Raw genomic sequence first — 227,567 nt, 5'->3', positions numbered from 1 at the left:
TCGGCTGGGCCGACCTCACCGACCCCGGGCTCGCCGACGTCCTCGCGGCGCTGCCTCGCGGCCTGGTCGGCATCCGCCACCAGGTGCAGGACGAACCGGACCCCGACTGGCTCACCCGTCCCGAGGTCCTGCGCGGCCTCGGCGTACTCGCCGACGCGGGCCTCGTCTACGACCTCCTGGTCACCCCGCGCGAGCTCCCCGCCGCACAGGCCGCCGTGCACGCCGTACCCGGCCTGTCCTTCGTCCTCGACCACGCCGCCAAACCCGAGGTCGCCCGGGGCGCCTGGCAGCCCTGGGCCGACCGGGTCACCGCCCTCGCCTGCCATCCGAACGTCAGCTGCAAACTCTCCGGACTGGTCACCGAGGCCGACTGGTCCGCCTGGCGTCCCGGCCGGATCCTCCCCTACGCCCGCCATATCCTCGACGTCTTCGGCCCCGGCCGCGTCCTCTTCGGCTCCGACTGGCCGGTCTGCACCCTGGCCGCGGCGTACGACGACGTCCTCGCGCTGGCGGAGTCGGCCACCGGCGGGCTCACCGAGGCCGAGCGGGCGGCCGTGTTCGGGGGGACCGCGGGCCGGGTCTACGGGATCGGGGCACCGCACGGCCGGTGGGCGAGGCCCCGCCCACCGCGGTGACGTTCCGTCCGGATTCCGCCAGCTTCGGCCCTCGCGGCGCCGGACCATGGAGTCGTGCCGCCACCGCACACGGGAGCGGTGCAGGGGACGGCCCCGATGCGTACGAGGTGAGGACGATGGCGACAGCGACGGCGGCGACCGCAGCGACGGCGGCGGTCGGCGGTACGGGGCCGCTCGGCGGCAGAACGGCACTGGTCACCGGGGGCAGCCGGGGAATCGGGGAGGCGGTGGCGGTGCGGCTCGCGGCCGAGGGGGCCACGGTGGCGCTCACCTACCGGAGCCGGAAGGACCTGGCGGACGACGTCGTCGCGCGGATCACCCGGGACGGCGGGCGGGCCTGGGCGTTACGAGCCGACAGCGCGGACCCACAGGAGGTGCGGGCCGCGGTCGCGGGGGTCGCGGACCGGTCGGGCGGGCTCGACATCCTCGTGAACAACGCCGGCATCAACGTCGTCGGGCCTTTCGAGGGGATCTCCGTGGAGGACGTCGACCGGGTGCTGCGGACCAACGTCCGCGGCCCCTTCCTGGTGACGCAGGCCGCGGCCCCGCACCTGAGCGGGGGCGGGCGGATCATCTCGATCGGCAGCTGTCTGGCCGAGCGGGTCGTGCTCCCCGGCAGCACCCTCTACGCCACCAGCAAGGCCGCGCTCGTCGGTCTCACCCGGACCCTCGCCCGGGAGCTGGGGCCGCGCGGCATCACCGCCAATCTGGTGCAGCCCGGCCCGATCGACACGGACATGAACCCGGCCGACGGCGACGGCGCCGCCCTCCAGGCCCGACTGACCTCGCTCGGTTCCTACGGGAAGGCGTCCGACGTCGCGGCGACCGTGGCCCACCTGGCGGGGGAGGGCGGGCGGTACATCACCGGCGCCACCATCATGGTGGACGGCGGATTCGCGGCCTGAACGCTCCCGGGCCGCCGGAGCCCTCAGCTCCGCCGGGGCCGCCGGGGCCGGGCGGGCGTCACAGTGAGGCCCGCAGCCACTGCTCCACACTGGCGATGTGCACCGTCGCCCAGGCCCGCGCCGCCTCCGCGTCCCGGTCGCGCAGGGCGCCGATGATCGCGCGGTGCTCGGTCAGGGTGCGGGCCACCGCGTCCTTCTGGGTCAGACCCCGCCAGATCCGCGCCCGGGTGGTCGGGCCGGACAGCCCCTCCAGCAAGGAGCAGAGCACGGAGTTGCCGGACCCGGAGACGATGGTGCGATGGAACTCCAGGTCGCCGGCGACCAGGTCCTCGACGGACGGCTCCGGGCCCAGCGCGTCCAACTGGGCTTCCAGGGAATCGAGTTCGTGTCCGGCGATCCGGCCGGCCGCCATCGCCGTCGCGGCCGGCTCCAGGATCCGGCGTACCGCGAGGAACTCCAGCACCGTGTCGTCGCGGTGGAAGTCCACCACGAAACTCATCGCCTCCAGCAGGAGTTGGGGATCGAGGCTGGTGACGTACGTGCCGTCGCCCTGGCGGACGTCGAGGATCCGGATGAGGGAGAGCGCGCGCACCGCCTCGCGCAGCGAATTGCGGGACAGGCCGAGCTCGGCCGCCAGCTCGCTCTCCTTGGGCAGCCGGTCGCCCGGCCGCAGCGCACCGGAGACGATCATGCCCTTGATCTTCTCGATGGCCTCGTCGGTGACCGCCATGGCCGCCCTCCCCGCTGGCTGGGACCTGTCCGGATATCGTCGCCTGGCTCGGCTGTCCGCAGGCCGCGGCGCGGCGCAGACATCCGATGTCTGGGGTCATTATGACCCGTCGCGGTCTCCCCAGCCGTGCCCGTACGCCGACCAGTCCTCCTCCCTGGCCGCAAAGTCCACATACAGCGCCATTCCGAAGCGCCGTCGGACCCGGTCCTCGCGGGTCAGCCCGAGGCGTATGCCCCGCACCGCGGCCCGCACCGTCTCCGCCGAGGCGCGGTGGCCGATGTCGTCGGTGTGGAAGAACGGCAGCCCCATCAGCAGATCCGTGCGCTTCGGCGTCACCTCCAGCGCCAGCCGGGTCTGCTGCGCCACGTAGCCGCCGTACAGGCTCTCGGTCGGCAGCGCGGTGTCGTACGACATCAGCGCTATCTGGTCGACCCGGCGCGCCACCTCGCCGAAGAACCGCTGGGATATCCACTTGCGGTGACCGGTCAGGGCGTTGCTCATCGTGTGCAGGTGGGGGAGGGGATCGATCTGGTGGACGGCGACCGAGAGGACGCCGCCCCGCGCGCGGACCGCGGGACCCAGGCGGTCCAGCAGCCGCAGATAGTCGGGGTTGTCGGAGTGCAGGGGTTCCACGTCCAGATGGACCCCGGCGAACCCGTCCGCCAGCACCTGCCGGGCGCTCGCCACGATCGCGTCGCGGGCCGCGCCGTCCGACAGCCGCAGCCCGCCCCGCTCACCCGCTTCGTACACCAGCCGGTCGCCCAGCCAGGCGTGCACCCTGACCTTCGGCAGCTCGCGGTGGACCGCGGCGATCAGCCAGCGCGCCCGCGGATAGGCCCGGCGGGCCGGCGGCAGGGTGCCGTCGTGCTCCAACGGGCCGGCGTGGACGTACAGATCGCGGATGCCGGTGCCCGCCAGGCGCCGCCGCAGCGCCGCCACGTCGGCGGCGTCCCGCCGCCCGTCCACCCAGGCGTGACCGAGCCAGAACGCATCCCGGCCACGGGTCGTGGCATCGGGGGCGGCCGCCCCCGCGTACCCGGCGCGCAGCGCGGTCGCCGCCACCGTCACCGGCAGCACGATCAGCACGGCCAGCAGCCAGGCCGTCCACTGTCCCGCGCGCCGCCACCGCTTCCCCGCCATCGGATCCCCCCGTGTGCCCCGTGCCCCCGCGGATCGCAGCGATCCGATCCGTTGGACATCATCGCAGCCGCCACTGACAGTCACCGTCCGGCCCGACCGCCCCGCGCGAACCGCCCACGCACGCCGCGGGCGGGGACGGGGCGTGCGGGGACGGGGCGGTCGGACTCGCGGGCGGACACGACGAATGGGGCGGCCCCGTGGCCCGCCCCATCGTCGTTCACCCTACGGCCGCATGACGCCCCGTCAGCGGCGCATCGGCCGGATCTGCCGCATCCGTCGGATCAGTCGGATCAGTCGGCGAGCATGCCCTTGACCTTGGCGCGGACGTCCTCGGTGTCCAGCCCGCGGATCATCAGCGTCGTGCGGCGGCGCAGCACGTCGTCGACCGTCTCGGCCCACTCGTGGTCACGGGCGTAGGCGACCTGTGCCCAGATCTCCGGCGCGTCCGGGTGGATGCGCTCGGCCAGCGCCGGGTCCTCGTTGGCCAGCCGGGCGATGTCGAAGGACAGCGAGCCGTAGTGGGTGGCGAGGTGGCGGGCGGTCTCGGGGGCCATCCGCGGGCCGGGCGTGCCGCCGTCGACCAGCAGCCGGTGGGCGACCGCGTTCGGGTTGGCGATGCCGGGGAGCGGGAGCTTCTTCGGCAGGTGGGAGATGGGCTCCATGTCCTCGCCCAGCGGGTGGCCGGGCAGTGCGGCGAGCTTGTTCATGACGGTCCGGCCGATGTGCCGGAAGGTCGTCCACTTGCCGCCGGCCACCGACAGCATGCCGCCGCTGCCCTCGGTGACGACCGTCTCGCGCTTGGCCTTGGAGGTGTCGCCGGGGCCGCCGGGCAGCACCCGCAGACCCGCGAAGGAGTACGTGATCAGGTCGCGGGACAGCTGCTGGTCGCGGATGGAGAAGGCGGCCTCGTCCAGGATCTGGGCGGTGTCCTTCTCGTTGACCGCGACATCCGCCGGGTCGCCCTCGAACTCCTCGTCCGTGGTGCCCAGCAGCAGCATGTCCTCCCAGGGGAGGGCGAAGGTGATGCGGTACTTGTCGATCGGGGTCGCCAGCGCGGCCTTCCAGGGGGCGGTCCGCTTGAGGACCAGGTGCGCGCCCTTCGACAGCCGGATGGAGGGGGCCGCGGCCTTGTCCTCCATCTTGCGCAGGTGGTCGACCCAGGGGCCGGTGGCGTTGAGCACCAGGCGGGCGCTGACGCCGAACTCCTGGCCGTCCATCCGGTCCTTGAGCTCGGCGCCGGTGACCCGGCCCTGGGTGAAGCGCAGTCCGGTGACCTCGGCGTGATTGAGGACCGTGGCGCCGGCCGCGACCGCCGCACGGACGGTCATCAGGGCCATCCGGGAGTCGTTCATCTGGTCGTCGCCGTAGACGGCGACGGCCTTGAGGCCCTCGGTCCGCAGCTCCGGAACATCACGCTGGGCCTTGTTCGCGGATATGACATGGCCGACGCCGTCGCCGAAGGCGGACAGCGCGGAGTAGGCGAAGACGCCCGCGCCGAGCTTGGCCGCGCCGTGCGGGCCGCCCTTGTACACCGGCAGGTAGAAGGTCAGGGGGTTGGCGAGGTGCGGTGCCACCTGGCGGGACACCGCACGACGCTCGAAGTGGTTCTCCGCCACCAGCTTGACCGCGCCGGTCTGCAGGTAGCGCAGACCGCCGTGCAGCAGCTTGGAGGAGGCGGAGGAGGTGGCGCCGGCGAAGTCACCGGCGTCCACCAGGGCCACCCGCAGTCCGGCCTGCGCGGCGTGCCAGGCGGTGGAGATGCCCAGGATGCCGCCGCCGATCACCAGGAGGTCGTACGTCGCCTTGGAAAGCTGCTCCCGGGTCTCGGCGCGGCTCGCGGTGGAACCGCTGGCCGGGTGCGTCCCAAGTGCCGGGACGCTCTGCAGGGTGCTCATGATGTGCTCCTCGTCAGCTCTCGTCGTCGATCCAGCCCATGGTCCGCTCGACGGCCTTGAGCCAGCTCTTGTATTCGCGGTCACGGGTGGCCGCTTCCATGCGGGGGGTCCACTCGGCGGCCCGGCGCCAGTTGGCGCGCAGTTCGTCGGTGCTGGACCAGAAGCCGACGGCCAGTCCGGCCGCATAGGCAGCGCCGAGGCAGGTCGTCTCGGCGACCATCGGGCGCACCACGGGTGCGTCCAGGAAGTCCGAGATGGTCTGCATCAGCAGGTTGTTGGAGGTCATTCCGCCGTCGACCTTGAGCGCGGTCAGCTCGACGCCGGAGTCCTTGGTCATGGCGTCGGTGATCTCGCGGGTCTGCCAGGCGGTGGCCTCGAGCACGGCGCGCGCGATGTGCGCCTTGGTGACGTAGCGGGTCAGGCCCGCGATGACGCCGCGCGCGTCCGAGCGCCAGTAGGGGGCGAACAGGCCGGAGAAGGCCGGCACGAAGTAGGCGCCGCCGTTGTCCTCGACCGTGCTGGCCAGCGTCTCGATCTCGGCCGCGCTGTTGATCAGGCCCATCTGGTCGCGCATCCACTGGACGAGCGAGCCGGTGACGGCGATGGAGCCTTCCAGGGCGTAGACCGGCTTGTCCTTGCCGATGCGGTAGCCGACGGTGGTCAGCAGCCCGTTGTAGGAGTTGACCGGCTCCTGGCCCGTGTTCATCAGCATGAAGGTGCCGGTGCCGTACGTGGACTTGGCCTCGCCCTGCTCGAAACAGGTCTGGCCGAAGAGCGCGGCCTGCTGGTCACCGAGCGCGGAGGCGACCGGGACGCCGGCGAGGACACCCTCGGCGGTGTTGCCGTAGACCTCGGCGGACGACCTGATCTCCGGCAGCACCGACGCCGGGATCTCCATCGACGTGAGGATCTTCGGGTCCCACTCCAGCCGGTAGAGGTTCATCAGCATGGTGCGAGAGGCGTTGGTGACGTCGGTGACGTGCACACCGCCGTTGACGCCGCCGGTGAGGTTCCAGATGACCCAGGAGTCCATGGTGCCGAAGAGGATGTCGCCGCGCTCGGCGCGCTCGCGCAGGCCCTCGACGTTGTCGAGCAGCCAGCGGATCTTCGGGCCCGCGAAGTACGAGGCCAGCGGCAGGCCGGTCTCGCGGCGGAAGCGGTCCTGGCCGACGTTGCGGCCCAGCTCCTTGCAGAGCGCGTCGGTGCGGGTGTCCTGCCAGACGATGGCGTTGTGGACGGGCTCACCGGTGTGCTTGTCCCAGAGCAGCGTGGTCTCGCGCTGGTTGGTGATGCCGATGGCCTTGACGTCGGCGGAGGTGATCCCCGCCTTCTCGACGGCGCTGGTGACGACCTGCTGGACGTTTCTCCAGATCTCGGTCGCGTCGTGCTCCACCCAGCCCGGCTTCGGGAAGATCTGCTCGTGCTCCTTCTGGTCGACCGAGACGATCCGGCCGTCCTTGTCGAAGACGATGCAGCGGCTGGAGGTCGTGCCCTGGTCGATCGCGGCGATGAACGGACCGTGGCCGTGGGAGGAGGTGGTGGGGGTGTCGCTCATGGTGTGCTCCAAGAAGTCTGTGCGGGCGGAGTCGGGGCGGCCTTGGCGGCTCAGGCGAACGCCACCTGGTAGATGCCACCGGCGATGGCTCCGCCGATGAGCGGGCCGACGACCGGAATCCAGGCGTAGCCCCAGTCTGAACCGCCCTTGTTGGGCAGCGGCAGCAGCGCGTGCACGATGCGCGGGCCGAGGTCACGGACCGGGTTGATGGCGTATCCGGTCGGGCCGCCCAGCGAGAGGCCGATGCCGACGACGACCAGCGCCACCAGGAGCGTGCCGCCCCAGCTGACACCCTTGCCGTTGTCGCTCAGTCCCAGGTTGAGGATCGCCAGCACGAGCACGATGGTGGCGATGATCTCGGTGGCCAGGTTCTGTACGGCGTGACGGATCTCCGGGCCGGTGGAGAAGACACCGAGCACCGGACCGGCCGTGGGAGCGGCCTTCGGGTCGACCAGGCCCTCCTCGCCGGTGTGATCGGCCAGCACCTCCGGGTCGGTCAGATGCGCCCGGAACTGTCCGTAGTACACGATCCAGACCAGCACCGCGCCGATCATGGCGCCGAGCAGCTCACCGGCGAAGTACACCGGCACCTGACTCCACTCGATGCCGCCCTTGATGGCGATGCCGATGGTGACTGCAGGATTGAGATGTGCGCCGGACTTCGCGGCGATGTATGCGCCCGTGAGGACGGCGAAGCCCCACCCGAAGGCGATGGCGACCCATCCGGCGTTGTACGCCTTGGAGCGCTTGAACGTGACGGCGGCGCACACGCCACCGCCCAGCAGAATCAGAACAGCGGTACCGATGGTCTCGCTGATGAAGATGTCGGAGCTGGACACCCGCGACTCCTTTGTCCTTCGTCCAGGGGAAGGCGAACCCCGGGTCCCTCCGGTGGTCCGCGCCCTCCGAGAGGGCGGTGGTCGGCCCGCGGCAGTCCCCACCATAGCGAATATTGTCGTTAGGTGTTCGACAATGCCGACCGACGAACGGCAGTTTTGTTCACCGTAAGGACCCCGTCAAGGGTTCCGTGGCGAAAAACTTAGGTGAACATAGAGGTGGAATACGGTCAGAACCGCCCAGCTCCAAGATCCCTCGACACGGCGCGTGCGCAATCCCTTACAGCAGCGACGATTTCCGGCCGCAGTTCACCCTCCTGGCAGACCCGTTCCACCGCCCCCGTGACCCCCACCGCGCCCACCGGCATCCGCCGCCGGTCGTGGATCGGTGCGGCCACCGAGGCGACGCCCTCCCAGGTCTCCTCCACGTCCGCGGCCCAGCCGCGCGCCCGGATCAGGTCCAGCAGCTTCTCGAAGTCGTCCAGGTCGGTGACGGTGCGCGGGGTGATCGCCTCCCGATCCGACTCGGTCACCTCGCTGTGCGCCACCGGGTCGTAGGCCGAGAGCACCTTGCCCAGCGCCGTGCTGTGCAGCGGCTGCATCGCGCCGACCTCCAGCACCTGGCGGCTGTCGTCCGGCCGGAAGACGTGGTGCACGATCAGTACGCCCTGCTGGTGGAGCACGCCCAGATAGACGCTCTCCCCGCTGGAGCGGGCCAGGTCGTCCGTCCACACCAGGGCGCGGGCGCGCAGCTCGTGCACGTCCAGATAGCTGTTGCCCAGGCGCAGCAGCTCCGCGCCGAGCTGATAGCGGCCGGATGCCAGGTCCTGTTCGACGAAGCCCTCCTGCTGCAGCGTGCGCAGGATCCCGTGGGCGGTGCCCTTGGCCAGTCCCAGTGAGGAGGAGATGTCGGAAAGTCCCAGCCGCCGTTCCCCACCTGCGAGCAGCCGCAGCATCGCGGCTGCTCGCTCCAGCGACTGGATGGTGCGTGCCATCGGGCAACCTCCGAAGTATGCGGTTCGACAATGCTGAACGATATCGGTCCATGCCGACTGGTGAACAGCGAATGGAGTCTGCCAATGATCATGGATGGCCTCCGTACCCCCCACCCGGCCCCGCTGTCCACGCCGTGGAACGGGGAACCCCTGTACGGGACCGGCAGCTAGGCTGGCCGGGTGCGCCCTCTACCGGAGGACGCAAAGCCGACAGCCGTCGCAACCAGGGAGCATCTCCATGGCCTCGAACACGCCATCGTTCACCAGCACGTCCCGAGTCGAATCCTTCCGTGAGGCACTCGCCTCCCGGGTGGTGGTGGCCGACGGGGCGATGGGCACGATGCTGCAGGCGCAGGATCCGTCGTTGGAGGACTTCCAGCAGCTGGAGGGCTGCAACGAGATCCTGAACCTCACCCGCCCGGACATCGTCCGCTCGGTGCACGAGGAGTACTTCGCGGTCGGTGTCGACTGCGTCGAGACCAACACCTTCGGCGCGAACTTCGCGGCGCTGGCCGAGTACGACATCCCCGAGCAGGTCTTCGAGCTGTCCGAGTCCGGCGCGCGCATCGCCCGCGAGGTGGCGGACGAGTTCACCGCCTCCACCGGCCAGCAGCGCTACGTCCTCGGCTCGATGGGCCCCGGCACCAAGCTGCCGACCCTGGGCCACGCCCCGTACGTCACGCTGCGCGACGCCTACCAGCAGAACGCCGAGGGCATGATCGCCGGCGGCGCCGACGCGCTGCTGGTGGAGACCACCCAGGACCTGCTGCAGACCAAGGCCGCCGTCCTCGGTGCCCGGCGTGCGCTGGAGGTCACCGGCACCCACCTGCCGATCATCTGTTCCGTGACGGTCGAGACGACCGGCACCATGCTGCTGGGTTCCGAGATCGGTGCCGCGCTCACGGCCCTGGAGCCGCTCGGCATCGACATGATCGGTCTGAACTGCGCCACCGGCCCCGCCGAGATGAGCGAGCACCTGCGTTACCTCGCCCGGCACTCCCGCGTGCCGCTCTCCTGCATGCCGAACGCCGGCCTGCCGGTCCTGGGCAAGAACGGCGCGCACTACCCGCTCACCGCCGCGGAGCTGGCCGACGCCCAGGAGACCTTCGTCGCCGAGTACGGCCTCTCGCTGGTGGGCGGCTGCTGCGGCACGACCCCCGAGCATCTGCGGCAGGTCGTCGAGCGGGTCCGCGGCGTGGCCCCCACCGCACGTGAGCCGCGGCCCGAGCCCGGTGCGGCCTCCCTCTACCAGACCGTGCCCTTCCGCCAGGACACCGCCTACCTGGCCATCGGGGAGCGCACCAACGCCAACGGTTCGAAGAAGTTCCGCGAGGCGATGCTGGAGGCCCGCTGGGACGACTGCGTGGAGATGGCCCGCGACCAGATCCGCGAGGGCGCGCACCTGCTCGACCTGTGTGTCGACTACGTGGGCCGCGACGGCGTCGCCGACATGAAGGAGCTGGCGGGCCGGTTCGCCACCGCCTCGACCCTGCCCATCGTGCTGGACTCCACCGAGCTGAACGTCATCGAGGCCGGGCTGGAGAAGCTGGGTGGGCGCGCGGTCATCAACTCCGTGAACTACGAGGACGGGGACGGCCCCGAGTCCCGTTTCACGAAGGTCACCGCCCTGGCCAAGGAGCACGGCGCGGCGCTGATCGCGCTGACCATCGACGAGGAGGGCCAGGCCCGCACCGTCGAGCACAAGGTCGCCATCGCCGAGCGCCTCATCGAGGATCTGACGGGCAACTGGGGCATCCACGAGTCCGACATCCTCATCGACACCCTGACCTTCACGATCTGCACCGGTCAGGAGGAGTCGCGGGGCGACGGCATCGCCACCATCGGGGCGATCCGCGAGCTGAAGCGGCGCCACCCGGACGTGCAGACCACCCTGGGCCTGTCCAACATCTCCTTCGGCCTCAACCCGGCCGCCCGCGTCGTGCTGAACTCCGTGTTCCTGGACGAGTGCGTGAAGGCCGGCCTGGACTCGGCGATCGTGCACGCCTCGAAGATCCTGCCGATCGCGCGCCTCGACGAGGAGCAGGTCACCGCCGCACTCGACCTGATCTACGACCGGCGCAGCGAGGGCTACGACCCCCTTCAGAAGCTCATGGAGCTCTTCGAGGGCGTCAACATGAAGTCGATGAAGGCCGGCAAGGCCGAGGAACTGCTCGCGCTGCCGCTGGAGGAGCGTCTGCAGCGCCGCATCATCGACGGTGAGAAGAACGGCCTGGAGGCGGATCTGGACGCGGCGCTGGCCGAGCGTCCGGCCCTGGAGATCGTCAACGAGACCCTTCTGGAAGGCATGAAGGTGGTCGGCGAGCTCTTCGGCTCCGGTCAGATGCAGCTGCCGTTCGTCCTCCAGTCCGCCGAGGTCATGAAGTCCGCGGTGGCCCACCTGGAGCCGCACATGGAGAAGTCGGACTCGGAGGGCAAGGGCACCATCGTGCTCGCCACCGTCCGTGGCGACGTCCACGACATCGGCAAGAACCTCGTCGACATCATCCTGTCCAACAACGGCTACAACGTCGTCAACCTCGGCATCAAGCAGCCGGTCGCTGCGATCCTGGAAGCCGCCGAGGAACACCGCGCCGACGTCATCGGCATGTCCGGCCTTCTGGTCAAGTCGACCGTGATCATGAAGGAGAACCTCGAGGAGCTCAACCAGCGCAAGATGGCCGCCGACTTCCCCGTCATCCTCGGCGGCGCGGCCCTCACCCGCGCCTACGTCGAGCAGGACCTGCACGAGATCTACGAGGGCGAAGTCCGCTACGCCCGCGACGCGTTCGAGGGACTGCGCCTGATGGACGCCCTCATCGCCGTCAAGCGGGGCGTGCCCGGCGCCACCCTCCCCGAGCTCAAGCAGCGCCGGGTGCCGAAGAAGGACACGGCCGTCCTCGAGGTCGAGGAGCCCGAGGGCTCGGTGCGCTCCGACGTCGCCTTCGACAACCCCGTCCCCGCCCCGCCGTTCTGGGGCACCCGCGTCGTCAAGGGCATCCAGCTCGCCGACTACGCGTCCTGGCTCGACGAGGGCGCGCTCTTCAAGGGCCAGTGGGGCCTCAAGCAGGCCCGTACCGGCGACGGCCCCTCCTACGAGGAGCTGGTGGAGAGCGAGGGCCGTCCGCGGCTGCGTGGCTGGCTGGACAAGCTCCAGACCGAGAACCTCCTCGAAGCCGCCGTCGTCCACGGCTACTTCCCCTGCCACTCCAAGGGCGACGACCTCATCCTCCTCAACGAGGACGGCACCGAGCGCACCCGCTTCACCTTCCCGCGCCAGCGCCGCGGCCGCCGGCTGTGCCTGGCGGACTTCTTCCGCCCGGAGGAGTCCGGCGAGCGCGACGTCGTCGGGCTGCAGGTCGTCACCGTCGGCTCCAAGATCGGCACGGAGACGGCCAAGCTCTTCGAGGCCAACTCCTACCGCGACTACCTCGAGCTGCACGGACTGTCCGTCCAGCTGGCCGAGGCCCTGGCCGAGTACTGGCACGCCCGAGTACGCGCCGAGCTCGGCTTCGCCGGCGAGGACCCGGCCGACGTCGAGGACATGTTCGCGCTGAAGTACCGCGGCGCGCGCTTCTCGCTCGGCTACGGCGCCTGCCCCGACCTGGAGGACCGCGCCAAGATCGCGGACCTGCTCCAGCCGGAGCGCATCGGCGTCGAGCTCTCCGAGGAGTTCCAGCTCCACCCCGAGCAGTCCACGGACGCCATCGTCATCCACCACCCGGAGGCGAAGTACTTCAACGCCAGGTAGGAGCGCCGGGCCGCGGACGGTTTCCGTCCGCACCGGAGCGCGCATCGGACCGTAGCGTCGTACAATGGTCGGTCCGGTAGTGGCCGGTCGCATCCCCCGCCGGGGGCGGCGACCGGCCCTTTCGTCCCTTGGGGGACGTCTCAACGGAGGTGGATGGATGACCAGCAGCATCCCCGCAGTCGGCACCCGCACGGCCGAGCCCGCCACCCTCCAGGCCGTCTTCCTCGATCTCGACGGGACGCTCGTCGACACCGAGGGCTTCTGGTGGGAGGCCGAGGCCGAGGTCTTCGCGGAACTGGGGCACATCCTGGACGACGGCCACCGCGAGGTCGTCGTCGGCGGACCGATGACCCGCAGCGCCGGCTACCTCATCCAGGCCACCGGCGCCCAGATCGGCCTCGCCGAGCTCAGCGGTCTGCTCAACGCCCGGTTCGCCGCCCGGATCGGCCGTGGGGTGCCGTTGATGCCCGGTGCGCGGCGGCTGCTGGCCGAGCTGCGTGCCCACCGGGTGCCGACCGCCCTGGTCTCCGCCTCGCACCGCGCCATCATCGACCGGATGCTGCACTGGCTGGGCGCCGAGAACTTCGACCTGACGCTGGCCGGCGACGAGCTGCCGCGCACCAAGCCCCACCCGGACCCGTATCTGACGGCCGCCGCCCGGCTGGGTGTGGACCCGGAGCGCTGTGCCGTCGTCGAGGACACCCTGACCGGTGTGACGGCGGGGGAGGCCGCCGGCTGCCGGGTCGTCGCCGTGCCGTCGGTGACACCGATCCCGCCGACCGCCGGCCGGACGGTCGTCGGCTCCCTGGAAGAAGTCGACCTGGCATTTCTCCGCACGCTCATCACGGAAAGCCGTGGAAACGTGCACTGAGCGTGTCCCGGCGGAAAGCGCCGGGAACTCAGGGGAGCGGCCCGCTCATTTTCTGTGACGAATGAGCCGTCTGAATTCCGATGGTGCCCGAGAGCGCGGAGTGCGTGACGTTTCTCACGTGCCGGGCCGTCGACAGCGGGCCCGGCGAATGCTCCAGGGGGTGCGGTTGGGGGTTTCTACGGGGGTAAGTGTCCGGGTTGGTGGGGCAACGCGCGAATCGTTCCACCGTCCGGATATCGGTCATGGCCCCGCCGTTATCCCATAGCGATATTGATTCAACTTCGTTGTGTCCCGGACCGGCTGGCCGTTCCTACTAATGTCGACGCGAGCAACACCTCTGCGCTGATAAGGAACCTGCCGACGATGAACCGCAAGACCTTGGTGCTGCCGGTCCTGGCCGGTCTGCTCGCCCCCGCACTGACCGCCTGTGGCGGCACGGACGGCGCGGGCGAAGGCGGCGACCCGATCGTCGTCGGGGTCGCCACACAGATCGAGGCCACCAAGGCAGCGCCCGCCCCGCTCGACCCCGCACAGGCCTACGACGTCGACGCCTGGAACGTCCTGCGGGGCACCCTCCAGACGCTGATGCGGCTGCCCCGCACGGGCAACGCCCCGGTGCCGGAGGCGGCCGAGTCGTGCGGGTTCCGCGACACGCAGAACGAGCAGTACCGGTGCACCCTGCGCAAGGGCCTGAAGTTCTCCAACGGCCATGCCCTGACGGCGCAGGACGTCAAGTTCTCCATCGACCGGATGCTGCAGCTCAACAACACCAACGGCCCGGTGTCGCTGCTCGACGGCATCGACAAGGTCGAGACGCCCAGCGACAGCGAGGTGGTCTTCCACCTCAAGAAGCCGGACGCCACCTTCCCGCAGAAGCTCGCGACGCCGGCCGCCGCCATCGTCGACCCCGAGGTGTACCCGAAGAACCGCCTGTACAAGGGCTTCGCCCTGATGGGCTCCGGCCCGTACACGCTCAAGGCGGAGCACACCGCGGACCACATCACCAAGGCCGTCTTCGCCAAGAACCCCGAGTACAAGGGCGGGATCGCCGCGAAGAACGACGCGGTCGAGATGCGCTTCTTCACGGACTCCGCGCAGATGGAGAAGGCGCTGCGCAAGGGCGATATCGATGTGATGAACCGCGGTCTGTCACCGGATCAGATCAAGGGCCTGGAGAACGCCCGCGACCAGCACATCGCGCTCCAGGAGATGCCGGGCCAGGAGATCCGCTACATCGCCTTCGACACCAAGGACCCCAAGGTCGCCGACAAGGCCGTACGGCAGGCGATGGCGCAGATCGTCAACCGCTCGGAGCTGGTGCGCGACGTCTACTCCTACACCGGTGACCCGCTCTACTCGCTGGTCCCCACCGGTCTGACCGGGCACACCAACTCGTTCTTCAACAAGTACGGCAACCCCAGCGTCACCGCCGCCCGCAAGACCCTGCAGCAGGCGAACATCTCCACCCCGGTGAAGTTCACCCTCGCGTACACCAAGCACCACTACGGCTCCAGCACCGCCAAGGAGTTCCGTACGCTCCAGCAGCAGCTCAACGACAGCAAGCTGTTCGACGTGGACATCAAGGGCGTCGACAGCTGGCAGCAGTTCCGCACCGACTCCCAGGCGGGCAAGTACACCGCCTACGGCATGGGCTGGTTCGCCGACCTCCCGGACGCGGACAACTACATCGCGCCGTTCATCGGCAAGGGAAACTTCCTCAACTCCCAGTACCACAACGCCAGGATCGAATCGCAGCTGATCCCGGCCACCCGCCAGCAGACCGACCGCAACGCCGCCGCGACCGGCTTCAAGCAGGCACAGGACATCCTCGCCAACGACGTCCCGATGCTCCCGCTGTGGCAGGGCAAGCAGTACGTCGCCGCCCGGGACGACATCACCGGCCTGGGATGGGCCCTCAACTCCTCCTCTGCCCTGCAGATCTGGGAGCTGGGCCGCGGCGTCGCCGACTGACCCGCGGCAGCCGTCCGTACGACACCCACCGGCCGCGGCGGCAGGACCGCCGCGGCCGTTCCCTGCACCGCAGCGACACCGCGACACCGAGCGTGAGGACCCCGTAGTGAGGAAGCGTGACCAGTGGCTGGCGGCCCCCGTCGGGGCGGGGCTGGCGACAGCTCTGCTCGCGATGGCGGGGTGCAGCAGCGACGACACCGGCGCGGGCGGCCACGGCGAACCGATTGTCATGGGAATGACAGACAAGGTCGTCTCCACCGACCCCGCCGCCGGCTACGAGCCCGGCTCCTGGCTGCTGTTCAACAACGTCTTCCAGTCGCTGCTGAGCTTCCCCAAGGGCGGCACCCAGCCCGAGCCGGAGGCGGCCAAGCGCTGCGTCTTCACCGACACCCGCAGCCAGGTCTACCGCTGCACTCTCAAGGACGGCCTCACCTTCAGCAACGGCAACGCGCTGACCTCGAAGGACGTCAAGTTCTCCTTCGACCGCACCCGCCGCATCAAGGACAAGAACGGCCCCGCCGTGATGTTCTCCGCCCTCGACCGGGTCGAGACACCTGACGCCAGGACCGTCGTCTTCCGCCTGAAGACACCCGACGCCACCTTCCCCATGAAGATCGCCTCGGGCGCCGGCTCCATCGTCGACCACACCGCCTACCCGGCCGACCGGCTGCGCAACGACGGCAAGGCGGTCGGCTCCGGCGTCTACACCCTCGACAAGTACAGCTCCCGGCAGGCCGTCTTCGGCGTCAACTCCTCCTACAAGGGTCCCGCCAAGGTCAAGAACTCCGGGATGACCGTGAAGTTCTTCGACCGCAGCGACGCACTCAAGAAGGCCGTCCGCGGCGGATCCGTCGACGTCGCCTACCGCGGACTGGCCATGCAGGACATCGCCGCCCTCGCCAACGCCTCGCTCCACGAACAGGACGGCACCCAGGTCGTCGAGGGCAGCAGCGCCGAGGTCATGCACCTGGTCTTCAACCTCAAGGACCCGGTCGCCGGCAAGATAGGCGTCCGCAAGGCGATCGCCTACCTCCTGGACCGCTCCACGCTCGTACGGGACGTCTACCGGCACACCGCGGAACCGCTCTACTCGGTCGTCCCCGCGGGCATCACCGGCCACAACACCGCCTTCTTCAACACCTACGGCGACCGGCCGCACCCCGACAAGGCCACCAGCGCCCTGCGCGGCGCCGGCCTGACCCGCAAGGTGCCGCTCACCCTGTGGGCCACCCCGTCCCGCTTCGGCCCGGGAACCGTCCCCGCCGTCGAGGAAATCGCCCAACAGCTCAACGGCAGTGGCCTGTTCGCCGCCAAGGTGCGCAGCGTGCCCACCGAGGAGTACGAGAAGGGCGTGGCGTCCGGCCGCTTCGGCGTCTACGTCAAGGGCTGGATCCCCGACTACCCGGACCCGGACAACTTCACCCAGCCGTTCTTCGGCAAGGACAGCGTGCTGGCCAACCACTACGACTCGCCGCAGATCACCGGCCGGCTGCTGCCCCGGACGGCCGACCAGCCCGACCGCGGCGCCACCAAGGACACCTTCCGCGAGGTGCAGGACATCGTCGCCCGGGACCTGCCGGTCATCCCGCTGTGGCAGGGCAAGCAGTACGCCGTCGCCGGCGACGGGGTCTCCGGCCTGGAGTGGACCCTGGACTCCTCGACCGTCTTCCGCTTCTGGGAGATCAGCAAGTCGGCCGACGCCTGATCCGCCCGGAGCACAAGGGCAGCGGGGCCGGTCCGGGGAGATCCCGGGCCGGCCCCGCCGCCTTCGTCGTCACGCGCCGCCGGCTACTGGGCCCCGGGGCGCACCAGCCCGCTCTCGTACGCGTACACCGCCGCCTGCACCCGGTCCCGCAGACCCAGCTTCGTCAGCACATGGCCCACATGCGTCTTCACGGTCGTCTCGCTGACGAAGAGATCCGCGGCGATCTCGGCGTTCGACAGCCCGCGCGCCACCAACTTGAGCACCTCCACCTCGCGCTCGGTGAGCGTGTGCAGGGTGTCCGGCACCGGTTCCTCGCCCGACGGCAGATGGCCCGCGTACTTGTCCAGCAGCCGGCGCGTGATGCTGGGAGCGAGCATCGCCTCGCCACCGGCCACCACCCGGATCGCCTGTACCAGCTCGTTGGCCGGCGCGTCCTTGAGAAGGAATCCGCTGGCCCCGGCCCGCAGCGCCTCGACGACGTACTCGTCCAGATCGAAGGTGGTCAGCACCAGCACCTTGGCCGGACCGTCCTTGGCCGGGCCGGTGATCTGCCGGGTCGCCTCCACGCCGTCCATCCGGGGCATCCGGATGTCCATCAGCACCACATCGGGCTGCAGGACCCGTACCTGTTCCAGCGCCTGCAGACCGTCACCGGCCTCACCGACGACCGCCAGATCCTGCTCGGCCTCCAGGATCATCCGAAATCCCGTGCGCAGCAGGGGCTGGTCGTCGACCAGCAGGACGCGGATAGCCACGTGCTCTCCTTCGTTAGACCGCGTCCATTCTGCCCTGCTCCCCGCCGCCGCCCGCCGCCGGGCGGACCGCCAGGGGATAGACCGGGGGAGTGCCGCCGAATTCCGGACAGCGCGCCTGATGGTCGCACCAGCCGCACAGCTTGGTCGGCCGCGGCCGCCAGTCGCCGGTGTCCGTCGCCAGCTGGATCGCGTCCCACAGGGCCAGCAACTTGCGCTCCACTCCCCGCAGATCGGCCTCGCTCGGGTCGTAGGTGATCACATCGCCGCTGCCCAGATACACCAGCTGCAACCGCCGCGGCACCGCACCGCTGCGCCGCCACATCACCAGCGCGTAGAACTTCATCTGGAACAGCGCGCCCTCGGCGAACTGCGGACGCGGCGCCTTGCCGGTCTTGTAGTCGACGATCCGGACCTCGCCCGTCGGCGCGATGTCGACCCGGTCGATGAAGCCGCGCAGCCGCAGCCCGGACTCCAGCACCGTCTCCACGTACAGCTCGCGCTCCGCCGGCTCCAGCCGCGTCGGGTCCTCCAGCGAGAACCACCGCTCCACCAGCGCCTCGGCCTCCGCCAGCCACGCCGCCAGCCGCTCGCCCTCCGCGTCGTCCGCGAACAGCTCCGCCAGCTCCGGCCGCTTGGCCAGCAACTTCTCCCACTCGCCCGGCACCATCGCCCGCGCGCCCGGGGCGGTGCGCTGCGCCGCCGGCGCGTCGAAGAGTCGCTCCAGCACGGAGTGCACCACCGTGCCGCGGGTCGCCGCCGCGCTCGGCTTCTCCGGCAGTTTGTCGATCACCCGGAAGCGGTACAGCAGCGGGCACTGCAGGAAATCGCTCGCCCGCGACGGTGACAGCGCCACCGGCCGGACCGCCCCCGCGGCCTCCGACCCCACCCGCTGAGCCCCCACCCCGCCCGCGGTCTGCTGCGCGTCCTGCCCGCCCTGCGTGGCCGCCTCGGCCCCTTCGGTGCTCGTTCCCATGCCACAAGACCCTACGGCCCGCCACTGACAACCGCGTACGGCCGACGGCGGGCCCCCGCAGCGGAGCCGGCCGGGCCACTCCGCATACCATCGACGCCAGAACCCTTCGCCCTGCATGATCGGAAGATCACGCCACGCAGGCGCGAAGGCCGCATTCGACGAGGGGACGCCGTGGACGACAGCGGGAAGCCGCAGGACGACCCCGGGGAGTCCGTGCAGCACCGGCCGCCCGAGCCGCCCAGGGACAGCAAGGACCCCAAGGACCCCAAAGCACCGGGCAAGAGGACCGGCGGCGGCATCCTGATGGGGCGCCCCTTCGGCGTGCCGGTCTACGTCGCCCCCAGCTGGTTCGTGGTCGCCGCCCTGATCACCTGGGTCTTCGGCGGTCAGCTCGATCGGGTCCTGCCCGAACTCGGCGGCACCCGCTATCTCGTGTCGCTGTTCTTCGCCGTCGCCTTCTACGCCTCGGTGCTCGTCCACGAGCTCGCACACACCGTTGCCGCGCTCCGCTTCAAGCTGCCCGTCCGCCGCATCCAGCTGCAGTTCTTCGGCGGCGTCTCGGAGATCGAGAAGGAGAGCGAAACGCCCGGCCGGGAGTTCGTCCTCGCCTTCGTCGGCCCGCTGCTCTCCCTCGTCCTGGCCGGCGTCTTCTACGCCGGCATGCAGCTGGTCGAACCCGCCACCGTGCCCGGCGTCCTGCTCGCCGGCCTGATGATCTCCAACCTGATCGTCGCCGTCTTCAACCTGCTGCCCGGCCTCCCCCTGGACGGCGGCCGGATGCTGCGCGCCGTCGTCTGGAAGATCACCGGCAGGCCCATGACCGGCACCGTCGCCGCCGCCTGGGTCGGCCGCGCGCTCGCCGTCACCGTGCTCATCGGCCTCCCGCTGCTCACCCACACCGGCGCGCTGGGCCCCGCCCCCGCCGAGATCGGCGGCGCCGACTCGCTCACCGACGCCCTGCTCGCCGCGATCCTGGCCGCCATCATCTGGACCGGCGCCGGCAACAGCCTGCGCATGGCCCGGCTGCGCGAACGCCTACCGGACCTCACCGCCCGCACGCTGACCCGCCGCGCCGTCCCGGTGGAGACCGACACCCCGCTCTCCGAGGCCCTGCGCCGCGCCAACGACGCCGGCGCCCGCGCCCTGGTCGTCGTCGACCGCCAGGGCAGCCCCACCGCCCTGGTGCGCGAGGCCGCCATCGTCGGCGTGCCCGACCACCGCCGCCCCTGGGTTCCGGTGGGCACCCTCGCCCAGGACCTCAAGGAGGGCATGCGGGTTCCCGCCGAGCTCGCCGGCGAGGACCTCCTGGAATTCCTGCGGGCCACTCCGGCGACCGAGTACCTCGTCGTCGAGGAGAGGGGCGAGATCTACGGCGTGCTGTCGACGGCCGACGTGGAACGGGCCTTTGTGTCCGCCATGGGCCGACGCGCCTGACGAGCACGGACCCCGACCCAGGTCCTGCGGTGGACCCGGGGCACTGCTCCCGACGCCGGGCCTTCCCCCGCCGGGCCCGGCAGACGCCGGGCCCTTCCTACGCCCGCCCGCTTCCGCCCCCGTCGTGCGTGGGCCCGCTTCCGCCCCCCGCCGCGCGTGGCCCGCTCGTCCCGCCGCGTGCGCGACGGCCGCGGCCCGGCGGGGCTTCGCGCCCGGCACCCCTGGGTAGCCCCCTGGCCGGGGGGCCGACCGCGTTCGAACCGCCAGTTGGCGGACGCCCCCGCCCGCCGTCCTCGCCCACCCCGCCCGTCCCCCGCACCCGCCCCGCCGGCCGTCCCCGCCGCCCACTGGTCCGGCCCGCCCCGATCGGCCGGTAGGCTGGTCACATGTCCGAACCGACCGGTGCCGCCCGCCGTCGCGGGCCCTTCAAGGTCGGGGACCAGGTCCAGCTCACCGATCCCAAGGGACGCCACTACACCTTCACGCTCGAAGAGGGAAAAAGCTTCCACACCCACAAGGGAGCTTTCCCCCACGACGAGCTGATCGGTGCTCCCGAGGGCAGTGTTGTCCGTACCACCGGGAACGTCGCCTACCTCGCGCTGCGCCCGCTGCTCCCCGACTACGTCCTGTCCATGCCCCGCGGTGCCGCCGTGGTCTACCCCAAGGACGCGGGGCAGATCCTGGCGATGGCCGACATCTTCCCCGGCGCCCGGGTCGTCGAGGCCGGTGTGGGCTCCGGCTCGCTCAGCAGCTTCCTGCTGCGCGCCATCGGCGACGACGGCATGCTGCACTCCTACGAGCGCCGCGCCGACTTCGCCGAGATCGCCACGCAGAACGTCGAGCGCTACTTCGGCGGTCCGCACCCCGCGTGGACGCTCACCGTCGGCGACCTCCAGGACAACCTCTCCGACACCGACGTCGACCGCGTCATCCTCGACATGCTCGCCCCCTGGGAGTGCCTGGAGGCTGTCTCCAAGGCCCTGGTCCCCGGTGGCATCCTCTGCGCGTACGTCGCCACGACCACGCAGATGGCCCGCACCGTCGAGGCGATCCGCGAGCACGGCACCTTCAACGAGCCGTCGGCCTGGGAGACCATGGTCCGCACCTGGCACGTCGAGGGCCTCGCCGTCCGCCCGGACCACCGGATGATCGGCCACACCGGCTTCCTGCTCACCGCCCGTCGCCTCGCCGACGGGGTCGAGCCGCCGCTGCGCCGCCGCCGGCCCGCCAAGGGCGCCTACGGCGAGGACTACACCGGCCCGGGCAAGAACGCCCAGGGCTCGGCATCCGGCGGCACCGACGCCGCCACGGAGCGCGGCTGACGGTCCCGACCCGGCCACCGAATCACCAGGCGCCGCCGACGAGTTCCCGCAACGGGGGCCGTCGGCGGCGCCGCTTCGTTCACCTGGTCGTTCACCACGTGATGGGAGCGTAAAACTCCGGTCCCGCTGGTTCCGTGCCGCCGACTCCTGTGGAACGATGCTGGCCACTCCCACCGCCACAGCTCTTCACAGGAGTTACCCCGCGTGCAGCCCTTGGCAGGCCAGGACCTTTTGCATACCCAGCCCCGCCCCATGCACTGGCTCGCCACGGCCACCGCAGTCTCGGCGGTCGTCGCGGCCGCGTCGTTCGTCCAGCCGCCCGACGCCACGGCCACCACCGCGCACGCCGCCACCAAACCCGGCCGGCACAGCACGGCCGCCCCCGATCCGGGCAAGGTCACCTTTCCCGTGAACTGCGGACCGAACCGTGTCGACGTCGTGCAGAAGACCTCCGGCGACCTCGACGGCGACGGCACCACCGAGACCGTCGCGGTGGTCCGCTGCCACAGCGATACCGGCACGCCGCCCAGCAGCGTCTTCGTACTGGCCCAGCCGACCGACCCCAAGGCCGCGCCGCGCATCGTGGCGACCCTTGTGGCGCCTTCCCAGAGGCTCAACGTCCAGGACTTTGCCCTGCAGGACGGCAAGATCTCGGCGACGCTCCTGGGCTACTCCACGCTCGATGTCCCGCGCTGCTGTCCCGACATTCACAAGAGCGCCAAATGGCAATGGCGGGACGGGAAGTTCATCCAGAGTGAAATTCCCGCCACCGCCGATACCGAAGGTGCCTGACCGGTCACATGAAGTGCGCGTATGCGGGGCCTCCCCTACGCTCCGCCTACGCCGTGTCCGCCCGATGTCTACCCCGCGTCGCGACTACTCCGCGTCCGGCCCGTAGACCTCCACCCGGTCCTCGACCCGGCGTACGTGAATGCAGTCACCGGGGCACTCCTTGGCCGAGTCCCGGATGTCGTTGAGCAGCGGCAGCGGGACGGGCGTTGTGGCCCCCTTGTCCTGCAGCAGCTCGTCGTCCGCGCTCTTGACATAGGCCAGGCCGTCGATGTCGAGCTCGAAAACCTCGGGCGCGTACTGGACGCAGATCCCGTCGCCTGTGCACAGGTCCTGGTCGATCCAGACTTCAAGCTCTGGACGGGCTTCATCCTGCGCGGTCATCTCGCCTGCCGTTCCTGCGTACGTGAACCGTTTTTGTCTAAGTGGCGCCAGCCCTGACGGGTGTTGACCGTCTCGACGATACAACCGCTCGCTTTCCGATGTTGTTGGGTGGGTATTCCCTTGGCGTGAGGACGTGCGCAAGGGTGAAGATCGGACACACCCCGACAGTCTTTTCGATCTAGGGGTTTCAACCTGCACCGGCCCAGGTAGGGTCAGGAAGCGTCCAGCTCCTTGGAGGAGGTGAGGACCGTGGCAGCCCACGACGACGACATCAACCGCGGCATCCGGCCGGGGCGAGGGTCTGAAGATCCAGCCGGCCAGGTTGCCTATCTTGAGCAGGAGATCGCCGTCCTGCGACGCAAGCTCGCCGACTCTCCGCGACACACGAGGATTCTCGAAGAGCGGATCGTCGAGCTGCAGACCAACCTGGCCGGCGTTTCCGCACAGAACGAGCGACTCGCCAATACTCTCCGCGAGGCACGCGACCAGATCGTCGCGCTCAAGGAGGAGGTCGACCGGCTCGCACAGCCGCCGGCCGGCTTCGGTGTCTTCCTGCAGGCGAATGAGGACGGCACGGCCGACATTTTCACCGGAGGCAGAAAACTCCGGGTCAATGTCAGCCCCAGCGTCGAGACCGAGGACCTCCGGCGCGGCCAGGAGGTCATGCTCAACGAAGCGCTCAATGTGGTCGAGGCCATGGAGTTCGAGAGCGCCGGGGACATCGTCACCCTCAAGGAGATCCTTGAGGACGGCGAGCGTGCCCTGGTCATCGGGCACACCGACGAGGAACGGGTGGTGCGGCTCGCCGAGCCGCTGCTGGACATCACCATCCGCGCCGGCGACGCCCTGCTGCTCGAACCCCGCTCCGGCTACGTCTACGAAGTCATTCCGAAGAGCGAGGTCGAGGAACTCGTCCTCGAAGAGGTTCCGGACATCGACTACACCAAGATCGGCGGTCTGGGCGGCCAGATCGAACTGATCCGGGACGCGGTCGAGCTCCCCTACCTCTACCCCGACCTCTTCAAGGAGCACGAACTCCGTCCGCCCAAGGGCGTCTTGCTCTACGGCCCCCCGGGCTGCGGCAAGACGCTCATCGCCAAGGCGGTCGCCAACTCGCTTGCCAAGAAGGTCGCCGAGGTGACCGGGCAGCCCGCGGGGAAGAGCTTCTTCCTCAACATCAAGGGCCCCGAGCTGCTCAACAAGTACGTCGGTGAGACGGAGCGGCACATCCGGCTGGTCTTCCAGCGGGCCAGGGAGAAGGCCAGCGAGGGTACCCCCGTCATCGTCTTCTTCGACGAGATGGACTCCCTCTTCCGCACCCGCGGTTCCGGTGTCAGCTCGGACGTGGAGAACACCATCGTCCCGCAGCTGCTCTCCGAGATCGACGGTGTGGAGGGCCTCGAGAACGTCATCGTGATCGGTGCCTCGAACCGCGAGGACATGATCGACCCGGCCATTCTGCGCCCCGGCCGCCTCGACGTGAAGATCAAGATCGAGCGCCCGGACGCGGAGGCCGCCAAGGACATCTTCTCGAAGTACCTCACGCCGAATCTTCCGCTGCACGCCGACGATCTCTCCGAACACGGGGATTCCCGCAAGGCGGCGGTCAGCGCGATGATCCAGTCGGTCGTCGAGCAGATGTATGCGGAATCCGAGGAAAATCGCTTCCTCGAGGTCACCTATGCAAATGGTGACAAGGAAGTCCTCTACTTCAAGGACTTCAACTCCGGAGCGATGATCGAGAACATCGTCGGACGTGCGAAGAAGATGGCCATCAAGGCATTCCTCGAGCACAATCAAAAGGGTCTGCGGGTCTCCCATCTCCTCCAGGCGTGCGTGGATGAGTTCAAGGAGAACGAAGACCTGCCCAACACCACCAACCCGGACGACTGGGCCCGGATCTCCGGCAAGAAGGGCGAGCGGATCGTATACATCCGTACGCTGGTCACCGGAAAGCAGGGCGCGGACACCGGCCGCTCCATCGACACGGTGGCGAATACCGGCCAATACCTGTAACACCGCACTCCGGCTGCGGATGTCCTGCACGGGGCGTCCGCAGCCGGACGCTTTTCCGGGGCCGCACGGGCCGGCCCCCGCCAAGAGCGCGATGGATCAGGGAAAACCGGACTGGAGCAATGACTGTAATGATCTCCCCAGCGCCGCAAAGGCGTTCTAGGCTCTTCGGTACCGCCGCGTCACGCTGTGCAGGAGCGGGGAACGCACACGTACCGGAGGCGCCGCGGTACTTGAGCGCCGACCCCATCCGGGGGCGCCGCCGGGCAAGGAGGGCCGCATGACCGTACGGCGAGTAATGGGGATCGAGACGGAGTACGGGATCTCCGTCCCCGGCCACCCGAATGCCAATGCCATGCTCACCTCGTCCCAGGTCGTCAACGCCTATGCGGCCGCGATGCACCAGGAGCGACGGGCTCGCTGGGACTTCGAGGAGGAGAATCCGCTGCGGGACGCCCGCGGCTTCGACCTCGCCCGCGAGGCCGCCGACTCCAGCCAGCTCACCGACGAGGACATCGGCCTGGCCAATGTGATCCTCACGAACGGGGCCCGGCTCTACGTCGACCACGCCCACCCCGAATACAGCGCCCCCGAGGTCACCAATCCGCGCGACGCCGTCCTCTGGGACAAGGCGGGCGAGCGGATCATGGCCGAGGCCGCCGAGCGGGCGGCCCAGGTCCCTGGGGCCCAGCCCATCCACCTCTACAAGAACAACACCGACAACAAGGGCGCGTCCTACGGCACGCACGAGAACTATCTGATGAAGCGGGAGACCCCGTTCTCGGACATCGTGCGCCACCTGACGCCGTTCTTCGTCTCCCGCCAGGTGGTGACCGGCGCCGGCCGGGTCGGCATCGGCCAGGACGGCCGCGAGCACGGCTTCCAGCTCAGCCAGCGCGCCGACTACTTCGAGGTGGAGGTCGGGCTGGAGACGACCCTCAAGCGCCCGATCATCAACACCCGCGACGAGCCGCACGCGGATGCCGAGAAGTACCGCCGGCTGCACGTGATCATCGGTGACGCCAACCTCTCCGAGATCTCGACCTACCTCAAGCTCGGCACCACCTCACTGGTCCTGTCCATGATCGAGGACGGCTTCATCGCCGTGGATCTGGCCGTCGACCAGCCGGTACGCACCCTTCACCACGTCTCGCACGACCCCTCCCTGCAACACCTGATCACCCTCCGCAGCGGCCGCACGCTCACCGCCGTCCAGCTCCAGATGGAGTACTTCGAGCTGGCCCGCAAGTACGTCGAGGACCGCTACGGAGCGGATGCGGACGAGCAGACCAAGGACGTCCTGACCAGGTGGGAGGACGTGCTCGGGCGGCTGGAGAACGACCCGATGAGCCTGTCGGGCGAGCTGGACTGGGTGGCCAAGCGCGAGCTGATGGAGGGCTACCGCCGGCGCGACGGGCTGGAGTGGGACGCGGCGCGGCTGCACCTCATCGATCTCCAGTACGCCGATGTACGCGCCGAAAAGGGCCTGTACAACCGTCTGGCGGCCCGCGGCAAGATGAAGCGCCTGTTGGACGAGGCCGACGTCGACCGGGCCCAGCGCAAGCCCCCGGAGGACACCAGGGCCTACTTCCGCGGCCGCTGCCTGGAGCAGTACGCCGATGACGTGGCGGCGGCCTCCTGGGACTCGGTCATCTTCGATCTCCCGGGCCGTGACTCCCTGCAGCGGGTTCCCACGCTGGAACCCCTGCGCGGAACCCGCAAGCACGTCAAGGAGCTGCTGGACCGCTGCCGCACCGCCGAGGAGCTGGTGCGGACGCTTTCCGGTCGCTGACGTGCGGCGGATTCGGGACGGTTTCACGACGATCGACAGCTGATCCGCGGCTGAAATGGCCGCGGCGCGGGAATCATCCAGGTGACTCCCGGACGTTGCACCAAGTGCAGGGCCGATGTCGGATCCTGCTTGTAGGGTCGGATCTTGAAGGTCACATCGAGCGGGGCGAACCGAGCGGGGTGAGGGATATGGCGACCAAGGACAGCGGCGGCGGGCAGCAGAAGGCCACGCGTTCCACCGAAGAGGTCGAGGAGCAGACGCAGGACGCGCAGGCTTCGGAAGACCTCAAGGAACGCCAGGAGAAATTGTCGGACGACGTGGATTCGGTGCTCGACGAAATCGACGATGTCCTCGAAGAGAATGCCGAGGATTTCGTGCGGAGCTTCGTCCAGAAAGGCGGCGAGTGAGGCAGTTGTCCGAATTGCCCGAGGGGAATTCCTCTCGGCGCGAGCGGGCGCTGCCGTCGGATTCCTTCGCGCCGATCGAGTCCGTCGTCCACGGACTCCCCGGCCGGCCTCGGTCGCTCTTGCGACCGGGGCCGAGCACACCCCGCGTGATCCCTGTCCCGACATGTGGATCACGGCCGTCGGACGGGTAAGGTCCGAGACGTACTGTGCTTCAGCTGCAACGCAGCCTTGGGCCAATTCAAGGATCGGCCGGACGTTTTGAGGCGGGCGGCCGAGTATCTGGAAGGAAACGTGTGGAAGCCAACACTCGTAGCACCGGGCGTCTGCCAGCTGCCTTCCTGACGCCTGGCTCCTCGTCGTTCATGGATTTCATCGGTACGCACTCGCCCGATCTGCTGCCGGGCAACCGCCCGTTGCCGCCCGTGCAGGGCGCCATCGAGGCGCCGCACGGGACGACCATCGTGGCGGCGTCGTTCCCCGGCGGTGTGGTGCTCGCCGGTGACCGCAGGGCGACGATGGGCAATGTCATCGCGCAGCGCGACATCGAGAAGGTCTTCCCGGCCGACGAGTACTCCGCGGTCGGCATCGCCGGCACGGCCGGTCTCGCGGTCGAGATGGTCAAGCTGTTCCAGCTGGAGCTGGAGCACTTCGAGAAGGTGGAAGGCGTTCAACTCTCCCTGGAGGGCAAGGCGAACCGCCTCTCCACGATGATCCGGGGCAATCTCGGGATGGCCATGCAGGGCCTGGCCATCGTGCCGCTGTTCGCCGGCTGGGACGTGGACCGCCAGAAGGGCCGGATCTTCTCGTACGACGTCACCGGCGGGCGCTCCGAGGAACACGGCTTCGCGTCGACGGGCTCGGGTTCCGTCTTCGCGCGCGGTGCCCTCAAGAAGCTCTACCGCGAGAACTTCACCGAGGAGCAGGCCGCCACGGCCGTCGTCCAGGCGCTGTACGACGCGGCGGACGACGACTCGGCCACGGGCGGGCCCGATCTGGTCCGGCGGATCTATCCGATCGTGACGGTGATCACCGACGCGGGCTTCAAGAAGCTGACCGAGGCAGAGGTGTCGGAGATCGCCCGCGCCATTCATGAGCACCGCCTCGAACAGCCCGACGGCCCGCGCGCCGCGCTGCTCTGACGGGACGGATGTTCCGGAATGCATTCGCCAGTGAGAGAGCCATTGACAGAAAGGGACGGATAGCCGGTGTCGACGCCGTTCTATGTCTCACCCCAGCAGGCCATGGCCGACCGTGCCGAGTACGCCCGCAAGGGCATTGCGCGCGGCCGCAGCGTGGTGGTGCTGCAATACACCGACGGCGTGGTCTTCGTCGCCGAGAATCCCTCCCGCGCCCTGCACAAGGTCAGCGAGATCTATGACCGCATCGCCTTCGCGGCGGTCGGCAAATACAACGAGTTCGAGAATCTGCGGATCGGTGGTGTGCGCTACGCCGATCTGCGGGGCTACACCTACGACCGCGCCGATGTGACCGCGCGCGGCCTGGCGAACGTCTACGCCCAGACGCTCGGCACGATCTTCTCCAGCGCCGCGGAGAAGCCGTACGAGGTCGAGCTGATCGTCGCCGAGGTCGGCAACGCCGCCGAGGACGACCAGATCTACCGGCTGCCGCACGACGGGTCGATCGTGGACGAGCACGGCTCGGTCGCGGTGGGCGGCAACGCCGACCAGATCAGCAGCTATCTCGACCAGCATCACCGCGAGGGCATGACGCTGGGCGAGGCCCTCAAGCTGGCCGTCGATTCGCTGTCTCGGGACACCAACGGCGGTGAGCGCACGCTGACCGCCGAACAGCTCGAAGTGGCGACGCTGGACCGTACGCGCCCGCAGCAGCGGAAGTTCAAGCGGATCCTGGGCAGTCAGCTGTCCCGGCTGATGGATGAGCCCGTCGGCGCCGACGGCGACGCGGCCGCGGACGGCGAGGCCGGCGGCAGCGATGCCGCGTCGGGTAAGTCGGAGGCCGGTTCGGATTCCGGTTCCGATTCCGCCGAGGGGTCGTCGGACGACTCGTAGCGGACCGGGCAAGCTCCTCGCGCGCCCCGGTGGGTCATCACCCGCCGGGGCGCGCGGCGTTGTGGACACCGGGCGGCGGCGGGGCGGTGGAGCCCCGGGGGACCAGTGCCACCGGAAGGGACGGGGCCGCGGTGCGGCCGCCGTCGAGTACGGCCATGAGGGCCCGCATGCCGGCCTCGCCGAATTCCTCGGCGGGCAGCCGGACGGTCGTCAGTTCCGGTTCGACCGCCACCGCGAGGGCCAGGTCGTCGAAGCCGGTGACGGAGATGTCCTCCGGGATCCGCAGGCCCAGGCGGCGCACGGCCTTGCAGGCGCCGGCGGCGATGATGTCGTCGTCGCACAGCAGGGCCGTGGGGCGGGGGCCGGGGGCGGTGAGCGCGGCATGGGCGGCGTGCAGACCGGCGTCGACGGTGAGGGCGGACGGCTGACGGCGCAGGAGCGTGCCGGGAACGCCGGCCAGCGCTTCGGTGACGGCGCGGGCCCGCAGGGCGAACGTCCAGGACTCCACGTCGGCCGTGAGGTGGGTGATGCGGCGGTGGCCGAGCGCCGTCAGATGGGCCGTCAACTGCCGCATGCCGTCGGCGATGTCGAGGTTCACGGTCGCGGAGGCGCGGCTGTCGCCGGGGTCGCTGTCGAGCATCACCAGCGGCAGTCCCGCATCGCGCAGCGCGGTGAGCGCGTCGGCGGCCATGGAGGAGGCGATCACGCCGTCCAGGGTGGCCGCGGCGGAGTCGAAGGGGTCGCGGGCCGGGCCGATGCCCTCGGGGGAGGGGTAGAGCACCACGCCGAAGCCGTGGTCGGCGGCGGCGCGGGCCGCTCCGGTGTAGACACGGGCGAAGAATTCGGTGGTCAGGGCGGGGACGACGAGCAGCGCGGTGCGGGTGCGGCCCATACGCAGGCTGCGGGCCGCGAGGTTGGGGCGGTAGCCGAGCTCGCGGGCGGTGGTGCGGACCGCTTCGGCCTTGGCGGGGGAGACCCGGCCGCGCCATTTGTCCCCGAGGACCAGGGAGACGGTGGCCTGTGAGACCCCGGCGGCCCGTGCGACGTCGCGGCTGGTGGCGCGCGTCGCGGTGGCCGGACCGCCAGAGCGCTCGGGGGAGGATCCGAGAGCGTGGGGAACGGCGCTTGCACCGGGGGGTGGCGTGGCCTCGTGGCTGGTCACCGGGGTGTCACTCCTTGCCTTCGGCCGCTGCGGGGTGGACCGCGGGTTGTCGCCATGGTACGTATAACGAGGGAAGTTATACGTAACACTTCTGGATCGGTCGCATGGAAAGGGGCAGGGATGGCCGCGGGATATGGGGAGCTGCTGAGAACCCGGCACGCGGCCCGGCTGCTGGCGGGGACGCTGGTCGGCAGGCTGCCGAACGCCACCGCGGCGCTGGCCGTGGTCCTGTTCGTCCGAGCCGAGGGCGGCAGCTACGCCCTCGCCGGAGCACTCTCCGCCGTCTACGGCGTCTGCAACGCGATCGGCCAGCCGCTGCTGGGCCGCGCCGTCGACCTCTACGGGCAGCCGCGGGTGATGCTGCCCGCCTCGGTCCTCTCCGCGCTCGGGATGGCGCTGCTCGCCGCCGTCGGCCTGGAGCCGCGCTGGCTCGCCTGGACCGCCATGGTGATCGCCGGGTTCTTCACCCCGCCCCTGGAGGGCGGGCTGCGGGCCCTGTGGCCGGGGGTCCTCAAGCGGGCGGACCGGGTGCATGCCGCGTACGCGCTGGACGCGGTGGCGCAGGAAGTCATGTTCGCGGTCGGGCCGTTGCTGGTGACGCTGTGCGTGGCGGCCTGGTCGGCCGGGGTGGCGCTGCTGGTGATCAATCTGATCGGGGTGCTCGGCGCGCTCTCCGTCGTGGTCTCCGAGCCCTCCCGGCAGTGGCGCAGCGGGCCGCGCGAGGCGCACTGGCTGGGCGCGCTGCGCTCGGGCGGCCTGCTCGTACTGATCGGCGCGTTCTTCTTCGTCGGGCTGGCGCTGGGGTCGATAGCCGTCGCGGCGGTGGCGTACGCCGATGAGCACGGCGGGGGCATGGTCTCCAGCTACCTGCTCTCCGCGCTCGGCTTCGGGGCGCTGGTCGGCGGCATCGCCTACGGCGCCCGGGAGTGGCCGGGGCGGCCGGAGAGCCGGCTGCGGCTCCTCATCGCCCTTCTGGCGCTGGGGTATCTGCCGCTGGCGCTCGCCCCCGGCGTCGCCGGGATGACGGCGCTCACCGGGGTCGCCGGGGTGTTCCTGGCCCCCGCGCTGGCCTGCGCGTTCGTGGTGGTGGACCGGCATGCGCCCAAGGGCACGGTGACGGAGGCCTTTTCGTGGCTGGTGACGACCTTCGGCGTCGGATCGGCGGTGGGTGCCTCGGTGGTGGGGCCCGCGGTCGAGGGCGGTGGTTCGGTGGCCGGATTCGCGGTGGCCGGGGCCGGTGGCGTCGCGGCGCTGCTCGTCCTTTTGTCGACGAAGCGATTTCTCGGAGATCCGGTGCAGGATACGGCGGGTGCCGCCCCGACGGAAAATGATCGAAACGGGGCTGTCGAACCCGGTTTCAGAGCAGGCCGTCAGGCGTAATGTTCAGTCATGGACCGCCGCATTTTCGGGCTGGAGAACGAGTACGGCGTCACGTGCACGTTCAGGGGACAGCGCCGACTGTCACCTGACGAAGTGGCGCGGTACCTCTTCCGCCGTGTTGTGTCATGGGGCCGCAGCAGCAATGTCTTCCTGCGGAACGGCGCCCGCCTGTACTTGGACGTGGGATCGCATCCGGAATACGCAACTCCCGAGTGCGACAACGTGACCGAGCTGGTCACCCACGACAAGGCCGGCGAGCGCATTCTCGAGGGCCTGCTCGTCGACGCCGAACGCCGCCTGCACGAGGAGGGAATCGCGGGCGACGTCTATCTCTTCAAGAACAACACCGATTCGGCGGGAAACTCCTACGGCTGTCACGAGAACTATCTCGTGGCACGCCACGGCGAGTTCTCCCGGCTCGCGGACATCCTCATCCCGTTCCTCGTCACCCGTCAGCTGCTGTGCGGCGCGGGCAAGGTGCTGCAGACCCCACGCGGCGCCGTCTACTGCGTCAGCCAGCGCGCGGAGCACATCTGGGAGGGCGTCTCTTCGGCGACGACCCGCTCCCGGCCAATCATCAACACCCGCGACGAGCCGCATGCGGACGCCGAGCGCTACCGCCGGCTGCATGTCATCGTCGGTGACTCCAACATGTCCGAGACGACCATGCTGCTCAAGGTCGGAGCCACCGACCTGGTCCTGCGCATGATCGAGGCGGGCACGGTCATGCGCGATCTGACGCTGGAGAACCCGATCCGGGCGATCCGGGAGGTCAGTCACGACATCACCGGCCAACGCAAGGTGCGGCTGGCCAGCGGGCGCGAGGCGTCGGCGCTCGAGGTGCAGCAGGAGTACTACGAAAAGGCCGTCGACTTCTGCGAGCGGCGTGGGATCCGTACGGGCACCGTCGAGCAGGTTCTGGAGCTGTGGGGCCGCACTCTCGAGGCGATCCGGGACCAGGAGCTCGACCGGATCTCGACCGAGATCGACTGGGTGATGAAACATCAGCTCATCGAGCGGTATCGCACAAAGAACAACATCACCATGTCCCACCCACGGGTGGCGCAGATAGACCTCGCGTATCACGACATCCACCGCCGCCGGGGGCTCTACTACCTCCTGGAACGGAAGGGCCAGGCGGCCCGGATCTGCAACGACCTGAAGATCTTCGAGGGCAAGTCGGTGCCACCGCAGACCACCCGCGCCAGGCTGCGCGGCGATTTCATCCGGCGGGCCCAGGAGCAGCGCCGGGACTTCACCGTCGACTGGGTGCACCTCAAACTCAATGACCAGGCGCAGCGCACGGTGCTGTGCAAGGACCCGTTCCGTTCGGTGGACGATCGGGTGGAGAAGCTGATCGCCGGAATGTGATCGGTGGCTCGTCGTGGCAGGGTGCCGGGAGCGAATTCGCTCCCGGCACCCTGCCGTGTCGTGCGCGGTCGGATCGCTGTGTTGCGAGGGAAAACGTCCACAGAGACAGGTCGTAGAGTGGCGGCCGTTCCCCATCCACCCCCCGAGCCCCGAGTTGGACTGATGAACCTCACGAAGAACACCCGTCGCGCCGCCGTCGCCGCGCTGACCGTGCCCATCATGCTGTTCGCCGCCGCCTGCGGATCGGAAAAGGACAGCGGCTCGTCCGACGGCGCCGTGGTCAAGGTGGACGGCAAGGCGGGCGCCCAGCCCAAGATCAGCGTGCCGAAGAACGCCAAAGCCTCCGACAAGGCCGTCACCAAGGAGCTGATCAAGGGCAAGGGCCCCGTCGTCAAGAAGGGTGATCTGGTCCGGCTGGACTTCACGGCGCAGTCGATGAAGGGTCAGAACCTCGGCAGCAGCTGGGCGCAGCAGCCGGGCGCCAAGCCGGGCGCCCCGCGGACCCAGGTCGTCACCGAGGTCTCCGACCAGATGACCCAGCAGACCCTGCCGCAGAAGGTCATGTCCGCGGTGGCCGGGAAGAAGGTCGGCAGCCGCTTCGAGGTCGAGGGCACCGCCAAGGCGCTGATCGGCGAGGGCCTGAACCCGCAGCTCGGCATCAAGCCCGAGGACGGCCTGGTGTGGGTCGTCGACGTGACCGCCGCGAAGAAGGTGGACAAGAAGGCGAAGGCCGAGGGCACCCAGGCCGCACCGGAGAGCGGACTGCCCGAGGTGAAGGCCGACGGCGACAAGGCCGCGACGATCACCGTGCCCAAGGGCGAGAAGGCCCCCAAGGACCTCGAGCAGCAGGTTCTGATCAAGGGCAAGGGCCCCGAGGTGAAGGCCGGTGACGGCCTGGTCGCGCAGTACACCGGCGTGAAGTGGGAGGACGGCAAGAAGTTCGACTCGTCCTGGGACCACGGTGGTGCGGCGGCGTTCCAGATCGGCACCGGTCAGGTCGTCAAGGGCTGGGACAAGGCGCTGGTCGGCAAGCACGTCGGTGACCGGGTGGAGATCGTGATTCCGCCGAAGCTGGGTTACGGCGCGAGCCCGCAGCACGAGCTGGCCAAGAACACACTCGTCTTCTCGGTCGACATCGTCGGCACGGTCTGAGCGGGCCGGTAGGGGTCCCGGCGGTCCGACCCGTCGCGGCGCGGCGGCAGTGACCGGCGGGGACGCCAAGATCTGCAAGACTGACGCGGTAATCGTAAAGATCCGTAAGTAGGAGCACATTCGTGAGCATCGACAAGCCCGAGATCGACTTCCCCGAGGGCCCGGCTCCCACCGAGCTCGAGATTGTGGACCTGACGGAGGGCGACGGCCCGGTCGCCAAGGCCGGGGACTTCGTCAAGGTCCACTACGTCGGCGTGGCGTTCAGCACGGGCGAGGAGTTCGACGCGAGCTGGAACCGCGGCAAGCCGCTGGAGTTCCAGCTGGGCGCCGGACAGGTCATCGCCGGCTGGGACACGGGCGTGCAGGGCATGAAGGTCGGCGGTCGTCGCCGGCTGACCATCCCGGCGCACCTCGCCTACGGCGACCGCGGCGCCGGCGGCGGCGTGATCGCCCCGGGCGAGACGCTGATCTTCGTCTGCGACCTGGTCTCCGTCTGAGACCCGGCTCGACGCACCCGAGGGCCCGTGCCATCCGTGGCACGGGCCCTCGGCTTTGCCCCGGGCATCCCGAGCGGTACGGTCAGCGCTCGGGAGTTCCACGAGAAAGGGCGTCGATGGCCATTGCGAAGGCCGAGCGGCTGATGAACCTGGCGCTGTGCCTGCTGGGGACGCGACGCCCGCTGACCAAGCGTGAGCTCAGGTCGTCCATCGAGGCCTATATCGAGGCGAGCAGCGACGACTCGTTCAACCGCATGTTCGAGCGGGACAAGGACGATCTGCGCGAGCTGGGCCTGGTCATCGCCACCGTGGACGCCATCGACGGCGAGGTCGGCTATCTCGCCCGCCGCGACAGCAACCGCCTCCCCCCGATCACCCTGGACGCCGAGGAGGCCGCCGCCCTCGGGCTGGCCGCCAAGATCTGGCAGCAGGCCCGGCTCGCCGGAGCAGCCAGCGGCGCGCTGCAGAAGCTGCGGGCGGCCGGCATGCCGCTGGCCGACGACGGCGAGGGCTACGACGACCGGCAGCCGCACAGCGCCCTCGAACCGCGCATCCCGGCGCACGAAGCCGCCTTCGAACCGCTGATGCTGGCCTGCCGCGACCGCCGCCCGGTGGTCTTCGACTACCGCAAGGCCAACGCCGCCCGTCCCGAGCAGCGGCAGGTCGAGCCCTGGATCCTCGAATGCTGGCGCGGTCACTGGTACGTCGCGGGCTGGGACCGGAGCCGTAAGGCGGAGCGGGTCTTCCGGCTCTCCCGGATCACCGGCAACGTCCGCTCCCGGCAAGGGGCGTTCACCGCGCCGGTGCCGGATCACGTCACCGTCCGCGAGACGGTCGAGAGCTGGGCCGGGGAGACCGCCACCGGAACCGCCCGGATCAAACTCCGCGCCGACCACGGCTATCCGCTGCGGGCCCGCGCGCTCACCGTGCGGGACCTGGGTGACGGCTGGGACGAGTTGGAGATCCCCAGCGGGCACGGACTCGACGCCTGGCTGGTGGAGTTCGGACCCGATGTGGTGGTGTTGGAGCCGGCCGAACTGCGGGCCGATGTCGTCGACCGGCTGCGCGCCGTGGCCAAGGGCTGAGAGGAAGAGGTACCCCCATGGCGACGAACGCGATCGACCAGACCCGCCGGATGCTGTCCCTGGTGACCTACCTGCGCGAGCGCCCCGGCGCCCGCGTCGGCGACGTGGCCCGCGCCTTCGGCATCTCCGAGGACGAGCTGATCGCCGATCTGGACGTCCTGCCGATGTGCGGGACGAGCTTCCGTGGCGGCGACCTCCTGGACATCGACACCGACGGCGACCGCATCTGGTGGCACAACCCGGACGATGTGGCCGAGCCGCTGCGCCTGGCCGCCGACGAGGCGACCGCGCTGCTGGTCGCGGCCCGTGCCGTGGCCACCCTGCCCGGTCTGCGCGAGGGCGACCGGCAGGCGCTGCTGCGCGCCACCGCCAAGCTGGAGGCGGCGGCGGGCGAAGCGGCCGGGGCCAGCTCCCGGCTGTCGGTGACCTTCGAGTCCGAGGGCGGGGTCTTCGCCGATGTGGACCGCGCCATCGCGGAACGGCGCCGGCTGTGGCTGCGCTACTACTCCCCGGCCCGGGACGAACTGACCGAGCGCGAGGTGGACCCCATCCGGCTGTTCGCCGTCGGCCACACCTACGTCGAGGCGTGGTGCCGGCTCTCCGAGGCGCGGCGGACCTTCCGGCTCGACCGGGTCGCCGAGATCCGGCTGCTGGACGCCCCCGCCGACCCGCCGCCCATCGAGCTGCGCGATCTGTCGGAGGGACTGGTCCAGCCCGCGGCGGAGGACCCCGAGGTCTCCATCGAGGTCGGCCCCGGCGGTCGCTGGGTCGCCGAGTACTACCCGCACGACAGTGCCGAGGAGCTCCCCGACGGCGGGCTGCGCATCACCCTGCGGACCCCCGACCCGGCGTCGCTGCGCCGCCTCGCGCTGCGGCTGGGTGCCGACGGGCGGATCGTGGCGCCGCAGGCGCTCGCCGACAGCGCGCGCCGGGCGGCGACCGAGGCGCTCGCGGCGTACGGCGAGTGAGCCCTGCGCACCGGCCCCGCAGGGGACCGGGGACATCCGACGGAGGAGGCAGCGAGGGATGACGACGACGATGGCGGGCGCCGCCATGACCACTCCGGTGCTCTTCAAGGCGGCCTGTCCGGACTGCCGGGGCCGCTTCGAACTGGCCTCGGACGCCTTCCGGCTGGCGATCGGCGCCAGCCGCCGCACCACCTTCTACTCCTTCACCTGCCCCGACTGCGGCCGCGCGGTGCGCCGCCCGGCCGGCGAGCGGATCGTCGAGCTGCTCACCGGCGGCGGGGTCCGCACCCTGCGGCTGCACATCGGCTGACCGATAGGCTCGCCCCATGCTCTGGCCCATGATCGCTGTCGTCCTCGGCTTCCTGGGGATCGCCGTGCTCGGCGTCCTCGCCGTCCGCGTCTTCGTCGAGGTACGGCGGCTCGCCCGGCAGGTCGGTGCGGCGTCGGCGCGGATCCAGCGGGCGGCCGAGGACCTGGAGCGGGCGGCGACGCCGCTGGCGGCCTCCCTGGATCCGGCGAAGGACCTGACGAGGAAGTGACGGTCGGCGTACGGGCCCGACCTGCCGTTCCCCACGGGCGGTAGGCTGTTTGCCAGGGCCGATTCCGAGGCGCGGCCCTGCAACCGGGAGTGCGCACAGGGGTTGCCCCGTATTCACCCGTGGGCGCTACGATCGCTGCAGTACGGCGGGCGGACGGAGGTCCGGCCAAGTTCAGCTAGTTCCATCCCCAGCCGCCTCGGTGAGAAGGTAAATACTTATGTTCGGTGGCAAGATCGGCACAATGGAGCTCGTCCTCATCGTTGTCGTCCTTCTTCTCCTGTTCGGTGCGAAGAAGCTTCCCGACATGGCCCGCTCGCTCGGCAAGTCCGCTCGCATCCTCAAGAGCGAGGCGAAGGCGATGAAGTCCGAGGCCTCGCAGAAGCAGGAAGCGCCCGCCGACCCGCCGCAGGACGAGCCGCAGGCCGAGCGCAAGACCATCAAGGCCGCGCCGGGGGATGAGAACAGCGCGCGACCGGTCGCTGATCCCGAGCACACCGCGCAGCGCTGACCGAGGGCTTGACCGTGGCGGCGGCCGGGCCGCTGCCTGTGGCATGAGATGAGGACGAGGGTTGCGGAAGTCTGCCCCTGAAAAGCGAGCGAAGGAGAAGGACCCCGAGGGGCGTATGCCGCTCGTGGAGCATCTGCGTGAGCTGCGCAACCGGCTGGCCAAGGCTGTCCTGGCCATTGTGATCGCGACGGTCCTGGCGGCGTTCTTCTACGAAGCGATCATCAACTTCTTGACCAAGCCGGTGCTGGAGTCGGTCGGCTGCCATTCGCTCTTCACCGATGTCGCCAAACAGGGCAAGAGTGCCCGGTGCGCCAGCATCGTGATGATGGACCTGCTCGGGCCGTTCACCCTGGCCCTGAAGGTGTCCCTGATGGCGGGTGTCGTGCTGTCCTCGCCGGTCTGGCTCTACCAGCTGTGGGCCTTCCTCGCGCCCGGTCTGCACCGGCACGAGAAGAAGTACACGATGAGCTTCGTCGCCGCCGGCTTCCCGCTGTTCGCGGCCGGCGCCTACTTCGCGTACTACACGCTGCCGACCACGGCGAAGGTGCTGATCAGCTTTACGCCGCAGGGCATCGGCAACATCGTCCCGCTGGACGTACTGCTCGATCTGATCACCCGTATGGTGCTGGTCTTCGGGCTGTCCTTCGAGCTGCCGCTGCTGCTGGTCATGCTCAACTTCGCAGGCGTGATCACCGGCAAGCGCATGCTGGGCTGGTGGCGCGGGATGGTCATGGGCATCACCGTCTTCGCCGCCATCGCCACGCCCAGCACGGATCCGCTCACCATGCTCATGCTGGCCGTGCCCATCGCCCTGCTCTACCTCGTGGCCGTCGGTATCGCCCTCACCAACGACGGCCGCCGCAGGCGCCGCCAGGACGCGGGGCCGGCCGACGACGAGGCGTCCGCACTGGATCTGGCGCCGGACGACATCGGCGAGCTGGAGCCGGTGGCGGGACCCGCCGCGCTGGGTGACGGCGGCGCCGCCGACGGCGGCCGCGGCGGCTACGACGACGTCACCTGAGGACGCCGCACGCAGGAACGCCGCACGCAGGAACGACGACGGAGGTGGGGAGCCCGAGAGCTCCCCGCCTCCTTGTCTGTTGCCCGGGCCGTCGTGGGCCGGTGTGCCGGTACTTCTCAGGCCCCGCAAGGGCGCCGGTGCCCGGGCGGGGCCGGGGGCCGCGCGGTACGGGTCGGTAAAGGGGCCCGTAAAGATCCGGTCGTTGTCAGAGGTGGCCGGTACGCTCGTAAGCACGATGACCGAGGACATGTCCCCTGCTGAGCGCTATGCCGCCGCCAAGCTCCGGGCGGCCGAGCAGGCCACCGCACTCGCCCCTTTCCGAGAGATGTACGACTTCGGTCTGGACGCCTTCCAGATCGAGGCGTGCCAGGCACTGGAGGCCGGCAAGGGAGTGCTGGTCGCGGCCCCCACCGGATCCGGCAAGACGATCGTCGGCGAATTCGCCGTTCACCTGGCCCTGGAGCAGGGCCGCAAATGCTTCTACACGACCCCGATCAAGGCGCTGTCCAACCAGAAGTACCAGGATCTGGTCAAGCGGTACGGGGCCGACAAGGTCGGCCTGCTGACCGGCGACAACAGTGTCAACTCCGAGGCGCCGGTGGTCGTGATGACCACCGAGGTGCTGCGGAACATGCTCTATTCCGGATCGCGGTCCCTGATAGGCCTCGGCTATGTGGTCATGGACGAGGTGCACTACCTCTCCGACCGCTTCCGGGGCGCCGTCTGGGAGGAGGTGATCATCCATCTGCCCGCGTCCGTGACGCTGGTGTCACTGTCTGCCACGGTCTCCAACGCCGAGGAGTTCGGGGACTGGCTGGACACGGTCCGCGGTGACACCGAGGTGATCGTCTCCGAGCACCGGCCGGTGCCGCTGTGGCAGCACGTCCTGGCGGGCCGGCGGATGTACGACCTGTTCGAGGAGCGGGACGGCCAGGGCGGCGGACGCCGCGAGGTCAACCCCGACCTGGAGCGGTTGGCGCGGATGGAGAACAGCCGGCCGACGTTCGGGCGGGACAAACGGCGCGGCCGCACGATGCGCGAGGCGGACCGCGAGCGTGAGCGGCGCCAGCGCAGCCGGATCTGGACGCCCAGTCGGCCCGAGGTGATCGACCGCCTCGACAACGAAGGTCTGCTGCCCGCGATCACGTTCATCTTCAGCCGCGCCGGCTGCGAGGCGGCTGTCCAGCAGTGCCTGTACTCGGGTCTGCGGCTCAACGACCAGGAGGGCCGCGAGCGGGTCCGGCGCATCGTGGAGGCGCGCACGTCCGGCATCCCGGACGACGACCTCCATGTGCTGGGCTACTTCGAGTGGCTCGAGGGCCTGGAGCGGGGCATCGCGGCGCACCACGCCGGCATGCTGCCGACGTTCAAGGAGGTCGTCGAGGAGCTGTTCGTCCAGGGGCTGGTCAAGGCCGTCTTCGCGACCGAGACGCTCGCCCTGGGCATCAACATGCCTGCCCGCTCGGTGGTCCTGGAGAAGCTCGTCAAGTGGAACGGCGAGCAGCACGCCGACATCACACCCGGCGAGTACACCCAGCTCACCGGCCGCGCCGGGCGCCGCGGGATCGACGTCGAGGGCCATGCCGTGGTGCTCTGGCAGCGCGGAATGAACCCGGGTGCGCTGGCGGGCCTCGCGGGGACGCGGACGTACCCTCTGCGGTCCTCCTTCAAGCCGTCGTACAACATGGCGGTCAACCTCGTCTCGCAGTTCGGCAGGCACCGTTCGCGGGAGCTGCTGGAGATGTCCTTCGCGCAGTTCCAGGCCGACAAGTCGGTGGTCGGGATCTCCCGGCAGGTGCAGAAGAACGAAGAGGGGCTGGAGGGTTATCAGGAGTCGATGACCTGCCATCTCGGGGACTTCGAGGAGTACTCCGGACTGCGGCGGGAGTTGAAGGACCGGGAGACCGAGCTCGCCAAGCAGGGCGCCGCGCAGCGGCGTTCGGCCGCCGCCGCCGCGCTGGAGAAGCTGAAGCCGGGCGATGTGATCCATGTGCCGACGGGCAAGTACGCGGGCCTCGCGCTGGTACTGGACCCCGGCATGCCCTCGGGCCGTACGGACCGCCACCGCGGCCTCGAGGCGCAGGACGGTCCGCGGCCGCTGGTGCTGACCGCCGAGCGGCAGGTCAAGCGGCTGGCGTCGATCGACTTCCCGGTGCCGGTCACGGCGCTGGACCGGATGCGGATCCCCAAGTCGTTCAACGCCCGCAGCCCGCAGTCGCGTCGCGACCTGGCGTCCGCGCTGCGCACCAAGGCCGGTCATCTCGTCCCGTCCCGGCACCGCAAGCCGCGCGCGGAGGCGGCCGACGACCGTGAGATCGCCCGGCTGCGCACGGAGATCCGGGCGCATCCCTGCCACGGCTGCGCCGAGCGCGAGGACCACGCCCGCTGGGCCGAGCGCTACCACCGGCTGAAGCGGGACACCCGCCAGCTGGAGCGCCGTATCGAGGGCCGGACGAACACCATCGCCCGCACCTTCGACCGGATCTGCGCGCTGCTGACCGAGTTGGACTACCTCGAGGGCGACACCGTCACCGAGGAGGGCCGCCGGCTCGCCCGGCTCTACGGCGAGCTGGATCTGCTGGCCAGCGAATGCCTGCGGGAGGGCGTCTGGGAGGGGCTCGGCCCGGCGGAGCTGGCCGCCTGCGCCTCGGCGCTGGTCTACGAGGCGCGGCAGGCGGACGACGCGGTGGCACCCAAGCTGCCGTCCGGGAAAGCCAAGGACGCGCTGGGCGAGATGGTGCGCATCTGGGGGCGGCTGGACGCCCTGGAGGAGGCACACAAGATCAACCAGGCGGAAGGCGTCGGCCAGCGCGAGCCGGACCTGGGCTTCGCCTGGGCCGCGTACCGCTGGGCCTCCGGCTTCGGCCTCGACGAGGTGCTCCGGGAGGCGGAGATGCCGGCCGGCGACTTCGTCCGCTGGTGCAAGCAGCTGGTCGACGTCCTCGGCCAGATCGCGGCGGCGGCCCCGGCCGGCGGCACGGTGGCCCGCACGGCCCGCAAGGCGGTCGACGGCGTGCTGCGCGGCGTCGTGGCCTACTCCTCGGTGGGCTGACCCCACGGGATGCGACGACGGCGCCCGTCCCCTGTTTTGAGGGGGCGGGCGCCGTCGTGTCCGGGTGTCGGAGCGATCGAACGGCCTAGCCCAACAGTTGCGCTGCCGCGCGCTGTTCCGAGCGCTCCGCGTCCCGCTTGGCGACCTCCTCGCGGACAAGCGGGATGACATACCTGCCGAAGTCGATCGCGTCGTCGAGCAGGTCGTAGCCGCGGGCGGAGATGATGTCCACGCCCAGGTCGTAGTAGTCCAGCAGGGCCTGTGCGACGGTCTCCGGCGTGCCGACCAGAGCGGTGGAGTTACCGGCGCCGCCGGTTTCCGCGGCGGTCGGCGTCCAGAGCGCCCGGTCGTGCCGTTCGCCCTCGGCGGCCGCCGCGAGCAGCCGCTGGGAGCCGGCGTTCTGCGGGTTCGTCAGACCCTGACGACGGTTGGGCGGCGCGGTCGCCTTGCGGGCGCGGATCCGTTCCAGGGTGCGGTGCGCCTTCTCCCAGGCGAGTTCCTCGGTGGGTGCCAGGATCGGCCGGAAAGCGACCTGGATGCGCGGCGCCCGACGGCGGCCCGCCGCCTGAGCCGCCGCCCTGACCGAGCCGATCTGCTCGGCGGTCTGCGCCAGCGGTTCGCCCCACAGGCAGTAGATGTCCGCCTCGGCGCCGCCGGCCGCGTACGCCGCGGGCGACGACCCGCCGAACGACACCTGCGGATGCGGCTGTTGCACCGGGAAGGTGTCGGAGACGAAGTCGTGGAAGCGGTAGTGGTCCCCTTCGTGGTCGAACGGCTCGTGGCTGGTCCAGATCTTCTTCACGATGCTGATGTACTCGCGGGTGCGGGCGTAGCGTTCGTCCTTGCCGAGTGTGTCGCCCTCCCGGCCCTGTTCATGGTCGTTGCCGCCGGTGATGAAATGGACGGCGAGCCGTCCGTCGCTGATCCGGTCCAGCGTGGCGAAGGTCTTCGCGGCGAACGTCGGATAGGAGACGTTGGGGCGGTGTGCCACCAGGAGCTGGAGGGACTCGGTGCGGGCGGCGATGTAGGCGGCGGCCGGGGACGGGTCGGGTGAGCCGGAGGAGTACGCGAACAGCACCCGGTCCCAGCCGTACTCCTCGTGGGCGCGGGCCAGCTTCAGCGTGTAGTCCTTGTCGAAGGACGCGCCGGAGCGGGGGGTGACTTCGGAACCGTCGTGGGTGGCGGCGATGCCGAGGAACTCGACAGGCATGGGGTGGCCTCGTCTTCTCGTAGGTGGTGCGAGGGCATGCGGCAGGGCATGCGGGCGTACGGGGCCCGGAGCGGGCTCGCGGTACGGAGGGACTGCGCTACGGAGAAGTCAGCGGCAACAGGACGCCGACCACACCCGACCGAAGTCGATGTGGTCGCGGGTGACCAGCGGCTGCAATGGACGCATGGGCCCAGTGGAACAAAGAGATGTCTGCGCCGTCAACCAATTCCGTTGCCCGGGGCGGCTGGTGGAGGATGCCGTCATGAGTGCGACACACGACGAGGGGAGCGCCCCGGTGCGCCGCTTCGGCAAGTGCATCAGGCTGCGTCCGGAGCACCGCGAGGAGTATCTGCGGCTGCATGCCGAGGCGTGGCCCGGAGTGCTGGCGACGCTCACCGCATGCCACCTCCGCAACTACTCGATCTTCCTCGAGGGCGATGTGCTGTTCGCGTACTTCGAGTACGTGGGGGACGACTTCGCCGCCGACATGGGGAAAATGGCCGCCGATCCGACCACCCGCGAGTGGTGGCGACACACCGACCGTTGCCAGGAGCAGACCGAGGGCGCGGTGCCGGGGGAGTGGTGGACGCCGATGCGGGAGGTCTTCCACCACGGCTGACGGCCGACGGCGGCGTGCCCGCCCGACGCGACGCGCCCGGTCGGCGGTCAGCCGACCGGCGGCCCAACTTTCCGGCGGGCGCGCGGAGTTACCGCGCGAAGGGCGTCGTGGCGCCCGACTCGGGCAGCGGTACGTGCAGCGGATCCGTCCACTCCGGTGGCGCGCTCGGTGCGGTTCGCGCGCAGGGGCCTCCCAGGCGTCGGCTGGATAGCCGGACTATCTATCATGGCTACGGTAAACCGGCCGGAAAGGGGCGGCGCATGCGCATCGGGGAATTGAGCCGGCAGACGGGGGTGCCGGTCCCGACGATCAAGTACTACGTCCGCGAGGGGCTGCTCCCCGCGGGCCGGCTGACCAGCCCCAACCAGGCCAGTTACGACGACGGCCATGTCCGCAGGCTGCGGCTGATCCGCGGACTGATGGATGTCGGCGGCCTGTCGGTCTCGGTCGTGCGGGAGGTCCTGGCCGCCGTCGACTCGCCCGAGGAGTCGGTGCACAAGGTGCTGGGTGCGGCCCAGGAGGCGATCACCGCACCGGCCGCCGGGGAGCCCCCGGAGCTGCCGGAGGCCCGGCAGGCGGTCGCCGGGCTCGTCCGCCGGCGGGGCTGGCGGGTCGAGCCGGATCATGTGTCCGCCGAGGCGCTGGCGGTCGCGCTGGCCACCTTCCGGGGCATCGGGCACGGCGCCTTCGAAGAGGTGCTGGAGGACTACGCCGAGGCGTGCGAACGGATCGCCGCCGCCGATCTGGCCTTCGTGGGGCGCAACGCGGAGGTCGACACCATGGTGGAAAGTGTGGTGGTGGGGACCGTACTGGGCGATGCCGTCCTCAGCGCCATGCGGCGGCTGGCGCATGTGGAGGCATCGGCCCGGCGGTACGACGAGGACGAGGGCGCGGTGGCCGGGGAGGCGTGATCGCCGGCGGGGTGCCGCCCGCCGCGTCACCCCGTCCCGGTGCGGCCCTGGTGGGTCCGGGCGGGAGGGCCGGCCCCCGAACGGCCGGGTCGGCCCGCCCGCCGCGTCGATTCAGGAAGCGGCGGCCGGGGCGGTTTCCTGTTCCGCCTCCACCTGCTGGTTCCAGTCCCGCTTGGACGCCTGCCAGCCGTCCTCGTCGTGGCCGGTGCGCCAGTAACCGGAGAGGGACAGGTCCTCGCGGGGGATGTCGCGCTCGGTGCGCAGCAGGCGGCGCAGCTCCTTCACGAAGCCTGCCTCGCCGTGCACGAACGCCTGGACCTGGCCGGACGGAAACTCCAACTGCCGTACGGCCGCGACCAGTTCGCGGCCGACCGGGGAGGCGCCGCGGTGCAGCCAGGTGACCTCGGCGCCCGGGGGGACGGTCAGTTCCTGCTGCTCCTCGGGGCCCGCCACCTCGATGAAGGCGCGCACGGGGATGCCAGCGGGCATCCGGGCGAGCGAGGCCGCGATGGCCGGCAGCGCGCTCTCGTCGCCGGCGAGCAGGTGCCAGTCCGCGTCGGCGGCCGGGGCGTAGGCGCCGCCGGGGCCGAGGAAGCGGATCTCGTCGCCCGGCTCCGCCGCGGCCGCCCACGGCCCGGCCAGACCCTCGTCGCCGTGCACCACGAAGTCGAGGGCCAGCTCGCGGGTCTCGGCGTCCCAGGAGCGCACGGTGTACGTACGGGTCCGGGGCCACTGGTCGCGGGGGAGGTCGGCGCGGATCTGGGCCATGTCGAACGGCTCGGGGTAGCTGACCTCGGGCAGCGGAAAGACCAACTTGACGTAGTGGTCGGTGTATTCGCCCGCCGCGAAGGCCGCCAGGCCGTCGCCGCCCAGCACCACGCGCACCATGTGCGGGGTCAGCTGCTCGGTGCGCACCACGCGGCCGCGGTGCAGTGTGGGCTGTTTACGGGCCGGACGCTCTGCTGCCACGACATTCCCCTGACGTGATCGCCGAATTGGTGAACCTGCTCGGACCTGCCAGGCATCACCTGTGGTCTATTAGGTATGCCTAACCTAATGGACCCAACGTAACAGCTCAGTGGTGCAGGGTGGTGACCAGTCGCTGCAAAGATCCCCCCAGGCCCCACCGGTCGGCGAGCGCCGTCAGGCGCTCGGGGTCGGCCGGTTCGGCGGGCAGGGTGTGATCGATGTCGGGGACCGGCGCGTCGGTGGCCACCCGGACGACCGTGGGGGCCACTTCGACGTACGGGCGCGCCTCGGTCAGGCGCTTGCGCTGGGTGGGGGTCAGCTTCGACGCCGGGTCGTCGGCGGCGGCCATGATGCCCGCGAGGTCGCCGTAGGCGGCCAGCAGCTTGGCGGCGGTCTTCTCGCCGACCCCCGGCACGCCGGGCAGGCCGTCGCTGGGGTCGCCGCGCAGCAGCGCCAGATCGGCGTAGCCGGGGCCGTCCACGCCGTACTTCTCGCGCAGCAGGGCCTCGTCGGTGACCTGCAGGGTGCCGACGCCCTTGAGCGGGTACAGGATGCGGATGCCGCGGTCGTCGTCGACCAGCTGGAAGAGGTCGCGGTCGCCGGTGACGATGTCGACCGGGCCCTCGGCGGTGGCGGTCAGGGTGCCGATGATGTCGTCCGCCTCGTAGCCCGCCGAGCCGATCCGGGCGATGCCGAGCGCGTCCAGGACGTCCTCGATCACCGGGACCTGCGGGGAGAGGGTGTCGGGGATCTCTTCCTCGTCCGGCTCCGCGGACCCGGCCGGGGCCTCCTCGGCGACCCGGTGTGCCTTGTAGGAGGGGATCAGGTCGACCCGCCACTGGGGGCGCCAGTCGAAGTCCATGCAGGCGACCAGGTCGTCGGGGTGGTGGTCCTGGACGAGCCGGGCGATGAAGTCCAGCAGTCCGCGTACCGCGTTGACCGGCATGCCGTCCGGGGATTTGACCGATTCCGGTACCCCGAAATAGGCGCGGAAGTAGAGCGAGGCGGTGTCGAGGAGCATCAGGCGTCGAGTCACACCCCGCATGATGCCGTATGCCCCTTACGTCACGCGGATGTGATCTGGAACACCGTCTTGTTTGAGCCCCATAAAGAAGGGCAGGCGCGCAGGCGGAGCGGACCCGGTCGCGGATTCAACTATTCCGGCCGGTCCGGCGGGCCGAATCCGCGCCGCTTCGCGACCTGTCTACGGGGGTGGCAGGTCGTTTCTCGTGCGACAAGAGAGGTATATGTGTCCAGGCTGCAAGCCGAACACCTGTACAAAGTGTTCGGCAGACGACCCGAGGACGCGGTCCAACGGCTCGAGGGCGGCGCCAGCCGCGAGGACCTGCGGTCCGAAGGCACCACCGCCGCAGTGATCGACGCGTCGATCGAGGTGGACGAGGGCCAGATATTCGTCGTCATGGGTCTGTCCGGATCCGGTAAGTCGACACTCCTGCGCACGCTCAACGGGCTGCTGGAGCCGACCGCCGGGACCGTCCGGTTCGACGGCCAGGACCTGACTTCGCTCAGCGACAAGGAGCTGCGCAAGGTCCGCTCCGAGAAGATCTCCATGGTCTTCCAGCACTTCGCGCTCTTCCCGCACCGCAGTGTGCTGGAGAACGCCGCCTACGGGCTGGAGGTGCAGGGCGTGCCGCGCGCCGAGCGTGACAAGCGGGCCACCGAAGCCCTTGAACTCACCGGGCTCAAGGGCTGGGAGAAGTCCTGGCCGGACGAGCTCTCCGGCGGTATGCAGCAGCGCGTGGGCCTGGCCCGTGCGCTGGCCACCAACGCCGACCTGCTGCTGATGGACGAGTCCTTCAGCGCGCTCGACCCGCTGATCCGCCGCGATATGCAGGACCAGCTGCTGGAGCTGCAGAAGACGCTGAAGAAGACGATCGTCTTCATCACCCACGACCTCAACGAGGCGATGCGGCTCGGCGACAAGATCGCGGTGATGCGCGACGGCCGGATCGTGCAGGTCGGCAGCGCCGAGGACATCCTCGTCCGCCCGGCCAACGACTACGTCGCGTCCTTCATCCAGGACGTCGACCGCACCCGGGTCCTGACCGCCGGTGCGGTCATGGACGAGGTCGGTACGGTCCTGGGCGCCACGACGTCGGAGGGCGGGAAGCTGGCCACGGCCGCGGACTTCCAGGCCGCCGCGCCCGCCACCGTCGGCGTCGACACCCCGCTCGCCGAGCTGTTCACCCCCTGCTCGACCAGCACCGTCCCGGTCGCCGTCACCGACGAGCACGGGAAGCTGGTCGGCGCCGTCCCGGTCGCCAAGCTGCTCGCCGTGCTCGGTGAGCCCGTACGGCAGGACACCGCCGTGCCCGCGCCGGCCACCGGCGCCACGACTCCCCTGGAGAAGACGGCCGAGGGCAAGGTGATCGCCGGTGCCTAGGATCCCGATAGGCAGCTGGGTCAGCGACTGCGTCGACTGGCTGCGCGACAACCTCAACTGGCTGTTCGACCTCATCACCCATGTGCTGAACGCGCTCTACGACGCGATCCACACCGTGCTCGCCGCACCCGAGCCGCTCATCCTGGCCGGCATCCTCGCGGTGATCGCCTGGTGGCTGCGCGGTCTGCCGGCCGCCCTGCTCACCTTCCTCGGCTTCGCGCTGATCAACTCCATCGAGCAGTGGGACGAGACCGTATCGTCGCTGTCGTTGGTGCTGGTGGCGTGCCTGATCACGATCGTGGTCGCCATTCCGCTGGGCATCCTGGCCGCCCGCAGCCGCGCCGTCGGCGGCGCGCTGCGCCCGGTGCTGGACCTGATGCAGACGATGCCCGCCATGGTCTACCTGATCCCCGGCATCCTCTTCTTCGGCCTCGGTGTCGTTCCCGGCATCGTGTCGACCATCGTCTTCTCCATGCCGCCCGCGGTCCGCATGACCGAGCTGGGTATCCGGCAGGTCGACGAGGAACTGGTCGAGGCGGCCGAGGCGTTCGGCACCCACCCGCGGCGGACGCTCTTCCGCGTCCAGCTGCCGCTGGCGCTGCCCACGATCATGGCCGGTATCAACCAGGTCATCATGCTGGCGCTGTCCATGGTCGTCATCGCCGGCATGGTCGGCGGCGGCGGTCTGGGCGGGTCCGTCTACAACTCCATCAGCTCCGTCGACGTGGCGCTGGGTTCCGAGGCCGGTCTCGCGGTCGTCATCCTCGCCATGTATCTGGACCGGATGACCGGTGCGCTCAACCAGCGGGTCTCCCCGCTCGGCCGGCGCGCCCTGGCCAAGGCGCAGGCCGCGCTGGGCGGTCTGAAGTTCCTCCAGTGGAAGCCCGCCACCTCTCTCGCGATGGCCGGCGTGGTCGTCCTCGCGCTGCTCGCCGGCGGCCTGAGCTTCATGGGCAAGGACAGCGGCGGCGCCGGCGGTACCACCGACGGCAACGGCCGCCCGGTCAGCCTCGGCTACGTCAACTGGGACGAGGGCAAGTCCACCACGTACCTGTGGAAGGAAATCCTCGAACAGCGCGGTTACAAGCCCAAGGTCCAGGCCCTGGAGGCCGGTCCGCTGTTCGCCGGGCAGGCCCGCGGTGACATCGACGTCCAGACCAACGCCTGGCTGCCGACCACGCACGCCGAGTACTGGAAGAAGTACAAGAACAAGCTCGAGGACCTGGGCGCCTGGTACGACAAGACGTCGCTCGAGGTCGCGGTCCCGAAGTACATGAAGGACATCAAGTCCCTCGACGACCTCAAGGGCAAGGGCGGCCGGTTCGGCGGCAAGATCACCGGTATCGAGCCCGGCGCCGGCGAGATGAAGATCCTCAAGGACAAGGTCCTCAAGGACTACGGCCTGGGCGGCGAGTACAAGGTGCAGGAGTCCAGCACCTCCTCGATGCTCAGCGAGCTGGACCGCTCGATCCACGCCAAGAAGCCGATCGCGGTCACGCTGTGGTCCCCGCACTGGGCGTACAACAAGTACGACCTGACCAAGCTGAAGGACCCCAAGGGCTCGTTCGGCTCCGGCGACAGCCTGCACATGCTGGGCCGCAAGGGCTTCTCCAAGGACGAGCCGCAGGTCGCCAAGTGGATGAAGAACTTCCACCTGGGCGAGAAGCAGCTCACCAGCCTGGAGGACGAGGTCAAGAGCGCCGGTGTGGGCCATGAGCAGGACGGCGTGCGCACCTGGTTGAAGAAGAACCCCGGCCTGGTCAACAAGCTGGCCCCGTCCGCCCACGCCGCGTACGCCAAGGGCAAGGACGCGGGCAAGGCGCCGAACATCGGCTACCCCGCGTGGGACGAGGGCATCGCCACCACCTACCTGTGGAAGAGCATCCTCGAGAAGCGCGGCTACAAGCCGAACATCCGCAACCTCGACGTCGGCCCGATGTGGACCGGCCTGTCGACGGGCCAGATCGACGTCGAGACCGACGGCTGGCTGCCGGTCGCGCAGAAGCAGTACTGGGACAAGTACAAGAAGGATCTCGTCGACGTCGGCGCCTGGTACGACAAGACGTCGCTGGAGATCGCGGTGCCGTCCTACGTCAAGGGCGTCAAAACCCTCGACGATCTGCGCAAGCACAAGGACGAGTTCAAGGGCAAGATCATCGGCATCGAGCCGGGCACCGGCGAGATGAAGCGCCTGCACAGCGTCGTTCAGCCCGCCTACGGGCTGAAGGACTTCCAGGTCACCGAGGCCGGCACCAGTGCGATGCTCGCCGAGCTGGACCGGGCCTACGCCCAGAAGGAGCCGATCGCGGTCGTCCTGTGGTCCCCGCACTGGGCGTACAGCAAGTACCACCTGACCAAGCTCAAGGACCCCAAGGGCACCTGGGGCGCCAACAACCAGATCAAGACGCTCGGCAACAAGAGCTTCCCCAAGAAGTTCCCGGAGTTCGCCGGTTGGCTGAAGAACTGGAAGATGACGCCCGACCAGCTCGGCAGCCTGGAGCAGGACCTCCAGGACGCCGGCAAGGGCCACGAGAGCAAGGGCGTGGACAAGTGGATCGCTGACCACCCGGGCATCGTCGACAAGATGGCGCCGGTGAAGTAGCCGCGCCGCCGCCCTGTCGAGAACCCCGCCCCCGGCGTCAGCCGGGCGGCGGGGTTCGCCGTTGCCGGGGCCGTCCGCGCGCTCCCGTCGCCGCCGTACGCGGCGGGAGCCCCACGGGGCGCCGGCCGGCACGGTGGCCCCGCGGCAGGCCCTCTGATGGAGTATCGGCTCCCCTACCGGCCGCGCCCGCGTCGCGGTGCGGTGCGCGCGGTGATTCGCTCCGTGTGTGCCGGTCATTCCACGTGGCCGCCGGAGCCGCGGCCGGCGCAGGAGGCGACCGTGAACCCTGCACGCACCGCCGTCGTCGCCCTGGCCGGCGCCGCTGCCCTCGGATGTGCCGCGCCCGCCGCATCGGCACGGGTCGAGCCGGACCCGATGGCGGCCGGCCAGCGCGTCAGTGTCAGCGACGGCAGACGCTGCCCCGCGGACCGGAGCGCCACGGCCGCCTCGGCCCTCTTCGGATCGGTGGTCCTCGAACCGGCCGCGCGGGGAATGGCGGCCGAGACGACGGTCGACCGTACCGTCACGCCCGGCGACTACCGCGTCACCATCGATTGCGGGTCCGGCGGCGACCGCTTCACCGAGACGGTGACCGTACGCGACGGGCGGTCCGAAGGGGTGAACGCGAGTCAGGCGGCCGGCGGCCTGGCGCTGCTGGTGCTGGCGGCCGGTGCGGCGTCCCTGCTCCGCAGAAACGCCAACGCCCGTTCCTGATCGGCGAGTTCGCCGGCGGGTGAGCCGGTCCGCGTACGGTGGGGCGATGACCTCAAGACCTGCCGGCGGCGGCGTCCGAAGCGTGGTGTCCCTGGTGCCCTCCCTCACCGAGGCGGTGGCGGCCTGCGCGCCCGAGCTGCTGGTCGGTGCCACCGACTGGTGCACTCACCCGGCCGGGCTCGACGTCACCCGTATCGGCGGCACCAAGAACCCCGACACCGCCCGGATCGCCGCCCTCGCCCCCGACCTCGTGATCGCCAACGAGGAGGAGAACCGCCCCCAGGACCTCGCGGCGCTGCGGTCCGCCGGGCTGCACGTCCACGTCACCGAGATCCGCACGCTCGACCAGGCGCTCGACGAGCTGGAGCGGCTGCTGGTGCACGGCTGCGGACTGCGCAGGCCCGGCTGGCTGGACGCAGCCGAGGCCGCCTGGCGGGACCTGTCCGCCGCGACGGCGGAGCGCTCCGCGGTGGTGCCGGTCTGGCGGCGGCCGTGGATGGTGCTGGGCCGGGACACCTTCGCCGGTGACCTGCTCGCCCGGCTCGGCGTGCGCAACCTCTACGCCGGGCATGCCGACCGCTACCCCCGCGTTCCCCTCGACGAGCTCACGGCCGCAGGCGCCGATCTGGTCGTGCTGCCGGACGAGCCCTACCGCTTCACCGCCGAGGACGGGCCGGAGGCGTTCCGCGAGATCCCCGCCGCGCTGGTCAGCGGGCGCCATCTCACCTGGTACGGGCCGTCGTTGGCACAGGCTCCGCAGGTGCTGGCGGCGGCCCTGGCCGCGGCGCGCTAGCGGCTCACCCGGTGGCGGGCCGGGGCTGCGGGGGCGCGAGCAGCCGTCCTCGCGCCAGGCCGAGCGCAGTGCGCGTACCGGCCACCGCCACCGCCGTCACCAATGCCGCGTAGAGCACCAGGGCGAGCCCGTCGAACGCGGCCAGCCCGGTGTGCCGTGCGAGTCCCGCGGCGCCGGTGACGCAGGTCCCGAGGGGGAAGGTGAAGGCCCACCAGGTCATCGCGAAGCCCATGCCGCGGCGGAACGCCCGCACCACCATCGCCGTGGCGATCGCCAGCCAGAGCAGCGCGAAGCCCGTCACGGGCACGCCGTACAGCACCGCGAAGGCGCTCATCGCGTGCGCGTAGGGGGCGCCGACGGCCCCCGGGGCGGCATCGGCGAGGTTGTTCACGGCGGTGGTGGACTGGCCCAGCGGGCCGAGGACGAGGAACAGCGTCGGGGTCAGTACGAGCGGCAGCGGGCCGTGGTGGAACAGCCGGGACAGCACCAGCGGCAGTACCAGCAGCGTCGCCAGCAGCGACATCCCGAACAACGCGTAGCAGGCGAACAGCAGCGCCGCCCGCCACTGGCCGGCCGGCAGCTCCGCCACCAGTGCCGGGCCGGTCGCCGCCGAGACCATGGGCGCGACCAGCGGCAGCAGCCAGGCCGGTGCGGCGCCGCCCGCCTCGATGCGGTGCCGGGTGACCATCAGATACGGGATCCCGGCGGCGGCCGCCAGCCCGACGAGGGTGCCCAGGATCCAGAGCGTGCCGGCGGCGGCGAGGGCGCCCGGCCGGCCGATCACGTCCCCGCCGACCGCGAGGGTGCCGGCGCCGACCGCGAGCAGCGCCATCGCCAGGCACCCGTAGAACGGCGCGACGGCGGGATCCAGCAGCTGCCGCCGGGCCTGGTCGCCGTGCCGGGTCCAGTGCACGGTCCGGGCGGCCAGCAGTGTCACCAGCATCAGCGCCGAGAGGGCCCAGACCAGTGCGTACACTCCGCGCAGCCACGGTGCGTGCAGCGGCAGAGCGGCGCCGGCGTTGGCGACGATCGCGGTGCCCATCACGGCGGCGTACCAGTTCGGGCCGAGGTGGCGGACGGAGGGCGCCGTGCCCGCGGTGCGTTCGGGGGCGTCCGTGGCCTGGGAGCAGGCGTGCGCGAGGACTGTCATGACACGAGCCTCGCCGCGGGCACGCGTGCCCGCCAGAACCCTTGTGGCTATGAGGGCATAAGCTGGGTTTATGTGCAGCGCAGACGACGGGACCGCCGCCGTACCCCTCGCGCACCGGGTTCCCGACCTCGGTGCGCTGGAGCTGCTGCTCGCCGTCGCCCGGCTCGGCAGCCTGGGCCGGGCCGCCCGCGCGATGGGCGTCACCCAGCCCGCCGCCAGCAGCCGGATCCGGTCGATGGAGCGTCAGCTCGGCGTGGGGCTGGTGGAGCGCTCGCCGCGCGGATCCCGGCTGACCGAGGCGGGTGTGCTGGTCACGGACTGGGCGCGGCGGGTGGTGGAGGCGGCCGAGGCGTTCGACGCCGGTGCGCAGGCGCTGCGCGGCCGCCGCGACTCGCGACTGCGGGTCGCCGCCAGCATGACCATCGCCGAGTATCTGCTGCCCGGCTGGCTGATCGCGCTGCGCGCGCAACTCCCCGGCACCGCCGTATCGCTGCTCGCGGGCAACTCCAGCGCGGTCGCCGAACGGCTGCGGTCGGGCGAGGCGGACCTCGGCTTCGTCGAGGGCCTGGAGGTGCCGGCGGGGCTGGACGGCACGGTCATCGGCCACGACCGGCTCATCGTGGTCGTCGCCCCGGCCCACCGCTGGGCCAGGCGCCGCACGGAACTGACCGCCGCCGAGCTGGCCGCGACCCCGCTGGTGCTGCGCGAACGCGGCTCCGGCACCCGCCAGGTGCTGGACGCGGCGCTCGCCCGACACGGCGGGCTGGCCGAACCGCTGCTCGAACTCTCCTCCACCACCGCCGTGAAGGCCGCCGTGCTGAGCGAGGCCGCCCCCTCGGTCGTCAGCGAGCTCGCCGTCGGGGAGGAGCTGACCGCCCGCCGGCTGGTGGCGATCCCGGTGCGCGGCCTGCGGCTGGGGCGCGATCTGCGGGCCGTCTGGCCGGCCGGTCAGCGGCCCGCCGGTCCGGCCCGGCAGTTGCTGGGGCTGACGCGGGGCGCCTGAGCGTCAACCGGCCCCGGACTCCAGCGGGTCGGGGCCGGACTCCACCGGGGCGCGGTCGGTCCGACCGGTCCGGGTCGACGGTCGCGTACGCCACGCCGGCCGCCGGAAGAGGGCGGAGAGCGCGATCGCCGTCAGGGCGGCGGCCGGTACCCCGCTGCCGAACAGGGTGTGGGCCCAGTCGGGCAGCGGTGCGTACAACTCCGGGGCCAGGATGGGGAGCAGGCCCGCCAGCAGCGTCAGCGCGACGACGGTGGTGGCGGCACGGTCGGCGAGATCGGTGCGGCGGAGCATGTCGATGCCCATGGCCGCGATCACCGCGTAGATCACCAGGGCCGCGCCGCCCACCACCGGCGTGGGCAGCGCGGCGAGCAGCCGGGTGACCGGCGCGAGCAGACCGCTCAGCACGAGCAGCAGTCCGGCGGCGGCGGTCACGAACCGGCTGCGGACGCCGGTGAGCTGGACGATGCCGATGTTCTCCGCGCTGGTCACCATCATCGGGCCGCCGAACAGCCCGGCGCCCAGTGAGACGACCGCGTCCGCGCGGGCGGTACGCGGGACATCGCGCGCCGGGTCGGGGATACGGCCCACCGCCCGGCTGGTGAGGACCGTCTGACCGGTGGCCTCGGCGAGCGAGGCCAGCGCGAAGACCATCAGGGGAAGCGCCGCGAGAAGGTCGAACCGCGGTGTGCCGAAGGGCAGCAGCTCGGGCGACGAGAGCACCGCAGCGCCCGGAACGGCGGGAAACGCGGCGCCGGTGAGCGCCGCGGTGGCGGTGCCGGCCACCATGCCGATCAGCACCGACAGCTGCCGCCACACACCGCGCAGGATCAGGAAACACAGGGTGGTGGCGGCGATGGTGACCAGCGCGAGCCCGCGCCCGGCGACCGCCATCGGCGCCGCAACCTTGATCATGTTGATGCCGATGACCAGCACGGTCGCGCCCATCACCAGCGGCGGGAAGAAGCGGACGAGCCGCCCGTACAGCGGCAGTACGGCCAGCAGCAGCGCGGCCGCGAGCAGGACGGATCCGGACGCGGTGGCCGCGCCGTGGGCTCGGGCGATCTCGAGGAAGAGGGCCGCCGCCGCACCACCCGGCAGCATCATGAACGGCAGCCGGGCGCCGGTCCGCAGCACCCCGAGGGACTGCAGCAGGGCTCCGGCCCCGCACAGCACCAGTGTGGCGCTGAGCAGGGACGCGGTGCGGTCGGGCGGCAGCCGCAGGCCCGCCGCGATCAGGAAGACCGTGGAGACGGGCGCCGCGATCATCGCGAGGACGTGCTGCGCGGCGAGCGGCAGCAGGCGCAGCGCCGGCAGTCGCTCGTCCGTGGCCGCCGGGGCGTGTGTGCCGGAGGCCGGGGGCGCCATCGCTCACACCCGCCGCTTCAGCCAGGGCAGTTGCCCGGCGTCGTAGCGGTAGGCGCGGAAGACCGCGTTGTTCAGCGACGGGAAGAGCGCACCGACCTCGGGTTCGCGGTAGCTGCCGAACTGCGGGACGACGTACTCCCAGCACACCAGCCCCTCGGCGGTCACCTCGAAGAGCCGCCCGGCGGGGGAGTCGGTGATCAGGGTGTTGCCGTTGGGCAGCCGCTGGGCGCTGCCCATGAAGGGCGCGAAGAACGCCTCGCGTGCCGGGTCGTGGTATTCCCACACCACCTTCCCCGAAGGTCGCTCGACCTCGATGACGCGGGAGTACGGCACGTCGCTGCCGGGCCGGAAGACGCCGTTGTCGAAGATCAGGATGTTGCCGTTCGGCAGCTCGGTGGGGTGGTGCTGCTGGGAGACCAGACCCGGCTCGGTGCGCCAGAGGATCTCGCCGGTCGTCCGGCTGATGACGATCACCGCGGAGGTGCTGCGCAGGCTGGCCAGCACGTTGCCGTCGGCGAGCGGGAAGACGGAGTTGATCAGCGGCCAGTGTTCGCGGGAGTAGTCCGGGTGCAGGGCGTACTCGTCGCGGTCGAGGTGGTCGCCGACCCGCCAGGACCACAGCAGGTTCCCGTCGGCGTCGACCTCGCGGATGGTGTCGGCCCAGACCGTGCCGCCGGCCGGCTCCGAGCCGGGCACGCCGCCGCGCACCGCCGCCGCGCGCTCGCCGGTCAGCGGCTCCAGCGCGGTGTAGAGGATCCGCCCGTCGCCGTAGTGATGGGCGTCGTGGTGCTGGAGCGGGTCGGCGAACTCGTGCAGCACCCGCCCCTGCGGGTCGATCTCCTGCATCAGCCCGCCGCGGTACTTGTGCCACATCGGGAACAGCGCTTCCTGGTCCGGAAGCGTGGCGTTGTAGGCGAGGTTGCCGTTCGGCAGGATGCGCGCGTGGCGCCCGGGGCGGTTCGGCAGCCGCCAGCGGTGTGCGACGGTGCCGTGCAGGTCGATGAGCAGCACCTCGCCGCCGCCGGTGAGCGGCGCATAGAGGGTGTAGCCGCCGTACGCAGCCCGTTCGTCGAGGGCGATCAGGCCGGTGCCGCGACGACGCCGTGTGTTTTGATCGACTGCGGTTCCGGCTTCGGTTCCGACTGCGGTTCCGTCGGTGGTTCCGTCGGTGGTCCGGGCTGTGGGCATGATGAATTCCCCTGGTCGAACGTGGCATGGATGAGCACGAGCTAAGCGACGTCAAACTTTGTTTGATGGGATCAAACAGCGTAGACGCTAGGGGCGTGCTGTTGCAGACGTGTGAACGCACCAATAAGGAGCGAACGATGAACGAAGCGGCGGACTCTCCCCGGGTCGGGGCCGGGGTGCGCAGGCGCCGCCGCGCCCTGGAGATGACCCTGGCGGAACTCGCCCGCCGCACCGGTCTGTCCGCGCCCTTCCTCAGCCAGGTGGAGAACGACCGGGCCCGCCCGAGCATGCGCTCCCTCCAGAGGATCGCCGACGCGCTGGAGACCACCGCCGTCACCCTGCTGGCCGCCGCCGACGGCCCCCGTACGGTCGATGTCGTGCGCGCCGACTCCGCGGCCGTCCCCGAGGACGGTGACCGCGGCACGGTGCGCCCCCTGGTGCGCGGCCGGCAGCAACTGCACGCCCTGGAGGTCACCGGCCGGCACGACTGGCAGCGCGAATTCCAGCACCCGCACGACGAGTTGATGTACGTGATCGAGGGCTGCGTGGAGGCCGAGGCCGAGGGCACCCGCCATCGCCTCGGGCCGGGCGACACCTTCTACTGCTCCGGCGGCGTCACCCATCGCTGGCGCTCACTCGTGTCCGAGAGCCGGGTCCTGCTGGTCGGTGTGGCGGACGACTTCCGCCGCTAGCGGGTGTCGTCCGGAACATCCCGGGCCCGGGGCACATGGTGCGCGCATGCGGGACCTGACGCACTCTGGTAACAGCGGTTCCGGAGGTGAGCGGCATGATGAAGACGCAGACGGTGGCCGGATGGCACGTCGAGCTGGAATTCGAGGAAGACACACACCGCACCCGGGCGGCCGCCCTGGTACGGCTCCCGGACGGGAGCGAGATGCGGGCCCAGGGGTACGCCAGCCGGCACCCCGTCGACTCGGACCAACCGAGGGTCGGCGAGGAGGTCGCGGGAGCCCGCGCGCTCAACGAACTGGCGATGAAGCTGCTGACCAAGGCGCACGACGAGATCGACGCGGTGTCCGGCCGGACGTCGTACCCGCTGACGCACTGAACCGCTGACGCACCGAACCGCTGAAGCGGTGCGGTGCACCGGCGGGGTCGGCCGAGCGGCGCGGCGAGGTCCGCCGGAGGCGGTGGGCCGGGGCCGGTGCCGGTGCACACGGCCCCGGCACGGCGCACCCGTGCGCGCGGAGCGGAACGGCGCGGCGTGGCGCTCGGGGCCGGGGTGCCGGATGCCCCCTACCCCGACCCGGCCCTGGATCGTGGAGAAGGCGATGCCCGGAGCTCGGGCCCCGGCCGCGCACACCGGCACGACGGCCGGTTCGGCCTTCCGGTCACACCACCTCCGGGGAGGCCCCACGCGCCGCCGCCACCAGTGCCTGCATGACGCGTGGGTCGTCCCCGGCCTCCGGGTGCCACTGCACGGCGAGCACGAAGCCGTCCGGACCCGGCAGTTCCACGGCCTCGACGGTGCCGTCCTCCGCGAAGGCCGAAGCCACCAGCCCGCGGCCGATCCGATCCACCGCCTGGTGGTGGTAGGTCGGCACGGAGACCGGCTCGGGCAGCGTACGGTCCAGCAGGGTGCCGGGGACCGGCTTGACGGCGTGATGGCCGAAGACGCCGGGCGGGCCAGCGTGGTCGTCGAGATGCTGCACAAGGGTGCCGCCCAGAGCCACGTTCAGCAGCTGAAGCCCCCGGCAGATGCCCAGCAGCGGGACGCCGCCCGCCAATGCGGCCTCGATCAGGGCCAGTTCCCACGCATCGCGGTCGAGTGCGGGCGGGCCGGTCCGGGGGTGCGGCTCGGCCCCGTAGCGTGCCGGCTCGACGTCGGCGCCGCCGGCGATCACCAGACCGTCCAGGCGGGCGACGGTCGCGGCGGCGGTGGCCGGATCGCCGGGCGGCAACAGCGCCGGGAGCCCGCCCGAGCGCTGGACGAGCCGCGGGTAGCCGGCGGGCACCAGTGCGGCGGGCAGCGCCCACACCCCCCACCGGGCCTCCTCCTGGTAGGTGCTGATGCCGATCAGCGGCTGGGACATCGGGTCATCCTCCCTATGTGGGACAGGTGCGGCTCAGGCGCGTTCGAGTTCGGCCTCGGCGGCCGCCAGCGCGGCGAACTCCTCCTCCGGTGCCGAGGCCACCAGGCGGTGCCGGGAGTAGAGGGCGAAGTAGGCCAGCGCCACGACGTACACGCCGAGCGCGATGAAGGCGGCGTCCTTGTCGACCAGGAACGTCGCCACCAGCGCCGAGCAGGCCAGGACGAGGGCGACGGCCGAGGTCAGCATGCCGCCGGGGGTGCGGTACGGGCGGTGCAGGCCGGGCTCGCGACGGCGCAGCACCAGGTGCGAGAGAGCCATCAGGGCGTACGAGATGGTGGCGCCGAAGACCGCGACGTTCAGCATCCGGGCGCCGTCCCCGGTGGCCGCGGCGAGCGCGAAGCCCAGCGCGCCGGGGACCAGCAGGCCGAGGTAGGGGGCCTTGCGGCGGCTGGTCAGGGAGAGGAAGCGGGGCAGGTAGCCGGCCCGGGAGAGCGCGAAGAGCTGCCGGGAGCCGGCGAAGATCAGGGAGAAGAACGACGCCACCAGGCCGGCGAGACCCGCGTAGTTGACGATCCGGCTGACCGTCGTCGGCGTGCCGTGCGGCTGCAGGGCCTGGACGAGCGGGTCGCCCACCGACTGGATGGCGGCCGAGCCGCGCGCCCCGGTGGCGAGGACGAAGGTGATCAGCGCGAGCAGCAGCAGGACGCCCATCGCGGCCGCCATCGCCTTCGGCAGCGAACGCGCCGGGTCCTTGGTCTCCTCGGCGGCCAGCGGTACGCCCTCGACGCCGAGGAAGAACCACATACCGAACGGGAACGCCGCCCAGATCCCGAGAACGCCGAACGGGAGCCAGGAGTTGGCGCCGAAGGCGCCGGCCCTGACCGGAATGTCGTTGAGTGTGTCGACATGGAAATCGCTGAGTGCGGCGAGCGCGAAGACCACGAGCGCGGCGACCGCGACGGCGGTGACGATCAGGCTGAAGCGCAGCGCCTCGCCGACGCCCCACAGGTGGATGCCGATGAAGACGACGAAGCAGGCGAGATAGACCGGCCAGCTGGAGTGCAGGCCGAAGAGGCCGAGGGATTCGACGTAGTCGCCGATGAAGATGGAGATCGCGGCGGGGGCCAGGACGTATTCGATGAGGATCGCGGTGCCGGTCAGGAAGCCGCCCCAGGTGCCCAGGGCGCGCCGGGCGAAGCCGTAGCCGCCGCCCGCGGTCGGCAGGATCGAGGCCAGCTCCGCGAGCGCGAAGACCAGGCACGTGTACATCAGGCCCATCAGGACGGCGGCGATCGCCAGGCCGCCGAAGCCGCCCTGCGCCAGGCCGTTGTTCCAGCCGGAGAAGTCGCCGGAGACGACGTAGGCGACGCCCAGGCCGGTCAGCAGCAGCGGTCCCGCGCTGCCGCGGCGCAACGCACGCCGCTCCAGATAGGTGTCGTCGGGGGCTGCGGAAACCGGGGCCGATGTGGGCGGTGCGGACGGGGAATCGGTGCTGTCGGCCATGAGCCGCTCCTGCCTCGCCGAGGGATAACCGTGGTAAAGGTTCAGCGGCATACCTTTGCTCTCCGTCCCGGGCGAGCGCAAGGCCCCTGCGTAAAAGACTGGTTAACCCGGGGTCTCGGGCTGTGCCGCGGGAGCGGTGAGGAAGCCGCGCAGCAGGGCGGCGGTCCCGCAGCAGTGCTCGCGCATCACCTCGCGCGCGCCGTCCGCGTCGCCCTCCAGTACCGCCTCCACCAGGGCGCTGTGCTGGGTCTGGGAGTGCTCCAGATTCCGCACCAGCAGCGGGATGCAGTCCAGCAGGTCGTTCACGCCCGCCCGGACCGCCGCGTACTGGGCCGCCAGCGACGCCGAGCCGGAGAGCTCCGCGAGGGTCAGATGCAGCAGGGTGTCGCGCCGGCGGTAGTCCGCGAGCGGGGCGTCCTGGGTCGCCGCCAGGGCCTCGCGCAGCCGGTCGCCCTGCTCGTCGGTGAGCCCGTGGGCCGCGCACAGGCCGGCCGCGCCCACCTCCAGCACCTCCCGGAACCGCAGGGTGTCCTCGACGTCGATCTTCTCGATCCGACGCCGCAGCTCGGCCTCGCCCGGATTCTCCGTACGGACCCGGACGAAGGTGCCGCCGTAGCGTCCGCGCCGGCTCTCCACCAGCCCCTCGTCCTGGAGTACCTTGAGCACCTCGCGCAGGGTGACCCGGCTGATCTGCAACCGCTCCGCCAACTCCCGCTCGGCGGGCAGCCGTTCGCCCTGCGGCACCAGCCCGAGTCGGACGATCTGGAGTATCTGCTCCAGCGCCTCCTCGAAACCGTTGCCCGCCCGCACCGGCCGCAGCACAGGTGCCAGCCGATCAGCCGCACCGTCCATCGTCACCCCTTCCCAATCAATGGTTCGTGTGCATACCTTATGACCTCCGGATGCAGTGACAGGAGGCAACACCGTGGCAGACCGCACGCCCCCACTCTCCGTCGAGGAGCTCAGAGTCCTGGTCGACGCCGGGGAGATCGACACTGTCGTCCTCGCCTTCACCGATATGCAAGGCAGGCTTCAGGGCAAGCGGTTCGCCGCCCGCTATTTCCTCGACACCGTCCTTGAGCACGGCACGGAGGGCTGCAACTACCTCCTCGCCGTGGACGTCGACCTCAACACCGTCGACGGCTACCAGATGTCGTCCTGGGAACGCGGCTACGGCGACTTCGCCATGCACGGCGACACCGCCACGCTGCGCCGCACCCCCTGGAACGCCGGCACCGCCCTGATCACCGCCGACCTCACCTGGCACGACCGCTCCCCGGTCGTCGCCTCGCCCCGGCAGATCCTGCGCCGCCAGCTCGACCGCCTCGCCGAGCACGGCTGGCGCGCCTTCGCCGGCACCGAGCTGGAGTTCATGCTCTTCAAGGACACCTACGAGGACGCCTGGTCGCGCGGCTACCGCGACATGAACCCGGCCAATCAGTGGAACGGCGACTACTCCGTCCTGGGGACCGGCCGCGTCGAGCCCGTACTGCGCAGGATCCGCAACGAGATGGGCGCGGCCGGGATGACGGTCGAGTCCGCCAAGGGCGAGTGCAACCTCGGCCAGCACGAGATCGTGTTCGTCTACGACGAGGCGCTCACCACCTGCGACCAGCACACCATCTACAAGACCGGTGCCAAGGAGATCGCCGCCCAGGAGGGCATGGCGCTCACCTTCATGGCGAAGTACGACGAGCGGGAGGGCAACTCCTGCCACATCCACCTCTCGCTCCAGGACGACGACGGCCACCCGGTGCTCGCCGACGACAGCGGCCCGTACGGCATGTCGAAGGTCATGCGGCACTTCCTCGCGGGCCAGGTCGCGGCGATGCGCGACTTCACCCTCTGCTACGCCCCCAACATCAACTCCTACAAGCGCTTCCGCCCCGGCTCCTTCGCGCCCACCGCCGTCGCCTGGGGCCCGGACAACCGCACCTGTGCGCTGCGGGTGGTCGGCCACGGTCGCTCGCACCGCCTGGAGAACCGCCTGCCCGGCGGCGATGTGAACCCCTACCTCGCGGTCGCCGCCATGATCGCGGCCGGCCTGTACGGCATAGAGCACGAGCTGGAACTCCCCGAGGCGACCACCGGCAACGCCTACGCCGGCGACGCCGCGCACGTCCCCACCACCCTGCGTGAGGCCGCCGAGCTGTGGGAGAACAGCCCGATCGCCCGCGCCGCCTTCGGTGACGAGGTCGTCGACCACTACCGCCACATGGCCCGCGTCGAGCAGGACGCCTACGACGCCGCCGTCACGGACTGGGAGCGCTACCGCTCCTTCGAGCGCATGTAAGGAACCCGACCGTGTCCAATGGTCTGCACGAGCTGAACATCCTCAACCCGGCCACCGAGGAAGTGGTGGCCACCGTCCCCACCACCTCGCCCGCCGAGGTCGACGCCGCCGTCCGGCGGGCCGCCGCCGCCCAGGCCAAGTGGGCCGCCGTGGCCCCCGGGGACCGGGCCCGCATCCTGCGCCGCTTCGCGGACGTCGTCGACGCCCACATCGCCCCGCTCGCCGAACTCGAACTCCAGGAAGCGGGCCACCCCCTGGGCAACGCGGAGTGGGAGGCCGGCAACGTCCGCGATCTGCTGCACTACGCCGCCGGGGGAGTGGAGCGCCTGAACGGGACGCAGATCCCGGTCGCGGGCGGTCTGAACATCACCGTCCAGGAGCCGCTCGGCGTCGTCGCCGTCATCGCCCCCTGGAACTTCCCGATGCCGATCGCCGCCTGGGGCACCGCCCCCGCGCTCGCGGCCGGCAACGCCGTCCTCCTCAAGCCCGCCGAGACCACCCCGCTCACCGCGCTCCGGCTCGCCGAGCTGGCGCTGGAGGCCGGGGTGCCCGAGGGCCTCTTCCAGGTCCTGCCGGGCGAGGGCCCGGTCACCGGCACCGCGCTGGTCGACCACCCCGGGGTCGCCAAGGTGGTCTTCACCGGCTCCACCGCCACCGGCCGCCGCATCGCCGCCCGCTGCGCCGAGCAGACCAAACGGCTGACCCTGGAACTCGGCGGCAAGAGCCCCAACATCATCTTCGCCGACGCCGACCTGGAGGCCGCCGCGGCCGCCACCCCCGGCTCGTTCCTCGACAACACCGGCCAGGACTGCTGCGCCCGCAGCCGGATCCTCGTCCAGCGCTCGGTCTACGACCGCTACATGGAGTTCCTGGAGCCCGCCGTCCGGGCCTTCACGGTCGGCGATCCGGCAGACCCCGCCACGCAGATGGGCCCGCTGATCTCCGCCGCCCAGCGGGAGCGGGTACGGTCCTACGTCCCCGAGGACGCCCCGGCCGCCATCCGCGGCGAGGCCCCGGCCGGCAAGGGCTTCTGGTACCCGGCCACCGTCCTGGAGGGCCGCCCCGGGGACCGCACCGCCGTCGAGGAGATCTTCGGGCCGGTCGCCGTCGTCCTCCCCTTCGAGGACGAGGCCGACGCGGTACGGCTCGCCAACGCCACGGACTACGGCCTCTCCGGCTCCCTGTGGACCCGTGACGTCGGCCGCGCACTGCGCGTCTCACGCGCCGTCGCGGCGGGCAACCTCTCCGTCAACTCCCACAGCAGCGTGCGCTACTGGACCCCCTTCGGAGGGTTCAAGCAGTCCGGACTCGGCCGCGAACTGGGCCCGGACGCGCTGTCCGCCTTCACCGAGACCAAGAACATCTTCATCAGCACAGAGGAGAGCAAGTGAGCAGCGACCAGAGCGCAGTGTGCCGCCGCCTCGTCGGCCGGACCGCCGTGATCACCGGTGCGGGCAGCGGGATCGGCCTGGCCACCGCCCGCCGACTGGCCTCCGAGGGCGCCCACGTCGTCTGCGCCGACATCGACGAGAGGGCGGGGAAGGCGGCCGCCGAAGAGGTGGGCGGCACCTTCGTCAAGGTGGACGTGACCGACTCCGACGAGGTCGAGGCGCTCTACAAGACCGCCTTCGACACCTACGGCTCGGTCGACATCGCCTTCAACAACGCCGGCATCTCGCCGCCCGACGACGACTCCATCCTCACCACCGGCCTGGACGCCTGGAAGCGCGTCCAGGAGGTCAACCTCACCTCGGTCTACCTCTGCTGCAAGCACGCGCTGCCCTACATGCAGCGCCAGTTCGAGCAGACCGGGCGCGGTGGCTCCATCATCAACACCGCCTCCTTCGTGGCCGTGCTGGGCGCCGCCACCTCCCAGATCAGCTACACCGCGTCCAAGGGCGGCGTGCTGGCCATGTCCCGCGAGCTGGGCGTGCAGTTCGCCCGCGAGGGCATCCGGGTCAACGCGCTGTGCCCGGGGCCGGTCAACACCCCGCTGCTGAAGGAGCTGTTCGCCAAGGACCCCGAGCGCGCCGCGCGCCGCCTGGTGCACGTCCCGGTCGGCCGGTTCGCCGAGCCGGAGGAGATCGCCTCCGCCGTCGCCTTCCTGGCCAGCGACGACTCCTCCTTCGTCAACGCCGCCGAATTCCTCGTCGACGGCGGTATCGCGGGCGCGTACGTCACCCCGGTGTAAATCGCCCGCTGTTCACCTCCGCGTAAGCGCCATGGCGGCCGGATGTCGTGCGACGTCCGGCCGCCATGCGTTAGCGTCCGCCTTCGGTTCTTCGTTCGACAGGAGTGTCCATGCTCAACAAGCGTCGCTGGCTTGCAGCGGGTGCTGCCCTCGCAGTCGTGGGCGGCGGCGTCACGCTCGCCCAGACGGCCATGGCCGGCCCGGCCCCGCGCCACTGTCCCACCCTCCATGTGACCAAGGGCTGGTACGGCGACAACCGTGCCAAGCTGCAGAAGATGATCGATGAGCGCGGCAGCTGCTCCGGATCCGGGGGCGCGCGGCCGGTCGCGACCTTCGACTGGGACAACACCGTCGTCAAGAACGACATCTCCGACGCCACGCTCGCCTGGATGCTGCGGCACGACAAGGTGCTGCGCCCCGCGAACTGGCGCGCCACCAACAAGTGGATGACCGCTGACGCCGCCCGCGCCCTGACCAAGGCCTGCGGCACCTCCGTACCGGCCGGCCGTCCGCTGCCCACATCGACGGACACCGGCTGCACCGACGAGATCCTCGACGTCTACCAGGACGCCAAGACCTCCACCGGCAAGACGGCGTTCACCGGCGAGTGGAACCACCGCCGCACCGTCCCGGAGTACGTCTGGATCACCCAGCTCCTCGCCGGCCACAGCCCCGCGCAGCTGACCGGGTACGCCCGCGCCGCACGGGCCGAGAACCTCGCCGCGCCCATCGGCACGCAGCAGAAGGTCGGCACGCACATGATGGAGGGGTACGTCCGCTACTACGCCCAGCAGCGCGACCTCATAGGCACCCTCAAGAAGTCCGGCTTCGACGTCTACATCGTCTCCGCGTCCGCCGAGCCGCTGGTCCGAGCCTGGGCGCCCGGCGTGGGAATCGACCGCCGGCACACCATCGGCATCCGCAACATCGTCAGCCACGGCCGGCTCACCACGGGCGTCCAGGGCTGCGGCGACGTCAAGGACACGCACGGCGAGGTCCTGACGTACATGGACGGCAAGCGCTGCTGGATCAACCAGGAGATCTACCACGTCAAGGGCGCCAAGGCCTGGCGGCAGCAGGACCGGGCGCACCGTCCGGCCTTCGCGGCGGGCGACGCCGAGACGGATGTGACGTTCGTCGGCGATGCCACCGCGGGCCACCTGGCCATCAACCGCAACAAGCCCGAGCTGATGTGCCGGGCCTACGACAACAGCGATCACCGCTGGCTCGTCAACCCGATGTTCATCGAGCCGAAGAAGCGCCAGGCCGACCCGTACCCGTGCTCGACCGCCGGCTTCACGCGGTCGGACGGCACCCTCGGCCCGGTCCACCGCCCCGACGGCTCGGTGATCCCGGCCCAGCAGGACACGGTGTACTGAGCACGCCGGACGGACTATCGGGGAGAGGGTCGCGCCCTCACAGAAAGGTGCGGCCCTCTCCCCGGTACGTCGGCACCGTGTCCACCACCCGGTCCCCGTCGACCAGCCGCAGCTGCGCGAACCGCTCGCACAGCTCACCGGCCTTGGCATGCCGGAACCACACCTTGTCGCCGACCGCCAGCCCGTCCGCGGCCGCCCCCAGCAGCGGCGTCTGCACCTCGCCGGGGCCCTCCTGCGGGTCGTAGCGCAGCCCCGCGGGCAGATACGGCTCCGGCAGCCGGTCCGCGCCCGCCACCCCCGACGCCGGATAGCCACCGCCCAGCACCGTCACCACGCCGGGCCCCGGGCGCCGTACCACGGGCTGGGCGAACAGCGCCGCCGGACGCCCGCTGAACGAACGGAAGTTGTCGAACAGCCGCGGCACATACAGCCCCGACCCGGCCGCGATCTCCGTGATCGCCGCCTCCGCCGCCGTGTGCTGCACGCTGCCGGTCCCGCCGCCGTTGACGAACTCCAGCCGCGGCGCCACCGCCCGTACCGCCCGCACCGCCTCCCAGCGCCGCCGCGCCAGCTCCTTGCGGGCCGCCGCCTGCATCACCCGGATCGCCCGGGAGAACACCGGCTTGCCGGCGACCTCGTCGCCCACCCCCGCCACATGCCCCTCGTACGCCATCAGCCCCACCAACCGGAACCCGGGGCGGCGCGTCACCACCCTTGCCAGCGCGTCCAGTTGAGCCGGCGCGCGCAGCGGCGAACGCCGGGCACCGACCCGCACCTTCCCGCCCATCAGCCGGTACGAGGTGTCCAGCTCCAGGCAGACCCGTATCTCCTCGCCGCCGCCCCGGTCCGGCCGGGCGGCGTCGATCAGATCCAGGTGCGCCGGATCGTCGACCATCACCGTCACCGCCGCCGCCAGCTTCGGGTCGGCGGCCAGCTCGGCGAACCCCGCCCGGTCCGCCGACGGGTACGCCAGCAGGACGTCGGTGAAGCCCGAGCGCGCCAGCCACAGCGACTCCTCGAGCGTGAAGCTCATGATCCCCGCGAAGCCGTCCCGCGCCAGCACCCGCTCCAACAGGGCCCGGCAGCGCACCGACTTGCTCGCCACCCGGATCGGCTTGCCCTGCGAACGGCGCACCAGATCGGCGGCGTTGGCGTCGAAGGCGGGCAGGTCGACGACGGCCAGCGGGGCGTCGAGGTGCGCGGTGGCCCGGTCGTAGGGGGTCTCCCCTGCTCGAACAGCGTGGAGAGCGCGGGGAGGGGCTTTGTCGCCATTCGCGTCGGCCGTGTACTGGGGCATGGCCGCAGCCTGCCAGACGCGGCTACCACTGGGTAGGGGGAGGGATCGCGACAGTCCGGTAGACGGGTTGGAGCGGTGACGGCGGCAGCCCGTACAGTATCGGCACGCGGCAACCGGCAGGTCAGCCGCGTGATGTCCGGATACGAACCCCCCTGCCCCGATTGCGAATCGGGGTCGGGGTCGCAGCGCAAGGGGGAGCGCGGGTGGGTACCGACGCTGATTGCGCAGACACGCAGCAGACGCCTCCCATACCCCCGCAGCCCCCGCACCGGCCCCCCGCGCCCCCTGCCCCCGCCGCTCCCGAGCAGGACCCGCAGACCACCGTCCTGCGCCCGGTGCCGGCCGGCCCCGCCGTCCCGCCGCCGGCCGCCCCGCCCGAGCCGTCCGTCCGCCGGCTCGCCGGGCCGATGCCCCCGCCGGCGGCACCCCCCACGGCCCCGCCGCACCCGGCGACCCCGCCGCCCGCCGCCGGCCCGTCTCTGCCGCCCCGCCCCGGCCACCCGCCCGCCGCTCCGGCTCCGGCGTCCCCGCCCGGCCGGCCCGCCTCGTTCCGCGACACCGCCGCCTTCCACCTGGCCCACGCCCAGGGGCTCTGGAACACCGGCCGCGATCGCGCCGACACCGCCGCGCCCGCCGCCTCCGCCGCCCCCGAGCGCCCGGCCGCAGCACCCCCCGCCGCCCCCGGAAACCGCCCGGCCGCCCCGCCCTACGGTCCGCCACCCCTTCCGCACCCGGCCGCCGGCCCGTACCAGGGCGCGCCGGCCGCGCCCCTGAGCCGGCCGCGCCGCTCCCGCCGGCGCCGCCTCGTCATCGCCGCCTGCCTCGTCCTGGGTATCGGTCTCCTCGCCGGCGCGGCGGCCGGCAGCTGGCTCACCGAGGGGCCGCAGGCGCCCCCCACCCCCGAGGCCGCCTTCGCCAAGGGCCGCGAGGTGTGGCACAACACCCCCGTCGACACCCTCTTCCCGCGCACCGTCGACGGCCTGGGCGTCGGCCCCGGCGGCTCCGACCGGCGCTGGACCCGGATCGCGGTGGCCCCCGACAGCACCTGCGCCAAGGGGCTCGACCCGGCACTGGCCAGGACGCTCGCCCCGGTGGGCTGCCGCCGCCTGCTGCGTGCCACCTACGTCGACGCCACCCGCTCCGACGTCATCACCGTGGGCGCCCTGACCGCCAAGGCCGACGCGTCCGGCATGCTGACGATGAACTCCCGCTTCAGCACCAAGAACCTGGCCGCCCGCGCCGGGATGATGCCCCTGCCGTACGCGGCCAAGGGCACCCCGGCCGCCGGCTTCGGCCCCGCCCAACGGGCCAGTTGGACCGTCCGGATCCTGACCGACATCCCGGTGGTCGTCTACGCCGTCTCCGGCTTCGCCGACGGGCGCGCCGTCACCGACCCGCAGCCCGCGGAAGCAGCGGTCCGGCCCGGCGCCACCACCGCGCCCGCCGAGTCCGGTCTCGGCCACGACGCCAAGGACCTGGCGGACCGCACCGAGGCCGCCTTCCGCAAGGCGGCCGGGATCCCCGGCCAGAAAACGGAGGAGCCGTGAGCCTCCCGACCCCGCTGCGCGCCGCCGCCACCGCTCTCGCGGCCACCGCGCTGGCCGTGCTGCCCGCCGCCCCCGCCCGCGCCGACACCGTCCGCGCCCAGGAGTGGTCCCTGCAGGCGATGCACGCCCAGACGGCCTGGCGTACGACCAAGGGTGCGGGCGTCACCGTCGCGATCCTGGATACCGGCGTGGACGCCAATCACCCCGACCTCGCCGGCCAGGTGCTGCCGGAGAAGGACCTGGTCGGCTTCGGTGCCGGGCCGGGCGACCGGAGCTGGGCCGACCACGGCACCGGCATGGCCAGCGTCATCGCAGGCCACGGCCATGGCGCGGGGCGTCAGGACGGGGTACTGGGGATCGCTCCCGAGGCCCGGATCCTGCCGGTCCGGGTGATCCTGGAGGACAAGGACCCGCAGCGCGAGCGGGCCCGCACCGACAAGGCCGGCGCCCTCGCCGACGGCATCCGCTGGGCCGCCGACCACGGCGCCGACGTGATCAACATGTCGCTGGGCGACGACAGCGAGACCGCGCACCCCGAGCCCCGCGAGGACGCCGCCATCCAGTACGCCCTCGGCAAGGGCATCCCCGTCGTCGCCTCCGCGGGCAACGGCGGCGAGAAGGGCGACCACGTCTCCTACCCCGCCGCCTACCCGGGCGTCATCGCGGTCACCGCCGTCAACCAGCAGCACGAGCGCACCGCGTTCTCCACCCGCCACTGGTACGCCACGGTCTGCGCCCCCGGCGACCAGGTGATCATGTCCAACCCGGACCGCGCCTACTACAACGGCAACGGCACCAGCCCCGCCGCCGCCCTGGTCTCCGGCGCCATCGCCCTGATCCGCGCCGAACACCCCGCCCTGAGCCCGGCCCAGATCAAGCAGTTGCTCGCGGCCACCGCCCAGGAGACCCCCGAGGGCGGCCGCGACGACGACTTCGGTGCCGGGCTGGTCGACGCGGCGGCGGCCCTCGAACGCGCCGCCGCCCTCAAGCCGACGCCGCAGAAGCCCAGCCCCGCCGCCTATTCCGAGCGTTACTTCGGCTCCGGTCCGGCCGCCGCCCCGGACGCCACCGAGCCCACCGCCTGGCTCCCGTGGACGGCGGGTGCCCTGGGCGTCGCACTGCTGGCGGCCGGCATCGTCATCTGGCGCATCCGCCCCCGGTAGCCGGTGGCCGGTGGCCCCTCCGAGGCAGGGTGGGGCGTCAGCCGAGACCGGAGGCCCGGTCCGGGAAGAAGTCGGCACCCTGGAGGTACTCCATCGCCCTGGTGAACTCCGGGTCGCCCAGGCGCCGTTCGAGCTCCTGCGGGCTCACGTCCTCCACCCGGGTCTGGATCCAGTACAGGTTGCCCAGCGGATCGCGCACCCGCCCGACCCGATCACCGAAGGCCAGGTGGGTGACCTCGGTGACCGAGGTGCCGCCGGCCGCGACGGCCTGACGGTGCACGGCGTCGGCGTCCTCGACGTAGAGGCGCAGGAAGCCCGGGGTCGGCGGCCACTCCGGCCGCGCGTCGAACATCATCACCACCGAGTCGCCGATCCGTACCTCCGCATGCCCGATGCTGCCGTCCTTGTTCGCGAGGCACGCCAGCTCCTGGGCCCCGAAGGCCCGCTTCATGTAGTCGATCAACTGGACCGTGTCACGGGAGATGATCCACGGCGTCACGGTGGCATAGCCCTGGGGAACCGGCTCGACGGACATCTGACTGCCTCCTGGGTGCGGGTGCTCGACGTGGTGTGCACGCTAATCCCCTTCTAGGACAGTTTCCGTCCGCTACGAGGATCCATGGGGCACGGCCCCCGCCGCTCCCCCCCCGCTCCCGCCCCGCCGCCGTACCGGGCACCGTGCCGAGCACGCCGCCCGTTACGCTCGCGACGTGCAGAAAAACATCCCCGACCCCGGCTTCTCCGACGACGACGGCTCGGCCGACCCGACCCTCGTCGCGGCCCTCGCCGCCTATGACCGGGACCGTGCCGCCGAGCCCCGGCTCCTGTCGGCCCTCGCCGGCGCCCGTGTCCTGGTGCCGGTGGTCGCCGTACTCGGCGAGGTGGAGACGGGCCCCGACGGCCTGCGCCGGGAGAAGACCAGCGACATGGCGGTCCCCACGCTCCAGGCCCCCGACGGCCGCCGCGCCCTGCCCGCCTTCACCGCCATGGAGACCCTCCGGCGCTGGCGCCCGGACGCCCGTCCCGTCGCGGTGCCGATGCGTCAGGCCCTGCTCGCCGCGGCCCACGAGAAGGCCGACACGGTCGTCGTCGACCTCGCCGGCCCGGTGACGTACCAACTGACCGGCGCCGCCCTGCGGGCACTGGCCGAGGGCCGGGAGACCGCCGACCCGCTGGCCGACCCGGCCGTCACCGACGCGCTGCGCACCCTGCTGGCCGCCGAACCGGCCGTCCTCGTCGCCCGCCTCGCGCCCTCCGACGAGACCGACGCGACCCTCGCCCTGAGCCTCGCCCCGGACGCGCCCGCCGCCGAGGTCGCCCAGCGCCTGGCGCGCGCACTGGCCACGGACGAGGTCCTGCGCGGCCGTCTGGTCAAGGGCCTTGACCTGGCACTCCTGCCGCCCGGAAGCGAGCGGGCCGACGACGCCCTCTACCGCCGCTGACCTCCTCGCCGACGGGCGCGTTCGCCTCCTCGGGCTCACTATGGGATGAGCTCAAGATCCACGCGAGGAGAGCTCATGGAGACCACGGAGACCCGCACAGTCGTATCCGAATTCCTCGGCACGCTGCTCCTGGTGTTCTTCGCCGTCGGCGCGACCGTGCTGGCGGGCGAGTACATCGGAAGCTTCGGCATCGCCCTGGCCTTCGGCTTCACGATGCTGGCGCTGGCCTACGCGCTCGGCCCGATCTCGGGCTGCCACATCAATCCCGCCGTGACGCTCGGCATGCTGCTGACCCGCCGCATCGCCCTTCGTCGGGCGGTGACGTACTGGATCGCCCAGGTCCTCGGCGGCATCGTCGGCGCGGCCCTGCTCTTCCTGGTCGCGAAGCAGGTGCCGGGCCTGCAGACGCACAACGCGTTCGGCACGAACGGCTGGGGCGACCGCTCGGCGGTGCACCTCAACCTCGGAGGCGCGTTCGTCGCCGAGGTCGTGATGACCTTCCTGTTCGTCTTCGTCGTGCTCGCGTCCACGCACAAGGTGGCCGTGATCGGCTTCGGCGGTCTGTCGATCGGTCTGGCGCTGGCCGCCGTGCACCTCATCGGCATCCCGTTGGACGGCACCTCCGTCAACCCGGCCCGGAGTATCGGCCCGGCGCTGTTCGCGGGCGGCGGCGCCATCACCCAGCTCTGGCTGTTCATCGTCGCCCCGCTGATCGGCGGCGCGTTGGCGGCCCTGGTGCACCAGGTCACCCACCCGCCCCAGGAGCCGTGGAACGTCGCGGACGAGGAAGAGGCCGGTGAGAACCGGCACGGCGAGCGGGTCTGAGCGCATCCGCAGACACGACGACGGGCCCCGGTCGTCGAACGACCGGGGCCCGTCGGTGCGCGCGGGTGGCCGGGGATCAGCCGTGGACGGGCCCGGTGTACTTCTCGCCGGGGCCCTGGCCCGGCTCGTCCGGGACGACGGAGGCCTCACGGAAGGCCAGCTGCAGCGACTTCAGGCCGTCCCGCAGCGGCGCCGCGTGGTACGAGCCGATCTCGGTGGCGCTGGCCGTGACCAGCCCGGCCAGCGCCTGGATGAGCTTGCGCGCCTCGTCCAGGTCCTTGTGCGCCGCGCCGTCCTCGGCCAGCCCGAGGTTCACCGCCGCCGAGCTCATCAGATGCACCGCGACCGTGGTGATCACCTCGACCGCCGGCACCTCCGCGATGTCACGGGTCATGTCCTCGAAGCCGGGGTTCACGGGCTCGGCTGCGTTCGCCGCGGCGGGCTGCCGCTCCGGCTGCTGCGGGGTCTGGTCACTCATGTCCTGGGGCTTCACTTCCTGCTGAGGGGATCGCCTCCAGCCTATGGCCCGCCGCCCCGGACCCTGCGGCCGGGAGTGTCCGCCCGCCCGTCCGCCGGGCTCTCGTTCGCACAGGAGTGGGTACTCCCTCTTGACTCGTGTATTCTGGGGTGACGACCGGCCGGACACGCATGTGACCGGCCCACAAGTGGAGGCTCCGATCTCCCACCCGCACCGACCTCAGGGTTGGCGGGTCTTCGGTCCGGCTGCGCCCCGCGGAGACTTCGCGGCGGTGTTCCTGATCCATTCCGGAGCCCCGCCTGTGTCCCGTCCGGGGCGTTTTGCATGTACCGGCGCGGTTGGTCACATCGAAACAGACGTTACGCGGCAGTCCGCCAGGCCGTCGCGTGGTGCTACCGAGGAGGATCCATCAGCGCCGAGCCCCGCATCAACGACCGGATTCGCGTCCCTGAGGTGCGACTCGTCGGTCCCAGTGGCGAGCAGGTCGGCATTGTGCCGCTTGCCAAGGCCCTGGAGCTTGCGCAGGAGTACGACCTCGACCTGGTCGAGGTGGCGGCGAACGCCCGTCCGCCGGTCTGCAAGCTCATGGACTACGGGAAGTTCAAGTACGAGTCGGCCATGAAGGCCCGTGAGGCGCGCAAGAACCAGGCGCACACGGTCATCAAGGAGATGAAGCTCCGGCCGAAGATCGACCCGCACGACTATGACACCAAGAAGGGTCACGTCGTTCGGTTCCTCAAGCAGGGTGACAAGGTCAAGATCACGATCATGTTCCGTGGTCGCGAGCAGTCCCGCCCCGAGCTGGGCTTCCGACTGCTGCAGCGGCTGGCGTCCGACGTGGAGGACCTCGGCTTCATCGAGTCGAATCCGAAGCAGGACGGCCGAAACATGATCATGGTCCTCGGTCCGCACAAGAAGAAGACCGAGGCGATGGCCGAGGCCCGCGAGGCGCAGGCTGCCCGCAAGGCGGAGCGCCAGGGTGGAGTTCCCGCGGACCAGTCCGTGGAGGAGCCCGCCGAGGAGCCCACCGAGGAGCACGCCCAGGCGTGATCCCCGAGGCGTAGCCCCGGATTCACGTCGGGGCACCCGCCCCGGACACCAACCGAAACATTTGACGCTCCCGCTTGCCGGCCCGGCCGGTGGGGGCGCCACTGACGAGGAGAGTACGGCGCATGCCGAAGAACAAGACGCACAGCGGTGCCAGCAAGCGCTTCAAGATCACTGGCTCCGGCAAGGTGCTGCGCGAGCGCGCAGGCAAGCGCCACCTGCTCGAGCACAAGTCGTCCCGTGTGACGCGTCGCCTCACCGGCAACGCCGAGATGGCCCCGGGCGACGCCGCGAAGATCAAGAAGCTTCTCGGCAAGTGAGTCCGGGGCGCCCCGCCGACGGCGGGCGCGCCAGGACCACGACCGGGACCCAATCGAATCGGGCCGCGTGACGACAACCGCGGCCCCGCTACAAGGAGTTAACAAGTGGCACGCGTCAAGCGGGCAGTCAACGCCCACAAGAAGCGCCGGGCGATCCTGGAGCAGGCCAGCGGCTACCGCGGTCAGCGCTCCCGCCTCTACCGCAAGGCGAAGGAGCAGGTCACCCACTCGTTCGTCTACAACTACAACGACCGCAAGAAGCGCAAGGGCGACTTCCGGCAGCTGTGGATCCAGCGCATCAACGCCGCTGCCCGCGCCAACGGCATGACGTACAACCGCTTCATCCAGGGTCTCAAGGCCGCCAACGTCGAGGTGGACCGCAAGATCCTGGCCGACCTCGCGGTGACGGACGCCAACGCGTTCGCCGCGCTCGTCGAGGTCGCCCAGAAGGCGCTTCCGAGCGACGTCAACGCCCCGAAGGCTGCCTGAACTCCGGCCTGACGACGTTGCGACGCGGACCCGCAGGCCCCGGCCTGCGGGTCCGCCGCATTTCCGGACCCGGCGGTCACCCCCGCCCGGGCCCCACGCACCGAACGAAAGAAGCGAGCCGCCGCCCATGGGCACCCCCGAGCTGATCTCCCCGCGTTCCCCGCGTGTCTCCGCCGCCCGGCGGCTGGCCCGCCGTGCCTTCCGCGGCAAGGAGCGCCGGTTCATCGCCGAGGGCCCGCAGGCCGTACGGGAGGCCATCGCGCACCGGACGGACGGGGAACCCACGCTCATCGAGCTGTTCGCCACCGTCGAGGCGGCCGAGCGGCACGCCGAGATCGTCGAGGCGGCCCGCGCGGCCGGAGTGCCGGTGCACCACGCCGACGACCGGACCGTCGCCGACATCTCGCAGACCGTCACCCCGCAGGGCCTGCTCGGCGTCTGCCGGTTCCTGGACTCGCCCTTCGAGGACATCCTCGCCGCCCGCCCCCAGCTGATCGCGGTGCTCGCCAACGTCCGTGACCCCGGCAACGCCGGTACGGTCCTGCGCTGCGCCGACGCCGCGGGCGCGGACGCCGTCGTCCTGACGGACGCGTCGGTGGACCTTTACAACCCCAAGTCCGTACGGGCGTCGGTCGGTTCGCTCTTCCACCTTCCGGTCGCGGTCGGTGTCCCCGTCGAGCGGGTGGTCGGCGGACTCAAGGGCGCCGGTGTCCGGATCCTGGCCGCCGACGGGGCGGGCGACCGCGACCTGGACGCCGAGCTGGACGCCGGCGCCATGGGCGGGCCCACCGCCTGGGTCTTCGGCAACGAAGCCTGGGGGCTGCCGGAGGAGACCCGGGCGCTGGCGGACGCGGTCGTACGGGTCCCGATCCACGGCAGGGCCGAGAGCCTCAATCTCGCCACCGCCGCCGCGGTCTGCCTCTACGCCTCCGCCCGCGCCCAGCGCACCGCGGGCGGGTGCCGCGCCGTTTCACCCGCCTGAGGGGTGTCCGGCGGATCTCCTGGCACATCCGATCCGAGCTAGTAGTGTGGCGTGCTCGGGGGCCCGCAAGGGGGGAACTGGGGATGGGTGTGAGGACTTCCGGCAGCACCGTCGCTGCCGAGGACGGCCTGCCGGGCGGGCCCGGACACGGGCCGTCGCCCGCTGCGGCCGCCGCCCCGGGACCCGGATTCGACCTGGACGACCTGCCCGACGGCCTGGTGGTCGCCGACGGCACCGGCCGGGTGGTCGCCTTCAACGCAGCGGCCGCCCGGATCACCGACATCGCCCCCCACGACGCCCTCGGCCGCCCCCTGGAGCGCGCCCTGCCGCTGCAGGACATCGAGGGGCGCTCCTGGTGGCAGCTCACCGCCCCGTACACCGGCCTCGCCATCCGCCGCGGCCAGCCCGAGCGCAATCTGCTGCTGGGCGGGCGCGAGGTGCTGGTCTCCGCACGCTACGTCCGCGGCCGGCCGACCGGCCCGGTGGAACGACTCGTGATCGCGCTGCGCGGCACCGAGGCGCGGCGACGTACGGAGCTGAGCCACGCCGAGCTGATCGCCACCGTCGCCCATGAACTGCGCTCGCCGCTGACCTCCGTGAAGGGCTTCACCGCCACCCTGCTGCAGAAGTGGGAGCGTTTCACCGACGACCAGAAGCGGCTGATGCTGGAGACGGTGGACGCCGACGCCAACCGGGTCACCCGCCTGATCGCCGAGCTGCTGGACATCTCCCGGATCGACTCGGGGCGACTGGAGGTGCGCCGGCAGCGGGTCGACATGATCGCCGCGGTGCGTCGGCACGTCCAGGCGCAGACCACCGCAGGTCAGCGGCCCGACCGTTTTCTGATCCGGATGCTGCAGCCGCTGCCGGATCTGTGGGCGGACCCGGACAAGGTCGACCAGGTCCTGGGCAACCTGCTGGAAAATGCGGTGCGCCACGGCGAGGGAACGGTCACCATCGAGGTCCGACCGGCAACGGACGCGACGACCACAGAGGGGACGACCGTCACCGTGAGCGACGAGGGCCCCGGTATCCCCGAGGAATCGATGAGCCGCGTCTTCACCCGCTTCTGGCGGGGCAGCAAGCGCGGCGGCACCGGTCTGGGCCTCTATATCGTCAAGGGCATCGTCGAGGCGCACGGCGGGACGATCACGGTCGGCCGGGCGCCCGCCGGCGGCGCACAGTTCCGATTCAGCCTGCCCGTCGCGACCCCGGCCTTCATGAGTTAGTGGGCGGACGCGGCGGGCGCCCCCAGGGGCTCGGGCCAGTCGCGTGGGCCGTCCCCCTTAGACTTGACCTTCGGCACCTTTGGCGCACCAGCATCGCGGGCGAGCCGAGGCAACGCGAGCCAAGCCGAGCCAGTCCACCGGAAGCACGGGAAGAGATGTCCGCACCCAATAAGTCGTACGACCCTGTCGAGGTCGAAGCCCTGAAACCGGAAGAGATCGCCGCACGGCTGGACGAGGCGCTGTCCGCCATCGCCGCCGCGTCGGATCTCGAGGAGCTGCGTGAGGTCAAGGCCGCGCACGCCGGCGACCGCTCGCCGCTCGCCCTCGCCAACCGCGAGATCGGCGCGCTGCCCCCGCATGCCAAGGCGGACGCCGGCAAGCGCGTGGGTCAGGCCCGCGGCCGCGTGAACCAGGCGCTCAAGGCCCGCCAGGAGGAGCTGGAGGCGGAGCGCGACGCCCGTGTGCTCGTCGAGGAGGCGGTGGATGTCACGCTGCCCTACGACCGCGTCCCGGCCGGCGCCCGCCACCCGCTGACCACGTTCATGGAGCGGGTCGCGGACGTCTTCGTCGCGATGGGCTACGAGGTGGCCGAGGGCCCCGAGGTCGAGGCGGAGTGGTTCAACTTCGACGCCCTGAACTTCCTGCCGGACCACCCGGCACGCCAGATGCAGGACACCTTCTTCGTCCAGGGTGGGGGCACCTCCCGGACGGAGCCCGGGGGAGGCACCCAGGGCGACGGGTCCGGCGTCGTGCTGCGCACCCACACCTCGCCGGTCCAGGCCCGTACGCTGGTCGACCGCGAGCCGCCGGTGTACGTCGTCTGCCCGGGGCGGGTCTACCGCACCGACGAGCTGGACGCCACGCACTCCCCGGTCTTCCACCAGATCGAGCTGCTGGCCGTCGACGAGGGCCTGACCATGGCCGACCTCAAGGGCACCCTCGACCACATGGTCCGGGCGCTGTTCGGCCCGGACATGAAGACCCGGCTGCGGCCCAACTACTTCCCGTTCACCGAGCCGTCCGCCGAGATGGACATGGTCTGCTACGTCTGCCGTGGCGAGTCCGTGGGCAACCCCGACCGGCCCTGCCGTACCTGCTCCAGCGAAGGCTGGATCGAGCTCGGCGGCTGCGGCATGGTCAACCCCAAGGTGCTCATCGCCTGCGGCGTCGACCCCGAGAAGTACAGCGGTTTCGCCTTCGGGTTCGGCATCGACCGGATGCTGATGTTCCGGCACAACGTGGAAGACATGCGTGACATGTTCGAAGGCGACGTCCGGTTCACCCGGCCGTTCGGGATGGAGATCTGATGCGGGTCCCGCTTTCTTGGCTGCGGGAGTACGTCGACCTGCCGGTGACGGAGTCCGGCCGTGACGTACAGGCCAAGCTCATCGCCGTCGGCCTCGAGGTCGAGACCGTCGAGCGCCTCGGTGAGGGCCTCAAGGGCCCGCTGGTCGTCGGACAGGTCCTGACCATCGAGGAGCTGGAGGGCTTCAAGAAGCCGATCCGCTTCTGCACGGTCGACGTCGGCGACGCCAACGGCACCGGCGAGCCCCAGGAGATCGTCTGCGGCGCGCGGAACTTCGCGGTCGGCGACAAGGTCGTCGTGGTGCTCCCCGGCGCCGTGCTGCCCGGCGACTTCAAGATCGCCGCGCGCAAGACGTACGGCAAGAAGTCGCACGGCATGATCTGCTCCGGCGACGAGCTGGGCATGGGCGACGACGGCACGCACGGGATCATCGTGCTGCCGCCCGAGTACGAGGTGGGCACCGACGCCATCGAGCTGCTGGAGCTCGTCGACGAGGTGCTGGACATCGCCGTCACGCCGGACCGCGGCTACTGCCTGTCGATGCGCGGTGTGGCCCGCGAGGCCGCCACCGCCTACGGCCTGCCGCTGCGCGACCCGGCGCTCCTGGACGTGCCGCCGCCGAACAGCTCCGGCTACCCGGTCAAGGTCTCCGACCCGATGGGCTGCGACCGCTTCACCGCGCGCACGGTCTCCGGCCTGGAGCCCGAGGCGCGCTCCCCACTCTGGCTGCAGCGCCGCCTGCAGAAGGCCGGCATGCGCCCGGTCTCGCTCGCCGTCGACATCACCAACTACGTGATGCTCGAGGTCGGCCAGCCGCTGCACGCCTACGACCGCGCCGCCGTGGACGGTCCGATCGGCGTCCGCCGGGCCACCGCCGGCGAGCAGCTGACCACCTTGGACGGCACCAAGCGGGTGCTGGACGCCGGGGACCTGGTCATCATCGACAACCGGGGTCCCATCGGGCTTGCCGGTGTCATGGGCGGCGCCCACACCGAGATCGCGGCCGCTGCCGCCGACCCCGAGACGGGTCGGCTGCGCGGCACCACCGACGTGGTGGTGGAGGCGGCGCACTTCGACCCGATCTCCATCGCGCGCACGGCCCGCCGGCACAAGCTGTCCTCGGAGGCGGCCAAGCGCTTCGAGCGCGGTGTCGACCCGGAGGCCGCGTCCGCCGCGGCACAGCGCACCGTCGACCTGCTGGTCCTGCTCGGCGGCGGCACCGCCGGGGAAGGCGTCACCGAGGTCGTCTCGCCCCGCGGACCGCGCACGATCACCATCCCCGCCGACCACCCGGACAAGGTCGCCGGCGTCACCTACGGCCGGGAGACCGTCACCCGCCGCCTCCAGCAGGTCGGTTGCGATGTCTACGGGAACACCGCCGCGCGGAACGCGTCGTTGGGCGGTGGCCGCGAGTCCGGCGGGAAGGACGAACTGGTCGTGACCGTGCCGTCCTGGCGGCCGGACCTCAGCGACCCCAACGACCTGGCCGAAGAGGTCATCCGGCTGGAGGGCTACGAGAACCTGCCCTCCACGCTCCCGCTGCCCCCGGCCGGCCGAGGACTGACGGAGCGTCAGCGGATGTACCGCAGGGTCGGCCGCGCGCTGGCCGGTGCGGGCTACGTCGAGGCGCTGAACTACCCGTTCACCGGCCCGGCCGTCCTCGACCAGCTCGGCATCGAGCCGGACGACCCGCGCCGCTCGGCGGTCACCCTCGTCAACCCGCTCTCCGACGAGGAGCCCGACCTCCGCACGACGCTGATCCCGGGCCTGCTGCACGCGCTGCGCCGCAACTACGGCCGGGGCACGCACGATCTGGCGCTCTTCGAGACCGGCCCGGTCTTCCGGGCGTCCGGTGACGAGAAGCCGGCCACCCGGCTGGTCGTCGACCGCCGGCCGACCGACGACGAGATCGCCACGCTCGACGCCTCTCTGCCGCAGCAGCCGCGGCGCGCCGCCGTGGTGCTCGCCGGGGGCCGCGAGCAGGCCGGCTGGTGGGGCAGCGGATACCCGGCCACCTGGGCGGACGCCATCGAGGCGGGCCGCACGGTCGCACGGGAGGCGGGCGTCGAGCTGATCGTCCGCCAGGACCAGCACGCCCCGTTCCACCCGGGCCGGTGCGCGGCGCTGCTCGCGCTCGTCGACGGCGAGGAGGTGCTCGTCGGCAACGCCGGTGAGCTGCACCCGCGCGTCATCAAGACGCTCGCGCTGCCGGAGCGCACCTGCGCGATGGAGATCGAACTGGACCGTCTGGAGCGGGCGGGCACCGGCCCGCTGCGCGCCCCGCGGATCTCGTCCTTCCCGGTCGCGACCCAGGACGTGGCGCTCATCGTGGACGACGCCGTCCCGGCGGCCGCCGTCGAGACCGCGCTGCGTGACGGTGCCGGCGAACTCCTCGAATCGCTGCGGCTGTTCGACGTCTTCACCGGCGAGCAGCTCGGCGCGGGCAAGAAGTCCCTCGCCTATGCGCTGCGTTTCCGCGCCGAGGACCGCACGCTGACCGCCGAGGAAGCCTCGGCGGCCCGCGACGCGGCGGTTGCGGCGGCGGTCGAGCGCACCGGGGCGCTGCTGCGCGGCTAGCCCACCAGGGCGCGACATCCCCGAGGGCCGTGCGGTCGCCGCACGGCCCTCGGGCCGTTCCGGCCCCACCGTCCTCACCCGATCGGGTGAGATGGCATCCATCGTCGCCGTACCCGCGCGCAACGTCGCAAGAATCATTGCGGTCGAGCTAGGGGGTATCGCCATCGGCATGATCCGGGCCAGGGCGAGCGCCGGCGCACACCCGGGTGCGGCGCGTGCCCGGCAGATCTTCCTTCTGGTGCTGCCGGGACTGTGGGTGGTCGGCGTGGTGGTCTGGGAGGTGTGCCGGCCGACCAGCGGCCAACTGCTGCAACTGCTCGCGGCCACGCCCGCCATCGCCTGCGCCGGAACGGGCCGCCGCCAGTGTGTGCTGCTCGGCGGGGGATGCGCGCTGCTGGTGCTGCTGCCCTTCGGCGCCGTGGAGCCCGCGGTCGGACTCGGCGCCCGGGCCACGACCTGCGGGGCGGTCCTCGTGGTGATCTGCGCGAGCTGGCTGACGGCCGGCCGACGGCGGCGGCTGCTGCGGGAGCTGGCCCGCACCCGCGAGGTCGCCACCGCCACCCAGCGGGTGCTGCTGCGCCCGCTCCCGCCCCGAATCGACGCGATGGTGCCGGCCGCCGCCCATCTCTCCGCGAGCGAGGGCGCCGTGGTCGGCGGGGACCTCTACGAGGTGGTGGGCACTCCGCACGGTGTACGTGCGGTGATAGGGGACGTCCGAGGGCACGGCCTGGCGGCCGTCGGCACCGTCGCGGCGATGCTCGGCAGCTTTCGGGAGGTGGCGCACGACGAGCCCGAACTGAGCGGTGTGCTGCGCCGGTTGGAGCGAGCCCACCAGCGGCATCTGCGGGAGTGGGCGCACACCGGGCCGGCGGCGGCCCCGGCCGCGGAGGAGTTCGTGACGCTGCTGCTGCTGGAGGTGTCCGCGGACGGTGCGGTGACGGCGCTGAACTGCGGGCACCCGTGGCCGTACCGGATCGGCTCCGGGGCGGCGGCCCCGGCGGTCGGCCCGGCCGCGGTCGCCGAACCCCTGCCGCCGCTGGGGCTCTTCCCGCTGCCCGACGAGCTGCCCGAGGTCCGCTGCGGACGGCTGGCGCCCGGCGAGGGGCTGTTTCTGCACACCGACGGCGCGACCGACACCAGGGGCCCGGCGGGGGAGTTCTTTCCGCTGACGCGGGAGCTGCGCCGGGCCGTGGGGGAGGGCGGCCGGCCGCCGGCGGGGGTGGTCGAGGATGTGCGCGAGGCCCTGCTGCGGCACTCCGGCGGGCGGCTGACGGACGATGTGGCGCTGCTGATGCTCTGTCACGGTCGGTCGGGGGCCCCGGCCGGGCCGGTGCCCCAACCGCCGCACCTCCCGCCCGCTTCACACCCCGTGTGAAGCGCGGTTCACTACGCTGAATTCGCGGCGTAGCGCAATCGACGAGGCCATGAGCCGCCGGACCGCCGGGGCGGGCCGGGCTGACCGGGAGGCCGGCATGGAGCCCAACACCCTGCTCGACGCGATCCTCGACGAGGCCGGTGTCTCGCACGCCGGTCTCGCGGCGCGTATCAACCAGCTGGGGCGGCGCCGGGGCCTCGCCCTGCGCTACGAGCACACCGCGGTGGCCCGTTGGCTGAAGGGCCAGCGGCCGCGCGGCCAAGTACCCGACCTGATATGCGAGGTCCTCGGCGAACGGCTGCACCGGCCGGTCGGGCTCGACGACATCGGTCTGAGCCGACCGGGCCTGCACGGCTCCTCGGGGACCCCGCTCTCCGGCTTCGTCGAGCGCGCCACGGCCCTGTGGCGCTCCGACGAACAGCAGCGGGCCCACGTCCTGGCGGCGCCCGCCCTCACCGGCACCTCGGCCGTCATACCGGTGTGGGAATGGGAGAACCCGCCCGAGGACTCCGACGTCTCGCGCGACGGGCTGACCCGGGTCGGCAAGGCCGACATCGAGATGCTGCGCGCCGCGCGGACCCACTACGAGCAGATGTACCGGAAGGCGGGTGGTATCGCGACCAGAGCGCGCATCGTGGGATTCCTCAACACCGAGGCGGCGCCGCTGCTGCGGGGCAGCTACAGCGATGCGACGGGGCGTCAGCTCCACCGGGCCACCGGGGGGCTGGTCGCCGTCGCCGGCATCTGCGCGTACGACTCGGACGCTCTCGGGCTGGCCCAGCGCTATTTCCATCAGGCGCTGCGGCTGGCCAAGGCCAGCGGGGACCGCGGCCTCGGCGCGTATGTCATCGCGCTGCTGGTCAACCAGTCCCTCTTCGTACGGGAATACCGCCAGGCGGTCGCCTTCGCGGAGGCGGCGCTGCGGGCCGCGGGCCCGCAGATCACCCCGGCGCTCTCCGCGGACCTCTACGCGATGCAGGCCAAGTCCTACGCCCGGCTGGGCGACGGCGCCGGCGCGCTGTCGTGCATCCGGCGTGCGGAGGCGGCCGCGGAGCGGATCCGTCCGGGCATGGAGCCGGCGGAGACGGGCTATGTCCAGCCGGGTCTGGTGAACGTACAAGTGGCGGAGGCGCTGCTCAGCCTCGGCGACCTGCGGGCCGCCCGGGAACAGGCGGACGCCGCCGTCGACACCCCCGCACACGACCGCGGCCGGGTCCACCGGCTGGCCATGCTCACTCATATCGAGCTGCGTCAAGGCGACGCGGACCGGGCCGTGGCCAACGCCGCGCAGATGACGGAGCAGGCTCGGGGCATGGAGTCGCAACGGCTGCGGGACCGGCTGCGGGCGGTGCGCGAGCACCTGGCGGCTACCGGGAGCCGCGCGACGGACGAGGCTGCCGATCTCATCGACGAGGTGTTGCGCGTTCCGCTGTGACCGGGCTCGTGTCACCTTGCCTGCTCAACAGCGGAAGGTGGCAGTTACGTGCGTTGGAACAATCTCAGCGAAAAGCCCGTCTATGCCAATCCCTGGTTCCGGGTCAATCTGGCCGATGTGGAACTGCCCGACGGCCGGCGCCTGGACCACTATCTGATCCGGATGCGGCCGGTCGCCGTGGCCACCGTCGTCAACGCGGCCAATGAGGTGCTGCTGCTCTGGCGGCACCGGTTCATCACCGACACCTGGGGATGGGAGCTGGCCGCCGGTGTCGTCGAGGACGGCGAGGACGTGGCGGCGGCGGCCGCGAGGGAGATGGAGGAGGAGACGGGGTGGCGCCCCGGCCCCCTCCGCCATCTGCTCACGGTGGAGCCGTCCAACGGCCTCACCGACGCGCGGCATCACATCTACTGGTCCGACGAAGGCGAGTACACCGGACTGCCCACGGACGACTTCGAGTCGGACCGGCGGGAGTGGGTGCCGCTGAAGCTGGTGCCCGACATGGTGGCGAGAGGGGAGGTCCCGGCGGCGAACATGGCCGCGGCGCTGCTGATGCTGCACCATCTGCGCCTGGGCTGACCGCCACCGGCCCGGCCCTGCCCGGTACGCTCACCGCCCGGCCGCCTGCCACACGGCGACCACCAGTGCCGCGAGCCCCGTGAGCGCGGCGAGGGAGGGCAGTGGCCAGCGGGTGCTCTCCAACCGCGTGACGCGGGCCTGCAGTTCGTCCGCGTCACGCGCGTGCTGCTCGGCGCGCTGGGAGAGCAGGGCCAGTTGTCCGTCGACCCGTGCGGTGCGCACATCGAGGCAGCGCCGCAGCTCCGCTAAGTCAGCGGTCACCAGGTCGGTTTCAGGGTGGGCGGTCACGGTGCGCATCCTCATTCCTTGTGCCGGGGACGTCGTCGTCCGTACGCCCTTCAGTCAACTGCGCTGCGGCAAAAGGCGGGAGCGTGTGCGGTGGGGCTCTACGGGTCACCGCAACACACCCCGTGTGAAGTGACGGTGGGTGAAGGCGTGCGGGCGATTCGCACGGGGTGTGCACCGCACGCGACGGGCGTGGCGTTTCACACGCTCCCGCCCCCGCCCGTACCGGGGTTGACTGAGGAATCACGGGGGCCGAAGCCGGCGGAAGGGCGCCTGCCGGCCCGGTGTTCGCCCGCCGGTTCCTTCCCCCGAGCGGCGGGCGAACGGCCCTCATGTGCCCAGGGCGCCCCAGTGCTGGTAGAGGCAAGGGAGACTCCGAGCGGACCCACCAGTAGAAGGCCCGAATGCTCCCGGGCCGGCTCGGTGAGTTCGTCCGGAGTCATGGTCTCGCCGGTCAGGGCGGCGACAAGCTGCGCCCCACGGGCACGGGCACTGTGGCGGCTCCACGAGGCGAGAGCGCGCAGGGCGGCCGGTACGTCGGGAGTGGGCACGTCGTGCTCGGCGGTGAGTCCCGCGACGTCGACAAGAACACTCCCCGGTACGTCCTCGTGCACCCGCCGCTACGACGTGGTCCCGGTCGGACTGCTAGCGTTTCGTGTGCCGAGGACAGGAACCGGCTACCTTCTCAGGACCCTCCTCGCGAGGGGCGCCAGTCCGCCTCGGAACAGGGAGGCCATGGGGTGGTTTCCTTCTCGCCCTTCGGGTACGGAACCGGCCACCTCGCTCTCCTCGCCGGGGGACTATTCGCAAGCGTGGACGGCAGGGGCCATTGAATGGGCACAACAGAGTTCGTAGAAGCCCGCGTTGACGATTCGAGCAGCATCTTGGTCGCGCCGTCGGCGATGCAGGACCAGGAATGGGTCAGGGCCTTCTTCGGGACCACCATCACGCCCGAGGGCCTGGCCTCCGCTCCGCCCCACCTCGCACGGAAGACTGTCTATTTGTGCGGCGACATATCCGGGGTCAGCGACCGTCGACTGCAGACCGCTGCCCGCGTGTTCGTCATCCGGGAGGTTTCCCACGGCTACCCCGAGGGCGTCGGTGCGCCATGGCCCCTCGTCGACCTCGGCCGAGTCCCCCTCCGCGTACACGGCGTCGGTGTGTACTACCGACGCTTCTTCGGACTGGGCTCCGGTGAGTTCGACCGCATCCGTGCGGAGCATGCGTTCCAGTCCTTGACGGAGTCCACCAAGCCGGGAACGGCCCATCGCAGCGGAATCTATCTGACGCCCGTCACACGAGACGGAGACGCACTGCATTTCCGCCTGCTCCGATGCTCCACGAATCTCTCTGGGCCCACCGAGAACTTCCGGCCCACCGATACACGTATCGTCGAGGATCTCAATCGCGAGGCCACCACTGTCTTCCGGGACCAGGCACCACTCAATCACGTCCTGGCCCAGATCTACCACAACACCCTTGCCACGGCGGAGCGCAAGCAGTCCAAGGCCCGGATCTCGGCGCATGCCGACAAGACCAAGGACATGTCCGTCAACGGCATCATGGCCTTCTGCACGTTCTACGACCGGCTCGATGACCTGCAGCCGCTGAATGAAGACCCCTTCGACTTCGGGGTGAAGGGTGCCAGCGGTCTGACCCGGCTCCACTTTCGCCTCAAGGATCCGACCGAGGAACTCGACGACCTCTCGTTCCCCGCGCAATTCACCGTGACGCTCTATCCCGGCTCTGTCTTCTTCATGCCGCTGTCTACCAACCGCCTCTATACGCACGAAATCCGGCCGTCGGCGTTGGATGCCGAACTGCTCCCGACCCGACTGGGATACGTGGTCCGCTGTTCGAGCGCCGAAGCCGTGCATGAGGACGGCCACACTTTCCTCAAGGTGGCGGGAGGAACAGGGGCAGGTGGCCGGGTGCCACTGGAGCCTCCCACAGAGGCCGGCATGGACGCGCTGCGCAGGCTGTACGCCGCGGAGAACAGGACCTCGTCCTTCATCGACTACGGCGACGCATTCCTCTTCAGTATGAACACGGGAGACTACGTTGCCCCCCGAGCCTAGGATTCTGGACGAGATCCTCTCTTGCACTCTGCCGGCTGAAGAAAACCTCTTCGTGGAACTGTCCGCGTCGGTGCGCTGGGAAGACGTGGGGAAAGGCAGACAGGGCGCCGCAATCACGAAGGTCGACGAGGCCGGTGGTGTGCCTCTCGTACGCACCACCACTCAATACGGCAGCCCGACGCAGCATTTCCGAGCAGTACACGAACGGCTGGCGCAACAGATACAGGAATGTGCGGAACTTCCGGTCGGCTTCAACAACGCTCTCATCGAGCGCTACACGAACGCATACACCAAGATGGGCGGCCATTCCGACCAGGCCCTTGATCTGGCCGACGAATCGTTCATCGCTGTCTTCTCCTGCTACCGGTATCCCGAATCCGGATCGCCGAGGAAGCTGATCTTCGAAACGAAGCAGCCCGGTGACGAGAAGCTTGAGATCCCTCTCGACCACCACGGCATCGTCGCCTTTTCTGTCGCTTCGAATCGACGACTGAGGCACAGGATCGTGTTGGACGCGCCCGACCAGGCGGCGGACAACCAGTGGTTGGGCGTGACGTTTCGCACCGCGAAGACCTTCATCCGGTTCAGCGACGGACTCCCGTACCTGCCACAGGGCGCGCGGCTCACGTCGGCCGACGATGAGCAGAGGCGCGACTTCTTCCGAATGCGGCGCCGCGAGAACACAGAGACGGACTTCGTCTACCCCTCGCTGACGTACACCGTCAGCGAGGGAGATCTGATGCCGCCCGAAGTACCCGAAGACGCCATCACGCCATTCGGGCGGTGACAGGCCCGTCGACGGACTCTCCGATGTCGCGGGTGAGGCGAACAGCACTTCCCGGGGAAGTCCAACAACTTTGTGGTCGCCTTCACGTGTTGTGGAGTACGTACGACCAGGCGGGCTGCTCACCGCCCGCCTCGTCGACTTCGGTCAGCGCTCCCAGGACCCAATAGGCGACCTGCTCGCGCTCGGAACTGGCCGGGAGCGCAATGTCCCGCGTACGCCACCCGGTGACGAACAGCGCGACCATGGTGAGGAAATCTTCGAGGCTGTGCGCGATGGGAAGGCCGGCGAGGTGCCCCTGGCCCGGCTCCGTGGGAACCCGCAGGACGTGTCCGGTGGGCCCGTCGACGACGAGCCTGCCGCCCATCCACTTGCCGATCTGGAAGAAGGGCCCGCATTCGGGGACGGGCTCGATTCCCTCGGGCCAGGAGGGAAGTTCGTCCAGAGTTCCCATGCCCCAGCCGCCGTACGGGAAGATCCCCATGGCCCCTTCGTTCACGTAGGGCAGACCGAAATCGAGGAGCAGTTCGCGCGTCGCCGCATGGGTGAGTCGATCCGGAAGGTCCTCGTCCGGGATGGGGCAGAGCAGGTTCTCGCCGAAGAGGGGGATGACGTCCTCGTGACTCGGTGCTGGCGCGTTGATCGGACTGCACGGGCCCGCGTCCGTGTAGTCCCCGCTCAGGGGGCGCAGCCGGGCGCCCGAGCCGGAGATGTCCACGCCGTCCGCGGGACTGATGGCGATCAGCCCCAAGTCGCCTGCGAAGACGACGACTTCACCCACGGTCAGCGGCACACAGGGGAGCATGAAAGCGCGCTGGTCGCGTCGGGGGGACGACGCAGCGAACAGATCTCGCACGCGTGCGGGCGCGGCGGCGTCGCTCCCGGGTGACGCGGGCCAGGTGAGGTCCGCGCGATGCTCCTGCGGAATCTCGTCGTGTTCCCAAGGGTCCGTGACACGGTCTCCCGTCTCCGCGTCCCAGATCGAGACGTACAGCTCCTGTTCCTCGAGCACCGTCCGCTGCTGCAGACCGGCGATGGCGGGTCGACCCTGCCAGCGCACCTCCGTCAGGGCAGCGAATCTCCCGGCCTGCAGAAAGCCCGTGTGATAGCCACCCGGCGGCCGCCACCGTGCCCACTTGGCCCGCCAGGGCAGTGCCACCCCAGAGGAGGCGATCGCTGACGCGACCTCGAGATCGTCGCGCGAAAGAGCCATCAAGTGCAGCCACGAAGCCCACTCGGTCTGATGCCGCGGTATCACTCCCCAGCCCCACAGATGAATGGCGTCGGCGGCGGCCGTGTTTCCGGGGATGAGGTAGGTGATGCTGCGTGCCGCGTCCATGAGTGCCGTTTGCGGCAGATTGGCGATGACGCTTCCGTCCCGAAGGACTTCGCCGTACGTTCCCGCCTGTACGGCGTGCATGACGAGCCCAGTGGCCGCGTACAGGCCGACGGCACCACGCTCGGCCCACCCATCGGGGTGGCGCATATCCGGTGCCGAGCGCATCAGCCAAGTAACCAAATGCCTATTGACACGGCGGAGTTCGGTAGATCCGATTTCCCGGCGCAAGGTCTCGGCCAGGCCCTCGTCGACAAAGGAAACCCCGAGCGGCCCGAGCCGAAGAATTCCGGGCTCTTCCCCCGCGAATTCGGTGAGTTCGTCCTTGGGTGCCGCTTCACCGGTCAGCGCGGTGACGAGTTGGGCCCAGACGGGGAGAGGCACGAGGCGGGGCTCGGCAATGGCCAAGGCCCGCAGGGCGACCGAGTCCGGCGCCACCGACGGCTCGGTGGCGGGTGCGGAAACCCGGAACACCGCCTTGGGATCGGCCCTCGTAGGCAGCAACCGGGGAACCACATGGACCATCACGGCCAACTTGCCACGCGCCAACCACCGAAGAGTCCGGGTCACCAACTGCTCGGCCTCGTACGACCGCCGTGTCGGCCCGGCACGGTGGGCATTGACGACCAGTAGCAACCGCTCCTCGGGCCACGCGCCGAGCGCGAACCGCCAGTCCTCCCGCTTGTCCGGTGACAGATCGACTCCGAGCGCCGTGAGGGCCTGCTGCATGACCTGATCGGCGGTGAGACCGGTGGCGTCGACGACAACACTGCCGGGCACGTGCTCGTGCGTCTCCCGCATGATGGCCGAGGGGTCGTGGCCGTCCGCAAGGGCAAGAAAGGCCACTTGGTCGCCGCGCCCGCCCTCACGCCACCATGCGCCGACGCGAGCGGCGACCTCTTCCTCGGGGATTCCCGGGGCGTCGGTGGTTGGCTCGGGCATGGTCCTCCTCGTTGCGCGATGGCTCCTCGACCCTACGCGTGGCCGCGTGCGAATGGCCCGGGCTCTTGCTGCCGCATGACCCGGGCAGGCAGGTGTCACCTACCGATTTGGGCGGTGGCGGTCTCAGGCCGGGGCAGCCGCGACTCGGTGCAGCACCACGTTCCAGTCGTCCTCGCTCGGCCACCCCGTCAAGTCGGCGAGCTGCCACGTCTCGTCGCCCACGGGGAAGGTCTCACCCATGCGGAGGATGTGAGTCTGCTCCTCGGTGGCGAAGGTCACGAGCCGAACCCTGACCGCGGCGTCGGACTCCCTGTAGATGTCGTTCACCGAGAAGCCGGCGTTCTCGAGATTGCGCTGCATTCCGTGCCAGAGGTGAATCGTGTCGACACTCACTTCTCATCCTCCCAAGACGCGTACTGGTTGCAGGCGTGGGCACGGCCGTCGGCGTTCTGCGTGATGATCACGGCCTGTGAGCCGTGGCCCTCGTCGAGGAGGGGGGCTCCAGGTTGGTGTACGCGTCGCGGCCGTCGCCGAAATTCGTCGAACTCGGCGCCCAGGGTGTTCTCGATGCGGTCGCGGCCGCCCGGCTCGGGAGTGTCGGCGGGGGTGCCGTCCTCGTTCGGGCTGCGGCGGGCGGCGACCGTGGGATTGCCCGCGTACGAATCGGTGAACGCCAGTGTCCCGTCGGGGCAGTCGACGTCGCGGCCGGAGTCGTCGGGGTTCTGGCCGCGGACGTCGTCGACCCAAGTGCCCTCGCGCGGGTCAGGGGCCTGCTCGAATGAGCCGTCCTCGTTGGTCCGGTCGGTCGATGGCGCTCGCCAGGTGGGTCCCCGCGCATTCCCCGTTGGCTGGGCGAGGAAGCGGATGATGAGGACCTGGCGGGCACCGCGAGGGCCACCCGACCGCAGCGCCGCCGTCGGCGCTGTTCCAGGTGAACTCGCCTTGGAACAGCGCCACTTGGCGGTGCTACCGCACTCGCTAGTACGGGTAGAAGCCCGACCCGGACTTGCGGCCAAGCCGCCCCGCGTCGACCATGCGGGCCAGCAGCGGGGGAGCGGCGTAGAGCGGCTCCTTGTACTCCTCGTACATCGAGGAGGCGACCGAGGCCACGGTGTCCAGGCCGATCAGGTCGGAGAGCTTGAGCGGGCCCATCGGGTGGGCGCAGCCGAGCTCCATGCCGTTGTCGATGTCCTCGCGGCTGGCGATGCCCGACTCGAACATCCGGATCGCGGAGAGCAGATACGGGATGAGCAGCGCGTTGACGACGAAGCCCGAGCGGTCCTGGGCGCGGATGGCCCGCTTGCCCAGGACGTCCTGGACGAGCGCCTCGGCGCGCTTGATGGTCTCCTCGCCGGTGGTGAGGGCGGGGATGAGCTCCACCAGCTTCTGGACCGGCGCCGGGTTGAAGAAGTGGATGCCGATGACCTGGTCGGGGCGGGAGGTGGCGACCGCCAGCTTGACCAGGGGGATGGAGGAGGTGTTGGACGCCAGGATCGCGTCCGGGCGCGTGATCACCTGGTCGAGGACCTGGAAGATCTCGGTTTTGACCTGCTCGTTCTCCACCACGGCCTCGACGACGAGGTCGCGGTCGGCGAACTCCCCCAGATCGGTGGTGAAGTTCAGGCGGCCGAGCGTCGCGTCGCGTTCCGCGGCAGTGATCTTGCCGCGTTCGGCGGCCTTGCCGAGGGAGTTGGTCAACCGGGTACGGCCCAGCTCCAGGGCCTCGCCGGTGGTCTCGGCGACCATGACGTCCAGCCCGGCGCGGGCGCACACCTCGGCGATGCCTGCGCCCATCTGGCCGCAGCCGACCACTCCGACGCGTTCGATGTCGGTCACATCGTGCCTTTCGCTGATCTTCAGGACCGGCGGTACGCCGTAAGGGTCCGACGCCCGCCTCGGCCCCGACGTTACTCCGCGGGGTGCTGTGCTAAAGGCGCCGGGGCGGGCATCCTGAGCCCTCAGGATGGGACAAAGAGGACAGGCTGAGGGTTTTCATGAGACGGATCACACGACGGGGCTTCGCGGCGGGCGCGCTGGGTGTGGCGTCGTCGCTGCTCGGCGAGGGCGCGGCCGGTGCGACGGGAGCGCCGGGCGCTGCGCGGCAGCCGGGGATGCGGGGCATGTGGCTGGCCACCGTCGCCAATCTTGACTGGCCGTCCAAGCCGGGGCTGTCACCCGCCGCGCAGCGACGCCAGTTGCTGGCCCACTTCGACGCGGCCGTCGCACGCCGCCTCAACACGGTGTTCTTCCAGGTGCGGCCCACCGCCGACGCCCTGTGGCCCTCCCGGTACGAGCCCTGGGCGCAGTGCCTGACCGGCGTGCAGGGACGCGACCCGGGCTGGGACCCGCTCGGCTTCGCCGTCGAGGAGGCGCACCGGCGCGGTCTCGAACTGCACGCCTGGTTCAACCCGTACCGGATCGCCAACCACGCCGACCCCGGCCGGCTGGTGCCCGGCCACCCGGCGCGGCGGCATCCGCGGTGGGTCATCCCGTACGGCGGCAAGCTCTACTACAACCCCGGGTTGCCCGAGGTCCGCGCCTTCGTCCAGGACGCGATGCTCGACGCGGTGCGCCGCTATCCCGTCGACGGGGTGCACTTCGACGACTACTTCTATCCGTATCCGGTCGAGGGTCAGACCTTCGACGACGACGCGGCCTTCGAGGAGCGCGGCGCTGGCTTCGCGGACCGTGCCAGCTGGCGGCGGGACAACGTCGACCGGCTGGTGCGGGAGATGAAGCAGAAGGTCGCCGCGGTGGGGCGGCCGGTGCGGTTCGGCGTGAGCCCGTCGGCCATCTGGCGGAACCGGGAGACCGACTCGTCGGGCTCCGACACCCGCGGCGCACAGACCTACGACGAGCTGTACGCGGATACGCGCCGCTGGGTGCGGGAGGGGTGGGTCGACTACATCGTCCCGCAGGTGTACTGGCACATCGGCTTCGCGGCGGCCGACTACGCGAAGGTGGTGCCGTGGTGGGCGGAGACGGTCTCCGGCACCGGTGTGGACCTCTACATCGGCGAGGCGCTGTACCGGGCGGGCGACCCGGCCCACGACAGCGCCTGGCAGGACCCCGCCGAACTCTCCCGCCACCTCACCCTCGCCCGCGGGTACCCGCAGGTCGGCGGCCATGTCTTCTTCTCGGCGAGGGACGTCGCCCGGGACCGTGCCGGTGCTATGGCCCGAGTCGTCCGCGACCACTACGGCAGCGCGTCGCGGCCGTAGCGGTCGACCGTGCCCGCCCGGGCGGTGGGCGTTCTAGCGGTCGGTGACGTCGGTGGACCTGCCGTGCCGGACGACGCAGTCCGGGCCGGGCGACACGATGGCTTCGTGTCCGTCGTCGGCACGGACGCGGTAGGGCGGGTCGCCGTGCGTCCCCATCACTTCGATGATCTCGACGACGTGGTCGTGATGCCCGACGGTCCTGCCGTGCACCAGCAGCTGGTCGCCCTTTTGTGCGTGCATCAGGGTCCTCCCGCTTCGGGCGGCCGCGCGACCGGTACGGCCGGGCTGCGGCCGGGCGGTGGAACGGCCAGTGGTGTGTCTCTGACGAGCCGGGTGGCCCGGACGGCGGTACATGCCATCGCGGCAAGTTTACGTCCGTGGGGGGAGGCCGCACCCGGCGGACGGCTCCGGCTCCGGCTCCGGCTCCGGCTCCGGCTCCGGCTCCGGCTCCGGCTCCGACCCCGACCCCGACCCCGACTCCGGCTCCGGTGCGTCAGCCGCGGGTCCGCTGGGTGACCACGATGCACACCAGCACCGCGACCGCCGCGATCGGAGCGGCCGGCGGCAGGTGCTCGCCGAGCAGCAGCACGGACCACACCAGCGTCAGCAGCGGCTGGGCGAGCTGCAGCTGGCTCGCTCGGGAGACGCCGATGGCGGCCATCCCCCGGTACCAGACGACCAGGCCCAGGAACTGTGAGCCGAACGCCAGCCACAGCAGCCCGCCGACCGTGTGGGCGGTCAGCCGCAGCGGCTCGGTGGACAGCGCCAGGGCGGCGCCCGCGACGGTGATCGGCAGGGCCAGTACCAGCGCCCAGCCGATCACCTGCCAGCCGGGGAGGTGGCGGGCCAGCCGGCCGCCCTCGGTGTAGCCGGCCGCGCACACCAGCAGCGCCGCGAACAGGAACAGATCGCCGGTGCCGGGGGCCCCGCCGCTCTGCTGCACCGCGAAGCCGATGACGACGGCGGCGCCGGCCAGCGAGGCGATCCAGAAGGCGCGCGAGGGCCGTGCCCCGGTCCGTACGGCGGAGAAGGCGGCGGTGGTCAGCGGCAGCAGGCCGACCACGACGGCCGCGTGCGAGGTGGTGGAGGTCTGCAGGGCGAGGGTGGTCAGAAGCGGGAATCCGAGGACCACGCCGCCCGCCACGACCGCGATCCCCGCCCAGTGGCGTCGCTCGGGGGCGCGGACGCGGAGTGCGAGCAGGCAGCCGCCGGCGAGTGCGGTCGCCAGCACGCTGCGCAGCATCACCACCGTCCACGGGCCCATGCCCTCCAGGGCCCAGGCCGTGGCCGGGAAGGTGAGGGAGAACGCGGCGACGCCCGCGCCGGCGAGCAGGGCGCCGGGACGAGCGCTGCCGCGGCGGGGGGTGGCGGCTTCCGGGGCCTGGGCGGCTGCGGGGGCCGGCGCCTGGGCGGGGGCGTCCGGCCGCTCCAGGGTGGTGACCGCTATCCCGCCCGACGCGATAGCGCTATCGTTGTGTCTCATGCAAGAGCGTAGCAGTGTCGCTGACCTGGCCGCGATCCTCCGTGAGGGACTGAACCGCTACTCTCCAGGAGAGAAGCTGCCGTCGAGCCGGGCCTTGGTGGAGCGGCATCGGGTGAGCCCGGTGACCGTCTCACGGGCCCTCGCCGAGCTGGTCGCGGAGGGCCTGGTCGTCACCCGGCCCGGCGCCGGCGCCTTCCGGGCCGCCTCCCACCCCGAGGCGCCGCGCCCCGTGGACACCTCCTGGCAGGAGATCGCGCTGAGCGCCGAAGCGGCCGGCGACCAGGTGCCGCGCAGCGTCGACGCCTCGGGTGTACTGGCCACCCTCGCCGCGCCGGCCCCCGGCGTGATCGAACTCAACGGCGGCTATCTGCACCGCGACCTCCAGCCGGAACGCGCCCTCGCCGGGGCGCTGGCCCGCGCCGGACGCCGGCCGGGCGCCTGGGAACGGCCCCCGGTCGAAGGCGTACCGGAACTGCGGGCCTGGTTCGCCCGGGAGATCGGTGGCTCCGGCGGGGCGCTCGCCGCCAACGACGTGCTGGTCACCGCGGGCGGCCAGAGCGCGCTGACCACCGCCCTGCGCGCGGTCGCCGCGCCCGGTGCGCCGGTCCTCGTCGAGTCCCCGACCTATCCGGGCATGCTGGCCGCCGCCCGCGCCTCCGGTCTGCGGCCGGTCCCCGTACCGACGGACGCGGACGGGGTCCGCACCGATCTGCTCGCCGACGCCTTCCGGGCCAGCGGTGCGCGGCTGTTCGTCTGCCAGCCGCTGTTCCAGAACCCCACGGGTGCGGTGCTCGCGGGGGAGCGGCGGCGCGAGGTGCTGCGGGTGGCCCGCGCGGCCGGGGCGTTCGTCGTCGAGGACGACTTCGCCCGGCGGCTGGTGCACGACGGCGCGCCCGCCCTTCCCCCGACCCTGCTGGCGGACGACCGGGACGGCAGCGTCGTCCACGTCCGCTCCCTGACCAAGGCCACCTCGCCCAGCCTGCGGGTGGGCGCCCTGGCGGCCCGCGGCCCGGTCCTCGACCGGCTGCGTGCCATCCAGGTGGTCGACAGCTTCTTCGTTCCCGGGCCGCTCCAGGAGACCGCTGTCGAGCTGGTCGGCTCGCCCGCCTGGTCCCGCCACCTGCGGCTGATCTCCGGCGAGCTGACGGCCCGCCGCGACGCCCTGGTCGCCGCGCTGCACCGGTACCTGCCCGCGCTCGCGGACGGCGGTCTGCACATTCCGTACGGCGGCTACCACCTGTGGCTGCGCTTCCCGGACGGCACGGACGAGGCGGCGCTGACCGGCGGGGCGCTGCGCGCCGGCGTCGCGGTCGCGGGCGGCCGCCCCTACTTCGCCGCCGAGCCGCCCGCCCCGCATCTGCGGCTCAGCTTCGTGTCCGCGTCCGGGGCGGGGGAGCTGGCGGAAGGGGTGCGAAGGCTGCGCACGGCCTGTGACGAGCTGGGGACACCGGTCGGCTGAGGCCGCCCGGACCTGCGGGCCGGTCCGGCCGCGCAAAGGAGTTCGACGCCGCCCCGCTCTTCTGCGAGCCTCCCCGCATGAACGCTCACCCGCTCGACGGCTACGAAATCTCCACCGACCCGGCCCGCCTCGACGGCGACCTGGTCCACCACTGGCTGTCCACCGACGCCTACTGGGCCGTCGGCCGCTCCCGTGAGCGGCACGACCGCGCCGTCGGCTCGTCGCTCAACTTCGGTCTGTACGCGGCCGGTTCGGGGCGTCAGGTCGCGTACGCCCGGGTGGTCACCGACCACGCCACCTTCGCCTGGCTCTGTGACGTCTACGTCTGCCGCGACGACCGCGGCAGGGGCCTGGGCACCGCCCTCGTCGAGGCCGTCGCCGACCACCTGGCACCCTGCGGACTGACCCGGATCACGCTCGCCACCAAGGACGCGCACGGCGTCTACGAGAAGATCGGCTTCCGGAGCCTGGTGTCTCCGGACGAGTGGATGACGCTGGGGCTGATGGACCCCGGCCCCATCGACATCTGAAGGCCCCGGCCCCGTCGACATCTGAGCGAAACGCCCGTACGGGCGGCGCGACCCATACGATCGGCGAATGCGCGTTCGCCTCCAGCTGCTCGCCGCCGCCCGCAGCTCCGCGCTGCTCGAGACCCGGTTCGACGACGACCGCCCCCTCGACGCCGCCGGCTGGCACGAGGCCGAGCGCGCCGCCCCCGTCCTGTGCCGTCTCGCCGCCGCGGAGCTGCGCTACCGCTCGCCGTCGGAACGCTGTCGCGAGACCGGGGAGGCCCTCGGCCTCGGCCCGCTCGCCCAACCGGCACTGCGGGACTGCGACATGGGGCGCTGGCGCGGGCGCACCCTGGCCGAGGTGGCCGCGGCCGAACCGCGGGCGGTCGACACCTGGCTCGCCGACCCGCGGGCGGCGCCGCACGGCGGGGAGTCGCTGCTGGCCTTCATCACCCGCGTCGGCACCTGGCTGGACACCCGGCCGGTCGAGGAGGGCACCGGACTGGTGGCGGTCGCCGAGCCCGGCGTCGTCCGCGCCGCCGTGGTCTACGCGCTCCAGGCACCGCCGCACACGTACTGGCGCATCGACGTCCGGCCGCTCTCGGTGACGACCCTCACCGGGCGCGCCGGCAACTGGGCCCTGTCGCTGGAGACCTGAGCGGGGCCGGGGCGGACGGGCCCACGCCCCCAAAGACCACCCGGAAAGCCCAGCGGTACGCCCACCGACGTGCGCGTGGCGGGCGGGGACGTTTCGCTCGGTACATGGACACACACGCCGCCCGCCGTCCCGTCCACCGTCCCCTCCTTCGCCGCACCCCGGTGGTCGGCGCCGTGGCGGCGTCGCTCGCGCTGTGTGGATCGGGCGCCGTCGGTGCCGCCGCCGACGACACGCGCTCGGTGGTGGTCCAGCCCGACCGGGTCGCACCCGGCGGTGACTTCTCCGTCTTCGACGGCGGCAACTGCCCCGGCGGGAGCGGCGAGGTCACCTTCGACGGCACGGACATCCCCAAGCTGAAGCTCTCGGAGCTGCACCACAAGGTCGGCGGCACCGGTACCGTCCCGCGGTCCACCGCGCCGGGCGCGTACACCGTCACCCTCACGTGCGGTGCCGAGGGCGAGGGGCCGATGACGCAGGGGGAGGCGGAAGGCGAGGCGCAGGGCGACGTAGCCCACGGCCCCGCCGAGCGCGGCCGCGACGAGCCCGGCGGGGAGCACGGCCACGGCAGGCACGGCGACGGCGCGCACGGCCGTGTCACCTTCACCGGCACCCTGACCGTCTCCGCGGACGCCGAAGCCCACTCCGACGCGGGCCCCGAAGGCGTCCCGGGCACAGGCACAGGCGCAGACGCAGGAGCCGACGCCGGTCCCGGCCTCGACGCCGGCCCCGACGCCGGAGCCGGCACAGAAACCGACGCCGGACCCGACCAGGCCGTCCCGAAGGGGGGCTCCCACACCGGTCTCGGCGGCGGCTCCGGCGTCGGCACCGGCGTCACGGTGCTCGGCGGCATGCTGCTGGCCGGCGCCGTGGGCTGGGGCGTCGTCGCCCGCTTCCGGCGTCCCCGGGGCGGCCGGGGGTGACGTGAGCGGCTCCGCTACGGCGTCAGGTCCAGCGCCGCCAGCCCCGACCCGTCCATCAGGAACGGCACCGATCGGTGCGTGTGCGTGATCCTCCAGGCGCCGTCGATCCTGCGCAGACCGACGGTCGACCGGCTCCACAGCCGCACCTCGAAGCCGTCCGCCTTCGTCCCGCGCATCAGGTCGATGCTGTGGGCGAAGGCGACCCCGTCGCCGACCGCGATGTCGACCTGTGTCGGTGTCACCTCGATCGGCCCGTCCCAGGTCGCGTACCAGGATTCCAGCGCCTGCCGGTCCAGCGCCTCCGGGCCGGTGAACTGGAGCGGGGGCGCGAGGCCGAAGTCCACGACCTCCGGTGCGCAGTGCGCGAGGAAGCGCTCGGCGTCCCGTTCCCGGGTGGCAGCCGCGCGGTCCTCCAGCACCTCCCGGATCCGCACCTCGTCCGCTGTCCGTTCGCTCTCGGTGGTCATGGCGAAGCCTCCTGTCGCCCGGCGCCGGGGCGCCGCGAATCGGTGTCCGACGGGTAGACGAGGGCGACGGTGGAAACTCATCGGCGGCCGGGCGCTGCGGCGTCCGTGGGCGACACCCGCGCGCCGGGGAGCAGCGGCGTGCCCGCCTCCGGCGCCGTCCGCCGTACGGAGCACGCCCAGCGGCTACGACGCCACCGGCGCGGAACTCCCCCTGGTCAGCCAGGCGTTCGCGGCCTCCACCCGGCCGCCGACGCGCAGCTTGGCGTAGGCGTGCTCCAGGTGCTTGTCGACCGTGCGGGGGCTGATCGCCAGCCGGCGGGCGATCTGCTGATTGGTCAGCCCGTCCGCGAGCAGGGCGAGGACGGCTGATTCCCGGCGCGTGACCAGGCCGGCGACGGGCATCGGGCCCGGAGGGGCGAGGCGGCCGAGGACGTGGGCGAGGCGGGTGCGCAGCAGGGCGGCGGCGGCCACGTCGTGGTCGGTGAAGTCGCTGCCACTGCGGTTGACGGCCACGCAGATGCTGCGGGGTTCGCCGTCCGCATAGCCGCCGGGGAACGCCATCGCGAGCTGGCGCTCGGCTCCGATCGGCCGGTAGACGTCGGTCCAGGCGGCCAGGGAGTGGTACGCGCGGTCGGTCTGCAGGCTCGAGCGGCGCAGCGGGGCACCGGTGCCGACGGTGGTGTGGGCGACGAGCGGATCGGCCGGCGCGCCGCGGGCGAAGGCGTCCCACTCGTCGGGCGAGAGCAGGTCGGCGGGGAGGGTCAGCGGCCGCTGCGCCCCTCCGGCGCGAGGCGTCCACACGATGCTGTCGCCCGGTACGGCGCCGAGCAGCAGGGGAAGCAGGGCCGGAACGAGGGCGTCCTCGTCGACGGCATCGATCAGGAGGTCCACGACGGCGAAGATCCGCCGCAGGCCGGCCTCCGCGGCCGTGCTCATGAATCCAGCGTGGCCGGCGGGGCGGTGCCCGTCAAGCGGGGCCCGCCCCGGAAGGGGCCGCCCGGCCGGCCGGGGGAAGACCGGCCGGGGGCGTCGGCCGCTTGTCAGCGGCCGACGGCATAGACGCGGTTGACCGGGTTCTCGGCCACGAGTTTCCAGTGGCGCAGCCCGGCACCGGCGGCGATGGTCCGCATCGCTTCCTCTCCCGCGTGATTTCCCAGTGCCTGCGGACCGTGCTGGGCCAGCGCGGTCGGCAGGCAGACGGCGACCGAGGCGGCCGTCAGCGCCCGGCCGACGGGGGTGGCGTTCTCCCGTACGTCGGGCGAGCCGTTCGGCTCCACGATCAGGCAGACGCCGTCGTCGTCCAGCGCCTGTTCGGCGCAGCGGAGCGCGCCGCCCGGGTCGCCGGTGTCGTGCAGGCAGTCGAAGAAGGTGATCAGGTCGAAGTTCTTGCCGGGGAAGTCCTGGGCGTTCGCGACGTCGAAGCGCACCCGGTCCGTCAGCCCCTGCTCGGCCGCGATGCGGCGGGCGGTTCGGACGGAGGGGCGGTGGAAGTCGAAGCCGTGGAAGCGCGATGCGGGGAAGGCCCGGGCCATCAGCATCGTGGAGTAGCCGAAGCCGCACCCGACGTCCGCGACGCGGGCGCCGCGCTCCATCTTGTCCACCACGCCGTCCAGCGCCGCCAGCCATTCGGGGACCAGCGCGGCCGTGTACCCGGGGCGGAAGAACTTCGCGGTGCCCGCGAACAGCGCCGGGTCGTGGTCCGCCCACCCCACGCCCGCGCCGGAGCGGAAGGCGTCCAGCAGGGCGTCCTCGGTGGCGTAGAGGGCCTGGAGCATGGTGAAGAAGCCCGCCGCGTAGTGCGGCGACCCGGGGTCGGCCAGAACGGCGGCGTGCGCGTCGGGCAGCTCGTAGGTGTCGGTCCCGGGCGTGTACGTCACGTACTCGCCGGCCACCTGGGCGGCCAGCCACTCGCGTACATAGCGTTCGACGAGCCCGGTGCGGGTGGCGAGCCGGGTGGAGGAGAGCGGTCCGGCGCCGGCCATCGCCGTGTACAGCCCGAGCCGTTCTCCGAGTGACGTGCACAGGCCCGCCGCCGCGGCACCGCCGTCGGTGATCACCCGCTCCAGGAACTCCGTCACCCGCTCCTCGTCCGCCCGTCGCGTGCCCAGGTCGAAACCGGGGGCGACACCGGCGGACGTGGCCATGCCCTCACCTCCTCGTACGCTCCCCACCTCACCAGGGGGCGAGGGCCGCGCGCCATACGGGATTCGCCGTATCGGGCAGGGCGGGGCGAGTGCTGACATCCAGGACGTGCCGAGCCGACACTGGAGGCAGGAGGTGCGTCATGCGGAAGATGGTCGACTGCCGGGATCACCCCAGCGAGAGGAACTGCACCCTCGTCATCGCGGGCGAGGAGGAGGAAGTGGTCCGCGCCGCCAGTGAGCACGCCGTATCCGTCCACGGTCACGCGGACGGCCCGGAGCTGCGCGAGCAGATCCGGTCCGCGCTCAAGGACGAGGTGCCGCAGCACGCCTGAGCCGCGGCAGGTGGTCCGCCGCCCGGTCGTGGGCGGCGGTCGAGTCGTGCGCGGGCGACCCCCAGCGCCATTGCATAAAACTGCCGCTGTCCGTATAGTCATGCCATCAAGGAGGAGGGTCCATGACGGTACGAGCAGCAGTGGCCGGAGCGAGCGGGTACGCGGGGGGTGAGGTCCTGCGCCTGCTTCTGGCGCACCCCGAGGTCGAGATCGGCGCGGTGACCGGGCATTCCAGCGCGGGCCGGCGCCTGGGTTCGCTGCAGCCGCATCTGTTCCCGCTGGCCGACCGGGAGGTCCAGGCCACCTCCGCCGAGGCGCTGGCCGGCCACGACGTCGTCTTTCTCGCCCTGCCGCACGGCCAGTCCGCGGCAGTCGCCGAGCAGCTCGGCCCCGATGTCCTCGTCGTCGACTGCGGCGCGGACTTCCGGCTGAGGGACGCCGCCGACTGGGAGGCGTTCTACGGCTCGGCCCACGCGGGCACCTGGCCGTACGGCCTCCCGGAGCTGCCGGGTGGCCGCGCCGCACTCCAGGGGGCCAAGCGCATCGCGGTCCCCGGCTGCTACCCCACCGCCGTCTCGCTCGCCCTGTTCCCGGCCTACCAGGCCGCGGTCGCCGAGCCCGAGGCGGTCATCGTCGCGGCCTCCGGCACCTCCGGCGCGGGCAAGGCCCCCAAGCCGCACCTGCTCGGCGCCGAGGTGATGGGCGCGATGAGCCCGTACGGCGTCGGGGGCGGCCACCGGCACACCCCCGAGATGATCCAGAACCTCAGCGCGGTGGCCGGCGAGCGCATCAGCGTCTCCTTCACGCCGACCCTCGCCCCGATGCCCCGCGGCATCCTCGCCACCTGCACGGCCAAGGCCCGGCCCGGCGTGGACGCCGCCGCGGTACGGACCGCGTACGAGAAGGCGCTGGCCGACGAGCCGTTCGTCCGACTGCTGCCGGAGGGCCAGTGGCCGTCGACCGCCGCCGTGCACGGATCCAACGCCGCGCACCTCCAGGTGACGGTGGACGCGGCGGCCGGTCGGATCATCGCGATCTGCGCCATCGACAACCTCACCAAGGGAACCGCCGGCGGCGCGGTGCAGAGCATGAACATCGCCCTCGGGCTGCCCGAGGACCTGGGACTTTCCACGACGGGAGTGGCACCGTGAGCGTGACGGCAGCACAGGGCTTTTCGGCGGCGGGCATCGCCGCCGGAATCAAGGAGAACGGCAACCCGGACCTCGCCCTCGTGGTGAACAACGGGCCGCGCCTGGCCGCCGCCGGTGTCTTCACCTCCAACCGCGTCAAGGCCGCCCCGGTCGTCTGGTCGGAGCAGGTCCTCAAGGGCGGCCGGGTCTCCGCCGTCGTCCTCAACTCCGGCGGCGCCAACGCCTGTACGGGGCCGCTGGGCTTCCAGGACACCCACGCCACCGCCGAGAAGGCCGCCGAGGTGCTCGACGGCCACAGCGCCGGCGAGGTGGCGATCGCCTCCACGGGCCTGATCGGCCTGCGGCTCCCGATGGACAAGCTGCTGCCCGGCGTCGAGCGGGCCGCGGCCGAACTGACCGAGCACGGTGGCGAGAAGGCCGCCATCGCCATCAAGACCACCGACAGCGTGCACAAGACGGCGCAGGCGAGCCAGGGAGGCTGGACCGTCGGCGGCATGGCCAAGGGCGCCGGTATGCTCGCCCCGGGCCTGGCCACCATGCTCGTCGTGCTGACCACCGACGCCGAGGTGCCGGCCGAGGGGCTGGACGCGGCGCTGCGGTCCGCGACCCGTACCACCTTCGACCGGGTCGACTCCGACGGCTGCATGTCCACCAACGACACCGTGCTGCTGCTCGCCTCCGGGGCCAGCGGGGTGGTGCCGGACCAGGACGCCTTCGCCGAGGCGGTGCGGACCGTCTGCGACGACCTCGCCCGCCAGCTCATCGGCGACGCCGAAGGCGCCAGCAAGGACATCCGCATCGAGGTCGTGAACGCCGCCAGCGAGGACGACGCCGTCGAGGTCGGCCGCTCCATCGCCCGCAACAACCTCCTCAAGTGCGCCATCCACGGCGAGGACCCCAACTGGGGCCGGGTGCTCTCCGCCATCGGCACGACGTCCGCCGCCTTCGAGCCCGATGACCTCAACGTCGCCATCAACGACGTCTGGGTCTGCAAGAACGGCTCGGTGGGCGAGGACCGCGAACTGGTCGACATGCGCTACCGGGAGGTCCGCATCACCGCCGACCTCGCCGCGGGCGCCGACTCCGCGGTCATCTGGGCCAACGACCTGACCGCCGACTACGTCCACGAGAACAGCGCCTATTCCTCATGAGCGAGCGAAGCGAACGAGTCATTCAAGGGTGCGTGCTGTGCTCACAGCCCGCCTGGGGGTACCTCCCGCGCGAAGCGCGGGGGAGAAGCGAGGTCCGCGCAGCATGAGTACCCGCAAGCACACCGCGCTCCCCAAGGCCCGCACCCTCATCGAGGCGCTGCCCTGGCTGACCCGGCACCACGGCAAGACCGTCGTCATCAAGTTCGGCGGCAACGCCATGGTCGACGAGGAGCTCAAGCGCGCCTTCGCCCAGGACGTCGTCTTCCTGCGGCACGCCGGCCTGCGCCCCGTCGTCGTGCACGGCGGCGGCCCGCAGATCAGCGCCCAACTCGACCTGCTCGGGCTGGAGTCGGAGTTCAAGGGTGGCCTGCGGGTCACCACGCCCGAGGCGATGAACGTCGTACGGATGGTGCTGGCCGGCCAGGTCCAGCGTGAGCTGGTCGGGCTGCTCAACGAACACGGCCCGCTCGCCGTCGGCATGACCGGCGAGGACGCCCATCTGATGACCGCGACCAAGTACTTCGCCGACGTCGACGGAGAGCGGGTGGACATCGGCCGGGTCGGCGAGATCACCGCCGTCGACCCCGGTGCGGTCCAGGCGCTGCTGGACGACGGCCGGATCCCGGTCATCTCCTCCATCGCCCGCAGCAGCGACGAGGAGGATGCTGCCTCGGGGACCTCTGGGGCCTCCGGCGTCTTCAACGTCAACGCCGACACGGCCGCGGCCGCCCTGGCCGCCGCCCTCGGCGCCGAGACGCTGATGGTCCTCACCGACGTCGAGGGCCTCTACGAGGACTGGCCGCACAGCGACGAGGTGATCTCCCGCCTCACCGCCACCCAGTTGGAGAAGCTGCTGCCCGACCTGGCGAGCGGCATGGTCCCCAAGATGCGGGGCTGTCTGCACGCCGTGCGCAACGGCGTGCACACCGCCCGGGTCATCGACGGGCGGGTCCAGCACTCGATCCTGCTGGAGATCTTCACCGACGAAGGAATCGGCACGATGGTCGTGCCGGACACGAACACCATCGAGGGGACGGCATGAGCCAGGCGGCACACACCCGGGGCCCGGCCGACAACGCGGGTCTCACCCGGCGCTGGCAGGGCACCATGATGGACAACTTCGGCACCCCGCGCGTCCCGCTGGTCCGCGGCGAGGGCGTCACGGTGTGGGACGCCGACGGCAAGGAGTACCTCGACTTCCTCGGCGGCATCGCGGTCAACTCCCTCGGCCACGCCCACCCCGCCGTGGTCCGCGCCGTCTCCGACCAGGTCGCCACCCTCGGCCATGTCTCCAACTTCTTCGTCGCCGAGCCCACCGTGGCCCTGGCCGAACGGCTGCTGGCGATCGCCGGCCGCCCCGGCCGGGTCTACTTCTCCAACTCCGGTGCCGAGGCGAACGAAGCCGCCTTCAAGATCGGCCGGCTGACCGGGCGCACCCACATGGTCTCCACGGCCGGCGGCTTCCACGGCCGCACCATGGGCGCCCTCGCCCTGACCGGCCAGCCTGCCAAGCAGGCCCCGTTCGCCCCGCTGCCCGGAGACGTCGACCACGTCCCGTACGGCGACGTCGAAGCCCTCCGCGCCGCCGTGACCACCGACACCGCCTTCGTCATCCTCGAACCCGTCCAGGGCGAGAACGGCGTCGTCGTCCCGCCGCCCGGCTACCTCCGGGCCGCCCGCGAGATCACCGCGGCCACCGGCACGCTGCTCGTCCTCGACGAGATCCAGACCGGCATCGGCCGCACCGGCCACTGGCTGGAGTCCCAGGCCCAGGGCGTCGAGGCCGACATCATCACCCTGGCCAAGGGCCTCGGCGGCGGCCTGCCCATCGGCGCCACCCTCGCCTTCGGGCCCGCGGCCGACCTGCTCACCCCCGGCTCGCACGGTTCCACCTTCAGCGGCAACCCGGTCGTCTGCGCCGGCGCGCTCGCCGTGCTGGACACCGTCGAGGCGGACGGCATCCTCGATCATGTCAAGCGGGTCGGCGAGCGGCTGCGGAGCGGAATCGAGGCGCTGGGGGACCCATTGATCGGCCAGGTCCGCGGTGCCGGCCTTCTCCTGGGTATCGTCTTGACCGAGCCCCTCGCGCCCCAGGCGCAGCAGGCGGCTCAGGACGCGGGCCTCCTGGTGAACGCGGTCGCGCCGGACGTCATCCGGCTCGCCCCGCCGCTGATCGTCTCCGACGAGCAGGCGGATACGTTCCTCCAGAAGCTTCCCGGCGTCCTCCATGCGGTCCGCCAGGGGGCCGACGGGGAACGACGAGCCGGAGACTGACGACAACGATGACCGAGCCGCAGGACAACGAGTCGCTCAACGGCGGCCAGGCCGTACCGCAGACCCGCACCGCCCGCCACCGCCGGATCGTGGACATCCTGAACCGGCAGCCGGTCCGCTCCCAGAGCCAGCTCGCCAAGCTGCTCGCCGACGACGGCCTGACCGTCACCCAGGCGACGCTCTCCCGCGACCTGGACGAACTGGGCGCGGTGAAGATCCGCAACACCGGAGGTGAGCTGATCTACGCCGTGCCCAGTGAGGGCGGCGACCGCAAGCCACGGGCCCCGCTGGGCGAGTCGGCCAAGGAGGAGCGGATGCGCCGCCTCTCCGGCGAGCTGCTGATCTCCGCCGAGGCGTCCGCCAACCTCGTTGTCCTGCGCACCCCGCCGGGCGCCGCCCAGTTCCTGGCCTCGGCCATCGACCAGGCGGAGCTGCACGACATCCTGGGCACCATCGCCGGCGACGACACCCTGATGCTCATCAGCCGCGACCCGGTGGGCGGGCAGGCCCTCGCCGATCATCTGCTGCGGCTGGCGCAGGGCGCGCAGTGACCCGCCAGCCGCCGTTCCCCGCCGTTCGTGCGGAAACACGCGCAGCCGGTTCCTGAGGGTGCGGCCGCGAGCCGGGGTGCGCACCGCGCGGCGCACCTCGCCGCCGCCCAGGGGGCCAGGCCGCATCCGTGCGACGCTCCCGGCCGCGGCCGGGACACGGTCCGCAGCGAGGGCGGCACCCCCGGCGTGACGTCCGTGCGGCCGGCTGACGGGACGTGAGTTCGCGCCGCGGACGGGCCGTCCCAGCATGCTCCCCGCGCATGGAAAAACCCGCAGATCCGGGATTTCTCCCGGATCAGCGGGCTTTCTCGAACCGTCGGGACGACAGGATTTGAACCTGCGACCCCTTGACCCCCAGTCAAGTGCGCTACCAAGCTGCGCCACGTCCCGGTTGCTCGTACCGGCCGGAGAGTTCCCGGCCGGGGCGTGCAGAAGAAAAATACCCTGAACCCGCCCCTGAATCCAAAGCGGGTCCCCTTCCGGCTGTTCGCCGGCCCCTCGTCGCCTCCTGTCCCTCCGTGCTTGGATGGCGGTATGACTGAAATGTCCCCGAATGGCGATGTTCGCGTCCGCCGGGTGTACGAGCCGCCGGAGCCGACCGACGGCGCGCGGGTGCTGGTGGACCGGTTGTGGCCGCGCGGGCTGTCGAAGGCCGATGCGCTGCTGACCGAGTGGTGCAAGGACGTGGCCCCCTCGTCGGAGCTGCGCCGCTGGTACGCCCATCAGGGCGAGCGCTTCGAGCGGTTCGCCGAGCGGTACCGGGACGAGCTGACACAGGAGGCGGCGTGCTCGGCGCTGGCCCGGCTGCGGGAGCTGGCGGCGGCCGGTCCGCTGACCCTGCTGACGGCCACCAAGGAGGTGTCCCAGAGCCATGTGACGGTGCTGCTGGACGTCCTCCGTGAGGAATCCTGATCCTGCGGCCCTCTTCCGTACTGCCCCTGACCTGCGCGTTCATGGATGCATTGACGAAACATACGGTGGAGTGCATACTTATACCTATCAGCGTATGCATCGTAAGGAGAAACCCGTGACCGAGCGCGTCGTACTCGCCTACTCGGGGGGCCTGGACACCTCTGTCTGCATCGGCTGGATCGCCGAGGAGACGGGCGCCGAGGTCATCGCCGTTGCCGTGGACGTCGGCCAGGGCGGCGAGGACCTGGACGTCATCCGCGAGCGCGCTCTCGCCTGCGGTGCGGTCGAGGCCGAGGTCGCGGACGCCAAGGACGAGTTCGCCGACGAGTACTGCCTCCCGGCGATCAAGGCCAACGCCCTCTACATGGACCGCTACCCGCTGGTCTCCGCCCTCTCCCGGCCGACCATCGTCAAGCACCTGGTCGCCGCCGCACGCAAGCACGGCGCGACCACCGTCGCCCACGGCTGCACCGGCAAGGGCAACGACCAGGTCCGGTTCGAGGCCGGCATCTCCTCCCTCGCCCCCGACCTGAAGTGCATCGCCCCGGTCCGCGACTACGCCATGACCCGGGACAAGGCCATCGCCTTCTGCGAGGCCAACGACCTCCCGATCGCGACCACCAAGAAGTCGCCGTACTCCATCGACCAGAACGTCTTCGGGCGCGCCGTCGAGACCGGATTCCTCGAGGACATCTGGAACGCCCCGATCGAGGACGTCTACGAGTACACCCAGAACCCGGCCACCCCGCGGGAGGCCGACGAGGTCGTCATCACCTTCGAGCAGGGTGTCCCGGTCGCTGTCGACGGCAAGAAGGTCACCGTCCTCGAGGCCATCCAGGAGCTCAACAAGCGGGCCGGCGCCCAGGGCATCGGCCGGATCGACATGGTCGAGGACCGTCTCGTCGGCATCAAGTCGCGTGAGGTGTACGAGGCGCCCGGCGCCATCGCGCTGATCACCGCGCACCAGGAGCTGGAGAACGTCACCGTCGAGCGCGAACTGGCCCGCTACAAGCGGCAGGTCGAGCAGCGATGGGGCGAGCTGGTCTACGACGGCCTGTGGTTCTCCCCGCTCAAGCGGGCCCTGGAAGGCTTCATCGACGAGGCCAACCAGCAGGTCAGCGGCGACATCCGGATGACCCTGCACGGCGGCCGCCCGGTGGTCACCGGCCGGAAGTCCGATGCCTCGCTCTATGACTTCAACCTGGCGACGTACGACACCGGCGACACCTTCGACCAGTCGCTGTCCAAGGGCTTCATCGAGCTCTTCGGAATGTCCAGCAAGATCGCGGCCAAGCGCGACCTCGCCTGAGCCGTCTCGTTGTCTTCGTACGACCGTCGCCTCCCCGCCTCGCGGGGAGGCGGTGGCACATCCACAGCAGCCTTTGAGGAGCAGCAGTGAGCAGCAACAGCGGTGACGTCCGGCTCTGGGGCGGCCGGTTCGCCGACGGACCCGCCGAGGCGCTGGCCCAGCTGTCGGCGTCCGTCCACTTCGACTGGCGGCTGGCCCCCTACGACATCGCCGGCTCCCGTGCGCACGCCCGGGTCCTCCACAAGGCCGGTCTGCTGACCGCCGACGAGCTGGAGCGGATGATCGCCGGTCTCGGCCGGCTCGAACAGGACGTCGCGGACGGCTCGTTCACCGGCACCATCGCCGACGAGGACGTGCACACCGCCCTGGAGCGCGGGCTGCTGGAGCGGCTCGGCGCGGACCTCGGCGGCAAGCTGCGGGCCGGCCGGTCCCGCAACGACCAGGTCGCCACGCTCTTCCGGATGTACCTGCGCGACCACGCACGGATCATCGGCGGTCTGATCGCCGACCTCCAGGCGGCGCTGGTCGGCCTGGCCGAGGCCCACCCGGACGTGGCGATGCCGGGCCGCACCCACCTCCAGCACGCCCAGCCGGTGCTCTTCGCCCATCATGTGCTGGCGCACGTCCAGTCGCTGTCGCGGGACGCGGAGCGGCTGCGGCAGTGGGACGAGCGCACCGCGGTCTCCCCGTACGGCTCGGGTGCGCTGGCCGGCTCGTCGCTCGGTCTCGACCCGGAGGCGGTCGCCGCGGACCTCGGCTTCGAGCACGGCTCGGCCGGCAACTCCATCGACGGCACCGCCTCGCGGGACTTCGTCGCCGAGTTCGCCTTCATCACGGCGATGATCGGCGTCAACCTCTCGCGGATCGCGGAGGAGATCATCATCTGGAACACGAAGGAGTTCTCCTTCGTGACCCTGCACGACGCCTTCTCCACCGGCTCCTCGATCATGCCGCAGAAGAAGAACCCGGACATCGCGGAGCTGGCACGGGGCAAGTCGGGCCGTCTGATCGGCAATCTGACCGGCCTGATGGCGACCCTCAAGGCCCTGCCGCTCGCGTACAACCGCGACCTCCAGGAGGACAAGGAGCCGGTCTTCGACTCCTGCGACCAACTGGAGGTGCTGCTCCCGGCGTTCACCGGCATGATGGCCACCCTCACGGTCCACCGCGAGCGCATGGAGGAACTGGCACCGGCCGGTTTCTCGCTCGCCACCGACATCGCCGAATGGCTGGTCAAGCAGGGAGTGCCGTTCCGGGTGGCGCACGAGGTCGCGGGGGAGTGCGTCAAGGAGTGCGAGGCGCAGGGCATCGAGCTGGACCAGCTCACCGATGAGCAGTTCGCGAAGATCTCCTCGCATCTGACCCCCGAGGTCCGCGGCGTCCTCAACGTCCCGGGCGCGCTGGCCTCGCGCAGCGGACGCGGCGGCACCGCCCCCTCCGCGGTGGCGGCCCAGCTCGCCGAGGTGAAGTCCGACCTGGCGGTCCAGCAGGCCTGGGCCACGGCCAAGCAGAAGTAACGCAACGGACGCGAACGGCGGCCCCTGCCCGGGAACGGGCGGGGGCCGCCGTCGTGTGCCCGCCGCCGCCCGGACGCCTTCCACGGGCCGTATCGGTTGAGACCTGAACGACTCTCATGAGACAACGTCGTCTCATTCGGCTAATGTACGTCTCATGGCCGTGGATCGTGAACAGGTACTCACCCAAGCCGCCGCGCTGCTCAGCCGCCGCTCGACGACGTCGATGGACGAGATCGCGCGGGCCGCCGGCATCAGCCGGGCCACCCTGCATCGGCACTTCGCCGGCCGCGACGCGCTGATCCTGGCCCTCGAACAGCACGGCATCGAGCAGTTCGCCCACGCGCTGGACGCGGCCCGGCTCGACGACGGCACCGCCGGCGAGGCCCTGCGCCGGCTGATCACCGAAGCCGAACAGGTCGCGGGCGTGCTGGCCTTCCTCTTCACCGAGAACCAGCTCTTCGAGGGCGAGGAGATCAACGCGGGCTGGGCCCGCCTGGACGCCCGCATCAACGCGCTCTTCCGGCGCGGCCAGGAGCAGGGCGACTTCCGCATCGACCTCAGCGCCGCCTGGCTCACCGAAGCGTTCTACGGCCTGATCGGCGCGGGCGCCTGGGCCGTCCACGAAGGGCGCGTCGCCCGCAACGACCTCAACCACTCGATCGCCGAGCTGCTGCTGGGCGGCATCCGACGGAGCATGGAGAAATGAGCGAGACCATAGCCTCAGGACGGGCCGGTTCGGCCCATGCGGACGATCAGCCCCGCCCGGGGCGCTGGCTCGCGCTCGCCGTTCTCGTCCTCGCCGTTCTGCTGGTCGGCGTCGACGCCACGGTCCTCGGCCTGGCCACGCCCTTCCTCAGCGAGGACCTGCGCCCGTCCGGGACGCAGCTGCTGTGGATCGGTGACATCTACTCCTTCGTCATCGCCGGCCTGCTGGTCTCCATGGGCAGCCTCGGTGACCGCATCGGCCGCAAGAAGCTGCTGCTCATCGGTTCCCTCGCGTTCGGCGCGATGTCGGCGCTGTGCGCCTATGCCACCAGCGCGGAGATGATGATCGCCGCCCGCGCACTGCTGGGCGTGGCCGGTGCGACGCTGATGCCGTCCACCCTGGCGCTGATCCGCAACCTCTTCCACGACCCCAAGGAACGCAGCCTCGCCGTCGGCATCTGGGGTGCGATGGCGTCGGCCGGCACCGCTGTCGGCCCGGTCCTCGGCGGCTTTCTGCTGGGCCACTTCTGGTGGGGATCGGTCTTCCTCATCAACCTGCCGGTGATGGTGCTGCTGGTCGTCATCGGCGCCAAGGTGATCCCGGAATCGCGCAACCCGGACCCGGGCCCCTGGGACGTCCCCAGCGTCGCACTCTCCCTGATCGGCATCGTCGGCATCGTCTACGCCATCAAGGAAGCCGCGGTGCACGGCTACCGCTGGGACATCCTGACCGCCGGCCTCATCGGCGCACTCGCCCTGTTCGTCTTCGTCCGGCGCCAGCTCACCCTGGAATCGCCGCTGCTCAACATGAAGCTCTTCCACCATCGGGGCTTCTCCGGCGCCGTGCTCGCCGACCTCCTCACCATCCTCGGCCTGTCCGGACTGGTCTTCTTCCTCTCCCAGTTCCTGCAGATGGTGCAGGTGCGCACGCCGCTCAACGCCGGGCTCACCGAACTCCCCGCCGCGGTGGGCGCGGTGGGTGCCGGCCTGGCCGCCGGGTACGTCGCCCGGAGATTCTCGGTACGGCTCGTGGTGGCCGGCGGACTCGCGGTGGTCGGCCTCTCCCTCGTCGGCTCCACCACCCTGCACGCCGACACCAGCACCGCCTCGATCGGCCTCATCCTCTTCGTCGTGGGCGTCGGCGCGGGCTTCTCCTTCACCGTCACCGCCGACGTGATCCTCTCCAGCGTCCCGAAGGAGGAGGCCGGCGCCGCCTCCGCGGTCTCCGAGACGGCGTACGAACTCGGCTCGGCGCTCGGCATCGCCCTGCTCGGATCCATCGTCACCGGCATCTACCGCGGCTTCACGGCCCCCGCCGGCATCCCCGCCGCCACCGACCACGCCGCCCGCGAATCGCTCGGCGGCGCCATCGAAGCGGCCAAGGGCCTCCCCGCCGACCAGGCCGCGGCCCTGGTGAAGAGCGCGCAGCAGTCGTTCGTCGACGGACTGGACATCGCCGTCGGGGTGAGCGCCGTCGTGCTGCTGGCCGCCGCCGTCGCCGCGTGGTGCCTGCTCCGGGGCCAGGAACTGGGCACCGGCCCCACCACGCACGAAGCGGAGCCGGCCGCCCGCCCGGAGCCGGAACCGGAGCCCACGGGGGGCGCGGGCAGCTGATGGCGCCCTGCCCGGCCCCGGGCGGCTGACGGCGGTACCCCTGCGCAGCGCCTGACGGCGGTACGCCCGGGCACGGCGCCTGACGGCGGTACGCCCGGGTGCGCGGCCCACGGCCGAGGGCACCGGCCGTCGCACCGCTGACGACGACCCGTCCCGGGGCCGCCCCGCCCCCTCCGCACAGCCGCCGCCGGGCGACATCCGGGTCATGACAGGCGGTCGGCGGGCGTGTCCTGCGGAGCGCCGCGCCATGCACCCGACATGATCCACAGGACACCCCCCGGGGGCGACTGTCCCCGGCCGTTCACGCCCGGTACGCGTCCTGATGGCCGGACGTCCCGCACGGCTCGCTTGACTCTCCCGTCGTCCCCCACGGTCGGCCCGCTCAGGAGAGTGACGCAGTGCGCGACATCGGACGACGGTTCTTCTTCACCGCGGCGGGAGCCATGGCCACCGCGAGCGCCATCGGCAGCAACGCCTACGCCACCGGCCATGCTCGTGACGCGGGCACCGCCGACGAATACGTCGATGTGCAACTTCTCAACATCACCGATCTGCACGGCTATCTCCAGGGCGCGCCCGGTGCGAACTCCGTCATCACCGGGGCGGGCGGCAAGGCGTACACCGTGGGCGGCGTCGCCTACATGGCGGCCCATCTCGAACGGCTGCGGGACGGCCGTCGCAACTCCCTCTTCTTCGCGCCCGGAGACCTCTTCTCCGGCTGGGAGTTCGACTGCTCCGCGCTGGCCGACGAGCCCACCATCGAAGCCCTCAACGCCATGGGGCTGGACTTCGCCTCGGCCGGGAACCACGAATTCGACAAGTCGGCGGCCTACCTGACCTCGCACATGGAAAAGGGCCTCAGCTACCCGGTCGTCGGCCGCGACGACTCCTTCGACGACTCGACCGGCAAACGCTTCCGGGGCGCGAACTTCCCTTACTACAGCGCCAACATGGTGTGGAACCAGAGCGGCGAGACCGTACTGCCGCCGTACAACATCGCGTATGTGGACAACGGCCGCGGCGGCAAGCTGCCGATCGGCTTCATCCACCTCACCGCCCTCGGCACCGAGTCGTTCCCCTGCTCCTACCAGCCTGGGCTGCGCACCCTGGACGAGCTGGACACCGCCAACCGCTGCGCCGCCGAACTGAAGACCCGCGGCGTCAACGCGATCGTCCTCAGCATGCACGACGGCGCGGTCGCCGGCGGCGACTTCTCCAGCGGCAGCAACCCCTCGGGCCCCGCCTACGAACTGGCGCTCCGCGTCTCCCCGGACATCGACGCCATCGTCACCGGCCACTGGCACTGCGCCTTCACCATGATGCTGCCGGACCCCGCCGGCGTGCCCCGCCCGTTCGTCGAGGCGGGCTGCTACGGCCAGTTGATCAACGAGATCAATCTGCGTCTGCACCCCGTCACCGGCGAGGTGATCCGGCCGCTCACCACCTCGACCAACCATCCCAACACCCGCGACGTGACCCCGCACCCCGAACTGCGGTCGATCGCCGACTACTGGGCGGGCTACGGCACCCGGCGCGCGGCCGTCCCGCTCGGCAGGCAGACCGCCTCCTTCACCCGGCGCCGCAACGCCGCCGGCGAGAGCACCATGGGCGACCTCGTCGCCGACTGGGCGCTGTGGGCGGGCGGGCAGGCGCACGGCCCGCTGGACGACGCCGCCGCCGACCCCAACACCCCCGCCGAACTCGCCGTCATCGCGGTCGCACCGCGCATCGGCCAGGCCGTCATCGCCGGTGACCTGGTCCGTGACGAGGCGTCGGACGGGATCATCACGCTCGGCCGGGCCTGGCGCACCGTCGGCTTCGGCGACCCGATCATGACGGTGACCGTCACCGGCGCCCAGATCCACGACGCACTGGAGGAACAGTGGGCGCCCCTCACCGGCGGCGGCCTGGGCTTCGCGCCGCTGGCCGTCTCCGCCAACGTCCGCTACACCTTCGACGCCACCGGCCCGGTCGGCCGTCGCGTCGACCCGGCCGATGTCCTCATCGACGGCACCGCCCTCGACCCGGCCCGCGGCTACCGCCTCGCCGCGCCCTCGTACACCCTCATCAACCAGGACGGCTTCAGCGCCTTCTCCGGATTCACCGCGCCGGTCCGGCACACCCGCGACTTCGAGAGCTTCGTGGAGTTCGTCCGCACCAAGCAGCAGCTGGCGCCCGCCCCGCTGAACCGGGTCGCGGTCAAGAACGCGGACGCACCGGGCGCCCGGATCGGCGGCGTCCCCGAGCGCGTGGAGCTCCAGTCCGACGGCGGCAGGGTCCCGCGGCCCGAGGAGGCGCTGCGTACGGCCCTGACCGGCGGCCCCGAGGGCCAGCGTGCACCCGGCGGCTTCCGGGTGCCCTGCTGATCGGGACGGCCGCCTGAGGGCAACGCAACGGGCCCCGTCCGCAGGCTTGGTTCCAGCGGACGGGGCCCGTTGCACGGGAAGGGGTCAGGCGGCCCTGGCCTTGGTGGCGTAGATGTCGACGTACTCCTGGCCGGACAGGTCCATGACGTCGCTCATCACCTCGTCGGTGACGGCCCGCAGGACGTAGCGGTCGCGGTCCATGCCGTCGTAGCGGGAGAAGTCCAGCACCTCACCGAAGCGCACCGTCACCGGGGCGATGCGCGGACGGCCCTTGCCGCCGGGCTGCACCTTGTCCGTGCCGACCATCGCGAACGGGACGACGGGGGCGCCGGTCATCAGGGCGAGCCGGGCGATGCCGGTACGGCCGCGGTAGAGGCGGCCGTCGGGGGAGCGGGTGCCCTCGGGGTAGATGCCGAAGACGCTGCCCTCCTCCAGGATGCGGCGGCCGGTCATGAGCGCGGCGACACCGCCGTGCCCGCCGTCCCGGTCCACCGGGATCATGCCGGCGCTGGTGAAGAACCAGGCCATCAGCCGGCCCTTGAAGCCCTTGCCGGTGACGTACTCGTCCTTGCCGATGAAGTAGACGGGGCGCTTGACGAGCAGGCTCAGGAACAGCGAGTCGATGAAGGTGACGTGGTTGCCGGCCAGGATCACCGGTCCGGTCTCCGGAATGCGCTCCATGCCCTCAACCTTCGGGCGGTAAAGGACACGCATCACGAATCCGAGAATCGCCTTCAGCACAATGCGGGACAACGGGTCCTCCGGGTCGTGGCTGGTCAACGTCGCGGCAGCAGCGAACTCTGCAGCCCAGGACGATACTCGCGGGTCATCTGTGTGCGCACATCGGGTTCACCGGGTCGATACGGAGAGTTGACGTCCGGTTGATGTGTGTTACCGCCGTGTTCCCTCCGATGTCGTCCCGCGTCTCCCCGACGCCGCCCCTCCCCGCTTACGATCGGCGCGATGATGCGACAGGCACGGGGCGGGCGAAGCGGCCCCCTGGGGAGCACCGGCACGCCGCGCGAGGGGGCCGGTCCGCCGCCGTCGGGACCGTTCGAGCGACCACCCCCGCATCACCACTCCCCACCACCACTCCGGAACACCACCGGGCATCACAACCCTAGGAGCGCGGGCATGCAGAAGCGGCAGCAGCCGGGACGGCGGACGATGCTGGGGGCTGCGGCCCTCGGAGCGGGCGCGGCGGTGTTCGGCGGGGCCGGGCAGGCGAGTGCGCGCGGGGCGAGCCGGCCCGGCACGGCGCGGGAGCTGCCGGTCCCGCTGATCGTCGGCCACCGCGGAGCGAGCGGATACCGCCCCGAGCACACCTTCGGCTCGTACCAACTCGCCCTCGACATGGGCGCGGACGTCATCGAGCAGGACCTGGTCCCCACCAAGGACGGCCATCTGGTCTGCCGGCACGAGAACGACATCACCGCCACCACCGATGTCTCCGCGCACCCCGAATTCGCCGCCCGCAAGGCCACCAAGACCGTCGACGGGGCCAAGCTCACCGGCTGGTTCACCGAGGACTTCACGCTCGCCGAGCTCAAGACCCTGCGCGCCAAGGAGCGCATTCCGGGCACCCGGCAGCACAACACCCTCTACGACGGCCAGTGGGAGGTGCCCACCTTCGAGGAGGTCCTGCGCTGGGCCGAGCGGGAGGGGCGGGCGCGGGGCCGCCGGGTCTGGCTGCACATCGAGACCAAGCACCCCACGTACTTCCGCAAGCTGGGGCTGGGCCTGGAGGAGCGGGTCGCCAAGGCGCTGCGCGCGCACGGGCGGCACCGTGAGAACTCCCCGAACTTCCTGCAGTCGTTCGAGCCGAGCAGCCTCCAGCGGCTGGGCAGGCTCGTCGACTGCCCCAAGGTGGTGCTGCTCTCCACGCTCGACTCGCAGCCCTGGGACTTCGTCGAGGCGGGGGACCCGCGCAAGGTCGCCGATCTGGTCACGCCCGAGGGCCTGAAGTGGATAGCCGGCTTCGCCGAGGGCATCGGCCCGGACCTGACCGTCGTCATCCCGCGGGACAAGGACGGCAAGCTCGGCACGCCCTCCGCCGTCGTCGAGGACGCGCATGCGGCCGGGCTCGTCGTGCACCCGTACACCGTCCGCAACGAGAACAGCTTCCTGCCGGCCGACCACCGCCGCGGCACCGACCCGAACGCGTACGGCGATGCGCTGGGCGTCTTCAGGGCGTACCTCGGCACCGGCATCGACGGGCTGTTCTCCGACAACCCGGACACCGCGCTGCTCGTCGCCGCCGAGTTCCGCAGGCGCTGACGCGGGCCGCACCGGACCGGCCCCGCCCGCCCCGGACCCCCGGAACTCATCTGAGTTGGGAATGTCACAGAGGAGCTTGGGGTCGGTCCGTTCCCCATGTACCAAATGCCCGCGCAGAATGCTCTCCGGCGGAGATTGGCACCGCCACATTCCGGGGAACCCGGAAGCACGCAGCGAACCGAATAGGGGAGGCATACGCGCATGGGCACGAGTGTGACCATCTCTGCGGCGACCGACCAGGATGCCGAGCAGATCCTCAAACTGCAGTACCTCTGCTACCAGACGGAGGCCGCGCTGTATGACGACTACGCCATCGAGCCGCTCACCCAGAGCCTGGACGCGCTGCGTGCCGAACTGGCCGAAGGGTGTGTGGTGGTGGCCCGGCTCGGCGGGGAGGTCGTGGGCTCCGTACGCGGCACGGTCGACGAGGACGGGACCGCGCAGCTGGTCAAACTCATCGTGCACCCGCGGATGCGGCGGCACGGTCTCGGCGGCCGGTTGCTGACCGCGGTCGAGGGGCGGCTCGCGGCCGAACGCTCCGCCAAGCGCTACCGCCTCTCCACCGGCCACCGCGGCGAGGGCAGTCTGCGGCTCTACCGCAGCCACGGCTATGTGCCGGTCGACGCCGAGCGCCTCAGCCGCAGGTCGTCCGAGGTCGCCCTCGAAAAGGATCCGGCGGCCGCCGGGGTGTACGTCGCCGGGGCGTAACCACCAGACAGGTGCTGGGCCCGCTGTGGGGGCGGGCCCGGCACCGTTCTTCCGCTTCCTCGCCGTGCCGCCGTGCGGATTCCTCGCTACGTCGCCGTGCGGGCCCGGCGCAGCCACATCAGGCCGGTGACCGGGAGGACGACCGGGATGAAGAGGTAGTCCATCCCGTAGTACGACCACACGGTGGAGTCGGTGAAGGCCGAGGCGTCGGCCAGCGTCCAGGTGCCGACGCCCAGCACACCGATCAGCTCGAGCACGCAGGAGACGATCGCCGCCTTGCGGGCACCTTCCCCGCCGCGTACGAGCGAGAAGGTGATGAAGCCGTAGACGATCGCGGAGACGGCCGAGAGGCTGTAGGCGAGCGGGGCGACGTGGAACTGCGCGATCAGCTGGTAGAGCGAGCGGGACGCGGCGGCCACGGTGAAGACGCCGTAGACGGTGACCAGCAGCCGTCCGGGGCCGGTGCCCAGGGAGCGCCGGGCCGGGGTCGCGGCGTCGGTCGTCGTCGCGGATGTCGTGGTCTCAGGCACTGCCGCCTCCCCAGATGTCGAAAAGCCGTACTTCCAGTACCGCCAGCACGATGCCGCCCGCCGTGACGGTCGCCGAACCCCAGCGGGTGCGCTCGGAGAGCGACATGAAGCCGGTCGCGGGGACGCAGGCGGCGGCCCCCAGCAGATAGGCCACAAAGATCGCGGTGCCCTGGTCGGGCGACTGACCGCGTGCCAACTGCGCGAAACCTATGACCAGTTGGGCGATGGCGAGCAGCGACACGACGGCCATGCCGATGAAGTGCCAGTCCTTGGTCGGCTGGTCGCGGTAGGTGGCGAGACCGCACCAGGCGGCCAGCACGAGCGCGGTCACGGCGACCACGACGGTCAGCGCGTCGATCACCGGGACCTCCGCGCGGCGCACGGGCGCGCCGAGGGGTTGTGGGGCATGGGGCGATGCTAATCGGCGACCGCCGGGCGCCCGCGTCCGGCCCCGCCGCGGCACGTACGCTCGGGAAACATGAAGATCTCCGCTGATGCGCTCCTTTTCGACAATGACGGCACCCTCGTCTCCTCCATGGAGTCCGTACGCCGGTGCTGGACCAGGTGGGCGCGCGAGTACGGGATCACCGCCGAGGACTTTGCACGGATCGAGCTGCACGGCCGGCCCGCGGCCGAGATCGTCGCCGATCTGCTGCCCGCCGCCCGGGTGCCCGAGGCGCTGGCCCGGATCGAGCAGCTGGAGGTCGAGGACGTCGAGGGCGGAGTCGTCGCCCTGCCCGGCACGCTCGCGCTGCTCGAAGGGCTGCCTCCGGAGAAGTGGGCCGTGGTCACCTCCGCCACCCGGCGGCTGGGCGAGGCCCGGCTGGAGGAGGCGGGGATCCACCCCAAGAACCTGATATCCGCCGATGACATCACCCGCGGCAAGCCCGACCCGGAGCCCTTCCTGCTGGCCGCGGAGCGGCTGGGTGCGGACCCCGCCCGCTGTGTGGTCTTCGAGGACGCGCCGGCCGGGCTGGTCGCGGGCCGCGCGGCCGGGATGGTGACCGTGGCGTTGACCACAACGCACCGCGCCGAGGAGCTGAGCGCGGACGTGGTCACCGCCGATCTGTCGGCGGTGTCCGTGCAGGCCACGGCCGGAATGCTGGAGATCACCATCGGGGAGTAGGGCGCTGTCCACGGACCGATCAAGCCTGTCCGTTATCCGGACAGGCTTGATCGGTCCGTACCGGTCTCTGCTTTACTTGCCGCCATGACCACGACGAGCAACCGCACCCCTGCGACCGAGGCGCTCACGACGCCCGGTGCTCGTTGCATGTGTCGAATGTGTGACCGCTGAGGGCCCCCGCCTGAGTCTCGCGCCCCGAAGTGAGACCCTCCCCCGAGCTCTCACGGAGCAGGGGACCCGCGCCGTACGTCATCGACGACGAACCGGCCGCCCCGCGTCACCGGAACCCGAAGCCGGGCCCCGCGCCCCCTGGTTCCTCTCTGCCGCACTCGCAAGAATGCCCCGTACCCGGTGGGCGAGCCGCCGGGCACTCGACAGTGACGGAATTCCCTGTGATCACCACAACGGGCCTGACCAAGGTCTACCGCTCAGGAGACCGCGAAGTCACCGCCCTGGACGGCGTCGATCTGCACGTCCGCGAGGGCGAGGTGTACGGCGTCATCGGCCAGAGCGGTGCCGGTAAATCCACCCTGATCCGCTGCCTCAACCTTCTGGAGCGCCCCACCTCCGGCACGGTCACCGTCGCCGGCCAGGACCTGACCGCCCTCGCCGGGCGCGGCCAGCGGGCGAACGCCGCGCTGCGGGCCGCCCGCAGCCACATCGGCATGGTCTTCCAGCACTTCAACCTGCTGTCCTCGCGCACCGTCCAGGACAACGTCGAACTGCCCCTGGAGATCCTCAAGGTCGACCGCCGCGAGCGCTCCCGCAAGGCCCTCGAACTGCTGGACCTGGTCGGCCTCGCCGACAAGGCCCAGGCCTACCCCGCCCAGCTCTCCGGCGGCCAGAAGCAGCGCGTCGGCATCGCCCGCGCGCTGGCCGGCGACCCCAAGGTGTTGCTCTCCGACGAGGCCACCAGCGCCCTGGACCCGGAGACCACCCGCTCCATCCTCCAGCTGCTGCGCGACCTCAACCGCAAGCTGGGCCTGACCATCGTGCTCATCACGCACGAGATGGACGTCGTCAAGACGATCTGCGACTCGGCGGCCCTGATGAAGAACGGCCGCGTCGTCGAGCAGGGCACCGTCGCCGAGCTGCTGGCCACCCCCGGCTCCGAACTGGCCCGCGAACTGTTCCCGGTCGGCGGCGAGCCGTCGGCCGACGACCGCACCGTCGTCGACGTCACCTTCCACGGCTCGGCCGCCACCCGCCCGGTGATCTCCGAGCTGGCCCGTACCTACAACGTCGACATCTCCATCCTCGGCGCCGCCATGGACACCGTCGGCGGCAAGCAGATCGGCCGGATGCGCATCGAGCTGCCCGGCCGCTTCGAGGAGAACGTCGTGCCCATCGGCTTCCTGCGCGAGCAGGGCCTCCAGGTGGATGTGGCGGATGTGGCGGATGCGGCCGCCCCCGACACCGACGACGCCGACCCGGCGATCCCGGCGCCCGCCGCCCCGCTCCAGAAGGAAGGTGCCAAGTGAGCTGGAACGAGATGCAGCCGCTGCTCTACGACAACACGCTCGACACCCTCTTCATGGTGTGGTGGTCGACCTTCTACGCGGTGCTCTTCGGCATACCCGTCGGCGTGCTCCTGCACCTGACCGCCCGCGGCGCCATGCTGCAGAACGTCGTGGTGAACAAGGTCCTCGGCGCGATCGTGAACATCGGACGGTCCTTCCCGTTCCTGATCCTGATCGTCTGGCTGATCCCCTTCACCCGTTTCCTGGTCGGCGTCTCCATCGGCCCGACCGGAGCGGTCGTCCCGCTCACCATCGCCGCCGTCCCGTTCTTCGGCAGGCTGGTGGAGTCCGCGCTGCGCGAGGTGGACAAGGGCCTCGTCGAGGCCGGCCACGCGATGGGCGGCGGCACCTGGACGATCATCTTCAAGGTGCTGCTCCCGCAGGCGCTGCCCGCGCTGGTGGCGGCCGCCACCACCACCGTCATCACGCTGATCGGCTACTCCGCGATCGCCGGTGCGGTCGGCGGCGGCGGCCTCGGCAACCTGGCCTACACCTACGGCTACCAGCAGTACGAGACCTCGTTGATGGTCATCACCGTCGTCGAGCTGATCGTCCTGGTCACCCTCGTACAGCTCCTCGGCGACCTCGTCGTCCGCCGGCTCGCCGGCCGCGGCACCCGCGCCTCCTTCGTACGCATCGGCCTGCGCCGCGCCCGCAGCGAGGAGCCGGCCGCCGTCACCGAGGCCGCCTGACCCACCCCGCACCACCCCAGAGCCCGGACCCTTTGCCGGGCGGACCACCACGCGCCGCCGGCTCGTGAACAAGAAAGAGGCACTCTTCGTGCGCAACACCATCAAGATCACCGTGGCCGTGGCCGCCGCCTCCGCCGTCGCCCTCGGCGCGAGCGCCTGCAGCGCCCCCTCCGACACCACCGCCAGCACCGACAAGGGCGACAAGAACGCCCCGCTCGTCGTCGCCGCCAGCCCCACCCCGCACGGCACCATTCTCGACTTCGTCAAGAACAAGCTGGCGGACAAGGCCGGGCTCAAGCTGGTCGTCAAGCCGTTCAACGACTACAAGATCCCCAACAAGGTCACCGACGACGGCCAGGTGGACGCCAACTTCTTCCAGCACAAGCCGTTCCTGGACACCTTCAACAAGGAGAACGGCACCCACATCGTGCCCGTCCAGAACGTGCTCATCGAGCCGCTCGGCGTCTACTCGAAGAAGATCCACAAGCTCGCGGACCTCAAGTCCGGCAGCACCGTCTCGGTGCCCAACGACCCCTCCAACGAGGGCCGCGCGCTCAAGCTGCTCGCCGACAACGGTGTGATCACCCTCAAGCCCGGCGTCGGTTCCGACGCCAAGCTCACCGACGTCAAGGACGACAAGGGCGTCAAGATCACCGAGCTGGAGGCCGCCCAGACCGCGCCGCGCATCGACGACGTCGACGCCGCGATCATCAACGGCAACTTCGCCATCGGCGCCCACCTCAAGCCGTCCAAGGACGCGCTGGCCCTGGAGAAGGCGAAGGGCAACCCCTACGCCAACTTCCTCGCCGTCAAGAAGGGCAACGAGAGCGACCCGCGGATCAAGAAGCTCGCCAAGCTGCTGAACTCCCCCGAGGTCAAGAAGTTCATCGAGGACAAGTACCAGGACGGCTCCGTCATCCCCGCATTCGGCCCCGCCAAGAGCTGACCTCCGCGCTCGTGCCCAGGTCACCGCAGGTGACCGGGCGCACGGACGACGACCGGGCCCCGGACCCGCGCTGCGCGCGGCCGGGGCCCACGCGCGTGGCACACCCGCGGGCCCATGCTGCATGCTGGTGCATTCAAGACGGTCACAGGCCCGTGATCTCGCGGGGGACAGCCGGCGAGAGCACGGAACACCACGGTCAACGGCGTTGGAGCAGCGGCATGACATCCACCTTCCCGGACATCTCCATCAGCACGGAGCGGTTGGTGCTGCGCCCCTTCGACGAGGACGACATCCCGGCCCTGACCGAGATGATGAACGACGAGCTGGTCGCGGCCTGGACCGCGATACCCCAGCCCTACACCGAGGACAACGCCCACCACTGGGTCACCGAGTACGCGCCCGCCGAACGCACCACCGGCCGCGGCATCGACTTCGCCGTCACCGAGTTCCTCACCCAGCGGCTGGTCGGCGTCGTCCAACTCGCCAACACCAACTGGCGGGTGCGCTCCACCGAGCTCTCGTACATCGTCGCCTCCTGGGCCCGCGGCGAGGGTTACGCCTCCGAGGCCACGCTCGCCACCGCCCAGTGGGTCTTCCAGGACCAGAAGTTCGAGCGCCTGGAGCTGCGCACCGCCGCCGGCAACACCGCCTCCCAGCAGGTCGCCCAGAAGGTCGGCTGCATCAGCGAGGGAGTGCTGCGCAACGCCTGGCTGGCCCGCAGCCGCACCGAGGACGGCGGCTGGGCGGACATCCGCACCGATCTGATCGTCTGGAGCCTGCTGCCCGAGGACCTCGACGGGCTCCCCGGCCGGATGGCCGACGCCAACGGCTTCGCCTACCCCGAGTGGAACTGACCCCCACCTCGAGTGGAGCCGACCCCCCCACCCCGAGTGGAGCCGACCCCGCACCGGCGCTCGGGCCCCGGCATCCCGGGCCGAGGTAGTCTCGGCCTGCCGCACCCTCGCCACCGGTGAGGAACACTCCACCAGGACACGCCGAAGCCCGGCACCCCCGGCACCCGCCCGCGTACCCACAGCAGCCCCAGGAGACTGACGAGCATGGCCGACCGGGTCACGGTGATCGGATGGGACGGCTCCGCGCTGACCGCGCCGGCCCGCTCCGCCCTCGGCGCCGCGACGCTCGTGGCCGGCGCCGCCCACCACCTCGCACTGCCCGAAGTCCCGCCGAACGCCGAGCGGATCCGGCTCGGCAGCGTGACCCTGGCCGCCCGCCGGATCGCCCAGCACCGCGGTACCGCCGTGGTCCTCGCCGACGGGGACCCCGGCTTCTTCGGCGTCGTCCGCACCCTCCGCGCCCCCGAGCACGGCCTCGAAGTGGAAGTGGTGCCCGCCGTCTCCTCCGTCGCGGCCGCCTTCGCGCGGGCCGGCATGCCCTGGGACGACGCCCAGATCGTGGTCGCCCACAGCCGTGACCTGCGCCGTGCGGTCAACGTCTGCCGCGCCCGCACCAAGGTCGCGGTCCTCACCTCACCCGGCGCCGGACCCGCCGAACTCGCCCTGCTGCTGGGCGACGTCCACCGCACCTTCGTCATCTGCGAGGCCCTGGGCACCGACCGGGAGCGGGTGACAGTCCTCACATCCGACAAGGTCGCCGACCACATGTGGCGCGACCCCAATGTCGTCATCGTCATCGGCGGCTCACCCGGCGGCGCCGCCGCCCAGGGCTCCGGCTGGATCGCCGGCCACGAGGTCGGCCACCCGACCGGGCCACGCGGCTGGGGACTGCCCGACCGCGCGTACGGCGGCGCCCTCGACGAAGGCGAGTCCGTCCAGTTGCGCACCGCTCAACTCGCCCGGCTCGGCCCCCGGACAGGGGACCTGGTCTGGGACATCGGCGCGGGCAGCGGCGCGGCCGCGGTGGAGGCCGCGCGGTTCGGCGCCGCCGTCATCGCCGTCGACGCCGACCCCGTCGCCTGCGAGCGCACCGCCGCCGTCGCCCGCCGCCACGGCGTCCAACTCCACGTCGTCCAGGGCCGCGCGCCGCAGATCCTGGAAGACCTACCGGAGCCGGACGTGGTCCGGATCGGCGCCGGGGGAGCGGCCGTCGTCACCGCCTGCGCGGACCGTCGTCCCGAAAGGATCGTCACCCACGCCGCCACCCGGGACGAGGCCGAGGCACTCGGCCGGGCGCTGGCCGACGGCGGTTACGAAGTCGAGTGCGCGCTGCTGCAGTCCGTCGACCTGGACACCACGGCCTGGGTCGAACGTGAACGTTCGGTGGTCTTTCTGCTCAGTGGGTATCGCGTTCCTCACCCATGACCTGGAAGGCAACCCGTGGGAGGTAGGCTGGCGGATCGTTGCGCCGCTGTTCCGCGTTCGGGTGAGTGCGCCAATATCCGGAAATTGCCGAGGTTTTGGCGGAATATGAAGCCCTAGGGGGCGGACGTGCCGCGCGGCGCGCTCGCTCGTTCTAGCTATCGGGGCGTCGGCGCGTCCCGGCCGAGCGCGTCGCACGGGCGGTTGGAAGGAGCACTAGCAAATGGGCGAGGGGTACGCATGACCGACACCGGCCAGGTCCCGGGCGAGGGACAGCCGGAGAACGCAGGCGGACATCCCGGGCAGCCGCAACCGGCGGCCGTTCCTTCCCCTGCCGACGCCGGACCGACGCAGCAGCCGGGCATGATCCCGCCGGCCGACGCGTACTCCTACCTCGAACCGACCGACGGCGGCGTGGCCGAGGACGACGATCTGCTGTTGATGCCGGGCGCCCAGGGCGCCTGGAGCGAGCAGCAGGCCCAGCCGATGCCGCAACCGCAGCAGCCGATGCCCCAGCAGGAGGCCGTCGGCACGGAGCCGATGCCCGCTCGGGCCGGCGACCACGAGAGTGGCGGTCGGGACTCCGGCGCCGTCGACCTCAGCGCCGTGCGCATCCCGCAGCCCGCGGCACCACAGCCGGAGCGGGAGCGCGCGCAGGCCACCCCCGCGCGCCGTCCGCTGCACATGGGCCCGCCGGTCCCGGACCCGACCGGCGGAGTGGTCCGCTCCCTCGCCGACCGCGGCCCCGCGGGCGCCCCCGCGCAGGCCACCGGCCGCCACGCGGGCCCGGCGGCCGCCGGCCCCGAGTACCTCGACGACCGGCCGGAGGCACCCGCCCCGGCAGAGGCCCCCGCGGCCGGCATCCCCGAGCAGTCGGCCGCTGCCGGCCGGCCCGCCGCGGAGACGGCCCCGCCCGTCGCGCCGCCCCCGTACGGCGAGCGGCCCTACGACGGCCAGCTGTCCGCCGAGCAGGCGTACGGCGCCGCCGGCCAGGGCCCGCTGCCCGGCCCGCAGCTGGGGGAGATCCCCTCGCAGATGCCGCCGTGGGACGACGCGTCGGCCCAGGCGGCCATGGCCCCGATCGCGGAGACGGCCGTCCCGCAGGAGGCCCCGCTGCCCGCCGAGCAGCCCCTGGCACAGCCGATGCCGGAGCCGGTTGCGGAGCAGGAGAGCCCGGAGGCCGCGGTGGTGGCCCAGGACGCCGCCGCCGCTGCCGATGCGGTCCACGAGACGGTGCCGGAGGAGACGCAGCAGCCGTCCGAGGCCGCGGCCCCGGCAGCCGATGAATCGGTGGCCGAGACGGCTCCGGTGGCCGAGGTGGCGATGCCCGAGGCTCAGGTGGCCGAAGCACCGTCGGCCGAGGAGCCGGTGCTCGAGGCGGAGACGCCCGAGGCAGCCGCTCCCGATCCGGCGGAGCAGACCGCCGAGCAGACCGCCGAGCCGGCCGCCGAGCCGGCTGCCGAGCCGGACGCGGCAGTGCAGCAGCAGGTCACCGACGAGCAGCCCGCTCCGGTCGAGCAGCCGGCCCCGACAGACGCGCCCGGGAGTGCGGCGGAGCCCGTCGTGGACACCGGCCGCGAGACGCAGCCGGAGGCCGAGGCCGCGCCGGTCGCAGCCGAGCCGGCGGTCATCGAGTCGGCGGTCGCCGATCCGGCGATCGGCGAGGAGGCCCTGGCGCCGCAGGCCGTGGAGCCGTCCGAGCCCGTCGAACAGCCCGAGCAGGTCGACCGGCCGCAGCCCGTGACGGACGAGGCGACCGAGCCCGAGGCGGCACCGGTGGCGGAGGCCGTCCCGGCGCCCGACGCCGCCCCGCAGGCTCCCGCCGTACCGGCCGCCCCGGAGAGCAGCACGCCCCCGGAGGAACCGGTCATAGAGCAGCCCGAGGCGCAGCTGCCCGCCGACGCCCTCCCGCAGCCCGTGGTCGACGAGACTCCGGCCGACGAGATCGCGGCCGACGGGATCCCGGCCGACGAGGTCCCGGCCACCGAGCAGCCCGCGCCCCCGGGCCCGGAGACCCCCGCCGACACCGCGGTCGGGGCCGCTGTCCAGGCCCCGGCCGAGCAGCAGCCCGAACCGTCCGGCGACGCGGCACCCGACCCCACCGCCGTGGCGGCCGAGGAGCTCCTCCCCGGCGGACAGCCGGAGCCCGCCGGGGACGACGAGGCCGCCCAGCCCGCCGACCCGCGGCTCGCCGACGCCCCCGTCCCGGTCCAGGCCGCCGCCGAGCCCGCAGAGGCAGAGACAGAGGCAGAGCCCGAGGCCCCCGCGGACCGCCCGCACGAGCAGGACCCCGCCGAACTCGTCGAGCTCCGCGAGGACCACGACGACGACCGGCTCCACGAGGCGGACCAGCCGTACCCGGAGGCCCTGTCCGAGGTGCCCGACGCCGCCCCCCGGCCCGCCCCCGCCGCCGGCTACGACGACTCCGAGCGCGCCGCCGTCCACCGCGTGATGCGCGAGCGCCGCGACATCCGCAACGGCTTCCGCAGCGACCCGGTCCCCAACGACGTGCTGCTGCGCGTCCTGGAGGCCGCCCACACCGCGCCCAGCGTCGGCCACTCCCAGCCCTGGGACTTCGTCGTCATCCGCTCCGACGAGACCCGCGAGCGGATGCACCAGCTCGCGACGGCGCAGCGCGACGCGTACGCCAAGTCGCTCCCCAAGGCCCGCGCCAAGCAGTTCCGCGAGCTGAAGATCGAGGCGATCCTCGAGACGCCGGTGAACATCGTCGTCACCGCCGACCCGACCCGCGGCGGCCGGCACACCCTCGGCCGGCACACCCAGCCGCAGATGGCCCCGTACTCCTCCGCACTGGCGGTGGAGAACCTCTGGCTCGCCGCCCGCGCCGAGGGTCTGGGCGTCGGCTGGGTCAGCTTCTTCGACGAGCGGGAGATGGTCCGCGAACTGGGCCTGCCCGAGCACCTCGAGGTCGTCGCCTACCTGTGCATCGGATACGTCGACGAGTTCCCCGACGAGCCCGAACTGCTGCAGGCCGGCTGGTCCAAGCGCCGCCCGCTGTCCTGGGTCGTCCACGAGGAGACGTACGGACGCCGGGCGCTGCCCGGTGAGGAGCCGCACGACCTCCTTCAGGAGACCCTCCAGGGCATCCGCCCGCTGGACGCCAAGGCGCTCGGCGAGGCGTGGGAGCGGCAGAAGAGGATGACGAAGCCCGCCGGGGCGCTGGGCATGCTGGAGATCATCTCCGCGCAGCTGTGCGGGCTGTCCCGCAAGTGCCCGCCGCCGATCCCGGAGCCGGCCGCTGTGGCGATCTTCGCCGGGGACCACGGCGTGCACGCCCAGGGCGTGACCCCCTGGCCCCAGGAGGTCACCGGCCAGATGGTCGCCAACTTCCTGGGTGGCGGCGCGGTCTGCAACGCCTTCGCCAATCAGGTCGGCGCCGAGGTGTGCGTGGTGGACGTCGGCGTGGCGGGCGAACTCCCCGCCACCCCGGGGCTGCTGCCCCGCAAGGTACGGCCGGGTACGGCCGACTTCACCGTGGGCCCGGCCATGAGCCAGGAGGACGTGTTCAAGGCCATCGAGGTGGGCATCGAGACCGCCCGTGACCTCGTCGCTGCTGGGAACAAGGCCCTGCTGACGGGCGAGATGGGCATCGCCAACACCACCACCTCGGCCGCCCTGATCTCCGTCTACACCGGCGTCGACCCGGTCGAGGTCACCGGTCGGGGCACCGGCATCAACGACGAGACGCACGCCCGGAAGGTCGATGTCGTCCGCCGCGCGCTGGAACTCCACCAGCCCGACCCGGCCGACCCCATCGGCGTGCTCACCGCGGTCGGCGGCCTGGAGCACGCCGCCCTCGTCGGCCTGATCCTCGGCGGCGCCTCGCTGCGCACGCCGGTCGTCCTCGACGGTGTCAGCGCCGGCGCCGCCGCCCTGGTGGCCCGCGCCATCGCCCCCGAGGCGCTGGCCGCCTGCATCGCCGGCCACCGCAGCGCGGAGCCCGGCCACGTCGCGGCCCTGACCAAGCTCGGACTGCGCCCGCTGGTCGACCTGGACCTGCGCCTCGGCGAGGGCACCGGCGCCCTGCTCGCGCTCCCGGTGGTGCAGAGCGCCGCCCGCGCCATGCACGAGGTCGCCACCTTCGACTCCGCCGGAGTGACGGAGAAGAGCTGACCGGCGACGGCCCCCGTATGACCCCCGGCCCGCAGCCCCATAGGCTGTGGGCCGGGGCACTACCTCTCACCCGGTGCCCCGGCCGAACCACCCTCGCCGGCCGCTCCAGAGCCGCAGCGGCCGAGCCGGATGTCGCCTTCGCACCACCCGCACAAGGAGCCGTATCACCATGGCTGAGCATGTCACCGAGCACGCCGCCTACCCCGTCGGACTGCGGCTGTCCGGCCGCCGTGTGGTTGTCCTCGGCGGCGGCCAGGTCGCTCAGCGCCGGCTCCCCTCGCTGGTCGCCGCCGGTGCCGACGTCCTGCTGATCTCGCCGTCCGCCACCCCCTCCGTCGAGGCGATGGCCGACACCGGCGAGATCCGCTGGGAGCGCCGCCGCTACCAGGACGGCGACCTCGCCGACACCTGGTACGCGCTGATCTCCACCGACGACCCGGAGGCCAACGCCGCGGCGTCCGAGGAGGGCGAACGCCGCCGGGTGTGGTGCGTACGCTCCGACGACGCCTCGGCCGCCACCGCCTGGACGCCGGCCACCGGCCGCAGCGAGGGCGTCACCGTCGCGGTCCTCACAGGTCAGGACCCGCGCCGCTCGGCCGCCGTCCGCGACGCGATCGTCGAGGGCCTGCGCGACGGCAGCCTCGCCGCGCCGCACCACCGCCGGCCGCACACCCCCGGGGTGGCCCTCGTCGGCGGCGGGCCCGGCGATCCGGACCTGATCACCGTCCGGGGCCGCCGGCTGCTGGCCGAGGCGGACGTGGTCATCGCCGATCGGCTCGGCCCCCGCGACCTGCTCGCCGAGCTCCCGCCGCACGTCGAGGTGATCGACGCCGCGAAGATCCCCTACGGCCGCTTCATGCCGCAGGAAGCGATCAACAACGCCCTGATCGAGCACGCCAAGGCGGGCAAGGCCGTGGTCCGCCTCAAGGGCGGCGACCCGTTCGTCTTCGGCCGCGGCATGGAGGAGGCCCAGGCGCTCGCCGAGGCCGGCATCCCCTGCACGGTCGTCCCCGGCATCTCCAGCACCATCTCCGTCCCCGGCGCCGCCGGGATCCCCGTCACGCACCGGGGCGTCGCGCATGAGTTCACCGTCGTCAGCGGCCATGTCGCCCCCGACGACACGCGTTCGCTGGTCGACTGGAGCGCGCTGGCCAAGCTCCGCGGCACTCTCGTGGTCCTGATGGGCGTCGAGAACAGCGGCGCCATCGCCGCCAAACTGATCGAGCACGGCCGCCCGTCCGACACCCCCGCGGCCGTCATCCAGGAAGGCACCACCGCCTCCCAGCGCCGCGTGGACGCCACGCTGGCGACGCTCGGCGAGCGGGTACGGGCCGAAGGCGTCCGTCCCCCGGCGGTCATCGTCATCGGCGACGTCGTCGCCGTGCACACCGCTACCCACAGGTAACCGATCCCGTACGCGGCATTGGCACCCCGACACCGACAAGGCACCATCTCCCCGTGGCAGAAATCATCACCGTCGATGACCCGGACGACCCGCGGCTGAGCGACTACACCGGCCTCACCGACGTCGAGCTGCGGCGCCGGCGCGAGCCCGCCGAAGGGCTCTTCATCGCCGAGGGGGAGAAGGTCATCCGGCGCGCCCGGCACGCCGGATACGAGATGCGCTCCATGCTGCTCTCGGCCAAGTGGGTCGACGTCATGCGCGATGTCATCGACGAGGTCCCGGCACCGGTCTACGCCGTCGCCCCGGACCTCGCCGAGCGGGTGACGGGCTATCACGTCCACCGCGGCGCGCTCGCCTCCATGCAGCGCAAGCCGCTGCCGGACGCCACCGAGCTGCTGCGCACCACCCGCCGCATCGTGGTCATGGAAGCCGTCAACGACCACACCAACATCGGTGCGATCTTCCGCAGCGCCGCGGCGCTCGGCATGGACGCGGTGCTGCTCTCCCCGGACTGCGCCGATCCGCTCTACCGCCGCTCGGTCAAGGTCTCCATGGGCGCGGTGTTCTCCGTCCCCTACGCCCGCCTGGAGAGCTGGCCGCGCGACCTGGCGGCGGTCCGGGAGGCGGGCTTCAAACTGCTCGCACTGACCCCGGCCGAACAGGCCACCGCCATCGACGAAGCCGCCCCGCACACCCTGGAGCGGGCCGCTCTGATGCTCGGTGCGGAGGGCGACGGCCTGACGACCGGCGCACTGCGGTCGGCCGACGAATGGGTCCGCATCCCGATGGCCCACGGCGTGGACTCGCTGAACGTCGGAGCGGCCGCCGCGGTCGCCTTCTACGCGGTCGCCACCGGCCGCCCGGAGTCCTGACCGCTCAGGACACCCCGTCACCCGCCGGGTGGGCCCGCTCGTACGGGGCGAGGGGCACCGGCCGCTCCACGCCCAGCCCACGGGCCGGACCCTGGCAACCCTGCGCCGCCGCGATTCCGAGCGCGACCAGCAGCGTCACCACCACGAACACGATGACCCGCTGGCGCAGCAGCCGACGGTCGGGGCCGGGGCGGCGACCACCCGACGCCGTACGGGCCGGAGCGCGGGATCCGGTACGCCGCCGCGCGGGCCGCGCCCCCGGGACCCGCCCCGCACCGTGTCCGCCGGTCCGCGGGCCGGTGCCCGAAGCCGGGCCCGGTACGGACGGCCGGGCCGCCGAGTCGCGCGGCGCCGGCGGCCGGGCGGCGTGCGGCCGGGGGGCGGACGTCCCCGCCGTCCCCCGCTCGGTGCGCTGGCGCGCGTACTCCTCGGCCCGCTGTCCGGTGGGACGGCCTGCCGGACGGCGCTCCGCCCGCTCCCAGCCCGGACCGCTCTCCGCGGTGTCGCCCGACAGGCCGTGCGCCTCGCGGGCCGCGATCTCCTTGAGCCGGAGCGACAGCGACAGCGTGCTCGGCCGGTCCGCCGGATCCTTGGCGAGACAGGTCGCCAGCAGCGGTGCCAGCGCGTCCGGCACCCCGGTCAGCTGCGCCTCCTCGTGCACCACGCGGTAGAGCATGACCTCCGAACTGCCCTGTCCGAACGGTGAGTCCGCGGTGCAGGAGTAGGCGAGGGTGGCGCCCAGCGCGAAGATGTCGGTCGCCGGTGTCACCGCGGCGCCGCGCACCTGCTCCGGCGCCAGGAAGCCCGGCGAGCCGACAGCCGTACCGACGTGCGTGAGTGTGCTGGCGCCGGTGGCCCAGGCGATGCCGAAGTCGATGATCCGCGGGCCCTTGGGCGACAGCAGGATGTTGGACGGCTTCAGATCGCGGTGCACCACGCCCGCGTCGTGGACGGCGAGCAGCCCCTCGGACAGCGCGGCACCGATGGAGGCGACCTGCGCCGGGGACAGCGGTCCCTCGTCGTTGACCTTGTCGTGCAGCGAGGGCCCGGGAACGTACTGCGTGGCGAACCAGGGGCGGTCCGCGTCCAGGTCGGCTGCCACCAGGCGGGCCGTACAGCCGCCGCGGATCCGCCGGGCCGCCGAGACCTCGCGCGCGAACCGCGACCGGAACTCCTGATCCTCCGCCAGGTCCGGCCGGATCACCTTCAGCGCCACCCGCTGCCCGCGCTTGTCCGAACCGAGATAGACCACGCCCATCCCGCCCGCGCCGAGCCGGCGGTGCAGCCGGAACGTCCCGACGACACGCGGGTCCTCGCGTCGGAGCCGCATCATCGCCATGTCCGTCGTCCCCTACCTGCGGTGGGCGAGGCCCCACTCCGCTGCCAACCGTCTGACGTGGCACAGCTTACGGATTGACGGCTCGCTGTGCTGAGAGGCCGCGCATGCGTCGGCAACCGGATTGTCAGTGGCGGGTGGGATCCTCGAAGAGCGGGACGGAACCGGCCGCCGGGCGGCCCGACTTCCCGTGCGAGAGCTCAATGATCCGTCACAGAAGGGGTTTTGACGCGATGAAGGGTGATCGGGTGGAGATAGTCGTGGATGCCGGAGACACGACCAGGGCGTACGAGGTGCTGGCGAGCCGGGCGGGGCGCAGGGTGGAGACGGCGGTGCGCAGGGGAGTGGTCGAAGTGAGCGAAGTCACCCGAGGGGGATCGGTGGTGCGGACGGCCCGCTTCATGGCCAACCGCGTCCTCGCCCTCGTCGAGCATCCGGTGGCCCGGGCCGACGAGTCGGAGCATCCCCTCGGGGACGTCCCCACCCCCTAGCCCCCGATTCTCCACCCAGGGGAGTACACCGGGCACCCTGCCGTCATCCTCCTGGAGGCCAGGGAATCAGTACGACGGCATGACGCCCGGCGCCCGCCGCGTGCCTAATGTGGTGTCCAAGCGGCGGGCGCACACACTCGTCCCCCGAGGTCAGACGCCCGCCGCTCCGGACTCGACAGGAGCGGTGAGCGATGGCGCAGAGCACAGGACGGACGGCCACCGGCCGGCCCTCCGGCACGCGTCACCCCTTGGTCGCCATGGCCATGGCGGTGCCGCTGGCGATACTCCTGGCCGTGGTCTTCGGCGGCTGGGATGCCGTCGTCACACAGGCGTCGTCCGTGGCCGGAATACTGGGGCGCTGAGCGGCGCCCCGGTCCCGGGAGAGCGGCCCGGGACGGGGACCTCCGGCCGTAACCCCGTGGGGACGGGGGTGTGGCGGACGGCAGGAATGGCCGGGCATCTGGGGAGATGCCCGGCCATTGAGCTCTTCCGGCGACCGCCGCTCGTAGGGGCCCGCGGTGCGCGTACGATCCCAGCCCGGGGCCGCCCGCGGCCTCGCCGCACCACTCGGACAACCGGCGCACCACGCACGGCTCGCAGGACTCGGGGGCACCATGACCGGCACCGCACCACTGCTGCGCCGCCTGGCCGCGCTGACCACGGCGCCCGGACCGGCCCCGCGGACAGCCCCCGAGGTCCTTGCCGACCGCCCCGACGGCACGGTCGTGCGCGCCGGCCGCACGGTCGCCAAGGCGCACGCCCCCGACTGCGATCCGCACGACCTCGCCGCCCGGCTCCGTATCGCCGCCCACCCCCTGCTGCACGGCATCCTGCTGCCGCCGCTCCCGGTCACCGCACCGGACGGCTTCCTCATCCGCGCCGACGACGGCCGAGCCCTGACCCGCTGGCCCTACGGCACCCCGGTCTCGCCCGATGATCCCGACGCCGCTCCCTGGCAGGACGCGGCCCGCCTCCTGGCCCACCTGCACTCCGTCGACGTCGGCCGACTCTCCGGTCCCGTCCCGCCGATGCGCGGCCCGGCCAAGGCCGCCCGCGCCCTGACCCGACTGCGCACCGCTCTCGCCCCCGGCACCCACCCCGCGCCCCTTTCCGCGGCCGCCGACGCCGTCGAACGTGCCTGGTCCCTGCTCCCGCCCTGGTCACGCGCCGCCGCCCCGCCGCCCCGCACGGAGCTCCTCTGCCACGGCGACCTGCATCTGGGCCAGCTCGTCCGCCATCCGACCACCGGCGGCCCTTGGCTCCTGATAGACGTCGACGACCTGGGCGTGGGCGACGGAGCCTGGGACCTGGCCCGTCCCGCCGCCTGGTTCGCCACCGGCCTGCTCGCCCCGAACATCTGGTCCGGATTCCTGGCCGCCTACCGCGCCGCCGGCGGCGTCGCCGTCCGCCCGGCCGGCGACCCCTGGCCCGACCTGGAGGTTCCCGCTCGCGCCCTGACGGTGCAGACCGCCGCGTTGGCGGTCGCCAAGGCAGCCGCCGCGGTCCGCCCCCTGGACGAGATCGAGACCGCGGTCGTCGACGCCTGCGCCCGGATGACTTCCCTGCCGCAGCAGTTGGCGCCCGCCGCCCTGGACGTAGGGTGAACATCTCGCCGCCGGGAGGCCGTTCCGGCGGTGCCGTAGTGAGTGACAGGAGTTGAGCCGACGATGCAGTGCCCCAAGTGCCATGCGCCGATGCACACGTACAACCGCAACGGCGTCCAGATCGAGCAGTGCTCCGGCTGCCGGGGAATCTTCCTGGACTACGGGGAGCTGGAGTCGCTGGCCCGCCTCGAGACCCAGTGGGTGCAGCAGGCCCCGCCGCCGCCCGCACCACAGGCATACCCCGCCGCCCCGGCCTGGGGCGCCCCGCATCAGGGCCACCACGGCCATCATGGTCACCACGGCCATCACCGGAGCTTCGGCCACATGCTGTTCTCTTCCTGAGCCGGGGCCGGCTGAACAACGCCGAAGGGCCGGAGCGATCGCTCCGGCCCTTCGGCTCAGGTGTGGACGATACTGGGATTGAACCAGTGACCTCTTCCGTGTCAGGGAAGCGCTCTCCCGCTGAGCTAATCGTCCTCGGGACCACGGCCAGGGAGCCGCGGGATGCTGCGTGCGCGATACTGGGATTGAACCAGTGACCTCTTCCGTGTCAGGGAAGCGCTCTCCCGCTGAGCTAATCGCGCGGGTGTCCGGTGAAGCCGGACCAGTGGACGATACTGGGATTGAACCAGTGACCTCTTCCGTGTCAGGGAAGCGCTCTCCCGCTGAGCTAATCGTCCTTGGAGGTGGAGACGGGATTTGAACCCGTGTAGACGGCTTTGCAGGCCGTTGCCTCGCCTCTCGGCCACTCCACCAGGAGTGAGGGGGTTCGGGAAGATCCCCCACATCGAGCGGACGACGAGACTCGAACTCGCGACATCCACCTTGGCAAGGTGGTGCTCTACCAACTGAGCTACGTCCGCAGATGTCTCTCCCAGACTACGTCCGGGAGCTACGTGGCCTCCGGGGCGCTGCTGCGTCCCGGCGACGTGTTGAACTCTAGCGGATTCCGGGGCCAGTACAAAAACGCGTTTGTGCAGCGTGCTGCGCTGCACGCTCGGCCGAGGCGGCGGCCGGGCCGCCGCCATAGACTCACTGACGTGCGCGACTTCCCTGCCCTTGCCCGCTTCGGTGGCCTGATAGCCACCGACCTGCGCGATGTCACCACCGATCCCGCGGCCCTGGATTCCTCGGGCTGGTGGGCCGTGGTCGCCGACTTCGAGGGGGACGTGGTCTGCGCCCGCTTCGGCGACGTTCGCGCCGCCGGCGCCGCCGACCGGCCCGCCACCGACGGCTGGCAGGGCCCCGCGCGCGAGGACTGGGGCAGTTCCATGGATCGTGCCGCCTATACCGCCGGAGTGCGGCGGGTGCGTGAATACATCGCGGCCGGCGAGGTCTACCAGGTGAACCTCTGCCGGGTCCTGTCCGCCGCGCTGCCCGACCCCGCCCGCAGTGATGTCGACGCGCTCTCCGCGGTGCTGGCCCACGGCAACCCCGCCCCGTACGCGGGCACGCTCCGGCTGCCCGCCCACGGCGTCGAGGTCGCCACCGCCTCCCCCGAGCTGTTCCTGCGCCGCGACGGACGTACCGTCGAATCAGGCCCCATCAAGGGGACCGGCAGAACGGCCGCGGATCTGAGCGCGAAGGACCGGGCCGAGAACGTGATGATCGTGGACCTGGTCCGCAATGATCTCGGCCGGGTCTGCGCCGCCGGCACCGTGACCGTCCCGGCACTGTGCGCGGTCGAGCCGCACCCCGGACTCGTCCACCTCGTCTCCACGGTGCGCGGTGAACTCGCCGAGGCCCATGAGAAGACCGCCTGGGCGGACCTGCTGACCGCCACTTTCCCGCCCGGCTCGGTCACCGGCGCTCCCAAGTCCAGCGCGCTGCGGATCATCGACGAGCTGGAGACCGCCCCCCGCGGCCCGTACTGCGGAGGCATCGGCTGGGTCGACGCCGACCGGCGTACCGGTGAGCTCAACGTCGGCATCCGTACGTTCTGGATCGACCGCGCGACACCCGGCGGGCCGGTCCTGCGGTTCGGCGCCGGGGCGGGCATCATCTGGGACTCCGAACCGGAGCGGGAATGGGCGGAGACCGAACTGAAGGCGAGCCGGCTGCTGGCGATAGCGTCGGGCGGGCACGAAGTGAGCGGAGGAAGGCGACGATGAAGATCTGGCTCGACGGGGGACTGGCAGACGCCGACGGCGCCCGGATCACGGTCTTCGACCACGGGCTGACGGTCGGCGACGGCGTCTTCGAGACCATCAAGGCCGACCGTGGACGTGCCTTCGCCCTCACCCGCCATCTGGAGCGGCTGGCCACCTCCGCGCGCGGGCTCGGCCTGCCCGAACCCGACCTCGACGAGGTGCGCCGCGGCTGCCTGGCCGTCCTGGAGGCCAACCCGATGGCCCTCGGCCGGCTGCGGATCACCTACACCGGAGGACCCTCACCGCTCGGCTCGGACCGCGGGGACAGCGGTACGACCCTGGTCATCGCGGCCTCCGAGGCGACCCGCCGCCCCGACACCACCGCCGCCGTCACCGTCCCCTGGACCCGCAACGAACGCGGCGCGCTCGCGGGCCTGAAGAGCACTTCGTACGGCGAGAACGTCATCGCGCTGGCCCGCGCCCGTGAACGGGGCGCCTCCGAGGCGCTGTTCGCCAACACCGTCGGCGCCCTGTGCGAGGGCACCGGATCCAATGTCTTCGTCGTCCTCGACGGCGAACTGCACACCCCGCCGTTGCACTCCGGCTGTCTGGCCGGCATCACCCGCGCCCTGACGGCCACCTGGGCGGGTGCCAAGGAGACCGATCTGCCGCTGGACGTCCTGGAGCGGGCCGAGGAGATCTTCCTGACCTCCACGCTGCGCGACGTCCAGGCCGTGACCCGCGTCGACGGCCGCCAACTGGCCGACGAGCCCGGCCCCGTGACGGCCGCGGCCATGCGGATCTTCGACGAGCACGCCGCCGCGGACTTCGATCCCCGGTGATGACCGGGCCCCGCGCCAGGGTAGGAAGTCCTCGTGACCACTACGCTGCGCCCCGCGGGGCCGGAAGAACGCCATGACGACGGCGGCCGGGCCCGTTCGTACGACGTCTGTGTCAACAGCCGCCGGGTCGGCGGGATCCGGCTGACCACCGATGCCCGCTTCGGCCCGGCAGCCGGCCGGATCGAGGCACTGGACATCGACCGGCCGGACCGGCACCGCGGCCGCGCCACCGTCGCCGCCCTTGCCGCCGAGGAAGTGCTGCGCGGATGGGGCTGCAAACAGATCGAGGTGACCGTCCCGGCCGCCGCCGAGGGCGCCGTACGCCTGGCCGCCGCCCTCGGCTACACCGAGCGCAGCCGCAAGATGACCAAGGCGCTGGACGCGCCGCCCGAGCTCCCCGACGGCAGCCACGAGCGCCGCATGAGCCCGGGGGAGTACCCAGGGTGGCGCGCGGCGGCGCTCGCCGAGCACATCCGGGTGCAGACGAGCCAGGGCGTGCCCCGCGAACGCGCCGAGCGGGCGTCCTACGAGGGCCATGCCGCGATGCTGCCGGACGGCGCGGACACCCACGGCCACGCACTGCGGATCCTGGCGCACCACGGCGCGGACGTCGGGACGATCTGGATCGCGGTGGAGATCCCCGGGCATCCCGGCGGCTATGTCGTCGATGTGACGGTGGACCCCGGACACCGCGGCCGAGGCCATGGCCGCACCCTGATGCTCGTCGCCGAACGGGTCTGCCTCGCGGCGGGCCGGCCGGTGCTGGGCCTCAACGTCTACGCCGGCAATGCGCCCGCGCTCGGGTTGTACGGCTCGCTCGGCTATGGGCCCACCGCGTACGAACTGGGCAAGCGGATCCTGTGATGCCGGCCGGCGCCGGGCGGCTCAGCCCTGTCCGGCGAGCAGCCGGTCGGTGATCTCCTCGATGCGGACGCGCAGGCCCTCCTGGCTCTTGCCGCCGTCCAGCCGCTCGCCGCCGATCACGTAGGTCGGGGTCCCGGTCACGCCGATCGCCTTGCCCTCGGCCTGGTCCGCGTCGACGATCAGCAGGTGCCGCCCGTCGATCAGCGCGGTGTCCATCTCCTCGGCGTCCAGGCCCAGCTCTTCGGCCACCGCCAGCAGCAGCTTCGTCCCGCCCTTGCCCAGCTCCGCGGTGCGCTCGAGCACGGCCTCGATGTACGGCCACCCCCGGCCCTGCTCGATGGCCTCCTCGGCCGCCTGGGCCGCGGCGTAGGCGTGCGGGTGCTTCGGCAGGGGGAAGTGGCGCAGCCGGATGTCCAGCCGGTCGCCGTAGCGCTCCCGCAGTGACCGCAGGTCGTCCAGGGCCGCGTGGCAGTCCGGGCACTGCAGCTCGCACCACACGTCCAGGACGGGGCGCTGGGGAGGGACGGGAGCGGAGGCCGTGGCGTCGTTCATGGGGCCAGTCTTCCAGCCCGTACACCCGGCCCCCAACCGGCACCTGTGGAGGAGCGCGACCCCGAGATCTCCCTGAGGGGCCACCGGAACGTGTCCGTTCGGGCGCCGGACAGGGCAGGATGGAAAGGAGTACACCGAGCACTGCGTCCCTACGTCGCACGCTCGACCATCCACCGGCAGGAGGACCGGATGCTGACCTCGACCGTCTGTGCCGCGGTGTCGGCGGCGGGCCTGGCCATCGCCGCGCTGACGGCCTACCGCAAGCGGTTCCTGGCCGCGACCCGCATCGCGGCGTTCTCGCTGATTCCCATCGGCCTGGTGATGACGGGTGTCATCGACTGGGTCACGAACGTCGTCTTCAAGCCCACGGTCTGGGCCGGATTCGGCGTGCTCGCGATCTCGGTCGCACTGTTCATGATCAGCAGGGTGGTGGAGCGCCGCAGGGGCGGTGTCGGCGGCCGCAAGGAGCGCAAGGCCGCCGCGGCTGCCGGACACGACGTGGTGGCGCCGGCCGCCTCCGCGCCCTCCCTCCCCACCGGCCGCGGCGCCGCTCAGCCGGCCGGCAAGACGAAGGCCAAGGGCAAGGGCGGTGCCCCGAAGGATGACTTCTCGGACATCGAAGCGATCCTGAAAAAACACGGGATCTGATGAACTACCGCTGTTGAGGCGGTTATTGGGGGCAGGAAGACGATCATCTGCGCCATGATGCGCGCGAGATGAACGATGAGTGTGCCCTGCCCCGGGAGGACGTCCCGGCCCCCGAAACGCGCGGCTGCCTTTTCGCGCTGTCCCAGCCACCGCTGATGCTCTTCCTCGGCATCATCGGCTTCCTGCTTCTCCTTGGCGCCGTGCACGACCTCTACATCCTGTGAGCCGCCGGGCGCCCTGCCCCGGGCGCCCCGCCCCGGGCGGCCGCTCAGCCCGCGGCGTCCCGCTGCCGGGCCCGGTAGGCCGCGACGTGCAGCCGGTTCCCGCAGGTGCGGCTGTCGCAGTAGCGCCGGGAACGGTTGCGTGAGAGGTCGACGAAGGCGTGCCGGCAGTCCGGGGCCTCGCAGTAGCGCAGTCGCTCGCGCTCCCCGGCGACGACGATGAAGGCCAGCGCCATCCCGCCGTCCGCGGCGAGGTGATCGGCGACCGAGGCGCCCGGCGCGAAGTAGTGGACATGCCAGTCGTAGCCGTCGTGATCGGTCAGCCGCGGAGTGGTGCCGGCCGAGGCGACCAGCGCGTTGAGCACCTCCGCGGCCTGCCGGTCGCCCTCGGCCGCGAAGACCTGGGCGAGCCGGGCCCGCAGGGCGCGTACGGCCGCCAGATCGGCCTCCCCGAGGGTGCCCACATCGCTGATGCTGTTGCGCAGCACGAACTCCTGGAGCGCCGCGAGGTCGGCCAGACTGTCCGGCGCGCCGGGCTCCTCGCCCTCCGGGGCCGTGTTGAGCAGATCGACGACCGCGTCGAGCGCGCACCGGGTGTCATGGGTGATCAGCACGGTTCCGCTCCCTGGCCGAGTGGGGGACGGATGGGAGCCGCCCCCGGTGTCGTTGCCGAATGGTCGCCGACTCTAGCGTCTGGAACAAGCCTCGGCGCCGTCTCCGCGGTGGGTCCGCGACGACGGCGCCGAAGTGTGCCGTATGAACTTTTCGGTGCTGAGCCGTCGCCCCGAGTCGGACGGCCGCACGTGTGAGCGGGTGGTTGCGGTGGGCGGCTGGGGTGCGTCTCAGCTCTCTGCCAGGATGTGGGAGAGCTCGGTGTCGAGATCGAAATGCCGGTGTTCCGTACCGGGTGGTACGGCGGCATCGGTCCTCTTGAGGAACGACTCGAGGGCCCGCGCGGGGGCCTCCAGCAGGGCTTCGCCTTCCGGAGAGCTCAGGGCGATACAGACGACACCCTGACCGTGGCTCCGGGACGGCCATACACGGACGTCTCCGGTGCCTGTGGGCCGGTGCAGGCCCTCGGCGAGGAGGTCGCGGGCGAAAACCCACTCCACTGTCTCCTCGGCTCCGGTATGGAAGGTGGCATGCACGGCATAGGGATCGGCCGTGTCATACCGCAGGCCCGCGGGTACAGGCAGTGAGGACTCGCTCGACACAACGAGGCGCAGGTGCAGCTCGCAGCTGACCGTGGTGTTCATAAGCGCCAGGGCCTTTCGCTCAGTGTGCGCTCGGGGATTCGCACGTCGGCGAAATCGACATGCCACCTACGGTGCCGTTGTAAACCCCTCTGACGGTTTTGGGTGGCTTCAGGTACCTCTTACGGCGGATTGCGAGATCGTCCTCAGCGGTAATTCCGGCGGACGGAACGCGTCCGGTAAGTTGGCGGTATGAATACGGAGAGTAACGGGGGGCCGGAAAGTGCCGAGGGTGGCGCCGGGAGGGCCGAGCAGCCACTCGGCTCGCGGGCACCGCACTTCATCAAGCGTTCCCGGCCGCTGCACCTGAGCTGGCAGGTCGGCGTCTTCGTCGTCGGCCTCGCCGTGGTGGTGGCCGGCGTGATCATGCTGCCGCTGCCGGGGCCCGGCTGGCTCGTGATCTTCGCCGGAATGGCGATCTGGGCGACCGAATTCGTTTGGGCCCAGCTGGTGCTGCGCTGGACCAAGCGAAAGGTCACCGAGGCCGCCCAGAAGGCGCTCGACCCCAAGGTGCGGCGGCGCAACATCATTCTCACGAGCATCGGCCTGGTGATCATCGTCGCGCTGCTCGCGGTCTATGTGTGGAAGTTCGGCTTCGCGATGCCGTGGCACGTCGGCGAGTGACCCGGCGGTGGTCGGAGGCCCCGGCGGTGGTCGGAAGGGCTCGCCGGCGTGGGGTAATGTTGGCGGTGCGCCGGGGCGATTAGCTCAGTGGGAGAGCGCTTCGTTCACACCGAAGAGGTCACTGGTTCGAACCCAGTATCGCCCACCCCGGACGACGGCCCGGAGACATGAAGTCTCCGGGCCGTCGCGGTTGTTGGGCGCCGGTGCCGCCTCGGGGCGCACACTGGGATCATGCCCGACTGGTCCAGCCGACTGCACCGCTATCGCTTCCGCAGCGAATGGCTCCTCAACGCCCCGCCCGCTGTCGTCTATGCCGTCCTCGAGCGCGGTGAGGCGTACCCGCGCTGGTGGCCACAAGTGCGCGAGGTGGCCTCGATCGACGAGCACCGCGGGCTGGCCCGCTTCCGGTCCTGGCTGCCGTACGACCTGACGGTCGTGGTGACCGAGCGGATACGCGATCCCGGGGCGGGCGTGCTGGAGATGGCGCTGCGCGGGGACATGGGCGGCTGGGCGCGCTGGACGGTCCGGCCGGGGCACGGCGGCACGCGGGTCGTCTTCGAGCAGGAGGTCGAGGTCTGCAAGCCGCTGCTGCGGCAGCTCGCGCTGGTGGGGCGGCCACTTTTCCGGCTCAATCACGCGCTGATGATGCGGGCCGGGCGGCGCGGGCTGGCGGCCTGGCTGGCCAGGGGGTGAGGGGCTCGGGAACAGGAATTTGATGGAAGGCCGCAGCGGCCTGTATTGTTCAGCTCGTTCGCGAGGGAAACCCCGCAGACACCCGGGCGATTAGCTCAGTGGGAGAGCGCTTCGTTCACACCGAAGAGGTCACTGGTTCGAACCCAGTATCGCCCACCGGGATCAAGGGCCGGTCCGCCAATTGGCGGCCCGGCCCTTTTCGTTGTGCCGTCACCGCCCGTGGTGCGCGGGGCGCGTGCCGGAAACTCCGCGGAATGCCCGTGCGCCGGCCATTCCCGCAATGGCCGGGAATTGCTGATGTGCTTTCAGGCCACCGCCGGGAGTTCCGGCCGCAGCGGCCAATGCGGATCGACCGCCTCGGGGGCGCCGCTGCGGGCGAACCATGCCTCGAGCCCGCGGGCCTGGGCGGCGTGCCAGACCGCCTGGCGGGTGTGCAGCTCGCCCGGCTGCAGTCCGTCCAGTCGGGCCGCGAAGCGGTTGCCCAGGGCGCGGACGACGCGCAGCGCGGCGTGGGCGTCGGCGGCCGCCTCGTGGGCGTCGGTCAGCTCGACCTCGTAGTGGGCGCACAGGTCCGTCAGAGTACGGCGGCCCTTGCGGTAGCGGTCGAGGTGCTTGTCCAGGACCCGGGGGTCGAGGACGCACAGCGGATGGGCGCCCAGATAGGCATCCAGCGAGCTGGCGCGATGGCGCTTCAACTCGCGGTCCAGGAGGGTCAGATCGAACGGGGCGTTCATCACGACCAGCGGGCGGCCGGCCACCGACTGGGCGGCCAGCGCGCGTGCGACCTCCTCCAGCACCGGCGCCGGCCAGCGGCCGTGCAGGGCGAGGTGGTCGGCGGTCAGACCGTGCACGGCGGTCGCCGCCTCGGGTATCCCGACGCCGGGGTTGATCAGCCAGCGGGTGACGCGGGGGGCGGAGCGCGGGGTCTCCTGGACGACGAGGGCCGCGGAGACGATGCGGTCCCGCTCGACGTCTATCCCCGTCGTCTCGGTGTCGAAGGAAGCAAGTGGACCGTCGTACCAGGGCGGCATCATCCCAACTCCTCGCGTTTGTGGGGCGGATGGCGGCTCGCGCCGTCCGAGCTGGTGATACCCGGGCCGTCCGGGTCTCGAACCGTTCTTTGTTTGACGGGTACTTGACGCGGAGACAACCAGAGGGACGGGCCGCGGCGTCGTCCGCGCGGCCTCCCCGTCAATCACCATCGACCGGCACGGCCCGGAAGGCACCCCTGCGATGACGCTCGCGCAGCCCGAACCGGGCGGGCTGTCCCCCGCAAGCGGGAGGCACCCCCAGCCTCAGCGGATCACTCCGCAGCGCGGCGGGATCGCCACGACTGCCTGCATGGAGACCCTCCAGGTGGGCGCTCTGCACGCGATCGCCGCCGCCTCCGGATGCTCCCTGGCGCAGCCCTTCCCGGACAACGGAATCGACTGGCACGTCAGCCACGCCGCGCCAGACCACACCGTCGACGACGAGGTCACCATCAAGGTGCAGCTCAAGTGCACCTACCAGACAGCCCCTTGCCCGCCCGGCCCGACCTTCGCCTTCACGCTCGACAACGACCACCTGGTGAAACTGGCCCGGACGCCCGTGGCGGTGCACAAGATCCTGGTCGTGATGCTGGTGCCACGGACCCAGGAGGACTGGCTGCGGGCGGGCCACGACAGCCTCGAAATGCGCCACTGCTGCTACTGGATCAATCTGGCCGGCCACCCGGTGACCGGTCGGCGCCGGACCACTGTGCGGATCCCGACCACGCGGATCTTCGACGACCGCGCGCTCTGCGAGATCATGGCGCGGGTCGGGGCGGGAGGGAGACCCTGATGGACCGGCCAACCCATGAATTCGCCGAATACGACGCGCGGCCGCTGGATCCCGCGCAACTGGACCCCGGGGTGCTCAGTGCGCTGCTGGCCCGCCACGGCTGGCGGCGCAGGGGCGGGGCCGCCGGTCATTACGCCCGGTGGACGCCCCCCGGCCCGGGAGCCGGCACCAGCCTGCTGGTGCCGCACGACCGCCGGTTCCCCGACAGCGGGGAGCTGCTCGCCGAGGCGTTGGCGGCGCTGGCGCAGAGCGCGCTGCCGTCCGCCCGGGAGGTGCTGGTGGGGCTCGCGGTGCCCAGCGACGAGGTGCGGTGGGAGCGCGAGGTCCCGGAGGACGGTTCCGGGGCCGGGCACTGGGTCGCACAGGAGCGGTTGCGCGGCGCCGCCCGCTCGATGCTGGTCGCCGGGGCGCTGGGCACCTGTGCCCGGGCCGGCTACTACGGGGCCCGGCACAAGCGGCACGCCGAACGCTTCCTGGGGGAGGTGCTGGTCGGGCCGGTGTCGGCCGGGAGCCGGCTGACCGGGTTCGTCCCGGTGCACGGCGGGCGCGCCGCCGTCTGCGGGCTGCAGCTGGCGCTGCACGCGATCCGCGACGCCACCGACTATCAGCGGGCCACCGGCCGGATGGAGGCCTTCGACGCCGCGGTCGAGTTGGGCGCCTGCCATGAGCTGACGCAGGCGCTGATCGCGCTGGTGCGGGACACGGAAGGGGCACGGATCGCGGTGGAGTGGTCGCCGGCCGCCGGTACCCCGGCCGGTTTTGCGGCCCACCCCGAACCGGTGGAGTTCTCCCCCGGTGATCTGCCCGCGCTGCAGCAGGCCGCCCAGCGGTACGTACGGGAGGAGCCGTCGCTGCCGGTCCGGGTGACAGGGACCGTCGTCCGGCTGCGCAGGGAGCGGCCGGGCGGGCCCGGTGCGGTGCGGCTGCGGGTGATCGCCGGGGCCGACGTGGTGCAGGTCCGGGTGGTGCTGGGGGAGGAGGACTACCGCATCGCCGGGCATGCGCACCTGGTGGGACTGCCCGTCCGATTGAGCGGGCGGCTGGAGAGCCGGGGCGGGTTCCGGCGGATCACCGGGGGCCGCGACGTCACGCCCGTACAGGTCGACGAGGCCGAGCGGGACCGGCTGCTGAAGTCGCTCCAGGAGAATCTCGACGTCTTCGAGGAGGCGTGCGGCGGCGAGGAATGACGCCGCTGTGCCGGTCGGCGGCAAACCGTTTCGCGGTCGGGTCGGGTGGCTCGGTACGATTCGCCTGCGCAGCAATCGCTGACGCAAAAGAGACATGAGTCAGGAGAGACCGGTGTCAGACGTCCGTGTGACCGTCCAACGCGATTCCGAGCGGGAAGAACGCGTGGTGACCACGGGGACTACGGCCGCCGACCTCTTCCAGGGCGAGCGCAGCATCGTCGCCGCGCGGGTCGCCGGAGTGCTGAAGGACCTCGCGTACGAGCTCGCCGACGGCGACGCGGTCGAGCCGGTCGAGATCACCTCCGAGGACGGCCTGAACATCCTGCGGCACTCCACCGCGCATGTCATGGCGCAGGCCGTGCAGGAGCTGTTCCCGGAGGCGAAGCTCGGCATCGGCCCGCCCATCAAGGACGGCTTCTACTACGACTTCGACGTCGACACCCCGTTCCACCCGGACGATCTCAAGCGCATCGAGAAGAAGATGCAGGAGATCCAGAAGCGCGGGCAGAAGTTCGCGCGCCGGGCGGTCGACGACGACGCCGCGCGCGAGGAGCTGGCGGACGAGCCGTACAAGCTGGAGCTGATCGGGCTCAAGGGCTCCGCCGCCGATGCCGCCGACGGCGCGTCCGCCGAGGTCGGCGCCGGCGAGCTGACCATCTACGACAACCTCGACGCCAAGACCGGCGAGCTGTGCTGGAAGGACCTGTGCCGCGGTCCGCACCTGCCCAGCACCCGCGCCATCCCGGCCTTCAAGCTGATGCGCTCGGCCGCCGCGTACTGGCGTGGCAGCGAGAAGAACAAGCAGCTCCAGCGGATCTACGGCACCGCCTGGCCCACCAAGGACGAGCTCAAGGCGCATCTGGAGTTCCTCGCCGAGGCCGAGAAGCGCGACCACCGCAAGCTGGGGTCGGAGCTGGATCTCTTCTCCATCCCCGAGGACATCGGTTCGGGTCTGGCGGTCTTCCACCCCAAGGGCGGCATCATCCGCCGGGTGATGGAGGACTACTCGCGCCGCCGCCACGAGGAGTCGGGGTACGAGTTCGTCTACACCCCGCACGCCACCAAGGGGAAGCTGTTCGAGAAGTCGGGCCACCTGGACTGGTACGCCGACGGCATGTACCCGCCCATGCAGCTCGACGAGGGCGTCGACTACTACCTCAAGCCCATGAACTGCCCGATGCACAACCTGATCTTCGACGCGCGCGGCCGCTCGTACCGTGAACTGCCGCTGCGCCTCTTCGAGTTCGGGACCGTGTACCGGTACGAGAAGTCCGGGGTCGTGCACGGCCTCACCCGCGCCCGCGGCTTCACCCAGGACGACGCGCACATCTACTGCACCAAGGAGCAGATGGCGGACGAGCTGGACGCCACGCTCACCTTCGTCCTCGACCTGCTGCGCGACTACGGTCTGACCGACTTCTACCTGGAGCTGTCCACCAAGGACCCGGAGAAGTTCGTCGGCTCGGACGAGGTGTGGGAGGAGGCCACCGAGACGCTTCGGCAGGTGGCCGAGAAGCAGGGGCTGCCGCTGGTCCCGGACCCGGGCGGCGCCGCGTTCTACGGGCCGAAGATCTCTGTGCAGACCAAGGACGCCATCGGCCGGACCTGGCAGATGTCGACCGTCCAGCTGGACTTCAACCTGCCCGAGCGGTTCGACCTGGAGTACACCTCCGCCGACGGCAGCAAGCAGCGCCCGGTCATGATCCACCGCGCGCTGTTCGGTTCGATCGAGCGGTTCTTCGCCGTGCTGCTGGAGCACTACGCGGGAGCCTTCCCGGCGTGGCTGGCCCCGGTCCAGGCGACCTGCATCCCGATCGGCGACGCGCACGTGCCGTACCTGGAGGAGTTCGCCGCGCGGGCGAAGGCCAAGGGGCTGCGGGTCGACGTGGACTCGTCGTCGGACCGGATGCAGAAGAAGATCAGGAACGCGCAGAAGGCCAAGGTTCCGTTCATGATCATCGCTGGTGACGAGGACATGGCGGCCGGCGCCGTCTCCTTCCGTTACCGCGACGGGTCGCAGAAGAACGGAATTCCGCGCGACGAGGCGATCGCCGAGATCCGGGACATCGTGGAGCGCCGCGTCCAGGTGTGAACCTGTCCGTGAGCGCGGGCCCCGGAGAGCCGACCGCTCTCCGGGGCCTCCTCATGTCTCGCCCTCCTGCCGGAACCGCCGCAGCAGCCACGACGAGAACGAGCCCACGACCGCCCCGACCAGGGCCACCCCGACGAACATCAGCCCCACCCCGGTCACCCGGCCACGCGGGGTGACCGGCGTGGCGTCGCCGTACCCGGTGGTCGACAGGGTCGAGGCGGCCCACCACACCGCGTCGCCGAAGGACCGGATGTCGGCGTGCGGGGCGTTGCGCTCGTCGTGGTAGACGGCCAGGCTGGCGGCGAACCCCAGCAGCAGCGTGGTCAGTCCCGTGTACGTCATCACCCGGGACTCCAAGGAGAGGCGCGGATGGTCCCGGCGCCGCTGCATCCGCTCGTGCATGTCGACGATCCGCAGCGGGCGCAGCAGCGGGAGCACGGTCACGATCAGATCCAGCCAGCGGGTGCGGACGAAGTGCCGGCGGTCGTCGCTGAGCAGCAGCCGAGCCAGGTACTCGACGATGAAGACGCCCCAGGAGACCGCGGTGACGGTCCCCCAGAACGTGTGCCAGCCGGGGGAGAGGTCGGGTACCAGGACCCGCACCGCGTAGGAGGCGAGGAAGAGCATCGAGGCGACGAAGAGGTAGGGCTCGGCGGTCCGCTCCCACGTCCACAGTCGCTGTTGCCTGTCCACCGGCCCAGCATCGCCGAGCGGTCGGTGGGGTCCGCCCCAACGACACGCCGACGAAGGGCGAAGCCATATGCTGACCCGTATGACAAGCGAGCCGGAGCAGCAGATCGGAGTCGGGACCCAGGACGCCTTCCAGCGCCTGTGGACGCCCCACCGGATGGCCTACATCCAGGGGGAGAACAAGCCGAGCGGTCCGGGGGCCGACGACGGCTGTCCGTTCTGCGCGATCCCCGCGAAGTCGGACGAGGACGGTCTGGTGATCGCGCGCGGCGAGCACGTCTACGCGGTGCTGAATCTGTACCCGTACAACGGCGGGCACCTCATGGTCGTCCCGTTCCGGCATGTCGCGGACTACCCCGAGCTGGACGGCGCGGAGACCGCCGAGCTGGCGGAGTTCACGAAGCGGGCGATGGGTGCGCTGCGGACGGCCTCCGGGGCGCACGGTTTCAACATCGGGATGAACCAGGGCAGCGTCGCCGGGGCCGGTATCGCGGCGCACCTCCACCAGCACGTCGTGCCGCGCTGGGGCGGCGACACCAACTTCATGCCGGTGGTCGGCCACACCAAGGTGCTGCCCCAACTCCTCGCCGACACCCGAGCGATGCTCGCGGAGGCCTGGCCCGCATAAGGGCCGCTCCGGCAGGAGCTCCGGCCGACACGCAGCCCGCTAAATCGGTCAGATCACCACAAATTCAGACAGTTGCCACTCTAATGATGTGGTGACCTCTCCCGCTCGTCGCACCGTGCTGCGCGCGGCCACCTCGGCCGCCGCCGCCGGCGTGCTCGCAACGGGCTGTGCACCGGAGCACAGGGACGCCACGGCCGTACGGGCCGTCACGCCCCCGCACTCCGGCGGGCCCAGCGCACCGCATCCCGCCCCGGCGCACGCCGCACGGCCACCGACCCGGGTCCCCGGCGGGCCGGCGCAGATCACCCACGGCCCGCGGGACGGCCGTGCCGTCGCGCTGACCTTCCACGGCAGGGGCGATCCCAAGCTGGCGAGCGCCCTGCTGGGCGAGGCCGAGCGGGCCGGCGCCAGGGTGACCGTGCTCGCCATCGGCGACTGGCTGGACGAGCAGCCCGCGATGGCCCGCCGGATTCTCGACGGCGGCCACGAGCTGGGCAACCACACCATGCATCACCGCAATATCTGCGCGATGCCCGCCGCCGACGCCTACGCCGAGATCACGCGGTGCGCCGACCGGCTGCACCGGCTGACCGGCAGCATCGGCAGCTGGTTCCGCCCCTCGCAGGCCCAGCGGGCCACCGATCTGGTCACCCGACTGGCTCGCCGGGCCGGCTATCCGCACGTGCTGTCCTACGACCTGGATTCCCTCGACTCCACCGATCCCGGTGCGCCGGCCGTCCGGCGCACGGTCCTGGACGGGATCGGACCCGGCTCGGTCGTGAGCCTTCACCTCGGGCACGCCGGCACGGTGGCCGCACTGCCCCCGATCCTCGACGGACTCCGCCGGCGCGGGCTGCGCGCGGTGACGACAACGGAGCTAATGACCTGATGGCTGACCGGAACCGCAACCCCGCCCGCAGATCCCCCCGCTCCGGCCGGACCGCCCTGCTCGCCGTGGCGTGCGCCCTGGTGGCGGCGGGCTGTTCCGGCGGCGGGGGGACCAAGGCCGCCGAGCACGGCCCGCGCCCCGCGAAGCCCTCGGAGGCCAAGGCCGTCTCCCCGGGCCTGCCGGGGATGCCGCCGCTGGTCGACGAGAGAGACCTCTACGCCGCGGACCGGCCCAACAAGCTGGCGCCCCAGGTGCGGGACTTCCCCTCGCGGGTGTACGTGCCCAATACCGGTTCCGATTCGGTCAGCGTCATCGACCCGAAGACGTACAAGGTGATCGAGACGGTCCCGGTGGGGGTGCAGCCGCAGCATGTGGTGCCGTCCTGGGACATGAAGACGCTGTGGGTCAACAACAACCGGGGACACGACCTCACCCCCATCGACCCCGCCACGGGCAAGGCCGGCAAGCCGGTGAAGGTCCACGACCCCTACAACCTCTACTTCACGCCCAACGGGAAGTACGCGGTCGTGATGGCCTCCAAGGACAAGCAGCTGGTCTTCCGGGACCCGCACACCATGGAGGTCCGCAAGACCCTTCCGGTCAGCTGCGCGGGGGTCAACCACGCCGACTTCTCGCCGGACGGGCGGTACTTCGTCGTCTCCTGTGAGTTCTCCGGCGAGCTGCTCAAGGTCGACACCGAGAAGATGACGGTGATCGGACAGCAGAAGCTGCCGTTCGAGGGCGCGATGCCGCAGGACGTGAAGATCTCCCCGGACGGTAGGACCTGGTACATCGCCGACATGATGGCCGACGGGGTGTGGGTCCTGGACGGCGACCGCTTCACCAAGCCGCGGCTGCTGCCCACGGGCAAGGGCACCCATGGCCTCTACGTCAGCCGCGACTCCCGGAGGATGTACATCTCCAACCGCGGTGAGGGCTCCATCTCGATCCTGGACTTCGCGAACGGGGAGCTCGTCGACAAGTGGCACATCCGTGGGGGTGGCAGCCCCGACATGGGCGGTGTCTCGGCCGACGGCAAGGTGTTGTGGCTGTCCGGCCGCTACAACTCCGAGGTGTACGCGCTCGACGCCCACACCGGAAAGACGCTCGCGAAGATCCCTGTGGGCCAGGGGCCGCACGGGCTGGCGGTGTATCCGCAGCCGGGGCGGTACTCGCTGGGCCACACCGGGATCTTCCGCTAGGGACTTCGAGGACGGCGCCTGGGGGACGGGGGCGGGGCCGCGGGGGCCCGCCCCGGCGGACGGCGACGGGAGCGCGCGGCTGCGCGCTCAGGCGTTGTACTCGTCGGCGTTCCTCGGCTCCGCGCCCTGGACCATGCCGCTCAGCGCCAGCGAGCGGTTGTCGAAGCGCTCGGTGTCCACGCCGTTCTCCTTGAGGACGCTCATCGCGGCGGCGTGCACCACCCGCAGCACCGGGGTCGCGGCACGCAGCGCGTCGTCGGCCATGAAGCGGTGCCGCCAGGGCTTGTCGGCCCAGACGTGGCGCAGGCCGAACGGCTCGGGGAGGGTGAGCTTGCCGCCGAGGAAGTCCAGGACCGGCGGGAACCACGTCAGCGGTGCGCGGGCGGCGAGCCGGACGACCTCGGTCGCGTCGATCAGCGGCAGCGTGATCTTCTTGGTCTCCCAGAACCTGACGGTCTTGGCGACGTCCTTGGTCTTGGGCTCCGGCTTGGTCGTGAAGAGACCGTGGACGGGGCCGAGGGCATGCCCGGTCACCTCGATGCGGAGCGTCTCGTGCAGCACGGTGACGGTGATCATCAGGGTGAGCACCAACTGGCCGTCCCAGAGGACGAACTGGACGCCCAGATAGTGGCGGTTGCCGGCGCCGAACTGCTGCTCGTTGCAGATGCGCTCTATCTCGTGACCGCGGATCTGGTACGCATCGGTGTCCGTGCCGTCCGGGCGGGCGACCGCGCCGGCCTTCTCACCGACCGGCGAGACGATCCAGTGGCGCACCGACGGGGCCGGGAAGCCGCCGGTGTGCAGCGGCGAGCGCTCCAGCAGACACAGCCGGTCGTGGATCACCCGCACGACATCCCAGCTGCGGAACGGGTGGATCTCGACGCCTTCCTGGGCCGGCCGGAGCTCCTCGGCGAGCTGCCAACTGCCCCAGCGCGTCCCCATGCCGAGTATCCCCTTGGGGCCGGCGTAGAAGACGACGTTGCTGTTCTGCTCGGCGGTGACTTTGGCGAGATTCTGACGGAGCGTCTCGGCGGCGGTCTGGTTGGGGTCCTGCGGTACCGCCTCGGGGATCTTCGCGGCCACGCCGCCGCCGTCGAGCAGCCCCTGCCATGCCCCCCGCATGGCCACGGCGGCCTTCTCGCAGATCTGCTTGGCCCACCACCAGCCGACCACCGGGGCGATCAGCATGGCGCGGACGTACAGCGGCCAGAAGCCGTTGAGCGGCAGTTTGACCATGAAGAACACCGCGACGCCGGCCAGCACCACCAGCAGCGCCCCGCCCAGCAGGGACAGGCCGCCGCCCCCACCGTCCTTGGAGAGCATCTTCTTGATCTGGAACGCGCCCAGCCACAGCAGCACACCGGGCAGGAACAGCAGCCCGAAGAGCACCATGATCAGCGTCAGCTTGGCGTCCCGCTGCTTGCGGACGCGGGTGGCGGACAGACAGTGCTCGACGATGGTCTGCGGCTCGGTCCCGAAGGACTGGATGAGGGCCTTGCGCCCGCCGCCGAGCATCCGCTCCTGCACGGCGCGCGAGAACGCCTCGCCCATGTTCGGGGCGAACAGCGACAGCTTCGGGGCCTTGATGGCGGACTTGTGGGCGTCGGAGTCGGCCTTGGCGATGTCCGAGAGGGGGCTGTCCCGATACGCGGCGGAGGCCAGCGCCTGGGTCGCCGCCGTCTGCCCGGCGCCCCCGGAGACCGGGACCTGCGCCCCCGGACTGAAGTCGAAGCCGTCTGCCACTACCGCCCCCATCACCGCACGCATCCGATGATGCGGCTCTTTCCCGACTACCGCTCACGGCACACCTGCTGAGCCTGTGACCTCCGTGTCTCAGCGTACAGCCGCCGTCCAGCCCAAGGGAGTTGAGACGGACAGCGGCTGATTCATCGTTGACTATGCGCCGTTCTCGGCCTCCTCCCGCACCTTCTGGGCGAGCTGCGACGGCATCGGCTCGTGCCGTGCGTGGACACGGCTGAAGCGGCCGGTGCCGTGCGAGAGGGAGCGCAGGTCGATGGCGTACCTGCCCAGTTCGGTCTCGGGGACCTCGGCGCGGATGAGCGTGCGGCCCGCCCCGGACTGCTCGGTGCCCACCACCCGGCCGCGGCGCGAGGACAGATCGCTCATCACCGGACCGACGAAATCGTCCGGAACCAGTACGGCCACCTCGGCGACCGGCTCCAGCAGATCGATCCGGGCCTCGGCGGCCGCCTCGCGCAGCGCCAGCGCGCCGGACTTCTGGAACGCGGCGTCCGAGGAGTCGACGGAGTGCGACTTGCCGTCGTGCAGCGTGACGCGGATGTCGACCAGCGGATGCCCGACTGCCACCCCGCGTGCGGCCTGGGCCCGAACGCCCTTCTCCACGGACGGGATGAACTGCCGGGGCACCGCGCCGCCCACGACCTTGTCCACGAACTCGATGCCGGAGCCGACCGGCAGCGGTTCGACCGTGATCTCGCAGATCGCGAACTGCCCGTGGCCGCCGGACTGTTTGACGTGGCGGCCGCGCCCGGACGCGGTGGTGCCGAAGGTCTCCTGCAGCGCCACCTTGTGCGCCACGGTGTCGACCTGGACGCCGTAGCGGGACCGCAGCCGCTCCAGCGCCACGTCGACATGCGCCTCACCCAGGCACCACAGCACCATCTGGTGGGTGTCCGGGTTGTGTTCCAGGCGCAGCGTCGGGTCCTCCGCCACCAGGCGGGACAGGCCCAGCGAGAGCTTGTCCTCGTCGGCCTTGCTGTGCGCCTCGATGGCGACCGGCAGCAGCGGATCCGGCATCGCCCAGGGCTCCATCAGCAGCGGAGCGTCCTTGGCCGACAGGGTGTCGCCGGTCTCGGCGCGGGTCAGCTTCGCCACGCACGCCAGATCGCCGGCGATCGCCCGGGACAGCGGCCGCTGCTGTTTGCCGAAGGGCACGGACAGCGCACCGACCCGCTCGTCGACGTCGTGGTCCTCGTGGCCGCGGTCCTCCAGGCCGTGCCCGGAGACGTGCACCGTCTCGTCCGGACGCAGGGTGCCGGAGAAGATCCGCACGAGGGAGACCCGTCCGACGTACGGGTCCGAGGAGGTCTTGACCACCTCGGCCGCGAGCGGACCGTCGGGATCACAGGTGAGCGCCGCGCACGGGGCGCCGTCGGTGCCGGTCACGGCCGGCGCCGGACGCTCCGCCGGCGTCGGGAATCCGCGGGTGATCAGCTCCAGCAGCTCGATGGTGCCCAGCCCCTGCCGGGCGCCGTCGGCGGCCGGGGCGGCGGCGAGCACGGGGTGGAAGGTGCCCCGGGCGACCGCTGTCTCCAGATCGGAGGTGAGGGTCTTGAGGTCGATCTCCTCGCCGCCGAGGTAGCGGTCCATCAGGGTCTCGTCCTCGCTCTCGGCGATGATCCCCTCGATGAGCCGGTTGCGGGCCTGTGCGATCAGCGGCAGCTCGTCCGCCGCCGGCGCGCGCTCGGTGCGCTCGCCGGAGGAGTGGTCGAAGACCCGCTGCGAGAGCAGGTCGATCAGGCCGTGCACGGGTGCCTGGCCGTCGGCGCCCGGTGTCCCGTACAGCGGGAGATACAGCGGCAGCACGGCGTCCGGGTCGTCGCCGCCGAAGGTGTCGCGGCACCGGCGGGTCATCTCGTCGAAGTCGGCGCGGGCCGCTTCCAGGTGGGTGACGACCAGGGCGCGTGGCATGCCGACCGCCGCGCACTCGTCCCAGACCGTCCGGGTCGCGCCGGCCACCCCGTCCGCCGCCGAGACGACGAAGAGGGCCGCGTCCGCTGCCCGCAGACCGGCCCTCAGCTCCCCGACGAAATCGGCGTACCCCGGGGTGTCCAGGATATTGATCTTGACGCCGCCCCAGTCCACCGGGACCAGGGAGAGCTGTACGGAACGCTGCTGGCGGTGCTCGATCTCGTCGTAGTCCGACAGACAGCCGCCGTCCTCGACCCGGCCCGCCCGATTGACCGCGCCGGATGCCAGCGCGAGGGCCTCGACCAGGGTGGTCTTTCCCGAACCGCTGTGGCCGACCAGCACCACATTCCGCAGGGCGGTGGGCCGGTCGGCCGTCAACGCCCCTCCGGCGGCTCCCGGGCGTGTACGCGATTTCTCGCTCATGTGTCTCGCCTCCAGGTCGACACTTTGCGGTGATTCGAGCTTTCCACCGCGGTCACCATGCGTCCATACGTGGCGCAGCGGGCGGTCCCGGGCCGTGCCGGCGAACGGCGCCCGGGACGCGCCGGGAGGCGTGCGGCGCGGCGCCCGCGCCGAGCGTTGCACCCGGCGCCGCGATGCGTTCGTGGTGGTCCGTGGCCGCCTGGCTACGATGGGCCAGCCGGTGGCCCCTTGACCGCGCGGCCCGTATCGACCTCCGGGAAGGCCATGCTGAACAAGTACGCGCGTGCATTCTTCACGCGTGTTCTCACACCGTTCGCCGCCCTGCTCATCCGCCTCGGGGTCAGCCCGGACGCGGTCACCCTCGTCGGGACCGGCGGTGTGGTGGCGGGGGCCCTGATCTTCTTCCCGCAGGGCGGGTTCTTCTGGGGAACGATCGTCATCACCCTGTTCGTCTTCTCCGACCTGGTCGACGGCAACATGGCCCGGCAACTCGGCCGCTCCAGCCGTTGGGGGGCCTTCCTCGACTCCACCCTGGACCGGGTCGCCGACTCGGCGATCTTCGGCGGACTGGCCCTGTGGTATGCCGGAGGCGGCGACGACCTGCTGCTGTGCGCGATCGCGATCTTCTGCCTGGCCAGTGGCCAGGTGGTCTCGTACACCAAGGCGCGCGGCGAGGCCATCGGCCTGCCGGTCGACGTCAACGGCCTGGTCGAGCGCGCCGAGCGGCTGGTCATCACGCTGGTCGCCTGCGGCCTGTCGGGGCTGCACGCCTTCGGGGTGCCCGGCATCGAGATCCTGCTGCCGATCGCACTGTGGATCGTCGCCGTCGGCAGCGTCGTCACCCTCGGCCAGCGCGTGGTGACGGTACGCCGCGAGTCGGCCGAGGCCGACGCCATCGCACAAGGGGGGAACGGCGCATGAGCCGCAAGCCGGTCATCGACACCGGGAAACTGACCGACGCGCTCTACGGCCTGGGCTGGAGCACCGTCAAGAGGCTGCCCGAGGGAGCCGCGGTACGGCTCGGCCGGCGGATCGCCGACACCGCCTGGAAGCGCCGCGGCAAGGGCGTCCTCCGCCTGGAGGCGAACCTCGCCCGGGTGGTCCCGGACGCCTCCCCGCAGCGCCTGGCGGAGCTCTCCCGGGCCGGTATGCGCTCGTACATGCGCTACTGGATGGAGTCCTTCCGGTTGCCGGCCTGGAGCAAGGACCGCATCAGGAACGGCTTCAGCCCCGAGGACGTGCACCACCTGGAGGACGGGCTCAGGAGCGACCGGGGCGTCATCCTCGCCCTGCCGCACATGGGCAACTACGACCTCGCCGGCGTCTGGGTCACCACCAAGCTGAACACCCCCTTCACCACCGTCGCCGAACGCCTGCGGCCCGAATCCCTCTACGACCGCTTCGTCGCCTACCGCGAGAGCCTGGGCATGGAGGTCCTGCCGCACACCGGCGGCGCCGCCTTCGGCACCCTCGCCCGGCGGCTGCGGGCCGGCGGTCTGGTCGCCCTGGTCGCCGACCGCGACCTGTCCAGCTCCGGCATACCGGTGAAGTTCTTCGGCGAGGCGACGAAAATGCCCGCCGGACCGGCGATGCTCGCCGCACAGACCGGCGCGATGCTGCTGCCCGTGACGCTCTGGTACGACGAGGGCCCCGTCCTGCGCGGCCGGGTCCATCCGGAGATCGAGGTACCGGAGACCGGCACCCGCGCCGACAAGGCCGCCCAGATGACCCAGGCGCTCGCCGACGCCTTCGCCTCCGGCATCGCCGACCACCCCGAGGACTGGCACATGCTGCAGCGCCTGTGGCTCGCCGACCTGGAGCCGCGCCCGGAGCCCGGCGCACCGGCCGCCGGAACGGAGACGGCATGAAGATCGGCATTGTCTGCCCGTACGCCTGGGACGTGCCAGGCGGCGTCCAGTTCCACATCCGGGACCTCGCCGAGCACCTCATCCGGCTCGGCCACGAGGTCTCCGTCCTCGCCCCCGCGGACGACGAGACCCCCCTCCCGCCGTACGTCGTCTCCGCAGGCCGCGCGGTGCCCGTCCCGTACAACGGCTCGGTGGCCCGCCTCAACTTCGGCTTCCTCTCCGCCGCACGGGTCCGCCGCTGGCTGCAGAACGGCGCCTTCGACGTCATCCACATCCACGAGCCGGCCTCGCCCTCCCTGGGCCTGCTCTCCTGCTGGGCGGCACAGGGCCCGATCGTGGCGACCTTCCACACCTCCAACCCGCGCTCCCGGGCCATGATCGCCGCGTACCCGATCCTGCAGCCCGCGCTGGAGAAGATCAGCGCCCGCATCGCGGTCAGCGAATACGCCCGCCGCACCCTGGTCGAACACCTCGGCGGCGACGCGGTGGTCATCCCCAACGGCGTGGACGTGGACTTCTTCGCCCGGGCCGAACCCCGGCCCGAGTGGCAGGGCCGCACCATCGGCTTCATCGGCCGCATCGACGAGCCCCGCAAGGGCCTGCCCGTCCTGATGAAGGCGCTGCCCGCGGTCCTCGCCGAGGTGCCGGACGCCCGGCTGCTGGTGGCGGGCCGCGGCGACGAGGAGGAAGCGGTCGCGACGCTCCCCGCCGAGCTGCGCTCCCGCGTCGAGTTCCTCGGCATGATCAGCGACGAGGACAAGGCCCGCCTGCTGCGCAGCGTCGATGTCTACGTCGCCCCCAACACCGGCGGCGAGTCCTTCGGCATCATCCTCGTCGAGGCGATGTCGGCCGGCGCCCCCGTCCTCGCCAGCGATCTCGACGCCTTCGCCCAGGTCCTCGACCAGGGAGAAGCCGGTGAACTCTTCGCCAACGAGGATGCCGCCGCCCTCGCCACCGCCGCCGTACGCCTCCTGGGAGACCCGGCCCGCCTGACCGAACTGCGCGACCGGGGCACCAAGCACGTGCGCCGCTTCGACTGGTCGACCGTCGGCGCCGACATCCTCGCCGTCTACGAAACGGTGACCGCGGGGGCCGCCTCGGTGGCCACGGACGAGCGGGTGGGCCTGCGCGCCCGCTGGGGTCTGGCCAGGGACTGACCCCGCCGCGTCCTGCCCCGGCCGGGTGGCGGCGCGGCGGTCCGCCGGACGAGCCGGCGCCGCCGCTGACCCCGGGCGGCCGGGGTCGACGGCGGCGGCCCGGTAACCTCACCCCGCGTGACCACCCTCATCTGGATCGCCGTCGCGATCGTCCTCATCGGCATCTACCTGAGCTGGACGGCCGGCCGCCTGGACCGCCTGCACGCACGGATCGACGCGGCCAAGGCGGCGCTGGACGCCCAGCTCCTGCGCCGCGCCTCGGTCGCCCAGGAGGTGGGGACGTCGGGGGTGCTCGACCCGGCCGCCTCCATCGTTCTCTACCAGGCGGCCCACGAGGCCCGGCAGGCCCAGGACGACCACCGCGAGGTCGCGGAGAGCGAGCTGAGCCAGGCGCTGCGCGCCATCTTCGCCGAGGACGACCAGCTGGAGGCCGTACGGGAGGCGCCGGGCGGCGAGCAGACGGTCGCCGAGCTCACCGCCGCCGTCCGCCGCGTCCCGATGGCCCGCCGCTTCCACAACGACGCCGTACGGGCCGCACGGGCGGTCCGCCGCCACCGCGTCGTCCGCTACCTCCGCCTCGCCGGCCACGCCCCGTTCCCGCTGGCCTTCGAGATGGACGACGAACCTCCGGCGGTGCTGGACGACCGCTCGGCAGGGGGATGAAAAGGGCAACGCGAGGCCGGGGCGGAGCCGAAGCCCGGCGGCGCCGGCCCGGCGCGGGGCCACGGCCGGACGGTTCCGGCCACACCACCTCACGCCATACCTCGCGCCATACCTCGCGCCGTAACGAGCCACCCACCTTGAATTGGCCCTTTTCCTGACCCCCCGGCAAACGGTTGTGTGGTCGGTACGCACAACCACCCGTCACGAGTGAGGTCAACCGTGTCCAGCACGCCCACCACGCCCCAGAACCCCGAGACCGGAACCGCGCGCGTCAAGCGCGGAATGGCCGAGCAGCTCAAGGGCGGCGTGATCATGGACGTCGTCACGCCGGAAGAGGCGAAGATCGCCGAGGACGCCGGCGCCGTCGCCGTCATGGCCCTGGAGCGGGTCCCCGCCGACATCCGCAAGGACGGCGGCGTGGCCCGTATGTCGGACCCCGACATGATCGACGGCATCATCAACGCCGTCTCCATCCCGGTCATGGCCAAGTCCCGCATCGGCCACATCGTCGAGGCCCAGATCCTGCAGTCGCTCGGCGTCGACTACATCGACGAGTCCGAGGTCCTCACCCCGGCCGACGAGGTCAACCACTCCGACAAGTGGGCCTACACCACCCCCTTCGTCTGCGGTGCCACCAACCTGGGTGAGGCGCTGCGCCGGATCGCCGAGGGCGCGGCCATGATCCGCTCGAAGGGCGAGGCCGGTACCGGCAACGTCGTCGAGGCGGTCCGCCACATGCGCCAGATCAAGGGTGAGATCGCCCGGCTGCGCGGCTACGACAACAACGAGCTGTTCGCCGCCGCCAAGGAGCTGCGCGCCCCGTACGAGCTGGTCAAGGAGGTCGCCGAGCTCGGCAAGCTGCCGGTCGTGCTGTTCTCCGCCGGCGGTGTGGCGACTCCGGCCGACGCCGCCCTGATGCGCCAGCTGGGCGCCGAGGGCGTGTTCGTCGGCTCCGGCATCTTCAAGTCCGGCGACCCCGCCAAGCGTGCCGCCGCGATCGTGAAGGCCACCACCTTCTACGACGACCCCAAGGTCATCGCGGACGCCTCCCGCAACCTGGGCGAGGCCATGGTCGGCATCAACTGCGACACCCTCCCCGAGTCCGAGCGCTACGCCAACCGCGGCTGGTAAGGACGTCCATGAGCACCCCCCTCATCGGTGTGCTGGCTCTTCAGGGCGACGTCCGCGAGCACGTCAAGGCGCTCGCGGACGCCGGCGCCCTGGGACGGCCGGTACGCCGCCCCCAGGAGCTGGACGAGATCGACGGCCTGGTCGTACCCGGCGGCGAGTCCACCACCATGTCCAAGCTGGCCGTCTCCTTCGGCATGCTCGAGCCGCTGCGCGCGTTCGTCCGGGCGGGCCGGCCGGTCTACGGCACCTGCGCCGGCATGATCATGGTCGCCGACAAGCTGCTGGACGCGCGGGAGGACCAGGAGACGCTCGGCGGCGTCGACATGATCGTGCGCCGTAACGCCTTCGGGCGGCAGAACGAGTCCTTCGAGGCAGCCATCGACGTGGCCGGCATCCCCGGCGGACCGGTCGAGGGCGTCTTCATCCGGGCGCCCTGGGTCGAGTCGGTCGGCGCCGAGACCGAGGTTCTGGCGACGTACGACGGACACACGGTGGCGGTCCGGCAGGGTAACGTCCTTGCCACGTCGTTCCACCCGGAGCTCACCGGCGACCACCGGGTCCATGCCCTCTTCGTGGACATGGTCCGGGCTGCCCAGGGCGCCGCCGGGGGCGACGACCGGGGTGTCGGGCGGGAGTAACACCGCGTCACAGGGCCCCGGTAGGATCCAAGGGTTCGTTTTCAGAAGTTGGTTACGCGAAGGAGACAGGCGGATGTCCGGCCACTCTAAATGGGCTACGACGAAGCACAAGAAGGCCGTGATCGATGCCAAGCGCGGCAAGCTCTTCGCGAAGCTGATCAAGAACATCGAGGTCGCGGCGCGTACCGGCGGTGCCGACATCGACGGCAACCCGACCCTCTTCGACGCCATTCAGAAGGCCAAGAAGAGCTCGGTGCCCAACAAGAACATCGACTCCGCGCTCAAGCGCGGTGCCGGTCTCGAAGCGGGCGGCGCCGACTACGAAACCATCATGTACGAGGGTTACGGCCCCAACGGCGTCGCGGTGCTCATCGAGTGCCTCACCGACAACCGCAACCGTGCCGCCTCGGACGTCCGCGTCGCGATGACCCGCAACGGCGGCTCGATGGCCGACCCGGGCTCGGTGTCCTACCTGTTCAACCGCAAGGGCGTGGTGATCGTCCCCAAGGCCGAGCTGAGCGAGGACGACGTGCTCGGCGCGGTCCTGGACGCCGGCGCCGAGGAGGTCAACGACCTCGGTGAGTCCTTCGAGGTGCTGAGCGAGGCCACCGACCTGGTCGCGGTCCGCACCGCGCTCCAGGAGGCCGGCATCGACTACGACTCGGCCGACGCCAACTTCGTCCCGACCATGCAGGTCGAGCTCGAGGAAGAGGGCGCGCGCAAGATCTTCAAGCTGATCGACGCGCTGGAGGACAGCGACGACGTGCAGAACGTCTTCGCCAACTTCGACGTCTCGGACGACGTCATGGCGAAGGTCGACGCCTGATCCGCGTCTGACGCGCACGCCACATCCGGTTGTGGGACGGGCCGGCGGGGACACACCCCGCCGGCCCGTTCGTTTGTCGGTGGCAGCTACTAACCTGCAGGAACACAGGAACAGGTGACCGATGCGGGGAGGGGCGGGGCCCGATGAAGGTGCTGGGGGTGGACCCGGGGCTGACGCGCTGCGGGGTCGGCGTGGTGGACGGTGTCGCCGGCCGGCCACTGACCATGGTCGGTGTGGGGGTGGTACGGACTCCGTCCGACGCCGACATCGCCGACCGGCTCGTCCTGATCGAGCGCGGGATAGAGACCTGGCTCGATGAACACCGCCCCGAATACGTCGCCGTGGAGCGGGTGTTCAGCCAGCACAACGTCCGCACGGTCATGGGCACCGCCCAGGCCAGCGCCGTCGCCATGCTGTGCGCGGCCCGCCGCGGACTGCCGGTCGCACTGCACACCCCCAGCGAGGTCAAGGCCGCCGTGACCGGATCGGGCCGGGCCGACAAGGCGCAGGTCGGCGCGATGGTGACCCGGCTGCTGCGGCTCGACGCACCCCCCAAACCCGCCGACGCCGCGGACGCCCTGGCGCTGGCCATCTGTCACATCTGGCGCGCACCCGCGGTCAACCGCCTCCAGCAGGCGCATGCCGCGGCCCGTCGCGCCGCTCCCGTTCGTACGCTGAAGGGCACCCGATGATCGCTTTTGTCTCCGGCCCGGTCGCGGCCCTGGCCCCCGACGCCGCCGTGGTCGAGGTCGGCGGTATCGGCATGGCCGTCCAGTGCACGCCGAACACCCTGTCCGCGCTGCGCATCGGCGAGCCGGCCAAGATCGCGACCTCGCTCGTCGTCCGCGAGGATTCCCTGACCCTGTACGGATTCGCCGACGACGACGAGCGCCAGACCTTCGAACTCCTGCAGACCGCCAGCGGTGTCGGCCCCCGCCTCGCGCAGGCGATGCTGGCCGTGCACTCCCCGGACACGTTGCGGCTGGCCGTCGCGGGCGGCGACGAGAAGACCCTCACCGCCGTCCCCGGCATCGGCAAGAAGGGCGCGCAGAAGCTGCTCCTGGAGCTCAAGGACCGGCTCGGCGCCCCCATGGGCACGAGCCGCGCGGCCGTCGGCAGCCCGGTGACGGCCGGCTGGCGGGATCAGCTGCACGCCGCGCTGATCGGCCTCGGCTACGCCACCCGCGAGGCGGACGAAGCGCTGGACGCGGTGGCCCCTCAGGCCGAGGAGGCCCTCGCCGAGGGCGCCCAGCCGCAGGTGCCCAAGCTGCTCAAGGCCGCGCTGCAGACCCTCAACCGCGCGCGATGACCGCCGACGGACGGGCCGCGCGCCCCCGACCGTACGACCACACCGGCGGCCCGGCCGCCCCGATCCCGCGAGGCAATCCGCAGTGAACTGGGACGACACCGCACCGTCCACCGCCGACGACACGCCCGACCGGCTGGTGGCCGCCGACGCCGACGGCGAGGACACCGCCGTCGAGGCCGCCCTGCGGCCCAAGGACCTGGAGGAGTTCGTCGGTCAGGAGCGGGTGCGCGAACAGCTCGACCTGGTGCTGCGGGCCGCCCGCGCCCGCGGCGCCACCGCCGACCACGTCCTGCTCTCCGGGGCTCCCGGCCTGGGCAAGACGACCCTCTCGATGATCATCGCGGCCGAGATGGGCGCCCCGATCCGGATCACCTCCGGCCCCGCCATCCAGCACGCCGGCGATCTCGCCGCCATCCTCTCCTCCCTGCAGGAGGGCGAGGTCCTCTTCCTCGACGAGATCCACCGGATGTCCCGTCCCGCCGAGGAAATGCTGTACATGGCGATGGAGGACTTCCGCGTCGACGTGATCGTGGGGAAGGGCCCGGGAGCCACCGCCATCCCCCTCGAACTCCCACCGTTCACGCTGGTCGGCGCCACGACCCGGGCCGGTCTGCTGCCGCCGCCGCTGCGCGACCGCTTCGGCTTCACCGGCCATATGGAGTTCTACGCCCCGGCCGAGCTGGAGCGGGTGATCCACCGCTCGGCCGGGCTGTTGGAGGTCGACATAGCGGCGCAGGGCGCCGCCGAGATCGCCGGACGCTCCCGCGGCACGCCCCGTATCGCCAACCGTCTGCTGCGCCGGGTCCGCGACTACGCCCAGGTCAAGGCGGACGGCGTGATCACCCGCGAGATCGCCTCCCAGGCGCTGGCCGTCTACGAGGTCGACGGCCGCGGCCTGGACCGCCTGGACCGCGCCGTGCTCACGGCCCTGCTCAAGCTCTTCGGCGGCGGCCCCGTGGGGCTGTCCACCCTGGCGGTCGCGGTGGGGGAGGAGCGTGAGACGGTCGAGGAGGTCGCCGAGCCGTTCCTGGTGCGGGAAGGTCTGCTGGCCAGGACGCCGCGAGGCCGGATCGCGACCCCGGCGGCCTGGACCCATATGGGGCTGGTCCCGCCGCAGCAGCAAGCGGGCGCGAGCGGGCAGCAGGGCCTGTTCGGACCGTGACGGCGCGGAGACTCGCCCGGTCAGGAACTGCGGTGCCATGCTGGGCGTTGTTCCTGTGGTGGGGACTCGCTTAGACTCCGCCGATGCCGTCCGCACGGACCGGCATACCCACCCCCGTATATCAGACCGTGCAACTGCGGTCGTGCGAAGGATTTCCGTCCCGTGAGTATCGTGACTCTCCTCCCCTTCATCGTCCTCATCGGGGCCATGTTCCTGATGACCCGGTCTGCCAAGAAGAAGCAGCAGGCGGCCGCGCAGATGCGCAACGAGATGCAGCCCGGCACCGGCATCCGGACGATCGGGGGCATGTTCGCCACCGTCAAGGAAATCCACGAGGAGTCCGTCCTCCTCGAGGTCGCCCCCGGCGTGCACGCCCTCTACGCCAAGAACGCCATCGGCGCGGTGCTGGCCGACGACGAGTACAACCGCATCCTGGACGGCGCCGACCCGATCAAGGTCAACGAGCCGGTCGTGCCGGACGACGCCTCGTCGCTGACCGGCGACGCCGCCGACGACGCCACCGAAAAGGGTGACCAGGCCGAGAAGATCGACCTGGGCAAGGAGACCCCCGAGGCCGAGGCCGAAAAGCCGGCCGCCGAGGGCGCCAAGGCCGACCTGGCCAAGGCCGACGACGCCAAGGCCGACGAGGTCGAGGACGCGAAGAAGGACGCCGTCAAGGCCGACGCGGACGCCGCCAAGAAGGACAAGAAGACCGGCGGCGCCGACGCGAAGTAGTCCGCTCCTGATGGAGCCGCGCTGCGCCGCGCGTACGGCGCGCCGCGGCTCCGCGACGGTCTAGGCTCCGGCGGGGGGCACGTCCCCACAACACTTCGTGGCCGCTCGGCGACACCCGAAGCCGAGGGGTTGGACAGGGAGATACGAGAAGGTGGCAGCACCGAAAAAGGGCCGCAGGGCGCCCGCGGGCCAGGGTCATCCGGTCCGCACCCTGGTCCTGATCCTGATCGCGATGCTCGGGCTGGTCGGCGGGATGTTCTACTACGGACACCTGACGCCCCGGCTGGGCATCGACCTGGCGGGCGGCACCAGCTTCACGCTGGCGGCCCAGAACCAGCCGGGCAAGCCCAACGCGATCAACGAGACCAACATGAACACCGCCGCCGGGATCATGGAGCGACGGGTCAACGGTCTCGGTGTGTCCGAGACCGAGGTCCAGACGCAGGGCAGCGACCACATCATCGTGAACATCCCCAAGGGGACGGACGCGAAGCAGGCCCGGCAGCAGGTCGGCACCACCGCCCAACTCGGCTTCCGGCCGGTGCTGACCACCACCGCGGGCGCCAAGACCCCCATGCCCAAGCCCAGCCCCTCCAAGAGCGGGAAGGCCGGCAAGAACGGCCAGGGCGCGAGCGACCAGGGCAAGGGCGACCGGGCGACCGGCAAGCAGGGTGCCCAGCAGCACGCCTCCTCGCCGTCGACGTCCGCTTCCCCCACCACACAGGGCCGCGCGGTCACGGACTCCCTGAAGAAGGCGCCGTCCGGCAAACCCACCCCCTCCGGCCCGGCCAAGCCGTCCGCCCCGCCGGTACCGCCCACGGGCGGCGCCGCGCAGATCCCGCCGGCCCAGCAGAAGCAGCTCGCCGCGCTGGACTGCGCCACCCCGCAGGGCCGCGCGCTGGCGGGCCAGAAGGCCGCCGGCGCCAAGCCGTCCGAGCCGGTCGTCGCCTGTAAGGACGACGGTGCGCAGAAGTACGTGCTGGGCCCGGTCGCGGTCGAGGGCATGGACGTCAAGGACGCCAAGGCCGTCTTCGACAGCCAGGGCGGCCAGGGCTGGATCGTCCAGATGGACTTCAACAGCGAGGGCGGCGACAAGTTTGCGGACGTGACCGGCAAGCTTTCGGCCCAGGCGCCGCCGCAGAACCAGTTCGCGATCGTCCTCGATGGCGCTGTGGTTTCCGCTCCCTCGGTGGAAAAGGCCATCGCGGGGGGATCCGCCACCATCTCCGGCGGCTTCACCCAGCAGACCGCCGAGGACCTCGGCAACATGCTGTCGTACGGTGCCCTGCCGCTCTCGTTCAAGATCGACGACGAGACCACGGTCACCGCGGCGCTCGGCGGTGAGCAGCTGCACGCCGGTCTGATCGCCGGCGCGATCGGCCTCGCCCTGGTCGTCGTCTATCTGGTCGCCTACTACCGGGGCCTTGCGCTGGTCGCGCTCGCCAGCCTCGGGGTCTCGGCGGTCCTGACGTACACGATCATGACGTTGCTCGGCCCGGCCATCGGGTTCGCGCTGAATCTGCCGGCGGTCTGTGGCGCCATCGTCGCCATCGGTATCACCGCCGACTCCTTCATCGTCTACTTCGAGCGCATCCGCGACGAAATCCGCGAGGGCCGCACCCTGCGTCCGGCCGTCGAGCGCGGCTGGCCCCGTGCCCGCCGCACGATCCTGGTCTCCGACTTCGTGTCGTTCCTGGCGGCCGCGGTGCTGTTCATCGTCACCGTCGGCAAGGTCAAGGGCTTCGCGTTCACGCTCGGCCTGACCACCCTGCTCGACGTCGTCGTGGTCTTCCTCTTCACCAAGCCGCTGATGACGCTGCTGGCCCGCCGGAAGTTCTTCTCCGAGGGCCACCCCTGGTCCGGCCTCGATCCCAAGCGCCTGGGCGCCAAGCCGCCGCTGCGGCGTCGCCGCGGCAGCGCCCCCACCCAGACGAAGGAGGCGTGAGATGTCCAAGCTCGGAAACATCGGCGCCCGGCTCTACCGCGGTGAGGTCGGCTACGACTTCATCGGCAAGCGGAAGATCTGGTACGGCATCTCGATCCTCATCACCATCACGGCCATCGTCGGCCTGGCGGTGCGCGGTCTGAACTTCGGCATCGAGTTCTCCGGCGGCGCGGTCTTCACCACCCCGAAGACCGCGGTGTCCTCCTCCGAGGCGCAGCACAGGGCCGAGTCGGCGGCCCCCGGTCACCAGGCCGTGGTGCAGAAGCTCGGCGGCGGCGCGCTGCGCATCCAGATCAGCGGTCTGGACACCAAGGCGGCCGTACCCGTCCAGGAAGAGCTCGCCAAGGACCTGAAGGTCCCGGTCGAGAACGTCAACACCCAGCTGGTCGGCCCGAGTTGGGGCGAGCAGATCGCCAACAAGGCGTGGCTGGGCCTGGGCATCTTCATGGCGCTGGTGGTCGTCTATCTGGCCATCGCCTTCGAGTGGCGGATGGCGCTGGCCGCCCTGGTCGCGCTGATCCACGACCTCACGATCACCGTCGGCATCTACGCCCTGGTCGGGTTCGAGGTCACTCCGGGCACGGTCATCGGTCTGCTGACGATCCTCGGTTACTCCCTGTACGACACGGTCGTCGTCTTCGACAGCCTCAAGGAAGCCTCCAAGGACCTCACCAAGCAGTCCCGCTTCACCTACAGCGAGATCGCCAACCGCAGCATCAACAGCACCCTGGTGCGGTCCATCAACACCACCGTCGTGGCGCTGCTCCCGGTCGCCGGTCTGCTGTTCGTCGGCGGCGGTGTGCTGGGCGCCGGCATGCTCAACGACATCTCACTGGCACTGTTCGTCGGCCTGGCGGCCGGTGCGTACTCCTCGATCTTCATCGCCACTCCGCTGGTCGCCGACCTCAAGGAGCGCGAGCCGCAGATGAAGGCGCTGGCCAAACGCGTGAAGGCCAAGCGCGCCAAGGAGGGGAACGACGAGGGCCCGCAGGACGAGGAGTCCGCCGCGGCGGGCACCGAGGACGATGCCGCGGTCGTCGGTCCGCGCCACCAGCCCGCCTCCCGCAACCGCGGACGCGGCCGCCCGTCGGGCAAGCGCCGATGAGCGCCCCCGCCGAGCTCCGTGAGCTGCTGCTGAGCCGGATCGTGGATGTCCCTGACTATCCGCAGCCCGGGGTGACGTTCAAGGACATCACTCCGCTGCTCGCCGACCCGGCTGCCTTCGGCATGCTGACCGAGGCGCTCGTCGATCTGTGCGCCCGCCATCGCGCGGACAAGGTCGTCGGACTGGAGGCCCGCGGTTTCATCCTGGCCGCCCCCGTCGCCGTCCAGGCCGGAGTCGGCTTCGTACCGGTGCGCAAGGCGGGCAAGCTGCCCGGCGCGACGCTCGGGCAGTCCTACGAGCTGGAGTACGGCACGGCCGAGATCGAGCTGCGAGCCGATGCGCTGGCCCCCGGGGACCGGGTCCTGGTGATCGACGACGTCCTGGCCACCGGCGGCACCGCCGATGCGTCGCTGCAGCTCATCCGGCGTGCGGGTGCCGAGATCGCGGGCCTCGCGGTCCTGCTGGAGCTCGGCTTCCTCGCCGGCCGGGAGCGGCTGGAGCCGGGCCTGAAGGGCGCCCCGCTGGAGGCCCTGATCACGGTCTGAGCAGGTTTTCCACGGCATCGTGACGGCAGGGGCGCCCGGATTCTTCCGGGCGCCCCTGCCGCTGTGTCATGTACGGACCCATGGCCGCGCGAGAGCGGCGGCCGCGGGGTCGATACCATGGCATCCCGGCCTGTTCGTGGTCTCGGGGTCCGGAACCGCTTGAGGAGTGCTCTTGCCAGACGAGGCCCAGCCGCCCTCCCCCGGACTGCGTCCGAAGGGATCCACCGCCGCGCGCCAGGACGAGCCGAAGCCCGAGGACGCGGCTTCCCCGGCCACGCCCGGGCCCGACAAGAGCGGACCCGAGGGCAGTGACCAGCCCCGTACGGCTCCCCAGCCGAAGCCGGGTGCCGCCGCGCCCGCGCCGAAGCCCGCCGCCGGAGCGGGCGCGGCCGGGCCGCCGGCCAAGGCCGATCCGGCCGGTGCACACGTGTCCCCGGCGCCCAAGCCCGCCCCGGCCACCTCCGCGGGTCGCTCCGGCACCCCCAACCGCGTACGCGCCCGCCTCGCCCGACTGGGTGTACAGCGCTCCAGTCCGTACAACCCGGTCCTCGAACCGCTGCTGCGCGCCGTTCGCGGCAACGACCCCAAGATCGAGACCGCGACGCTGCGCCAGGTCGAGCGCGCCTATCAGGTCGCCGAGCGTTGGCACCGCGGCCAGAAGCGCAAGAGCGGCGACCCGTACATCACCCACCCGCTCGCGGTCACCACCATCCTCGCCGAGCTGGGCATGGACCCGGCCACCCTGATGGCGGGCCTGCTGCACGACACCGTCGAGGACACCGAGTACGGCCTGGACACCCTGCGCCGCGACTTCGGTGACCAGGTGGCACTGCTGGTCGACGGCGTCACCAAGCTCGACCGGGTCAAGTTCGGCGAGGCCGCGCAGGCCGAGACGGTCCGCAAGATGGTCGTCGCAATGGCCAAGGATCCGCGCGTCCTGGTGATCAAGCTCGCCGACCGGCTGCACAACATGCGCACCATGCGCTATCTCAAGCGGGAGAAGCAGGAGAAGAAGGCCCGCGAGACGCTGGAGATCTACGCTCCGCTCGCCCACCGCCTGGGCATGAACACCATCAAGTGGGAGCTGGAGGACCTCGCCTTCGCGATCCTCTATCCCAAGATGTACGACGAGATCGTCCGGCTGGTCGCCGAGCGGGCGCCCAAGCGGGACGAGTACCTGGCGATAGTGACCGACGAGGTCCAGGCCGACCTGCGCGCCGCGCGGATCAAGGCCACCGTCACCGGCCGCCCCAAGCACTACTACAGCGTCTACCAGAAGATGATCGTGCGCGGCCGCGACTTCGCCGAGATCTACGACCTGGTGGGCATCCGCGTCCTCGTCGACACCGTCCGCGACTGCTACGCCGCCCTCGGCACCATCCACGCGCGATGGAATCCGGTCCCCGGCCGGTTCAAGGACTACATCGCGATGCCCAAGTTCAACATGTACCAGTCGCTGCACACGACGGTCATCGGGCCCAGCGGCAAGCCCGTCGAGCTCCAGATCCGCACGTTCGACATGCACCGCCGCGCCGAGTACGGCATCGCCGCGCACTGGAAGTACAAGCAGGAGGCGGTGGCCGGCGCCTCCAAGATCCGTACGGACATCCCCAAGGGCGTCGGCAAGGGCTCGGGCCAGGACACCGTCAACGACATGGCCTGGCTGCGGCAGCTGCTGGACTGGCAGAAGGAGACCGAGGACCCGGGCGAGTTCCTGGAGTCGCTGCGCTTCGACCTCTCGCGCAACGAGGTCTTCGTGTTCACGCCGAAGGGCGACGTCATAGCGCTGCCGGCCGGTGCCACACCCGTCGACTTCGCCTACGCGGTGCACACCGAGGTCGGTCACCGCACGATAGGAGCGCGGGTCAACGGACGCCTCGTCCCGCTCGAATCGACCCTGGACAACGGCGACTTGGTGGAGGTCTTCACCTCCAAGGCGCCCGGCGCCGGGCCGTCCCGGGACTGGCTCGGCTTCGTCAAGTCGCCGCGCGCCCGCAACAAGATCCGCGGCTGGTTCTCCAAGGAGCGCCGCGACGAGGCGATCGAGCAGGGCAAGGACGCCATCGCGCGCGCCATGCGCAAGCAGAACCTGCCGATCCAGCGGATCCTGACCGGCGACTCCCTGGTCACCCTCGCGCACGAGATGCGCTACCCGGACATCTCGTCTCTCTACGCCGCCATCGGCGAGGGCCACGTCGCGGCCCAGGGCGTCGTCCAGAAGCTGGTCCAGGCGCTCGGCGGCCAGGACGAAGCCACCGAGGACATCGCCGAGTCGACCCCGATCCGGCCGCGCTCCAAGCGCCGCTCCAGCGCCGACCCGGGCGTGGTCGTCAAGGGCGTCGACGACGTGTGGGTCAAGCTGGCCCGCTGCTGTACGCCGGTGCCGGGCGACCCCATCATCGGCTTCGTCACCCGCGGCAACGGCGTCTCGGTGCACCGCGCCGACTGCGTCAACGTCGACTCGCTGTCCAAGCAGCCGGAGCGGATCCTCGACGTCGAGTGGGCGCCCACCCAGTCCTCGGTCTTCCTGGTCGCCATCCAGGTCGAGGCGCTGGACCGCTCCCGCCTCCTGTCGGACGTCACCCGCATCCTGTCCGACCAGCACGTCAACATCCTGTCCGCCGCCGTCCAGACCTCCCGCGACCGGGTCGCCACCTCCCGTTTCACCTTCGAGATGGGCGACCCCAAGCATCTGGGCCATGTACTCAAGGCCGTACGGAGCGTGGAGGGCGTCTACGACGTGTACCGCGTGACGTCGGCACGGCGGCCGTAGCGACACACAACAGGCGGCCCCGGTACGGAGATTCCGTACCGGGGCCGTGTCGTTGCCGGCTGTGCGCTCAGCCGCCGAACTCCTCCAGGCCCTTCAGCGCCTGGTCCAGCAGCGCCTTGCGGCCCTCGAGCTCGCGGCCGAGCTTGTCGGCCTTGGCGTTGTTGCCGGCCGCGCGCGCGGTCCCGATCTGCTTCTCCAGCCTGTCCACGGCGTCCTGGAGCTGGCCCGTCAGCCCCGCGGCCCGCGCCCGTGCCTCCGGGTTCGTCCGCCGCCACTCGGCCTCTTCGGCCTCCTTGACGGCGCGCTCGACGGCGTGCATCCGGCCCTCGATCTTGGGTCGGGCGTCCCGCGGGACGTGGCCGATGGCCTCCCACCGCTCGTTGATCGACCGGAACGCGGCCCGGGCGGCCTTGAGGTCCGAGACCGGGAGCAGCTTCTCGGCCTCGACGGCCAGCTCTTCCTTGCGGGTCAGATTCTCCCGCTGCTCGGCGTCGCGCTCCGCGAAGACCTCACCGCGCGCCTGGAAGAAGACGTCCTGGGCGCCGCGGAAGCGGTTCCACAGGTCGTCCTCGTGCTCGCGCTGGGCGCGGCCGGCGGCCTTCCAGTCGGTCATCAGATCGCGGTAACGGGCCGCGGTGGCGCCCCAGTCCGTCGAGCTCGACAGTGACTCGGCCTCGGCGACCAGCTTCTCCTTGGCCTTACGGGACTCCTCGCGCTGCGCGTCCAGCGAGGCGAAGTGGGCCTTGCGCCGCTTGGAGAACGCCGAGCGGGCGTGCGAGAAGCGGTGCCACAGCTCGTCGTCCGCCTTGCGGTCCAGCCGCGGCAGGCCCTTCCAGCTGTCGACCAGCGCCCGCAGCCGCTCACCGGCCGCCCGCCACTGCTCGCTGGCGGCCAGCTCCTCCGCCTCGGCGACCAGCTTCTCCTTGGCCTCCCGGGCCTGGTCGTTCTGCTTGGCCTTCTGCGCCTTGCGCTCCTCGCGGCGCGCCTCGACGGTCTCGACGAGCTTGTCCAGCCGCTTCCTCAGCGCCGCCAGATCACCCACCGCGTGGTGCTCGTCCACCTGGGTGCGCAGATGGTCGATGGCGGTCTGGGCGTCCTTCGCCGACAGGTCGGTGGTCTTGACCCGGCGCTCGAGGAGGCCGATCTCGACGACCAGGCCCTCATACTTGCGCTCGAAGTAGGCGAGGGCCTCCTCGGGAGTGCCCGCCTGCCACGATCCGACGACCTGTTCGCCGTCGGCGGTACGCACGTACACGGTCCCCGTCTCATCGACGCGGCCCCATGGGTCGCTGCTCACAGCGCCTCCTCCACATGATGCCGACGAGGGCGTGCGGCCCCCCGGCATCGTCCACAGTTTCTGTCCGGCAGAGCCACGCCCTGGCCGGTCCGACGTGCTGTCTTGCGGGTGGGAGTGGCGCCGTCGGAGCGGGCACCCCACCCACCGCCAATCTAGGCGACCGGCGGTCGGCTGTCCGCATCCAGCACGACCGAAATTACGCGTTCGGCCACGCCGCGGACGGCCGAAAGCCGCATGCCGGTCAGCGGGGGTCAGGATTTGGCGACGGTCGCCTTGTCGATGACCACCGTGGCGTTCGGCGCGGTGTTGCCCGTCCGCGGGTCCGGCGTCGAACCGGCCGCGGCGATCTTCTTCAGGACGCCCATACCGCCGGTGACGGTCCCGAACGGTGTGTAGTTCGGGGGCAGCTTGCTGTCCTGATAGACGAGGAAGAACTGGCTGCCGCCGGAGTTGCGGGAGCTCTGGTGCTCACCGTCGTAGGTGTTGGCCATCGCGACCGTGCCCGCCGGATAGACATCGCCCTTGAGCCGGGGGTCCTTGAGGTTCTCGTCCGGAATCGTGTAGCCGGGCGTGCCCTGTCCGGTGCCGCTCGGGTCGCCGCACTGCAGGACGTGGATGTTCTGGTCGACCAGGCGGTGGCACCTGCTGTGGTCGAAGTAGTGCTCTCTCGCGAGGAAGGCGAAGGAGTTGACCGTGTGCGGCGCCTTGGCCGCGTCCAGCTTCAGCTCGATCTGCCCGCAGGTCGTCCCCAGCCGCACGGCGTACGCGGCGGAGGTGTCGACCGTCATCGCCGGTTCCTGCTTCCAGGTCCGCTTCGACGGCGCGCCCGCGGCGGGCTTGCCGCACGGGTCCGGGGCCTTGGTGGCGGCCGGGTCCGACGCGGCCGCGTCGGACCTGTCGTCGCTGCCGCCCGCCAGACCTGCCGAGGCGTACGCGGCGGCGCCCGCGGCGAGCACCACCGCCAGGGTGGACGCGATGATCACGTTGCGACGCTTGGCCTTGTGCTGGGCGACGGTCCGCCGCTGCTGCTGGCGCGCGAACTTCTCCCGGGCGAGCTGCCGCCGCCGCTGATCCCTGCTGACCACCGGTCGTCTCCTCTTCGTGAGCCTCGATCGCTGTCTGCGCCGTGGCCGTACCGTATACGGGTTCGCCCCGGTGGGAGTCGCGCCGGTAGGCTCTGGAGCTGCCGAGATGTTCCGGTAGCGGTCCCGCGGACCGACCTCCACCGACCCTTAAGGACGAACGTGCTGATTGCCGGGTTCCCCGCCGGGGCCTGGGGGACCAATTGCTATCTGGTCGCCCCCGCCGCCGGCGAGGAGTGCGTGATCATCGACCCGGGCCACCAGGCGGCCCAAGGCGTCGAGGACGCGGTCAGAAAGCATCGGCTCAAGCCCGTCGCCGTCGTCCTCACCCACGGCCACATCGACCACGTCGCCTCGGTCGTCCCGGTGTGCGGCGCGCACGATGTCCCGGCCTGGATCCACCCCGAGGACCGCTACATGATGAGCGACCCGGAGAAGGCCCTCGGCCGCTCCATCGGGCAGCAGCTCATGGGCGAACTCACCGTGGGCGAGCCGGACGACGTCAAGGAGCTGACCGACGGCAGTGCACTGGAACTGGCCGGAATGGAATTCTCCGTCGCGCATGCACCGGGCCATACCAAGGGGTCGGTGACGTTCAGGATGCCCGAGCAGGCCGATATTCCGCCGGTCTTCTTCTCGGGCGACCTGCTGTTCGCCGGCTCCATCGGACGTACCGACATGCCGGGCGGCGACCACGCCGAGATCCTGCAGTCGCTGGCACGCGTGTGCCTGCCGCTGGAGGACTCCACGGTCGTGCTGTCCGGCCACGGCCCCCAGACCACCATCGGCCGCGAGCGCACCACCAACCCGTATCTGCGGGAGGTGGCCGCCGGCCTTGGAGACGGCCTCAGCGCCCCTCCGCGACGAGGAATGTGACGAGACTTTCCGTGAGCACCTTTCAGGCACCCAAGGGCACCTACGATCTGCTGCCGCCCCACTCCGCGACCTATCTCGCGGTCCGCGCGGCGATCTCCGGCCCGCTGAAGAACTCCGGCTACGGCTACATCGAGACGCCCGGCTTCGAGAACGTCGAGCTGTTCGCCCGCGGCGTCGGTGAGTCCACCGACATCGTGACCAAGGAGATGTACGCCTTCGAGACCAAGGGCGGCGATCAGCTCGCGCTGCGCCCCGAGGGCACCGCGTCCGTGCTGCGCGCGGCGCTGGAGGCCAACCTCCACAAGGGCGGCAACCTCCCCGTCAAGCTCTGGTATTCCGGCTCCTACTACCGCTACGAGCGCCCGCAGAAGGGCCGCTACCGCCACTTCTCGCAGGTCGGCGCTGAAGCCATCGGCGCGGAGGATCCGGCGCTGGACGCCGAGCTGATCATCCTGGCCGACCAGGCGTACCGCTCGCTGGGGCTGCGCGACTTCCGCATCCTGCTGAACTCCCTGGGTGACAAGGAGTGCCGCCCGGTCTACCGCGCCGCCCTCCAGGACTTCCTGCGCGGGCTGGAGTTGGACGACGACACCCGCCGTCGGGTCGACATCAACCCGCTGCGCGTCCTGGACGACAAGCGCGAGGCGGTGCAGAAGCAGCTCGACGGGGCGCCCAAGCTCCGCGACTACCTCTGCGAGGCGTGCAAGGCGTACCACGAGCAGGTGCGCGAGCTGCTGACCGAGGCGGGCGTGGCGTACGAGGACGACGAGAAGCTGGTGCGCGGGCTGGACTACTACACCCGCACCACCTTCGAGTTCGTCCACGACGGCCTCGGCTCGCAGTCCGCGGTGGGCGGCGGCGGCCGCTACGACGGGCTCTCCGAGATGATCGGCGGCCCCGCACTGCCGTCCGTCGGCTGGGCGCTGGGCGTGGACCGTACGGTGCTGGCGCTGGAGGCGGAGGGCATCGAGCTCGACATCCCCGCCGCGACCGCCGTCTACGCCGTGCCGCTGGGCGACGAGGCCCGCCGGGTGCTCTTCGGCACGGTCACCGAGCTGCGCCGGGCCGGCGTCGCCACCGACTTCGCGTTCGGCGGCAAGGGCCTGAAGAACGCCATGAAGTCCGCCAACCGCTCCGGTGCGCGGCTGGCGCTGGTGGCCGGCGAGCGCGACCTCGCCGAGGGCGTCGTCCAGCTCAAGGACCTGCAGAGCGGCGAGCAGACCCCGGTGGCGCTGGACGCGGTCGTGGACGAGGTCAGGCGCGCACTGGGCTGAGCGGAGCGGGCCGGACACGGCCGCTCCCGACAGGTCCGTCAACAGGCTGCACACGGATTCCTCCCTTTCGTGTGCAGCCTGTTTATGCGCAGCGAACGGTGCTCCGCCGTGGAGTTGGGGCAGAATGAAGGGCACGCCCGCGGCCTCGCGGGCCCGCCCGGCCTCATCTCCCCAGCGACCGACGGAACGGCGATATGACGACGACAGCGGTGGATGACGTGTCCCTCGACGAAGAAACCACGCGCGACACGGGCACCATCGGCGCGGGCCGCGGCTACGCCCTCCTTCTGGTGATCACCGGCGCGCTGGGCATCCTGGCGGCGTGGGTCATCACCCTGGACAAGTTCGAGCTGCTCAAGAACCCGAAGTTCAAGCCGGCGTGCAGCCTCAACCCGATCATTTCCTGCACCGACGTCATGAACAGCAAGCAGGCGGACGTCTTCGGCTTCCCGAACCCGATGGCCGGACTCGTCGCCTTCGGGGTGGTCGTCGCCGTCGGTATGGCCCTGCTGGCCGGCGCCCGCTTCCGCCGCTGGTACTGGATCGGGCTGAACATCGGCACCCTGCTCGGCGCCGTGTTCTGCATGTGGCTGATGTCCCAGTCGCTGTACAGCATCAACGCGCTGTGCCTGTGGTGCACGCTGACCTGGTGCGTCACCATCCTGATGTTCTGGTACACCACCGCGCACAACCTCAAGCACGGCATCATCCCGGCCCCCGAGGGGCTGCGCCGGACCGTGGTGGAGTTCCACTGGGTCGTGCCGGTGCTCTGGTACGGCGTGATCGCGCTGCTGATCCTCACCAAGTGGTGGTCGTTCTGGAGCGGCCTGCTCTAGGCTTTTGTTTCGATCGGGTCCCGCACCGAGCCGCTTGCCCGCCCCGGCCGCCGTCGACGACGGCGGCCGGGGCGTTGTCAGTGGGGTGGCATAGGCTCGTCGACGTGGAGCCCGACCTGTTCACCGCCGCTGCCGAAGACCGTCAGGAGAAGGACCCCGCGGGGTCTCCTCTCGCCGTACGGATGCGTCCGCGCACCCTTGACGAGGTCGTGGGGCAGCAGCATCTGCTCAAGCCGGGCTCGCCGCTGCGCCGCCTGGTGGGCGAGGGCAGCGGCGGCCCCGCGGGCCCGTCCTCCGTCTTCCTCTGGGGCCCGCCCGGCATCGGCAAGACGACCCTCGCCTACGTCGTCAGCCAGGCCACCAACAAGCGTTTCGTGGAGCTCTCCGCGATCACGGCGGGCGTCAAGGAGGTCCGCGCGGTCATCGACGGCGCCCGCCGCGCCTCCGGCGGCTTCGGCAAGGAGACCGTCCTCTTCCTCGACGAGATCCACCGCTTCAGCAAGGCGCAGCAGGACTCCCTGCTGCCGGCCGTCGAGAACCGCTGGGTCACCCTGATCGCCGCGACGACCGAGAACCCGTACTTCTCGGTGATCTCCCCGCTGTTGTCGCGGTCCCTGCTGCTGACGCTCGAGCCGCTGACCGACGATGATCTGCGCGGGCTGCTGCGGCGTGCGCTGACCGATGCGCGCGGGCTGGCCGGTGCGGTCACCCTGCCCGAGGACACCGAGGGGCACCTGCTGCGCATCGCGGGCGGGGACGCCCGGCGGGCGCTGACGGCCCTCGAGGCCGGGGCCGGATCGGCGCTGGCCAAGGGGGAGAAGGAGATCACCCTCCAGACGCTGGAGGAGTCCGTCGACCGCGCCGCCGTGAAGTACGACCGGGACGGCGATCAGCATTACGACGTCGCCAGCGCGTTGATCAAGTCGATCCGCGGCTCGGACGTCGATGCCGCCCTGCACTATCTGGCGCGCATGATCGAGGCGGGGGAGGACCCGCGGTTCATCGCCCGCAGGCTGATGATCTCGGCGAGCGAGGACATCGGTCTGGCCGATCCGTCGGCCCTGCAGACCACGGTCGCCGCCGCTCAGGCCGTGGCCATGATCGGTTTTCCGGAGGCCCGGATCACGCTCAGCCAGGCCACCATCGCGCTTGCCCTGGCGCCGAAGTCGAACGCCGCCTATCTGGCCATCGATGCCGCGCTCGCGGACGTCCGGGCCGGTCAGGCCGGTGCCGTGCCGCCGCATCTGCGCGACAGCCACTACAAGGGCGCCCAGAAGCTCGGCCACGGCCAGGGCTATCAGTACCCGCACGACCTGCCGGGCGGTATCGCGGCGCAGCAGTACGCCCCGGACGAGGTGCACGGCAAGCGGTACTACGCACCGACGCGGCACGGTGCCGAGGCGCGCTACGCGGAGGTCGCGGAGCGGGTCCGGGCACGGCTGCGCGGCGAGAACGGCGACTGAGCCGCTCCCGTCACCCCGGCCGGCCCGGGCGCGCGGTCCGGCCTCTCACTCGGCCGCCTCGAAGAGCACATGCATGGCCCGCCGCAGCTCCGCCACGTCCCCGACCGGCTCCGGGAAGTCGAAGCGGGCGTCGAACGAGTGCTGCTCGGCGTCGGTGAAGCGGACGCGGAGTCCGAAGCGGTCCAGGCCCAGCGGCACCGCCTGGTCGCGCAGCCCGCAGAGCGCGGAGCGGTCGCCGAGGAGCGAGCACAGGCCGCGTACCTGCTCGCCGTGGGCCGAGTGCAGATGCTGGAGCAGCTCCGCCTCGTGGGCGATCAACGGGTCGGGCGACGCGGCGGCGAACTCGTCCGGTTCGACGGACTCGGCGCCCCACAGGTCGTCCACGGCGCCCTCGCCGACCTCCAGGCGCAGCAGCATCCAGGCGGACCGCCGGTGGATCCCCGGCGCCGGATGGGGCTGCAGCGCCTCCCCGATGCCGAGCAGCTCGCCGACGGGGTGCCGCTCGGCGAGCAGCCGGGCGGCCTCGGCGCGCTCGTCGTTGCGTACGGGGGTGAGCCAGCCGGCCACCCAGGCGCGGCCGCGGATGCGATGCGGCACCGAGACCGGCGCGACATCCGTGATCTCCATCACGGCGGCGAGATCGTCGTCCTGAGCGTGTGCGGCCGCCCGTGCCGCCGCACAGTCGCCAGGAACCAGCAACAGGACGTCTCCTTCGGCGCTCACAGTCCGGTAGGCGGGGGCGGACAGGCCGGTTTCGTCGGGGTCCTCGACACCGGGGATGCTCAGTGACCCCATACCATTGGACTCGACGAGGGTGCGTACGCGCTCGGCGGCCGTGGGCCGCTGGGCGTCATCCACGGGACGCGGCTGACCCGCCTCGGTGCTGTGTGCGTCGGGCAGGGGGATCCCAGGTCGAAACATGCGTTCTCCTCGCGCTAAGGTAAGCCTCACCTAACTTACACGGAGGTCCGTTCCACGTGAACCAGTCGCGTCCCAAGGTCAAGAAGTCGCGCGCGCTCGGCATCGCGCTGACGCCCAAGGCCGTCAAGTACTTCGAGGCCCGTCCCTACCCGCCCGGCGAGCACGGCCGTGGCCGCAAGCAGACCAGTGACTACAAGGTCCGTCTGCTCGAGAAGCAGCGCCTGCGCGCGCAGTACGACATCAGCGAGCGCCAGATGGCGCGTGCCTACGACCGCGCTCGGAAGGTCGAAGGCAAGACCGGCGAAGCGCTGATCATCGAGCTTGAGCGCCGTCTGGACGCGCTCGTCCTGCGGTCGGGCATCGCCCGCACCATCTACCAGGCCCGCCAGATGGTCGTCCACGGCCACATCGCGGTCAACGACCGCAAGGTCGACAAGCCGTCCTTCCGCGTCCGCCCCGGCGACGTCGTGCAGGTCCGCGAGCGCAGCCGCGAGAAGCACCCCTTCCAGGTCGCCCGCGAGGGTGGCTACGACACCGACGGTGAGACCCCGCGCTACCTCGAGGTCAACCTGCCGGCGCTGGCGTTCCGTCTCGACCGGGACCCCAACCGCAAGGAGATCCCGGTGATCTGCGACGAGCAGCTCGTCGTCGAGTACTACGCCCGCTAAGCACCACAGCAGGCGCAGCGCCACTTCAGCCCGCCGTCTCCCCGCCGCTCGCGGAGGGGGAGGCGGCGGGCTCGCTCGTGGCGGGCGGCGCGATCCGCATCGGGCGCCGCGGCCCCGGCAGTCCGTCCGCGCTGCCCAGGACCCTGGCCACCGTCTGGTCCAGATCCAGCCGGTGGCCGGCCCGCCGGCAGTCCTCGTAGCGCTCCGCCCCCAGGTGCTTGCGCGCCTGCTCCTCGCACAGCGCATGCGGCTGGTTGAAGTAGCGCGAGCCGAAGAGCGGCAGGCCCACCGTCGGCCAGATCCGGGCCGCGGCGCCCTGCAGCACCGCCGCCTCCTCCGCGTCCCCCTCGCCCAGCGTCACCAGCGCCAGCAGCTCGATCGCCAGCACCGCGCCCAGCAGGTCGTGGAAGGCGTGGTCGATGGCCAGGCACTCCTCCAGCAGCTCCCGGGCCCGCCGACCCTCGCCGCCCGTCCAGGCCGCGAAGGCCAGGACGAACAGCGCGTACGCCAGCGTCCAGCGCTCACCGTGGTCCCCGCACACCTGCCGGACGTCCTCGCACAGCTGCACCGCGTACTCCAGCTCGCCCTGGAACGCCACCGCCATCGCCAGTTCGACCTGCCCCATCAGCACATTGCTGTTGAGCTCGCCGATCTCCCGGTAGTGGCCCAGCGCCTCGCTCAGGAGCTTCTCGGCGCGCGGCATGTCGTCGCAGACCAACGCCAGGCAGCCGGTGCGGTGCCGCGCATACGCGAGAGCGGTGGCGTTGCCGGTGCGCTCGGCCTCCTCGCGGCACTCCTGCAGCGCCGCCATCGCGCCGAGGGTGTCGCCCTGGAGCACCGCGACATGGCCGACCACCCACAGTGCCTTCAGCCGCGCCTCGTCGTGATCGCTCTCCAGCTCCAGCGCCCGGTCCAGCCACTGCCTGCCCTCCGAGAGCCGGCCGCAGCCCACCCAGTAGAACCACAGGGTGCCCGCCAGGTACTGGCCCAGATGCGCGTCGCCCTCGGTGTCCAGGCTCTGCTCCAGGGCGACCCGCAGATTGGGCAGCTCGGCGTCGATGCGGGCGGCGACCTCGGCCTGCCGGGGGCTGAACCAGTCCAGCTCGCACCAGGTGGCCAGCCCCAGATACCAGTCCCGGTGTCGTCGCCGCAGCCGCTCGCCGTCCCGCGTCGCCTCCAGCCAGCCGGCGCCGTAGGCCCGTACGGTGTCCAGCATCCGGTAGCGCACACCGGCCGCGCCCTCCTCCCGTACGAGCACCGACTGGGCGACCAACTCCGCGATGACGTCGAGGAGTTCGTCGGTGGGCAGCTCCGGGCCCGAGCAGACGTACTCGGCCGCCTCCAGGTCGAACTGCCCGGCGAAGACCGACAGCCGGGCCCACAGCAGCCGTTCCTGCGGGGTGCACAGCTCATGGCTCCAGCCGATCGCCGTCCGCAGCGTCTGATGGCGGGGCAGCGTGCCGCGGGTCGACCCGGTCAGCAGCCGGAAGCGGTCGTCGAGGCGGTGCAGCACCTGCTCGACCGAGAGCGCGCGCAGCCGGCCGGCGGCCAGTTCGAGGGCGAGCGGGATGCCGTCCAGGCGGGCGCAGAGTTCGGTGACGGCCGCGGCGTTGCCCGGGCCGACGGTGAAGTCCGCGACGACCGCCGCGGCGCGGTCCGCGAAGAGATCGGCCGCGTCGGCGGCGTTCATCGGCGGCAGCGGCAGGATGTGCTCGCCGGGCAACCCGAGCGGGCGGCGGCCCGCGGCCAGGACCCGCAGTCCCGGAGCGCTGCGCAGCAGTGCCCCGGTCAGCTCCGCGCACTCGGCCACCAGATGCTCGTAACCGTCCAGGACGAGCAGCAGTTCGCGGTCGGCGAGGTGGTGGCACAGGGCGGCCCGCGGCGGGCGCCCGGTGTGGTCGGCCAGTGCCAGCGCTTCGACGAAGGCGTGCTCCAGGACCTGGGGGTCGTGCAGCGTGGACACCTCGACCAGCCGGACGCCGTCGCAGAAGCGATCCTGCAAGATCGCTGCAGCATGCCCCGCGAGGCGGGATTTGCCCACTCCGCCGAGGCCGGTCAGGGTCACCAGGCGGGCGGATTCCAGCCGACGTGTCACCGCGGCCAGTTCGTCGTCGCGACCGACGAACCGATTGAGCTCAGCGGGTGGGATCCCCGGGCTTCCCGGTGGCGGCGAGGGCGGGGAAGAGGCGCCGGACGGGCCGTCGGGGCGCGGGATGCGTCGCATGGCACACGGAGCGTACTCGGCCCCGTGCGGACCGTACAATCGCAGCTTTCGAAAGCCTCCGTGGCGCGGGGAACGGGGTACGGACGGACAGTCACGGCGCGATAAGGTCGAGGTTGCCGTTCGAGAGCAGGACGAGCCGAGCAGGTCGAGACCCAACCAGTCGGAGAGTGGTGCCAGCGTGTCCGGTGGAGAGGTGGCCGGGATCCTCGTGGCCGTCTTCTGGGCGATCCTCGTGTCGTTCCTCGCCCTTGTGCTGGTGAGGCTGGCGCAGACCCTCAAGGCGACCACCAAAATGGTCGCCGAGGTGTCCGACCAGGCCGTTCCCCTGCTGGCCGACGCGTCCGCGACCGTTCGTTCCGCGCACAGCCAGCTGGCCCGCGTCGACGCCATCGCCGCCGACGTCCAGGAGGTCACCGCCAACGCCTCCGCGCTCTCCACGACCGTCTCCTCCGCCTTCGGCGGACCGCTGGTCAAGGTCGCCGCGTTCGGCTACGGCGTGCGCCGCGCGATCGGCAAGAAGGGCGAACCCGAGCCGAAGCGCCCCGCCGTCGTCGGCCGAACCCTGCCCGGCGCCCGCCGCGGTGGGCGCCGCAACCGTCGCTCCAAGGACTGATCACAGCGATGTTCCGCCGCGCATTCTGGTTCACCACCGGCGCCGCCGCCGGAGTGTGGGCCACCAACAAGGTCCACCGGAAGCTGCGCAAGCTGCAGCCCGACAGCCTCGCGGCGCAGGCCGCGGACAAGGCCGTCGAGACCGGCCACCGGCTGCGCCAATTTGCATTGGACGTACGCGCGGGAATGGCGGACCGTGAAGAGCAGTTGCACGACGCGCTCGGCCTGGACCAGGCGGGCGATGTCTGTGAGCTGCCCGCGCCGCGCTCCCACGCGGCGCTCGAAACGCATCACCGCACCACGAGAACCCCGGGACAGACCGGGCTGACCGGACCGACTGGAAATGAGGACCACTGATGGAGTCGGCTGAAATCCGCCGCCGCTGGCTGCGCTTCTTCGAGGAGCGCGGGCACACCGTCGTGCCGTCGGCGTCGCTCATCGCGGACGACCCGACGCTGCTGCTCGTCAACGCGGGCATGGTCCCCTTCAAGCCGTACTTCCTCGGCGAGGTCAAGCCGCCCGCTCCGCGGGCCACCAGCGTCCAGAAGTGTGTGCGCACGCCGGACATCGAAGAGGTCGGCAAGACCACCCGGCACGGCACGTTCTTCCAGATGTGCGGCAACTTCTCCTTCGGCGACTACTTCAAGGAAGGCGCCATCAAGTACGCCTGGGAGCTGCTGACCGGCTCGCAGGCCGACGGCGGCTACGCCCTCGACCCCGAGCGCCTGTGGATCACCGTCTACCTCGAGGACGACGAGGCCGAGCGGATCTGGCACGAGGTCATCGGCGTGCCCAAGGAGCGCATCCAGCGCCTGGGTAAGACGGAGAACTACTGGTCCATGGGCGTGCCCGGACCGTGCGGACCGTGCTCCGAGATCAACTACGACCGCGGCCCGGAATTCGGTGTCGAGGGCGGCCCGGCCGTCAACGACGAGCGGTACGTGGAGATCTGGAACCTGGTCTTCATGCAGTACGAGCGCGGCGCGGGTACCAGCAAGGAGGACTTCGAGATCCTCGGCGAGCTGCCCAGCAAGAACATCGACACCGGTCTCGGCCTCGAGCGCCTGGCGATGATCCTGCAGGACGTCCCGAACATGTACGAGACGGACACCCTGCGCGTCGTCATCGACAAGGCCACCGAGCTGACCGGCGTCCGGTACGGCGCCGCGCACGACACCGATGTCTCGCTGCGCGTGGTCGCCGACCACATCCGTACGTCCACGATGCTCATCGGCGACGGCGTCACCCCCGGCAACGAGGGCCGCGGCTACGTCCTGCGCCGCATCATGCGCCGTGCCATCCGCAACATGCGCCTGCTGGGTGCCAAGGATCTGGTCGTCGGCGAACTGCTCGACGTCGTCATCAAGACCATGGGCCAGCAGTACCCGGAGCTGCTGGAGGACCGTCGCCGTATCGAAACGGTCGCCCTCGCCGAGGAGGCCCGCTTCGTCAAGACGCTGAACGCCGGCACGAACGTCCTCGACGGTGCCGTCTCCGAGACCAAGTCCTCCGGCGGCAAGGTGCTCTCCGGCGACAAGGCGTTCCTGCTCCACGACACCTGGGGCTTCCCGATCGACCTCACCCTCGAAATGGCTGCCGAACAGGGCCTTTCGGTGGACGAGGACGGCTTCCGGCGCCTGATGAAGGAGCAGCGGGAGCGGGCCAAGGCCGATGCCCAGTCCAAGAAGCTCGGGCACGCCGACCTGTCCGCCTACCGCGAGGTCGCCGACACGTCCGGCGTCACGGAGTTCACCGGCTACAGCGCCACCGAGGGCGAGTCCGTCGTCGTCGGCCTGCTGGTCAACGGCGTATCGGCGCCCGCCGCCCATGAGGGCGACGAGGTCGAGGTCGTCCTGGACCGCACCCCCTTCTACGCGGAGGGCGGCGGCCAGCTCGCCGACACCGGCCGGATCAAGCTGGACTCCGGCGCCGTCGTCGAGGTCCGCGACGTCCAGCAGCCGGTGCCCGGCGTCACGGTCCACAAGGGCGCCGTACAGGTGGGCGAAGTAGTGCTCGGCGCTGCCGCGCTTGCCACCATCGACATCACCCGCAGGCGCGCCATCGCCCGCGCCCACAGCGCCACCCACCTCACCCACCAGGCGCTGCGCGACGCCCTCGGGCCGACGGCAGCCCAGGCCGGTTCGGAGAACTCCCCGGGCCGTTTCCGCTTCGACTTCGGCTCGCCGGCCGCCGTGCCCGGCGGTGTCCTCACGGACGTCGAGCAGAAGATCAACGAGGTGCTCTCCCGCGAGCTGGACGTGCACGCCGAGGTCATGAGCATGGAGGACGCCAAGAAGCAGGGCGCCATCGCCGAGTTCGGTGAGAAGTACGGCGACCGGGTCCGCGTGGTGACCATCGGCGACTTCTCCAAGGAGCTGTGCGGCGGCACGCACGTCCACAACACCGCCCAGCTGGGCCTGGTGAAGCTGCTCGGCGAATCCTCCATCGGCTCCGGTGTACGCCGGGTCGAGGCGCTGGTCGGCGTGGACGCCTACAAGTTCCTGGCCCGCGAGCACACCGTCGTCTCGCAGCTCACCGAGCTGGTCAAGGGGCGTCCGGAGGAGCTGCCGGAGAAGATCTCCGGTGTCCTGGCCAAGCTGAAGGACGCGGAGAAGGAGATCGAGAGGTTCCGCGCCGAGAAGGTGCTGCAGGCCGCGGCCGGGCTGGCCCAGGGCGCCAAGGACGTCCGCGGCGTGGCGCTGGCCACCGGCCAGGTGCCGGACGGCACCTCCGCCGACGACCTGCGCAAGCTGGTGCTGGACGTGCGCGGACGCATCCCGGGTGACCGCGCCGCCGTCGTGGCCCTGTTCACGGTGGCAGGCGGCCGCCCGGTGACGGTCATCGCCACCAACGAGGCCGCCCGTGAGCGCGGCATCAAGGCCGGTGACCTGGTCCGTACGGCGGCCAAGACGCTCGGCGGAGGCGGCGGCGGCAAGCCGGACGTCGCCCAGGGCGGCGGCCAGAACGCCGCCGCGGTGCCCGAAGCCATCGAGGCCGTCGAGCGCCTCGTGGCCGAGGCGGCCTGACGCGCGTGAGTGAGATGCGACGCGGCCGACGCATCGCCGTGGATGTCGGGGACGCCCGTATCGGGGTCGCCTCGTGCGACCCCGACGGGGTCCTCGCCACCCCGGTCGAGACCGTGCCGGGACGTGACGTGCCGTCGGCGCACCGCCGTCTCAAGGCGATCGTCGACGAATACGAACCGCTCGAGGTCGTGGTCGGCCTGCCCCGCTCCCTCAACGGGGGAGAGGGGCCGGCCGCGGCCAAGGTGCGGGCATTCGCCCAGGAGATGGCCCGGAACATCGCCCCCGTGGGCGTCCGGCTGGTCGACGAGCGGATGTCGACGGTCACCGCGACCCAGGGCCTGCGCGCCTCCGGGGTGCGGAGCAAGAAGGGCCGCTCGGTCGTCGACCAGGCGGCCGCCGTGGTGATCCTCCAGAGCGCCCTGGAAACCGAACGGACCTCCGGGGCGCCCCCGGGGGAGAGCGTCGAAGTGGTCATCTGATCGCGGTACGGTAACGTTCCGCGCGATGTGGCGGCGGTTCGAACAGCCGCGCGTGCAAGTAGAGGCGGATCGTTACACCGCAGTCGCGCTGCCAGGCCGGAGCGCACCGTCTCTCGGCTCTAGGGGATCGATGACCGAGTATGGCCGGGGCTACGGCTCCGAACCGTGGCATCCCGAGGACCCGCTCTACGGAGACCAGGGACCCTACGGAGGCCAGGCGCAGCAGCCTCAGTGGGACGGGCAGCAGTCCGTCCCCTATCCCCAGCAGCACCATCCGCAGCAGCACCAGCAGCCGTACCAGGGTGGCTGGGACGACACACAGGGTGGGCAGCTGCCCTACGACCCGTACGACCCCTACGCCCAGCAGCCGCCGGCCGACCCGTACGGCGGGGCGGGCCAGGACTACTACGGTCATCAGGACGCGTACGGGCAGCAGCCGCAGCAGCAGATGCCGCCGCACCCGCAGTACCAGCAGGCACCGCCGCAGCAACAGCAGTACCCGCCGCAGGAGTACGAACAGTACGAGCGGCACGAGCAGCACGAACAGCACCCGGAACCGGCGTACGAGGACATCCCGGGCGATGGCTGGCGCGCCGACCCGGAGCGGCCGCGGGAGCCGGAGCACTCGTTCTTCGCCGACGACGATGCCGACGACCGGCGCGATGACGACCGGCCCGAAGACGAGCCACGTGAGCGCCGCGGCGGCCGCGAGCGCCGCGGCAAGAAGAACAAGAAGAACAAGAAGAACAAACGGCGCAGCGGCAGGGCCTGTCTCGTGGTGACCCTGGTGTTCGCCGGTGCCGTAGGGACCGTCGGCTATTTCGGCTACGACTTCATCATGAGCCATTTCGCCTCGGCGCCCGACTACGAGGGTGAGGGAACCGGCGCGGTGCAGGTGGAGATTCCGCCGGGTTCCACGCCAGGGGAAATGGGGCTGGTCCTCAAGAAGGCGGGCGTGGTCAAAAGCGCCGACGCCTTCACCGAGGCGGCGGTAGACAGCAAGAAGGACAGGGTCCTGCAGCCCGGTGCGTATTCGCTGCGCAAGCACATGTCCGCGGTCGCGGCGGTCCGGTTGATGGCGGACCCCAAGAGCCGTAACGGCCTCACGATCCGCGAGGGCCTGCGCTCCGCCGATGTCTACAAACTCATCGACACCAAGCTCAAGCTCAAGAAGGGCACCACCCACGACATCGCCGAGGCCCAGGCGAAAAACCTCGGGCTACCCTCGTGGGCCGACGATTCCACGAAGGTCAAGGATCCGCTGGAGGGCTTCCTCTACCCCTCGACGTACAGCGTGGGCGAGAAAGCGAAGCCGGCGGACGTCCTCAAGCAGATGGTGGCGCGGGCCAACCAGGTCTACGAGAAGTACGACCTGGAGGCGAACGCACAGAAGCTCCATCTCGACTCGCCGATGCAGTTGCTCACCGTCGCGAGCCTCACGCAGGCCGAAGGCAAGTACAAGCACGACTTCGTCAAGGTCGCGAGGGTCGTCTACAACCGCCTCAAGCCGAGCAACACCGAGACCTACGGGCTGCTCGACTTCGACTCGACGGTGAACTACGCCAGGTCCAAGAGCACCCTGGACACCGGATCCGTCGACGATCTGCGGCATTTCAACGACCCGTACAACACCTACAAGTTCAAGGGTCTGCCGCCGGGCCCGATCGGAAATCCCGGTGAGGAGGCGCTGAAGTCCGCCATCGATCCGGCCAAGGGCAACTGGTACTACTTCGTCTCGATCAGTCCGGAAAAGACGCTCTTCGCCGAGACGAACGAAGAGCACGAGCGCAACCGCCGCATCTACCTGAAGGAACAAGAGAAGGCCAAGCAATGAGCGCCACACATCGAGCTGCGGTGCTCGGCTCCCCGATCGCCCACTCCCTCTCGCCGGTGCTGCACCGCGCCGCCTATGACGCGCTCGGCCTGGCCGGGTGGGAATACGGCCGCCATGAGGTCGACGAGGCGGCGCTGCCCGGCTTCCTCGAAACGCTCGGCCCCGAATGGGCGGGTCTTTCCCTGACCATGCCGCTCAAGCGCGCCGTGATCCCGCTGCTCGATGAGATCACCCCCACCGCGGCCTCGGTCGAGGCGGTCAACACCGTCGTCCTCACCGCCGACGGACGCCGCCTCGGCGACAACACCGACATCCCCGGCATGCTCGCCGCACTGCGCGAGCGGGGGGTGGAAAAGGTCGAGCGGGCGGCCGTCCTCGGCGCAGGTGCCACCGCCTCCTCGGCGCTGGCCGCGCTCGCGCAGATCTGCGCCGGCGAGGTCACCGCGTACGTGCGCAGCGCGGCGCGCGCCGACGAGATGCGCGGCTGGGGCGAGCGGCTGGGCATCACGGTCCGCACCGCCGGCTGGGAGGACGCGGCCGAGGCCCTCGCGGCGCCGCTGGTCGTCGCCACCACCCCGGCCGGCACCACCGACGCGCTCGCCGCCGCCGTGCCCGACCGGCCCGGCACACTCTTCGACGTGCTCTACGAGCCCTGGCCGACGGCGCTGGCCACCGCCTGTGCCGGGCGCGGCGGAGCGGTGGTCGGCGGTCTCGACCTGCTGGTCCACCAGGCCGTCCTCCAGGTGGAGCAGATGACGGGCCGCGCGCCCGCCCCGCTGGCCGCGATGCGTACCGCGGGCGAGGCGGCGCTCGCCGCGCGTTGATCCACCGGCCGGACCGCCCGGTCCGCTCCCTGGACCGTGCGCCGCCTCCCGCGCGCGACGTGGGAGGATCGGGGGGAGACCGTACGCGGATGAGCAGTACATGAGGAGCACCGTTGAGCAGGTTGCGCTGGCTGACGGCGGGGGAGTCGCACGGCCCCGCACTCGTGGCGACGTTGGAGGGCCTTCCGGCCGGAGTTCCGATCACCACCGAGCTGGTGGCGGACGCACTGGCGAGGCGCCGGCTCGGCTATGGCCGCGGTGCCCGGATGAAGTTCGAGCGGGACGAGATCACCTTCCTGGGCGGTGTGCGGCACGGTCTGTCGCTCGGCTCGCCGGTGGCCGTCATGGTCGGCAACACAGAGTGGCCCAAGTGGGAACAGGTCATGGCGGCCGACCCGGTCGACCCCGCGGTGCTGGCCGAGTTGGCCCGCAACGCACCGCTGACCCGCCCCCGCCCCGGCCACGCCGACCTCGCCGGCATGCAGAAGTACGGCTTCGACGAGGCCCGCCCGATCCTGGAGCGCGCCTCCGCCCGTGAGACCGCCGCCCGGGTCGCCCTGGGCGCGGTCGCCCGTTCCTTCCTCAAGGAGACGGCCGGCATCGAGATCGTCTCGCATGTCGTGGAGCTGGCCGCGGCGAAGGCCCCGTACGGCGTCTACCCCGAGCCCTCCGACGTCGAGCAGCTGGACGCGGACCCGGTGCGCTGCCTGGACGCGGATGCGAGCAAGGCGATGGTCGCCGAGATCGACCAGGCCCACAAGGACGGCGACACCCTCGGCGGCGTGGTCGAGGTCCTGGCATACGGCGTGCCGGTGGGCCTCGGCTCGCACGTCCACTGGGACCGCCGACTGGACGCCCGGCTGGCCGGCGCCCTCATGGGCATCCAGGCCATCAAGGGCGTCGAGGTCGGCGACGGCTTCGACCTGGCCCGGGTGCCGGGGTCGAAGGCGCACGACGAGATCGTCGCCACCGAAGGGGGCGTCCGGCGCACCTCCGGCCGTTCCGGCGGCACCGAGGGCGGGCTGACCACCGGTGAACTCCTGCGGGTGCGGGCCGCGATGAAGCCGATCGCGACCGTGCCGCGGGCGCTGGCGACCATCGACGTGGCCACCGGCGAGGCGGCCCAGGCACACCATCAGCGCTCGGACGTCTGCGCCGTGCCGGCCGCGGGCATCGTGGCCGAGGCGATGGTCGCGCTGGTCCTGGCCGACGCCGTGGTGGAGAAGTTCGGCGGCGACAGCGTCCCCGAGACCCGCCGCAACGTCCGCAGCTACCTCGACAACCTGGCGATCAAGTGACGTCGCCGGCGGTCGTACTCATCGGCCCGCCCGGTGCGGGCAAGTCCACGGTGGGCGCGCTGCTCGCCGAGCGGCTCGGCGTGCGCTACCGCGACACCGACGCGGACATCGTCGCCACGGCCGGCCGGCCGATCGCGGAGATCTTCATCGACCAGGGCGAACCGCACTTCCGGGAGCTGGAGCGGGAAGCCGTACGGGACGCCCTCGAAGGCCATGCGGGCGTGCTCTCGCTGGGCGGCGGCGCGATCCTGGACGACTCCACCCGGAAGCTGCTGACCGGCCTGCCGGTGATCTTCCTGGACGTTCAGCTCGCCGACGCCGTCAAGCGGGTCGGTCTGGACGCGCCCCGCCCGCTGCTGGCCGTCAATCCGCGCAAGCAGTGGCGCGAGCTGATGGACCGCCGCCGTCCGCTGTACACCGAGGTCGCGCGCGCCGTGATCGACACCGGGGAGTGCACCCCCGAGGACGTCGTCGAGGCGATCCTGGACGCGTTGGAGCTACGGCGGGCCGGGGCGGACGCCCCACGGCCCGCCCACAGGGAGGAACAGGCATGACGGAGCAGGCCACCCGTATCCAGGTCGGCGGTACGGCGGGCACCGACCCGTACGAGGTGCTCGTCGGACGGCAGTTGCTCGGCGAACTCCCCGGACTGATCGGGGACGGCGCCAAGCGGGTCGCGGTGCTGCACCCGGAGGCGCTGGCCACCACCGGTGAGGCACTGCGCGAGGACCTCGCCTCGCAGGGCTACGAGGCGATCGCCGTCCAGCTGCCGAACGCCGAGGAGTCCAAGACCGTAGAGGTCGCCGCGTACTGCTGGAAGGCCCTGGGCCAGACCGGCTTCACCCGCACCGACGTGATCGTGGGCGTCGGCGGCGGCGCCACCACCGACCTGGCCGGTTTCGTCGCCGCCACCTGGCTGCGCGGGGTGCGCTGGGTCGCGGTGCCGACCACGGTCCTGGGCATGGTGGACGCGGCGGTCGGCGGCAAGACCGGCATCAACACCGCCGAGGGCAAGAACCTCGTCGGCGCCTTCCACCCCCCGGCCGGGGTCCTGTGCGACCTCGCCGCCCTGGATTCCCTCCCGGTGCACGACTACGTCTCCGGGCTGGCCGAGGTCATCAAGGCCGGTTTCATCGCCGATCCGGCGATCCTGGAGCTGATCGAGTCCGACCCGGAGGCGGCCAGGCGTCCGGACGGCGCACACACCGCCGAGCTGATCGAGCGGGCGATCCGGGTCAAGGCCGAGGTGGTCTCCGCGGACCTCAAGGAGTCCGGCCTGCGGGAGATCCTCAACTACGGGCACACCCTGGCGCACGCCATCGAGAAGAACGAACGCTACAACTGGCGGCACGGAGCGGCCGTTTCGGTCGGCATGGTCTTCGCCGCCGAGCTCGGCCGGATCGCCGGCCGCCTGGACGACGCCACCGCCGACCGGCACCGCGCCGTCCTGGAGTCCGTCGGACTGCCGCTGACCTACCGCGGCGACCAGTGGCCCAAGCTGCTGGAGACCATGAAGGTCGACAAGAAGTCCCGCGGCGACCGGCTGCGCTTCATCGTCCTCGACGGCCTCGCCAAGCCCACCGTCCTGGAGGGCCCGGACCCGGCCATGCTGCTCGCCGCGCACGCGGAGATCGCCGAGTGAACGAGCGAAGCACGGTGGTCCCCCCGACCGAAGGCCGGGGAAGAAGCGCCACGGGGTACGTCCCTGGCGAAGGCCGGGCCGAGCGGAGCGAGGGATGGGCATGAGCCGGCGCGTTCTCGTACTGAACGGACCCAACCTCGGGCGCCTCGGCTCCCGCGAGCCCGATGTCTACGGCGCCACCTCCTACACCGGTCTGGTCGAGCAGTGCACCGCGCTCGGCAAGGAGCTGGGGTTCGAGGTCGAGGTCCGCGAGACGAACGACGAGGGGGAGATGATCCGCTGGCTGCACGAGGCCGCGGACGGCTCCCTGCCCGTCGTCGTCAACCCCGGTGCCTTCACGCACTATTCGTACGGCATGCGGGACGCGGCCGCTCAGCGCACCGCCCCCCTCATCGAGGTGCACATCTCGAACCCGTACGCCCGCGAGGAGTTCCGGCACAATTCGGTGATCGCGGCCGTCGCCAGCGGTACGGTCGCCGGCTTCGGCATCGGTTCGTACCGCCTCGCGCTGCGCGCCTTGGCCGAGGAACTCGGCGACTGACGCGCTTTTCGGGCACTCTCCGCCACCCCCGGCCGTTCCTGTGACGAGCGCCGGGGGTGGGGAGCATCACCACCCGGCGGCAGTCGGGAGGGTACCGTTCGCACCAGCACCACCCACGCCGACGGCTGTGGGGCACAACGGCCCGCCGGGGCCGCTGGGTTACCGCACGAAGCACCGGGCCGACCGCCCGGCGCCTGGGGGCGCCCCCACCACCCGGCGTGAGCCGGGGGAGCACCGCACACGTCGACCGCACGAGACGGAGAGCCACCGGATGCCGTACGCAGTGGGGGCTCCGCTGCCGCCGCCCCGCCGGCCGGAAGCAGGAACGGGGGCCACCATGAACTGGACCCCCAACCCGGGTCAGCCCATACCGCCCGCCTCGCCGCCGTCCCCCTCGGCGCCGCCTCCCCCCGCCGGCCCGCCCGCACAGGGGCCGGGCTGGACCGCCCCCGCGCCGTATCAAGATGCGCCCACGCCGCACTCCACGGACATCACCGGCCACCTCCGGCTGCCCCCGGGAGCCCCGGTGGCGCTCCCCGAGCCGCCCGCCGACACCAGCGCCCAGGACGCCGCGCACGCCACCGTCGCGGTACTCCTCATCGGCCCGGCCGGCGCGGGCAAGACCAGCGTCGCCCGCCACTGGGCCGACTCGCGCCGGGTGCCGACCGCGCACATCAGCCTCGACGACGTGCGGGAGTGGGTGCGCTCCGGTTTCGCCGACCCGCAAAAGGGGTGGAACGACAACTCCGAGGCCCAGTACCGCCTCGCCCGCCGCACCTGCGGCTTCGCGGCCCGCAATTTTCTGGCCAACGGCATTTCCTGCATCCTCGACGACGCGGTCTTCCCGGACCGCCCGGTCGTCGGCCTCGGCGGCTGGAAGCGGCATGTGGGCCCCGGCCTGCTGCCGGTCGTGCTGCTGCCCGGGCTGGAGATCGTCCTGGAGCGCAACGCCCGGCGCAGCGGCAACCGCCGGCTCTCGGACGAAGAGGTCGCCAGGATCCACGGGCGGATGGCCGGCTGGTACGGCTCCGGGCTGCCGATCATCGACAACTCCCAGCACGACGTCGCCACCACGGTGCGGGTGCTGGACGATGTCGTCGCCCGCAGCATCGCGAGCCCGCCCAGCTGGTGAACGGCCCCCCGTGGGCCCTTCCGAGGCCGGTGTCCCCCAGGCGGCCCCGCTCGACCGGCCGCCCGCGCGACCCGGCCGTAGGCTCGGGATATGTCCGAGTTGTACGCGGTACGACGCACGCGGCTGCGTGACCGCTGCGCCGCAACCGGAAGCACGGCCGCCCTGATCTCGCGCCCCGCGAACGTCCGCTACCTCACCGGCTGCGCCCCACCCGGCGCGGCCCTGCTCCTGGGCCCGGCCGACGACATCCTGGTGTGCGGTGTCGCGCTGAGCGGTGACCCGTCGGAGGGGCGGCCCGCCGAGGACGTCCGCGTGTCGGTCCTGCCCACCCGCGGCGGTGACCCCGTCGTGGCGGGCGCCGACCTCGCCGCGAAGGCCGGCGCCGACATCCTGGCGGTCGAGGAGCATCACCTCACCGTCGCCCGCCATCGCGCGCTGTCCCACGTCGCGCCCCGGATGCGGCTCGCCGACCTGGGCTGCGCCGTGGAGGCGCTGCGCCTGGTCAAGGACGACGAGGAGATCGCCTGTCTGCGGATCGCCGCGGAGATCACCGACCAGGCGCTGGGCGAACTCCTCGAATCGATCCTGGTCGGCCGCACCGAGCGGCACCTGGCCCTGGAGCTGGAGCGCCGCCTGGTCGATCACGGCGCCGACGGCCCGGCCTTCCCCACCTCCGTGGCGACGGGTCAGAACTCCGGCCGCTTCGGACATCTGCCCACCGACCGCCGGGTCGAGGAGGGCGACTTCCTGACCGTGAGCCTGGGCGCCAACTACCGTGGCTACCGCTGCGAGATCGGCCGGACCTTCGTCATCGGCACCACCCCCGCAGACTGGCAGATCGACCTCTACGATCTCGTTTTCGCTGCCCAGCGGGCGGGCCGCGAGGCCCTGGCGCCGGGTGTGGAGTGCCGCGAGGTGGACCGCAGGACCCGCCAGGTACTGGTCGCCGCGGGCCATGGAGAGCGGCTCGGGCCATGGACCGGGCACGGCGTGGGACTCGAAATCGACGAGGACCCTCAGCTGTCGCCTGCCGCCATGGGTAAACTGGACGCTTGCGTGCCGGTCACCGTCGAACCGGGGGTTCACCTCCCCGGCCGCGGGGGCGTCCGGATCGACGACACACTCGTCGTCCGTCCAGAGGCGGACGGCGGGCCCGAGCTACTCACGATCACGACCAAGGAGCTGCTCGCACTCTGAGCCGTAGTGGCTTGCCGTGCGGCTCCTGGGTCCCACCACCTGCAGTCCAGGAGATTCCGCAACCGTGGCATCCACGAACGACCTCAAGAACGGCATGGTGCTCAAGCTCGACGGCGGCCAGCTCTGGTCCGTCGTCGAGTTCCAGCACGTCAAGCCCGGCAAGGGCCCGGCCTTCGTCCGCACCAAGCTCAAGAACGTGCTGTCCGGCAAGGTGGTGGACAAGACCTTCAACGCCGGCGTGAAGGTCGAGACGGCCACCGTCGACAAGCGCACGATGCAGTTCTCGTACATGGACGGCGAGTACTTCGTCTTCATGGACATGGACACCTACGACCAGCTGATGGTCGACCGCAAGGCCGTCGGTGACGCCGCGAACTTCCTCCTCGAGGGCTTCGAGGCCACCGTCGCTCAGCACGAGGGCGAGGTGCTCTTCGTCGAGCTGCCGGCCGCCGTCGAGCTGGTCATCGCGGAGACCGAGCCGGGCGTCCAGGGCGACCGCTCCACCGGTGGCACCAAGCCGGCCACGCTGGAGACCGGCTACCAGATCCAGGTCCCGCTCTTCATCACCACCGGCGAGAAGATCAAGGTCGACACCCGCACGAGCGACTACCTCGGCCGGGTGAACAGCTAACCGTGGCCGCCCGCAACAAGGCCCGCAAGCGCGCCTTCCAGATCCTCTTCGAGGCCGATCAGCGCGGCGCCGACGTGCAGTCCGTGCTCGCGGACTGGATGCGTCACGCCCGGACCGATTCCCGGCAGCCGCCGCTGAACGAGTACACCCTGGAGCTGGTCGAGGGGTACGCGGAGCACGCCCCTCGCATCGACGAACTGATCTCCACCTACTCCGTCGAGTGGGAGCTGGACCGGATGCCGGTCGTCGACCGCAACATCCTGCGGCTCGGCGCCTACGAGCTGATCTGGGTGGACGACACGCCGGATGCGGTGGCGATCGACGAAGCGGTACAGCTCGCCAGGGAGTTCTCCACCGACGACTCCCCGGCCTTCGTCAATGGCCTCCTCGGCCGCTTCAAGGAGCTGAAGGCGAGCCTGCGGCGCTAGACGCGCCAGGCGGACGACTGAGCAGACGAACGGGCCCGGAGCGATGCAGATTGCTCCGGGCCCGTCCCGTGTCCGTAGAACGCCGCCTGGCGCCGTGCCATCCGTCCCTCGGTCGCCCGCTGCGTCCCGTTCGTCCTTCCGGCAGGGCGGGCGGCCGTCGTGACCGGCCCCACCCCGGTTCGCCCGGTCACAGCAAAGCCGCCGCCCCGGGCACTCCCGGGGCGGCGGTACGTTTCTGCAGATGGTGACCGGCGTCAGAGGTCGTCGTGGGCCACCGCGCGGCGCGCGTCCGCGTCCAGCACGCCCCAGCTGATCAGCTGCTCGGTGAGCACCGAGGGCGACTGGTCGTAGATCACTGCGAGGGTGCGCAGGTCGTCCTGGCGGATGGAGAGCACCTTGCCGTTGTAGTCACCGCGCTGACTCTGGATCGTGGCGGCGTAGCGCTGCAGCGGGCCGGCCTTCTCCTGCGGGACATGGGCGAGACGCTCCAGGTCCAGCACCAGCTTCGGCGGCGGCTCGGCGGCACCGCCAGGCGTCGTGCCCGGCAGGAGCTCCTGGACGGGCACACCGTAGAAGTCCGCGAGCTCGGCGAGGCGCTGGACGGTCACGGCACGGTCGCCGCGCTCGTACGAGCCCACCACCACGGCCTTCCAGCGACCCTGGGACTTCTCCTCGACACCGTGGAGAGAGAGGCCCTGCTGGGTACGGATGGCGCGAAGCTTGGCCCCGAGCTGTTTGGCGTATTCGCTGGACATAAAGCTCCCCAGACGGCTGTATCGACATGCGGCTCCGCCGCGTGGCTGGTAACTCACTGTGAGGTTACGCAGCGTAATCTGACTTCGTCAAGCCGAATGGGCCTGAGCATCGCCCGTCGGGGGTGCATGTGGACCGGCAAAGGCACCCTGATAGCCTGAGGAACGTAATTTCGACGTCCTTTAAAGTCCGTCCCGTGAGGCGGAGAAGGGGGTCCGTTTCGTATGGACGCAAGCACTTCCGGCGTACACGCTTCCGATGTACCCGATCAGCTTCCCGCGCGCCCGGTGCTCGAAGGCCCGGACATCGCCCGGATGCTCACCCGAATCGCCCACGAAATCGTTGAGCGCGCCAAGGGCGCGGACGATGTGGTGCTGCTGGGAATTCCCACCCGCGGTGTCTTTCTCGCCCGGCGGCTGGCCGCAAAGCTCGAGGAGATCACCGGCCGTTCGGTGCCGGTCGGCTCGCTGGACATCACCATGTACCGCGACGACCTCCGTCTGGGCCCCGCCCGGACGCTCGCCCGCACGGAGATCCCGGCCGACGGCATCGAGGGCCGGGTCGTCCTGCTCGTCGACGACGTCCTCTTCTCCGGACGCACGATCCGCGCCGCGCTGGACGCCCTGGGCGACATCGGGCGGCCGCGAGCCGTGCAGCTGGCGGTCCTGGTCGACCGCGGCCACCGAGAACTGCCGATCCGCGCCGACTACGTCGGCAAGAACCTCCCCACGTCGCTGCGGGAGACGGTCAAGGTCCAGCTCACCGAGGAGGACGGCCGGGACGCCGTGCTGCTCGGCGTCAAGCGGACCGCCCCGGCCGGCGAGCGCTAGACACCGCGCGCGGACCCGGTGACCCCGGGCCCGCAGGCATGCCCGCTCGACGGACGCCCCGTACCACCTCCTCCTTCACCCACGGAGAAAACCGGATGAAGCGTCACCTCATCTCGGCCGCCGACCTCACGCGCGACGACGCCGTCCTGATCCTCGACACCGCCGAGGAGATGGCCCGGGTCGCCGACCGGCCGATCAAGAAACTTCCCACCCTGCGCGGGCGCACCGTCGTCAACCTCTTCTTCGAGGACTCGACCCGCACGCGAATCTCCTTCGAGGCCGCGGCGAAGCGGCTCTCCGCCGACGTCATCAACTTCTCCGCCAAGGGCTCCTCGGTCTCCAAGGGCGAGTCGCTCAAGGACACCGCGCTCACCCTGGAGGCGATGGGCGCGGACGCCGTCGTCATCCGCCACCACGACTCGGGTGCCCCGCACCGCCTGGCCACCTCCGGCTGGATCGGCGGCTCGGTGGTCAACGCCGGTGACGGCACCCACGAGCACCCCACCCAGGCGCTGCTGGACGCGTTCACGATGCGCCGCCGCCTCGTGGGTCTCGACGCCGGTCTGGGCCGGGACCTCGCCGGCCGCCGGATCACCGTCGTCGGCGACATCCTGCACAGCCGCGTCGCCCGCTCCAACGTCCATCTGCTGACCACCCTCGGCGCCGAGGTCACCCTGGTGGCGCCGCCGACCCTGGTGCCGATCGGCGTGGAGAAGTGGCCGTGCGAGGTCTCGTACGACCTCGACGCCGTGCTCGCCAAGTCCGACGCGGTGATGATGCTGCGCGTCCAGCGCGAGCGGATGAACGCGGCGTTCTTCCCGACCGAGCGCGAGTACGCGCGGCGCTACGGCCTCGACGGCGAGCGGATGGCCCGGATGCCCGAGCACGCGATCGTGATGCACCCCGGCCCGATGAACCGCGGTATGGAGATCACCGCCGAGGTCGCCGACTCGCCGCGCTGCACCGCCGTCGAACAGGTCGCCAACGGTGTCAGCATCCGGATGGCCGTCCTCTACCTGCTTCTGGGCGGCAACGAACCCGCCCTCACCGCCGGCAACGGCACCAGCACCCGTTCCGAGGAGACCAAGTAACCATGAGCAAGATCCTTATCCGCGGCGCGAAGGTCCTCGGCGGCGAGCCGCAGGACGTGCTGATCGAGGGCGAGACCATCGCCGAGGTGGGTGCCGGGCTGAGCGCCGAGGGCGCGCAGGTGATCGAGGCCGACGGCAAGATCCTGCTGCCCGGCCTGGTGGACCTGCACACCCATCTGCGCGAGCCGGGCCGCGAGGACTCCGAGACCGTGCTGACCGGCACCAAGGCTGCCGCCGTCGGCGGTTTCACCGCCGTGCACGCCATGGCCAACACCTTCCCCGTCGCCGACACCGCGGGCGTCGTCGAGCAGGTCTGGCGGCTGGGCAAGGAGTCCGGCTACTGCGACGTCCAGCCGATCGGCGCGGTGACGGTCGGCCTGGAGGGCAAGAAGCTCGCCGAGCTCGGCGCGATGCACGACTCCGCGGCCGGGGTGCGGGTCTTCTCCGACGACGGCAAGTGCGTCGACGACGCCGTGATCATGCGGCGCGCCCTGGAGTACGTGAAGGCCTTCGACGGCGTCGTCGCCCAGCACGCCCAGGAGCCCCGGCTCACCGAGGGCGCCCAGATGAACGAGGGCATCGTCTCCGCCGAGCTGGGACTGGGCGGCTGGCCCGCGGTCGCCGAGGAGTCGATCATCGCCCGCGACGTGCTGCTCGCCGCGCACGTCGGCTCCCGGGTGCACATCTGCCACCTGTCGACGGCGGGCTCGGTCGAGATCGTCCGCTGGGCCAAGTCCAAGGGCTGGAACGTCACCGCCGAGGTCACCCCGCACCACCTGCTGCTCACCGACGAACTGGTCCGCAGCTACAACCCCGTCTACAAGGTCAACCCGCCGCTGCGCACCGAGGCCGACGTCCTGGCCCTGCGCGAGGCGCTCGCCGACGGCACCATCGACTGCGTCGCCACCGACCACGCCCCGCACCCGCACGAGGACAAGGACTGCGAGTGGGGCGCCGCGGCCATGGGCATGGTCGGCCTGGAGACCGCGCTCTCCGTCGTCCAGCACACGATGGTCGACAGCGGACTGCTGGACTGGGCCGGCGTCGCCGACCGGATGTCGTTCCGCCCCGCGCACATCGGCCGCCTGCAGGGCCACGGCCGCCCCGTCTCGGCTGGTGAGCCCGCCAACCTCACGCTGCTCGATTCCGCTTACCGTGGAGAGGTGGACCCCGCGGGCTTCGCCTCCCGCAGCCGCAACACCCCCTACGAGGGCCGTGAGCTGCCGGGACGCGTCACCCACACCTTCCTCCGGGGCCGCGCAACGGTCGTCGACGGGAATCTGGCGTGACTCCTGAACTCTTCCACCTGGCCGCAGCGCAGCAGTCTGCGCCGGTCACCGACTGGGCCGCGCGGATCGGCTGGGTCGTCGGTCTGCTGGTCTTCGTGATCTTCCTCTACTGGCTGATGCGCGAGGGCTGGAAGTGGCGCGGCAAGCTCCAGGGCGATCTGCCCGAGCTGCCGTCCGCCCCCGACGACCCGGGCGAGCGGCACCGGACACTCAGCGGCCGCTACCACGGCTCCACCACCGCCGGGCAGTGGCTCGACCGGATCGTCGCGCACGGCCTGGGCACCCGCAGCCGCGCCGAGCTGACCCTGACCGACCAGGGCCTGGACGTGGTTCGACCGGGCGCCCAGGACTTCTTCGTGCCCGTCGCCGCCCTGCGTGGCGCCCGCCTCGACAAGGGCATCGCGGGCAAGGTCCTCACCGAGGGCGGCCTGCTCGTCGTCACCTGGGCGCACGGGGACAAGGAGATCGACTCCGGGTTCCGCTCCGACCGGGCGGGCGAGCACGCCGCCTGGGTCGAGGCCCTCAACACTCTCAGCCCCACCACCAGCAGCACCGAGCACACCGAAACGGAAGGCGCACGATGACGACCTCCACCAGGGGTAACGCCCACGGCACAAGGGGGCTCCCCGCCGTACTCGTCCTGGAGGACGGCCGCTCCTTCCGCGGCCGTGCCTACGGGGCCGTGGGGGAGACCTTCGGCGAAGCGGTGTTCTCCACCGGCATGACCGGCTACCAGGAGACGCTGACCGACCCCTCGTACCACCGCCAGGTCGTCGTCATGACCGCCCCGCACATCGGCAACACCGGGGTGAACGACGAGGACCCCGAGTCGCAGCGGATCTGGGTCGCCGGCTATGTCGTCCGTGACCCCGCCCGCATCCCGTCCAACTGGCGCTCGGTGCGCTCCCTGGACGACGAACTGGTCGCCCAGGGCATCGTCGGTATCAGCGGCGTCGACACCCGGGCGCTCACCCGCCATCTGCGCGAGCGCGGTGCGATGCGGGTCGGCATCTTCTCCGGCGACGCGCTGCCCGACGACGGCACCATGCTCGCCAAGGTGCGCCAGGCCCCCGAGATGAAGGGCGCGGACCTCTCCACGGAGGTCGCCACCAAGGAGGCGTACGTCGTCCCGGCCGTCGGGACGAAGAAGTTCACCGTCGCCGCCATCGACCTGGGCATCAAGGGCATGACCCCGCATCGGATGGCCGAGCGCGGCATCGAGGTGCACGTGCTGCCCGCGACCGCCACCGTCGAGGACGTCTACGCGGTCGCCCCGGACGGCGTGTTCTTCTCCAACGGCCCCGGTGACCCGGCCACCGCCGAGCACCCGGTCGCCGTCATGCGCGGCGTCCTGGAGCGGAAGACGCCGCTGTTCGGCATCTGCTTCGGCAACCAGATCCTCGGCCGCGCGCTGGGCTTCGGCACGTACAAGCTCAAGTACGGCCACCGCGGCATCAACCAGCCGGTGCAGGACCGTACGACCGGCAAGGTCGAGGTCACCGCGCACAACCACGGATTCGCCGTGGACGCCCCGCTCGACAAGGTCTCCGACACCCCCTTCGGCCGCGCCGAGGTCTCCCACGTCTGCCTCAACGACGACGTGGTGGAGGGCCTGCACCTCCTCGACCAGCCGGCCTTCAGCGTCCAGTACCACCCCGAAGCCGCCGCGGGTCCGCACGACGCCGCGTACCTCTTCGACCGCTTCGTTTCCCTGATGGAGGGCCAGCGTGCCTAAGCGCACCGATATCCAGTCCGTCCTGGTCATCGGCTCCGGCCCGATCGTCATCGGCCAGGCCGCCGAGTTCGACTACTCCGGCACCCAGGCATGCCGGGTCCTCAAGTCCGAGGGCCTGCGCGTCATCCTGGTGAACTCCAACCCGGCGACGATCATGACCGACCCGGAGATCGCCGACGCCACCTACGTCGAGCCGATCACCCCCGAGTTCGTCGAGAAGATCATCGCGAAGGAGCGGCCCGACGCCCTCCTGCCCACCCTGGGCGGCCAGACCGCGCTGAACACCGCGATCTCCATGCACGAGCAGGGTGTTCTCGAGAAGTACGGCGTCGAGCTCATCGGCGCCAACGTCGAGGCGATCAACAAGGGCGAGGACCGCGACCTCTTCAAGGGCGTTGTCGAGGCCGTCAACGCCAAGATCGGGCACGGCGAGTCCGCCCGGTCCGTGATCTGCCACTCGATGGACGACGTCCTGGCGGGCGTCGACGAGCTCGGTGGCTACCCCGTCGTCGTCCGCCCCTCCTTCACCATGGGCGGTGCCGGTTCCGGCTTCGCGCACGACGAGGAGGAGCTGCGCCGCATCGCCGGCCAGGGCCTGACCCTGTCTCCCACCACCGAGGTGCTCCTGGAGGAGTCCATCCTCGGCTGGAAGGAGTACGAGCTGGAGCTGATGCGCGACACGAACGACAACGTCGTGGTCGTCTGCTCCATCGAGAACTTCGACCCGATGGGCGTGCACACCGGCGACTCGATCACCGTCGCGCCGGCCATGACGCTCACCGACCGCGAGTACCAGCGCCTGCGCGACATCGGCATCGCGATCATCCGCGAGGTCGGCGTCGACACCGGCGGCTGCAACATCCAGTTCGCCGTGAACCCCGACGACGGCCGCATCATCGTCATCGAGATGAACCCGCGCGTCTCCCGGTCCTCGGCACTCGCGTCGAAGGCCACCGGCTTCCCGATCGCGAAGATCGCGGCCCGGCTCGCCGTCGGCTACACCCTCGACGAGATCCCCAACGACATCACCGAGAAGACGCCGGCCTCCTTCGAGCCGACCCTCGACTACGTCGTCGTCAAGGTCCCGCGCTTCGCCTTCGAGAAGTTCCCGGCCGCCGACGCCACGCTCACCACGACCATGAAGTCGGTCGGCGAGGCGATGGCCATCGGCCGCAACTTCCCCGAGGCGCTGAACAAGGCGCTGCGCTCGCTGGAGAAGAAGGGCAGCCAGTTCGACTTCGTCGGCGAGCCGGGCGACAAGGCGGCGCTGTTGGTCAAGGCCCAGGTCCCCACCGACGGCCGGATCAACACCGTCATGCAGGCGATCCGCGCGGGCGCCACCCCGCAGGAGGTCTTCGACGCCACGAAGATCGACCCCTGGTTCGTCGACCAGCTCTTCCTGATCAAGGAGATCGCCGACGAGATCGCCGCGGCCGACAAGCTCCACCCGGAGATCCTCGCGGACGCAAAGCGCTACGGCTTCTCCGACGCCCAGATCGCGTCCGTCCGCGGCCTGCGCGAGGACGTCGTCCGCGAGGTCCGGCACGCCCTCGGGGTCCGCCCGGTCTACAAGACGGTCGACACCTGCGCCGCCGAGTTCGCCGCGAAGACGCCGTACTTCTACTCCTCCTACGACGAGGAGACGGAGGTCGCGCCGCGCGAGAAGCCGGCCGTGATCATCCTCGGCTCCGGCCCCAACCGCATCGGCCAGGGCATCGAGTTCGACTACTCCTGCGTCCACGCCTCGTTCGCGCTCAGCGACGCCGGCTACGAGACCGTGATGGTCAACTGCAACCCGGAGACCGTCTCGACGGACTACGACACCTCCGACCGCCTGTACTTCGAGCCGCTCACGCTCGAGGACGTGCTCGAGATCGTGCACGCCGAGACCCAGGCCGGCCCGGTCGCCGGCGTCATCGTCCAGCTCGGCGGCCAGACCCCGCTGGGCCTGGCGCAGGCGCTCAAGGACAACGGCGTGCCGATCGTCGGCACCTCGCCCGAGGCCATCGACCTCGCCGAGGAGCGCGGCGCCTTCGGCCGGGTGCTCACCGAGGCCGGGCTGCCCGCCCCCAAGTACGGCACCGCCTTCTCCTTCGACGAGGCCAAGCGGATCGCTACCGAGATCGGCTACCCGGTCATGGTCCGCCCGTCCTACGTACTGGGCGGCCGCGGCATGGAGATCGTCTACGACGAGCCGTCGCTGGGCGAGTACCTCACCCGCCACGCCGGCCTGATCGACCGGCACCCGGTCCTGATCGACCGCTTCCTCGACGACGCCATCGAGATCGACGTCGACGCGCTCTACGACGGCCACGAGCTCTACCTCGGCGGCGTCATGGAGCACATCGAGGAGGCCGGTATCCACTCCGGCGACTCGGCCTGCGCGCTGCCCCCGATCACGCTGGGCGGCTTCGACATCAAGCGGCTGCGCGCCTCCACCGAGGCCATCGCCAAGGGCGTCGGCGTCCGCGGCCTGATCAACATCCAGTTCGCGATGGCCGGGGACATCCTCTACGTCCTGGAGGCCAACCCGCGCGCCTCGCGCACCGTGCCCTTCACCTCGAAGGCCACCGCGGTGCCGCTGGCCAAGGCCGCCGCCCGGATTTCGCTGGGCGCCAGCATCGCCGAACTCCGCGCCGAGGGCATGCTCCCGGCGACCGGCGACGGCGGCACCCTGCCGCTGGACGCGCCGATCTCCGTCAAGGAGGCCGTCATGCCCTGGTCCCGCTTCCGGGACGCCTCCGGTCGTGGCGTGGACACCATCCTCGGCCCGGAGATGCGCTCCACCGGCGAGGTCATGGGCATCGACTCGGTCTTCGGCACCGCCTACGCCAAGTCCCAGTCCGGGGCGTACGGGGCGCTGCCCACCAAGGGCCGCGCGTTCGTCTCCGTCGCCAACCGCGACAAGCGCTCGATGATCTTCCCGGCCCGTGAGCTGGTCGCGCACGGCTTCGAGCTGCTGGCCACCTCCGGCACCGCCGAGGTGCTGCGCCGCAACGGCATCAACGCCACCGTGGTGCGCAAGCAGTCCGAGGGCGAGGGCCCGGGCGGCGAGAAGACCATCGTCCAGCTCATCCACGACGGCCAGGTCGACCTGATCGTCAACACGCCGTACGGCACCGGCGGCCGCCTCGACGGCTACGACATCCGTACCGCCTCGGTGGCCCGCGGCATCCCGTGCCTGACCACGGTCCAGGCACTGGCCGCCGCCGTCCAGGGCATCGAGGCCATGTCCCGCGGTGACGTCGGCGTCCGTTCGCTCCAGGAACACGCACAACAGCTCACCGCGGCCCGCGCGGAGTAAGGCCCGGGAGGGGGACACCGAAGCGGTGTCCCCCTCTTCGTCAGCCCCCTCGAACCCCTCGTTCCTCCACTCCGCGGAAGGCCCCGTCCCACCATGTACCGCCTCTTCTTCCAGCTGGTCTTCCGGCGCATGGACCCCGAGCAGGCCCACCACCTGGCCTTTTCCTGGATCCGCCGCGTGGTTCGCCTCCCCGTCCTGCGCACGTTCGTCGCCGCCGCCCTCGCACCCCGGCACCCGGAACTGCGCACCGAGGCGCTCGGCCGCCGGATGCACGGCCCCTTCGGCCTGGCCGCCGGCTTCGACAAGAACGCGGTCGCCATCGACGGCATGACGATGCTCGGCTTCGACCATGTCGAGATCGGCACCGTCACCGCCCAGCCCCAGCCGGGCAACCCCAAGAAGCGTCTCTTCCGGCTCGTCCCGGACCGTGCGCTGATCAACCGCATGGGCTTCAACAACGAGGGCTCGGCGTCCGTGGCGGCCCGCCTGGCCGCCCGCAACCCGGTCTTCCCGACCACCGTCGGCGTCAACATCGGCAAGACCAAGGTCGTGGCGGAGGAGGAGGCGGTGGCCGACTACGTCACCTCCACCGAGCGCCTCGCCGGCCACGCCGACTACCTGGTCGTCAACGTCTCCTCCCCGAACACCCCGGGGCTGCGCAGCCTGCAGGCCGTCGAGCACCTGCGCCCGCTGCTGACCGCCGTCCGCGAGGCCGCCGACCGTACGGTCACCGACCGCCACGTCCCGCTGCTGGTCAAGATCGCCCCGGACCTGGCCGACGCGGACATCGACGCGGTCGCCGACCTCGCCCTGGAGCTGGGCCTGGACGGCATCATCGCCACCAACACCACCATCGCCCGCGACGGCCTCGGACTGACCTCCGCCCCGGAGCTGACCGCCGAGACCGGCGGCCTGTCCGGCGCGCCCGTCAAGGAGCGCTCCCTGGAGGTCCTGCGCCGCCTCTACGCCCGCGTCGGCGACCGGATCACCCTCGTCGGGGTCGGCGGCATCACCACCGCCGAGGACGCCTGGCAGCGCATCCTGGCCGGCGCCACCCTCGTCCAGGGCTACAGCGCCTTCATCTACGAGGGCCCGTTCTGGTGCCGCGCCCTGCACAAGGGCCTGGCCGCGCGCCTGCGCAACAGCCCGTACGCCACTCTCGCCGACGCCGTCGGCGCCGAGCACGAGAAGGTGACCGCATGAGTCCCGAACCCTTCGGTTCCCGTCTGCGCCGCGTCATGGACGACCGCGGCCCGCTCTGCGTCGGCATCGACCCGCACGCCTCCCTGCTGGCCGACTGGGGCCTGAACGACGATGTCGCGGGCCTGGCCCGCTTCACCCGTACCGTCGTGGAGGCGCTCGGCGAGCACGTCGCGGTCTTCAAGCCGCAGTCCGCCTTCTTCGAGCGCTTCGGCTCGCGCGGCCTCGCCGTCCTGGAGACCGCCGTCGCCGAGGCCCGTGAGCGCGGCGCCCTGGTGCTGATGGACGCCAAGCGCGGCGACATCGGCTCCACCATGGGCGCGTACGCCGACACCTACCTCAACCCGCGCAGCCCGCTCTTCTCCGACGCGGTCACCCTCAGCCCGTACCTGGGCTTCGGGTCGCTGCGTCCGGCGCTCGACGCCGCCGTGCTGAACGGCTGCGGGGTCTTCGTCCTGGCCCTGACCTCCAACCCGGAGGGCGCGGAGGTCCAGCGCGCGGTGCGCGAGGACGGCCGCACGCTGGCCGCGACCATGCTCGGCCACCTCGCCGCGGAGAACGCCGGCGCCGACCCGCTGGGTTCCTTCGGCGCGGTCGTCGGCGCCACGCTCGGCGATCTCTCCTCGTTCGATCTGGCGATCAACGGCCCGCTGCTCGCTCCGGGCATCGGCGCCCAGGGCGCCACCCCCGCCGACCTCCCGACGGTCTTCGGGGACGCCGTGCGCAACGTGGTCCCGAGCGTCAGCCGCGGGGTGCTCCGGCACGGCCCCGATGCCGCAGCTCTGCGCGCTGCGGCGGCCCGATTCGCGGAAGACGTGCGCACCGCGGTCGCTTAAGAGCTCTCCGACGGGTGTTTTGGTCCCGAATTGTCCTGGTCGGCAGAGGCTGACCAGGACTTTTCGTCTGTTCTCGCTGACTCCGGAGCCCTCGCCCGCTAGTCTCCGACGAGAGCACCGCACGTAAGCGCGTTGTTCGTTGCTCCGCAGGTGCGGGGCGACTAGGTTCCACACCGGTCCGTATCCGACAGTTCGACATCCGAGGTGACGTAGGCGTGGCTCTTCCGCCCCTTACCCCTGAACAGCGCGCAGCCGCGCTCGAGAAGGCCGCAGCGGCTCGCCGGGAGCGCGCCGAGGTCAAGAATCGGCTCAAGCACTCCGGTGCCTCCCTCCATGAGGTCATCAAGCAGGGACAGGAGAACGATGTCATCGGCAAGATGAAGGTCTCCGCCCTCCTGGAGTCCCTGCCCGGCGTCGGCAAGGTCCGCGCCAAGCAGATCATGGAGCGGCTCGGGATCTCCGAGAGCCGCCGCGTGCGGGGTCTTGGCTCCAACCAGATCGCATCGTTGGAGCGTGAGTTCGGCAGCACCGCTTCCTGAGTTCCCGGCATTGCCGGGAAGCTGGAATAATCGCTGCATGAGTTCTGCAGTCTCCCGGGGGGAGACCCCCGCACCCCCGGTCAGACAACCGCGACTGACCGTGCTCTCCGGCCCCTCGGGGGTCGGCAAGAGCACGGTCGTCGCGCATATGCGCAAGGTGCATCCCGAGGTCTGGCTCTCGGTTTCGGCCACCACCCGCAAGCCGCGCCCCGGGGAGCGGCACGGTGTCCATTACTTCTTCGTCGACGACGGGGAGTTCGACAAGCTCGTCGCCAACGGCGAACTGCTGGAATGGGCCGAGTTCGCGGGCAACCGCTACGGCACCCCCCGCAAGGCGGTCATGGACCGCCTCGAGGCCGGGGAGCCGGTCCTGCTGGAGATCGATCTGCAGGGCGCCCGTCAGGTCCGCGAGTCGATGAAGGAAGCCCACCTGGTCTTTCTCGCCCCGCCGAGCTGGGACGAGCTGGTCCGTCGCCTCACCGGGCGGGGCACCGAGGCGCCCGAGGTCATCGAGCGCCGACTGGCGGCCGCCAAGATCGAACTGGCCGCCGAGACGGAGTTCGATGTGACCCTTGTCAACACCTCCGTCGAGGCCGTCAGCCGCGAGCTGCTAGCCTTGATGCTGCATCGACCTGAAGACCGGAACAGCAGCGGCTGACACCGCGGACGTTTCCGGTGGATCCCGGGTCGTCACATCTTTGCGTTTATGCTTCACACCGGCTTCATCCCCTTCGGAAGGCAGAGAGTGTCCTCTTCCATCACCGCACCCGAGGGCATCATCAATCCGCCAATTGATGAGCTTCTCGAGGCCACCGACTCGAAGTACAGCCTTGTGATCTACGCCGCGAAGCGCGCGCGTCAGATCAACGCGTACTACTCGCAGCTCGGCGAGGGCCTGCTCGAGTACGTCGGCCCGCTCGTCGACACGCACGTCCACGAGAAGCCCCTGTCGATCGCGCTGCGCGAGATCAACGCGGGTCTGCTGACCTCCGAGGCCATCGAGGGCCCGGCCCAGTAGGCGACACCACAGCTCAGCAAAGGCCCGGCGGGACGACCGCCGGGCCTTTGGTGTGTCATAGGGGCGTGGATACGGAACCGGTGGTCTCGGGGAGCGGCGGAGCGATGGACACACAGAAGCGGGTACGGCCCAGGGTCGTCCTGGGCGTCAGCGGCGGAATCGCCGCGTACAAGGCGTGTGAGCTGCTGCGGCGGCTCACCGAGTCCGGGCACGACGTACGGGTGGTGCCGACCGCCGCGTCGCTGCACTTCGTCGGCGAGGCCACCTGGGCCGCGCTGTCCGGCAACCCGGCCGGCACCGAGGTCTGGGAGTCCGTCCACGAGGTTCCGCACGTCCGCATCGGACAGTCCGCCGATCTCGTCGTGGTGGCGCCCGCCACCGCCGACATGTTGGCCAAGGCCGCCCACGGTCTCGCCGACGACCTCCTGACCAACACGCTCCTGACCGCCCGCTGTCCGGTGGTCTTCGCCCCCGCGATGCACACCGAGATGTGGGAGCACCCCGCAACCCAGGAAAACGTCGCCACGCTGCGTCGCCGCGGCGCCCTGGTGATCGAGCCCGCGGTGGGCCGGCTCACCGGCGTCGACACCGGCAAGGGTCGCTTCCCCGACCCCGTGGAGATCTTCGAGCTCTGCCGCCGGGTGCTGGCCCGCGGCGACCGCGCCCTGGACCAGGACCTCGCGGGTCGCCACGTCGTCATCTCCGCCGGCGGCACCCGCGAGCCCCTGGACCCCGTCCGCTATCTGGGCAACCGCTCCTCCGGCAAGCAGGGCTACGCCCTCGCCCGCACCGCTGCGGCCCGCGGCGCCCGGGTCACCCTCGTCGCGGGGAACACCGACCTGGCCGACCCGGCAGGCGTCGACGTGCTCCGTATCGGGACGGCCCGCCAGCTCCGCGAGGCCGTGCTCAAGGCCGCCGCCGACGCCGACGCGGTCGTCATGGCCGCCGCGGTGGCCGATTTCCGCCCGGCCGTTTACGCCAGCGGGAAGATCAAGAAGAAGGACGGTCAGGAGCCGGAACCAGTCACTCTGGTCCGTAATCCGGACATCCTCGCCGAGCTCTCCGCCGACCGCGCCCGCCCCGGCCGGCTCGTGGTGGGCTTCGCCGCCGAGACCGACGACGTCCTCGCCAACGGTCGCGCCAAGCTCGCCCGCAAGGGCTGTGACCTGCTGGTCGTCAATGAGGTCGGCGAGCACAAGACCTTCGGCTCGGCCGAGAACGAAGCGGTGGTGCTCGCCGCGGACGGAACCGAGACACCGGTGCCGTTCGGCCCCAAGGAAGCCCTGGCCGAAACATTGTGGGATCTGGTCGCCCCCCGCCTCACCGGGCCCCGCCCCTGACCGCCGCCGTGCCCCGCCGTCCGGCCTCTCACCTGGCCTCTTGGACCCCGGGAAATCCGGCGCGCCCCCTTGACCCGACCGCCTTTCCGAGGTGATCGTCCTAGGGTGGACCGTGGTGTCCCAGGTCACGGGGGGTCCATAAATCGAGACTGCGTGCCCGAACGTCGCATACGACCGATAAACTGAATCGTGGATCGGGCCGAGCGCAGCTCTCGGCCCTTCCGCCAATGATCAGCCAGCAGCCGCTGCAACCCCAGGGAGCGATGTGTCCCGCCGCCTGTTCACCTCGGAGTCCGTCACCGAGGGCCACCCCGACAAGATCGCTGACCAGATCAGCGACACCATCCTCGATGCCCTCCTCAAGGAGGACCCGACCTCCCGGGTCGCCGTCGAGACGCTGATCACCACCGGCCTGGTCCACGTGGCCGGTGAGGTGACCACCAAGGCGTACGCCGACATCCCCAACCTCGTCCGCAACAAGATCCTGGACATCGGGTACGACTCGTCCAAGAAGGGGTTCGACGGCGCCTCCTGCGGCGTCTCGGTCTCCATCGGCGCGCAGTCCCCGGACATCGCCCAGGGTGTCGACACCGCGTACGAGAACCGCGTCGAGGGCGATGACGACGAGCTGGACAAGCAGGGCGCCGGCGACCAGGGCCTGATGTTCGGCTACGCCTGCGACGAGACCCCGGAGCTGATGCCGCTCCCGATCAACCTCGCGCACCGCCTGTCCAAGCGCCTGTCCGAGGTCCGCAAGAACGGCACCATCCCCTACCTGCGCCCCGACGGCAAGACCCAGGTCACCATCGAATACGACGGCCACAAGGCCGTCCGCCTCGACACCGTCGTCGTCTCCTCGCAGCACGCCAGCGACATCGACCTCGACTCGCTGCTCGCGCCCGACATCCGCGAGTTCGTCGTCGAGCACGTCCTCAACCAGCTCGTCGAGGACGGCATCAAGCTGGACACCGACGGCTACCGCCTGCTGGTGAACCCGACCGGCCGCTTCGAGATCGGCGGCCCGATGGGCGATGCCGGCCTCACCGGCCGCAAGATCATCATCGACACGTACGGCGGCATGGCCCGCCACGGTGGTGGCGCCTTCTCCGGCAAGGACCCGTCCAAGGTCGACCGCTCGGCCGCCTACGCGATGCGCTGGGTCGCCAAGAACGTCGTCGCGGCGGGCCTCGCGCAGCGCTGCGAGGTCCAGGTCGCCTACGCCATCGGCAAGGCCGAGCCCGTCGGTCTCTTCGTCGAGACCTTCGGTACGGCGGCCGTCGATGTCGAGAAGATCGAGACCGCCATCGGCGAGGTCTTCGACCTCCGCCCGGCCGCGCTCATCCGCGACCTCGACCTGCTCCGCCCGATCTACTCCCAGACCGCCGCCTACGGCCACTTCGGCCGTGAGCTGGAGGACTTCACCTGGGAGCGCACGGACCGCGTGGAGGCCCTGAAGAAGGCTGCAGGGCTGTAAGCCGCTGCCGCTCGCTGTGACCTACGGCCCCGGACCGCTTGGCGGTCCGGGGCCGCTTGGTCGTGTGCGGCCCTTCCGGCACTGTCCGACCCATCTGCTAAACCTGAAGCCGTGAGCAGGGAGAACGGGCGACCGGGGGCGGAATCGGGTGCGGGCGAGCAGTTGGCCCTCATCCGCGAGGCCGTGCGGGGGCGCAAGGCGGAGCGGGCGAAGCCGCGGACGTGGCGGGGGGCCGAGCTGGCCGCCGGGCTGCCGGTGGCGCGGGTGCTGGTCGACAAGGGGCTGGTGCACCTCGACCGGTACTTCGACTATGCGGTGCCGGCGGCGATGGATGCCGAGGCGCAGCCCGGGGTGCGGGTGCGGGTGCGGTTCGGTGCGGGGGAGAAGGGGGGCCGGCGCGAGGGGGGCAAGCTGGTCAGCGGGTTCATCGTGCAGCGGGTCGCGGAGAGCGAGTACCGCGGGGTGCTGGCGCCGATTGCCCAGGTGTTGTCGGCCGAGCGGGTGCTGACGCCCGAGTTGCTGGGACTGTGCCGGGCGGTGGCGGACCGGTACGCGGGCACCCTGGCCGATGTGGTGCAGCTGGCGGTGCCGCCCCGGCGGGCGCGCGCCGAGGCGAAGGAGTCGCCCGCGCCGCTGCCCCCCAACGCGCAGCCCGAGGTGGGCAGTTGGGGCCGCTATGGCGCAGGGCCCGGGTTCCTGGCGGCGCTGGCACGGGGGGATGCGCCGCGGGCGGTGTGGACGGCGCTCCCCGGGGCGACCTGGCCGCAGGAGGTGGCGCGGGCGATGGCCGCGGCCCTGGCCTCCGGGCGCGGGGCGCTCGTGGTGGTACCGGACGGGCGGGCCGCGGCGCGGGTGGACGACGCGCTGGGCGAGCTGATCGGGGCGGGGCGGCATGTGCTGCTGACCGCGGATTCCGGCCCCGAGGAGCGCTACCGGCGCTGGCTGGCGGTCAGCCGCGGCTCGGTACGGGCCGTGATCGGTACCCGGGCGGCGATGTTCGCGCCGGTCAGGGAGCTGGGGCTGGTGGCTCTGTGGGACGACGGGGACGGTAGTCACAGCGATCCGCATGCGCCGCAGCCGCATGCCCGCGAAGTGCTCATCCAGCGGTCGGTGAGCGAGCGGGCGGGGTTTCTGCTGGGCGGGCTGAGCTGCACGGTCGAGGCGGCACAGCTGGTCGAGACGGGCTGGGCGCGGCCGCTGACGGCCGAGCGGGAGCAGGTGCGGGCAGCGGCGCCCATGGTGCGTACGGTCGGCGACGGCGACGAGGCGCGGGATGCCGCGGCGCGGGCCGCCCGGCTGCCGACGATGGCGTGGCAGGTGGTGCGCGAGGGGCTCAAGCGGGGCCCCGTGCTGGTCCAGGTGCCACGGCGCGGTTACGCCCCCCGACTGGCGTGCGAGAGGTGCCGGACCCCGGCGCGCTGCCGGTCCTGTGCCGGACCGCTGGAGTCGCAGGAGGCGGGCGGCGAGCTGGCCTGTGCGTGGTGCGGCAGGGCCGAGCCGGACTGGCGGTGCGGCGAGTGCGGCGGCGGGCGGCTGCGCGCCCAGATCGTGGGGGCGCGCCGGACCGCGGAGGAACTGGGGCGCGCCTTCCCGGCGGTTCCGGTGCGCACGTCGGGGCGCGACCACATCCTGACGACGGTGCCCGGCGCGCCGGCGCTCGTGGTGAGTACGCCGGGCGCGGAACCGGTGGCCGAGGAGGGCGGCTACGCGGCCGCGCTGCTGCTGGACGGCTGGGCGCTGCTCGGTCGGCCGGACCTGCGGGCGGGGGAGGAGGCGCTGCGGCGCTGGCTGGGGGCCGCAGCCCTGGTGCGCGGCCATGCGGAGGGCGGCACGGTAGCGGTGATCGCGGAGCCGACGCTGCGGCCGGTGCAGGCGCTGGTGCGCTGGGACCCGGTCGGTCACGCCGTTCGTGAGCTGGCCGAGCGGGCCGAGCTCGGCTTTCCCCCGGTGTCGCGGATGGCCTCGGTGGCGGGCCGGTCGGAGGACGTGGTCGAGCTGCTGGGGGCCGCCGAACTCCCGCCCGGCGCCGAGGTGCTGGGGCCCGTACCGCTGGCGGTGCCGGATCCGGGGCGGCCCCGTCGGCCGGGTGATCCGCCGCCGGGGGAGACGTGGGAGCGGGCACTCGTACGGGTACGGCCGGGGCAGGGGGCGGTGCTTGCGGCGGCGCTCAAGGCGGCGCGCGCGGCACGGCTGGTCAAGCGGGAGGGGGAGCCGGTGAGGGTGCGGATCGATCCGCCCGATCTGGGCTGACGGCTCCTTCGCGGGGCGTCGCCCCGGGACCGGTGCCGTCGGGTGGCCCGGGGCGACGGCGAGCGTCGGCGATGTGTCGTGCCCGGTGGGTGTGGGCGGTGTGTCGTGCCCGGTGGGCGTGGGCGGCGTCAGCCGTTGCGGGGGCCGGGAAAGGCTCCCGGCCTCGCTTCGTCCCGGCCGACGGCGGTCGGCTGTGCGGGCATGGCACGGGCGGCGGGTACGGACGGCGTCCCGGGCAGGCCGGCGGCCACGGTGACGGCCCGGGGCGAGGAGGTCTCCGCCGGCCGTTCGCCGCCGCCGTCGGCCGCGGGCTGGGCGGCGGCCCGGCGGGCACCGTAACGGCGGTGCACCGCCTGCTTGGTGACGCCGAGCGCCGAGCCCACCGCGTCCCAGGAGAAGCCCAGCGAGCGGTCGAAGTCGACCGCCGCCGTGACGAGTGTCTCGACGCTGTCCCGCAGCTCCTGGGCGAGGCGCACCGTCGGGGCGGGCGCGCGTCCGTAGACGACGAAGCCCGCGGCGGGGCCTGTACGGCGCGGCCGGTAGACGTTGCCGAGCTGAGCGGTCAGGGTGCGCAACGCGTCCACCTGCCGGCGGACCCGCTCGATGTCCCGTACCAGGAGATGCAGGCTGGCGCGTGCCTGTGCGTCGTGGGTTGCGTGGTCGGCCATGAGCGAGCCTCTCGAACCGGCGTCGAATAGAAGGACGAAAGCGATCGGGCCGCCAAAGCGGCCCGTGATCAGGTCAATGCTGTTTGACCAACGCGACAGGAGCGGCTCTGGTCACGGTATGGGGGCGTACGAGCTTGTGTGAGAGGCGCGGACAGCCTCGCACGCCCCCGCGCTCCCGGCGCCGGAGTCCCGCGGCGCGAGGCAGGTGACGCCCCATAGACTGGTGCGTCGATCCGCAGCGCGAGAGAGGTAGTGCGCCACCCATGAGGCTCGTCTTCGCCGGCACCCCCGAGGTCGCCGTGCCCGCCCTCGATGCCCTGATCGCCTCGGACCGGCACGAGGTGGTGGCCGTCGTGACCCGGCCCGACGCCCCCTCCGGCCGCGGACGCAGGCTGGTCGCGAGTCCCGTCGCGGAGCGGGCGGAGGAGGCGGGCATCGAGGTCCTCAAGCCCGCCAAGCCGCGCGACGAGGACTTCCTGGCCCGGCTGCGGGAGATCGCACCGGACTGCTGCCCGGTGGTCGCCTACGGCGCACTGCTGCCGCAGGTCGCGCTGGACGTCCCTGCCCGCGGCTGGGTCAACCTGCATTTCTCGCTGCTGCCCGCGTGGCGTGGCGCGGCGCCCGTCCAGCACGCCGTGCTCGCCGGTGACGAGATGACCGGCGCGTCGACCTTCCAGATCGAGCGGGGGCTGGACTCCGGCCCGGTGTTCGGGGTGCTCACCGAGGAGATCCGTCCCACCGACACCAGCGGCGATCTGCTGACCCGGCTGGCGTTCGCGGGCGCCGGGCTGCTCACCGCCACGATGGACGGCATCGAGGACGGCACCCTGCACGCCGTCCCGCAGCCGGCCGAAGGCGTCTCCCTCGCCCCCAAGATCGAGGTCGAGGACGCCAAGGTCGACTGGACGACGCCGGCGCTCCGCGTCGACCGCGTCATCCGCGGCTGCGCGCCCGCCCCCGGTGCGTGGACGGTCTTCCGCGACGAACGCCTCAAGCTGATGTCGGCCGTCTCGGCGCCGCCGCACGCCGACCTGGACCTCGCGCCCGGCGAACTCGCCGTCACCAAGAAGGCGGTATACGTCGGCACCGGCAGCCACCCCCTCGAACTGGTCTGGGTCCAGCCGCAGGGCAAGAAGCCGATGAAGGGCGCCGACTGGGCCCGTGGCGTACGGATCGAGGCCGGGGAGCGGCTGGGGGATGCGGCCTGAGGGCGGGCCGGACGAGTGCGTCCGAAGTCCCGCCCGGCCCGCGGGCGGACGACGGGACTTCGGACGCACTCCTCTAGGCTGGGGCGGAACCCCCTCTCTCGTATCCGGAGCACCTTTCTGTGAGTCAGCAGTCGCCGCGTCGCCATGGCACCCGTAAGCCCTATCGCCGTCCGCAGAAGGACCCGGTCCGGATCCTCGCGTTCGAGGCACTGCGGGCGGTCGACGAGCGGGACGCGTACGCGAACCTCGTCCTGCCGCCGCTGCTGCGCAAGGCGCGCGAGGGCGGCGACTTCGACAGCCGGGACGCGGCGCTGGCCACCGAGCTGGTCTACGGCTCGCTGCGCCGGCAGGGCACCTACGACGCGATCATCGCGCAGTGCGTGGACCGGCCGCTGCGGGAGGTCGACCCGCCGGTGCTGGACGTGCTGACGCTCGGCGCGCACCAGCTGCTCGGCACCCGGATCCCGACGCACGCCGCCGTCAGCGCGAGCGTGGAGCTGGCGCGCGTGGTGCTGGGGGACGGGCGGGCGAAGTTCGTGAACGCGGTGCTGCGCAAGATCGCGGCCCATGACCTGGACGGCTGGCTGGAGCGGGTCGCACCGGACTACGACGCGGACCCCGAGGACCACCTGGCCATCGTCCACGCCCACCCGCGCTGGGTCGTGTCGGCCCTGTGGGACGCCCTGGGCGGCGGCCGGGCCGGTATCGAGGACCTGCTGGAGGCGGACAACGAACGGCCCGAGGTGACGCTGGTGGCGCGCCCGGGACGTTCCACCGCCGAGGAGCTCCTGGTTGCCGCGGGTGAGGACAGCGCGCTGCCGGGACGCTGGTCCCCGTACGCCGTGCGGCTCGCGGAGGGCGGTGAGCCGGGCGCGCTGGAGCCCGTGCAGGAGGGGCGCGCCGGCGTACAGGACGAGGGCAGCCAGCTCGTCGCCGTCGCGCTGGCCAACGCGCCGATCGAGGGCCGCGACCGGGCCTGGCTGGACGGCTGCGCGGGCCCCGGTGGCAAGGCGGCGCTCCTGGGGGCGCTGGCGGCGCAGCGCGGTGCCGCCCTGCTGGCGTCCGAGAAGCAGCCGCACCGCGCCCGCCTGGTGGCCCGGTCGCTCGCGGGCAACCCCGGCCCGTACGAGGTCATCGCCGCCGACGGCACCCGTCCGGCCTGGCGGCCCGGGGTCTTCGACCGGGTGCTGGTCGACGTGCCCTGCACCGGCCTGGGCGCGCTGCGCCGCCGCCCGGAGGCCCGCTGGCGCCGCCGCCCCGAGGACCTGGACGGCTTCGCCCCGCTCCAGCGCGAGCTGCTGCGGCAGGCGCTGGACGCCGTACGGGTCGGTGGCGTCGTCGGGTATGCCACCTGCTCGCCCCATCTCGCCGAGACGCGCGCCGTGGTGGACGATGTGATCAAGGGGCGCGGTGGCCCGGCGGTGGCGGTGGAGTTCGTCGACGCCCGGCCGCTGATGCCGGGGATCCCGGCGCTCGGTGAGGGGCCGGATGTGCAGCTGTGGCCGCATCTGCACGGTACGGACGCGATGTACCTGGCGCTGTTGCGGCGGACGGGCTGAGCGGGCGCCGGAGCGCCGACGGGCGACTTCGGCGGGCTTCGTCGGATGATGCAGGGCACTGTCGAGCCGCACTCGATCACGAGATATCTTGATGTCGAGCAATGTTGCAGACGTGGAGAACTGGAGCGGAGCACCGGTGACTGACTCGACCATCATCTATACGCACACTGACGAGGCTCCGGCCCTGGCGACGTATTCGTTCCTGCCTGTGATCCAGGCATACGCATCGACCGCCGGCGTCTCGGTGGAGACCCGCGACATCTCCCTGGCCGGGCGGATCATCGCCAGCTTCCCGGAGCGTCTCGAGGAGGGCCAGCGCATCGAGGACGCGCTGGCGGAGCTCGGTGAGCTGGCCAAGACGCCCGGCGCGAACATCATCAAGCTGCCGAACATCTCGGCGTCGATCCCGCAGCTGAAGGCCGCGGTCGCCGAGCTGCAGCAGCAGGGCTACGCGCTGCCGGACTACCCGGACGACCCGAAGACCGACGAGGACAAGGACGTCCGCGCGCGGTACGACAAGGTCAAGGGCAGCGCCGTCAACCCGGTGCTGCGCGAGGGCAACTCGGACCGCCGGGCGGCCGCCGCGGTGAAGAACTACGCCAAGGCACACCCGCACCGGATGGGTGCCTGGACGCCCGAGTCGAAGACGAACGTCGTGCACATGGACGCCGACGACTTCCGTTCCACCGAGAAGTCCGCGGTGATCGGTGAGGCCGGCTCGCTGCGCATCGAGCTCCACGGGGACGACGGCAGCACCACCGTCCTGCGTGAGTCGGTGCCGGTGATCGCGGGCGAGGTCGTGGACGCGTCCGTCATGCACGTCGCGGCGCTGCGCGAGTTCCTCACGGCGCAGGTCGCCCGCGCCAAGGCCGAGGGCGTGCTGTTCTCGGTGCACCTCAAGGCCACGATGATGAAGGTCTCGGACCCGATCATCTTCGGTCACGTCGTACGGGCCTTCTTCCCGGACACCTTCGCCGAGCACGGCGCCACGCTCGCCGCGGCCGGTCTGACCCCGAACGACGGTCTCGGCGGCATCCTCAAGGGCGTGGAGTCGCTGCCCGAGGGCGCGGCGATCAAGGCGTCCTTCGAGGCCGAGCTGGCCCAGGGCCCCGAGCTCGCGATGGTCGACTCCGACCGTGGCATCACCAACCTGCACGTGCCGAGCGACGTGATCGTCGACGCCTCGATGCCGGCCATGATCCGCACGTCCGGCCACATGTGGGGCCCGGACGGCGGAGAGGCCGACACCCTCGCGGTCATCCCGGACAGCAGCTACGCCGGGATCTACCAGGTCGTCATCGACGACTGCCGGGCGAACGGCGCCTACGACCCGGCCACGATGGGCTCGGTGCCCAACGTCGGTCTGATGGCGCAGAAGGCCGAGGAGTACGGCAGCCACGACAAGACCTTCGAGGTCCCCGTCACGGGCACCGTGCGGGTCGTCGACGGAGCCGGCAATGCCGTGGTGGAGCAGGTCGTCAGCGCCGGCGACGTGTTCCGGATGTGCCAGACCAAGGACGCGCCGATCCAGGACTGGGTCAAGCTCGCCGTCACCCGCGCCCGCGCGACCGGTGACCCGGCCGTGTTCTGGCTGGACGAGGGCCGTGCGCACGACGCCATCCTGATCGCCAAGGTCCAGCAGTACCTCCCGGAGCACGACACCGAGGGCCTGCAGATCGAGATCATGGCTCCGGTCGACGCGATCAGGTTCTCGCTCGACCGCATCCGCCGCGGTGAGAACACCATCTCGGTCACCGGCAACGTCCTGCGTGACTACCTGACCGACCTGTTCCCCATCCTGGAGCTGGGCACCAGCGCCAAGATGCTGTCGGTCGTGCCGCTGATGAACGGCGGCGGACTGTTCGAGACCGGCGCCGGCGGCTCGGCGCCGAAGCACGTCCAGCAGCTGGTCAAGGAGAACTACCTGCGCTGGGACAGCCTGGGCGAGTTCCTCGCGCTGGGGGTCAGCTTCGAGCACCTGGCGCAGTCCACGGGCAACGCGCGCGCCCAGGTCCTCGCCGACACCCTCGACCGTGCGACGGCCACGTTCCTGGAGAACGACAAGTCGCCCAGCCGCCGCGTGGGTGGCATCGACAACCGCGGCAGCCACTTCTACCTCGCGCTGTACTGGGCGCAGGAGCTGGCCAAGCAGACCGACGACGCGCAGCTCGGGGAGGCGTTCGCGGCCCTGGCCAAGACGCTGACCGAGCAGGAGCAGACGATCGTCGACGAGCTGATCGCGGTGCAGGGTTCGCCGGCCGACATCGGGGGCTACTACCAGCCCGAGGTGGCCAAGGCCGCGGCCGTCATGCGTCCGTCGACGACCCTGAACCAGGCGCTGTCGACCCTCGCCTGAGGCAGTCCTGGTGGCGACCGCCCCGGCCGGTGTCCCCGGCCGGGGCGGTTCGGCTCTGTACGGGCCGCCCGGCCCGGGGCGACGGGCTCCCCCCTCCGTCGGGCCGAGGGCCGCAGGCCATACTGGGGACATGGCCTTGATCAACCCCAGCATCCTGTCCGCAGACTTCGCCCGCCTCGCCGAGGAGGCGAAGGCCGTCGAGGGCGCCGACTGGCTGCACGTCGACGTCATGGACAACCACTTCGTCCCGAACCTCACGCTCGGTGTGCCGGTCGTCGAGTCGCTGCGCAAGGCGACGGAAACCCCGCTCGACCTGCATCTGATGATCGAGGACCCGGACCGCTGGGCGCCGCAGTACGTCGAGGCGGGGGCGGGGTCGGTGACCTTCCACGCGGAGGCCGCGGCGGCCCCGGTGCGGCTGGCGCGGGAGATTCGGGCCCAGGGCGCGCGGGCCGCGATGGCGCTCAAGCCCGCCACGCCGATCGAGCCGTACGAAGACCTGCTCCCCGAGCTCGACATGCTGCTGATCATGACCGTGGAGCCGGGTTTCGGCGGCCAGGCGTTCCTGGACATCATGCTGCCGAAGATCCGCCGGACCCGTGAGCTGATCTCCCGGCACGGACTGGAGCTCTGGCTCCAGGTGGACGGCGGGGTCTCCGACGCCACCATCGAGCGGTGCGCCGAGGCGGGCGCCGACGTGTTCGTCGCGGGCTCCGCGGTCTACGGCGCGGACGATCCGGCCAAGGCGGTCCGGGACCTGCGGGAGAAGGCCGATGCGGCAAAGGCGGCGAGCTGGGGCTGCGCGCACTGAGCCGGACGGGGGCGTACGGGGCGGGCCGCTTCACGTGACGATGGTCGTGCCGTCGGTTGTCCGAGTCGCAACCGAGCGTTCACGGCCGTCGCGGCGGTCATGGTCCCCGTACACCTCTCGTTTCTGAAAGGATGAGCAAAGACTCGATCAGATGCGCACAAGGGGAGAATTTCGTGGTAGCCAGCCGCCCACAGTCCGGAATGGGCCCCGCCGAGCTGGTGCAGGCGGCGGCGATGGCCCGCCGCTTCTATCTTGAGGGCAAGTCCAAGATCCAGATCGCCGACGAGTTCGGCGTCAGCCGGTTCAAGGTCGCGCGCGTGCTGGAGACGGCCCTGGAACGCGATCTCGTACGGATCGAGATCCGCGTGCCCTCCGAGCTCGACGCCGAACGCTCCGACGCCCTGCGGGCCCGCTACGGCCTGCGGCACGCGGTCGTCGTCGAGTCGCCGGCGGACGCGTCCGAGGACGCCGCGGACCCGGAGAACCTCGGCGAGGTCGCCGCCGACCTGCTGGGCGAACTCGTCGCCGAGGGCGATGTGCTGGGCCTGGCCTGGGGCCGGTCCACCATCCACATGGCGGCCGCCCTGCACCGGCTTCCGCCGTGCACGGTCGTCCAGTTGACCGGTGTCTACGACGCGGGAACCGCCGACCGCGGCTCCGTCGAGGCGGTACGCCGCGCCGCCGACGTCTCCGGGGGCGAGGCGCACCCGATCTACGCGCCGATGCTGCTGCCCGACTCGGCGACCGCCGAGGCGCTGCGCCGGCAGACCGGCATCGCCCGCGCCTTCGAGTACTTCGACAAGGTCACCGTCGCCTGCGTCTCCATCGGCTCCTGGGAGCCGGGCGTCTCGACGGTCTACGACATGCTCTCGGAGGACGAGCGGGAGCACTACGCCTCGCTGGGCGCGGCCGCCGAGATGTCCGCGCACCTCTTCGACGCCGAGGGCCGCCGGATCGGCCGGGACCTGGGCGAGCGCTGCATCACTGTCGAGGCGGACCGGCTGCGCCGGATCCCGGAGGTCGTCGCGATCGCCGGCGGCCGGCGCAAGGCCGCGGCCATCGGTGCGGTGCTCCGCTCGGGGCTGGTGACCAGCCTGGTGACGGACACGGCGGCCGCCGACCACCTGCTGCGGGAGACCGGCCCGGGGCCGCGCCCCGCCCTCGACCGGGCGGACCCCGACGGCGTCTGACGGGCGCCGATGCGGGCCTGACGGGTACTCGACGGGCGACGCGGAGCGGCGCGCCCGCCCTGCGGCGCCGCGTTCACCGGCGGGCAGCGCGGGCGCGGCTGTGACAGCATCGGCGCCATGGTGATCCACTCCGCTCCCGGCCGGGCCGCCGCCCTCATCGGCGCGCTGCTCGCCGGGTTGCTGCTGGCGCTCACCGGATGTTCCACCGGCGGGGAACGGCCGGGGAGTTCACCGGCCGCGGCGTCCGGCTCGCCCCGCGTACCCGGCTGGGCCAGGGGCATGCCGACCGTCCCCGCGGGCACGCTGCCCACGCAGGCACGTCGCACCCTCCGGCTCATCGACTCCGGCGGCCCCTTCCCGTATCCCCAGGACGGGACCGTCTTCAACAACCGCGAGCGGCTGCTGCCCGCTCACCGGCGCGGTTACTACCACGAGTACACGGCCCCCACCCCCGGCTCCCCGGACCGTGGCGCCCACCGCCTGGTCACCGGCGAGAGCCACGAGACGTACTACACCGACGATCACTACCGGACTTTCAAGGCGGTGCTGCGATGACGTTCCCGGACGGCGGCTGCGACGGCGTGGTGCGGACGGGGGGCCGCCGGCCGGTCCCCCGGGGGTCCGGCCGGGCGGTGCGGCGATGACGGGGCCGGTGCCCCGGCCGCTGGCGGCCGTGCTGGACGGCAGTACGCCCGCGGGGGTGCTGCCCTGGCCGGCGGACCGCCCGATCGCGGACGCGCTGGCCGCTGCCCGGGACGCCGGGTGGAGCGGCGCCGTCCTCGATCTCGAAGGGGTCGTGGACAAGGGCGAGTTCATGGAGCGGTGCGCCCGCTCGCTCCGGCTGCCGCAGTGGTTCGGCCGGAACTGGGACGCCCTCGCCGACTGCCTCACCGATCTGTCCTGGTGCCCCGCCGACGGCGGTCGGCTGCTGGTTCTCACGGGCTGGCAGGGGTACGGGGCGGCCGCGCCGGACGACTGGAGCATCGTCGAAGGGGTGCTCGCGGATGCGGTCGGCTACTGGCGCGGAACGGACACCGGGCTCGCCGTGGTCATGGTGCGGGGACCGGCGCGACGGGGTTCGTAGAAACATCCAGGGGTAGGTGTGTTATCACACGAAGGGAACACCGGTTCGCTCGGGGTGGGTGCCATGAGGGATGATGTCCTAGGAGCCGCAGCCTGATCCGGTTTCGGTTCGGTGCTGACTCCCCACCGGCCCAGACGTAAATCCGCAGGTGAGAGAGCCAGTATGCGTTTCCTGAACGATGCCAAGCCGCCGTACGACCTGACGTACGACGATGTGTTCATGGTGCCCCGCCGCTCGGCGGTGGGTTCCCGGCAGGGTGTGGATCTGTCCGCGCCCGACGGGAGCGGCACCACCATTCCTCTTGTCGTCGCCAACATGACGGCGATCGCCGGCCGCCGGATGGCCGAGACCGTCGCCCGCCGCGGTGGTCTGGTGGTCATCCCGCAGGACATCCCGATCGATGTCGTCACCGAGGTCGTGACCTGGGTCAAGGGCCGGCACCTCGTCCTGGACACCCCGATCGTGCTGTCCCCGATCGCGACCGTCGCCGACGCCCTGTCCCTGCTGCCCAAGCGGGCGCACGGCGCGGGCATCGTGGTCGAGAGCGGCCGTCCGATCGGCGTCGTCACCGAACACGACCTGGCCGGGGTGGACCGCTTCACCCAGGTGTCCGAGGTGATGTCCAAGGACCTGCTCGTCCTGGACGCCGACATCGACCCGCGTGAGGCCTTCAACCGCCTCGACGCCGCCAACCGCAAGCTCGCCCCCGCGGTCGACGCGGACGGCAAGCTCGTCGGCATCCTGACCCGCAAGGGCGCGCTGCGCGCCACCCTCTACACCCCGGCCACGGACGCCGACGGCAGGCTGCGGATCGCCGCCGCCGTCGGCATCAACGGCGATGTGGCGGGCAAGGCCAAGGCGCTGCTGGCCGCCGGTGTGGACACCCTCGTGGTGGACACCGCACACGGTCACCAGGAGTCGATGATCAGCGCGGTGAAGGCCGTACGGGCGCTGGACCCGCAGGTCCCGATCGTGGCGGGCAACATCGTCGCCGCCGAGGGCGTGCGCGACCTGATCGAGGCCGGCGCGGACATCATCAAGGTCGGTGTGGGACCGGGCGCGATGTGCACGACCCGCATGATGACCGGTGTCGGCCGGCCGCAGTTCTCCGCGGTGCTGGAGTGCGCCGCCGAGGCCAGGAAGTTCGGCAAGCACGTCTGGGCCGACGGTGGTGTGCGCCACCCGCGCGACGTCGCGATGGCGCTGGCCGCGGGTGCGTCCAACGTCATGATCGGCTCGTGGTTCGCGGGCACCCTCGAGTCGCCCGGCGACCTCCAGCACACCGCCCAGGGGCGGCCGTACAAGGAGAGCTTCGGCATGGCCTCGGCGCGTGCGGTGCGCAACCGTACGAGCGAGGAGTCGGCCTACGACCGGGCCCGCAAGGGGCTCTTCGAGGAGGGCATCTCCACCTCGCGGATGTTCGTCGACCCGGCGCGTCCCGGCGTCGAGGACCTGATCGACTCGATCATCGCGGGCGTCCGCAGCTCCTGCACGTACGCGGGCGCGGGCTCCCTGGCGGAGTTCGCCGAGCAGGCCGTGGTCGGCGTGCAGAGCGCGGCCGGCTACGCCGAGGGCAAGCCGCTGCACGACAGCTGGAGCTGAGGCGTCGCGAGTGGCCCCGCACCGTGTCGGTGCGGGGCCACTCGCGTTTCCGGGCCGGTCGCGGTCCGGGGTATCGCGGTGTCGGCGCCCCGTGTCGCGCAACGAACCACCGCCCGCACCACCGGTGCGCAATGATCTGCCGCGGTTGCGCAAGGAACCTGCATTACGGCAGGTCAACGCCGGGCCGTAAGGTCAGGCGCTGTACGTGGAGTGGCGGAGACCGTCTGCTCGGCGGTCTCCCTCAGCTGCGGGTTGTCTCGGCATGCCCGCGTCCGGACCGTCGTCGGTCACCGCTGCCCCCCCCCGCGGGAATTCCCAGGCAATTCCCGTCAGGAGCCCGTCACCGGAATCCGTTCGCGGACTCCCGCAGCGGATTCCGTCACCGACCGGCAGCGACAGACCGGCAGCGATAAAGGAGCCACCCCAGTGTTGGAGCACGGCGCAGCCCCGCCCGCAGGGGCCAGCGACCCCCGGCCGCCCTCCCCGGGCGGCCTCGGTACCCGGCTGATGCGGCGCAAGCCCGTCGAACGGCTGGTCGCCGAGGGCGGCCAGGGAGAGGGCGGCTCGCTCCGCCGCTCGATGGGCATGTGGCAGCTGACCATGATCAGCATCGGGGCCACCCTGGGCACCGGCATCTTCGTCGTCCTCGGCGAGGCCGTCCCCGACGCCGGCCCCGCGGTCGTCATCTCGTTCGTCATCGCCGGCATCACCGCCCTGTTCTCCGCGCTGTCCTACGCGGAGCTGGCCGGCACCATCCCCGTCTCGGGATCGTCGTACTCCTACGCCTACGCCACCCTCGGCGAGCTGGTGGCCTGGATCTGCGGCTGGTGTCTGATCCTGGAGTACGGGGTCTCGGTGGCGGCCGTCGCCGTGGGCTGGGGGCAGTATCTGAACGAGCTGCTCAACGGCGTTTTCGGCTTCACCATCCCGGCTGCGCTCTCCCAGCCGCCCGGTGACGGCGGCGTCTTCAACCTGCCGGCCCTGCTGGTCGTGATGCTCGCCATGGTCTTCCTGATGGGCGGGGCCAAGGAGAGCGCCCGCGCCAACACCATCATGGTGGCCGTCAAGATCGTCGCGCTGCTGCTGTTCTGCGGCGTCGCCCTCCAGGGCGTGCGCTCCGGGAACTACGCCGACTTCATGCCGCTGGGCATGACGGGCGTCAGCGCCGCGGGTGCCACCCTCTTCTTCTCCTACATCGGCTTCGACGCCGCCTCCACGGCCGGCGAGGAGGCCAAGAACCCGCAGCGCGACCTGCCGCGCGCGATCATGCTGTCGCTGATCATCGTCACCGCGCTGTACTGCCTGGTCGCCGCCATCGCGGTCGGCGCGATGCCCTGGAAGAAGTTCCAGGGCTCGGAGGCCGCCCTCGCCGGGATCATGAAGAACGTCTCCGGCCAGGACTTCTGGGCCGTGCTGCTGGCCTTCGGCGCGGTCATCGCGATCGCCAGCGTCGTCCTGACCGTCCTCTACGGCCAGACCCGCATCCTCTTCGCGATGTCCCGGGACGGCCTGGTGCCCAAGGTCTTCTCCAAGGTGCACGCCAAGAGCGGCGCGCCCCGGATCAACACCGTGATCGTCTCGCTGTTCTGCGGGGTGCTCGCCGCGGCGATTCCGCTGGGCCAGCTGGCCGACGCCACCAGCATCGGCACGCTCTTCGCCTTCGCGCTGGTCAACGTCGCGGTGGTCGTGCTGCGCTACAAGCGCCCCGATATGCCGCGAGGCTTCCGCACGCCGCTCTCCCCGCTCTTCCCCGCCATCGGCTTCATCCTGTGCATCGTCATGATGCTCAGCCTCGGCGCCGTGACCTGGTTGGTCTTCGGGGTCTGGATGGTCGTCGGCCTTGTGGTCTACTTCGGATACGGCATGCGCCGCTCCCGATTGGCCACCGCAGAGAAGTGACCCACCCGCAGTGCGACTGAACGATCTCGACGAACGCATCGTCCACGCCCTCGCCGAGGACGCGCGCCGCAGCTATGCCGACATCGGCCAGGAGGTCGGGCTCTCCGCACCGGCCGTCAAACGCCGGGTGGACCGGCTGCGGGCCGAGGGCGCGATCACCGGATTCACCGTCCGGGTCGATCCGGCCGCGCTCGGCTGGGAGACCGAGGGGTTCATCGAGCTCTACTGCAGCCGCAACACCTCGCCCGAGGCGATCCACCGCGGCCTGTCGCGCTACCCGGAAGTGGCGTCCGCCTCCACCGTCACCGGTGAGGCGGACGCCGTCGTCCAGGTCTTCGCCGCCGATATGCGGCACTTCGAGCGGGTCCTGGAACGGATCGCGGGCGAGCCCTTCGTGGAGCGGACCAAGTCCGTACTGGTGCTCTCGCCGCTCCTGCGCAGATTCGGGTCGGGGACGCCGAGCTAGGGCCCGTCGTGTGGATCACACCGGGCTCGCGGGGTGTCCGAACGACAGATCGCGGGGACGACCCGGCCACGTGGACGCGAGGTCATGGGGCGTCAGTCGAGGGGCGCTCCGACACCGCCCGCCAGGACGCTCAGCGCCTCGTCGGCCGCATCCCGCAGGAGGCCGGGCACGTCCAGGCGTCCAGCGCCGGGCCGCAGCCCTCGGCGTGGTCCTGCTGGAGGGCGGCCCGCCCGCCGGGGCTGCGCAGGCTGATGCCGTCCGCGGCCGGCTGATCGGGGGCCGCGCGGAGATCCGGGTGCTCACCGCCCTGGTGGGCGCACGGCAGATCGGGCAGCTCCGGCAGGACGGCCGTCAGCCCCTTGACCATCTCGTCGAGGACGGACTGCTCCTGGACACGACCCGAGACGGCGTACCAGATGCAGGCGTGCAGAGTGACGACGTGGCCGGCCAGGCCCCCCTTGGCGAGGTGGTCGGGGACGGCGGCCGCGGCGCGGAGGTCGTCGCCGGGGTCCCCCGTCGGGTAGTCGTTGAGGGTCGAGGACAGAAAGCCGATGCTGGTCTCATGACCGCGGGACAGGGTGTCGGCGAAGTCGTCCTCGTCCTCACCCTCCGGGTCGATGACCGGCGCACTGCCAGGGGCGATGATGTCCGCCGTGATCCTCGCGTATCCGGCGGTGCCGACCGGGCAGAGGTAGAGGTCCTTGGCGTCCTCCTGCGTCCATGCGTCGTCCTCGCCCTCCGGCTTGCCGTTGGCCAGGAGCCGGACATCGGGGCTCTGGTCCCAGATCTCGTCGTCCCACATCGCCGCCAGGTCCCGTTGCCAGGGGTGGCTGCCGTGCGCACAGGACGCCTCGCGCAGTGCGCGGTGGCAGGCGAGCAGGGCGTCGACCGCGCACTGCGCGACGTCGGCCGCGGGCCCCGGCCGGCCGGTGAGGTGCTCGGCCGCCCCGGTCAGCGCGTACACCCACAAAGGGGCGTGCCGGCCGCCGGGGTCGGCGGCCAGGCGGGCGGCACACTCCCGTAGCGCCGCATCGGGATCGGCGCCCGTGGCCGGGGTGTCGGCGCCGGCCCGGAGGCCGGCGGCCCGCTCGATCGGATCGGTGATGTCATCCATGATCACTACGACGCCGGCGAGGGCCCCGCGTTGCCGCGCCGCACCGCCGTGCAGCCGCCGCTCGCACCGTTTGGCCTGCGCAGGCGCCACGGCGCAACGAATCACCGCAGAGCCGCTTGAACGCGCAACGAATGGTCCGTCGACGCGCAACACTGGCGCCTTGTCCTGGATCGGCGGCGGCCCGTACCGTCAATGCGTCCCGCCCGCACCGTTCCGTCGAGGGGTCCCATGCCGTCCCTGCACACCGCCCTGCTCCAGAGTTCGGGACGGCCCGGCGATGTCGCACACAATCTGCGGGTGTTGGCGGACGCGGCCCGCGCGGCGGCCGCCACCGGCGCCGAACTGCTCGCCTGCCCCGAGCTGTTTCTCACCGGCTACGCCATCGGCGCGGACATCCACCGCCTCGCCGAGCCCGCCGACGGCGACAGCGCCCGCGCCATCGGCGAGATCGCCGCGGAGCACGGCATCGCGGTGCTCTACGGCTACCCCGAGCGCGCCGACGACGGTGCGGTCCACAACTCCGCCCAGCTGATCGGCCCGGGCCCGGCACCCGACGGACCCGGCCGGAGTGCGGGGGAGGAGGGGCGCGGCGGCAGCCGCCTCGCGAACTACCGCAAGACCCACCTCTTCGGCTGCTTCGAGCGCGAGTGGTTCACCCCGGGGCAGCAGGCCGTCGTGCAGGCGGAGCTGGCCGGCGTCCGGATCGGCGTCATGATCTGCTACGACGTCGAGTTCCCGGAGAACGTCCGGGCCCACGCGCTGGCCGGCACGGACCTGCTGCTGGTGCCGACCGCGCAGATGCACCCCTTCCAGTTCGTTGCCGAATCCGTCATCCCGGTGCGTGCCTTCGAGAACCAGATGTACGTCGCCTACGTCAACCGGGTCGGCACGGAGGGCGAGTTCGAGTTCGTCGGACTCAGCTGCCTGGCGGGGCCGGACGGCGTGGTGCGCACCCGGGCCGGCCGGACCGAGCAGCTGGTGCAGGCCGACGTCGACACCGCCTTCCTGAAGCAATCGCGGGCGGACAACCCGTATCTGCACGACCGGCGGCCGGAGCTGTACGGCCCGTTGACCTGATCCGTCCGCCCGCACCCGCGCCTCCCGACCGCGCCACCCTCCCGACACCCCCCTGATCCGCCGCGGGCCGGCCCCACCCGGCCCGCGCCGCCCTGCCCTGCCTGCAAGGAGTCCGCCCCGATGACGTCCACGGTGCCCACCGCCGCCCACCACGCGGATGCCCAGCCGCCGATCACCATGTTCGGCCCGGACTT

The 227,567-nt window shown here is 71.4% G+C and carries 209 protein-coding genes, 8 tRNA genes and 1 pseudogene (2 of these 218 only partly in view); 162 read left to right on the top strand and 56 right to left on the bottom strand.

Going from position 1 to position 227,567, the window contains the following annotated elements; genetic code table 11:
* Together ACGFML_RS08360 and ACGFML_RS08355 are read left to right on the top strand one after the other, a co-directional pair.
* Window positions 1–635: the 3' portion of an amidohydrolase family protein gene (locus tag ACGFML_RS08360; RefSeq protein WP_393541326.1), read on the top strand. Its footprint begins 232 nt before the window's first position; the window shows 635 of its 867 coding nt (coding positions 233–867); the start codon falls outside the window, past its left edge; the stop codon is at window positions 633–635.
* Window positions 636–751: 116 nt separating this feature from the next.
* On the top strand, window positions 752–1,540 hold the full coding sequence (locus ACGFML_RS08355; protein ID WP_393541325.1) for an SDR family NAD(P)-dependent oxidoreductase: 789 nt from the start codon (window positions 752–754) through the stop codon (window positions 1,538–1,540).
* Window positions 1,541–1,598: 58 nt separating this feature from the next.
* Here ACGFML_RS08355 and ACGFML_RS08350 read toward each other — a convergent pair whose 3' ends face one another.
* The 6 genes from ACGFML_RS08350 to ACGFML_RS08325 all read right to left on the bottom strand — a co-directional run bounded on the left by ACGFML_RS08350 (window position 1,599) and on the right by ACGFML_RS08325 (window position 8,691).
* Entirely contained in the window at window positions 1,599–2,270 is a 672-nt protein-coding gene (locus tag ACGFML_RS08350; RefSeq protein ID WP_393541323.1) for a FadR/GntR family transcriptional regulator, read from the bottom strand.
* Window positions 2,271–2,369: 99 nt separating this feature from the next.
* Window positions 2,370–3,410, bottom strand: coding sequence for a hypothetical protein (locus ACGFML_RS08345; RefSeq protein ID WP_393541321.1), 1,041 nt, complete (start codon window positions 3,408–3,410; stop codon window positions 2,370–2,372).
* A gap of 290 nt (window positions 3,411–3,700) precedes the next feature.
* Window positions 3,701–5,305 (bottom strand): FAD-dependent oxidoreductase, encoded by a 1,605-nt coding sequence (locus ACGFML_RS08340; protein ID WP_393541319.1) that lies wholly within the window; start codon window positions 5,303–5,305, stop codon window positions 3,701–3,703.
* 13 nt (window positions 5,306–5,318) lie between these two features.
* A complete protein-coding gene (gene glpK / locus ACGFML_RS08335; protein ID WP_393541318.1) occupies window positions 5,319–6,860 on the bottom strand; it encodes a glycerol kinase GlpK in 1,542 nt (513 codons plus the stop codon).
* 50 nt (window positions 6,861–6,910) lie between these two features.
* Entirely contained in the window at window positions 6,911–7,699 is a 789-nt protein-coding gene (locus tag ACGFML_RS08330; protein WP_393541317.1) for an MIP/aquaporin family protein, read from the bottom strand.
* Between the two features lie 227 nt (window positions 7,700–7,926).
* Complete coding sequence (locus tag ACGFML_RS08325) at window positions 7,927–8,691, bottom strand: IclR family transcriptional regulator (RefSeq protein WP_393541315.1); 765 nt, start codon at window positions 8,689–8,691, stop codon at window positions 7,927–7,929.
* 238 nt (window positions 8,692–8,929) lie between these two features.
* Here ACGFML_RS08325 and metH point away from each other — a divergent pair, with 238 nt between their 5' ends.
* The 4 genes from metH to ACGFML_RS08305 all read left to right on the top strand — a co-directional run bounded on the left by metH (window position 8,930) and on the right by ACGFML_RS08305 (window position 16,986).
* Window positions 8,930–12,439, top strand: coding sequence for a methionine synthase (gene metH / locus ACGFML_RS08320; protein ID WP_393541313.1), 3,510 nt, complete (start codon window positions 8,930–8,932; stop codon window positions 12,437–12,439).
* Between the two features lie 157 nt (window positions 12,440–12,596).
* Window positions 12,597–13,310, top strand: coding sequence for an HAD family hydrolase (locus ACGFML_RS08315; protein WP_393541311.1), 714 nt, complete (start codon window positions 12,597–12,599; stop codon window positions 13,308–13,310).
* A 363-nt stretch (window positions 13,311–13,673) separates the two neighbouring features.
* On the top strand, window positions 13,674–15,281 hold the full coding sequence (locus tag ACGFML_RS08310; protein ID WP_393541310.1) for an ABC transporter substrate-binding protein: 1,608 nt from the start codon (window positions 13,674–13,676) through the stop codon (window positions 15,279–15,281).
* A gap of 106 nt (window positions 15,282–15,387) precedes the next feature.
* Window positions 15,388–16,986 (top strand): ABC transporter substrate-binding protein, encoded by a 1,599-nt coding sequence (locus tag ACGFML_RS08305; RefSeq protein ID WP_393541308.1) that lies wholly within the window; start codon window positions 15,388–15,390, stop codon window positions 16,984–16,986.
* Window positions 16,987–17,069: 83 nt separating this feature from the next.
* Here the strand turns inward: ACGFML_RS08305 and ACGFML_RS08300 are convergent, their stop codons facing one another.
* Together ACGFML_RS08300 and ACGFML_RS08295 are read right to left on the bottom strand one after the other, a co-directional pair.
* On the bottom strand, window positions 17,070–17,741 hold the full coding sequence (locus ACGFML_RS08300; RefSeq protein WP_393541307.1) for a response regulator: 672 nt from the start codon (window positions 17,739–17,741) through the stop codon (window positions 17,070–17,072).
* A 13-nt stretch (window positions 17,742–17,754) separates the two neighbouring features.
* Window positions 17,755–18,714, bottom strand: a complete 960-nt coding sequence (locus ACGFML_RS08295) for a RecB family exonuclease (RefSeq protein WP_393541305.1) — start codon at window positions 18,712–18,714, stop codon at window positions 17,755–17,757.
* Window positions 18,715–18,885: 171 nt separating this feature from the next.
* Here ACGFML_RS08295 and ACGFML_RS08290 point away from each other — a divergent pair, with 171 nt between their 5' ends.
* The 3 genes from ACGFML_RS08290 (at window position 18,886) to ACGFML_RS08280 (ending at window position 22,262) form a co-directional block, all read left to right on the top strand.
* A complete protein-coding gene (locus ACGFML_RS08290; RefSeq protein ID WP_393541303.1) occupies window positions 18,886–20,148 on the top strand; it encodes a site-2 protease family protein in 1,263 nt (420 codons plus the stop codon).
* A gap of 386 nt (window positions 20,149–20,534) precedes the next feature.
* Window positions 20,535–21,470 carry a tRNA (adenine-N1)-methyltransferase gene (locus ACGFML_RS08285; protein ID WP_393541301.1) on the top strand — a complete coding sequence of 312 codons (936 nt, stop codon included), beginning with the start codon at window positions 20,535–20,537 and terminating at the stop codon, window positions 21,468–21,470.
* Between the two features lie 252 nt (window positions 21,471–21,722).
* Window positions 21,723–22,262 (top strand): hypothetical protein, encoded by a 540-nt coding sequence (locus ACGFML_RS08280; RefSeq protein ID WP_393541299.1) that lies wholly within the window; start codon window positions 21,723–21,725, stop codon window positions 22,260–22,262.
* Between the two features lie 84 nt (window positions 22,263–22,346).
* Here the strand turns inward: ACGFML_RS08280 and ACGFML_RS08275 are convergent, their stop codons facing one another.
* Entirely contained in the window at window positions 22,347–22,643 is a 297-nt protein-coding gene (locus ACGFML_RS08275; protein ID WP_393541297.1) for a ferredoxin, read from the bottom strand.
* Between the two features lie 249 nt (window positions 22,644–22,892).
* Here ACGFML_RS08275 and arc point away from each other — a divergent pair, with 249 nt between their 5' ends.
* From arc to prcA, 6 genes and pseudogenes are all read left to right on the top strand, one after another.
* Entirely contained in the window at window positions 22,893–24,659 is a 1,767-nt protein-coding gene (gene arc / locus ACGFML_RS08270; protein WP_393541295.1) for a proteasome ATPase, read from the top strand.
* 277 nt (window positions 24,660–24,936) lie between these two features.
* Entirely contained in the window at window positions 24,937–26,448 is a 1,512-nt protein-coding gene (gene dop / locus ACGFML_RS08265; protein ID WP_393541294.1) for a depupylase/deamidase Dop, read from the top strand.
* Window positions 26,449–26,636: 188 nt separating this feature from the next.
* Entirely contained in the window at window positions 26,637–26,855 is a 219-nt protein-coding gene (locus tag ACGFML_RS08260; protein ID WP_363151457.1) for a ubiquitin-like protein Pup, read from the top strand.
* A gap of 162 nt (window positions 26,856–27,017) precedes the next feature.
* Window positions 27,018–27,197, top strand: a pseudogene (locus ACGFML_RS08255) (endonuclease domain-containing protein); the annotation flags it as partial.
* Window positions 27,149–27,994 carry a proteasome subunit beta gene (gene prcB / locus ACGFML_RS08250; RefSeq protein ID WP_393541291.1) on the top strand — a complete coding sequence of 282 codons (846 nt, stop codon included), beginning with the start codon at window positions 27,149–27,151 and terminating at the stop codon, window positions 27,992–27,994. The pseudogene ACGFML_RS08255 and the gene prcB, both read left to right, overlap by 49 nt.
* A gap of 66 nt (window positions 27,995–28,060) precedes the next feature.
* Window positions 28,061–28,885 (top strand): proteasome subunit alpha, encoded by an 825-nt coding sequence (gene prcA, locus ACGFML_RS08245; RefSeq protein WP_393541289.1) that lies wholly within the window; start codon window positions 28,061–28,063, stop codon window positions 28,883–28,885.
* A 37-nt stretch (window positions 28,886–28,922) separates the two neighbouring features.
* On the opposite strand, the gene ACGFML_RS08240 is transcribed toward prcA, so the two are convergent.
* On the bottom strand, window positions 28,923–30,047 hold the full coding sequence (locus ACGFML_RS08240; RefSeq protein ID WP_393541287.1) for a LacI family DNA-binding transcriptional regulator: 1,125 nt from the start codon (window positions 30,045–30,047) through the stop codon (window positions 28,923–28,925).
* A 120-nt stretch (window positions 30,048–30,167) separates the two neighbouring features.
* On the opposite strand from ACGFML_RS08240, the gene ACGFML_RS08235 reads away from it, so the two are divergent.
* The 11 genes from ACGFML_RS08235 to ACGFML_RS08185 all read left to right on the top strand — a co-directional run bounded on the left by ACGFML_RS08235 (window position 30,168) and on the right by ACGFML_RS08185 (window position 41,620).
* Entirely contained in the window at window positions 30,168–31,427 is a 1,260-nt protein-coding gene (locus ACGFML_RS08235; RefSeq protein WP_393541285.1) for an MFS transporter, read from the top strand.
* A gap of 9 nt (window positions 31,428–31,436) precedes the next feature.
* Window positions 31,437–32,798 carry a Pup--protein ligase gene (gene pafA / locus ACGFML_RS08230; protein WP_393541284.1) on the top strand — a complete coding sequence of 454 codons (1,362 nt, stop codon included), beginning with the start codon at window positions 31,437–31,439 and terminating at the stop codon, window positions 32,796–32,798.
* 162 nt (window positions 32,799–32,960) lie between these two features.
* Window positions 32,961–33,950, top strand: a complete 990-nt coding sequence (locus ACGFML_RS08225; RefSeq protein ID WP_393541282.1) for an FKBP-type peptidyl-prolyl cis-trans isomerase — start codon at window positions 32,961–32,963, stop codon at window positions 33,948–33,950.
* Between the two features lie 122 nt (window positions 33,951–34,072).
* Window positions 34,073–34,447, top strand: coding sequence for an FKBP-type peptidyl-prolyl cis-trans isomerase (locus ACGFML_RS08220; protein WP_393541280.1), 375 nt, complete (start codon window positions 34,073–34,075; stop codon window positions 34,445–34,447).
* A 116-nt stretch (window positions 34,448–34,563) separates the two neighbouring features.
* Window positions 34,564–35,532, top strand: coding sequence for a helix-turn-helix transcriptional regulator (locus ACGFML_RS08215; RefSeq protein WP_393541278.1), 969 nt, complete (start codon window positions 34,564–34,566; stop codon window positions 35,530–35,532).
* Window positions 35,533–35,549: 17 nt separating this feature from the next.
* Entirely contained in the window at window positions 35,550–36,500 is a 951-nt protein-coding gene (locus ACGFML_RS08210; protein WP_393541276.1) for a helix-turn-helix transcriptional regulator, read from the top strand.
* Window positions 36,501–36,558: 58 nt separating this feature from the next.
* Window positions 36,559–36,810 carry a hypothetical protein gene (locus tag ACGFML_RS08205; protein ID WP_393541274.1) on the top strand — a complete coding sequence of 84 codons (252 nt, stop codon included), beginning with the start codon at window positions 36,559–36,561 and terminating at the stop codon, window positions 36,808–36,810.
* Window positions 36,811–36,826: 16 nt separating this feature from the next.
* A complete protein-coding gene (locus ACGFML_RS08200; protein ID WP_393541272.1) occupies window positions 36,827–37,039 on the top strand; it encodes a hypothetical protein in 213 nt (70 codons plus the stop codon).
* A 217-nt stretch (window positions 37,040–37,256) separates the two neighbouring features.
* A complete protein-coding gene (gene tatA, locus ACGFML_RS08195) occupies window positions 37,257–37,547 on the top strand; it encodes a Sec-independent protein translocase subunit TatA (RefSeq protein ID WP_393541270.1) in 291 nt (96 codons plus the stop codon).
* Between the two features lie 115 nt (window positions 37,548–37,662).
* Entirely contained in the window at window positions 37,663–38,568 is a 906-nt protein-coding gene (gene tatC, locus ACGFML_RS08190) for a twin-arginine translocase subunit TatC (RefSeq protein WP_393541268.1), read from the top strand.
* 235 nt (window positions 38,569–38,803) lie between these two features.
* Window positions 38,804–41,620, top strand: coding sequence for a DEAD/DEAH box helicase (locus tag ACGFML_RS08185; RefSeq protein WP_393541266.1), 2,817 nt, complete (start codon window positions 38,804–38,806; stop codon window positions 41,618–41,620).
* 85 nt (window positions 41,621–41,705) lie between these two features.
* Here ACGFML_RS08185 and ACGFML_RS08180 read toward each other — a convergent pair whose 3' ends face one another.
* Window positions 41,706–42,830, bottom strand: a complete 1,125-nt coding sequence (locus ACGFML_RS08180; RefSeq protein ID WP_393541264.1) for an LLM class flavin-dependent oxidoreductase — start codon at window positions 42,828–42,830, stop codon at window positions 41,706–41,708.
* Window positions 42,831–43,092: 262 nt separating this feature from the next.
* Here ACGFML_RS08180 and ACGFML_RS08175 point away from each other — a divergent pair, with 262 nt between their 5' ends.
* On the top strand, window positions 43,093–43,449 hold the full coding sequence (locus ACGFML_RS08175) for an L-rhamnose mutarotase (protein ID WP_393541262.1): 357 nt from the start codon (window positions 43,093–43,095) through the stop codon (window positions 43,447–43,449).
* A gap of 260 nt (window positions 43,450–43,709) precedes the next feature.
* On the top strand, window positions 43,710–44,360 hold the full coding sequence (locus tag ACGFML_RS08170) for a MerR family transcriptional regulator (RefSeq protein WP_393541261.1): 651 nt from the start codon (window positions 43,710–43,712) through the stop codon (window positions 44,358–44,360).
* A gap of 111 nt (window positions 44,361–44,471) precedes the next feature.
* Here the strand turns inward: ACGFML_RS08170 and ACGFML_RS08165 are convergent, their stop codons facing one another.
* Both ACGFML_RS08165 and ACGFML_RS08160 read right to left on the bottom strand, forming a co-directional pair.
* Window positions 44,472–45,329, bottom strand: a complete 858-nt coding sequence (locus tag ACGFML_RS08165) for a siderophore-interacting protein (RefSeq protein ID WP_393541259.1) — start codon at window positions 45,327–45,329, stop codon at window positions 44,472–44,474.
* 106 nt (window positions 45,330–45,435) lie between these two features.
* Window positions 45,436–46,350, bottom strand: coding sequence for a 5'-3' exonuclease H3TH domain-containing protein (locus ACGFML_RS08160; protein WP_393541677.1), 915 nt, complete (start codon window positions 46,348–46,350; stop codon window positions 45,436–45,438).
* A gap of 228 nt (window positions 46,351–46,578) precedes the next feature.
* On the opposite strand from ACGFML_RS08160, the gene ACGFML_RS08155 reads away from it, so the two are divergent.
* From ACGFML_RS08155 to ACGFML_RS08140, 4 genes are all read left to right on the top strand, one after another.
* On the top strand, window positions 46,579–47,733 hold the full coding sequence (locus tag ACGFML_RS08155) for a glycine betaine/L-proline ABC transporter ATP-binding protein (protein WP_393541258.1): 1,155 nt from the start codon (window positions 46,579–46,581) through the stop codon (window positions 47,731–47,733).
* Entirely contained in the window at window positions 47,726–50,335 is a 2,610-nt protein-coding gene (locus ACGFML_RS08150; RefSeq protein ID WP_393541256.1) for an ABC transporter permease/substrate binding protein, read from the top strand. The genes ACGFML_RS08155 and ACGFML_RS08150 overlap by 8 nt, the downstream gene beginning before the upstream one ends.
* Before the next feature lie 279 nt (window positions 50,336–50,614).
* A complete protein-coding gene (locus ACGFML_RS08145) occupies window positions 50,615–51,049 on the top strand; it encodes a hypothetical protein (protein WP_393541254.1) in 435 nt (144 codons plus the stop codon).
* Window positions 51,050–51,095: 46 nt separating this feature from the next.
* Entirely contained in the window at window positions 51,096–51,842 is a 747-nt protein-coding gene (locus tag ACGFML_RS08140) for a helical backbone metal receptor (RefSeq protein ID WP_393541252.1), read from the top strand.
* Between the two features lie 4 nt (window positions 51,843–51,846).
* Here ACGFML_RS08140 and ACGFML_RS08135 read toward each other — a convergent pair whose 3' ends face one another.
* Window positions 51,847–52,992: a TDT family transporter gene (locus tag ACGFML_RS08135; protein ID WP_393541250.1), complete on the bottom strand. Its 1,146-nt coding sequence runs from the start codon at window positions 52,990–52,992 to the stop codon at window positions 51,847–51,849.
* 70 nt (window positions 52,993–53,062) lie between these two features.
* Between ACGFML_RS08135 and ACGFML_RS08130 the strand changes: the two genes are divergently transcribed.
* The gene (locus ACGFML_RS08130) at window positions 53,063–53,995 is read left to right on the top strand and encodes a LysR family transcriptional regulator (RefSeq protein ID WP_393541248.1); all 933 of its coding nucleotides are present in this window, start codon (window positions 53,063–53,065) and stop codon (window positions 53,993–53,995) included.
* A 3-nt stretch (window positions 53,996–53,998) separates the two neighbouring features.
* Here ACGFML_RS08130 and ACGFML_RS08125 read toward each other — a convergent pair whose 3' ends face one another.
* Both ACGFML_RS08125 and ACGFML_RS08120 read right to left on the bottom strand, forming a co-directional pair.
* Window positions 53,999–55,360, bottom strand: coding sequence for a uracil-xanthine permease family protein (locus ACGFML_RS08125; RefSeq protein WP_393541246.1), 1,362 nt, complete (start codon window positions 55,358–55,360; stop codon window positions 53,999–54,001).
* A 3-nt stretch (window positions 55,361–55,363) separates the two neighbouring features.
* Entirely contained in the window at window positions 55,364–56,548 is a 1,185-nt protein-coding gene (locus tag ACGFML_RS08120) for an aryl-sulfate sulfotransferase (RefSeq protein WP_393541244.1), read from the bottom strand.
* A 137-nt stretch (window positions 56,549–56,685) separates the two neighbouring features.
* On the opposite strand from ACGFML_RS08120, the gene ACGFML_RS08115 reads away from it, so the two are divergent.
* Window positions 56,686–57,240, top strand: a complete 555-nt coding sequence (locus ACGFML_RS08115) for a helix-turn-helix domain-containing protein (protein WP_393541242.1) — start codon at window positions 56,686–56,688, stop codon at window positions 57,238–57,240.
* 95 nt (window positions 57,241–57,335) lie between these two features.
* Window positions 57,336–57,617, top strand: a complete 282-nt coding sequence (locus ACGFML_RS08110; RefSeq protein ID WP_393541240.1) for a DUF1876 domain-containing protein — start codon at window positions 57,336–57,338, stop codon at window positions 57,615–57,617.
* A 283-nt stretch (window positions 57,618–57,900) separates the two neighbouring features.
* Here ACGFML_RS08110 and ACGFML_RS08105 read toward each other — a convergent pair whose 3' ends face one another.
* The 3 genes from ACGFML_RS08105 to ACGFML_RS08095 all read right to left on the bottom strand — a co-directional run bounded on the left by ACGFML_RS08105 (window position 57,901) and on the right by ACGFML_RS08095 (window position 60,957).
* A complete protein-coding gene (locus tag ACGFML_RS08105; protein ID WP_393541238.1) occupies window positions 57,901–58,602 on the bottom strand; it encodes a gamma-glutamyl-gamma-aminobutyrate hydrolase family protein in 702 nt (233 codons plus the stop codon).
* 33 nt (window positions 58,603–58,635) lie between these two features.
* Window positions 58,636–60,105, bottom strand: a complete 1,470-nt coding sequence (gene eat / locus ACGFML_RS08100; RefSeq protein ID WP_393541236.1) for an ethanolamine permease — start codon at window positions 60,103–60,105, stop codon at window positions 58,636–58,638.
* A gap of 102 nt (window positions 60,106–60,207) precedes the next feature.
* The gene (locus ACGFML_RS08095; RefSeq protein ID WP_393541234.1) at window positions 60,208–60,957 is read right to left on the bottom strand and encodes a FadR/GntR family transcriptional regulator; all 750 of its coding nucleotides are present in this window, start codon (window positions 60,955–60,957) and stop codon (window positions 60,208–60,210) included.
* A gap of 73 nt (window positions 60,958–61,030) precedes the next feature.
* On the opposite strand from ACGFML_RS08095, the gene ACGFML_RS08090 reads away from it, so the two are divergent.
* From ACGFML_RS08090 to ACGFML_RS08075, 4 genes are all read left to right on the top strand, one after another.
* Complete coding sequence (locus tag ACGFML_RS08090; RefSeq protein ID WP_393541232.1) at window positions 61,031–62,398, top strand: glutamine synthetase family protein; 1,368 nt, start codon at window positions 61,031–61,033, stop codon at window positions 62,396–62,398.
* 11 nt (window positions 62,399–62,409) lie between these two features.
* Window positions 62,410–63,789, top strand: coding sequence for an aldehyde dehydrogenase family protein (locus ACGFML_RS08085; protein WP_393541230.1), 1,380 nt, complete (start codon window positions 62,410–62,412; stop codon window positions 63,787–63,789).
* Window positions 63,786–64,589, top strand: a complete 804-nt coding sequence (locus ACGFML_RS08080; protein ID WP_393541228.1) for a 3-oxoacyl-ACP reductase — start codon at window positions 63,786–63,788, stop codon at window positions 64,587–64,589. The genes ACGFML_RS08085 and ACGFML_RS08080 overlap by 4 nt, the downstream gene beginning before the upstream one ends.
* 110 nt (window positions 64,590–64,699) lie before the next feature.
* On the top strand, window positions 64,700–65,968 hold the full coding sequence (locus tag ACGFML_RS08075; protein ID WP_393541226.1) for a haloacid dehalogenase-like hydrolase: 1,269 nt from the start codon (window positions 64,700–64,702) through the stop codon (window positions 65,966–65,968).
* A gap of 37 nt (window positions 65,969–66,005) precedes the next feature.
* Here ACGFML_RS08075 and ACGFML_RS08070 read toward each other — a convergent pair whose 3' ends face one another.
* Window positions 66,006–67,265, bottom strand: a complete 1,260-nt coding sequence (locus ACGFML_RS08070; protein ID WP_393541224.1) for an amino acid deaminase/aldolase — start codon at window positions 67,263–67,265, stop codon at window positions 66,006–66,008.
* A 203-nt stretch (window positions 67,266–67,468) separates the two neighbouring features.
* On the opposite strand from ACGFML_RS08070, the gene ACGFML_RS08065 reads away from it, so the two are divergent.
* Both ACGFML_RS08065 and mycP read left to right on the top strand, forming a co-directional pair.
* Window positions 67,469–68,812 carry a hypothetical protein gene (locus ACGFML_RS08065; protein WP_393541222.1) on the top strand — a complete coding sequence of 448 codons (1,344 nt, stop codon included), beginning with the start codon at window positions 67,469–67,471 and terminating at the stop codon, window positions 68,810–68,812.
* Window positions 68,809–69,975, top strand: coding sequence for a type VII secretion-associated serine protease mycosin (gene mycP / locus ACGFML_RS08060; protein ID WP_393541220.1), 1,167 nt, complete (start codon window positions 68,809–68,811; stop codon window positions 69,973–69,975). Before ACGFML_RS08065 ends, mycP begins: the two co-directional genes overlap by 4 nt.
* 37 nt (window positions 69,976–70,012) lie before the next feature.
* Here the strand turns inward: mycP and ACGFML_RS08055 are convergent, their stop codons facing one another.
* Window positions 70,013–70,510 (bottom strand): VOC family protein, encoded by a 498-nt coding sequence (locus tag ACGFML_RS08055; protein WP_393541218.1) that lies wholly within the window; start codon window positions 70,508–70,510, stop codon window positions 70,013–70,015.
* A 175-nt stretch (window positions 70,511–70,685) separates the two neighbouring features.
* Here ACGFML_RS08055 and ACGFML_RS08050 point away from each other — a divergent pair, with 175 nt between their 5' ends.
* Complete coding sequence (locus ACGFML_RS08050) at window positions 70,686–71,417, top strand: SseB family protein (RefSeq protein WP_393541216.1); 732 nt, start codon at window positions 70,686–70,688, stop codon at window positions 71,415–71,417.
* Between the two features lie 75 nt (window positions 71,418–71,492).
* Window positions 71,493–72,242, top strand: a complete 750-nt coding sequence (locus ACGFML_RS08045) for an MIP family channel protein (protein WP_393541214.1) — start codon at window positions 71,493–71,495, stop codon at window positions 72,240–72,242.
* 76 nt (window positions 72,243–72,318) lie between these two features.
* Here ACGFML_RS08045 and ACGFML_RS08040 read toward each other — a convergent pair whose 3' ends face one another.
* Window positions 72,319–72,720, bottom strand: coding sequence for a DUF1844 domain-containing protein (locus ACGFML_RS08040; protein ID WP_393541212.1), 402 nt, complete (start codon window positions 72,718–72,720; stop codon window positions 72,319–72,321).
* A gap of 324 nt (window positions 72,721–73,044) precedes the next feature.
* Here ACGFML_RS08040 and infC point away from each other — a divergent pair, with 324 nt between their 5' ends.
* The 10 genes from infC (at window position 73,045) to ACGFML_RS07990 (ending at window position 84,059) form a co-directional block, all read left to right on the top strand.
* A complete protein-coding gene (gene infC / locus ACGFML_RS08035; RefSeq protein WP_393541210.1) occupies window positions 73,045–73,770 on the top strand; it encodes a translation initiation factor IF-3 in 726 nt (241 codons plus the stop codon).
* Between the two features lie 122 nt (window positions 73,771–73,892).
* Window positions 73,893–74,087 (top strand): 50S ribosomal protein L35, encoded by a 195-nt coding sequence (gene rpmI / locus ACGFML_RS08030; RefSeq protein ID WP_006607578.1) that lies wholly within the window; start codon window positions 73,893–73,895, stop codon window positions 74,085–74,087.
* A 105-nt stretch (window positions 74,088–74,192) separates the two neighbouring features.
* Window positions 74,193–74,576 carry a 50S ribosomal protein L20 gene (rplT, locus tag ACGFML_RS08025; protein ID WP_393541208.1) on the top strand — a complete coding sequence of 128 codons (384 nt, stop codon included), beginning with the start codon at window positions 74,193–74,195 and terminating at the stop codon, window positions 74,574–74,576.
* 127 nt (window positions 74,577–74,703) lie between these two features.
* Window positions 74,704–75,558, top strand: coding sequence for a TrmH family RNA methyltransferase (locus ACGFML_RS08020; protein WP_393541206.1), 855 nt, complete (start codon window positions 74,704–74,706; stop codon window positions 75,556–75,558).
* 83 nt (window positions 75,559–75,641) lie between these two features.
* On the top strand, window positions 75,642–76,787 hold the full coding sequence (locus tag ACGFML_RS08015; protein WP_393541204.1) for an ATP-binding protein: 1,146 nt from the start codon (window positions 75,642–75,644) through the stop codon (window positions 76,785–76,787).
* 155 nt (window positions 76,788–76,942) lie between these two features.
* Window positions 76,943–78,094: a phenylalanine--tRNA ligase subunit alpha gene (pheS, locus tag ACGFML_RS08010; protein WP_393541202.1), complete on the top strand. Its 1,152-nt coding sequence runs from the start codon at window positions 76,943–76,945 to the stop codon at window positions 78,092–78,094.
* A complete protein-coding gene (pheT, locus tag ACGFML_RS08005; RefSeq protein ID WP_393541200.1) occupies window positions 78,094–80,670 on the top strand; it encodes a phenylalanine--tRNA ligase subunit beta in 2,577 nt (858 codons plus the stop codon). The genes pheS and pheT overlap by 1 nt, the downstream gene beginning before the upstream one ends.
* Before the next feature lie 169 nt (window positions 80,671–80,839).
* Entirely contained in the window at window positions 80,840–82,045 is a 1,206-nt protein-coding gene (locus ACGFML_RS08000) for a PP2C family protein-serine/threonine phosphatase (protein ID WP_393541676.1), read from the top strand.
* A gap of 97 nt (window positions 82,046–82,142) precedes the next feature.
* A complete protein-coding gene (locus ACGFML_RS07995) occupies window positions 82,143–83,480 on the top strand; it encodes a transcriptional regulator (RefSeq protein ID WP_393541198.1) in 1,338 nt (445 codons plus the stop codon).
* A gap of 48 nt (window positions 83,481–83,528) precedes the next feature.
* Window positions 83,529–84,059 carry an NUDIX domain-containing protein gene (locus tag ACGFML_RS07990; protein WP_393541196.1) on the top strand — a complete coding sequence of 177 codons (531 nt, stop codon included), beginning with the start codon at window positions 83,529–83,531 and terminating at the stop codon, window positions 84,057–84,059.
* Between the two features lie 30 nt (window positions 84,060–84,089).
* Here ACGFML_RS07990 and ACGFML_RS07985 read toward each other — a convergent pair whose 3' ends face one another.
* Window positions 84,090–84,347, bottom strand: a complete 258-nt coding sequence (locus tag ACGFML_RS07985; RefSeq protein ID WP_393541674.1) for a hypothetical protein — start codon at window positions 84,345–84,347, stop codon at window positions 84,090–84,092.
* Between the two features lie 830 nt (window positions 84,348–85,177).
* On the opposite strand from ACGFML_RS07985, the gene ACGFML_RS07980 reads away from it, so the two are divergent.
* Together ACGFML_RS07980 and ACGFML_RS07975 are read left to right on the top strand one after the other, a co-directional pair.
* Entirely contained in the window at window positions 85,178–86,422 is a 1,245-nt protein-coding gene (locus ACGFML_RS07980) for a hypothetical protein (protein ID WP_393541194.1), read from the top strand.
* A complete protein-coding gene (locus tag ACGFML_RS07975) occupies window positions 86,406–87,209 on the top strand; it encodes a hypothetical protein (protein WP_393541192.1) in 804 nt (267 codons plus the stop codon). The genes ACGFML_RS07980 and ACGFML_RS07975 overlap by 17 nt, the downstream gene beginning before the upstream one ends.
* A gap of 82 nt (window positions 87,210–87,291) precedes the next feature.
* On the opposite strand, the gene ACGFML_RS07970 is transcribed toward ACGFML_RS07975, so the two are convergent.
* From ACGFML_RS07970 to ACGFML_RS07955, 4 genes are all read right to left on the bottom strand, one after another.
* On the bottom strand, window positions 87,292–89,484 hold the full coding sequence (locus ACGFML_RS07970; RefSeq protein ID WP_393541191.1) for an SUKH-4 family immunity protein: 2,193 nt from the start codon (window positions 89,482–89,484) through the stop codon (window positions 87,292–87,294).
* 123 nt (window positions 89,485–89,607) lie between these two features.
* Window positions 89,608–89,877 carry a DUF6406 domain-containing protein gene (locus tag ACGFML_RS07965; protein ID WP_393541189.1) on the bottom strand — a complete coding sequence of 90 codons (270 nt, stop codon included), beginning with the start codon at window positions 89,875–89,877 and terminating at the stop codon, window positions 89,608–89,610.
* The gene (locus tag ACGFML_RS07960) at window positions 89,874–90,500 is read right to left on the bottom strand and encodes a toxin glutamine deamidase domain-containing protein (protein ID WP_393541187.1); all 627 of its coding nucleotides are present in this window, start codon (window positions 90,498–90,500) and stop codon (window positions 89,874–89,876) included. Before ACGFML_RS07960 ends, ACGFML_RS07965 begins: the two co-directional genes overlap by 4 nt.
* The gene (locus tag ACGFML_RS07955; RefSeq protein WP_393541185.1) at window positions 90,463–91,320 is read right to left on the bottom strand and encodes a 3-hydroxybutyryl-CoA dehydrogenase; all 858 of its coding nucleotides are present in this window, start codon (window positions 91,318–91,320) and stop codon (window positions 90,463–90,465) included. Before ACGFML_RS07955 ends, ACGFML_RS07960 begins: the two co-directional genes overlap by 38 nt.
* 158 nt (window positions 91,321–91,478) lie before the next feature.
* On the opposite strand from ACGFML_RS07955, the gene ACGFML_RS07950 reads away from it, so the two are divergent.
* Window positions 91,479–92,705, top strand: coding sequence for a glycoside hydrolase family 10 protein (locus ACGFML_RS07950; RefSeq protein WP_393541183.1), 1,227 nt, complete (start codon window positions 91,479–91,481; stop codon window positions 92,703–92,705).
* A 33-nt stretch (window positions 92,706–92,738) separates the two neighbouring features.
* Here ACGFML_RS07950 and ACGFML_RS07945 read toward each other — a convergent pair whose 3' ends face one another.
* A complete protein-coding gene (locus ACGFML_RS07945; protein WP_393541181.1) occupies window positions 92,739–92,945 on the bottom strand; it encodes a DUF1918 domain-containing protein in 207 nt (68 codons plus the stop codon).
* Between the two features lie 253 nt (window positions 92,946–93,198).
* Window positions 93,199–94,188 (bottom strand): DMT family transporter, encoded by a 990-nt coding sequence (locus tag ACGFML_RS07940; RefSeq protein WP_393541179.1) that lies wholly within the window; start codon window positions 94,186–94,188, stop codon window positions 93,199–93,201.
* Here ACGFML_RS07940 and ACGFML_RS07935 point away from each other — a divergent pair.
* The 4 genes from ACGFML_RS07935 to ACGFML_RS07920 all read left to right on the top strand — a co-directional run bounded on the left by ACGFML_RS07935 (window position 94,187) and on the right by ACGFML_RS07920 (window position 97,734).
* A complete protein-coding gene (locus ACGFML_RS07935) occupies window positions 94,187–95,647 on the top strand; it encodes a PLP-dependent aminotransferase family protein (RefSeq protein WP_393541177.1) in 1,461 nt (486 codons plus the stop codon). The two genes, ACGFML_RS07940 and ACGFML_RS07935, sit on opposite strands and share 2 nt — an antisense overlap.
* Before the next feature lie 77 nt (window positions 95,648–95,724).
* Window positions 95,725–96,177: a GNAT family N-acetyltransferase gene (locus ACGFML_RS07930; RefSeq protein WP_393541175.1), complete on the top strand. Its 453-nt coding sequence runs from the start codon at window positions 95,725–95,727 to the stop codon at window positions 96,175–96,177.
* A gap of 67 nt (window positions 96,178–96,244) precedes the next feature.
* Window positions 96,245–96,814: a histidine phosphatase family protein gene (locus ACGFML_RS07925; RefSeq protein ID WP_393541173.1), complete on the top strand. Its 570-nt coding sequence runs from the start codon at window positions 96,245–96,247 to the stop codon at window positions 96,812–96,814.
* Between the two features lie 104 nt (window positions 96,815–96,918).
* Entirely contained in the window at window positions 96,919–97,734 is an 816-nt protein-coding gene (locus ACGFML_RS07920) for a hypothetical protein (protein WP_393541171.1), read from the top strand.
* Between the two features lie 14 nt (window positions 97,735–97,748).
* Here the strand turns inward: ACGFML_RS07920 and ACGFML_RS07915 are convergent, their stop codons facing one another.
* The 3 genes from ACGFML_RS07915 to ACGFML_RS07905 form a co-directional block, all read right to left on the bottom strand.
* Window positions 97,749–98,201, bottom strand: a complete 453-nt coding sequence (locus tag ACGFML_RS07915) for a YybH family protein (protein ID WP_393541169.1) — start codon at window positions 98,199–98,201, stop codon at window positions 97,749–97,751.
* 183 nt (window positions 98,202–98,384) lie between these two features.
* Window positions 98,385–99,137 carry a LuxR C-terminal-related transcriptional regulator gene (locus tag ACGFML_RS07910; protein WP_393541167.1) on the bottom strand — a complete coding sequence of 251 codons (753 nt, stop codon included), beginning with the start codon at window positions 99,135–99,137 and terminating at the stop codon, window positions 98,385–98,387.
* A 104-nt stretch (window positions 99,138–99,241) separates the two neighbouring features.
* Entirely contained in the window at window positions 99,242–100,345 is a 1,104-nt protein-coding gene (locus tag ACGFML_RS07905) for a class I SAM-dependent methyltransferase (RefSeq protein WP_393541165.1), read from the bottom strand.
* Between the two features lie 140 nt (window positions 100,346–100,485).
* Here ACGFML_RS07905 and ACGFML_RS07900 point away from each other — a divergent pair, with 140 nt between their 5' ends.
* The 6 genes from ACGFML_RS07900 to ACGFML_RS07875 all read left to right on the top strand — a co-directional run bounded on the left by ACGFML_RS07900 (window position 100,486) and on the right by ACGFML_RS07875 (window position 105,804).
* Window positions 100,486–100,677: a DUF1059 domain-containing protein gene (locus tag ACGFML_RS07900; RefSeq protein ID WP_393541163.1), complete on the top strand. Its 192-nt coding sequence runs from the start codon at window positions 100,486–100,488 to the stop codon at window positions 100,675–100,677.
* A gap of 122 nt (window positions 100,678–100,799) precedes the next feature.
* Window positions 100,800–101,828 carry an N-acetyl-gamma-glutamyl-phosphate reductase gene (gene argC / locus ACGFML_RS07895; protein ID WP_393541161.1) on the top strand — a complete coding sequence of 343 codons (1,029 nt, stop codon included), beginning with the start codon at window positions 100,800–100,802 and terminating at the stop codon, window positions 101,826–101,828.
* Window positions 101,825–102,979, top strand: coding sequence for a bifunctional glutamate N-acetyltransferase/amino-acid acetyltransferase ArgJ (gene argJ, locus ACGFML_RS07890; RefSeq protein WP_393541159.1), 1,155 nt, complete (start codon window positions 101,825–101,827; stop codon window positions 102,977–102,979). The genes argC and argJ overlap by 4 nt, the downstream gene beginning before the upstream one ends.
* A 103-nt stretch (window positions 102,980–103,082) precedes the next feature.
* Window positions 103,083–104,021: an acetylglutamate kinase gene (gene argB, locus ACGFML_RS07885; RefSeq protein ID WP_393541157.1), complete on the top strand. Its 939-nt coding sequence runs from the start codon at window positions 103,083–103,085 to the stop codon at window positions 104,019–104,021.
* A complete protein-coding gene (locus ACGFML_RS07880; RefSeq protein ID WP_393541155.1) occupies window positions 104,018–105,253 on the top strand; it encodes an acetylornithine transaminase in 1,236 nt (411 codons plus the stop codon). Before argB ends, ACGFML_RS07880 begins: the two co-directional genes overlap by 4 nt.
* Before the next feature lie 8 nt (window positions 105,254–105,261).
* Complete coding sequence (locus ACGFML_RS07875; RefSeq protein WP_393541153.1) at window positions 105,262–105,804, top strand: arginine repressor; 543 nt, start codon at window positions 105,262–105,264, stop codon at window positions 105,802–105,804.
* Window positions 105,805–106,120: 316 nt separating this feature from the next.
* Here the strand turns inward: ACGFML_RS07875 and ACGFML_RS07870 are convergent.
* A tRNA-Pro gene (locus ACGFML_RS07870) sits at window positions 106,121–106,194 on the bottom strand.
* 144 nt (window positions 106,195–106,338) lie between these two features.
* Here ACGFML_RS07870 and ACGFML_RS07865 point away from each other — a divergent pair.
* From ACGFML_RS07865 to ACGFML_RS07840, 6 genes are all read left to right on the top strand, one after another.
* A complete protein-coding gene (locus ACGFML_RS07865) occupies window positions 106,339–106,716 on the top strand; it encodes a DUF488 domain-containing protein (protein WP_393541151.1) in 378 nt (125 codons plus the stop codon).
* 115 nt (window positions 106,717–106,831) lie between these two features.
* Complete coding sequence (locus ACGFML_RS07860) at window positions 106,832–108,025, top strand: argininosuccinate synthase (protein WP_393541149.1); 1,194 nt, start codon at window positions 106,832–106,834, stop codon at window positions 108,023–108,025.
* Window positions 108,026–108,111: 86 nt separating this feature from the next.
* Window positions 108,112–109,542 carry an argininosuccinate lyase gene (argH, locus tag ACGFML_RS07855; RefSeq protein ID WP_393541147.1) on the top strand — a complete coding sequence of 477 codons (1,431 nt, stop codon included), beginning with the start codon at window positions 108,112–108,114 and terminating at the stop codon, window positions 109,540–109,542.
* A gap of 154 nt (window positions 109,543–109,696) precedes the next feature.
* The gene (locus tag ACGFML_RS07850; RefSeq protein WP_393541145.1) at window positions 109,697–110,248 is read left to right on the top strand and encodes a TetR/AcrR family transcriptional regulator; all 552 of its coding nucleotides are present in this window, start codon (window positions 109,697–109,699) and stop codon (window positions 110,246–110,248) included.
* Entirely contained in the window at window positions 110,245–111,861 is a 1,617-nt protein-coding gene (locus ACGFML_RS07845; protein ID WP_393541143.1) for an MFS transporter, read from the top strand. Before ACGFML_RS07850 ends, ACGFML_RS07845 begins: the two co-directional genes overlap by 4 nt.
* Window positions 111,862–112,259: 398 nt before the next feature.
* Window positions 112,260–114,227, top strand: coding sequence for a bifunctional metallophosphatase/5'-nucleotidase (locus ACGFML_RS07840; RefSeq protein ID WP_393541141.1), 1,968 nt, complete (start codon window positions 112,260–112,262; stop codon window positions 114,225–114,227).
* 84 nt (window positions 114,228–114,311) lie between these two features.
* Here the strand turns inward: ACGFML_RS07840 and ACGFML_RS07835 are convergent, their stop codons facing one another.
* The gene (locus ACGFML_RS07835) at window positions 114,312–114,980 is read right to left on the bottom strand and encodes a lysophospholipid acyltransferase family protein (protein ID WP_393541139.1); all 669 of its coding nucleotides are present in this window, start codon (window positions 114,978–114,980) and stop codon (window positions 114,312–114,314) included.
* Window positions 114,981–115,361: 381 nt separating this feature from the next.
* Between ACGFML_RS07835 and ACGFML_RS07830 the strand changes: the two genes are divergently transcribed.
* Window positions 115,362–116,504, top strand: a complete 1,143-nt coding sequence (locus tag ACGFML_RS07830) for a glycerophosphodiester phosphodiesterase (protein ID WP_393541137.1) — start codon at window positions 115,362–115,364, stop codon at window positions 116,502–116,504.
* 201 nt (window positions 116,505–116,705) lie between these two features.
* Window positions 116,706–117,212 (top strand): GNAT family N-acetyltransferase, encoded by a 507-nt coding sequence (locus tag ACGFML_RS07825; protein WP_393541135.1) that lies wholly within the window; start codon window positions 116,706–116,708, stop codon window positions 117,210–117,212.
* An 86-nt stretch (window positions 117,213–117,298) separates the two neighbouring features.
* Here the strand turns inward: ACGFML_RS07825 and ACGFML_RS07820 are convergent, their stop codons facing one another.
* Together ACGFML_RS07820 and ACGFML_RS07815 are read right to left on the bottom strand one after the other, a co-directional pair.
* The gene (locus ACGFML_RS07820; protein WP_393541133.1) at window positions 117,299–117,742 is read right to left on the bottom strand and encodes a hypothetical protein; all 444 of its coding nucleotides are present in this window, start codon (window positions 117,740–117,742) and stop codon (window positions 117,299–117,301) included.
* Window positions 117,735–118,103: a hypothetical protein gene (locus tag ACGFML_RS07815; RefSeq protein ID WP_393541131.1), complete on the bottom strand. Its 369-nt coding sequence runs from the start codon at window positions 118,101–118,103 to the stop codon at window positions 117,735–117,737. The genes ACGFML_RS07820 and ACGFML_RS07815 overlap by 8 nt, the downstream gene beginning before the upstream one ends.
* A 117-nt stretch (window positions 118,104–118,220) precedes the next feature.
* On the opposite strand from ACGFML_RS07815, the gene ACGFML_RS07810 reads away from it, so the two are divergent.
* The 9 genes from ACGFML_RS07810 to ACGFML_RS07770 all read left to right on the top strand — a co-directional run bounded on the left by ACGFML_RS07810 (window position 118,221) and on the right by ACGFML_RS07770 (window position 130,713).
* The gene (locus ACGFML_RS07810) at window positions 118,221–118,868 is read left to right on the top strand and encodes an HAD family hydrolase (protein ID WP_393541129.1); all 648 of its coding nucleotides are present in this window, start codon (window positions 118,221–118,223) and stop codon (window positions 118,866–118,868) included.
* Between the two features lie 392 nt (window positions 118,869–119,260).
* A complete protein-coding gene (locus ACGFML_RS07805; RefSeq protein WP_393541127.1) occupies window positions 119,261–120,349 on the top strand; it encodes a methionine ABC transporter ATP-binding protein in 1,089 nt (362 codons plus the stop codon).
* On the top strand, window positions 120,346–121,080 hold the full coding sequence (locus ACGFML_RS07800) for a methionine ABC transporter permease (RefSeq protein WP_393541125.1): 735 nt from the start codon (window positions 120,346–120,348) through the stop codon (window positions 121,078–121,080). Before ACGFML_RS07805 ends, ACGFML_RS07800 begins: the two co-directional genes overlap by 4 nt.
* An 88-nt stretch (window positions 121,081–121,168) precedes the next feature.
* Window positions 121,169–122,026 (top strand): MetQ/NlpA family ABC transporter substrate-binding protein, encoded by an 858-nt coding sequence (locus ACGFML_RS07795; protein WP_393541123.1) that lies wholly within the window; start codon window positions 121,169–121,171, stop codon window positions 122,024–122,026.
* A 218-nt stretch (window positions 122,027–122,244) separates the two neighbouring features.
* Window positions 122,245–122,880, top strand: a complete 636-nt coding sequence (locus ACGFML_RS07790) for a GNAT family N-acetyltransferase (RefSeq protein ID WP_393541121.1) — start codon at window positions 122,245–122,247, stop codon at window positions 122,878–122,880.
* Window positions 122,881–123,084: 204 nt separating this feature from the next.
* A complete protein-coding gene (gene cbiE, locus ACGFML_RS07785; protein ID WP_393541119.1) occupies window positions 123,085–124,305 on the top strand; it encodes a precorrin-6y C5,15-methyltransferase (decarboxylating) subunit CbiE in 1,221 nt (406 codons plus the stop codon).
* Window positions 124,306–124,542: 237 nt separating this feature from the next.
* On the top strand, window positions 124,543–128,436 hold the full coding sequence (cobT, locus tag ACGFML_RS07780; RefSeq protein WP_393541117.1) for a nicotinate-nucleotide--dimethylbenzimidazole phosphoribosyltransferase: 3,894 nt from the start codon (window positions 124,543–124,545) through the stop codon (window positions 128,434–128,436).
* Between the two features lie 169 nt (window positions 128,437–128,605).
* Window positions 128,606–129,841, top strand: coding sequence for a uroporphyrinogen-III C-methyltransferase (gene cobA / locus ACGFML_RS07775; protein WP_393541115.1), 1,236 nt, complete (start codon window positions 128,606–128,608; stop codon window positions 129,839–129,841).
* 53 nt (window positions 129,842–129,894) lie between these two features.
* Entirely contained in the window at window positions 129,895–130,713 is an 819-nt protein-coding gene (locus ACGFML_RS07770) for a TrmH family RNA methyltransferase (RefSeq protein ID WP_393541113.1), read from the top strand.
* A gap of 4 nt (window positions 130,714–130,717) precedes the next feature.
* Here the strand turns inward: ACGFML_RS07770 and ACGFML_RS07765 are convergent, their stop codons facing one another.
* Window positions 130,718–132,052 (bottom strand): protein kinase, encoded by a 1,335-nt coding sequence (locus ACGFML_RS07765; RefSeq protein ID WP_393541111.1) that lies wholly within the window; start codon window positions 132,050–132,052, stop codon window positions 130,718–130,720.
* Between the two features lie 230 nt (window positions 132,053–132,282).
* Between ACGFML_RS07765 and ACGFML_RS07760 the strand changes: the two genes are divergently transcribed.
* The 4 genes from ACGFML_RS07760 to ACGFML_RS07745 all read left to right on the top strand — a co-directional run bounded on the left by ACGFML_RS07760 (window position 132,283) and on the right by ACGFML_RS07745 (window position 134,486).
* A complete protein-coding gene (locus tag ACGFML_RS07760) occupies window positions 132,283–132,540 on the top strand; it encodes a hypothetical protein (protein ID WP_393541109.1) in 258 nt (85 codons plus the stop codon).
* Window positions 132,541–132,731: 191 nt separating this feature from the next.
* Complete coding sequence (locus tag ACGFML_RS07755) at window positions 132,732–132,902, top strand: hypothetical protein (RefSeq protein ID WP_393541107.1); 171 nt, start codon at window positions 132,732–132,734, stop codon at window positions 132,900–132,902.
* Between the two features lie 252 nt (window positions 132,903–133,154).
* A complete protein-coding gene (locus ACGFML_RS07750) occupies window positions 133,155–134,144 on the top strand; it encodes a phosphotransferase family protein (RefSeq protein ID WP_393541105.1) in 990 nt (329 codons plus the stop codon).
* A 63-nt stretch (window positions 134,145–134,207) separates the two neighbouring features.
* Complete coding sequence (locus ACGFML_RS07745) at window positions 134,208–134,486, top strand: zf-TFIIB domain-containing protein (RefSeq protein WP_393541104.1); 279 nt, start codon at window positions 134,208–134,210, stop codon at window positions 134,484–134,486.
* A 63-nt stretch (window positions 134,487–134,549) separates the two neighbouring features.
* Here the strand turns inward: ACGFML_RS07745 and ACGFML_RS07740 are convergent.
* The 5 genes from ACGFML_RS07740 to ACGFML_RS07720 form a co-directional block, all read right to left on the bottom strand.
* Window positions 134,550–134,621 (bottom strand) — tRNA-Val (locus ACGFML_RS07740).
* A gap of 35 nt (window positions 134,622–134,656) precedes the next feature.
* Window positions 134,657–134,728: transfer RNA gene (locus ACGFML_RS07735), tRNA-Val, on the bottom strand.
* Window positions 134,729–134,752: 24 nt separating this feature from the next.
* Window positions 134,753–134,824, bottom strand: a tRNA-Val gene (locus tag ACGFML_RS07730).
* A 1-nt stretch (window position 134,825) separates the two neighbouring features.
* Window positions 134,826–134,899: transfer RNA gene (locus tag ACGFML_RS07725), tRNA-Cys, on the bottom strand.
* A 35-nt stretch (window positions 134,900–134,934) separates the two neighbouring features.
* Window positions 134,935–135,007: transfer RNA gene (locus ACGFML_RS07720), tRNA-Gly, on the bottom strand.
* Window positions 135,008–135,184: 177 nt separating this feature from the next.
* Here ACGFML_RS07720 and ACGFML_RS07715 point away from each other — a divergent pair.
* Genes ACGFML_RS07715 through ACGFML_RS07705 form a run of 3 tightly spaced genes read left to right on the top strand, consistent with a single transcriptional unit; the run spans window position 135,185 to window position 137,940 of the window.
* Window positions 135,185–136,255 carry a chorismate-binding protein gene (locus ACGFML_RS07715; RefSeq protein ID WP_393541102.1) on the top strand — a complete coding sequence of 357 codons (1,071 nt, stop codon included), beginning with the start codon at window positions 135,185–135,187 and terminating at the stop codon, window positions 136,253–136,255.
* Window positions 136,252–137,076: an aminotransferase class IV gene (locus ACGFML_RS07710; protein WP_393541100.1), complete on the top strand. Its 825-nt coding sequence runs from the start codon at window positions 136,252–136,254 to the stop codon at window positions 137,074–137,076. Before ACGFML_RS07715 ends, ACGFML_RS07710 begins: the two co-directional genes overlap by 4 nt.
* 33 nt (window positions 137,077–137,109) lie before the next feature.
* Window positions 137,110–137,940: a GNAT family N-acetyltransferase gene (locus ACGFML_RS07705; RefSeq protein WP_393541098.1), complete on the top strand. Its 831-nt coding sequence runs from the start codon at window positions 137,110–137,112 to the stop codon at window positions 137,938–137,940.
* Window positions 137,941–137,961: 21 nt separating this feature from the next.
* Here the strand turns inward: ACGFML_RS07705 and ACGFML_RS07700 are convergent, their stop codons facing one another.
* Complete coding sequence (locus ACGFML_RS07700; protein WP_393541096.1) at window positions 137,962–138,492, bottom strand: DsbA family protein; 531 nt, start codon at window positions 138,490–138,492, stop codon at window positions 137,962–137,964.
* Window positions 138,493–138,681: 189 nt separating this feature from the next.
* Between ACGFML_RS07700 and ACGFML_RS07695 the strand changes: the two genes are divergently transcribed.
* Both ACGFML_RS07695 and ACGFML_RS07690 read left to right on the top strand, forming a co-directional pair.
* Window positions 138,682–139,140, top strand: a complete 459-nt coding sequence (locus ACGFML_RS07695; RefSeq protein ID WP_393541095.1) for a hypothetical protein — start codon at window positions 138,682–138,684, stop codon at window positions 139,138–139,140.
* Between the two features lie 68 nt (window positions 139,141–139,208).
* Window positions 139,209–139,364, top strand: a complete 156-nt coding sequence (locus ACGFML_RS07690) for a hypothetical protein (protein WP_393541094.1) — start codon at window positions 139,209–139,211, stop codon at window positions 139,362–139,364.
* A gap of 44 nt (window positions 139,365–139,408) precedes the next feature.
* Here ACGFML_RS07690 and ACGFML_RS07685 read toward each other — a convergent pair whose 3' ends face one another.
* On the bottom strand, window positions 139,409–139,975 hold the full coding sequence (locus ACGFML_RS07685; RefSeq protein ID WP_393541093.1) for a CGNR zinc finger domain-containing protein: 567 nt from the start codon (window positions 139,973–139,975) through the stop codon (window positions 139,409–139,411).
* 228 nt (window positions 139,976–140,203) lie between these two features.
* Window positions 140,204–140,617, bottom strand: a complete 414-nt coding sequence (locus ACGFML_RS07680) for an SsgA family sporulation/cell division regulator (protein WP_003959770.1) — start codon at window positions 140,615–140,617, stop codon at window positions 140,204–140,206.
* A 189-nt stretch (window positions 140,618–140,806) separates the two neighbouring features.
* Here ACGFML_RS07680 and ACGFML_RS07675 point away from each other — a divergent pair, with 189 nt between their 5' ends.
* The 4 genes from ACGFML_RS07675 to ACGFML_RS07660 all read left to right on the top strand — a co-directional run bounded on the left by ACGFML_RS07675 (window position 140,807) and on the right by ACGFML_RS07660 (window position 142,087).
* Complete coding sequence (locus ACGFML_RS07675) at window positions 140,807–141,238, top strand: TIGR02611 family protein (protein ID WP_393541092.1); 432 nt, start codon at window positions 140,807–140,809, stop codon at window positions 141,236–141,238.
* A 73-nt stretch (window positions 141,239–141,311) separates the two neighbouring features.
* Window positions 141,312–141,383 (top strand) — tRNA-Val (locus ACGFML_RS07670).
* A gap of 86 nt (window positions 141,384–141,469) precedes the next feature.
* Window positions 141,470–141,931: an SRPBCC family protein gene (locus tag ACGFML_RS07665; protein ID WP_393541091.1), complete on the top strand. Its 462-nt coding sequence runs from the start codon at window positions 141,470–141,472 to the stop codon at window positions 141,929–141,931.
* An 84-nt stretch (window positions 141,932–142,015) separates the two neighbouring features.
* Window positions 142,016–142,087 (top strand) — tRNA-Val (locus ACGFML_RS07660).
* Window positions 142,088–142,236: 149 nt separating this feature from the next.
* Here ACGFML_RS07660 and ACGFML_RS07655 read toward each other — a convergent pair.
* Window positions 142,237–142,962, bottom strand: a complete 726-nt coding sequence (locus tag ACGFML_RS07655) for an exonuclease domain-containing protein (protein ID WP_393541673.1) — start codon at window positions 142,960–142,962, stop codon at window positions 142,237–142,239.
* Window positions 142,963–143,164: 202 nt separating this feature from the next.
* Between ACGFML_RS07655 and ACGFML_RS07650 the strand changes: the two genes are divergently transcribed.
* From ACGFML_RS07650 to thrS, 3 genes are all read left to right on the top strand, one after another.
* Window positions 143,165–143,755, top strand: a complete 591-nt coding sequence (locus ACGFML_RS07650; RefSeq protein WP_393541089.1) for a DUF4365 domain-containing protein — start codon at window positions 143,165–143,167, stop codon at window positions 143,753–143,755.
* Window positions 143,755–144,942, top strand: coding sequence for a hypothetical protein (locus ACGFML_RS07645; protein ID WP_393541087.1), 1,188 nt, complete (start codon window positions 143,755–143,757; stop codon window positions 144,940–144,942). Before ACGFML_RS07650 ends, ACGFML_RS07645 begins: the two co-directional genes overlap by 1 nt.
* Window positions 144,943–145,054: 112 nt before the next feature.
* Window positions 145,055–147,034: a threonine--tRNA ligase gene (thrS, locus tag ACGFML_RS07640; protein ID WP_393541085.1), complete on the top strand. Its 1,980-nt coding sequence runs from the start codon at window positions 145,055–145,057 to the stop codon at window positions 147,032–147,034.
* Between the two features lie 51 nt (window positions 147,035–147,085).
* Here thrS and ACGFML_RS07635 read toward each other — a convergent pair whose 3' ends face one another.
* Complete coding sequence (locus ACGFML_RS07635; RefSeq protein WP_393541083.1) at window positions 147,086–147,727, bottom strand: potassium channel family protein; 642 nt, start codon at window positions 147,725–147,727, stop codon at window positions 147,086–147,088.
* A 67-nt stretch (window positions 147,728–147,794) separates the two neighbouring features.
* On the opposite strand from ACGFML_RS07635, the gene ACGFML_RS07630 reads away from it, so the two are divergent.
* The 3 genes from ACGFML_RS07630 to ACGFML_RS07620 all read left to right on the top strand — a co-directional run bounded on the left by ACGFML_RS07630 (window position 147,795) and on the right by ACGFML_RS07620 (window position 150,443).
* Window positions 147,795–148,352 carry an HIT family protein gene (locus ACGFML_RS07630; protein ID WP_393541081.1) on the top strand — a complete coding sequence of 186 codons (558 nt, stop codon included), beginning with the start codon at window positions 147,795–147,797 and terminating at the stop codon, window positions 148,350–148,352.
* A 115-nt stretch (window positions 148,353–148,467) separates the two neighbouring features.
* Complete coding sequence (locus ACGFML_RS07625; protein ID WP_393541672.1) at window positions 148,468–149,241, top strand: polysaccharide deacetylase family protein; 774 nt, start codon at window positions 148,468–148,470, stop codon at window positions 149,239–149,241.
* Window positions 149,241–150,443 carry a YncE family protein gene (locus ACGFML_RS07620; protein ID WP_393541080.1) on the top strand — a complete coding sequence of 401 codons (1,203 nt, stop codon included), beginning with the start codon at window positions 149,241–149,243 and terminating at the stop codon, window positions 150,441–150,443. Before ACGFML_RS07625 ends, ACGFML_RS07620 begins: the two co-directional genes overlap by 1 nt.
* A gap of 87 nt (window positions 150,444–150,530) precedes the next feature.
* Here the strand turns inward: ACGFML_RS07620 and ACGFML_RS07615 are convergent, their stop codons facing one another.
* Window positions 150,531–152,210, bottom strand: a complete 1,680-nt coding sequence (locus ACGFML_RS07615; protein ID WP_393541078.1) for a hypothetical protein — start codon at window positions 152,208–152,210, stop codon at window positions 150,531–150,533.
* A gap of 129 nt (window positions 152,211–152,339) precedes the next feature.
* Complete coding sequence (locus tag ACGFML_RS07610) at window positions 152,340–154,538, bottom strand: elongation factor G-like protein EF-G2 (protein WP_393541076.1); 2,199 nt, start codon at window positions 154,536–154,538, stop codon at window positions 152,340–152,342.
* A 264-nt stretch (window positions 154,539–154,802) separates the two neighbouring features.
* On the opposite strand from ACGFML_RS07610, the gene pgsA reads away from it, so the two are divergent.
* From pgsA to ACGFML_RS07535, 15 genes are all read left to right on the top strand, one after another.
* Window positions 154,803–155,459, top strand: a complete 657-nt coding sequence (pgsA, locus tag ACGFML_RS07605; protein ID WP_393541074.1) for a phosphatidylinositol phosphate synthase — start codon at window positions 154,803–154,805, stop codon at window positions 155,457–155,459.
* Entirely contained in the window at window positions 155,456–156,406 is a 951-nt protein-coding gene (locus ACGFML_RS07600) for a phosphatidylinositol mannoside acyltransferase (RefSeq protein ID WP_393541072.1), read from the top strand. Before pgsA ends, ACGFML_RS07600 begins: the two co-directional genes overlap by 4 nt.
* Window positions 156,403–157,563, top strand: a complete 1,161-nt coding sequence (locus tag ACGFML_RS07595) for a glycosyltransferase family 4 protein (protein ID WP_393541070.1) — start codon at window positions 156,403–156,405, stop codon at window positions 157,561–157,563. Before ACGFML_RS07600 ends, ACGFML_RS07595 begins: the two co-directional genes overlap by 4 nt.
* A 117-nt stretch (window positions 157,564–157,680) precedes the next feature.
* Window positions 157,681–158,226 (top strand): hypothetical protein, encoded by a 546-nt coding sequence (locus ACGFML_RS07590; protein ID WP_393541068.1) that lies wholly within the window; start codon window positions 157,681–157,683, stop codon window positions 158,224–158,226.
* A 219-nt stretch (window positions 158,227–158,445) separates the two neighbouring features.
* On the top strand, window positions 158,446–159,357 hold the full coding sequence (pdxS, locus tag ACGFML_RS07585) for a pyridoxal 5'-phosphate synthase lyase subunit PdxS (RefSeq protein ID WP_393541066.1): 912 nt from the start codon (window positions 158,446–158,448) through the stop codon (window positions 159,355–159,357).
* A gap of 8 nt (window positions 159,358–159,365) precedes the next feature.
* Complete coding sequence (gene pdxT / locus ACGFML_RS07580) at window positions 159,366–159,995, top strand: pyridoxal 5'-phosphate synthase glutaminase subunit PdxT (RefSeq protein ID WP_393541064.1); 630 nt, start codon at window positions 159,366–159,368, stop codon at window positions 159,993–159,995.
* A gap of 73 nt (window positions 159,996–160,068) precedes the next feature.
* Window positions 160,069–160,821: a YebC/PmpR family DNA-binding transcriptional regulator gene (locus ACGFML_RS07575; RefSeq protein ID WP_393541062.1), complete on the top strand. Its 753-nt coding sequence runs from the start codon at window positions 160,069–160,071 to the stop codon at window positions 160,819–160,821.
* A 143-nt stretch (window positions 160,822–160,964) separates the two neighbouring features.
* Window positions 160,965–161,513, top strand: coding sequence for a crossover junction endodeoxyribonuclease RuvC (gene ruvC / locus ACGFML_RS07570; RefSeq protein ID WP_393541060.1), 549 nt, complete (start codon window positions 160,965–160,967; stop codon window positions 161,511–161,513).
* Complete coding sequence (gene ruvA / locus ACGFML_RS07565; RefSeq protein WP_393541058.1) at window positions 161,510–162,130, top strand: Holliday junction branch migration protein RuvA; 621 nt, start codon at window positions 161,510–161,512, stop codon at window positions 162,128–162,130. Before ruvC ends, ruvA begins: the two co-directional genes overlap by 4 nt.
* 82 nt (window positions 162,131–162,212) lie before the next feature.
* Window positions 162,213–163,292 carry a Holliday junction branch migration DNA helicase RuvB gene (gene ruvB / locus ACGFML_RS07560; RefSeq protein ID WP_393541056.1) on the top strand — a complete coding sequence of 360 codons (1,080 nt, stop codon included), beginning with the start codon at window positions 162,213–162,215 and terminating at the stop codon, window positions 163,290–163,292.
* A gap of 162 nt (window positions 163,293–163,454) precedes the next feature.
* Window positions 163,455–164,027, top strand: a complete 573-nt coding sequence (gene yajC, locus ACGFML_RS07555; RefSeq protein ID WP_393541054.1) for a preprotein translocase subunit YajC — start codon at window positions 163,455–163,457, stop codon at window positions 164,025–164,027.
* A 151-nt stretch (window positions 164,028–164,178) separates the two neighbouring features.
* Window positions 164,179–165,972 (top strand): protein translocase subunit SecD, encoded by a 1,794-nt coding sequence (gene secD / locus ACGFML_RS07550; protein WP_393541052.1) that lies wholly within the window; start codon window positions 164,179–164,181, stop codon window positions 165,970–165,972.
* A gap of 1 nt (window position 165,973) precedes the next feature.
* Window positions 165,974–167,077, top strand: a complete 1,104-nt coding sequence (gene secF, locus ACGFML_RS07545; protein WP_393541050.1) for a protein translocase subunit SecF — start codon at window positions 165,974–165,976, stop codon at window positions 167,075–167,077.
* A complete protein-coding gene (locus ACGFML_RS07540) occupies window positions 167,074–167,622 on the top strand; it encodes an adenine phosphoribosyltransferase (protein WP_393541048.1) in 549 nt (182 codons plus the stop codon). The genes secF and ACGFML_RS07540 overlap by 4 nt, the downstream gene beginning before the upstream one ends.
* Before the next feature lie 172 nt (window positions 167,623–167,794).
* Complete coding sequence (locus ACGFML_RS07535) at window positions 167,795–170,395, top strand: RelA/SpoT family protein (RefSeq protein WP_393541047.1); 2,601 nt, start codon at window positions 167,795–167,797, stop codon at window positions 170,393–170,395.
* A gap of 67 nt (window positions 170,396–170,462) precedes the next feature.
* Here ACGFML_RS07535 and ACGFML_RS07530 read toward each other — a convergent pair whose 3' ends face one another.
* The gene (locus ACGFML_RS07530; protein ID WP_393541045.1) at window positions 170,463–171,692 is read right to left on the bottom strand and encodes a DUF349 domain-containing protein; all 1,230 of its coding nucleotides are present in this window, start codon (window positions 171,690–171,692) and stop codon (window positions 170,463–170,465) included.
* Window positions 171,693–171,943: 251 nt separating this feature from the next.
* Entirely contained in the window at window positions 171,944–172,777 is an 834-nt protein-coding gene (locus ACGFML_RS07525; protein ID WP_393541043.1) for a peptidylprolyl isomerase, read from the bottom strand.
* Between the two features lie 159 nt (window positions 172,778–172,936).
* On the opposite strand from ACGFML_RS07525, the gene ACGFML_RS07520 reads away from it, so the two are divergent.
* From ACGFML_RS07520 to ACGFML_RS07505, 4 genes are all read left to right on the top strand, one after another.
* The gene (locus tag ACGFML_RS07520; RefSeq protein ID WP_393541042.1) at window positions 172,937–173,650 is read left to right on the top strand and encodes an MBL fold metallo-hydrolase; all 714 of its coding nucleotides are present in this window, start codon (window positions 172,937–172,939) and stop codon (window positions 173,648–173,650) included.
* A gap of 11 nt (window positions 173,651–173,661) precedes the next feature.
* On the top strand, window positions 173,662–174,924 hold the full coding sequence (gene hisS, locus ACGFML_RS07515; protein ID WP_393541040.1) for a histidine--tRNA ligase: 1,263 nt from the start codon (window positions 173,662–173,664) through the stop codon (window positions 174,922–174,924).
* Between the two features lie 194 nt (window positions 174,925–175,118).
* Window positions 175,119–175,760 (top strand): vitamin K epoxide reductase family protein, encoded by a 642-nt coding sequence (locus ACGFML_RS07510; RefSeq protein ID WP_393541039.1) that lies wholly within the window; start codon window positions 175,119–175,121, stop codon window positions 175,758–175,760.
* Between the two features lie 104 nt (window positions 175,761–175,864).
* The gene (locus tag ACGFML_RS07505) at window positions 175,865–177,223 is read left to right on the top strand and encodes a replication-associated recombination protein A (protein WP_393541037.1); all 1,359 of its coding nucleotides are present in this window, start codon (window positions 175,865–175,867) and stop codon (window positions 177,221–177,223) included.
* 45 nt (window positions 177,224–177,268) lie between these two features.
* Here the strand turns inward: ACGFML_RS07505 and ACGFML_RS07500 are convergent, their stop codons facing one another.
* A complete protein-coding gene (locus ACGFML_RS07500; protein WP_393541671.1) occupies window positions 177,269–178,018 on the bottom strand; it encodes a DUF2470 domain-containing protein in 750 nt (249 codons plus the stop codon).
* 182 nt (window positions 178,019–178,200) lie between these two features.
* On the opposite strand from ACGFML_RS07500, the gene rpsD reads away from it, so the two are divergent.
* Window positions 178,201–178,812, top strand: a complete 612-nt coding sequence (gene rpsD / locus ACGFML_RS07495; protein ID WP_393541036.1) for a 30S ribosomal protein S4 — start codon at window positions 178,201–178,203, stop codon at window positions 178,810–178,812.
* Window positions 178,813–178,837: 25 nt separating this feature from the next.
* Here the strand turns inward: rpsD and ACGFML_RS07490 are convergent, their stop codons facing one another.
* Window positions 178,838–181,036, bottom strand: coding sequence for an ATP-binding protein (locus tag ACGFML_RS07490; RefSeq protein ID WP_393541034.1), 2,199 nt, complete (start codon window positions 181,034–181,036; stop codon window positions 178,838–178,840).
* Window positions 181,037–181,214: 178 nt separating this feature from the next.
* Here ACGFML_RS07490 and ACGFML_RS07485 point away from each other — a divergent pair, with 178 nt between their 5' ends.
* The 14 genes from ACGFML_RS07485 (at window position 181,215) to nusB (ending at window position 194,680) form a co-directional block, all read left to right on the top strand.
* Window positions 181,215–181,649 (top strand): DUF948 domain-containing protein, encoded by a 435-nt coding sequence (locus ACGFML_RS07485; RefSeq protein ID WP_393541032.1) that lies wholly within the window; start codon window positions 181,215–181,217, stop codon window positions 181,647–181,649.
* An 8-nt stretch (window positions 181,650–181,657) separates the two neighbouring features.
* Window positions 181,658–182,005, top strand: a complete 348-nt coding sequence (locus tag ACGFML_RS07480) for a DUF6167 family protein (protein ID WP_393541030.1) — start codon at window positions 181,658–181,660, stop codon at window positions 182,003–182,005.
* On the top strand, window positions 182,005–184,674 hold the full coding sequence (gene alaS, locus ACGFML_RS07475) for an alanine--tRNA ligase (RefSeq protein WP_393541028.1): 2,670 nt from the start codon (window positions 182,005–182,007) through the stop codon (window positions 184,672–184,674). Before ACGFML_RS07480 ends, alaS begins: the two co-directional genes overlap by 1 nt.
* 14 nt (window positions 184,675–184,688) lie before the next feature.
* Entirely contained in the window at window positions 184,689–185,153 is a 465-nt protein-coding gene (gene ruvX / locus ACGFML_RS07470; protein WP_393541670.1) for a Holliday junction resolvase RuvX, read from the top strand.
* 130 nt (window positions 185,154–185,283) lie between these two features.
* Entirely contained in the window at window positions 185,284–186,987 is a 1,704-nt protein-coding gene (mltG, locus tag ACGFML_RS07465; protein ID WP_393541026.1) for an endolytic transglycosylase MltG, read from the top strand.
* The gene (locus tag ACGFML_RS07460) at window positions 186,984–187,811 is read left to right on the top strand and encodes a shikimate dehydrogenase (protein WP_393541024.1); all 828 of its coding nucleotides are present in this window, start codon (window positions 186,984–186,986) and stop codon (window positions 187,809–187,811) included. The genes mltG and ACGFML_RS07460 overlap by 4 nt, the downstream gene beginning before the upstream one ends.
* Before the next feature lie 113 nt (window positions 187,812–187,924).
* Entirely contained in the window at window positions 187,925–189,109 is a 1,185-nt protein-coding gene (aroC, locus tag ACGFML_RS07455) for a chorismate synthase (protein WP_393541023.1), read from the top strand.
* Complete coding sequence (locus tag ACGFML_RS07450; RefSeq protein ID WP_393541021.1) at window positions 189,106–189,663, top strand: shikimate kinase; 558 nt, start codon at window positions 189,106–189,108, stop codon at window positions 189,661–189,663. The genes aroC and ACGFML_RS07450 overlap by 4 nt, the downstream gene beginning before the upstream one ends.
* Complete coding sequence (gene aroB, locus ACGFML_RS07445; protein WP_393541020.1) at window positions 189,660–190,751, top strand: 3-dehydroquinate synthase; 1,092 nt, start codon at window positions 189,660–189,662, stop codon at window positions 190,749–190,751. The genes ACGFML_RS07450 and aroB overlap by 4 nt, the downstream gene beginning before the upstream one ends.
* 100 nt (window positions 190,752–190,851) lie before the next feature.
* The gene (gene aroQ / locus ACGFML_RS07440) at window positions 190,852–191,292 is read left to right on the top strand and encodes a type II 3-dehydroquinate dehydratase (RefSeq protein ID WP_393541018.1); all 441 of its coding nucleotides are present in this window, start codon (window positions 190,852–190,854) and stop codon (window positions 191,290–191,292) included.
* A gap of 271 nt (window positions 191,293–191,563) precedes the next feature.
* A complete protein-coding gene (locus ACGFML_RS07435; protein WP_393541016.1) occupies window positions 191,564–192,424 on the top strand; it encodes a Pro-rich N-terminal domain-containing protein in 861 nt (286 codons plus the stop codon).
* A 90-nt stretch (window positions 192,425–192,514) separates the two neighbouring features.
* Window positions 192,515–193,621 (top strand): aminopeptidase P family protein, encoded by a 1,107-nt coding sequence (locus ACGFML_RS07430; protein ID WP_393541014.1) that lies wholly within the window; start codon window positions 192,515–192,517, stop codon window positions 193,619–193,621.
* Window positions 193,622–193,685: 64 nt separating this feature from the next.
* Window positions 193,686–194,252, top strand: a complete 567-nt coding sequence (efp, locus tag ACGFML_RS07425) for an elongation factor P (RefSeq protein WP_393541012.1) — start codon at window positions 193,686–193,688, stop codon at window positions 194,250–194,252.
* Between the two features lie 2 nt (window positions 194,253–194,254).
* Window positions 194,255–194,680 (top strand): transcription antitermination factor NusB, encoded by a 426-nt coding sequence (nusB, locus tag ACGFML_RS07420; protein ID WP_393541010.1) that lies wholly within the window; start codon window positions 194,255–194,257, stop codon window positions 194,678–194,680.
* A gap of 254 nt (window positions 194,681–194,934) precedes the next feature.
* Here nusB and bldD read toward each other — a convergent pair whose 3' ends face one another.
* Entirely contained in the window at window positions 194,935–195,435 is a 501-nt protein-coding gene (bldD, locus tag ACGFML_RS07415) for a transcriptional regulator BldD (protein ID WP_030278578.1), read from the bottom strand.
* A gap of 222 nt (window positions 195,436–195,657) precedes the next feature.
* Here bldD and pyrR point away from each other — a divergent pair, with 222 nt between their 5' ends.
* The 14 genes from pyrR to ACGFML_RS07345 all read left to right on the top strand — a co-directional run bounded on the left by pyrR (window position 195,658) and on the right by ACGFML_RS07345 (window position 212,339).
* Window positions 195,658–196,263: a bifunctional pyr operon transcriptional regulator/uracil phosphoribosyltransferase PyrR gene (pyrR, locus tag ACGFML_RS07410; RefSeq protein ID WP_393541008.1), complete on the top strand. Its 606-nt coding sequence runs from the start codon at window positions 195,658–195,660 to the stop codon at window positions 196,261–196,263.
* Window positions 196,264–196,358: 95 nt separating this feature from the next.
* Window positions 196,359–197,354, top strand: a complete 996-nt coding sequence (locus ACGFML_RS07405; RefSeq protein ID WP_393541006.1) for an aspartate carbamoyltransferase catalytic subunit — start codon at window positions 196,359–196,361, stop codon at window positions 197,352–197,354.
* A 2-nt stretch (window positions 197,355–197,356) separates the two neighbouring features.
* Complete coding sequence (locus ACGFML_RS07400) at window positions 197,357–198,643, top strand: dihydroorotase (RefSeq protein ID WP_393541004.1); 1,287 nt, start codon at window positions 197,357–197,359, stop codon at window positions 198,641–198,643.
* Window positions 198,640–199,227, top strand: a complete 588-nt coding sequence (locus tag ACGFML_RS07395) for a hypothetical protein (RefSeq protein WP_393541002.1) — start codon at window positions 198,640–198,642, stop codon at window positions 199,225–199,227. Before ACGFML_RS07400 ends, ACGFML_RS07395 begins: the two co-directional genes overlap by 4 nt.
* On the top strand, window positions 199,224–200,378 hold the full coding sequence (gene carA / locus ACGFML_RS07390; RefSeq protein WP_393541000.1) for a glutamine-hydrolyzing carbamoyl-phosphate synthase small subunit: 1,155 nt from the start codon (window positions 199,224–199,226) through the stop codon (window positions 200,376–200,378). The genes ACGFML_RS07395 and carA overlap by 4 nt, the downstream gene beginning before the upstream one ends.
* Complete coding sequence (carB, locus tag ACGFML_RS07385) at window positions 200,371–203,682, top strand: carbamoyl-phosphate synthase large subunit (RefSeq protein ID WP_393540998.1); 3,312 nt, start codon at window positions 200,371–200,373, stop codon at window positions 203,680–203,682. Before carA ends, carB begins: the two co-directional genes overlap by 8 nt.
* Window positions 203,683–203,775: 93 nt before the next feature.
* Window positions 203,776–204,885 carry a quinone-dependent dihydroorotate dehydrogenase gene (locus ACGFML_RS07380; protein WP_393540996.1) on the top strand — a complete coding sequence of 370 codons (1,110 nt, stop codon included), beginning with the start codon at window positions 203,776–203,778 and terminating at the stop codon, window positions 204,883–204,885.
* On the top strand, window positions 204,882–205,718 hold the full coding sequence (pyrF, locus tag ACGFML_RS07375) for an orotidine-5'-phosphate decarboxylase (RefSeq protein ID WP_393540994.1): 837 nt from the start codon (window positions 204,882–204,884) through the stop codon (window positions 205,716–205,718). Before ACGFML_RS07380 ends, pyrF begins: the two co-directional genes overlap by 4 nt.
* 215 nt (window positions 205,719–205,933) lie before the next feature.
* Window positions 205,934–206,257, top strand: coding sequence for an integration host factor (locus ACGFML_RS07370; protein ID WP_006607450.1), 324 nt, complete (start codon window positions 205,934–205,936; stop codon window positions 206,255–206,257).
* A gap of 37 nt (window positions 206,258–206,294) precedes the next feature.
* On the top strand, window positions 206,295–206,915 hold the full coding sequence (gmk, locus tag ACGFML_RS07365; protein ID WP_393540992.1) for a guanylate kinase: 621 nt from the start codon (window positions 206,295–206,297) through the stop codon (window positions 206,913–206,915).
* An 87-nt stretch (window positions 206,916–207,002) separates the two neighbouring features.
* On the top strand, window positions 207,003–207,275 hold the full coding sequence (rpoZ, locus tag ACGFML_RS07360) for a DNA-directed RNA polymerase subunit omega (protein ID WP_005319902.1): 273 nt from the start codon (window positions 207,003–207,005) through the stop codon (window positions 207,273–207,275).
* A gap of 104 nt (window positions 207,276–207,379) precedes the next feature.
* A complete protein-coding gene (gene coaBC, locus ACGFML_RS07355) occupies window positions 207,380–208,615 on the top strand; it encodes a bifunctional phosphopantothenoylcysteine decarboxylase/phosphopantothenate--cysteine ligase CoaBC (protein WP_393540990.1) in 1,236 nt (411 codons plus the stop codon).
* 265 nt (window positions 208,616–208,880) lie between these two features.
* A complete protein-coding gene (gene metK, locus ACGFML_RS07350) occupies window positions 208,881–210,089 on the top strand; it encodes a methionine adenosyltransferase (protein ID WP_393540988.1) in 1,209 nt (402 codons plus the stop codon).
* Window positions 210,090–210,200: 111 nt separating this feature from the next.
* Window positions 210,201–212,339 (top strand): primosomal protein N', encoded by a 2,139-nt coding sequence (locus tag ACGFML_RS07345; RefSeq protein ID WP_393540986.1) that lies wholly within the window; start codon window positions 210,201–210,203, stop codon window positions 212,337–212,339.
* A gap of 128 nt (window positions 212,340–212,467) precedes the next feature.
* Here ACGFML_RS07345 and ACGFML_RS07340 read toward each other — a convergent pair whose 3' ends face one another.
* Entirely contained in the window at window positions 212,468–213,007 is a 540-nt protein-coding gene (locus ACGFML_RS07340; RefSeq protein WP_393540984.1) for a hypothetical protein, read from the bottom strand.
* Window positions 213,008–213,270: 263 nt separating this feature from the next.
* On the opposite strand from ACGFML_RS07340, the gene fmt reads away from it, so the two are divergent.
* The 10 genes from fmt (at window position 213,271) to ACGFML_RS07290 (ending at window position 225,182) form a co-directional block, all read left to right on the top strand.
* The gene (fmt, locus tag ACGFML_RS07335) at window positions 213,271–214,215 is read left to right on the top strand and encodes a methionyl-tRNA formyltransferase (RefSeq protein ID WP_393540982.1); all 945 of its coding nucleotides are present in this window, start codon (window positions 213,271–213,273) and stop codon (window positions 214,213–214,215) included.
* A gap of 119 nt (window positions 214,216–214,334) precedes the next feature.
* Entirely contained in the window at window positions 214,335–215,774 is a 1,440-nt protein-coding gene (locus ACGFML_RS07330) for an RsmB/NOP family class I SAM-dependent RNA methyltransferase (protein WP_393540980.1), read from the top strand.
* A 136-nt stretch (window positions 215,775–215,910) separates the two neighbouring features.
* Window positions 215,911–218,130 carry an NADP-dependent isocitrate dehydrogenase gene (locus ACGFML_RS07325; protein WP_393540978.1) on the top strand — a complete coding sequence of 740 codons (2,220 nt, stop codon included), beginning with the start codon at window positions 215,911–215,913 and terminating at the stop codon, window positions 218,128–218,130.
* Window positions 218,131–218,260: 130 nt separating this feature from the next.
* Window positions 218,261–218,941: a ribulose-phosphate 3-epimerase gene (gene rpe, locus ACGFML_RS07320; protein WP_393540976.1), complete on the top strand. Its 681-nt coding sequence runs from the start codon at window positions 218,261–218,263 to the stop codon at window positions 218,939–218,941.
* Between the two features lie 200 nt (window positions 218,942–219,141).
* Complete coding sequence (locus ACGFML_RS07315; RefSeq protein WP_393541669.1) at window positions 219,142–220,131, top strand: sugar-binding transcriptional regulator; 990 nt, start codon at window positions 219,142–219,144, stop codon at window positions 220,129–220,131.
* 117 nt (window positions 220,132–220,248) lie between these two features.
* Window positions 220,249–220,686, top strand: coding sequence for a ribonuclease domain-containing protein (locus ACGFML_RS07310; protein WP_393540974.1), 438 nt, complete (start codon window positions 220,249–220,251; stop codon window positions 220,684–220,686).
* A gap of 85 nt (window positions 220,687–220,771) precedes the next feature.
* Complete coding sequence (locus ACGFML_RS07305) at window positions 220,772–221,215, top strand: barstar family protein (RefSeq protein WP_393540972.1); 444 nt, start codon at window positions 220,772–220,774, stop codon at window positions 221,213–221,215.
* 162 nt (window positions 221,216–221,377) lie between these two features.
* The gene (locus ACGFML_RS07300; RefSeq protein ID WP_393540970.1) at window positions 221,378–222,817 is read left to right on the top strand and encodes a GuaB1 family IMP dehydrogenase-related protein; all 1,440 of its coding nucleotides are present in this window, start codon (window positions 221,378–221,380) and stop codon (window positions 222,815–222,817) included.
* A 426-nt stretch (window positions 222,818–223,243) separates the two neighbouring features.
* Window positions 223,244–224,716 (top strand): amino acid permease, encoded by a 1,473-nt coding sequence (locus ACGFML_RS07295; protein ID WP_393540968.1) that lies wholly within the window; start codon window positions 223,244–223,246, stop codon window positions 224,714–224,716.
* 10 nt (window positions 224,717–224,726) lie between these two features.
* Window positions 224,727–225,182 carry an Lrp/AsnC family transcriptional regulator gene (locus ACGFML_RS07290; RefSeq protein WP_393540966.1) on the top strand — a complete coding sequence of 152 codons (456 nt, stop codon included), beginning with the start codon at window positions 224,727–224,729 and terminating at the stop codon, window positions 225,180–225,182.
* Between the two features lie 130 nt (window positions 225,183–225,312).
* On the opposite strand, the gene ACGFML_RS07285 is transcribed toward ACGFML_RS07290, so the two are convergent.
* A complete protein-coding gene (locus ACGFML_RS07285) occupies window positions 225,313–226,296 on the bottom strand; it encodes a hypothetical protein (RefSeq protein ID WP_393540965.1) in 984 nt (327 codons plus the stop codon).
* A gap of 228 nt (window positions 226,297–226,524) precedes the next feature.
* Between ACGFML_RS07285 and ACGFML_RS07280 the strand changes: the two genes are divergently transcribed.
* Together ACGFML_RS07280 and ACGFML_RS07275 are read left to right on the top strand one after the other, a co-directional pair.
* On the top strand, window positions 226,525–227,373 hold the full coding sequence (locus ACGFML_RS07280) for a carbon-nitrogen hydrolase family protein (protein WP_393540963.1): 849 nt from the start codon (window positions 226,525–226,527) through the stop codon (window positions 227,371–227,373).
* A gap of 120 nt (window positions 227,374–227,493) precedes the next feature.
* Window positions 227,494–227,567, top strand: the 5' end (the start) of a protein-coding gene (locus ACGFML_RS07275) for a flavin monoamine oxidase family protein (protein ID WP_393540961.1). It continues 1,627 nt past the right edge of the window; the window shows 74 of its 1,701 coding nt (coding positions 1–74); it begins with the start codon at window positions 227,494–227,496; the stop codon falls past the right edge of the window.

This window comes from Streptomyces sp. NPDC048650 (genome assembly GCF_043199095.1).
GTDB lineage: Bacteria > Actinomycetota > Actinomycetes > Streptomycetales > Streptomycetaceae > Streptomyces.
Note: the sequence above shows the minus strand (reverse complement) of the source record. Positions and strands in the feature narration are given on the sequence as shown.

What these genes read in the sequence shown, in the direction of transcription:
- ACGFML_RS07500 (WP_393541671.1), bottom strand. Translation starts at nt 178,018, where the DNA reads ATGGGGTCACTGAGCATCCCCGGTGTCGAGGACCCCGACGAAACCGGC.
- ACGFML_RS07935 (WP_393541177.1), top strand. Translation starts at nt 94,187, where the DNA reads ATGCAAGAGCGTAGCAGTGTCGCTGACCTGGCCGCGATCCTCCGTGAG.
- argC (WP_393541161.1), top strand. Translation starts at nt 100,800, where the DNA reads ATGACGGTACGAGCAGCAGTGGCCGGAGCGAGCGGGTACGCGGGGGGT.
- ACGFML_RS08170 (WP_393541261.1), top strand. Translation starts at nt 43,710, where the DNA reads ATGCGCATCGGGGAATTGAGCCGGCAGACGGGGGTGCCGGTCCCGACG.
- ACGFML_RS08215 (WP_393541278.1), top strand. Translation starts at nt 34,564, where the DNA reads ATGGCCATTGCGAAGGCCGAGCGGCTGATGAACCTGGCGCTGTGCCTG.
- ACGFML_RS08040 (WP_393541212.1), bottom strand. Translation starts at nt 72,720, where the DNA reads ATGAGTGACCAGACCCCGCAGCAGCCGGAGCGGCAGCCCGCCGCGGCG.
- ACGFML_RS08180 (WP_393541264.1), bottom strand. Translation starts at nt 42,830, where the DNA reads ATGCCTGTCGAGTTCCTCGGCATCGCCGCCACCCACGACGGTTCCGAA.
- fmt (WP_393540982.1), top strand. Translation starts at nt 213,271, where the DNA reads ATGAGGCTCGTCTTCGCCGGCACCCCCGAGGTCGCCGTGCCCGCCCTC.
- ACGFML_RS08135 (WP_393541250.1), bottom strand. Translation starts at nt 52,992, where the DNA reads ATGACAGTCCTCGCGCACGCCTGCTCCCAGGCCACGGACGCCCCCGAA.
- ACGFML_RS07540 (WP_393541048.1), top strand. Translation starts at nt 167,074, where the DNA reads ATGAGCGCCCCCGCCGAGCTCCGTGAGCTGCTGCTGAGCCGGATCGTG.
- ACGFML_RS08020 (WP_393541206.1), top strand. Translation starts at nt 74,704, where the DNA reads ATGGGCACCCCCGAGCTGATCTCCCCGCGTTCCCCGCGTGTCTCCGCC.
- ACGFML_RS07925 (WP_393541173.1), top strand. Translation starts at nt 96,245, where the DNA reads ATGCGCGTTCGCCTCCAGCTGCTCGCCGCCGCCCGCAGCTCCGCGCTG.
- pdxT (WP_393541064.1), top strand. Translation starts at nt 159,366, where the DNA reads ATGAGCACCCCCCTCATCGGTGTGCTGGCTCTTCAGGGCGACGTCCGC.
- ACGFML_RS07810 (WP_393541129.1), top strand. Translation starts at nt 118,221, where the DNA reads ATGAAGATCTCCGCTGATGCGCTCCTTTTCGACAATGACGGCACCCTC.
- ACGFML_RS07405 (WP_393541006.1), top strand. Translation starts at nt 196,359, where the DNA reads ATGAAGCGTCACCTCATCTCGGCCGCCGACCTCACGCGCGACGACGCC.
- ACGFML_RS07490 (WP_393541034.1), bottom strand. Translation starts at nt 181,036, where the DNA reads ATGCGACGCATCCCGCGCCCCGACGGCCCGTCCGGCGCCTCTTCCCCG.
- ACGFML_RS08125 (WP_393541246.1), bottom strand. Translation starts at nt 55,360, where the DNA reads ATGGCGCCCCCGGCCTCCGGCACACACGCCCCGGCGGCCACGGACGAG.
- rpmI (WP_006607578.1), top strand. Translation starts at nt 73,893, where the DNA reads ATGCCGAAGAACAAGACGCACAGCGGTGCCAGCAAGCGCTTCAAGATC.
- ACGFML_RS08235 (WP_393541285.1), top strand. Translation starts at nt 30,168, where the DNA reads ATGGCCGCGGGATATGGGGAGCTGCTGAGAACCCGGCACGCGGCCCGG.
- ACGFML_RS07380 (WP_393540996.1), top strand. Translation starts at nt 203,776, where the DNA reads ATGTACCGCCTCTTCTTCCAGCTGGTCTTCCGGCGCATGGACCCCGAG.
- ACGFML_RS07760 (WP_393541109.1), top strand. Translation starts at nt 132,283, where the DNA reads ATGAAGGGTGATCGGGTGGAGATAGTCGTGGATGCCGGAGACACGACC.
- pgsA (WP_393541074.1), top strand. Translation starts at nt 154,803, where the DNA reads ATGCTGAACAAGTACGCGCGTGCATTCTTCACGCGTGTTCTCACACCG.
- pyrR (WP_393541008.1), top strand. Translation starts at nt 195,658, where the DNA reads ATGGACGCAAGCACTTCCGGCGTACACGCTTCCGATGTACCCGATCAG.
- ACGFML_RS07995 (WP_393541198.1), top strand. Translation starts at nt 82,143, where the DNA reads ATGGAGCCCAACACCCTGCTCGACGCGATCCTCGACGAGGCCGGTGTC.
- ACGFML_RS07695 (WP_393541095.1), top strand. Translation starts at nt 138,682, where the DNA reads ATGCTGACCTCGACCGTCTGTGCCGCGGTGTCGGCGGCGGGCCTGGCC.
- argB (WP_393541157.1), top strand. Translation starts at nt 103,083, where the DNA reads ATGAGTACCCGCAAGCACACCGCGCTCCCCAAGGCCCGCACCCTCATC.
- bldD (WP_030278578.1), bottom strand. Translation starts at nt 195,435, where the DNA reads ATGTCCAGCGAATACGCCAAACAGCTCGGGGCCAAGCTTCGCGCCATC.
- ACGFML_RS08200 (WP_393541272.1), top strand. Translation starts at nt 36,827, where the DNA reads ATGCTCTGGCCCATGATCGCTGTCGTCCTCGGCTTCCTGGGGATCGCC.
- ACGFML_RS08095 (WP_393541234.1), bottom strand. Translation starts at nt 60,957, where the DNA reads ATGGACGGTGCGGCTGATCGGCTGGCACCTGTGCTGCGGCCGGTGCGG.
- ACGFML_RS07830 (WP_393541137.1), top strand. Translation starts at nt 115,362, where the DNA reads ATGCAGAAGCGGCAGCAGCCGGGACGGCGGACGATGCTGGGGGCTGCG.
- ACGFML_RS07315 (WP_393541669.1), top strand. Translation starts at nt 219,142, where the DNA reads ATGGGCCCCGCCGAGCTGGTGCAGGCGGCGGCGATGGCCCGCCGCTTC.
- ACGFML_RS07750 (WP_393541105.1), top strand. Translation starts at nt 133,155, where the DNA reads ATGACCGGCACCGCACCACTGCTGCGCCGCCTGGCCGCGCTGACCACG.
- ruvX (WP_393541670.1), top strand. Translation starts at nt 184,689, where the DNA reads ATGCGACGCGGCCGACGCATCGCCGTGGATGTCGGGGACGCCCGTATC.
- ACGFML_RS07875 (WP_393541153.1), top strand. Translation starts at nt 105,262, where the DNA reads ATGACCGAGCCGCAGGACAACGAGTCGCTCAACGGCGGCCAGGCCGTA.
- ACGFML_RS07905 (WP_393541165.1), bottom strand. Translation starts at nt 100,345, where the DNA reads ATGGCCACGTCCGCCGGTGTCGCCCCCGGTTTCGACCTGGGCACGCGA.
- ACGFML_RS08110 (WP_393541240.1), top strand. Translation starts at nt 57,336, where the DNA reads ATGATGAAGACGCAGACGGTGGCCGGATGGCACGTCGAGCTGGAATTC.
- ACGFML_RS07920 (WP_393541171.1), top strand. Translation starts at nt 96,919, where the DNA reads ATGGACACACACGCCGCCCGCCGTCCCGTCCACCGTCCCCTCCTTCGC.
- glpK (WP_393541318.1), bottom strand. Translation starts at nt 6,860, where the DNA reads ATGAGCGACACCCCCACCACCTCCTCCCACGGCCACGGTCCGTTCATC.
- ACGFML_RS08130 (WP_393541248.1), top strand. Translation starts at nt 53,063, where the DNA reads ATGTGCAGCGCAGACGACGGGACCGCCGCCGTACCCCTCGCGCACCGG.
- ACGFML_RS08140 (WP_393541252.1), top strand. Translation starts at nt 51,096, where the DNA reads ATGACCTCAAGACCTGCCGGCGGCGGCGTCCGAAGCGTGGTGTCCCTG.
- cobT (WP_393541117.1), top strand. Translation starts at nt 124,543, where the DNA reads ATGACCGACACCGGCCAGGTCCCGGGCGAGGGACAGCCGGAGAACGCA.
- ACGFML_RS07900 (WP_393541163.1), top strand. Translation starts at nt 100,486, where the DNA reads ATGCGGAAGATGGTCGACTGCCGGGATCACCCCAGCGAGAGGAACTGC.
- ACGFML_RS08000 (WP_393541676.1), top strand. Translation starts at nt 80,840, where the DNA reads ATGATCCGGGCCAGGGCGAGCGCCGGCGCACACCCGGGTGCGGCGCGT.
- ACGFML_RS08340 (WP_393541319.1), bottom strand. Translation starts at nt 5,305, where the DNA reads ATGAGCACCCTGCAGAGCGTCCCGGCACTTGGGACGCACCCGGCCAGC.
- ACGFML_RS07460 (WP_393541024.1), top strand. Translation starts at nt 186,984, where the DNA reads ATGAGCGCCACACATCGAGCTGCGGTGCTCGGCTCCCCGATCGCCCAC.
- ACGFML_RS07340 (WP_393540984.1), bottom strand. Translation starts at nt 213,007, where the DNA reads ATGGCCGACCACGCAACCCACGACGCACAGGCACGCGCCAGCCTGCAT.
- ACGFML_RS07675 (WP_393541092.1), top strand. Translation starts at nt 140,807, where the DNA reads ATGAATACGGAGAGTAACGGGGGGCCGGAAAGTGCCGAGGGTGGCGCC.
- ACGFML_RS08315 (WP_393541311.1), top strand. Translation starts at nt 12,597, where the DNA reads ATGACCAGCAGCATCCCCGCAGTCGGCACCCGCACGGCCGAGCCCGCC.
- ACGFML_RS07850 (WP_393541145.1), top strand. Translation starts at nt 109,697, where the DNA reads ATGGCCGTGGATCGTGAACAGGTACTCACCCAAGCCGCCGCGCTGCTC.
- ACGFML_RS08120 (WP_393541244.1), bottom strand. Translation starts at nt 56,548, where the DNA reads ATGCCCACAGCCCGGACCACCGACGGAACCACCGACGGAACCGCAGTC.
- ACGFML_RS08295 (WP_393541305.1), bottom strand. Translation starts at nt 18,714, where the DNA reads ATGGGAACGAGCACCGAAGGGGCCGAGGCGGCCACGCAGGGCGGGCAG.
- ACGFML_RS08210 (WP_393541276.1), top strand. Translation starts at nt 35,550, where the DNA reads ATGGCGACGAACGCGATCGACCAGACCCGCCGGATGCTGTCCCTGGTG.
- pyrF (WP_393540994.1), top strand. Translation starts at nt 204,882, where the DNA reads ATGAGTCCCGAACCCTTCGGTTCCCGTCTGCGCCGCGTCATGGACGAC.
- ACGFML_RS07305 (WP_393540972.1), top strand. Translation starts at nt 220,772, where the DNA reads ATGACGGGGCCGGTGCCCCGGCCGCTGGCGGCCGTGCTGGACGGCAGT.
- ACGFML_RS07845 (WP_393541143.1), top strand. Translation starts at nt 110,245, where the DNA reads ATGAGCGAGACCATAGCCTCAGGACGGGCCGGTTCGGCCCATGCGGAC.
- ACGFML_RS07650 (WP_393541089.1), top strand. Translation starts at nt 143,165, where the DNA reads ATGACGCTCGCGCAGCCCGAACCGGGCGGGCTGTCCCCCGCAAGCGGG.
- pheS (WP_393541202.1), top strand. Translation starts at nt 76,943, where the DNA reads ATGTCCGCACCCAATAAGTCGTACGACCCTGTCGAGGTCGAAGCCCTG.
- ACGFML_RS08175 (WP_393541262.1), top strand. Translation starts at nt 43,093, where the DNA reads ATGAGTGCGACACACGACGAGGGGAGCGCCCCGGTGCGCCGCTTCGGC.
- ACGFML_RS08275 (WP_393541297.1), bottom strand. Translation starts at nt 22,643, where the DNA reads ATGACCGCGCAGGATGAAGCCCGTCCAGAGCTTGAAGTCTGGATCGAC.
- ACGFML_RS07940 (WP_393541179.1), bottom strand. Translation starts at nt 94,188, where the DNA reads ATGAGACACAACGATAGCGCTATCGCGTCGGGCGGGATAGCGGTCACC.
- ACGFML_RS07710 (WP_393541100.1), top strand. Translation starts at nt 136,252, where the DNA reads ATGAAGATCTGGCTCGACGGGGGACTGGCAGACGCCGACGGCGCCCGG.
- ACGFML_RS08325 (WP_393541315.1), bottom strand. Translation starts at nt 8,691, where the DNA reads ATGGCACGCACCATCCAGTCGCTGGAGCGAGCAGCCGCGATGCTGCGG.
- tatC (WP_393541268.1), top strand. Translation starts at nt 37,663, where the DNA reads ATGCCGCTCGTGGAGCATCTGCGTGAGCTGCGCAACCGGCTGGCCAAG.
- ACGFML_RS08070 (WP_393541224.1), bottom strand. Translation starts at nt 67,265, where the DNA reads ATGCCCCAGTACACGGCCGACGCGAATGGCGACAAAGCCCCTCCCCGC.
- ACGFML_RS08185 (WP_393541266.1), top strand. Translation starts at nt 38,804, where the DNA reads ATGACCGAGGACATGTCCCCTGCTGAGCGCTATGCCGCCGCCAAGCTC.
- alaS (WP_393541028.1), top strand. Translation starts at nt 182,005, where the DNA reads ATGGAGTCGGCTGAAATCCGCCGCCGCTGGCTGCGCTTCTTCGAGGAG.
- metH (WP_393541313.1), top strand. Translation starts at nt 8,930, where the DNA reads ATGGCCTCGAACACGCCATCGTTCACCAGCACGTCCCGAGTCGAATCC.
- ruvC (WP_393541060.1), top strand. Translation starts at nt 160,965, where the DNA reads ATGAAGGTGCTGGGGGTGGACCCGGGGCTGACGCGCTGCGGGGTCGGC.
- ACGFML_RS07400 (WP_393541004.1), top strand. Translation starts at nt 197,357, where the DNA reads ATGAGCAAGATCCTTATCCGCGGCGCGAAGGTCCTCGGCGGCGAGCCG.
- carA (WP_393541000.1), top strand. Translation starts at nt 199,224, where the DNA reads ATGACGACCTCCACCAGGGGTAACGCCCACGGCACAAGGGGGCTCCCC.
- ACGFML_RS08015 (WP_393541204.1), top strand. Translation starts at nt 75,642, where the DNA reads ATGGGTGTGAGGACTTCCGGCAGCACCGTCGCTGCCGAGGACGGCCTG.
- ACGFML_RS07700 (WP_393541096.1), bottom strand. Translation starts at nt 138,492, where the DNA reads ATGAACGACGCCACGGCCTCCGCTCCCGTCCCTCCCCAGCGCCCCGTC.
- ACGFML_RS07435 (WP_393541016.1), top strand. Translation starts at nt 191,564, where the DNA reads ATGCCGTACGCAGTGGGGGCTCCGCTGCCGCCGCCCCGCCGGCCGGAA.
- ACGFML_RS07595 (WP_393541070.1), top strand. Translation starts at nt 156,403, where the DNA reads ATGAAGATCGGCATTGTCTGCCCGTACGCCTGGGACGTGCCAGGCGGC.
- eat (WP_393541236.1), bottom strand. Translation starts at nt 60,105, where the DNA reads ATGGCCGACAGCACCGATTCCCCGTCCGCACCGCCCACATCGGCCCCG.
- ACGFML_RS07745 (WP_393541104.1), top strand. Translation starts at nt 134,208, where the DNA reads ATGCAGTGCCCCAAGTGCCATGCGCCGATGCACACGTACAACCGCAAC.
- ACGFML_RS08345 (WP_393541321.1), bottom strand. Translation starts at nt 3,410, where the DNA reads ATGGCGGGGAAGCGGTGGCGGCGCGCGGGACAGTGGACGGCCTGGCTG.
- aroB (WP_393541020.1), top strand. Translation starts at nt 189,660, where the DNA reads ATGACGGAGCAGGCCACCCGTATCCAGGTCGGCGGTACGGCGGGCACC.
- ACGFML_RS07930 (WP_393541175.1), top strand. Translation starts at nt 95,725, where the DNA reads ATGAACGCTCACCCGCTCGACGGCTACGAAATCTCCACCGACCCGGCC.
- dop (WP_393541294.1), top strand. Translation starts at nt 24,937, where the DNA reads ATGACCGTACGGCGAGTAATGGGGATCGAGACGGAGTACGGGATCTCC.
- ACGFML_RS07665 (WP_393541091.1), top strand. Translation starts at nt 141,470, where the DNA reads ATGCCCGACTGGTCCAGCCGACTGCACCGCTATCGCTTCCGCAGCGAA.
- ACGFML_RS07910 (WP_393541167.1), bottom strand. Translation starts at nt 99,137, where the DNA reads ATGAGCACGGCCGCGGAGGCCGGCCTGCGGCGGATCTTCGCCGTCGTG.
- ACGFML_RS07915 (WP_393541169.1), bottom strand. Translation starts at nt 98,201, where the DNA reads ATGACCACCGAGAGCGAACGGACAGCGGACGAGGTGCGGATCCGGGAG.
- ruvA (WP_393541058.1), top strand. Translation starts at nt 161,510, where the DNA reads ATGATCGCTTTTGTCTCCGGCCCGGTCGCGGCCCTGGCCCCCGACGCC.
- ACGFML_RS07645 (WP_393541087.1), top strand. Translation starts at nt 143,755, where the DNA reads ATGGACCGGCCAACCCATGAATTCGCCGAATACGACGCGCGGCCGCTG.
- ACGFML_RS07630 (WP_393541081.1), top strand. Translation starts at nt 147,795, where the DNA reads ATGCTGACCCGTATGACAAGCGAGCCGGAGCAGCAGATCGGAGTCGGG.
- ACGFML_RS07980 (WP_393541194.1), top strand. Translation starts at nt 85,178, where the DNA reads ATGGGCACAACAGAGTTCGTAGAAGCCCGCGTTGACGATTCGAGCAGC.
- ACGFML_RS08260 (WP_363151457.1), top strand. Translation starts at nt 26,637, where the DNA reads ATGGCGACCAAGGACAGCGGCGGCGGGCAGCAGAAGGCCACGCGTTCC.
- ACGFML_RS07300 (WP_393540970.1), top strand. Translation starts at nt 221,378, where the DNA reads ATGCGTTTCCTGAACGATGCCAAGCCGCCGTACGACCTGACGTACGAC.
- ACGFML_RS08205 (WP_393541274.1), top strand. Translation starts at nt 36,559, where the DNA reads ATGACGACGACGATGGCGGGCGCCGCCATGACCACTCCGGTGCTCTTC.
- aroQ (WP_393541018.1), top strand. Translation starts at nt 190,852, where the DNA reads ATGAGCCGGCGCGTTCTCGTACTGAACGGACCCAACCTCGGGCGCCTC.
- ACGFML_RS08350 (WP_393541323.1), bottom strand. Translation starts at nt 2,270, where the DNA reads ATGGCGGTCACCGACGAGGCCATCGAGAAGATCAAGGGCATGATCGTC.
- ACGFML_RS07790 (WP_393541121.1), top strand. Translation starts at nt 122,245, where the DNA reads ATGACATCCACCTTCCCGGACATCTCCATCAGCACGGAGCGGTTGGTG.
- ACGFML_RS07510 (WP_393541039.1), top strand. Translation starts at nt 175,119, where the DNA reads ATGACGACGACAGCGGTGGATGACGTGTCCCTCGACGAAGAAACCACG.
- pafA (WP_393541284.1), top strand. Translation starts at nt 31,437, where the DNA reads ATGGACCGCCGCATTTTCGGGCTGGAGAACGAGTACGGCGTCACGTGC.
- ACGFML_RS07765 (WP_393541111.1), bottom strand. Translation starts at nt 132,052, where the DNA reads ATGGCGATGATGCGGCTCCGACGCGAGGACCCGCGTGTCGTCGGGACG.
- ACGFML_RS07575 (WP_393541062.1), top strand. Translation starts at nt 160,069, where the DNA reads ATGTCCGGCCACTCTAAATGGGCTACGACGAAGCACAAGAAGGCCGTG.
- ACGFML_RS07280 (WP_393540963.1), top strand. Translation starts at nt 226,525, where the DNA reads ATGCCGTCCCTGCACACCGCCCTGCTCCAGAGTTCGGGACGGCCCGGC.
- cbiE (WP_393541119.1), top strand. Translation starts at nt 123,085, where the DNA reads ATGGCCGACCGGGTCACGGTGATCGGATGGGACGGCTCCGCGCTGACC.
- ACGFML_RS08105 (WP_393541238.1), bottom strand. Translation starts at nt 58,602, where the DNA reads ATGTCCCAGCCGCTGATCGGCATCAGCACCTACCAGGAGGAGGCCCGG.
- rpe (WP_393540976.1), top strand. Translation starts at nt 218,261, where the DNA reads ATGGCCTTGATCAACCCCAGCATCCTGTCCGCAGACTTCGCCCGCCTC.
- ACGFML_RS07480 (WP_393541030.1), top strand. Translation starts at nt 181,658, where the DNA reads ATGTTCCGCCGCGCATTCTGGTTCACCACCGGCGCCGCCGCCGGAGTG.
- ACGFML_RS07825 (WP_393541135.1), top strand. Translation starts at nt 116,706, where the DNA reads ATGGGCACGAGTGTGACCATCTCTGCGGCGACCGACCAGGATGCCGAG.
- ACGFML_RS08055 (WP_393541218.1), bottom strand. Translation starts at nt 70,510, where the DNA reads ATGTCCGTCGAGCCGGTTCCCCAGGGCTATGCCACCGTGACGCCGTGG.
- ACGFML_RS07430 (WP_393541014.1), top strand. Translation starts at nt 192,515, where the DNA reads ATGTCCGAGTTGTACGCGGTACGACGCACGCGGCTGCGTGACCGCTGC.
- coaBC (WP_393540990.1), top strand. Translation starts at nt 207,380, where the DNA reads ATGGACACACAGAAGCGGGTACGGCCCAGGGTCGTCCTGGGCGTCAGC.
- ACGFML_RS07655 (WP_393541673.1), bottom strand. Translation starts at nt 142,962, where the DNA reads ATGCCGCCCTGGTACGACGGTCCACTTGCTTCCTTCGACACCGAGACG.
- mltG (WP_393541026.1), top strand. Translation starts at nt 185,284, where the DNA reads ATGACCGAGTATGGCCGGGGCTACGGCTCCGAACCGTGGCATCCCGAG.
- ACGFML_RS07680 (WP_003959770.1), bottom strand. Translation starts at nt 140,617, where the DNA reads ATGAACACCACGGTCAGCTGCGAGCTGCACCTGCGCCTCGTTGTGTCG.
- ACGFML_RS07310 (WP_393540974.1), top strand. Translation starts at nt 220,249, where the DNA reads ATGGTGATCCACTCCGCTCCCGGCCGGGCCGCCGCCCTCATCGGCGCG.
- pheT (WP_393541200.1), top strand. Translation starts at nt 78,094, where the DNA reads ATGCGGGTCCCGCTTTCTTGGCTGCGGGAGTACGTCGACCTGCCGGTG.
- gmk (WP_393540992.1), top strand. Translation starts at nt 206,295, where the DNA reads ATGAGTTCTGCAGTCTCCCGGGGGGAGACCCCCGCACCCCCGGTCAGA.
- ACGFML_RS08045 (WP_393541214.1), top strand. Translation starts at nt 71,493, where the DNA reads ATGGAGACCACGGAGACCCGCACAGTCGTATCCGAATTCCTCGGCACG.
- ACGFML_RS07600 (WP_393541072.1), top strand. Translation starts at nt 155,456, where the DNA reads ATGAGCCGCAAGCCGGTCATCGACACCGGGAAACTGACCGACGCGCTC.
- ACGFML_RS08355 (WP_393541325.1), top strand. Translation starts at nt 752, where the DNA reads ATGGCGACAGCGACGGCGGCGACCGCAGCGACGGCGGCGGTCGGCGGT.
- ACGFML_RS08160 (WP_393541677.1), bottom strand. Translation starts at nt 46,350, where the DNA reads ATGCTCCTCGACACCGCCTCGCTCTACTTCCGCGCCTATTTCGGGGTA.
- ACGFML_RS07945 (WP_393541181.1), bottom strand. Translation starts at nt 92,945, where the DNA reads ATGCACGCACAAAAGGGCGACCAGCTGCTGGTGCACGGCAGGACCGTC.
- ACGFML_RS07950 (WP_393541183.1), top strand. Translation starts at nt 91,479, where the DNA reads ATGAGACGGATCACACGACGGGGCTTCGCGGCGGGCGCGCTGGGTGTG.
- ACGFML_RS07755 (WP_393541107.1), top strand. Translation starts at nt 132,732, where the DNA reads ATGGCGCAGAGCACAGGACGGACGGCCACCGGCCGGCCCTCCGGCACG.
- ACGFML_RS08280 (WP_393541299.1), top strand. Translation starts at nt 21,723, where the DNA reads ATGCACTGGCTCGCCACGGCCACCGCAGTCTCGGCGGTCGTCGCGGCC.
- ACGFML_RS07620 (WP_393541080.1), top strand. Translation starts at nt 149,241, where the DNA reads ATGGCTGACCGGAACCGCAACCCCGCCCGCAGATCCCCCCGCTCCGGC.
- ACGFML_RS08115 (WP_393541242.1), top strand. Translation starts at nt 56,686, where the DNA reads ATGAACGAAGCGGCGGACTCTCCCCGGGTCGGGGCCGGGGTGCGCAGG.
- ACGFML_RS08285 (WP_393541301.1), top strand. Translation starts at nt 20,535, where the DNA reads ATGTCCGAACCGACCGGTGCCGCCCGCCGTCGCGGGCCCTTCAAGGTC.
- ACGFML_RS08075 (WP_393541226.1), top strand. Translation starts at nt 64,700, where the DNA reads ATGCTCAACAAGCGTCGCTGGCTTGCAGCGGGTGCTGCCCTCGCAGTC.
- ACGFML_RS07970 (WP_393541191.1), bottom strand. Translation starts at nt 89,484, where the DNA reads ATGCCCGAGCCAACCACCGACGCCCCGGGAATCCCCGAGGAAGAGGTC.
- secF (WP_393541050.1), top strand. Translation starts at nt 165,974, where the DNA reads ATGTCCAAGCTCGGAAACATCGGCGCCCGGCTCTACCGCGGTGAGGTC.
- infC (WP_393541210.1), top strand. Translation starts at nt 73,045, where the DNA reads ATGTACCGGCGCGGTTGGTCACATCGAAACAGACGTTACGCGGCAGTC.
- ACGFML_RS07610 (WP_393541076.1), bottom strand. Translation starts at nt 154,538, where the DNA reads ATGAGCGAGAAATCGCGTACACGCCCGGGAGCCGCCGGAGGGGCGTTG.
- tatA (WP_393541270.1), top strand. Translation starts at nt 37,257, where the DNA reads ATGTTCGGTGGCAAGATCGGCACAATGGAGCTCGTCCTCATCGTTGTC.
- ACGFML_RS08225 (WP_393541282.1), top strand. Translation starts at nt 32,961, where the DNA reads ATGAACCTCACGAAGAACACCCGTCGCGCCGCCGTCGCCGCGCTGACC.
- ACGFML_RS07615 (WP_393541078.1), bottom strand. Translation starts at nt 152,210, where the DNA reads ATGCGTGCGGTGATGGGGGCGGTAGTGGCAGACGGCTTCGACTTCAGT.
- ACGFML_RS07865 (WP_393541151.1), top strand. Translation starts at nt 106,339, where the DNA reads ATGACTGAAATGTCCCCGAATGGCGATGTTCGCGTCCGCCGGGTGTAC.
- cobA (WP_393541115.1), top strand. Translation starts at nt 128,606, where the DNA reads ATGGCTGAGCATGTCACCGAGCACGCCGCCTACCCCGTCGGACTGCGG.
- ACGFML_RS08310 (WP_393541310.1), top strand. Translation starts at nt 13,674, where the DNA reads ATGAACCGCAAGACCTTGGTGCTGCCGGTCCTGGCCGGTCTGCTCGCC.
- ACGFML_RS07690 (WP_393541094.1), top strand. Translation starts at nt 139,209, where the DNA reads ATGAACGATGAGTGTGCCCTGCCCCGGGAGGACGTCCCGGCCCCCGAA.
- ACGFML_RS07285 (WP_393540965.1), bottom strand. Translation starts at nt 226,296, where the DNA reads ATGGATGACATCACCGATCCGATCGAGCGGGCCGCCGGCCTCCGGGCC.
- ACGFML_RS07880 (WP_393541155.1), top strand. Translation starts at nt 104,018, where the DNA reads ATGAGCCAGGCGGCACACACCCGGGGCCCGGCCGACAACGCGGGTCTC.